The organism is Rossellomorea vietnamensis, from assembly GCF_008180415.1.
Lineage (GTDB): Bacteria > Bacillota > Bacilli > Bacillales > Bacillaceae_B > Rossellomorea > Rossellomorea vietnamensis_C.
The window spans coordinates 228396-459081 of sequence record NZ_VTEI01000003.1 but is presented as its reverse complement, the minus strand read 5'-3'; the positions used below and the strand labels follow the sequence as shown (position 1 = coordinate 459081).

The following is a 230686-nucleotide window of genomic DNA, read 5'->3' as shown; positions in this document are numbered from 1 at the left end:
ACTGCCCATTTAAAAACCTCCCTCAATCCATTTTTGGGGATAGGGGAGGTTTCGCGGATATCCAACTAAGCAATAAGATCCTGAGCAACTGCAGGAATTCCGATTACCTTTAAGAAATGGGAGATCTTTTTCAGAGCTATATATCTGTACTCTTCAATAATTTCAAATTCTTTTAACACTGCATGTTTATTTCTTCTAAACCCTTTAGGGCCAGCGGATGGGGTTTTAAAGTGGGAGTCAGTGAGTTTGTAAGTGTAAACTTTTGCTTCTCCAACCTTCATCTGTGATGTTTTGAACTCAAAGTGGAATACGATCGCCAATTCATCATCAATATAGGACGGAATCACTTTCATTTCAATTTCACTCATCTTTATTACCTCCCTGTTATTTATATTTTCATACTACCAAATTTCCTGGATGGAGGAATTCCTGAATGAGGTGCAAAATACCCGAAAAAGGAGGACAAATTAAAAGAATCAGTTGATTTCCCTGTTTTATATAACTTCAGGAATATTCGCGAAAGAATAATTTTATTTTGTCTGGAGAAGTATGTTATACCAATACTGCAAAAGAACACAGTACCCTTCACAAACCAAAGATCATTAGTATAATAGGAACTATGATTAAAACGGAAATGTGGTGCTTAACGGAATGAAGATTGATGATGTTGATCGCAAGATTCTGCAGATTCTTACGCAAAATGGAAGGACATCATATGTAGATATCGGAAAAGAACTGGGACTGTCGCGTGTCTCTGTTCGGGAGCGGGTAAATCAGCTGATAGAAGGCGGAGTGATTGAACGCTTCAGTGTGGTGATTAATTCGGAAAAAGTAGGAAAGACGGTTTCTGCTTTCTTTGAGGTGGATTGTGAGCCTGCCTATTTGGTCGAGGTTGCCGAAAAGCTGGTCGATCTTCCGACTGTAGCAAGTTGCTACCAGATGACGGGTCCGAGCACCTTGCATATGCATGTGCTGGTGGATGACTTTTCAGCTTTGGAGAATTTCGTCAACAATGAGTTATACGCACTGGAAGGCATCACCAGAGTGGAAAGCCATATCTTATTGCGCCGCTTCAAGAGCCGGAATGGTCTCAAATTATAACGTTTGCTTACATACCGGAACTGACTCCATAATGATTTAGAAGGCTGTCTCACAGCTGTTCTAAGTCTTTTTTTTATGGCCCTTTTCGTAAACATTGTTGCTACTTGATACTAATTTCAAAAAAATAACCCTATTACGAAGATGAAATCGGACAAAACGGAAAAGAACAGAGCTGATCTTCCGCGTTTAGAATTAAAACTCTTAGTATCCGGGGGAAATATCCGGCTCTTGGGCTTTTTTCGAAAGCAAAAATATATGAGAAAACAGCCTTTTTAATTTGAAAGCAGAATGGCAAAACACTTAACTCAATATAGCAACGAATTAATTCCCAGCAAGAGTATAAGTACCGCCAACCGCCAGCTTCTCTTCTAAAAGAACTACATTTCATTAACCGATTTATTTAAAATAAATTGTAAGTTAGATCTAGAATTCACATCCGTCCGAAGTACCCGCCACATCGGTCAAGTCCCATCGCATTTCATCACCTCCCGCCCGAAGTACCCTCCCCATCGGTCAAGTCCGGCTGTAATTCTTCAACTCCCATCCGAAGTCCCCCACACATCGGTCAAGTCCCGCCGCAATTCTTCAGCTCCCCACCGAAGTGCCCTCCCCATCGGTCAAGTCCCGGCACATATCTTGAGCTCCCCACCGAAGTGCCCTCCCCATCGGTCAAGTCCCGGCACATATCTTGAGCTCCCGTCCGAAGTACCCTCCCCATCGGTCAAGCCCCGGCACATATCTTAGCTCGCGCCCGAAGTGTTCTTCACTTCGGTAACGACAAGCAAATTTCCGCTCACTCTTGTCCGAAGTTACTCACAATTTCATCACAATTGATACCTTTTAAACGCCCGTTAATATAGGACTAATGAAACAATTTAATCTTTTTTGCAAAAACACTAGAAATATTCTGAATAATCATTTATAATCGTCCCTAACAACTTTTAACTTCCGTTTGTAAGTATAAATGAACTTTTAAGTTAACAAACGGAGGTTATCAATCGAAAGTGTTATCTAAAGTAATGAAGCGCTTTCATAAAGAAGGGGAGGGAGAACTACATGATAGCTCTGATTTCACGCAGATTTATTCAATTGATCTTATTATTATTCGGAATTTCCTTTCTTGTTTTTGGGAGTATGCACTTGGCACCAGGGGATCCAGCCACGATTATCGGCGGGCCGACTGCCAGTGATTCCGACATTGCGGCCATCCGGGACAGCCTTGGCTTGAATAATCCATTCCTGGTTCAGTACTGGGATTACTTAAAAAATATCGTCCAGGGAGACTTCGGTTATTCTTACCAGACGAAGCAATCGGTATCAGAAGCGATTGCCGTCCGCTTCCCGAACACAATTAACCTGGCGATTGCGAGCATGATTGTCGCAGTGGTTATCGGTGTCATTGCAGGAATCATTTCCGCACTGAAGCAAAATTCCTGGCTGGATGTCACCAGTACGGTGTTTGCCTTAGGTGGGATATCCATCCCGAACTTCTGGCTTGGGACCATCCTGATTCTCGTTTTCGCCGTAAACCTTCAAATTTTACCGGTCGGTGGCTTGAGTGCTCCGTTCTGGACAGTAGAAGGGATGAAGCAGCTGATCCTGCCGGCGATAACTCTAGGAACCGGGTCGGCAGCGATGATTGCAAGGATGAGCCGCTCTTCCATGCTTGAAGTCATCAGGGCGGACTACATACGCACAGCAAGGTCGAAAGGTGTGAAAGAAAAAACAGTTATCTGGATTCACGCACTTAAAAATTCCATGATTCCCGTCATCACCGTCATTGGCTTGAACTTCGGTTTCCTTTTAGGAGGAACCATTATTACGGAACAGGTTTTTGCCATCAACGGAGTCGGCAGATTGATGATCGATGCCATCGCGGCAAGAGATTTCCCGATGGTACAGGGTTCAGTGCTCCTGGTTGCGACATTATTCGTTCTAGTTAACCTGATCGTTGATATCGTCTACGTCTTTATTGACCCAAGAATCAGCTACGATTAAGCCGTTAAAGAAAGGAGGAACCATCTTGTCAGCTCAAGCAGTAGTTAATGAAGAAATCCAGCAAGGATCAAATCAGAAGAAGAAAGAAAAGTTTCTCGTCACGACCTTTAAGCGGTTGCTGAAAAATAAGCTGGCTGTCATTGGCCTGATCATCATCGCCCTGCAGCTTGTCCTTGCCATTGCGGCACCTGTGATAGCAACACAAGATCCTTTAAAACAGAACCTATCAGCCAGTGAGCTGCCTGCTTTTTCAGAGGGCCATTGGCTTGGAACCGATAACTATGGAAGAGACATCTGGAGCCGTATCGTATATGGAGCAAGGATCTCCTTGTCGGTCGGCCTTCTCGCTGTAAGTCTTGGGTTAATCGGCGGAGTCGCTCTGGGATTGGTCTCAGGCTACTATCGCCGTCTGGATGGCATCATCATGAGAATCGTCGATTTGCTGTTCGCGTTTCCCGGTATCCTGCTGGCGATGCTGATCATTGCCATTTTGGGAACCAGCCTGGTGAACGTCGCCATAGCGATTAGTATCTGGTCGATTCCATCCTGTGCCCGGATTGTCCGGGGGTCGGTGCTGACCGTCAAAAAGCAGGAATACATCCAGGCGATGCGCTCGCTGGGAGCAAGTGATCTAAGGATTCTCGTCAAGCACATCCTGCCGAACTGCATGGCGCCGATTATCGTTTTTGCGACCATGAGGATGGCAACCGCCATTCTGTCAACATCGGCTTTGAGCTTCCTCGGACTCGGGGCACAGCCGCCGACACCCGAATGGGGAGCGATGATTGCGCAGGGGCAGAACTTCATGTGGACATCACCTCATATGACGGTTGTTCCGGGAATCGCAATCATGCTTATCGTCTTTGCTTTTAACGTAGTAGGAGATGGGTTGAGGGATGCCTTGGATCCCAATATGGATATGAATCAATAGAAGTTTAAAGTCTTGTTGCTTTAAAAAAGGCTGTTTTCGCAAAGGTTGTGGCTTTTATAAAAGTAATGGATTTCCGCTCCAGGCGCACGACTCCGCGGGTCTTGGCTCTACAACTAGACGTCCCGCTAGTGCAGGAGATCCAACACCTTCCGCTTCAATAAAGTTTGAATATGAAAGCAGGTAAAAACAACTACACATCTTACTGAAAAATGGACTAAAAAATAGGGGGAAAGCTCAATGAAAAAGTGGTTAGCAGTTCTATTGACAGCAATGCTTGCTTTAGCAGCAGGTTGTTCCAGCAACGCAGGCGGCTCGAGCGGAGGAAGCGCAAGCGGAGGGGATGTACCTCAGGAATTAACGTATGCTTCCACCTCTGATATCGTCGGACTTTCGCCGATCGGTACGAATGATTCGGTTTCATCCCGTGTTATTGAACAGGTTTATGAAACTTTATTCGTCCGCAACCCTGAAACGATGGAAGTGGAACCGAAATTAGCAGAGTCCTATGAAACACCTGATGAAAACACTTGGGTGATCAAGCTGAAAGAGGATATCCAATTCACTGATGGAACTCCTTTAAATGCCGAAGCGGTAAAATACACGTTTGATAAATTCCGTGATCCTGAAACAGCAGCACCGCGCGCCTCCCTGTTGGAGCCGATCTCTGAGGTGAATGTCGTTGATGAATTCACGGTTGAAATCAAAACAGAAAAGCCATATGGCGCGATGCTGGCGGCACTTTCTCACACGAATGCTTCCATTGTCAGCCCTGAAGCAGATCAGTCACAGGATTTAATGAAGGAACCGGTCGGAACAGGTCCATTTAAGTTTGTCAGCTGGACGCAGGGTGACCAGGTGGTTTTAGAAAAGAATGCAGACTACTGGCAAGGAGAACCATCACTTGAGAAAGTCACATTTAAAGTCGTGCCAGAAGTAAACACGGCGATCTCTATGCTGCAGACAGGGGATGTTCAGTTTATCGATGGAATCCCATCCGACCAGCTTAAGCGCGTAGAATCGTTAGATAATGTCGAAGTCACGAAAAACGAAGGAACCCCGATGTATTACATGGGCTTTAATATGGAAAGAGAACCGATGAAAGATCTGGAATTCCGCCAGGCTGCAGCTTATGCTCTTGACCGTGAAGCCTATGTGAACAAGTTGAACGGACTTGGTGTAGAAGGAAACAGTGTCATCGGACCGAAAGTATTCGGTTTTGACGAGTCAGCAAATGAATCTGGGTACAGCTATGATTTTGAAAAAGCAAAGGAACTTGTAGAAGCGAATGGATATGGAGAAGAACAGCTTACAATTCTAACAGCTAACACTGAAGCCTACATGATGATGGCCGAAATTGCTCAGTCTCAGCTTACGGAGGCAGGCTTCAACGTAGAAATCGAATCAATGGAGTGGGGAACGTTCCTTGATACGACAAAAGAAGGGAATTTTGATATCACCTTCATGGGCTGGTCCAACTCGACAGCAGATGGAAGCGAGCTTCTATACCCGAACTTCCACAGTGATAATATCGATTCTTCGAACAAGGTTAACTACTCAAATCCAGAATTTGATGCATTGGTCGATGAGTCCAGGCAGAATGTCGATCAGGAAGTTCGCCAGCAAAAGCTTGATGAAGCCAACAAACTTCTTGTAGAAGATGCAACAGCAGTCATCATGCATCATGGTGTTGTCACAGCAGCTTATGATAAATCCGTTAAAGGACTGGAAGTAGACCCGACAGGACAATGGTCATTATACAACGTTTCTAGAGAGTAGGGATACAATGTCTAACGAATTATTATCTGTAACCAATCTGAATACTGCTTTCCGTACGGCTGATGGGGAACTGTCAGCGGTACGGGGCATCTCGTTTTCGGTCGATAAAGGAGAAACATTGTGCATCGTAGGGGAATCCGGTTGCGGAAAGAGTATAACGTCGCTTTCCATCATGGGCCTTCTCCCCAGCAATGGCTACATTAAAGACGGATCTATCGACTTTGCCGGCCGTGACTTAACGAAGCTGAAGCCGGAAGAACTTCGAAAAGTACGTGGAAAAGAGATTTCAATGATCTTTCAGGAGCCGATGACGGCCCTGAATCCAGTGTTAACTATAGGATATCAACTTCGCGAACCCCTGATGCTTCACAAAAAGATTTCCAAACGGGCCGCACATAAAGAAGGAATCGAACTATTGAAACAGGTGGGAATCCCTTATCCCGAAAAACGGATGAATCAATACTCCCATGAGTTGAGCGGCGGAATGAGGCAGCGTGTCATGATTGCGATCGCGCTGGCCTGCCGTCCTCAGCTGCTGATTGCCGATGAACCGACAACCGCTCTCGACGTTACCATTCAGGCGCAAATCCTGGATCTCATCCAGGATCTCAAGGATGACTTGAACATGGGGGTCGTCATGGTCACGCATGACATGGGCGTTGTGGCTGAAGTCGCCGACAAAGTGATGGTCATGTACGCTGGTGAAAAGGTGGAGGAAGGCGATGTTGAGAGCATTTTCACCAGCCCGAAGCATCCCTATACACAAGGGCTGCTTCGCTCAGTGCCTGATGTCGATGACCCGTCCTTTGAGCTGGAAGCAATTCCGGGGTCTCTCCCCAATTTGAATGAAAAAATTTCAGGGTGCCGTTTTCACCCGCGTTGTCCTTTCGCAATGGACTGCTGTAAAACCGAATCACCCCAGGAATATAATGTAAATGGAACTCATCGTGTAAAATGCTGGCTTCAGGAGGTGCAGGAGGATGGAAGTGCTAGAGAAAAAATCGCTACTTAAACTCGATCATGTTCAGAAGTACTTCCCTATTAAAGGAGGATTCCTGAAACGTGTGCAGGGAAATGTGAAAGCTGTTGAAGACGTGAGCCTGGATGTTTATGAAGGAGAAAGTATCGGCATCGTTGGCGAGTCGGGCTGCGGAAAGTCAACACTTGGCCGCACCATCCTTGGCCTTGAGGATATTACTAACGGCAAAGTCCTTTATAAAAATAATGAAATCCAAGGGTTGAGCGGCAGTAAACGCAAAGAGCTGACAAAAGAAATGCAGATGATCTTTCAAGATCCTTATGCGAGCCTGAATCCGAGGCAGCGGATCGGAAATGCTCTTGAAGAAGTATTCATTATGCATACAAATCTTTCAAGCAGTGAGCGAAGGCAGAAAGTATACGATCTCCTAAAAGAAGTGGGCTTGAAAGAAGAACACTACGACAGGTATCCTCATGAATTCAGCGGCGGCCAGCGCCAGCGGATCGGGATTGCGCGCGCCATTGCCTTGAATCCTTCTGTTATTATATGTGATGAGGCGGTTTCCGCTTTGGATGTGTCGGTACAGGCACAGGTGTTGAAGCTTTTGAAAAATCTTCAGGGAAAATACGGTCTGACTTATCTGTTCATTTCCCATGACCTCGGGGTGGTCCGCTACTTCTGCGACCGTGTCGTGGTCATGTACCTCGGGAACACAGTCGAACTGGCTTCATCCGAACGCCTGTATTCCAATCCGCTTCACCCTTATACAAAAGCACTGCTTTCCTCGATTCCGCGCCCGAAAGTTGGGGCAAGAAAAGACAGAATCCGTCTGACAGGAGAAATTCCCAACCCGGCGAATCCTCCATCAGGCTGTCCATTCCATACGCGCTGCCCGCTTGCAACAGAGATTTGCAAACAGGAGAAGCCGGAATGGAGGGAGATTGAGAAAGATCACTTTACGGCTTGTCATCATGTTGAACAGGAGGTTATGAATTAATGGAGAACATGGATTTTTTATACCATCCGTATGCTTCCCAGCGAAATACGGTATTTTCAAAAAAAGGAATGGTGGCGACATCCCAGCCACTGGCGGCACAAGCGGGACTTGAGATCCTGCAGTGCGGCGGAAATGCGATTGATGCCGCCATTGCGACGGCAGCCGCGTTGACGGTTGTCGAGCCTACATCCAATGGTATCGGCGGTGATGCCTTCGCGCTCGTGTGGGTGAAGGATAAGCTTCACGGCTTGAACGCCAGCGGGCCGGCACCGAAATCGATTTCCATTGAAAAAGTCAAAGAACGCGGTCATGAGAAAATGCCGGTTCATGGGGTCATTCCCGTCACAGTTCCTGGAGTTCCTTCCGCCTGGGCGGAGCTGTCTGAGAAGTTCGGAAAGCTGTCTTTAAAAGAAGCGCTGGAACCTGCCATCAGACTGGCGGAAGAAGGCTACCCGCTGACACCGATTCTCGGTAAGTATTGGTCACTTGCTTACAAAAAATTCAAAGAAATTTTAACCGATGAAGAATTCAAGCCGTGGTTCGAAACCTTCGCACCCGATGGAAAGGCACCGGGAATCGGGGAGGTCTGGTCATCGAAAGGCCATGCTTCAACTTTGAGATCCATTGCCGAGACAAACGGAGAAAGTTTTTACAGAGGAGAAATCGCAGAAAAAATCAGTGCCTTCATGGAGAAACACGACGGATTTTTATCAAGTGATGATCTGAAGGATTACCGAGCTGAGTGGGTGGATCCGATCAAGACCGATTATCGCGGATATGATGTCTGGGAAATCCCTCCCAATGGGCAGGGATTAGTCGCATTGATGGCTTTGAACATTGCGAACGGCTTCGAATTCCAGGAAAAAGATGCTGTCGATACATACCACAAACATATTGAATCAATGAAGCTGGCCTTTACCGATGGAAAAGCCTTTATCACAGAGGAAAGCCATATGCCGCTTTCAGTCGCAGAATTGTTATCTGAGCGTTACGCCTCAAAACGCAGAGGACTTATCGGTGACGAAGCCCTCACTCCCGAAGCTTACGATATTCCAAAAGGGGGTACTGTCTATTTAGCGGCCGCGGACGATGAAGGCAACATGATTTCATACATCCAAAGCAACTACATGGGCTTTGGATCTGGCATTGTGATTCCGGGAACGGGAATCGGCTTGCAAAACCGCGGCCACGATTTTTCACTGAACCCGGAACACCCGAACGCTTTGAAGCCCGGTAAAAAGACATACCATACGATTATCCCGGGATTCCTGACAAAGGATGATAAAGCTGTCGGTCCGTTCGGTGTCATGGGCGGATATATGCAGCCGCAGGGCCACTTCCAGGTGGTCAGCAATACAATCGATTTTCATTTAAACCCGCAGTCTGCTCTTGATGCGCCAAGGTGGCAGTGGATCGAAGGGAAAAAGGTGTTAGTCGAACCGAACTTCCCGACACATATAGCACAGGCGCTTGCACGAAAAGGACATGAAATTGTGACCGCAACAGATGAGGGAATGTTTGGCAGAGGCCAGATTATTTGGAGAGATGAAAAAACTGGTGTCCTCATGGGCGGCACAGAGTCGAGAACAGACGGAGCCATTGCGGCTTGGTAAAATCATGTTCGGACATCAGGAGAAGCGGAGCGGGGCATACTAATAATGCCTTCTTCATCGATTGATGTCATGCTTCTTAAAAAGAGCATTATCCAACAACAAGAGGGTGATAAAACCTTGAAGCAGCTTCAATTATTTTTAGCATTTTTCCGGGTGGGAATCCTAGGATATGGCGGAGGCCCGTCATCCATCCCGCTCGTCCATAAAGAAGTCGTGGAGAAATACAAATGGATGGACGATGATGATTTTTCAGATGTTCTCGCACTTGGTAACGCCATGCCTGGGCCGATTGCGACGAAAATGGCGGGGTATATCGGCTGGAGAGTCGGCGGTCTCTTAGGAATGATCAACGCCGTGCTGGCTACAATCATCCCAACAATCATTTTAATGATTCTGCTTCTCAATGTTCTGAATGCATACAAAGACAAGGCATGGGTACAGGGCATGGCAAATGCTGTGGTTCCCGTCGTCGGTGTTATGCTTGGTGTCCTGACCTGGGACTTTATCATAAAATCCAAAGGTGCACTTGGCTGGTCGGTGACGATCGGAATTCTAATCGGAAGCCTGGTTATCATTGAAATGCTGGGCATCCACCCGGCCATCGTCATAATTGGTCTCCTCCTTTACGCCCTGATTGGAAAAAGGAAAAAGGTACCTGAGAGAGAGGTGAAAGCCTCATGATCTATTGGGATATCTTTTTAGCCTTCTTCATTCCGGGAATACTGGGGTACGGAGGCGGACCTGCATCCATTCCTCTGGTTGAAAATGAAGTGGTCGACCGATATGAATGGATGACGGTAAACGAATTCAGTGAAATGATTGCCTTGGCCAATGGGTTGCCGGGACCGATCGCAACGAAAATGGCTGGCTATATCGGCTATGAGCAGGGAGGCATCATGGGGAGCATCATCGGTGTATTTGCCACTGTGGCTCCATCTCTTATTCTGATGATCGTCCTGCTGAGCCTTTTGATGAAATTCAAAAGCTCACCAAGAGTCAAGAAAATGACCAACCTTGTTAAACCGACTATCGCCGTTTTGTTAGGAGTCATGACCTGGGGATTCATCTCCAACTCCTACGAGGGCATAGGCTGGCTGCAAACCCTCCTCATCGCAGCGGCTGCCTTTGTGCTGCTGGAAAAGATGAAGGTACATCCGGTTTATGTGATTGGCGGGGCCTTGGTTTATGGGGCTGTGTTTTTGGCATAACGCCTCCTGCACCAGCTTTTTGTTGAATGTAAAAATCCAAGCCAACACACCGGCTTGGATTTTTTTATACTCGGATATATACATCATCCTTTTTTATAAATGCTCTTTTCGTAAACTTTGTTGCTATTTGATACTAACTCCGAAAAAATAATTATATTAAGAGGGGTAAAACCTGGCAACACCGAAAAGAACAGAGCTGCTCTCCCTCGATAAGAGATAAGACTCATAGTATCCGGGGGAAAATCCGATATTTGGGATTTTGCCGAAAGCAACAATATATGCGAAAACAGCCTATATAAAAGAGAGCATTCAGTCGCAGGGAAGGATTCTTCACTTCTTTACATGTAAATCTGAAACTAGAAGTAAGTTAGAAATATTCTTTAAAATCCGTTTTTAAATAAATTGTTAAATTTTCACATAATTTGTAGAAATTTGATTTTTATATAGTATAATTGACCTGTAATTTAATTCCATTCTCGAAAGGATGTTGTGTTTTCCTGTGAACAAGAAGGATGTAATCACCAAAAGTACGATGGCTCTGCTGCCTGCCTTTCATGAAATCTATCAGACTGAACTGGTTCTGGACTCCGGTGAAAGGATCATGAGTCCCAAATCAGTGAAGCAGCTGCTGGATGAAGCTTGTCTGGCCAGGGGATCTTCTTATGACGGAAGGATTAAGTCAGTCAGAAGCCAGCTAAACTACAATAAAAAAACACCCCTGATGATCTGCCAGCATGACCACATTTTTGCATTCCCAATCATGTCCCCCTCACGCTATACCTGCATCTGGTTATTCACACACCATATACATAAATTCACACATGAAAATGGAAAGACCGCTGTCATATTTAAGAATGGTCTTGAACTCGAAGTGCCTTGCTCTATGGCAATTCTGATAAGGCAGCGGGAAAAGACAATTACAGCGATGTATCATTTTATGCTTCCTAAGAGATAAGAAATTCTATTTCCTTACTGTCTTGAAAAGTCCTGAGGCTTTCCAGGACTTTTTTTGCCTATTTTTAAGGAGTTTAATGAATTTTACAAGAGGTGCCGTATAGAGGGAGCTCATTCAAATAGTCAGTTTTGCTGTATCGCGAAGGAATCTGTATGGAAAACTTCCAGCAAATAAGGTGCTGAAATACAAAGAGCTAAAAGGGGTCTTACGCTTTAATCGGGAAGGGGAAATCCCGCCCCCTTTATCTTTATTTATCTTTTTCCCTGGCTCTCTTCGCATTTAATGCAAATTTCGAAAAACTAACCCTAATTACGAAGATGAAATCTGGTAACACCGAAAAGAGCTGCTCTTTTCCGTTTAGAGTTAAAATCTTAGTATCCGGGGATATCCGAAAGCAACAATATATGCGAAAACAGCCATTAACAAAAACAGCGTTAAACCATCAGATAGAAAGGCTGCTTTTTGTATGGTGCAAGGATTGTAGATGCTTTAAGACGATAAAGTTAATTAACAAGGGCCAGTCCCGCTGACCCACCTAGCCTGCCCAGTCAAAAATCTCATCTGCCAATTGTGTGGATAGTGGCTTTTCTTCAGGTGAAAGGAGATCCACTTTCTCTATATTTATTGAATTTGCCTTGTCCGGCAGCTCATCCACAATTGTAACGCTTGCTCCCTTTGGAACAATATCAAAAAGAGCCAGGACATCTTCATTCAGCATCCTGATGCAGCCCAGGGATTTTTCTTTGCCGATGGAGTGTTCATCACTTGTTCCGTGGATGGCGTACTCTCCCATCCCGAGTCCGGCAGCGCCAAACATATCCGGTTTTTTACCTTGCGGGTCCAAAACTCGATTCTGTATGATAAAGGTTCCTTCAGGAGTTGAACTGTTTTTTCCTAATCCCACGGGCTTATTCATCATGGTGTAGGGGGAGCTTTTGACAAGTAAGTTGAAGGTGCTTTTATCAATGACAACTTCCACGGGGGCAAACGGAATATGGATAGCCCCCTCAGAGGAGCTATCCATAATATTGGGGTACAGCATTTGTTCAATAGTCTCAGCCTTTTTGTTATAGACCCAGCCGCCTCCACCCGTAAAGGAAGGGGAAATACTATTGGAGAAAAGGTGAAGCTCTTTTGGAATAAAACTCAGGTAATTATTCGGATAGCTGCCGGCAAGTTCTCTTAGGCCAGCCGGCGGCGCTCCATTCTCTTCGATGAAGGAATTCAGTGCTGTCCTGAGGAGGTTCGTGCTGATGTAGGTATAAGAATAGGGATTTTCCACTTGATTCTGCTTGTTTAAAAAGCGGATTTTAACAGGCTGGTCAAGGGCAGAGTTATATTCAGCAAGGACGAAAGCCTGGTCTTTTATCCCGTCACTCTTCAATGGCAGTGTCTCCAGGGAAAGACCTGAATCTGTGGTGCTGACACCGTATAGAAGCAGTGTTTTATTTGAGAGCTGGCTGCCCAAACTGATCGCTTTATTATATAACGACTCCTCAACTTCCTGTGTGGAAGTACCGGCAGGGATATAAAATACATAGGGAACATCTTCTGTTTCATAAACGACTTCCATCCCGGTTCCCCAGTCTTTCAGCTGTGAGGCGGCCATTCTGATAGAGTCTGCCTTCCAGAACAGCATGCCGAGTATGCAGAGATTCAATAAAACTAGTGACGCAATAATGGTTTTCATGTAAAAGGGGATTTTCGGTGAGGGAGATGATACCTCTTCCTCGGGAATAGATTCCATCAATTGCTCGATGGACTTACAGGCTGCTTTTGCCTGGTAATAGAAAGGAGAATCCGCTTGTGCTGCCTTTTGATAATGAAGATATGCCTTCATCAATACGCCTTCTTCTTCCCATTTTTTCGCAAGGTTATAGTGGGCCTCCGGAGACTGGGGGTCTTTATACCGAAGAATCTTTTCAAAGAATTCAGGATCACTTTTTGATAGATACAGATTTTTGTGCAGCTTGACTAGGTTCTTTTTTACATGGCTTTCAAATAAGCTCATGACGATCCTTCCTTTCGTTTAAAGTGTTTGAGCGGCACTGCATTATTATTTGGTAATATAGAAAAGAGGGCTGTGCTCAGCTGAATGTCCTTTATTGTAGTTTGCGTGTTCTTTATAAAGAACTATATATTAGATGATTCTACAATAATAACTTTTATTAGTAAAGGAAAAACCTCTGTAATTTTCTTAATTAAGAACAGTTTAAGAGTTTCGGAGTTCAGTTTCCTTCGCCTGATTTTAGTCAAGAAAATTTTCGGTGAAAGAGCAATATAGAGTAGACCGCTTCTGGAATATGGAATAAAATGAGAGTAGATCTTTTACAAGGAGGCCCAGATGATTATTAAAAACCGAGAACCATCCAAGGAATTAAAAAAGTTAAGAGCTTTGAAACCCCGGATTCGGTTTACAAGAGAAGCGGAAAGTTATCACGAATACCTAGAAAAAGGGTTTGATGGTGAATTGACCTTTGACAAGCGGTCAAAACCATTAACTGAAAAAATGCTTTTCCTGAATGATTTATCGCTGAAACAAAATAACAGTGAGTGCCAAATAGACTCTATTGCCCTTGCAGCAAATAAGCTTCATATGTTTGAAATCAAGAACTTTGAAGGCGATTACTCTGTAAAAGGCGACAAGTGGTACTCCCCAAGTAACAAGTTGGTAAAAAACCCACTCCAGCAACTTGAACGCTCAGATACCTTACTAAACCAGCTGCTCAACGAAAAAGGTTTTCCTCATACAGTAGAATCTCATCTGATTTTCATCCACCCTGAATTTCACCTCTTTAACATTCCTTCCCGCCTGCCTATCATTTATTTCTCTCAATTTAACAGATTCATAAAGAAGAAAAATGAACTTCCTTTAAAAATAACTCAAACGGATACCAGGCTGGCCGAAACTCTACTTTCTCTTCACGTTGATGAAGACCCTCAAGACAATCATAATCTCCCATTATATGACTACGACTCTTTGAAGAAAGGGATATTCTGCCCTAGGTGCCTGAACGTATATGGTCCTCCGGAATACACTTCGTTTTACTGTACAGCCTGTAAGATAAAAGAAGGAACCAAAGAAGCAGTTTTACGAAGTGTAGAAGAGTTTCGATTGTTGTTTCCTGAGCGTAAAATAACAACACACCAAATCTTTGAATGGTGTGGGGTATTTAAAGATCAAAGAAGAATCAGGAAAATACTCAAAGAAAATTTTAAGCGGGAGGGAGAGAATTCGGGGACGTATTTTAGGTAGCATTAGAGGGTTTGAATTGTAGTTTAAGAAGGTTTCTGTTGGTCGGTGTAGAGGTGTGTCTGAGGTGGGGGTGACATCTGTTGGGAGTTGGTGTATTGACAGGGAGATGTGTATGAAGTGGCGGTGACCTCGGTCGGGAGCGGGTGTTTTGGCGTGGAGATGTGTATGAAGTGGCGGTGGCTTCGGTCGGGAGCAGGTGCTTTGGCGTGGAGATGTGTATGAGGTTGTGTCCACGTCGGTCGGGAGCGGGTGYTTTGGYKTGGAGATGTGTATGAGGTKGTGTCCACGTCGGTCGGGARCGGGTGYTTTTGCGTTGAGATATGTATGATGTGGGTGTGACATCGGTTGGGAGCGGGTGCTTTGGCGTGGAGATGTGTATGAGGTGACGGTGACCTCGGTCGGGAGCGGGTGTTTTGGCTTGGAGATGTGTATGAGGTGGTGTCCACGTCGGTCGGGAGCGGGTATTTTGGCTTGGAGATGTGTATGAGGTAGGGGTGACATCGGTCGGGAGCGGGTGCTTTGGCAGGAAGATGTGTATGAAGTAGGAATTGCTAATGTTGAGAAAGCAAGATGTACAGACAGCAGAGGTGACGGTGATCCTGCTGCACAAAAAAAGAGTCAGGGCAGCCCTGACTCTTTTCACAACACCTTCCCAAGAAAAGCCTTGGTCCGGTCATGCTTAGGATTACCGAACAACTCGCTCGGAACATCTTCTTCTACTATATAACCGCCATCCATAAAGATGACGCGGTCCCCGACTTCACGGGCGAATCCCATTTCATGTGTAACCACGACCATGGTCATCCCTTCGCGAGCAAGGTCTTTCATAACTTCCAACACTTCGCCGATCATCTCGGGATCCAGTGCGGAAGTCGGTTCGTCGAACAGCATGACTTTTGGTTCCATCGCAAGGGCCCTGGCAATGGCGACACGCTGTTTCTGCCCTCCGGATAATTCCCCTGGATAGCTGTCCGCTTTTTCCTCAAGCCCTACTTTTCTGAGAAGGTTGAGGGCGGTTTTCTTAGCAGATTCTTTGTCCACACCCTTGGTTTTCATAGGTGCTAATGTAATATTTTGCAGAACTGTTTTATGCGGAAAGAGGTTGAAGTGCTGGAACACCATACCAACTTCCTGGCGTATTTTGTTGATATTGATCTTTGGATCGGTGATGTCATTTCCGTTGACGATGACATGGCCATCCGTGATTTCTTCCAGCTTGTTTAAACATCTGAGAAAGGTACTTTTTCCAGAACCGGATGGACCGACTACGCAAACCACTTCCTGTTCTTTTACGTCTGTGCTGATATCCTTCAAGACTTCGAGATCTCCAAAGGATTTTTTGAGGTTATTGACTTGTATCACGCTCATCGCAGTTCATATCTCCTCTCTATAAAGTCACCGAGTTTTGTAAGCAGGTAAATCAGGACGAAATACATCAGTGCTACGACTCCCCAAATTTTAAAGGCTTCAAAAGTTGCGGACACAGCAGTCTGCCCTCTTTGTGTTAATTCTGCTATACCAATAATGGAAAGGAGCGAGGTATCTTTTAAACTGATGATTGCCTGATTGACAAAGGCTGGAAGCATTCTTCGTAAGGCCTGGGGCAGCACAATGTAACGCATTGTCTGTCCGCTGGTGAGACCTAGTGTCCGGGCTGCTTCGGTTTGTCCTTTGTCGATGGATTGGATTCCGGCACGAACAATTTCAGCGATATAAGCACCTGCATTAATTGTAATTCCTATAATTCCGGCTGTTATTGGATCGAGTGATACGAATTCAAGAGAGTTCAACCCAAAGTAGATAAAAAATAATTGAACGAGGAAAGGAGTTCCCCGGACAAAGTTAATGAACCATATGGCGATCCATTTTAATGGCGGAATGGGTGACAAGCGGAACAGCGCTATAACCAATCCGAGAATAAATCCTAACAGTAAACCGACAGCGGTTATATATACTGTAAGCTGCAGTCCATCCCACAACATCGGAAGTATTTCTATTATGACATCCATGGCTTTTCTCCTTTCATGCTGAATTTAAAAAGCGCAAGCGCCTTGATCAGCCCCGACAGACAAATGTTCCAAAGAGAAAAAAAGGCGGTCTTTCCTTTTATTCTCTTTGGGTTATTTGACCCCGAGGGGCTAGGCGCTGGAGCTGGATTCAGAAACGCTGCCTAATTTTCAATCTGAAAATTTTATACTTTCTTATCTTTTTAAAAAAGACAGCGCGCAAGAGGAGCGCGCTGTGCAGTCTTACTCTTCCAGGTATGTGTTTATAATTTCATCATACTCACCGCTGTCTCTTAGTTTTTGAAGTCCGCTGTTGATTTTTTCAAGGAGTTCCTGATTCTCTCCTTTGAGTACAGCAATTCCATATTGGTCACCGTTCAGACGGTCACCGACGGTTTTTAACCCAAGATCTTTTGTTTTAATTTGATATGCGATTACCGGATAATCCTCAATCAGTACATCGGCATTTCCATTGGCAACCTCTTGGAACATCGACGGGCTGTCATTGAACTGGCGGATTTCTGCTATGCCGACTTCATCTTTCAGCTCTTCTGCTTTATCAGCGCCTGTTGTACCATTTTTAACGGCGACAGTTTTACCTTCTAAATCCTCTATACTAGTAATGTCGTTGTTATCTTCTGAAACAACAAGAGTCAGACCTGCGTCAAAATATGGATCAGAGAAATCCACTTTTTCTTTTCGATCATCCGTAATACTCATGCCTGCAATTGCCACATCAAGCTGATCTGCCTGCAGTGCCGGAATGATGCCGCCAAAATCCATAGGCTTCAATTCAATTTCAAAGCCTTCTTCTTCGGCAATAGCATTGATCAGGTCAATATCGATTCCTTTATACTCGCCGCCTTCTTCAAACTCGAACGGAGGATAAGTCGTATCCGTACCAACAGTGTATGTAGTGCCTCCGTCATCACCGGATCCACCTTCTTCACCGCCGTTATTTGCTGCATTGTTCGTTCCGCATGCAGCGAGAACCAGCATCATAGCCATTAAAAAGCTAACTATTTTTATTTTTTTCATCTAATCCCTCCAGTTAATTTTTAGATAATTCTGTACTATTACAATGTTAACAAAAGTTTACATCTCTGTTCAATGATTATGCTTCCTTTAGGTTCAACTCAAAAAAACACTTAATGTTAAAATGGGTAATAGATAATAAAGTGAATTCCCTAAAGAATGTTTACATGCTGATTCAATGCACTAAGAAGCTGTTGGATGAATTAAAAGTTACTACCCAGGAACAATCCAATGAAAATCCATTGTTCTCCTGGCATGCCAATATTATTAAGCTGGGACGCAAGAAGACGATTGTCATGGTGAACGATCAAACGAAATATGTAATAGTGCTTTACGGGGTGAAAGCGAAGGATTTGAAAAATCTCAGCGGACTGTTGCAGCAATCGATTCGCGAGATTTTTAAGGCAGAAGGGATTAAGGAGGAGATCATTGAGCAGTTCATACAGAAATCGGGTCAAGCAAGTATTACCAAGACCAAAGACAGAAAATCGGTTGCGAGAATGAACAGAGCTTGTGAAGATTTCTACTTTATGACTGACTTAATTGACGAAAAGTCTATTGTGCAAGTTGGTGTGAGCATGAAAATCAGCTCTTTGCTGGCTGGGGCTGGCAAGGGCACTTACATTAACCCTAACGAAGAATTATATAAAAGCCTGGAAGAAATGGCTGGACAACCTGTTTTTCATTCTGAGGCAGCTCAGCTGAAAGTGACCCTTTTGCTTGAGAACCATGCAGTCTGGCGCAGGATCACCGTCCCGACGAACTACAATTTCAAGCAATTGCACAAGAACTTGCAAATTGCTTTTAACTGGCAGAACAGTCACCTTTATGAGTTCAAGGTCACCTCGAAAAATCAGCACCTGGTGAAAATTGTTTCTTTTAAAGATGCTTATCATGAAGAAACTGAAATTCCGATGAAAATGGACTCGGAGGTTGAACTCTCGCATTGTCTGGAGAAATCTATTCTTTATACCTATGACTTCGGAGATAATTGGCAGCATGAAATTGAAGTGGAAAAGGTCTTTCAAGATTAAAAAGTGAATTATCCAGTCTGCACAGATGGAAAAGGAAGTGCACCGCCTGAAGATGTTGGCGGAGAGCCGGGTTTTGAAGAGTTTTTGCGTGTAATCAACGATAAAAGTCATCCTGAGAATGAGCATATGGCAGGATGGGGTGAAATGCAGGGGTAAGAGACTTTTAATCTGAATGAGGTTAATTGGCGTCTAAAGAAAGAATAAAGCCGAGGGTTATAAAAAGGAATTTGTATAGATGAGGGGCCGGCAATTGCAGAGCTGAGCCCCCCGGAAAGGAGAATAAACTTGTTAAATCTATTAAAGAAGCTGTCCATTCAATCAAAGTGTTCGATCTGTAAGCAGAAGCCTAAACAAGGTGCGACTTATTTTAATGATAGGGGAGAAAAGGTAAAGGTCTGCAGCAAGTGTGTTCCTTACGCGGAGAGGCGGGCTTTCAGGAAGTAGTGTGTTCTTTCCTTTCATCTAGAGGAATAGGGTTTACTTTGTGTAAGGTAAGGAGAGGGGGCTTAAACTTGAGATGAGTTGAGTTGAGTTGAGTGGCAGTGTGGTGATTCTATCCTTTAGATGTGCTGGATTGGTGGGATGGTATGTAAGCGATAGGCTTTACTTCGGTCAAGCGAGAGAGAATTTAGCAGAGAGATGTGTATGAAGTGATCCGCGCTTCGGTCAAGCGAGAGAGAATTTGACCGAGATATGTATGAAGTGGTCCCCGCTTCGGTCAAGGAAGAGAGATTTCGCCCGAGATGTGTATGAAGTGAGCTGCACTTCGGTCAAGAATGAGAGATTTCGCCCGAGATATGTATGAAGTGGTCCGAACATCGGTTAAGAGTGAGAGATTTCGGCGGAGATATGTATGAAGTAAGCCCCGCTTCGGTCAAGCGAGAGAGATTTCGCCCGAGATATGTATGAAGTGATCTGCACCTCGATCAAGCGAGAGAGATTTCGGCCGAGATGTGTATGAGGTGAGCCGCACCTCGGTCAAGAATGAGAGATTTGGCCCGAGATATGTATGAAGTGAGCCGCACTTCGGTCAAGCGAGAGAGAATTTAGCAGAGATATGTATGAAGTGGTCCGCACATCGGTTAAGAGTGAGAGATTTCGGCGGAGATGTGTATGAGGTGAGCCGCACTTCGGTCAAGAATGAGAGATTTGGCCCGAGATATGTATGAAGTGAGCCGCACATCGGTTAAGAGTGAGAGATTTCGGCGGAGATATGTATGAAGTAAGCCCCGCTTCGGTCAAGCGAGAGAGATTTCGCCCGAGATATGTATGAAGTGGTCAGCACATCGGTTAAGAGTGAGAGATTTCGGCGGAGATATGTATGAAGTAAGCCCCGCTTCGGTCAAGCGAGAGAGATTTCGCCCGAGATATGTATGAAGTAATCCGCACTTCGGTCAAGCGAGAGGGATTTCATCCGAGATATGTATGAAGTGAGCCGCACCTCGGTCAAGCGAGAGAGATTTCGCCCGAGATGTGTACAAATCAGCCCTTTTTAAAAAGCCGCCTGTATATCCAGGCAATCCTCCAACAGGGCAACAGCACCAAACCCCGACTTAAGTCCTTCCACAACCTGTCTAATAAAGACCCAAAGACCCATCTTTCTAAAAAAGATTGATTAGTGAAAATTTTCATAGTAACTTAATAAATATGTAGGATGATAGCGTTTGCATAAAGGAAGAAGTTTGTGTAGTTGCCATGGAATGAGGAGGTTTGCGCCAATTTGTGCAAACGATTTCACAACTGCATTTGTTTTTATGTTTTTGTGCAAGCGGTTTCATCAATAATAAAAGTATAGGAGGAAAAGGGATGCGGAGGAATAAGTTTCAAAGAATCACAGCAATCTTTTTATCATTCATTCTTGTGATCTCGATGTTCGCAGGATACATACCAGGGGCACATGCAGAGAAGGGAAACCGTTCTGTCAGCTTGTCTTATGAGCGTAGTGATGGTGAGTATGAGGGCTGGAACCTGTGGGTTTGGGGCACGGGTGTTCAGGATGACCAGATCGATTTCACAGAAGTGAAGGATGGCAAGGCGGTTTTCAATATCGCTGTCAGTCCGGATGTGGATGAAATTGGTTTTGTTTTAAGAAAGGGAACGGACTGGTCGGAAAAGGATGTCGACGGTGACCGTTTTATTACATTGAATAAAAAAGATTTGATTACAAAGGTGCATGTGAAGAGCGGGGAGATGGAGTTCCATAAGGTGCCGGATGGTTCCGGTCCAGTAGTGGAAGACGGCCAGGCGACTTTCTTCTTCCGTGACAAGGAGTTATATGCGGAAGGTGCTATGAATACGGTTGAAAAAGTGGAACTTGAGATCCTGGGGCAGCGCTATGAGATGGAAGCCCAGCCGGAAAACGAAAGGTGGACTTATACCCTGCAAGACCTTCCTCAGGGAGAGCATCTCTACACGTATTTCGTGACAGTGAACGGGGAAACAACTCAAGTAACGGATCCTTATAATACGGTTGACGGACAGTCTATCGTCACTTATCAAGTGGCTGACTTCCAAGTTTCAGCGTCGGTTCAGCCGGCAGCGGTGAGCTACAATGAAAATGCGGTGGTTTCTGTTGATCTTGGAGCAGAGACTGAGGCAAGTATCCGCGAAATGTATATGGATTTGACGGCCATTGGCGGTGAAGAAAAAGTCAGCATCGATCCACAGCTGAAGGAGCTGGCGGTTGCGGTTGACCAATTGGTGACAGCGGGCGAGAAAAACCTGCCGATCACAGTGGTGGACGAATTTGGAAACACTCACAAAGCAGAGGCTTCTCTGGAAGTGAAGGCACGCACCTTCACGGGTGAAGAAGCGGACTTTGATTGGGATGAGTCAGTCATTTACTTTATGCTGACGGACCGTTTTTTTGACGGAGACAGTTCTAACAATGATCCTTATGGAATCGGCTATGATACTTCCAAGAGCGGAACGTATCAAGGCGGTGATTTTAAAGGAGTTACGGAAAAATTAGATTATCTTGATGAATTGGGCATCAACACGATCTGGCTGAGCCCGATTGTCGATAATATTGACTATGATGTCAGAAGTGAGAATCCGGATACGCCATATTATGCCTACCATGGATACTGGGCGGATAATTTCAGAGAGTTGAATCCTCATTTTGGTTCTATGGCAGATTTCCATCAATTGATCGACGAAGCGCATAACCGCGGAATCAAAATCATGGTGGATGTGGTGCTGAACCACTCGGGTTATGGATTGAAGGAAAGTGATGCGGAAACGACGGGTATCCCTAACTTCCCGACAGACGAAGATCGTGCTCGCTTTGACGGCATGCTTCGTGACGGCGGCGATGACACGATCCGCGGCGAATTGTCGGATCTGCCTGACTTTTTGACAGAGAATGCAGAGGTACGTGACCAGATTGTTCAATGGCAGACAGACTGGATTGAAAAATCAACAACACCGAATGGCAATACGATTGATTATTTCCGTGTCGATACAGTCAAGCATGTGGAAGATACCACTTGGATGAAATTTAAAAATGAGTTAACGAAGGTAAAACCTGACCACAAGATGATCGGTGAGGTCTGGGGAGCGAACGTGAACGAAGATTCCGGTTACCTGAATTCCGGAATGATGGATTCACTGCTCGATTTTGATTTTAAAAATCTGGCGAGGGACTTTGCGAATGGCAGTCTGACTGCAGTTGAGTCTAAGCTGGAAAGCCGGAATGGAGAGCTTTCAAATGACGCAACACTTGGACAGTTCCTCGGCAGCCATGACGAAGATCGATTTCTCGAAGCTGTGGAAGGAGACCTTGGCAAATATCAATTGGGTGCGTCACTGCAGCTGACGGCCAAAGGGCAGCCGGTCATCTATTATGGTGAAGAACTCGGCCTTCCTGGCAAAAATAATTATCCAATTTATGATAACCGTCCGAATATGCCATGGGATGAAATAGACGGAAATAAGGTGCTGACGCATTATCAAAAAGTACTGGATTTCCGTAATGCGCATACGGATATTTTTGCAAAAGGCGAGCGGAGCCAAATCGCTGGTTCGGACAGTGAAAAATATCTCGTGTTCCAACGAAGCTATAATGAAGAAGAGGTGTTTGTCGGGTTAAATACGGCAACGGCAGCCAAAGAAGCAACAGTGGACTTCGGGTTGGGAGATGCGGTCGTAACCGATCATTATTCTAATAAAACGTATACCACTTCCTCTGATGGAAAAGCGACAGTGACACTGCCGGCTATGGAGGACGGCGGAACAGCATTGTTTACGGTTGAAGGCGGAATTCCTGCGGAAGAGCCGGGAGATGCCGGTGAGATTGCGGAAGATACCCTTCGCATCCACTATCAGAGAACAGACAACAGCTACGAAAATCTCGGTCTATGGTTATGGGGAGACGTTGAAACTCCTACAGAGAACTGGCCATCAGGCGGAAAAGCGTTTGACGGCGTGACAGAGTACGGTGCGTACGTTGATGTGAAGATCAACAGCGGCGCTCAGGAAGTCGGATTCCTCGTCTTAAACAGAACCAATGGCGAAAAAGATGGCGGAGATAAAATCGTTGAACTTTCTTCTTCTGAACTGAATGAAGTCTGGGTAAAGCAAGGTTCTGACGAAATCTTTTTATATGAACCGTCCCAACTTCCTGAAAACACGGTGAGGATTTACTATGACCGTGAAAAGGATGACTACGAAGGCTGGGGCCTGTGGAACTGGGGCGATGTTGCCGCACCGTCTGATGGCTGGCCGGATGGAGCAGGAGATGCAGCGGGAATTGGCAAGTTTGGTGCCTACTATGACATTGAACTGGCAGAGAATGCTTCACAAATCAATTTCCTTTTCGTGAACAAAAACACTGGTGCTCAAACGGGAGACATGTCGTTTGAGATGCTCGATCAGTACAGAACGTTGTTTGTAAAAGAGGGCGAAGACAAGGTGTACACGGATCCTTATGGAGCAGGCAAGGCTTCTCTTTTATCAGGAGAAGTGCTTTCCGAGGAGCTGATATCCCTTCGTTTCTCCAAGACAGAAGGATTGACGGCCGAAGAGTTGCAAGCGAACATTTCGGTTGCGGATAAAGACGGAAATGAAGTAACCATCTCTGAAGTGACAGCGGAAGGGGAAGAGAAAGTCCACCTTCACGGCACGTTTGATATCGAGAAGCTTCCTTTCACTGTTACTTACGGAGAACGCTCGGTAGAGGTGAAATCAGGGTGGAAGCTGCTCGATGAGATGTACGGGTATGATGGACAATTGGGAGCCGAGCTTCATAAGAAAGGTACAGCCACATTAAAGGTCTGGTCTCCAAAGGCCGATAACGTTTCTGTTGTTCTTTACGATAAAAAAGACCAGAATAAAGTGGTGAAAACCGTTGAGATGGAAAAAGGCGACCGCGGTGTCTGGTCCGTGACTCTTATGAAAAAGAACACGGGAGTTGCGAATCACAAGGGCTACTACTATCACTACAAAGTCACTCATGGTGAGGAAACAAAACTGGCGCTTGATCCTTATGCGCAGTCCATGGCAGCCTGGAGCAGCGACTCAGGAGATCCTGTTGGAAAAGCGGCAATCGTCGATGTTTCAAAAGTGGGTCCAAAGCTTGATTTTGCTGAGATCCCGGGCTATGAAAAACGTGAAGATACCATCATTTACGAAGCACATGTACGTGACTTCACGTCTGATCCAAATATCGCAGATGAGTTGAAATCCGAATTCGGTACATTCTCCGCTTTCGTGGAAAAATTGGATTACATTGAAGACCTGGGAGTGACCCATATCCAGCTGCTGCCGGTAATGAGCTACTACTTCAGCAATGAGTTTGAAAAAGAGGAAAGAATGCTGGAATACGAATCAACTGACACGAACTACAACTGGGGATATGACCCGCAAAGCTACTTCTCTTTAACCGGCATGTATTCGGAAAAACCGGAAGATCCGGAAAAGAGAATCAAAGAGTTCAAAAAGCTGATTAAAGAGATTCATAAGCGTGACATGGGAGTTGTCCTTGATGTGGTCTACAACCATACGGCGCAGGTGTCAATCTTTGAAGATCTTGTACCAAATTATTATCACTTCATGGACGGTGATGGCACGCCAAGAACAAACTTTGGAGGCGGACGCCTAGGCACGACGCATAAAATGTCCAGAAGAATTTTAGAAGACTCCATCATGCACTGGGTCAACGAGTACAAAGTCGATGGTTTCCGTTTTGATATGATGGGTGACCATGACGCGGAAAGTATCCAGAGAGCATTTGATCAAGCGAAAAAGGTGAACCCGAATCTTGTGATGATCGGAGAAGGCTGGAGAACGTTTGCAGGAGATGAAGGCGAGCCGGTTCAAGCTGCCGACCAGGATTGGATGCAGCACACAGAAGCGGTCGGAAGCTTCTCCGATGAGTTCCGCAATGAGTTGAAGTCCGGTTTCGGAAGCGAAGGCCAGCCAAGATTCCTGACGGGCGGCGCACGCAATATCAACCAGATTTTTGACAACATCAAAGCACAGCCGCATAACTTTACAGCCGATCAGCCGGGTGACGTGGTGCAATATATCGCCGCTCACGATAACTTGACGCTGTATGATGTAATCGCGCAATCAATCAAAAAAGATCCGGATGTGCCGGAGAATAACGTGGAAATTCATAAGCGTGTCCGAATCGGAAATGCGATGGTACTGACCTCGCAGGGTACGGCATTCATCCATGCCGGCCAGGAATTCGGCCGAACCAAACAATGGAGAGAGGAAGCGGAAACGGCTCCTTACAAGTCGACTTACATGACGGACGAAAATGGAACGCCATTCAAATATCCGTATTTCATCCATGATTCCTACGATTCTTCAGACATCATCAACCGAATCGACTGGGAGAAAGCAACAAACGAAGAGGTTTACCCGGTGAATAACGTGACAAGAGAGTACACATCCGGATTGATTAAGCTGCGCCGCTCAACGGATGCCTTCCGTCTCGGTTCAAAAGAGCTGATCGATTCGAATGTCACATTGCTGGACGCTCCTGAAATCGGGGATCAGGATCTGCTGATCGCCTATCAGGCAAAAGCGACTAATGGCGATGTGTATCACGTATTCATCAACGCAGATTCTAAAGCCAGAACACTGACGTTAGGAGAAGACTTGACCGATGCATCCGTATTTGTCGACGGTGACGAAGCAGGTACGGAGGAAGTTTCCGAGAGAACTGGCTTTGACCTGAAGGAGGACAGCATCTCGCTGGATCCTTTGACGACGGTTGTGGTGAAAGTTGGAGAGGCTGAGGAAGAGGAAGAAGAGAAGCCAGGCAAGGGTGAGGATGACAAGCACCGCTTTCCGTTTAAGAACTTTCTTATATATCTATGGAACAAATACTTCTCGAATTATTTTCCGTTTCAGCCTTAAATGTTAATTTGAAACGCCTATAAAAGACAAGATTAAGCTGAAAGAGCATCTCTTTATGAGGTGCTCTTTTTTGCAGGTGAAAAGAGATTGAGGGCGGCTGGTTTGGCCGATAAATAGTAGTTTTCGCCGAAAAAAGAAAGTTACCGCCGATAAACCAGCCGATTTCGCCGATAAACTCACGGTTTCCGCCGATAAACCAGTCCTTTCCGCTGATAAGCGCCATCCCGCGGGCCTGTAAAACTACTAGAAGGGTGGATGGGCGGCTGAGTCGACTTGGTCGTTTGGCCGATAAATAGCGGGTTACCGTCGATAAAAGAAAGTTACCGCCGATAAACCAGCCGATTTCGCTGATAAAATCCCGCTTTCCGCCGATAAAGTAGTCAAAAGCGCTGATAAAAGGAGGTAAAGTCCCGATAAAGTGCGCCGACCCGCTGATAAATTTTTGTGTTCACGCGAAGTTCCCTGCCCTAAAGTTAAAACTACACTCCCCTGTATACCTAGCTAATGTTGCTCCGAACCGCAAATTGTTTCTCCTCAGCTCGGGCAGCATTCACACCTGTTACTAAACATTATCCTCCACTTAACGCCCCCTTAATCTTCCTTTAGTATCCTAGGTAGGAAGTTTACAGAAATAGAAGGTGGCACATGATGGCAGAAGAGAGAACAATCAAGGCAATCATATTTGATTTGGACGGCACATTGTATGAGGATACTCACCATTTTGATTTTTACGCGGAACGGCTTAAGGTCCGGACTGCTGTGGAGTATCAAGGGAATTTTGAAGACGACTATCAAAAGATCATAAAGGGATCACACCCCCTCCGGATTGGCCGGGTCTATGATGTTTCCCGTGATTTGATTTTGATACATAAAAATGGAGAGGTGTCAGAGGCTTTAACCTGGGAGGGAGAACAGTTGGATGAGGAAGGAATAAGGGACTTATATCGTGAAAAGCTGACATTTGATATGGATACGATGTTCAATGTCGGTGATTTATGGTGGGTTCCAAATTCAATAGGACGGCACTATGGCCTGACAAGCGGGGAATCTGCTGAGGCATTCATGGAGACGCGGACCTTTATGGCGGCTCCGGATTACCAGTTGAACGCTATAGAGTCTCTTATCGAAGTGCTGGACAACCTGAAAGAACGGGTACTGCTTGTGCTGCTTACGAATAGTCCTGAAGAAGATAGTGAAATTATTTTGGAGAAACTGGGGATGAAGGATTCCTTCCATCTAAAAGTTTTTAATGGAAACAAGCCTCTTAGGACGAAGGAACAGTTCGAGGCAATCAAGGAGAAGACGTGTGTGGAGTTTCATGAAATGCTGAGTGTCGGCGATAATCTCATCAATGAAATCCTGCCGGCAAAAGAGCTGGGATGTGCAACTGTCCTGATTGACCCCCATGAAATCAGTGTGGCTGGCGATGCGGATGATATTGTAAGAAACATTGAAGAGGTTGTCCCTGTCCTAAGCGGATTACTCTTTAGAGAAAGGATGGTGAAATAAAAAGTGAGGCTTCCTTAAAGAGGGAGCCTCACTTTTGTTTGCTAATGAAATTATAATAGTATTCTCTGTGGAGAACTTATCTCTTCCGTAACCATCCCGTTGGATAGGATATACCTTTTACCGCAGACCGGGAGCAACTGGTGTCCACTTTTAGGGTGGAGTCTTTCCGGATGAAAACTGTGAAGGGGAATTAAGAATGCCGGATCCAATTCATCCACAATGTACTTCAGGTGCTGGGGAATGGCATGTCCTCCGGTACCGGTCTCGATGTATTCCAATCCAATGGCATCGAGGATTCGCTGCAGATTCTCGTAAGCTGGATCGAAGCTGCCAAGCGGAACACCGTTGGCGTGAAGATATACTCCTCCGTCTGTATTCAAGTCGAATAGTTCCAGTGATTGATCGTACGAATTCTGAATGAAAAAACTGCCTGGATTCTCATTGATGTCCTGGAAGGAGACGACAGGATATTCGAGCAATAACGACTTCTGCCAATCCGGTAAAGTGCCGGAAGCTTGAGCCTGCCTGATTTCTTCTGATTCATAAATGAAAAAGTCCTGATTGCCGGCAAGTCTTTTGGCAATTTCTGCAGTGGCAGCCTCAAGGACCACTTTCCGCCCTGTTTCTCTGCCGGTCTTCAGTATTCCATTGATTCGGTCAATGTTTCGGTGATAAATATTAAACAAGCCAATTCTGCTCGTTGCGTCTAGTATTTCAGCCATCTTGGCGGGCAGATCTGATTCTGTAAGAGAGTCATCCGGCATGCTGCGCTCTGGGACGAGGAGGCTGTCTGGAAGCTCTTCTTCATTTCTTAATGTTGTTCCCTCCATAATGACTGCGTCAAAGCCTAGTTTTTTTGCTTCCTCGATAAAAGAATCTACGTACTGAGGATTCTCCCCATGCATCCGGAGGTCGCCTGTGTAAAGAAGGGCTCCATCCGGTGTTTTGATATGGAAAGCGCAGGCACCGATAATATCATGATCAAGTCGAAGAGGAGTCACGCTGATTTTTCCAACCGAGAAGGGTTTGCCGTACTCACATCTGCGGTAAGATCGGCTGCCCTGCACGCCTTCTCCGATTGTTTCAAGTGCTTGATACAAATGGAGGGATTCCGCTGTCATGTAAACCGGCACGGAAGGATCGATGAAGCCCATGGCGCCCATATGATCCAAGTGCAGGTGGGATATAAGGACAGCGGTTTCTCCGGCATACTCCTGGGCAGGGAGGACGGAACTGTTTTCAGGAAGGTCTTCCCTTCTGTACAGGCCGTCCACCTCCGGAATCAAACCAAGCTTTAAGTAATCTCGTGCCATCGCTGACTTCCTTGCCTTCACCTGGCCGTCAAATATATTGGCGGCAGGATTATAGGTTAGGCCAAAATCAAAAATGACCCTTGTGTCCTCATGTTGCAGGGCGATGATCGTCCCTCCTATCGTGCGGAGTCCGCTATAAAATGTCAATGATGTCTTGCTCACAGATATCTCTCCTTTTCTTATTGGAAGGTTTTTTGTATAAAAGGCACATTGAATTACCGGAATATAGATGATTCAAATCCTTTTTTTTTGATAGATGGTGACATAGATTGCTGTAATAGAACAACGGAGCGCCCTCGATTTCCTGCGGGATTAGCGGGAAATCCAGTTCCAGAGTCCAGCCCCTCGGAGTCGTGCACCTGGAGCGGAAATCAACGACTCTTTGAAGACCCACAGCCTAAAAAACAACTATTTGGAAAAAAGAAGGAGCCCGTTTCAGCGGGGCCCCTTCCAAAGATATTAGTTTCCAAGCTCAGCGTTTGCAGCCTTTTCAGCAGCTTCCAAGCCTTCTTCTACAGTCATTTCGCCTAGAAGGACTTTATCGAGTTCTTTGGCAACTGCATTTTTCAACCCATATGCACCAACAATGCGGGGATCATAGAATCCAGCGTCAAATTGCTGTTCTCCTATACCGTAAACAGGGTTTTCTTCTTTATATTGAACCCACTCATCACTCTCAAGTGCAGAGTAGCGGACAGGAAGGTAACCTGTTTTAGAAGCCCATAGTGCAGTGTTTTCAGTATTAATAAGGAATTTAGTGAATTCCCATGCCGCCAATTTTTCTTCATCAGAAGCAGAGTTAAAGACGGAAACGTTTGTGCCGGCAAAAGGAGTAGCAGCTTCTTTACCTGCCGGAAGGACCGCGGCAGACCAGTTCAACCCATTTTCCGCAGCAGGACCCGCAACATAAGGGATACCAGCAGAAGAACCGATGTAGATTGCTACATCACCATTAGTGAAAGGACCAGACATATAACCGTCTTCACCAGCCGTACGTGCAACGCCATCTTGGATCATGCCGTTTACGAATTCAAGAGCTTCTTTACCTTCAGGAGAATTCATTTTGAATTCGCCGCTTTCTTCATCAATGAAGTCGCCGCCAGCTTGCTCAACCCATTGGTTAAATTCCAATGTTACGGAGTTTTCCAACCCAAGGCCGACAACTTTCTTGCCGTCTTTTTCCACTGTCAATTTTTCAGAAGCAGCGCGGAGCTCTTCCCAAGTTGTTGGAGCTTCCAGGCCAGCCTCTTCAAAATAATCTGTGTTGTAGAACATGATACGTGTACTCTTGTTGAAAGGCATTCCGTAATACTTGCCATCCCATGTGTTCGATTCGCGGAAGATTTCCACGATATCGTTCAGTTCTTCGCCGCTCATGCCATATTTCGCATCGTTTACATAAGGAGTCAGATCAGCAACAAGGTCGTTTTGCATATATTCCGTGATCCAGTCTTCATAAGCTTGAGACATTGCAGGAAGGTTCTTTGCTTTTGCAGCGGCCATGACCTTCTGAGAAAGATCATCATAGCTTCCCTGATTGACTAAGTTTACCGTGATGTTTTCTTGAGACTCATTAAAGTTATCCGTGATTTCAGTTAGTGCCGCTTCATGGTCGCCGCTCATCGCGTGCCAGAATTCGATTTCCACAGGTGAAGTAATTTCAGTTGTGATTCCTTCGGCTGTTTCGCCAGCTGTAGCATCTTCTACTTCCTTCGTTTCTGCTTCAGTAGAAGCATCCTCACTGTTATTGCCGCAAGCAGCCAAAGCGGCAGCGAAAATCAGTGTCAACATCAATAGTAGTAACTTCTTCATGTAAAACCCTCCTGAAAATAATTTATTTTAGAAATCATTAGAGCCAAAAGTCAGTTTTGTGACGCAGCTTATGAGTGGATCACCCCCTTAAAGGCAAGATATTTGTTTATCCTTTGATTCCTGATCTGGCAACACCTTCGATGATATATTTCTGTAAAATCAGGTACAGCACAATCATCGGCAGGATGATCATGGTGGAAGCAGCCATCAGAAGTTCATAGACGGTTCCTGCTTCTGTGCTGAATGAGGTCAATCCTACAGGAAGTGTCCTCATTTCTTTTGACTGAGTCACAATCAGCGGCCAAAGGAAGGCGTTCCAGCTCCCGATGGCCTTCAGCAGGGCGATCGTGATCAGGGCCGGTTTAGCCAGGGGCACCATGATCATCCACAGAAAGCGGAAGTTGCTGCAGCCGTCAATCTTTGCCGCATAGGAAAGTTCTTTCGGGATGCCGAGGAAGAACTGTCTCAGCAGGAAGATGGCGAAAATGCTGGCGAGCCAAGGGACGATGAGTGCTTCATACTGATCGATCCAGCCTAAGTTTGACAGTGTTACGAAATTGGGGATCAGCAGCACTTCACCGGGAACCATCATTGTTCCGAGAAGGACAGCGAACACAAGATCTCTTCCATAGAAGTTGATTCGCGAAAAGGCATAAGCTGCCAGGATGGTCGTGATGAGTTCACCGATTGTGGTGAGGATCGTGACGATTAAGCTGTTTACTGTATACCGTCCAAAGGGAGCCATTTCCCAGGCGGCAGCATAATTTTCCCATTTGAAATCGCCTGGAATCCATACGGGAGGCATTGTCATGACCTCTCCCGGAGATTTCAGCGACGTGCTGATCATCCAGATAAAAGGAAGCAGCATCAGCAGGCTCCCCATAATGAGCAGGATGTAGATGAATGTTTTTGACAGGGCATCTGTTTGCAATGATTACTCCTCCTTTCTAGTAGGTGACCTTGCGTTTTCCAATGTAGAGTTGAATCAAAGTGAAGATGAAGATCACAAGAAACAGGACATAGGCTGCAGCGGAGGCAATCCCGAATTCCCACTCTTTATAAAATTTTTCAAAAATATAGTACACCACGGTCTGGGCGCTGTAAGCGGGTCCGGGTTTGCCGTCGAATAAGGCAAAGACCTCATCGAACACTTTGAAAGAGTTGATAATGGACACAATCGAAATGAAAAAGGTTGTAGGCGACAGCAATGGAACGGTGATGGCTAGAAACCTGTTCCAAGGTGACGCCCCATCAATCCTGGCTGCCAAATAGTACTGTTGATTGATGTTTTGCAAGCCGGCAAGGAAAATGACAATGTTATAGCCAAGCCCTTTCCAGATACTGAGGATGATAAGGGCGGGCATCGCCCATTGCGGATCGGTCAGCCATTCTATAGGTGAAATGCCGAACCAGCTGAGAAAGAAATTCAGAATCCCATAGTTTGTATGGAAGATCCAGCGCCAAACGATCGATACCGCGACGACAGAAGTAACAAAGGGTATGAAATAGATTGTCCTGAACAGTCCTTTGAATTTAATCTTCGAATTTAATAGAATGGCGATTCCGAGCGAAATAATGATGGATAATGGTACAACCCCGATGACGAAAATGATGGTGTTTTTCATCGACAGCCAAAACTCCGGATCTGTGAAAATATAAATAAAATTATCGAGACCGTACGCATTGACAATATCGTTAAAGTAATCGTAATCCGTGTAAAAGCTCATCAAGAAAGATTTGATAATCGGGTAGATATTGAAAACCCCTAGAATAATGAGTGCAGGAAGCAGATATAGAAGGGCTTTCAGAGTAGCAAGCAAAGTTGGTCTTGGATTCACCGTGAGCCCTCCTCTATCGTTTTAGTTCCAGAATGTTTTTTTCAGTTTCCGAGTCAAATAAATGGAAGTGGTCATTGCGGATGCCAAGTTTGACGAGATCATTTACCTTGCCCTGGAAATCTGGCTGTACAAGTGCCCGGAGATGCTTGTCCCCTATGGCAGCACTCAGGAGGGTATCCCGGCCGATCCGTTCCACAAGGGCGACTCTTGCTGTGATGCCGTCCTGATTTTCAGTGGCGACGAAGAAGTCTTCTGGTCTTATGCCCAGCACCATATCACCGCAGTTTAGAGCAGCAGCTTTAAGGCGGGAAGGCATTCCCAATGTCTCCTTGGTTCCGGACAATGCAATTCTCTCTGTCTCCATATCTACCGATACGGGAATCATGTTAATCGGAGGACTTCCCATGAACTGTCCGACAAATATATTACCCGGATGATCGTACATATCTTGCGGCGGACTGAACTGCTGGTACTTCCCGTCTTTCATCAGCAGCACTTTGTCTGAGATGCTCATAGCTTCTTCCTGGTCATGTGTGACAAAAATGGTTGTGATGCCGACTTCCTGCTGAATGCGCCTGATTTCTTCGCGCATTTCAAGGCGGAGCCTGGCATCCAGGTTGGATAGCGGCTCATCAAGCAATAATAGTTTTGGCTTTTTTACAAGCGCCCTGGCAATCGCGACCCGCTGCTGCTGTCCTCCTGAAAGCTGTCCTGGCTTCCGGTCGATCAGGTGATCGATATGAACGAGTTCTGCCATCTTCTTCGCTMTCTCTTCCGCTTCTTTCTTCGGAATTTTCGCCATTTTAAGAGGAAACATGATATTCTTCAGCACGGTCATGTGGGGGTAGAGGGCATAGTTCTGGAAGACCATCCCGATTTCCCTATTTTCGGGCTCTATCTTATTTACAAGCTTGTCCCCAAAAAGCATTTCGCCTGATGTCGGCCTATAGAGTCCCGCCAGCATGAATAATGTCGTGCTCTTGCCGCAGCCGCTTGGGCCGAGAAGAGAAACCAGTTCACCTTCATTTATCGTGACGTTTAAATTATCTACTGCTGTTACATCATCAAACTTCATTGAGATATTTTTTAAATCTATTCTCAAGATGCTGCCCCCTAATCTCTGTCATATAAAGTCAACAGGACTCATTTTACGGGGAGTTTAATAAGCAGCAATGAAGGAGTTGTAAAACATTTGTAAATAATTCGAAAATTTTGTTTAGAATTAGGTTGATTGACTACGAGGGGGATGGTCAAGGAATGGGAACGTCTGCGAAGTGGAAAACTTTATAACTCTATGGAAAGGCAGGTTATCTGAAGGATGGATGAATGCCTTTCTTACTCCAGTAATCTCTACACCAAACAAAGAGAGGTTGTTAATAAATGGCCAAAAAAAATACGAGAGAACAAAATTCTTTATAAAGAACAAAATATATATTATAATGGAAATATCATAAAAGAAGAGGATGTTTTTACTTTATAAAAGGAGTGAAAGAAATTGAGGAAACGATTGGTTTTGATTCAACTATCTAGGGCACTGGTTCCTATTATGGTTATGCTGTTTCATGTTTCGGTGAATATGGAGGGGTATTGGGATTATAACTTGCTAGGTTTGTCTTCTCTTCCTATTTCCGGCGGGGTGAATTACTTCTTTGCTTTATCCGGTTTCATGCTTTTTTATATTTATCAGAAAAAATTAGGGCAGCCAAAACAATTAAAAGGCTTTATGCAAAGCAGGTTTGTCCGGATTTATCCCGTATATTTTGTTCTTACGATGATTGCGATTCCAGTCCTGATTTTCTTTCCGTACTTAGGTGTCGGGCATGAGATCAATTATAATACGATTGTGCATTCCCTGCTGCTTATCCCCGAGGTTGATGGAGTGAAGCCGGTCCTGGATGTGGCATGGTCATTGGTTTACACAGTCTATTTTTATATGATTTTTTCGATCTTGTTTCTTTCCAAGAAAGTCTTCTCGACGATTTTTTTGACAACATGGACCATTATTTCCATTGGGTTTGCGACTAATATTTTGTGGGCAGAGCAATTTATCCCCTACTTCTTTTTCTATCAATATAACCTGATTTTCCTGGCAGGAATGCTGTGTGCATATGCAGTGACAAGATTCCAGCCTTCGATGCTCGTTTCAGTTGGCCTGGTGATTATTGGACTTGCCGGTTTTCCTCTGACTTGGTTGAACTATCTCAACCCGGTATTGGATAACAGTTATTATGACTTGTATACAGGGCTCTCCTCCGTCTTGATCATTTACGGGCTTGCTTCGATTGATCTGAAGAAGAATATCCGAATCCCGAGGGCCTTGAATTATCTGGGAAGCGCCTCGCTGTCCATTTATCTGGCGCATAACCTTGTGCTGAATACCTTCTCTGAGATATTCAGCAGGACAGGAGTGTTTTATGCAGCAGGACCAGTTGTAACGAGCATCAGCCTGCTGGTTATCATCACATTCTTTGGCTGCCTGGTGCATTCGTTTATTGAGAAGCCGTTGACTGCTAAGCTTAAATCGCGTCTCGACGGGGATGCTGCTCCGATTGTACAAGATAATGCTGGAAAAATTCCGGCTGGTCAAACAGTTTAATTAGTGGAAAAGCCCCTTCGATTGAAGGGGCTTTGTTATTGTTTAGGAAACTTTTTCGCGTTGGAACATTTGCCTGTCGGGGCTGATTAAGGCGCTTGCGCTTTATTCTTATCCCCAAGTCACATGAATGATCGAGTTCTTTTGAGATATGGAATATCCCCTTGTTTCGCTGAAGGAAACCGACACCTCTGCGCCCGTTTCGTGTACAAGCTTGATATTTTCAATGAGTCCCTGGTATTCACTGTCTGCAAAGAAATCTAAGAGTATTCCTACATTCTCTTTAGGGACACTGGCAGTACCAGTTGACATAGAAAACAAAAGAGTGTCATCTTTCATTATTACGAATAAATCGGTGTTTTCCAGTGCGTACAGGATACCGCCGTGTTTTTTCGCAATGGCAGCGAGCTCCTGAAACTTTTCTAGATCCATTATATTTGTGTATTCACTGCCATGAAGGATGATTGATTCATTCTGTTTTGCTGAATCCGTGGGGGAAACATCATTTTCGCTCGTATTAGTTGGTGTATCAGTATTTTCTTCGTCTTCATTAGTGCTTCCAGAATCGCTCTGCTTATCTTTAGTTTCCTCTGTTCCTGTAGAAGGTTTTTTTTCATCTGTAGAATGATTGTCAGTATCTTTCTGTTGAGGGGTGTTGTCTTTCTTGTTTTCTTCGGTACTTTCTATCTCGGTTTCCGAGCTTTGCCCGGACTGATCTAGACTTGCGTTAGCTGTGCTTTGGGTACCCTGATAGTGAAATGCACCAGCGGCAATGAAGAATAGGAGCATAAAAACGATTGCGGAAAATTTCTTTTTCACTTTACACCTCCCGGGTATTTGATTAACTAGCTATGTATCTTTTAGACGATGTAAGTTCTCTTCTTGTTTCGATTTTATTGTAATTTTTGAAAATAATAGTATAGCCTCCTTAAAGGATGCCGACATCCCATCGTATGCTGAAGCAAAAAAGGTATTCATAAAGTTTTGCTTTTTTTTATAATGAGGTTATTTAACCAGAGAGTATATTTTAAGCTGGTTAACGTGTAAGATTATTTTTAAGTAAAAGTAAAGGGGGATACCCGTTATGAAACTTTTAAAAATACTGGCCATAGCTGTAGTAGTACTTGGAATAGCCGGCTTTGCTGTTTATCACTTCGGCACCAATATGGCCATGGATAAAATAGGGGACTTTGTTGATCAGGAATCAGCCAACCCGGGTCAAGTCGAGGAAGTAAAGAGGCAGATCGCAGCAAATCCTGAACTTCAACAGTTCCTGAATGACGGTGTAGAAAATGTCGATGAAAGTACGTTGGTTTATCAAACAAAAGAAGAAGCAATCAACGGTGTTATTAAGAAAGTGGGCATAAGCGAGTTGATGAATCTTCAGTCGAAAGTATCGGATGGAGTTACCCCGGAAGAACAATCTGAAATTATTGCTCTGCTGGAAGAAAAAATGAGTGAGGAAGAAATCCTTGCGCTCAAAGTTTTGGCTAATAAAGAGCTCGGGCTTTAATGAATTTCCAAGTAGAATAGTATTAATAATGAACTTCAGGTAGAGGATTTTGCATGCTGGAAAGGAAGAGTGGTCTTAAATATAGAGGGAGGAGACTATCAGTTTAAGATAGTCTTCTTTTGGTTTTACTATGGCCTTTTTTATCCTTTATTTTAACATTAATAGTCCAAAATATTTTTGTGCGATTAGAAACTATGGAATGACTTCAGAAGAGGCGATTCAGGCCAGTCAGGAGTTAGATGAACTTCTGATGAAAATCCAATCCGCGGTTCCTCTTCATCTCAATAAAAGAGAAACAAAATTGGCTTAGTAATGCCTATACCAGATTCCTGGAGGAACCATTAAAACAGCCTTCCATACATTTCTTTGCTGGCAGTGAAAAATGAATATAGGCGAAAGAATATAATTAGAAATGAGAACGGGCAATCGAATGAAGATTGCCCGTTCTCTTGGTTTGTATAGATGATACTTAATCCAATTTTATTATTCTGTAATCCCCACAGAATCAAATCCGCCGGCAGCAGCTGCAACTTCCGGACTGCCTTCACCATAAAGGTCGATGGCCGATTGAATGATCGACTCCCGGGCATGGCTGAAGTCCGAGTCAGGTGTCAGGTAGACGGTAAGTGCGCGATAGTAGATTTTACCGAGTTTCTCACGTCCGATGTCCTGGGCTGTCAGATAGGCAGCATGGTTGATGATGGAGGAGTTGATGTGCACTCCGCCGTTGTCCAAGTCACGTGGCAGGTCGTAATATTCATCCATATGGGATGGATACATGCCGTCGCCATTTCCGTATGGCACATAGGCAGCGCCGACCGGGAATCTGCTCGGATCGCTCAAGCTTCTAAGTGCGTCCCTGCCGTCTTCTCTTGCTGCAGGAGCCATGATGTCCTCTCCCATTTCCCAGTCTGAGTCATCAATTAATGCTCCGAAAATATCAGAAAACGCTTCGTTCAACGCACCCGACTGGAAGCGGTAAACAAGCCCGGCCGAGTTGGAGGTTACGCCGTGGGCCATCTCGTGGGCGGCTACATCAAGCCCCGCTGACAGCGGCACCATGAATTCACCATCACCATCTCCATAGACCATAAAGGTTCCGTTCCAGAACGCATTATTATAGTCTTCGCCGTAATGGACGACGGATTGAATCGGCATGCCGTTGTCATCAAGGGAATTGCGGTCATGTTCGTCCTTGTAGTACTCATACACTTGTTCAGAATTATAATGGGCATCCACTGCGGCTCTGTCAAAGTCATCCTTGAAAGATGCGTCTTTTCCATGGAACACTTCTAAATATCCCTTCGAGTAATCATATGTAATGATCCCCTCTAGTCCCTCATGGCTGTAGTCAGCAAGGTTGAATACAGTTCCTCCACGCTCAGGCTTGCTTCTGGAGATGTGTAACTGGCGGTGTTCTCCCCATATTCCGATGCCGGCTCCTTTTTGGGTTTTGATTTCATCGGCATGCATGATGGCATTGTATTGATCGATGACTTTCCCTGTTTTGGCGTCGACAAATACATACCAGTTGCCGGGTTCATCACCGAGGAAGCTGAGGTTCACTTTATGGGCAAGATGATTTTTTCCTTGGAACGGATAGATCACAAGGTCAGAAGATGGAAGCTGATCTAAGGTGGAAGGTGCGTCAACGGACGCTTTTGCAGTCTCTAGAGCCGTTTTGACTGAGACAGCTGGAGTGGTATCAAGATTGCTTTCCTCCAGTTGTTTATTTAGGGTACCGTTCACTGCGGTGATTTCATTCTTTTTGTTATAGTGGACGAGCACTTCTGCTCCTTCAACAGGAACTCCATTTTTTGTCTGGTTATAGCGGAAGTGGGTCATGCCGAGTTCGTCTTTTTCTTTCTTCTTCAGCTTTAAGTTTCCCTGGGGATTTTTCATGTTGAGTTTAGCTTTGTGTTCATTGAGGAAATTGATGGCGTCTGCAGATGTCACAGCCGAACGTTTCGCTGCGTGTTTTTCCTTCACAAAAAGCGGGACATTGGCATTTTCATTCCATTTTTTTGCGGCAGCATTCTCTGCCTGTGTTTCAGGCTGCACGGCCAGAACGTTGCTGTAGGGAAGGGAAGCGGAAATCAAAGCGGTCGTGATCAGAATGGGAGCGAAAACTTTTTTCTTCAATAAAATTCCTCCTAGATTCAAGATAGTACAAGTATAGAAGAGTTGATAGGTAGTTGCATGATTAGTTTGAATTATCTTACAATTATATTAATTAGTAACAATGGTACAGAATTCGGAGTCATTTCGAGTGTCAAAATAGATAGAAAGTCCTTTAGTCTATTAACGCGCTAAGAGATTGTTGCTTTTAGTGCAGTTATGACTTCAAGCATAAAAACAAAAGCAGCCTGGTGGTTTATTAAACCATCAGGCTGCTTTTGTTTTTTTTCTAAGAGATTGTTACTTTTGAATGATCCTCCTCCCCTTTGTGTAGAAGGGGAGGAGCGGAAATCCTTACAAATTAGAAAAGCCGCAATCTTTGCGAAAAGAGACTTCTTCAAAGAGGATCTACCTTTAAAAAGTATTAAACAACGGTTGTAGTTTCACTTGAACTTCGATCAGTCTTTGAAGCATCAATCATAAGGAAGATGGCCGAAACGATATGCATGATCATTCCCACAAAAGGGATCCAGGCAATACAGGAAGTGACAATTCCCAATATGCTTCCGGTGTATGCTCCATCATCTCTCTTGGTTAGTACTAGAGTAATAATATGTAATATCAACATAATAGCTAAAGGGGCCCACATAAAACTAATAACGATGGCAGCGCCTAAAATAGGAACCCCCAAAATGGCTTCAAAGGCACCTGTAATCCATTTCATAATGCGTGACACAGATATGGCTTCCACTCTCCTTCACTGACAATTTAATCCATTATACCATATAGGACAGCTGGTAAGAGTTCTTTATACAGGAACCTGCCGTCTGCTTCATAGGAAAGGTACAGCTTAGTAAGTGGAGAGAAATCATCTTTAGATTACAGAGGAAGCTTCACATCTTTATAGCATGGCATTTAAGTCCTCCTCTAAGATTCAGGAATACCAACAGGAAGGCCACATAAATATACAAAGGGAGGTTTTCTTATAAATAATTATAAAATATATTGTATAATTATTAAAATGTGTTAAGATACATTTTATTGAATAAATATTAATTTAATAATTTTAGGGGGATCAAGCAATATGAAAAAACTTATGACAGGTTTAATGGCGGTTATGATGGCTGGTTCGCTGGCAGCTTGTGGTACATCAGAGGAAACGAGCGGAGAAGGGAAAGAGAAAATCGTAATGGGGACATCGGCAGACTTCCCTCCATTTGAAACACATGATACTGACGGAGAAATTGTCGGTTTTGATATTGACCTTGCCAAGCATATTACAGAAGAGCTGGGCTATGAGCTGGAAATCAAGGATATGAACTTTGACGGATTGATCGGAGCGCTTCAGGCGGACACGGTTGATTTTGTGGCTTCCGGTATGTCCGCGACGGATAAACGAAAAGAGAATGTAGACTTCTCGGTTGAGTATCATCGCTCAGGGGAGATGTTCATTACTTTGCCAGAGACAGAGATTGAGAGCATGGAAGATTTAGATGGCACGAAAATCGGCGTCCAGCTTGGAACGATCCAGGATGAAGCGGCGAAAAAATTAGCAGATACCATTGAGATTGAGGTAAAGGCACTGGATAAGTTGCCAGCTTTGATCCAGGAGCTGAAATCGAAACGTATTGATGCGATTTACTTAGATAAAACGGTGGCTGAAGGATACATTAAAGAGCTGGACCTGAAAGGCTTTGATGATGAAAGTTCCCTGTCTCCTGGAATGGGCATTGCTTTTCCAAAAGGAAGCGAACTGGCAGAAGAATTTTCTGAAGTAATTGAAGAAATGAAAGAAAGCGGCGAGCTGGAGAAGCTCCAAGAGAAATGGCTGAAAGATGAATAAATATTAAGAAGAAATGAGGTGGGCAGGCATGGATTTGGATTTTCTCCAGATCGTGCCTTCTATTCCTTTTATACTGAACGGAGTCTGGGTGACGTTACTTTTCGTTTTGGTGTCAGGAATCGTAGGTTTTATCATCGGAACAATACTATCATTATTCAAGATTGGCAGAATCAGAGTGTTAAGGTGGATAGCGGATGCCTATACATCCATTTTCAGGGGTACTCCGCTGATTTTGCAGCTGATGCTGATTTATTTTGCCACTCCCCAGCTGACAGGTTATGACATTCCGCCGTTCCTGGCAGGGATGCTTGCATTCGGGCTGAATTCCGGAGCGTATATCTCGGAAATCATTCGTGCGGGGATACAGGCAGTGGACAAAGGGCAGAGGGAAGCGGCCGAAGCGCTGGCCATCCCATACCGGCCGATGATGAAGGATATCATCTTGCCGCAGGCACTGAAAAATATTCTTCCGGCCCTGATGAATGAATATATTACTTTGACCAAGGAATCCGCCATTGTTTCGACAATCGGGTTTTTAGATATTATGAGAAGATCGCAAATTGTCAGTGCCAATACATACACAGCTTTTGAACCGCTGATTTTTGCAGGGTTCATTTACTATGTGCTCGTAATGGGCTTGACGCTGCTGGGAAGAGGATTGGAAAGGAGGCTGCGCCAGAGTGAGTAAGGAGTATATTAAAATAAAGTCTCTTCATAAAACATACGGCAAGCTGGAGGTTTTAAAGGGAATTTCGACAACGATTGGCAAAGGAGAAGTGGTGGCAATCATCGGTCCCTCGGGTTCCGGAAAGTCAACGATGCTGCGCTGTTTGAATCTTTTGGAAACACCTTCGAGCGGTGAGGTCTGGATCGGATCAGAAGAGATTACGAATCCGAAAACCGATATAATGAAAGTAAGACAGAACGTTGGGATGGTATTTCAGCATTTCAACCTGTTTCCGCATAAAACGGTCCTTCAGAATGTCATGTATGGCCCGATGGTTGTAAAAGGTGAATCAGAGGCCGAAGCCGAGGAGAATGCAAGGCGGCTTTTGAAGTCAGTAGGGCTGTCGGAAAAAGCAGATGATTATCCGAACCGGCTGTCCGGGGGGCAAAAACAGCGTGTGGCCATAGCGCGGGCGCTCGCGATGTCACCGGACGTCATGCTGTTTGACGAGCCGACATCCGCCTTGGATCCCGAGATGATCAAGGAAGTGCTGGACGTTGTTAAATCTCTGGCTCACACAGGAATGACGATGGCTATTGTCACACATGAAATGGGCTTTGCCAAAGAAGTCGCAGACAGGATTTTGTTCCTGGACGGCGGGGTACTTATGGAAGACGTCCATCCAGAAGAATTCTTCCATAATCCAAAGAGCGAACGTGCTAAAGAATTCTTGGAAAAAGTGCTTTAAACCGCTAAGAGGTACTGCCCCTGGTGACACCCGAAGTAGGTCGGGCGATATTTATGTAAGGAGGTTGATAGATATGAACCCATTAAAACAGCGAGTTGCGGAAGAGATTGATGGTCTGAAGACGATTTTCGATGAAATCAGTATTTATATAGGAGAGAACCCGGAACTGGGCCATGAGGAATTCAAGGCGAGCAAGGTTCTTTCGGAAACACTGGAGAAGCATGGTTTCGAGGTCGAGATGGGGACATGCGGTTTGCCGACTGCTTTTCGAGCTGTTATTGACAGTGGAAAGGAAGGGCCGGCCATTGGATTCATGGCTGAATACGATGCGCTGCCGGAAGTCGGACATGCATGCGGCCATAACCTCATTGGCACAATGGGCATCGCTGCCGGAATCGGCCTTAGCAAGGTCCTCTCCGAAACAGGGGGAAAGGTGATTGTCTACGGAACCCCTGCAGAAGAAACCCGCGGCGGCAAAGTGACGATGGCTGAGGAAGGTGTTTTCGAGGAGCTGGATGCGGCATTGATGGTCCACCCGCTCAACAGCTATGTAAAGAGCGGTTCTTCCCTGGCGATGGACGCCATTCAGTTTGAGTTTTTCGGCAAACCGACTCATGCAGCCGCAAGCCCGCAGGATGGAATCAATGCTCTGGATGCCGTCATTGGAACCTTCAACAGCATCAATGCCCTGCGCCAGCATATCCTGCCGTCCGCCCGTATCCACGGGATCATCACAGAAGGAGGGAAGGCAGCGAATGTGACACCGGATTATGCAGTGGCGCAATTTTATGTGCGTGGCAAAACACGTGAGTATGTAAATGAATTGACGGAAAAAGTGAAGAAGTGCGCGGAGGGGGCAGCCCTGCAGACCGGGGCAGAAATGAAGCATTCCTTCTACGAATTCTCTTACGATGACATGATCACCAACGCTGGATTGTCCGATGCTTTCACGGCAGAATTGATTGCCCTGGGAGTCTCTCCTTCTGAAGTCCACGAACAGCGCGACGGCAGCGGTTCACTCGATATGGGTAATGTCAGCCAGGTCGTGCCGTCGATCCACCCTTATATCAAGATTACGGACGGACCCTTTGCCTGCCATACCCATGAATTCCGGGAAGCGGCCATGACGGATGAGGCCAGGGGAGCGATGATTCTTGGAGCGAAGGCGATGGCGTTGACTGGGGTGGAGGTGCTGGTGAATAAGGAGCTGCTAGCCAAGGTTAAGGCTGAATTTGCCTTACAGCATGGAGATATACTTGAACCAGCTAGAACCAAATAGTCCTTGATGAAAAATCTAAGCCATAAACAGGCTTGGATTTTTTTATTGTACAGAAAGGCTTTAAGAGAGGGACTATGTTGGTTCGACCAAAAATTGCTAATTTGTCGGATTTCGTTGTCGTTTATTTTGGTTTAATATTGCTAGATTATTCAGTCAATCGGGAATAAAATCAATATAGTAAGTAATTGTAAAACTTGTAAAAAAGGAGGAATATTCTTGCCGGGTTACTACATGAGAGAGGTTAAGACTCCGCTGAAGCTTTGCGGTATAAAATTCTTTAAATGCGAAGAAAACAGAATTTATATAAAATTCTTACAGAATCCTCGCAGGCGTCTTTTTAGATAATCTTCAATCATAATCCGTTCGAGAAAGGCAAATCCATTGAAAGGTGGAGACGCAAAACTATAGGGGCTGAAAGTCTTTAGACCATGCTCGCCAGTTGCCGAATATTTTTTTATAATTACACCTCTATTTCCCTCTCATAGATATCTCCTAAATTAATTACCTCCATAGACAACTGTTCAGTAGACTCCTTGGTTTTAACTAGTGAATGGTCAGACCCAATCAACTAACCATCCTATAAATCCTAATGAAAAGGCTTAGAGATAGAACAATCTCTAAGCCTTTTGCCGTTAATACCCGCAAGTTTTTAAATAAGGGAAGGAATCGCCCTTAGTCAGGAGGACAGCATTAAAAGAGACACTGTGTGAATTCTATAGTGAATTCAAAGTGCTATTTAATATGTGTTTTGATTGTTTGCATCTCTGAAGTGAACTCATTACATCAAAGCCTGTATCTTTTTCCTATAAACAACACTTCTTATATTTCTTCCCGCTTCCGCAAGGGCAAGGATCATTCCGTCCAACCTTCTCTTCTCTTACTATGGGAGCAACCGCCTCTTCAATTCTTTTTTCTTGTGCAATTAAGTTCGATTTTATTTCCTGAAGGTCAGGATGCTCGATTTCATTCATAACCAGATTCGCGTAAAAGGAGTGTTCCAAATCGGTCATGATCATGTCATAGCCCGCTGATAGCTGTTTTTCCACAAGCGGAATGGCTTCAACCGATAATTGCTGACAAAGAGAGTCCAGAATGACAGTTCGAATCGTCATATCTTTTGTTCTATTCAAAAGCCTTAGCAGGGCTTGTTCGGCTTGTGGTGACTTGATTTTGGCGAGTATATCTACGCTGTAGATGAACGTATCCTCATTAAGTGCAATCTTTTCCACTTCTTCAACAACCTCATTCGTGCCGATCTTGATGAGAGCAGAAGAGATTTCCTCCAGTGCTTCATCTCCGTCGTCCCTGACAAGTAAGCTTATCAAGTCTGGTATAGTGGAGTCAGTCCGCAGCTCTCCCGCCATATACACTTGAAACAAACCAATGGCAGGCATAAACGAATACTCCAGCAATTCCTTCATCGCATTCTCTGCTTCCCAGTCCACTATCACTTCTCTATCAATTAATTCATTAACGATACGTTTCCCTAATTGAAGGCGAGAGTGGTCATTATCGCCATTATCCAGGTCGGCCGCAATGCCGGCGAGCTTTAAGAAGAGTCCCTGTTCATCCAGTTCCGGCAGCAATTTCAGCTCTTTCAGAAATGCTGGATCCAGGTGTTTCTTTAATTCACTTTCATGCTGAAGAAGGACGGCTGTTTCCGCATTTTTCAGCAGGTTGACATACCACTGTTTATTGGATTTATCTTTTTCCAGTCGGGAGATCAGCTCCACAGCCCCTTCTTCATCCACCGGCAAGAAGTCTATATGAGGAAGGAGGGAGGAAGGGAAAATGGTAGGAACATTGCGGTCATAGGCTTCCAGCGCTTTGAAGAGTGTGCTTGGTTCAGCAAGGTGGCTGTCTTGTAAAATAGTTACCGCATAGTGCTGGATAAATGGGTCATCGCTTACTAAAGCAGATTCGATTTTATGTAAAAAAGAAGACATGAAAACAGTCCTTTCGATAGTGAATTTTATAAATGGAAGTCAATCCAACTTTAATCCTTCATTAGAATTGCCTTAGTAAACTCCTTGAAATCATATAAGTGATCCTCTACTATTTTCTGAAGGATTTCAAGGTTGAGTTCCTGATTAGCATGAACAGCGATATTTCGGAATCCTACTATAGCTTGCATTCTAGCTGAAATGGCAGTAGTGATGATTCCTTCTTTTTCCAGTAGAGTAAAGGCATCTCGGCTTGTCTGCGGAAGCCCAAGTTTTTTCTCGGCCACCACATGCATAGCTAAATCAATGCTCGCTTCACAGGCACACTGGATATTCAGGATGATGGAATCTTGTTTAGTAAAATTATGGAGAGGTTGCGGGTTATAGTCATATTCTTCTTTGACTCTCTTGATGCAGTGTTCGATGATACTGGTCTTATTAAGAATCACGTCACTTTTCATAAACGGTCCCGCTTTCCTTGATTTTTCTAAGTAACATTTTTTTAAAGGAGGCAATATGCATGGACTTAGAGAAGACAATTATAAGTTACTTGAAAGAAGCAGCCTCCCCCTATCTCATCATTATTTTTGGCTCACCCATTAAAGGAAATTCCACCTCTAAGAGTGATATTGATATCGCCTACTTAAGCGACAAGGCTCTTGATAAATATACAATTTTTATGACAGCTCAAGGACTAGCCTCAAAATTGAATAAGGATGTTGACCTGATTGATCTTAAGCCGAAGTCATTCACACTGGAAAAGTGATCTATTGTACGGATGTTAGAAGAAAAATGGAGTTTGAAATGAAGGCTTTGAAAAAGTATGCCCAACTTAATGAAGAGCGTGAACCCGTCTGTTTACTATTCTATTCTCATCCAGGGGCAATCGCAACTGCTGGTGAAGGGTGTGAAGTATGCCTCGAAAAATTAAAACTCCTCTTCTTCCACTATCTCATCACATTGCGGGCACGAAATAAAAGTATCATTAATATGGAATCCGACATATCCGTGGGTGAGTTCCTGAATCATAAAAATGTCTTCCCACTCGACTTCAAATTTAAGATCACAGCGATTGCAATGAAATTCCCGTGCACCAGAATCCTTTGCTTCTTCCTCTTTTTGTCTGCGTTTCTTTTTCCTGCCCACCTCTCTCTCCCTTCAAATTTTCTACTCTAGCAATACGTTTGGCGGTTCGACAAATTCCGGAAGGGGACTATCACCAAGAAATCCAATGAATACCGTCTCCAAATGGAAGCACATTTCTAGTACAATAGGAGTAATAGAGCTTGATAGAAGGAGGGGTGTCTGGGATGGATGTTACGTTGAAGAGAATCGTGGAGGCGAGTTATCTTACGGCAGATTCGGCTCCGCATTATCGGACGATTTTACGGTATTTTTATGGGCAGCATGAGCAGATGAGAGATTATATTGCGCCTGAAGAGATCTTGGAGTATATGAAGTCGGTTCCTTTTTTTCCGGATTACAGCGAGGAGCAGCTTCATCAGCAGCTTGCACAGCTGGTGAAGTGGAATAACTTGATTGCGCGGCAGGATATGACGAACGCCAAGACGGTTGAGGAGTATAAGAAGAAGCGTTTTCGTTATCAGTGTACCCCGTATACGGTGGAAATCGAGAGGATGCTGTCAGGCCTCGAGAAGATTGGTGATTCTTTTCAAGGTTCGCTTGAACGTTCGCAGTTTGACCGTCTGCTGCAATCGCTCTCTATCTTGGAGAAGGAAGTGGATCAAAGCCTGTCCAAAACACCAGAAGAATATATGCGGGTTTGGGAGGATGTTTTCCGCTATTTTCAAAGCATCCGTACGAGCACGGCTGATTACATAGCTTATATTAATAGTGAACAGACAGACCAGCGGATGCAGACCGAGGCTTTTCTTATTTATAAAAATCAGTTCACTACTTATTTAAGAGATTTCATAGTTTCTCTTCAAAAAACGTCCTTGCAAATCCAGGAGCGGTTGAACAGCTTGAGCGGGGACAAGCTGAAAGTTTTTTTTCAAAAGCTGATCGAGCACCGCCAATCGATTCCGCGTCTTGAGGACTTGTCTTCGTCATCAGAGGACTGGCTGTCAGAATATGAAGGTTATTGGGATTCACTGTGCCGCTGGTTCCTGGGATCAGGCTCTCAGCGAAGCGAATTGGAAGTATTGCAGTGGCAGACGAATGAAATGATCCGCCGGATGACGAGGTATGTTCAGAGAATCGGAGAGAGGCAGCAGCATTTCCGGAGCCGGAAGCGCGATTATCTCCATTTAGCGAACTGGTTTAAGGAAAGCAGCGGAATTGATGAATCTCACCGGCTTTCCTCTGTCGTGTTCGGCTCCATGACCATCCAGCATCTGTCCCTTCAGGAAGGCACAACCGATAACCTTCACTCAGATACGTGGGATGAAGAGCCTGTACTTCGGACGATCAAGCCAAGGACGATCCGTTACAGGGAAAAAACCAAGCCCGGCGGCTTCGATTCTAATGAAGAAAAGAAACAGAAACAGCGGCAGCACTATTTAGAAGAACGAAAACATGAAAAACAGCTGATTGAAAAGTACATGAATAAAGGTGTCATTGAACTGTCCTCGATTGGGACGGTTGAGCCATTCATCCGCAAAATTTTACTGAGCTGGATTGGAAAATCGATGGCTTCGAAAAACAGAAAAGTGAAAACGGATTACGGCCTGACGGTGGAAGTAAAGCTGGATAAGAACAAGATGATTACGTTACAAGCTGAGGACGGAAAGCTATCCATGCCGAACGCGATTTTTCACTTGAAAAAAGAAGGGGTGAAATAAGTGGAGCAGACACAGATTTTTGACGAAAAGGCCATCCAGGGCATGGATCTTCTTTTTCATCATTACTGGATCCTGAGGTCTGAGCAGCCTGAATGGTATCAGCTCATTAGGGAGCGGGAAAAAGTGCTGCGCCGGTATATCGGTGATAAATTCGGACTGCGGCTGATTGTGCACCAGCATTTTATCAAGCTGGAGAAAATACCTGCTGAACCGGAGAGGTGGATGGGCATCCAGGAATTTCAGGAGCCAATGGACTATGCGATCTTCTGCTGTGCGCTCTCCTTTTTAGAGGGAAAAGCAGTCGATGAGCAGTTTCTGCTGTCGGAGATCTGCCAGGAAATCCAAAGTGATTACCCGGGAGATTTTCCACTGGATTGGACGCTCTTTACCCACCGGAAGTCACTAATCAGGGCGGTGAAGGTGCTGATGAATTTTCAGCTGATCCGCACGATTGACGGAGATATCTCCCGCTTTGATCATAACGAAGAGCAGGAGGTTCTATATGAAGCAACCACCTACAGCCGGTACTTCATGAGGACCTATCCGGACGATTTTGCGGCCTATACGCATTGGGAAGAACTGCTGAAGGAAGATTGGAAGCTGAATCAGGAAGATGAGCGGCGTAAGAGAGTCTATCGAAAGCTCTTCTTTTCCCCTGGCATCCACCGCCAGGACCAGCAGGATCCCGACTTTCTGTACATCCGCAATTTCCGGAACCGGCTCAGTGAAGACATTGACAAACACAGCGATTACCAGCTGCATGTTTATAAAAATACAGCGTTCCTGTCCTCTGCCGAAAGCAGGCAGTACCATAATCTGTACCCTGATACGAAAGCGTCCTCTGACCTGCTTCTTCAGCTGTCAAAAGAGATCCACGGGCAGCGGGAGCGATACACGCCTGCTGAAAACGGGGAGATCATTTTTACAAAGAGTGAGTTTGAGCAGGCCATCGATGAGTTGAGGGAGGCCTATGGGCACGGATGGTCGAAATTTTTTAGAGAAAAAAACTCCAGCGGCATTGCGGCGGAGTTAATGATATCGATGAAGGACTGGATGATGGCCGAAGAAGACGAAGAAACAGGCTTGATCAAAATAAAGCCGCTGCTTGGTGTCATCGCTGGAGAATATCCTGCAGATTTTGACAGAGGGGGAGAGAGGGAATGACGGACACACAATGGATGATGAACAGAGCGGGGCTGCTGAACTTCTGGTATTACGATGAGGAGATCTTTCAATTCTCGGAAGGCAAGCTCCTTTTGAGAGGAACGAATGGATCTGGGAAATCGGTGACGATGCAGAGTTTTCTTCCGGTCCTGCTGGATGGAAAGAAATCGCCTGACAGACTGGATCCATTCGGTTCTAAAGCGAGAAAGATGGAAGACTACCTGCTCGGCGAAAAGGAAGTCGTGAACCGCGATGAGCGGACAGGGTATTTATTCATAGAATACAAGAAGCGTGGAACGGATCAGTATATAACAACAGGGATTGGCATGCAGGCGAAGCGGAATAAAGGCATTAAGTCGTGGTATTTCCTCCTGACGGATAACCGCCGTATCGGGAAGGACTTTCATCTTTCACAGATCCATCTTGGTGACAGGGTGCCTTTTTCAGCAAAAGAGTTGGAAAACCGCATAGGAGACGGGGGCTATGTTGTCCATACGCAGCGGGAATACATGGACTTGGTCAATAAGCATGTGTTCGGATTTCAATCAGTGGAAGCGTATGAGGATTTAATTAAGCTTCTGATTCAATTGCGGAGCCCGAAGCTCTCCAAGGATTTCAAGCCGACCGTCATTTACGAGATTCTCGAATCCGCTCTTCCGCCTTTGACAGATGATGAACTCCGCCACCTGTCCGACACGATCGAAAACATGGATCAGACACAGCAGCAGTTGGAACAGTTAGAGCGGGAGTTTGATTCGAGTCAAAAGCTGACCGCTCAATACCATCTGTACAATCAATATATCTTGGCAGAAAGAGCGAAGCAGTGGCAGGTGTCTCAAGAGCGCCATGCCAAGGGAGAGGAAAAGGCACAGGCGCTGGAAAAAGAAGAGGACAATCTCAGTGAGGAAATCTTTCGTTTGGAAGAGAACCAAAAGCAAGCACTGCAGAAGCGGGAACTCGCCGAGTCTGAAAAAGGCCGCCTGCAAAAGCATGAAGTATGGAAGCTCGAAGAAGATAAAGCGAGGATGAAGGACGAGGCAGGCAAGTGGAATAAGAATCTTCATGATCTGCAGGAGAAGTGGGACAGAAAGAAAGAGAAGCTCAATGCCGACTGGAAGCAGCGAGAAAGCGACGAAGCGGAATTAAGCAGGCAGGAGCAGATGGTCGGCGAATTGATGGGAGAACTGGAGGTCGACGGAGAAGAGGCCGCATTCAGCCAGCACGCTGTCAATGCCGCTGATTTCCAAAGACATTCCAGGGAAGAATTTGATTTCGCCGTCTGGTCGAAAGAGTCCGGGCAGCATGAAAGTCTCTTGTCATCCCTTGGAAAGCTTGCGGAAAAACTGGAGAGCTTGAGTGTCGACCACGACCGTCTGCAAAAGGAATCTTCCGAAAAAAAGCAGGAAATCGATGGATTGCAAAAAGAACAGGATCATCTTAGGCAGTGGTTCACTGAACAGAAAGCCAGCCTCCAGCATGCCGTGTTTTCATGGATTGGGCGCCATTCGGAAGTAAGCTATTCAGAAGAACAGCAGCAGGAAATCGCCCGTTCTTTGCAGGGGCTTTATGAAGCGAACCGCTATGAAGATATCCGGGAAATGCTCCTGTCAGGCATTAGTGATTATACAGCTGAAGTGAAAGCGGAAATGAGTCTGGCCCGCCAAAGGCAGACGGAGAAGAAGAGGGAAATAGAAGAGGCGGAGAACCAGCTTCACTATTGGAAAAACTTAAAAATGCCAAATCCTGACCGCCATCCTGATACAGAGAAAGCCCGCAATGAATTGAGGGAAAAGGGCGTACCATTCCTCCCGTTTTATGCAGCAGTTGAGTTTGAGGACCATGTTACTGAAGAACAAAAAGAACGGCTGGAGTCTGCCCTCATGCATGCTGGGCTGCTGGACAGCTTGATCACGGAAGAAAAATCAAATCCCGTTCACGACCGCTTCATCCGGGCGGAGCCGCTTGTTCTCGGCCACACGCTCGCCGATTATTTGTATCCAGATGTGGATGAAAGTGACGAGATATCTAAATCCCTTGTTGACGAGGTGTTAAGAAGCATTTCCCTTGATGAACAGGAAAACGGCTTCCGTATCGATCTCGATGGAGCCTATGCGATTGGCTTTCTCGAAGGCCATGCACCAGAGGAAGGGCCCTCCAAATATATCGGCAGAACTTCACAGAAGAGATACAAGCAGCAGAAGATTTCAGAGTGGGGAGAGCAGCTGGTCCTGCTGAAGGGAGAACTGCAGCAATGGGAACGAACGGTGATGGACTGTGAAGAAGCTCTACAAGAAGCAGAGGGTTGGAAAACCACCATTCCATCTGATAAGGAACTTAGTGAACTTCATCAAAGCATCGAAACCAATCAGCGAGCCATTCTTCAGGAAAAGCAGCACCTGCTGAAACTTGAGGGGCGCTGGAAAGAAGTTCTTCAAGATATGCAGAGAACCAAGCTGGAATTGCATGGCCAAGGCAGCTCCCTAAACCTGAAGCTGGATATGGAAACTCTTGCACGAGCATTGGAGGCGTCAAGAAGCTATCGGACCTATCTTTATAAATTGGAGAATGTTTCCCAAAAGTGCCTCTACATCTCCAAACAAATCAAGGCCCTTTCCCTGCGAATGGAAGAAGCGGAGGAAGAGCTGGATGAGATTCGCGGCGAGCAAAATAGTGCAGAATCCAAGCTTTCTACCTTAAAAGCCGAAATTCAGTCGATTGAAGAGCAGATGAAACTGAAGGGAATCGACGATATCCGAAAGCGCATCAGCGAAGTTCTTGAAGAGCTGAGAACGACAACGGACCAAATCAGTAACTTGTATGAAGTGCTTCCGCAGAAGAGAGCAGCACGAGATACACTCTTAAAGGAATTGGAGTCGGCCAGGATAAATACAGCTTTTTGGCTGAATATGTCCATGGAGTGGAGCTCCATCGTGAAAAAAGAACTGAGCCGGGGCTTCATCGCAGGAGAAGAAGCCGAACCACCCACGATTCTCTCTAGTCTGGGCGCTGTTTTAGAAAAGCATGACAGAGCCAAGTTAAATGAGCAGCTTACCAAAACCTTTTTAAATGAGCAGCAGAATCTGATGGAGTACAGAATGTTTGAGTATTCCGAAGAGGAGGAGCGTCCGGATTGGTTCAGCGAGGACTTCGGGGAGTACTATGAACCTTTTAAAAGTGAATGGGAGCAGCTCCGAAGCCGCCGTCTTGTGCAAATGGAATATCAGGGACAGCGGGTCAGCCCCTATTTTGTCCACTCTTCTTTGGAAAAAGAATTAGAATCCCAGCGCGGCTGGCTGGATGAGCAGGACCGCCAGCTTTACCAGGATATCATGGTCAACACAGTCGGTGTGATTCTCCGGAACCGGATTCAGCGGGCCCAGAAGTGGGTGAAAGAAATGAACGCCATCATGGAAAGCCGCGACAACTCATCAGGACTGATTTTCTCCGTGGCCTGGAAGCCTCTGACGGCAGAATCCGAGCATGAGCTGGACACGAGCGACCTGGTAAAACTACTTCAGCGCAACAGCAAATTTTTAAACGAAGAAGACCTGAACCGCATCACCAAGCATTTTCAATCCAGAATCGAAAAGGCGAAAGAGCTGATTCAGCTTCGCAATGAGGGATCGACGCTGCATCAGGTTTTGAAAGAGGTTCTCGATTACCGCAAATGGTTCACTTTCGTCCTGTCCTTCAGGCGTGTCAACGAGCCGAAGAGAGAATTGACGAACAACGCATTCTTCAAATTCAGCGGCGGGGAAAAAGCGATGGCGATGTATATCCCATTATTTACGGCTGCTTACTCACGCTACAAAGAGGCGGGTGAGATGGCACCCTATATCATCTCGCTGGATGAAGCGTTCGCCGGTGTTGATGAACAAAATATCCGCGACATGTTCGAAGTAGTCGAGCAGCTCGGATTCAACTACATTATGAACTCGCAAGCCTTATGGGGCGATTATGATACGATTTCCTCACTCTCGATCAGCGAGCTTGTCCGCCCGAAAAATGCTGACTTTGTAACCGTCATCCGTTATGAATGGGACGGAAACCAAAGGAATCTCATAATCGAGGAAGAGGCAGAAGAGGATGAGGAAGTGCTGATCAATTGACACCTTCATTAAAAATTTTTAAAGAGGAATCAGGCTTCCTGAAACTTTTCGCTCTGTTTAAACAAAAATATCGTTCCTTGGGAAGAGTATCCGGAGCGGTGAAGCTGGATGGATTTTCTGATGAGGAACTATTATCGGTAGCGGGATTTATGGGGGTTTCACCCGAGAGCTTGATAGATAAAGGGAAAGTGGCGCTTGCCGACTTTGAACGGGAGCTCGCCCTCACTCCATTCAGGGAGTACAGCTTCGTTGAACTTCTCCAGGAAGTACTCGGGGAGACCATTTTAACAAAGAGAGAGGAGGACGAGTTAACTCTAAAAGAGGAAAAGAAATTTCTTTCCTCGCTGGCCGCTGAAGCTCCCGCTGCTGTGTGGTGGTGGGAGCGGCTGGCGGAGAAGCCTGCTGATTCCAGATGGATTTGGGGTCTGCACAAGCAGGATCCGATCTGGTTGCAGGAGGTGTTATTAATAGTTTCTTCTGCACTGAAAAGCCTGCCTGAAAAAGGGGAGTTTATCCGGCTGCCTGTCTTCGCTCAAAAAATAACCGGGAATCCGCACTCTTTTGATACCAATGGGGTAACTGGAAAACTTCTTCTTCATGCTTTGTACGTGTTAAGTGTGAGCAGAGGTGAATGGGATGGAAGGACGCCTCAGAGTTCAGGAGAAATGAATGACCTATTAGGGTTTCACGGTCTTTTAAAGGATGACTTATGGAGTTTCGTAACGTGCCGGGGATTCCTGGCGGAGGATGAGAAAGGGATCCACCCTGCGTGGGAAGGTTCGGTTGCCCGCGGCTCTGTTATGAATGTCCCGGTCAGAGAGCTGCTTGGGCTGGAGAGGATCTGGCCAGCTTCTGGAAATGAAGTATGGATCGTAGAAAATTCCAGTGTCGCATCAGCCTTACTGGATGAAGTGAAGGATGCTTCTATAATTTGTACTCATGGGCAGCTCCGGACAGCCGGGTGGCTTCTTCTGGATTATCTCGTGGAAGAAGGCTGCAAGCTCAACTATTCAGGAGATCTCGATCCAGAAGGCCTGATGATTGCGGATAGAATAGGTTTGCGGTATAGAGACAGTGTCTCCTTTTGGCGAATGGATTCCGATTCTTATCGTAAAAGCCTTTCCCAGGAAGATATCACCTCGCGGATCGGGAAACTGGATTCGCTGAAGTGCCCGGAGCTGGCTTCGATTGCTTCTGCGCTGAAAGATGAGGGGAAGGCTGGATACCAGGAGGGCCTAATTGAGGATTTGATTCGGGATATGCGTGGGTAGACTTAGGAGGATTTTGAGCACCCCGGCTTGCAGGCTGACGGTTTTACTTTAGAGGTGCAAACACTCAAAACATCTATGAATACGCACTGTGAATTCATTTTGAATTCGCAGTGCGTTTTTTATATGTATCCAGAAGCGAGAGGTGGATACATGAGTTGGACATTTGTGTCGGAGATATGTATCCAGAAGCGGTAGGTGGATACATGAGTTGGGCATTTGTGTCGGAGATATGTATCCAGAAGCGGTAGGTGGATACATAAGTAGAGCATTTGTGCCGGAGATATGTATCCAGAAGCGGTAGGTGGATACATGAGTAGAGGGATTGTGTCGGAGATATGTATCCAGAAGCGGTAGGTGGATACATGAGTAGAGCATTTGTGTCGGAGATATGTATCCAGAAGCGGTAGGTGGATACATGAGTTGGGCATTTGTGTCGGAGATATGTATCCAGAAGCGGTAGGTGGATACATGAGTAGAGGGATTGGGAGGGAGATATGTATCCAGAGGTGGTAGGTGGATACATGAGTTGAGCATTTGTGTCGGAGATATGTATCCAGAAGCGGTAGGTGGATACATGAGTTGGGCATTTGTGTCGGAGATATGTATCCAGAAGCGAAAGTTGGATACATGAGTAGAGGGAATGGGAGGGAGATATGTATCCAGAAGCGGTAGGTGGATACATGAGTAGAGGGATTGTGCCGGAGATATGTATCCAGAGGTGGTGGGTGGATACATGAGTTGGGGGAATGGGAGGGAGATATGTATCCAGAAGCGAAAGTTGAATACATGAGTAGAGGGATTGTGCCGGAGATATGTATCCAGAAGTGGTAGGTGGATACATGAGTAGAGGGATTTGGCCGGAGATATGTATCCAGAGGTGGTGGGTGGATACATGAGTTGGGGGAATGGGAGGGAGATATGTACCCAGAAGCGGTAGGTGGATACATGAGTTGGGGGAATGGGAGGGAGATATGTATCCAGAAGCGAGATGTGGGAACATGAGTTGAGATTGTGCGGAAGGTATGTATCCAGGAGCAGGATGTGGTCAAAAAAGTCATGGTTTCACTTTTGATGTCCTTAAGGGTTGCGGCCGGGTTTAAAAGTTTTATAAAGTAACCAATAATTTGCTAAGAAACCACTTTGTCGAATTTTCGCTAATGGTTTCTCCTTTTAGCACCTGCTGGAAAAAGATTATAATAGAATGATAAGGAGGTGTGCCTATCGATAGGAATCTTTGCTGACTCACTTCGCTTACCACGCAAAAAGTGCCAACACAAAGTCTACTAAGGAAAGGAAGGAACAATTTGCCAAAAGCTTACCTCGTCAATACGAACAAATCCCAAAATCCCCACAATGAAGCAGAGATGCTGGAAGAACAGAAGGTCGCTGCTTATTACTCTCCATGGAAATACCTCATCAATCACATCGAAGCCAATGACATGGTGTTTCTCTACAGCAATGGAAATGGGATCATCGCCCGCGGAATCGGATCGGGAATCATTGAAAAAGCCGGGGAAGATGACTTGGAACACTACATGCCTCTTGTTCAATTTGAAAATCTGGAGGAGCCGCTGCCGCCTTCAGCGATTGTGCAGCTTGCCCAAGGGGTGACGGATGAAAATTACAAAATCAAATGGAACCAGACGATGATCCATATTCAAGGATATATTGGTGAAGAAATCTGGCGCCATATTACAAAGAATAATATGTAGCCGCCCGGGAAATTTGCATTTCTATTTCTCCTGACAGAAAATAAGGGGAGAAATGTAAAGGAGGACTGTCCATTGAAACTGAAAGATAAAAAAGTACTGCAGCTGGTCAGTGACGATTTCGAGGATTTGGAACTGTGGTATCCTGTCCTGCGTTTAAGAGAAGAAGGAGCGGAGGTTCATCTGGCGGGTGAAGAAAAAGGCCATTCCTATAAAGGGAAGTACGGTGTGCCTGCTGTTTCCGATGTTTCTTTTAAAGATGTGAATCCTGACGATTACGATGCGCTGCTTGTACCAGGCGGATGGTCGCCGGATAAGCTGAGAAGATATGAAGAAATCCTTTCGATTGTGAAAAAAATGAACGAGCAGAACAAGCCGATCGGCCAAATTTGCCATGCAGGATGGGTGCTGATTTCAGCCAAAATCCTTGAGGGTAAAAAAGTGACAAGCACGCCGGGTATCAAAGATGATATGGAAAATGCAGGTGCCACTTGGGTGGACGAGCCTTCGATCATTGATGGAAATCTTGTGTCCAGCAGAAGGCCGGCTGACTTGCCGGATTATTTAAGAGATTTTATCTCTGTAATGGAGAAATAAACAAAAAGAGACGAATCCCGTAACCAGCGGGATTCGTCTTTTTAAAAGGCTGTATTTGCATACATTGTTGCTTTCGGAAAAATCCCAAAAGCCGGATTTTTCCCCGTATACCAAGGGTTTTCTCTCAAATCTGAGAGAGCAGCTCTTTTCTTTTCCTGGTTACGAGGATATTTCGGTGAATTATGGTTATTTTTTCGGAATTAGTTTGAAATAGCAACAAAGTTTACGAAAAGACCCTTTTTAAAAAGATAAGAAAGTATATATTTTTTAGATCGAAATTAGGCAGCGTTTCTGAATCCAGCTCCAGCGCCCAGCCCCTCGGGATCAAATAACCCCCGGAGAATAAAAGGAAAGCCCGCCTTTTTTCTCCGGGGAACATTTGCCTGTCGGGGCTGAAAGGGGCGCTTGCGCTTTTTGTGCAATCCAGCTCCAGCGCCCAGCCCCTCGGGATCAAATAACCCCCGGAGAATAAAAGGAAAGCCCGCCTTTTTTCTCCGGGGAACATTTGCCTGTCGGGGCTAAAAGGGGCGCTTGCGCTTTTTTACGTTATTTTTCGAGCTTCTGGATATCCGTCTCTGCGTTGAATAACCTTCTATTCAACACCTCTGTCTTGGAATCTATTTGTGTATGAAAGTTTCTCAGCAAAGCGATGGCATCCTCGTTCTGACTGGTCTCAATACGTTTAGCGATCTCCTTGATCTCATCCTGGCCGGTTTCCAGATTGGACAATCGTTTGTAGATGGCCTCTGACTTATTTTCCTGTCTTGCGAATGCCTTGTCATGCTTATCAAGGCGGGCGCTGAATTTCTGGTCTTGCTGATCCAGGCGGGTATTGACCTTACCTTCTAGTTCATCAAGGGTACATCGAATTTCTGGTCTTGCTGATCCAGGCGGGTATTGACCTTACCTTCTAGTTCATCAAGGCGTACATCGAATTTTTGGTCTTGTTGATCCAGGCGGGCGTTGAATTTACCTTCTAGTTCATCAAGGCGGGCACCGGATTTCTGGTCTTGCTGATCCAGGCGGACGTTGAATTTCTTATCTTGTTCATCGAACCGGGCATTGATACTTTTCTCTTGCTCTTCAAATCTGGTATCTATTTTTTCGAGCTTACCTAATATCACTTTTAATGTTTCTTCCATCTCCTTCACCTCTTTTAAAGTTTTTCGATAAGTGATTGTCTTGGACAAAGGGCTGTTTCTGGTTGCCAAGGAACTCATTGAGCAGCAACTAAGGTAATGAAAAGAGCCCCTCAAAAAGAGTAATTTTTTCCGGCATTGGTTCCGAATTCGAATATTTTGTAGGCGGTAAGAGTGAAGCATTCCACTTCGGCTTCATTAAATAGTCTGCCGGCATCTTTTGTCATAGCATCGAGCCTGGTTTTGACTCCTTCTGATATATCTTCCCGCAGGTAATCATCGAGAAGATTGGCCTTGGAATAAAGGGAGAAGAGAAAGCCTTCGAAAAAGAGATTCACTCCGTGAAATTCAATAAATCGGTAGTGGAAAGGAGACTCGAAAAGGGGTTCCAGCGGGCGGATTTCTTTTTCAAAATAGGCAGTGTCGTAGAGTGCTTCCAGTATATCGGGAATAGATTCACTGTAAAAGAGCAGAACATCTTCTTTTAATTTTTCCCGATTTTTGGATAAATGATCAGACAGCGGTTGATTTTTAGTAGAAGATTTCAATGAAGACCTCCAGAGTATAGTTTTAGGGGAATACAGGGGTTGTAATCAGAGCGGCGGGTTTAATTGTTAAATGGTTCCATTTGTCACCTCCTTATCTTTATTTTAACATTAATTTAATCTTAATAGAGGGAAATTTTCCGAAAAGTCACTCTATAATTTGGTATGATTAGAAGTAAGAATGATTGGTAAGGGTGTGGCTCATGTGACAAGAACAGCTGAGGTACTTGCGTTATTTCTCGAAGAAAACTTTCAGGAATTCTTACAGACATGGCGGGAAAAAGTTGTGATTTCGGATAGTGATAAATTCAAGGAAGAAGTTGTCAACAATGGAGTGAGAATGTACGGGCTTGTGAAGCGTGCTATCAGCAGGCCATTGAGTGAAGAAGAGATTAAACTGCTTGCGCGTAAGGTTGCCAGCGAACGCGTGGAGTCCGGTGTGAACATCAGTGAATTTGTCTACAATGTCAATGTGGGCAGAAGTGAAATCATCAAGTGGGTAAGCACATCGGGAATAAAGATAGAGGAGCTTCACCCCTATTTTGAGGAAATCAACAGGGTCTTTGATCGTTTCTCTTATTTTGCTGTAAAGTTTTATTCAGAAATCAAGGACGGGCAGTTGAAGGAAAAAGAGTTGTATATCGATCAGACACATAAAGAAAGATTGACGATCCTCGGGCAGATGAGTTCGAGCTTCGTCCATGAATTCAGAAACCCTCTAACATCCATAATCGGATTTACAAAATTATTGAAAAGTGACTATCCGGAGCTTCCTTATTTGGACGTGATGAGTCATGAATTGGATCAATTGAACTACAGGATCTCTCAATTTCTTCATGTATCGCGTAAGGAAATTATCGAGAGCAAGAAAGAAAAATTCCTTGTGTTCACGATGTTGAGCGAGTTGATTGAATTTCTGTATCCGAGCCTGGTGGACGGCGATGTACAGGTGAAATCCCATCTTGATTCCCAGGTGTATATACAAGGGAATAAAGAGGAACTGAGGCAGGTGTTTCTGAACCTGTTCATGAACTCGATCGATGCCCTCCAGCAGGTAAAAGGTGACAGAAAAATCACCATCAGTTGTACGTTTGAGAATGATGAGATTCTGATTAAGATTTCCAATAATGGTCCAGAGATTAGTGAAGAAGCTCTGGATGCCATATTTGAACCATTCTATACAACAAAAGATCTGGGAACGGGGATCGGCCTGTATATCTGCCGAAAACTGGTGGAAAAACATGAGGGAAGTATCAGCTGCACTTCGAGTGCCGAAGAAACAGCCTTTACTGTCGTGATCCCGGCAGCAAAGGAAGAGCTGGGAGCGAGTTTGTTATATTAAACTTGAAGGCATGAAAAGGACAGTCCCTTTTCTGGTTTCTCTGAAATTGCGACTCCTCGGCCGGGAGATACTCAATTCCGTTTGAATTTGTCCGGATCTACGACACTTCGACCACGAATAATTCATTATCTACTAGATTTGTCCGAGAAAGGGTTAAAAGCATAGAGCCGCCGATGATTGGCAAAGATGATGACCAGGAGGGATTCATTTTGCGGTTATTGGTGGTTTTTTTATATTTGGGTTTGTTGACTCTTATGACATGTACGGCGAGTGTGACAGCCTTGATTCATAATTTGGAGATTAAATTCATCATGACGGAAGATCCGGACTTTCTGAGTTTCTTTGAGTATCGGTTTAATTACACAGAGAGGTATTACATTGTGCAGAAATTCGGCCACTTCGTGAGTTTTTTTCTCTTGGCTGCAATGTTGATGGTTTTCTTTACTAGTTTTAGGTGTACTATGGCTGTTTCTTTGACTGCTGCCTTTTTTACTGAATTTGCACAGTTGTTTTTTTCCCGAACAGGCTGCTTGGTGGATATGATTTATGACCTGATGGGCGCAGGGACCTTTTTAATACTCCACCTCATATGGAGCGTTCTTAACTCGCATTTTAACGGTCGGAAAATCAATACAATTAATCGGGAGGTTCGCTGAAAAGACATTTTTTTTCTTAATAAAGCATAAAGAAAAGAATATAGGGTAAATGAAACGAGACTATCTTACTATTATTTTATTAGGAGGAAGCTCATGAAAAATTACTCTATTATTTCTTTTTTGCTGATCAGTGCCATCATCCTTTTTTCATATCCATCCGAGACGATGGCGAAAGTGGATGAAAGACCGGTATACATAACGATTGACGACGGACCGACTGCCTACACAGATGATTTCCTGGATGTGTTCAAGCAATACGATATGAAGGCGACATTTTTTATGCTCGAGCCTGGCATGGACAGCTATAGCGGAGTAGTCCGCCGTATGAAGTCTGAAGGCCATGCATTGGGCTGTCACGGGGTAACCCATGAAAAAGGGGAATTCTATGATTCTCCCAGCAGTGCAGTGAATGAAATGAATGTGTGCAACTCGACCATGGAGGATATTACAGGCCAAAAGACAAGTGTCGTCAGAGTGCCTTATGGCAGCATCCCTGGTATGGAAAAGCCGTATCGAGACGCGATGGAAGCGGCAGGATATAAGATGTGGGACTGGAATGTGGATACCCTCGATTGGGATTGGAACGATGAGGACAAAATTATTTCTTATACTATTGAGAAGGTAGAAGAAGCTGAGAGAAATGGTGAAATTCCCATCATATTAATTCATGATCAGTATGAGACACAGAAAGCTCTTCCTGAAATTCTGGATTACTTAAAAAGTAAAGGATATTACAGTGAAACCATCACCTCGTATCAAGACAAATATAATTTTTTTCAAAAAATAAATTTAGAAGCCAAGGTGGCCAATCGTTTTGGCGGAAGCACGCGTTATGATACAGCGGTAGAGATATCCAAGGATGGCTGGGAACATGCTGATACAGTAGTGCTGACAAGGGGAGATGAATTTCCGGATGCCCTGGCTGGATCACCGCTTGCTTATAAAATGGATGCGCCCATTCTATTAACTCCTCAAAATGAATTACTTCCTGAGGTAAGAAAAGAAATGGATCGGTTGAATGCCAGCCGGGTAGTGATCTTAGGCGGCAAGAACGCTATCTCGGATAGTATTGAAAAAAAGATAAGGACACTTGGTTATAACGTAGAAAGAATCAGCGGCTCTGACCGCTTTGAAACGGCGGCGGAAATAGCAGAGCGGCTGGACAGTAATGCTGAAACAGCGGTGGTGGCTAATGGAAGAAACTTTCCCGATGCCATTTCGATAGCCCCGTATGCAGCCAGAAAAGGATTTCCGATTTTGCTGACAGAAGAAGAGGAACTGCCGGGGACGACCCAAGAAGCTTTGAAAGGTGTTTCTGAAACGTTAGTTATCGGCGGAAAAAGTGCGGTCGGGAATTCAGTTTATTCCCAGTTGGCTAATCCTGAGAGGTATTCAGGGGAAGACCGTTTTGGTACAGCCGGTGATATTGCTGAAAGATTGTATCCATCAAACTTTGCGTTTGTTTCAACCGGATATAATTTTGCAGACGCACTGACAGGATCAGTATTGGCAGCTAAGAATGGGGCAGCCATGCTGCTGGTGGAAAAAAGTTATGTCACCGCAGAGACAGCTAATGCCGTAGAGAGGGCAAGCATCAATAATTTCACCATTCTGGGTGGGGAAGGTGCCGTCGATTATAATGTAGAAAGATGGTTTGAAACTTATAATTTTGATTCAATTAGAGCGGCGGCAAATACTAGGACGCTGACAAAATAGAATGAGAAAGAGTGCTTCCCAAAACGGATGGGAAGCACTCTTTTATATGTGGTGTTTGCCGCTTTGTGTATTAATGTTACTGCTTACCAAAAAATCTTCCCGGGGTTCAACCGGTTATCAGGATCAAGCAGTTTTTTGATAGACTTCATAACGGATAGTGCAGCCCCATGTTCAAGTTCCTGGTATTTCATTTTCCCTAGCCCGACTCCATGCTCTCCGGTGCAGGTACCGCCGGCCTCGATCGCTTTCCGGGCAACAAGGTCGTTGATCCGTTCGGCCGCAGCGGTTTGCTGAAAATCGCTGGAGTCATAGACGACCAGAGTATGAAAGTTTCCGTCCCCGACATGGCCGAATACTCCGCCAAGCAGTCCACTTTCATCTATAAGTGCTCGGGCAAAGACCACCATTTCAGCCACCTGGGAGATGGGAACGCAGACATCTCCGCCTGATTGGGTCATCCCTGGAATGTGGCGGAAGGAGTAGGACAATTCATGGCGTGCCCTCCACAGCTCATTGCTTTCAGAAGCGGTATTTGCTCTTTCCCAATTCTCCGCTCCATGACCCAGGACGATCTCCTTCGTCAACGCGGTATCCTCTTCTGCAGAAGCTTTAGTCCCCGCAAATTCAAAAAAGAGAGAGTGTGCTTCCGGAAAAGAGTGCCCGCCTGCTAAGTTCACCTGCCTGATGCTTTCCTTATCCACAAGCTCCATCCGCAGAACTTGTATCCCGCTCATTAAAACAGACTGGGCAGCCTCGGCGCATTCTTTGGGAGTTCCGAAAGTACACCGGGCCGTTACGGTATGTTCTGGAATGCCATGCAGCTTCAAAGTGACTTCAGTAACAATTCCAAGCGTGCCTTCCGAGCCAACAAGAAGTCCATTGAGGTTATAGCCGCTCGATGATTTTTTCGCACGGCTTCCTGTGGTGATCACCGTTCCATCTGCCATAACGACTTCCAGGCTCAACACCTGATCACGCATAGCACCAAAACGGACCGCCGTCGTTCCGCTTGCATTCGTAGCGACCATGCCGCCAATGCTGGCATCAGCGCCCGGATCGACAGGAAACTGCAAACCATGGCGGTTGATGGCTTTATTCAATTGTTTTCGCGTGATTCCCGGCTGTACGGTGACAGTCAAATCTTCCGGGTTAAAAGAAACGATTCGATTCATTCTTTCAAAATTAACGGAAATTCCTTTATGGATGGGAATGGCATGTCCGTCCAAGCCGGAACCTGTTCCAAACGGAATCACAGGAAGGTTGTATCTTTTCGCAATATCCAATACAGAAATGATGTCTTCCTTATTTTCCGGAAACACAACAACATCAGGCTCGACAGGAAGGTGGGAGGATTCATCACGGCTGTGCCGGTACAGCTCCCCTTCGCTTGTACTGACATTTTCCTCGCCCAACAACACCTTCAACTTGTTGACCATATCCTGTTTCATCTTCATGGGATCACCTCCTTGTTTTCGAAAGATTCATATAACTATATTTAAAAATATACTACCATAAAATTTACTGAATTTGTTTGATAGTGCTTTAGCAGGATACCGCGTCAAACCATTGAAATAAGCGCGGTGATTCAAAAAAGCTACAAGAAGTGAGAATCTATTCATTGCTTTTAAAACCGCAGCAATTTTTGCGGAAAACTCTATTGATGGCATCCCCGCCATCATCTAACATAAAAAAGGCTATTACAATAATCCTCATACTATAAGTAGATTCAAAGTAGATAAGCTAACTGTTTCACCAAGCCTAGATTTGCCTTTTTCATACATACTTAATTAGAGGGAAAAATTCCCCTTATTTAATAAACACCCTCGACAATACCGTGAAATAGAGGGAGAAATTCCCCTTATTTAACTTAAAACCCTAGAAAAAAGGGTCTTTTCTTTATATAAGGGGAAAAATTCCCTCTATTCACCTGCAAAATGGGTTCAAATCTGAAACTAAGGGGAAAATATCCCCTTATTTTCCCCTCCAGTTACTCAATTTCAAGGAAGTATCATGAAGGAGTGCTCATTTTTCCGGTTAGAACCTCATTTAGATTCACCGAAGGGAACCGGCTTTAGTCAAATGACTCTCCTTAAGTTGGGAAGCTCGCTTGATTTCTTAAAGCTCTTATCTAAAAGTTTGCTGCTTTTGAATGCTTTATTATTTCCATTTTAAACGTAGAAGGATTGAAGCGGAAGAGGTGTGACTTCCTGCGGGACTAACGGGCAATCCAGTTCCAGCGCCAGCCCCCTGACGGATTTTGGTCTCCTGCCCTGCGATTAGTCAACATCAATTCACTACGTTCGTTGTGTTTCCTATATCTTATACGAGAGCCCTGAAAATCTGTAAGCCGCTGAACGTCCGCTAATTCACCGCCCGCCCGGGGAGTCGTCCGTCTGGAGCGGGAAATCACCTTGCGAAGACACCCTTCAATCTTCTGAATGAAATAAATAAAGTCATAGAAAAGAGCCATTAATTACAGTTATTGGTCGTATTATTCTATAAAAATGATAAAATAGTCATTATATTGAAACTTTTTGCATTTTAACTTTTGGGAGGTCTACAGAATGAATTCACAGCTTAATAGGCCAAAGGGATTTGGTGAGATCTTGGATCAGACGTTTCGTTTGAGCAAGAACAAATTTCTTGATTTTTTCTTGATTTTACTTATTTTATTAGGACCAATTTACCTCCTGCAGGCTCTATTTGAGCTATTGGCAGGAACAAGCTTTTTCAGGCAGGTTGGCGCAGGGGACAACTGGTTCAGCCAGATGACGGCGGCCTTTGAGGGAACCGAACCGGATTTTGCTGTACAGGATACAAATGTATTTCTGGAACTCGGCATTGGCTTTCTGGGTCTTATCAGTACAGCATTATCACTGGTGGCTTCAGCTGCCATTATCCATGTCGTCAACCATATTCGCAAGGGTGAAGAATATACACTGGGAGGCGTCATTAAAAAAGGGTTCTCACGCTTCTGGCCATTAGTGGGGAGCAGTATCGTCTTTGGACTCATTGTGTTCGGATTGATTGTGCTGCCTCTAATGATCATCGGATTCAGTGGAATCTTTATGTTTGGGTTCTCGGAATCATTCGCAGTAGATTCACTTGCAGGTTCGATTATGACGGTAATCTTCATGCTTCTGATCTTCTTGGCAGTGGCCGTCGGTATTGGTTATCTGTTGACTCGCTGGTACTTCTACCTGGGAATTGTCGCCACGGAGAGAGGCACGGCGCCGGGGATCGGCACGAGCTGGAACCTTACAAAGGGACAGGGATGGAAGCTTCTTGGGGTGTTCATTGTTCTGTTCTTGATTACAGGTGTTGTTTCGGCGGCACTCGAATTCACACTGGGTGCTTTTTTAGGAAACAGCGTCCTGTTCAACCTCCTGTATAATGTGATCACACTTATTACCACTATTTTCATTTCCGTCGGTTTTGCCGTTATGTTCTTTGACGTGAAAATTAGGAATGGTGCCGAAGACCTGCAGGATATGATCGAGGATTATAAACAAGAGTAGTAGCACTATTTTTCGAAATTAATAAAGTTAGCAGCAAAGTTCAAGAAAAGAGCTTCTATGAAAGTCAGGTGAGTCAGTTTGCTCAACGAAAAGAATGCCAGAGATGAGTTGCAGGACCTCCTTGATGACCGGGAGTATACCCAGTACCAAAGTGAAGAACAGGGGTTTCTTCAAAACTTATGGGAGTCGATCAAGGAAGCCTTCATGGACTGGCTCAATAATCTGTTTCCCGCCTATCAGGCTTCGCAAGGAGGGGGAACCATGATCACAGTGGTCCTGGTCATTGCGGCACTCGCCGCCCTTCTCATCGTGCTTTTCCTCGTTTCGCGGAGAGTGTACTACAACCGGAAGATGGCGGGGCAGAAGCCTTTGCAGAACCTTGTTCAAAAAGACTGGTCTTACAGTCAGCACCTGTCAGAATCGGAGCGTCAGGAAGAGGCGGAAAATTATTCACTTGCCGTCCGCCATCTATTCCTTGCCCTGCTGCTGTTCTTTCATGAAAAAGAGTGGCTTGTGGCTAGGAAGTGGAAGACGAATTGGGAGTATTACGAAGAGTTGAAAAAGGTGAATAAGGACTGGGCGGAGCAGTTTTATTCCCTGGCGCTGGGGTTCGATGAAGCCGCCTATGGCGAGAGGGAAATTACTCGCAGGGAATACATTCCGTACAAAGAAACTGCAAAGACATGGCTTCGGGACAACCAGCAGGAAAAGGAAGCGTAAGGAGGAGAAATCATGGCCAAAAATAAATCCAAACTCATCGTATTAGCCGTCATTCTCCTCCTGTTCGCTGTCCTGAGCTACTTCATCGGATCGAGGGCACCGAAAGAGTATCCCAATTATCTTTCAGAATCACCTGCACCGATGGGAACAAAAGCTGTTTTTACATACCTGCAGAACGAAATCGGCGAGGTTGAAAGATGGAATTCTTCTCCGAATCTATTGGAAAAAGAAGATGGTCAGCTGCTGATCATGGTGGAACCATTTTTCATGCCGGAGAGCGAAGAAACCGGGCAGTACCGGGAGTTTATGGAAGCAGGGAATACGATTCTTCTGTTTAAAACCAATCCACAGGGCATGTTTGGGTTAAAAACTGTTCAGGGTGGGATGGATGCTGAAGAAATAATCACCTTAAATGACAAGCAGGATGAGAAAAGGAATGCACTCCTCCCGGCACCGATCCGACTGGATGCTGCCGATGAAGATGAGGTGCTCATTTCAGATGAAGCTGGGCCAGTCGCATTGGAGCGAGGGGTCGGAGAAGGAAGCCTGATTGCAGCAACCGCTCCACAATGGATGACCAACGATTTTATTTTAGAAGAGGATCACCTGCCGCTGGTACTGTCGCTTATCAACGAAAGCAGTCCGAGAACGATTCTGTTTGATGAATACATACACGGGGGAGAAAATGACGCTTCCGTGGTCACGCTGTACCCTAAATGGTTCCTCTTGCTGATGGTCCAGGGCTTGTTCCTTGCCATCCTATGGCTATGGTATCAAGGGAAGAGGTTCGGTCCAGTGGTTCAGGTCCGCGAAGAACACGTCCGCTTCAGTGATGAACGGATCAAAGCCCTGGCCGCCTGGCATTTAAGAGGTAAGAGATTCACAGATTCATTGAACATCCAGGCTGATTACGTGAAACTGCTGCTTCAGGAAAAATGGGGCATCCCGTATTCCAAAGACTGGACGGACAGCACCGGAGGACTCCTGCGAAAATGGACGTCCGCCGATGAAAAGGATATTAATCGATTTGTGACAGAACTATCAGATGCTTTGGAAAAAGAAACATTGAGCAAGCAGGAATACTTATTATGGTCCAAGAAATTGGATCGACTCAGGAAAGAGGTGGAGGAAGGATGAAGCCAGAATTAGCATCCTTACTAGAAAAATATGAAAGCCGGATCTTAGGGCAGGGAACCAACCTGCGCCTGCTTCTATCAGCGATATTGGCAGGAGGACACGTCTTAATCGAAGGGGTGCCGGGGACCGGAAAAACACAGATGGTCCGTACGCTGGCAAGCCTTCTTGGCGGAAAGTTCAGCCGTATCCAGTTCACACCGGATCTTCTGCCGAGTGATATCACAGGAAGTACGATCTACAATATGAAAGACAGTTCATTTCAAACACTGAAGGGACCGATTTTCACTAACATCCTTTTAGCGGATGAAATCAACCGGACGCCGGCTAAAACACAGGCCGCTCTTTTGGAAGCTATGGAAGAAAAACAAGTGACAATCCAGGGCGAAACGTATGCCCTTCCCGAAGTTTTCTTCGTGGTTGCGACACAGAATCCGATTGAATTCGAAGGAACCTATCCTCTGCCTGAAGCCCAGCAGGACCGCTTTCTTTTTAAATTAAACATTGAATTCCCTGAGCTTGAAGAAGAAAAACGAGTACTGAGATCTGTGATTGAAGGAGTTTTCGGAGGAGGTTCAGTAGAGCCGGCATTAAGTACGGAAGACTTTGCAAGCATCCGAAGAGAAGTTCAAGAAGTCACGATCAGCGAAAGTGTTCTGGACTATATCATGAAAATTGTCCGAAAGACGAGGGACACGGAATCCATCCGTTTCGGTGCTTCCACAAGGGCAGCGATTTCCATTGGAAAAGCAGCGCAGGCCTGTGCGTACATGGCGGGCCGGGATTATGTCACTCCTGACGATATCAAAATCACCGCACGTCCGGCTTTAAGACACAGAATCCAAATCTCGCCGCACATGGAATTGGAGGGAGCAACGGTTGATACAATCATTGAAGAACTTGTGGGGGCGGTTCCTGTTCCGCGATAAAGGAATCCTTCCCACCGGAAGATTAATCGCTTCATGGGCCTTGTTTTCCGCCCTCTTGCTTCTGGGAGCCTTTTTCGGCATCACATGGACGCTGATTTTCACGTTAAATGTGCTGTTTCTGCTGCTAAGCTTGAGTGATCTGCTGTTTTCTCCCCGGAAAAATGAGATCTCGGTCACAAGGGAAACTCCTGGAGAAATGGAGCGAGGACTGGATTATGATGTCTCGGTTGGAATCACAAGCGGTTCGGAAAATCATTTTTCTTTCAAAATGACAGACGGCCTGCCGCAGTCATTCCGAACCAGCTTTCCTTTAAGAGGAACTGCCGGGGAAGGGACTTCTTCGTTTCTCTATAAAACAAGTGCGCCGGTCAGAGGAAAGTACAATATCGAGAAGCTCTACCTGCGATACCGAAGCAAGCTGGGTTTATGGGAAAAACAAAAAACCTTAACGATAGAAGAAAGCGTGAAAGTTATTCCGGATTTGACTGATACGAAACGATTTTTGGAAAATGCGCAGCAATTCCTCCTTTATGAGGGTTTGAAAATCCGCAAGATGAAAAGCGGAGCCGGGGAGTTTTCAAAGATCAGAAACTATGCGGTCGGAGATGATCCGCGGAAAATCAACTGGCGCCAAACGGCCAAGCTTCAGGAAGTCATGACGAATGAGTATGAGCCGGAGCATGGAAAATATATTACCGTATTGATCGACTGCGGCCGGATGATGGGTGCAGAGCTCACGAAAGGAAACCGCCTGGAGCGCGCATTGGAAGCGGCCATGACGGTGAGTGCAGCCGCTCTGCAAAAAGGCGATTACGTTTCGGTCCTGGCTTTTTCAAAGGATGTCAAAGTCTTCGTTCCGCCGGCAAAAGGAATGGCGCACCTGCAGACGATCCTTCAAAGCATTTATAACCTGGAAGTGGATTCAGCAGAATCAAATTATGCCGCTGTTCTCAGCTACCTGCAAACCGTCCAGAAAAAACGCAGTCTGCTGCTGCTGTTCAGTGATGTCGGATCCTTCCTTCACGAAGGAGGCGCCTTGACCTATCTGCAGCGCCTGCGACAGCGCCATCTATTTTTGATGCTGGGCATCGAAGACCGGACACTATTGGATCGAGCCGGAGAGGAACCTCAGTCTGTTAAAAATACAATGGTCAAAAGCATGGCACAGCAGCAGCTTCTGATTAAGAAGCGGGAAAAGGTGAAGTGGGAAAAAAGAGGCCTCCAAATGGCGGAGGCCCGGGAAGAGAAACTCGCGGCAAGCGCGGTGTCCCACTATATCGATATTATGAACCGGGGACTGCTGTAGGTTTTTTCTTCAGCAGCATCGCCCCGATCAGGACATAAAGGATCAACCCAATGACGGTCAAACCGGCAATCAGATACTTTGCCTCCAGGGACAAAGCAGAAGGTGTGATGAAGCCCTCGATGATCCCGGCTATCACAAACAGCGGAATGGTTCCCAGAAGCAGCAGGACAGATCGTTTTGCCTGCTGCTTTAATACATATCCGCGTGAATAAGCTCCTGGGACAAACAGCTTGTAGCCCATGAGAAGGCCGGCACCGCCGGCAATGAAAATCGCGGTCAGCTCGATCATGCCGTGGGGAACGATGTAAGCCCAGAATTCATAGCTTTTTCCGTAATGCCAGAATAGTGCGGCAATCGCACCAACGATAATTCCGTTATAAATCAGCACATAGACGGTCAACAGGCCGAATGTGATTCCGCCGGCAAACGCGAGGAAGGCCACTTGTATATTATTCGTCATAATGGTGGCCGACATCATCGGCGAATCGACCTCGCCTTCATTTTCGCCGAGCCTGTCAGGGTCAAAGCTTTGGGCCATATTTTCCGGAAGGACAGAATAAACATGCAGTGGGTCATCGGCTACTGCAAAAAAGCTGCCCAATCCACCGATGGTAAACAGGATCATGGCCGCGGCAATCATTTTCCATTGCTGAAGGAACAGCCCGATGAACGTGACACCGAAGAAATGCCGGATCTGCTTCAGACTGGAAACCTGGTCACGGTAAAGAAGATTATGAGATTTAGAGACGAGTTCGTTCAAGTAAGGTGTGACTTCTTCCTGAGGATAATAGGTCTGGCTGTATGAGAGATTCTGTGCGGCTTTCTGGTAAAGCCGGCTGAAGCGGTTGATGTCGGCTCCTTTGATCTTGCTCTTTCGCTTATGCATTGTGGTTATCAGATCCTCCAGCTCTTTCCAATCCTCGCGGTGATGCTGGATGAATTGCCTTGAGTTCATTAAAACACCTGCTTTTAGTAGATTTCTAGTATTAAGGGATTTAAAATAATCCATAGTTATCCAAACAATTCAACTAAGTTATCCACGGCCAGCCCCTCGGGGTCAAATAACCCTCATAGAATAAAAGGAAGGGCGCCTTTTTTCTATGAGGAACATTTGCCTGTCGGGGCTGACCAGGGCGCTTGCGCTTTTGTTTCAGGAATTAGACATTTATTGGATGGTTCCGTCATCCCTATTATAGTACAAAATTCAGGAAATGAGGAATCAGAAATGCAAGAAGAACAGGTTGATATAAAAACCCCCGAATATGTATCCCTTCAATTCCAGGCGGCAGGGCTCGGAAGCAGGGCGGCTGCCTTCCTGATCGATCAGCTGCTCCTTGCCATCATCAATTTTTCCGTGATCATCGGTCTTGTATTGTATATGGATTTGCAGAGCGGTTATCTCTATTTCTTCGAAGAATCGCCGATCAGCTCAGGAGCGATTGCCATCACAGTGATCGTGTTGTTCGTGATCAACTGGGGATACTTTTTTGCTTATGAATTTTTTTCAGGAGGTAAGACACTGGGGAAATCCATTATCGGGATTCGTGTAATCCAGGATAACGGCCAAAGCATCACCCTTTTATCGAGCTTCATCCGAAATCTTTTGCGAATCATTGATATGCTGCCGTTCTATTATATTGTCGGCATGCTGATGATTTTCTTTCATGGAAAGCACAAACGCCTGGGTGATTTGACCGCCGGGACCGTTGTGGTTCATGAAAGAAAAAAGAAATTGAAGAAGAAGGCGCCGATAGACAAAGTGGCGGCCTCCAGAGGATTGAATCAGGACAGCATCACTTTCGAGGAAGGAGCATTAAAGCCGCTGCAGGCAAAAGAGTGGAAGCTCCTCAAAACTTATACCCAGCGCTTTACCGGAGTCGAACAGAATCAAAGGCTCGTCCTGACGAAGCAAGTCGCAGAAATCATCCTGCCGAAAATCGGGATGGAAATTGAAAGACAAACAGAAGAAGAGCTTAAAAACATTCTCATCGTAATTTACCTTAACATGAAAGATGAGTGGGAATTTGAACTTTGATTCTTTTTACTCGCAAGCCTCAAGAGGGTTGATCCCTCTTGGGGCTTTGACGTTTTATCGTAGTAACAGGGACCGACGGGGAATCCGTCTTAGCTGACCAAAGCGGTGCCAACATCATACATATCTTGAAGAAAAGGGGACCCTCGTGACCGAAGTAACCTGCACTTCATACAGATCTTGCTGGAAATCCACCGCTCCCGACCGAAGCAGGCCCAACATCGTACACATCTCAGGAAAAATCCACCGCTCCCGACCGAAGCATCCTCAACATCGTACACATCTCAGSAAAAATCCACYGCTCCCGACCGAAGCATCCCCAACCTCGTACACATCTCAGCAAAAATCCAYCGCTCCCGACCGAAGCAGCCCCAACATTGTAYACATCTCAGCAAAAATCCACCGCTCCCGACCGACGTGAGCCCAACATCGTACACATCTCAACAAAAATCCACCGCTCCCGACCGAAGCAGCCTCAACATCGTACACATCTCAGCAAAAAWCCAYCGCYCCCGACCGAAGCATCCTCAACATCGTACACATCTCAACAAAAATCCCCCGCTCCCGACCGAAGCAGYCCCACCATCGTACACATCTCAGCAAAAATCCGCCGCTCCCGACCGAAGCAGCCCCAACMTCGTACACATCTCAGCAAAAATCCRCCGCTCCCGACCGACGTGAGCCCAACATCGTACACATCTCAACAAAAATCCACCGCTCCCGACCGACGTGACCCCAACGTCGTACACATCTCAGCAAAAATCCCCCGCTCSMGACCGAAGCAGCCCCAACSTCGTACACATCTCAGCAAAAATCCACCGATCCCTACCGACGTGACCCCAACGTCGTACACATCTCAGCAAAAATCCCCCGCTCCCGACCGACGTGACCCCAACGTCGTACACATCTCAGCAAAAATCCCCCGCTCCCGACCGAAGCAGCCTCAACATCGTACACATATCAGCAAAAATCCACTGCTCCCGACCGAAGCAACCCCAACCTCGTACACATCTCAGCAAAAWTCCATCGCTCCCGACCGAMGTGAGCCCCACATCGTACACATCTCAACAAAAATCCCCCGCTCCCGACCGAAGCAGCCTCAACATTGTATACATCACAGCAAAAATCCCCCGCTCCCGACCGAGGCAACAGTAACTAAAAGAGCAGAAAAGGAAAGACTTCCCTTTTCTGCTCTTTGAACCACCGCACTTAACCCAAACGCTCTGCTTTATGCTATTGCTCCACATAGTATTTAAACGTTTCTAAGTCGACATCATGATAAATCTGGTACCTGGGAATTTCGTATAGGTGGTGGTCTCTTGTCGCCGCTTCATCTACAACGGTGAAGGCCATTTTGAAACCGAGCTTTTTCAGGACGCTGATGGTGTCTGGGGAATATTCTCCATAGGGATAAGCGAAACCGAGGTTTTCTCCGTTCAGGTTATGGATACTGGTTTTAAGGTCGTTATGGATATCACCTTGAGACTTCGCCACCAGGTAGGAAGGGTGATTTCCCCACTCGTCCACCGGTTTGTTTCCATCCCTTTTATGGTAGTTGTAGGTGTGGCTTTGATAATCGAACACATCGCAGCTCTTCTCCATTTCTTTCTTGCTAAGGTATTGCGAGAGCTTAGGAGAGAAGGAGTATCTCTTATTCGTGATTGCTCCCGTTACGATGAAATTCGTGGCCTTGAACCCATACTTTTTCATAATCGGGTAGGCTTCCTCGTAGTTGTCTTTGAATCCATCGTCAAAAGTAAGAACGACACTTTTATCAGGAATGTCAATCTCTCCATTTAAAAAAGCGTAAAGCTCTTTAAGAGTGAGCGTTTCATAGCCATTCTCATCCAGGTACTTCATATGTTTCGCAAATTCCTCTGTATATACGATCATCGAGTTCACTTCTCCATTGATATAGTGGACTTTTTCCATATCCTCCTGGCTCAGGATGCGGTGATATGTAAGGATGGGGATGGAATCCGCTTTATCTCCATCGACCGTAAATTCCCGTACATCCATCTCGGAGCCTCTCACACAAGCTCGCATTTCCACCTTCTCTTCAGCAGGAAAGACACCGTCGTGTTCTTCCGCGAGCAGGGAATATTCTTCAATCGTAAGGCTGAAGCCGACTGCAATGATGCTCAATAGGGTGAAAAAACCGACGGCAAATGCTGTTTTTCCAAAGGTGTTTCTCATGCTCTTTCGACTCCTTTCCAAGCGACTTTTCCGGACCTTTCCAGCTTGTCCCAGGCGTGGGGGCTGTGAAAGTAGGATAAGGTTCCATAAACAACGAACGATAAGTTGATCAGCATCCGAAACACGATGATATCAACCGGCAGGAAGAGTAAAAACCTCAGCAGGTCCTTCTTTGAAAAACGCAGTCCATGCAGGTAGCTGACAAACATGGTCGTCAAGCTTTGATAGATGAACAGAAGGAAGGCGCCTGACATCAGCATCAGCAGCAACGTGAGCTGGCCGCCGTTCATATAAAGCATCAGGGGAGTGAGCAACACCGGAAACGCGCTGAGTGTACCAATCATAAACTGATCAACCAAGAAGAACACCGAAAATGTTTTAGGCAGCTTCCGGAAAAAATCCTTCCGGTAATAAATCAGGCAGTCAATGAAAGCTTTCTGCCAGCGGACTCTCTGTTTGAACATGTTTTTCAGTGTGCTCGGGCATTCCGTGTAGCAGAGAGCTGTCGGAACAAAGATGATGCTCTCCTTATTGCCGCGTTCTCTGATCCATTTATGAAGTTTAAGAGTAATATCCATGTCTTCTCCGACCGTCTTCCGGAAGCCTTTTATTCCAAAAAGTGTTTCCCGCCTGAACGCCCCGAAGGCTCCGGCAATGACGGTGATCGAATTCATCGCTGCCTGTGCTCTTTTATGTAAGTAAAAAGAAGACAAATACTGCAGGAACTGAAATTTAATGACATTGTTGACTTTAAGGGTAGGTTTCAGATTTTCCAGAGAGCCATTGAACGCTTGTGAAATCAAGACATTCCCTCCGCAGGCAGTGACACTCTTTCTTTGGAAAGCAGAGTTCATTTCGTTCAGGGAATTTTTTTCTAAAATGCTGTCGGCGTCAAGAGTAATGACAATTTCTTTTTCGCTGAAATTAATTCCCGCATTCAGGGAGTCCGCTTTTCCGCCATTTTTCTTGTTGATGACAAAGATGGAGGGGTACTTCTGTGATTGATAAAAGGCGGTGACTCTCTCATGCTTCAGCCGGGTGTCGACCATGCGGCTCGCGGGTTTCAGCAGGAGAGCCTCATTTAAAACTTCCAGCGTCCGGTCCTTCGAGCCATCATTGACGATCAGAAGTTCTGCGTCCTGATAGGCAACCCGGTTGAATCCCCCGATGCAGTTTTCAATGACTTTTTCCTCATTATAAGCAGGGACAATGACGGAAAAGCTGTGCATCTTCGTGATCTTGTTCTTATGTTTATTTTCATCTTTGAACAGGGGGATCAGGACATATAGAGTTTGAAATAGGACAAAAGATAAAAACACGGCAAACGTGATGTAAATCATGGTCATTGTTTTTCCTCCTTACTTACTGCTTCTGAAAAACCTGCTGCTGGTAAACGCGGACATGGTCTATGAGCATTTCTTTGGGGAACTCTTCATTCGGATTGGGATCTCCGGGCCAGTCCCCACCGATCGCTGTATTCATATAAAGATACATCGGGACGTCTGGAGAGTGCTCCTCAGATTGGAACACGACATTCCCATCCAGTGTCCAGGTTAATTTTCCAGGCTCCCAAATCAATCCGAAATCATGAAACTCTTCCGTGAAATCAAGCTGTTCACTGATATAGTGGGAATAATCTCTCTGCGGTTCGCCTTGCTCATCTTCCCAATGAACGACTTGGAAATATTCGTTCGGCTTCTGTCCTAAAAAGTCCATAATATTGATTTCCGGCAGCCAGTCCTCTTCACTTGGGACCATCCAGAAAGCGGGGAACAACCCCTGGCCTTCAGGAAGCTTGGCTCTGATTTCGACCATTCCATAACGGAACTGAAATTTATTTTCTGTTGTGACGGCGCCGGATGTGTAATCACGGCCTCTGTAGGTTTCTTTCTTGCTTTCGATTTTCAGATGCCCATCCATCACTTCCACATTGGAAGGGGAGTAGTATTGCAATTCTTCATTTTTTTCTGACGGCCAATCCTGGCTGTTCCAATTGGCAAGGGAGTCAGCGTCAGAAAACTCATCATGCCAGACAAGCGTCCAGCCATCGATCTTTGTCTCTTTTTCCTCCCATTCTTCCTTGAGGTTTTTAGGTTGTGGTTCCTTCACACCTTCCGCTTTAGCAGTAGGCTGTGAGTTTTGGGTAAGATCCTTGAAAAACTCCTTTTGCGTACTGCAGCCGGAGAGCAGAATGGCTATGACCAGTATCACACTTAGGCTTCGCATCTTCGTATTACCTCCCAGAACAGATTCTTTATTAAGAACGATGATTTCAAAAAAATATAGAATGATGCTAAATCCATGCGTTGGTTCTGTATTAAGAACGACAGAGCCGAAAAAATATCCCTTCCAGTTAAAAGAGGATGTTGTTCTTTAAAGAGAACACTATATGACGAGTTTAGCAGACAGTTTGGGCTCTGTCTACAAATATACTCATTAAGTTTCAAAAAATATCTATGTATTCTGAAGTATTTGTTTCATTATGTCGGAGGTCTGAATACGAGCTGGAATGAAAAGTGTTCGTTATAATGGAATTACCCGGCTGAATAGCTCCTAAACCTATAGACACAAAAAAGGCTTGAGAGCCGGGGCCCTCAAGCTTTATCTTATAAAGGATTATGCATTCACCGCATGATCTTCTTCTTCAATTCGTTTCAGTCTTTCTGCTACTTCTTCTTGTGAGAGGTTATGCTCCATCACGTAGCGGTTCTCTTCATGAGTACGGCATTCGTGAGAACAGCTTCTCATATATTTATGCTCGTTTTCTTCAGAGCAAAGAATTTTCTTGTTGCATGGTGGGTACGCACAGTTCACATAGCGCTCACAAGGCTCACCCGTATAGTAATCTTTCCCGACAACCACATGTTCTTTGCGGTTTACCGGCACAGCAATCCGCTCATCAAATACATACAACTGTCCGTCCCACAGGTCACCTTGAACCTCAGGGTCATAACCGTATGTCACGATTCCGCCGTGCAGCTGGGCAACATCCTCGAAGCCTTCACGCTTCAGCCAGCCTGAGAATTTCTCGCAGCGGATACCGCCTGTGCAGTAAGTGATGACTTTTTTGCCTTCCAGCATTTCTTTATTATCACGGACCCAGTCAGGAAGATCACGGAAGTTCTCGATATCCGGTCTGATCGCACCTCTGAAGTGTCCCAAGTCATATTCATAATCATTTCTTGCATCTAGCAAGATGGTATCTTCACGCTGAATCTGCTCATAGAAATCTTTCGGACTCAAGTACTCACCAGTGATTTCATGAGGGTTGACATCGTCTTCAAGACGAAGTGTCACCAACTCCTGGCGATATTTGACTTTTAATTTCTTAAAAGCATGTTCATCCACTTCATCAATTTTAAAAATGGTATCATGGAAGCGGTGATCATTCTTCATCATTTCCATATATTGATCTGTGGCTTCAACCGTACCGGAAACCGTTCCGTTGATTCCTTCAGAAGCAATTAATATACGGCCTTTAAGCCCCATTTCTTCACAACGTTTCTTGTGATACTTCGTGTAAGCCTCAGGATCCTCAATAGTTACATAGTTATAATACAGAAGGACTCTGTAAGGTTTTGTTTCGCTCATATTCAATTCCACCTATCGATTTATATTTGCAAGATATAAATGCAATATGCCATTTCTCTTACGATTGTCTATTATAGCAAAAAAACGCAAAAAATATTAGTGTAATTTTTAACATTGTATGTATAAGTGAAAAATTGGGTCATTTTGGGACACAGGTGGGACACAGGGACAGGTCCCTCGTCCCGCCAGATATTTACAATAGGTAAAAGTTTTAGCCTCGCATATTGGTTAAGAAGGAGCCAAGGAATTTAGGAGAGGAGGATGAAGAATTGATGTTCAGTGTAACCAGACACGAGAAAAAGCTCCCTAATTCAATTCAACGTGGAATGAAACAATGTGCCTATTTCTCCGTCCCTTTAAAAGAAACGGCAGTTCTAAAATGTACTAAAACGAAATCTGCAACTTGTATTCACTAAGCAGCAAGTGTAAAATATAGGTAATAAGAACTAGCAGAGATGAATATTGGGCAAATCAGTCGAAAGGCTGGGACGCAAAACTACAGGGGCTATAATCCGCCAAGGATATGCCAGCCAGTTGCATAAACATGTACAGCGCGCCCTTTTGAGTGCGTTTTTAATTTGCCTTAGATTAGACGAGTTAGGGAGAGAAGAGCCATGACAAACGCCATTCCGTTGTCACTTCAGAAATTGAAATATCGATTTTACGCCGTTTTGCTGCCGGTTTTTCTATCTGTAGCAAGCCTTGGGTGGTACGGTGAAAGCCAAGAGGTTAATCCTGATCCTGTCAACCTTGTTATTTTACCAACTCTTACCACACTCTATGCTGTCTCTATCTACGTTCTTTTCTTCAAGAAGCCCTGGGTAGAAACAGTTGAAAAGTTCATGATTATAGCCACATGCATAGTAAGTGCGATGAAGTTCACCTATATTGTGACTTACGAGCTGGAACAAACGATGTCCCTCGGCCCCTTTACTTTCTGGATGCCGATGTTTTATATGTTCCTGTTCTTTCTCCTGAACATCAGATGGGCCCTCATCGTGACAGCAGCCACCTATGTCTGGTTCCTGGGTGTAGGAATTTACAAACTTCCCGACCTTATGGGAACACCAGCCGTATCCCTACTCACTCACTATTTTTTCGCCAATCTTGTTTTCCTTGTCACCTTATTTTTCCTTCACACAGTAAAGCAAAGCTACATCAAAGCCGAGGTGCTAGAGGAAATGGCCAACACAGACTACTTAACCGGCCTTCCTAATAGAAGGAAAATCGATAAGGAATTGATGAAAGGGCTGGAAAGGGAACAGAAGCTTTCTATTATCTACTTGGATATCGATCACTTCAAACAAATTAATGATACTTACGGACATACCGCAGGGGATACAGTTTTGAAGGAGTTCACCAACAAGACTCTGGAAGTGCTGGAAAAGGAAGATCTGCTTGGCCGCTGGGGCGGAGAAGAATTCATGCTGCTGTTAAAAAATAGAGATATCAGGAAAGCCAGGCTTCTTGCTGAAAAAATCAGAAAGCATATCTCACAGCACGACTATAAAACAATCAAGGGTCTGACAGCCAGCTTCGGAGTGGCCGAGTTACAAAAAGGGGACACATTGGACAGCCTCTTAAACAGGGCAGACAAAGCCTTATATGAAGCAAAAAATAACGGCAGGAATCAAGTGGCCGTGAACGAACAATAATAAAACAGCAGTCCGGTCTTCTTAACGGACTGCTGTTCTTATAGATAAGAAAGTATAAAATTTTTAGATTGAAAATTAGGCAGCGTTTTTGATGCCAGCTCCAGCGCCTAGCCCCTCGGGGTCAAATAACCCAAAGAGAATAAAAGGAAAGGTCGCCTTTTTTTCTCTTTGGAACATTTGCCTGTCGGGGCTGACCAAGGCGCTTGCGCTTTTTAGGCAATCCAGCTCCAGCGCCTAGCCCCTCGGGGTCAAATAACCCAAAGAGAATAAAAGGAAAGGTCGCCTTTTTTTCTCTTTGGAACATTTGCCTGTCGGGGCTGACCAAGGCGCTTGCGCTTTTTTATTCCTGATGCTCTTTTACAGCAACATGCGTTACCTTATCCAGCACGATTCGATACAGCTCATTATTTTCCTTAAAATCAAAATAATTCGAGTTGTTGCCGAAAACCTTATGAAGCACCGTTGCTTCCGTTCTTTCTTCTATAAAAAAGGTAACCATGTTCTCGTTATCAAAGTGGAATTCCACGCGGAAATTTTTCAATGTTGTTTCTCCTTTCAAATCGGATAGTCAATCATTACATTCCCGCTGGTGTAATGAATAAACGTTGAGAAAGGAGATCACCGCTGGAATTACAAGGGAAATTGCTTAGAGTCTAGGCTCATCCTCAGCTCCTCATTTGTTTCCCCAAGGTCAAAGTGCCCGGGGTCCTGTCCTGCGAACAAGTCTCTGTAAAATTCAACTTTCTCACCGTGGGCAGCCGGGTCATCCAAAAGCTTTAAGGCATGATTATAGTTTTGCACACCACCAACTGCTTCAGGGGGATTGGCTCGCCGGCCTTTTAGACAGAGAGGCTCAGCAGCTTCCTTGTCCTCTTTTTTTTCTAAAAGAATTGTGTGTTCCCAATTGTTCGAGAAGTCATAGGTGTACTCCAGCTTTTGGCCCTCTTTCACTAGTACATTTCCTATTAAAGCTTCATTGGAATCGTGAATTTTTCTGAAATTTGACGAGCCCTGTTCAACTTCTTCCTCCATCTCCTCAAAGTAGATATCACCATATTGAAAATCATAAAGATGATAATTAGTCCAGCCCATAGCAGCTTGAATGACTTCATGCAGCTGGTGAAGGGTAAGGGTATCGGAAACAAGCAGTCTTCTCCAAATGGGAGGTCTCGCTCCCTTTAAGGACACTTTTAATTGAAGAGCTTGTCCATTTGTCTGTGCCGAATAATCGACGGCAGGAACATCTCCCCCTGACTTCAAACTGAGAAAATCTTGATTCACCACTTGTCCAAAACGCTGCTGCTCCTCTTTATCCAGCTGTTTAAATTCATCTGATTTCTTAATGCGTTCCGCCACTTCATTAAGAATGTGCTTAAGGTCCATTTGGGAAACCTCCTTTTTTACCTACTAAAACTTATTATAGGCAATTATAAAAGAAATATAGTAAAGTAAAAGAAAATTCAGAAAGAAGGGGTTTCAATGACTACTATTCAAAAAGAAAATTTCTTTTATTCTTTCAGCAAGGAAAATAAGATTAGCCAGAAAATATCATCCGGTACAACCCTTACAATCGAAACCTATGACTGCTTTAAAGATCAAATCACTTCGGAAGAAACAGAACTAAAGAAACTGGACTGGAATCAGGTGAATCCGGCAACGGGGGCTGTCTATGTAAAAGAAGCAAAGCCTGGTGATATTTTAAAAGTGACAATCGATAAAATTGAGCTCGCTGACAATGGGGTAATGATGGTCGAACCTGGACTTGGGGTCATGGGGCACAGAATAGAAGAGTCTGAAGTAAAGATGATTACTATTGAAGGGAAAGAGGCTGTTTTTAACGATGAAATAAGAATTCCTCTTAATCCGATGATCGGTGTAATAGGAGTGGCGCCTGAAGAAGGAGAGATTTCCAATGGTACACCGGGGGCGCATGGAGGAAACATGGATACGAAATTGATTGCAGAAGGAAGCACACTCTATCTGCCAGTTTTTCAAGAAGGGGCCTTGTTTGGTCTAGGCGATCTTCACGCCGCAATGGGTGATGGAGAAATCAGTGTATCCGGAATTGAAATTGCCGGGAAAGTGACCGTGTCACTAGAGGTTCTAAAAGGCAGTTCCATACCTTATCCATTTGTTCAAAATGATGAAGGACTAGCAGTGATTGTCTCCAAGGAAACAGTGGATGAAGCAGCCAAGAGTGGAGTCGAAATCATGATTGATACTCTTTTACCGCAAACAGACCTCACTCTTAGTGAATTGACAATGCTGTTCAGCGCAGCAGGACAATCGCAGATTTCACAAATTGTAGATCCGCTTATGACAGCGAGGTTTTTTGTGCCGAATTACTTATTAGAGAAGATTGGAAAGCCTGATTTTTTGGCAGGAAAATAAGTTGCAGGCAGTAGGAAAAGTATAACTAGGCCGGCCGTTGACCAGAGAAATAGAAGGTGTTCCCTCAGGCACTTTGTTTTAACATTGAGCGCTGGCTTATCGCTTTCAAAATGAACATTTTATCCTGTGCCGTAAGCATTCTCCAGCTTTTCACTTTAATCTTCATAAGAACCGCTCCTTTACTTTTAATAGTATTTATGGATTTCTTGATGAAGAACTGTATTCCATTTGGCCTAGTTTTTGGTTTATACGTTAAATACCCGTGATGAAACACTATATAAACAACAAAAAATCCTACAATTTCCGGGGAAATATGTCGAGGGGTGGGGTCCTCGGCGGGAATTAGAAGACTTGGTCGTATTATGAGTAACCGGGGCGGTATTTTAAGGGGATTAATGTAGTTTACTGTAGGGATTAAGGGAAATCCCTCTGGCTAATCTTATACTCAATTTTTCACGGGGCGACTCCATAGGGAGAAAAAAGCGGATTAGATTTAGAGTTTAAAACTTCGGTTAACTTTCCAGGGAAGACAGCAACTCTCGACTGAAGCGCGTGGAACCTCGGTCAAGCTTGACAACAAATTTGCGTATCCCGACCGAAGAGTGCACAACCTCGGTCAACTGCCCAGGCAAAACAGTACCTCCCGTCCGAAGTGCCTGCAACCTCGGTCAACCCGCAAGGAAAAATCCCAGCTCCCGACCGAAGAGTGCACAACCTCGGTCAACTCCCAAGGAAAAACGCCAGCTCCCGACCGAAGAGTGCACAACCTCGGTCAAGTGCCAAGCGAAAACAGCAGCTCCCGACCGAAGAGTGCGCAACCTCGGTCAACCCGCAAGGAAAAACGCCAGCTCCCGACCGAAGAGTGCGCAACCTCGGTCAACCCGCAAGGAAAAACGCCAGCTCCCGACCGAAGAGTGCGCAACCTCGGTCAACCCGCAAGGAAAAACGCCAGCTCCCGACCGAAGNCCGCAAGGAAAAACGCCAGCTCCCGACCGAAGAGTGCRCAACCTCGGTCAACCCGCAAGGAAAAACGCCAGCTCCCGACCGAAGTGCCTGCAACCTCGGTCAACCCGCAAGGAAAAACGCCAGCTCCCGACCGAAGAGTGCGCAACCTCGGTCAACTCCCAAGGAAAAACGCCAGCTCCCGACCGAAGAGTGCACAACCTCGGTCAACCCGCAAGGAAAAACGCCGGCTCCCGACCGAAGAGTGCACAACCTCGGTCAACTCCCAAGGAAAAACGCCAGCTCCCGACCGAAGTGTGCGCAACCTCGGTCAACCCGCAAGGAAAAACGCCAGCTCCCGACCGAAGAGTGCACAACCTCGGTCAACCCGCAAGGAAAAATGCCAGCTCCCGACCGAAGAGCATGCAACCTCGGTCAACTCCCAAGGAAAAACGCCAGCTCCCGACCGAAGAGTGCACAACCTCGGTCAACCCGCAAGGAGAAACGCCAGCTCCCGACCGAAGAGTGCACAACCTCGGTCAACCCACAAGGAAAAACGCCAGCTCCCGACCGAAGAGTGCGCAACCTCGGTCAACCCGCAAGGAAAAACGCCAGCTCCCGACCGAAGAGCATGCAACCTCGGTCAACTCCCAAGGAAAAACGCCAGCTCGCGACCGAAGAGTGCGCAACCTCGGTCAACTGCCCAGGCAAAACAGTACCTCCCGTCCGAAGAGCATGCAACCTCGGTCAACTGCCCAGGCAAAACAGAAGCTCCCGACCGAAGTGCCCGCAACCTCGGTCAACTCCCAAGGAAAAACGCCAGCTCCCGACCGAAGAGTGCACAACCTCGGTCAACCCGCAAGGCAAAACACCAACACCTGCCCCAAGCGCACTGCACTATGACACGGTAAAGAACAAGAAACCATACGAACATAAAAAAGGAAAGAAACTATAAGTAGTTTCACCCCCATACACCAAGCTCTTACCATACTTAATCACAAATATCCTCCACCCTATGAAAAAACCGATAAGTCATCACCAGCCCGCCAAGATACAGCCCTATTGCAAAATATGCAGGCAGCAAGTGGATGAAGCTCGTATAGCCAATCGCAAAATGAACATAAATTCCTGCAATGAACGCCGGCAGTCCGCCAAAAAGGAAGGTGCGCCATATCCATTTCTTGCCTTGTTGAAAGCCCCATAAAGCGAGCAGAAGAACGAGCAGCCCGACACTTAACAAGGCACTTCCAAACCCGGCCCGGTCATGAGCGATAACAGGGATCAGCTTGCTGTTGAAATCCTCCAGCTGATCAGGTGTCATACATAAATAGAGAAGGTCAGTCGGAACGAAAACGGATGTTACACCGAAAGATGAAATGACCATTCCGCCAAGAACAAATGAAAACCCCAGCACCACAAATAAAAACTGCCCTACGAGTGATGCCTTCCAAATAGAATGATTCCTCCGGTTGCTGGAAGAAGGCGTCCCGGATATTCCCTTGGTTTTAATATAGCCATACATATAAAAGGGCAGCAGCACCAGCCAAAAAATCAAATGAAGCCAATCGAAATAACCAAAACCGATAAACAGAAAGATTCCCAGAAAACCAAGGATAGCAGGAGCATCAATGGCTTGTTTTGCCCACTTTAACTGTTTTTTTACTCCATGCTTTGCCAGATTCATATAAACAATCCCGCCGGAAATCATCGTCCCTGCAAGCGTCATCCTGTCGTGGGCCATGAATAACATGATCCGCTCATTGTACGCCCAAATGTTTTCCCGGTTCATGCCAAGAAACAGCTCGTCATAAGGTAATAGAATTGAAGTGAGACTGAACAAAAGGGCAAGCACTCCGCCAAGGAAAATAAACAATCCGAAAATCCAGTAGGCAAACCAGCCTTGTGGCGGCGGAAGAGGCTGTTCTCTTGAAACAAGGGCTTCCTTAATCCGTTTTGTAAGCCCAGGACCTGAAAAAACATAACCCCCGCTTAACATCACCAAGTCAGCGCCGGAATCCAACAGCTCCAAAGCATCTTGAGGTTCCCGTACCGAACCTGAGGTGATAATGGTGTTAGAGTATCCTCTTTCCCGCAAATGTTTCACCATCAGACTGCTTTTCTTGCTGTATTTTTCATGGAGCTCCAAGACGATACCAGAATAGTGCTCCAAACTCTTAAAATCTACACTGCCGGGATCAGAGATAGAGAGATAAATTGGTTTTTCGGTGTTCAGCGCAAAATGGGGATCCTCCAAAATAAATCCATCAGCACTGTCCGCCAGCTGATCAATCATGGTTTGAACCTCGATAGAGCTTCCAGCCAGCCTGAAAAATAAGGGCTGTTTTCTCCTGGCGCTTTTCACTCTCTCTTTTACAAAATCCAGCCCAGCCGATCCTTCTTCAGGAAAGTGGATATACTGGTTATCATTGTCTACTACAGGTGAGCTGAGCGGCTCCGAACCCATTAGCGACACGGGGCCGGCCTCCAGAAAACCGAATCCTAAATTGGTAAAAGCTTTGGTTCCGGAAAGCTCCGGGTCCACCTTCCCGGAGAGTCCAACCGGGTTTGAAAAGGAGAGGCCGTCTATATTTCGGGACAGCGATGGAGCACTTTCCTCCCTGCCCAAAAAGTTAATGATATGAGAGCCAAACGGGAGAGAGGCAATGCGGTTCATCCCCCTATGTATAAATCCCCGTGAAGACACAGGTGAGACTTTATTTAATATAGGTTTGAAAATAACATGATAGGACCAATCGGGCATCGAAAATACCTCGCAATCTAAGAAGCTTCATCAATAGTTTACCATTTTTGGAGAAGGTTGATTGATGGGATTTAAAGAATTTAAAGCCACTTTGTTAAAGTTCTTTAAAGAGTGGAAGTTAATTCAATCTGTTTAAAAATGGAAAATGGGGGAAGTGAAAAGATAAGAATATTGTCTTACCAATCACTTTATTTATAGTTCGTATGGAAAGGAGGCAGTAATGGAATATATCATAACATTTATAATAGTTGGATTGGTTTTTGGAGTTTTGAGGCTTTTCGTTCGATTAAGAGTAAGAAACAGCGAGATTTCTGGAAAATGGCAGTTTTTAATCATCATAGTAGTAAGTGTCATTTTAACTTATATAAGAAGGCAGTTTTATTAAAATGAATAGAAAAGAGTTAGAAGTAACAGTAAATAAAACTTTTTAAAAAATGTTGTATTCGCCTACATTGTTGCTTTCGGGAAAATCCCAAGACCCGGATTTTCCCCCGTATACTAAGGGTTTTTCTCAAATCTGAGAGAGCAGCTCTTTTCTTTTCCTGTTTACGAGATTATTCCGGTAAATATCGTTATTTTTTCGGAATTGGTCTGAAATAGCAACAAAGTTTACGAAAAGAGCCTTTAAAAAAGAAGGCTCTCCTTTAAAAAAAGAGAACCTTCTTTGCATTATCCTATTCCAAATCCTCACCAATAATCCTTACTTCACGCTCTAGCTCCACATCGAACTTTTCTTTCACAGTCTTCTGGACATGCTCAATCAATGAGATATAATCCCTTGCGGTCGCATTATCTTTATTGACGATAAATCCGGCATGCTTAGTGGAAACCTCGGCACCTCCAATGTTCGTGCCCTGCAGCTGGCTGTCCTGAATCAGCTTTCCGGCAAAGTAGCCGGGAGGACGCTTGAACACAGAACCGCAGGAAGGGAACTCAAGCGGCTGTTTGGACTCGCGCTTATAAGTAAGATCATCCATCACGTCTTTGATTTCCTGGTACTCGGCAGGCTTTAGTTTAAAAGTAGCTTCCAACACAATATCACCGTTGTCCGGGATATTGCTTGTTCTGTAATCGAGGTCCAGCTCAGACGCCAGGCGTTTCACAAGGTTTCCCTCTTTGTCCACGACATAGGCATAATCAAGGACATCCTTGATTTCACCGCCATAGGCACCGGCGTTCATGTAAAGGGCGCCGCCGACCGTACCCGGAATTCCGCAGGCAAACTCCAGGCCGGATAAGCTTTCAGCCAAGGCCCTGCGCGAAGCATCAATTATACGCGCGCCGCTTTGCGCAACGAGTATCTCCCCGTCAGTTGAGATGTCATCAAGGTGCTTCAGGTTGATGACAATTCCGCGGATGCCGCCGTCCTTGATGATCAGGTTGGACCCATTTCCAAGAAGGGTGAAAGGAATATTTTCTTCATTAGAAAGCTTCACGACGTTTTGAATCTCTTCATACGTTGTCGGAGTAATGAAGAAATCCGCTTTTCCGCCAAGCTTGGTATAAAGGTGGTCTCTCAGCATTTCATCGACTTTAATGTTTTCAGTCTTCACAACTTTCAATAATTTATCATGTATTTTCTTGTTATCGATCATAGACATCATTCCCATTTCAAGTTTTATTTCCCCTGTAGGTATATGACTTGCTTCTCTCATTATATGCCTAATCCCGCCTAAAGTTAAACGTTTTGAGGCAGGGAAATTTCCACAGGTGCAGCTTGTTCCATCTTAATACATTCATTAAAGAATTCAAGTGGAATAAGTCCTTTATGTATGAGTACCGTTTTAAGGCACGAAGAGAGCGTCCTTCTTCGTGCCTTAAAGCGGTATAGGAAATTCTCGTTCAATCTCCAATGACTTTCAACCGGTGGTATTCAATCTTGCTTCTGATTTGGGTTCTCAGGTCCTTATCCAGACACCCTTCTAAAATAGTCTTATTGTATCCGACCATGAAGTTGTGCCAGTAACGTCGAAGTGAAGCCAAGGTTTTCATGGAAGCAGCCTCCCGGAATCTACTTTTAATTATATATATACATTCTATGATGAAGATAAACCGGTTCAACAGCATTAGACTATGGTCGTGGTATTTTTCCAAAAATAAGAATTGCTGGTTTACGCTGGATTTCGACGGGTAACGTTTCATTGTAAGCCGGCAACCAACCAAGAGACCATTACATACATAATCAGCATGACAAGACCGCCAATTGTAATGGACGATCGAAAGGAGGAAATGTTTGATTTTAAAAGACTGAATGTTTCGCGAATTAAATTTTAAAAAACTATAGAAAAGAGGTAGGAAGATTGAATAAAAAACAACCAAAAAGATTGGCTTTAATGTTAGTTCTATCCCTAATTCTTTTAAACATTGCGGGAGCATCATCCGCCGCGGCAGACGGAAATAATACGACCCCTGCTGAAAATGAAGAAAGCAGTACAGCAGCGAATGAAATGACACAGGAATCAATGAAATCCATGCTGGAAAACGATCTTGAAGCAGTAACTTTCATCCTTGAAGATGGCAGCAAAGCCAAGGGTGAACTCAAAGGTGGAGAATGGATGAGCCAAGAGGTCTCAGGGATTGGAGAAGTCAGTGGCATTGAGGTCATAGTAGATGGTGAAACCCGTACCTTCGATATCTCAGAAGCTGGTCCGGATGCAGGCCTTGCCATCATTAATTGGATGGAACAATCTGTCACATTTGATACAAAAGTATCTGAAATCGCAGTACAGGTTCCTGAGCGGGCAGGCGAACTGGGGAAAGCCGAAATCCTGCTGGAGGATGGTTCCACAATTGCACTGGATCTGGGCGGGATAACCGCTCTGGATGAGGCTTATGATCCGGAAAACTTCTCGGAATTAAGGCTCGTCATTGATGGAGAAGAATTCATCACTGACCTCTCAGATTCTTCTAACTTCCGAATACTATATGGCGGTCTGGTGATCCAGCCTGAATTAGGAGGAGAAGAAATAGCAGGAGTGAAAATCGAAGCCGCAGAGGGTAAAAAGGCGGAAGCTGCCAGACTAGTCCTGAGTGATCTCTCCCCGGTTCTTTTAGAAAAAACGGAAGAGGGGGTTTTCATGACAGGCGGCGAGGAAATCAGCTCTAACGAAGTGGTGATGCTGTTCTTGAAGATAGATGGAGAAGAATACACCATAAACCTTGAGGATAGTGACCTTGAATTGGACGAAGAAGGTTTCTTAATCATTTCGTCACTTGAAGAAAACTTTCCTGAAGGGGACGAGATTGGGGAAACAACAGAAGAAAGCGGAATGCTTCCTGACACAGGGGACCGCAGTGATGCAATATTCTACCTTGCTGGATTATTGATTATCTCTTTTGGTGCCTTAAACTTGAGAACCAGAAAGTTTCATAAAGACTAAGAAATAGATGGAGAGGGAGAAAATACTCCTTCTCCTATTCTATTAATGAGGTGCTATATGAAAAAAATAATCTCCATATTCATCATACTTAGTGGATTAGGTGTTATGGCTTATCCAAAAGCAGCAGATTATGTCGAGGCTTACCATCAGGATAAGCTTCTGAAGCAATGGGAATCTGAAATGGCTTCCACCAGCAATGAAGGACCTATTTCAAGTGGGTCTGCCGAAGAAACGGCACAGACAAGCTACATCAACCTGGATGATGTGTTCAACCCTTCAGCCAGAACGTCAGAAGTGGCTGCCAGTGAGAGGGAAAGAAGTGAAAATGCTTTGGGCAGTAACATGCTGGGAATCATTACAATTGATGTAATCAATGTCAATCTGCCCATTCTGCGCGGGGCTTCACAGTATAACCTTAAATACGGAGCTGGCCATTTGAACGGAACAGCCATCCCGGGGAAAACCGGAAACAGCGCCATTGCCGCCCACCGAAGCAGGGAACAGGGAAAAATGTTCAATCGGCTGGGAGAGCTACAAATGGGAGATGCCATTACAGTGAAAACAAGATCCGGAACCTTTCAGTATAAGGTGACGGATACAAAAGTCGTAGAACCCACTGATCTTTCCGTCCTTCAGGAAAGTGACGAAGAGATCTTAACTCTGATCACTTGTGATCCTATTGAAAATCCGGTAAACAGATTGATTGTCAGAGCGGAAATGCAGTAGGAAAGGGAATTTCTCACCGTAGATATGCGCTTCTCTTCTCCGGAAACACCGTCTCTGTCCTTTAATGAACACATCGGCTGCATCTCACTGCCCAAGTGGCACATAGAAAGCTTCTAATGAACACATCGGCTGCATCTCACTGCCCAAGTGGCACATAGGAAGCTTCTAATGAACACATCGGCTGTATCTCACTGCCCAAGTGGCAGTGAATCTCTTCTTCGTAAAGATTTTAGCTCATAGCCGCCAAGAGGTTGTCATACCTATAGAGTATGGCGCTGTTAATAAGGCTGTTTTCGCATAAAAGGGTGCTTTCGGAAAAATCCCAGAAGCCGGATTTTTCCCCTGGATACTGAGGTTTACATTCTGAACGAGGAGAGAAGCTCTTTTCTTTCCTGCTTACCAGGATATATCCAGCGCTTCATTATTGCGCTCCCTTCAAAAAATTAATAGTACAGCCACAAAGTTTTCGAAAAGAGCCTTTAATAAAGGAGAGTACCATGCGGAGAAGAAACTCACCAACCCCCCTGGTTGTGTTCGTACTTATTCTACTATTTATAGTTATCCTGTTAATTCGTTCATGTACTGGAGGAAGCTCGCCGCCAGATACACCGGAAACCGTCATAGAACAGTTTTATGAAGCAGAACAAGAGGCGGATTTCGGTCAGGCGTGGGACCTGTTTCACTCAGAGATGAAAAAACGGTTTAAGAAGTCTGCTTATATCCAGACGAAAAACCACGTTTTCCTCGGTCATATGGAAGTGGAAACGTTCGAAGTGGAAATCGGTAAAATGGAAAAGCTGAAGGAATGGAAAATGAACAAAGACGGACCCGTATTTAAAGACGTCACCTCAGCTGAAATCACTATGACGTATGACAGCCAATTCGGTGTCTTGGAAATTAAACAGATGTGCTATGCCGTCTTGGAAAAAGGGGAATGGAAGGTGCTCTGGGATTACGATTATTAATCATAATAAAAAAATCTCAGAATAAGGTTTTAAAACTGAGTATCCGGGTAACTAGAAACTAACTTTTTTATAGGAGGGTGAGAAACTGTGACAATGTTATTTATGAAAGCGCGCGAAATGTTTGAACAAGACGCCAAGCGAGTGGAAAAGACTGGTGATGATTTATCAGCCAATCGTGTATATCGCAGCAAACCTTCACCCATGGGCTTTAAAAAGAACTAACCTATAACCTTACTAAGAATAACCAGCCCAAAACAGGACTGGTTCTTTTTTTTGTTTATTTTTAAATGTGACTGAGTTTCTAAAAAAATCTTGCCTTTGTCTGCTAATTAATCCTTCTTTCCTTTTGAAAAGAAGGATTAAGCGGAAAGCCATAAAATTAAAACAGCCATAAATAGAGCCGATCCAGTTGACCTATTTAATGTAATACGGTCGTATTATAGAAAAAAACTTTGTGGTAAATTTAACTTTTTTTGAAAATTCATGTTTTGAAGGTGGAAGAGCAGGGTAATGAAATAATTAAGACCCGGCAAGGGATGAGAGGATTGCTTTTTATGAAGAGTTCCATACATAGGAAGATATACATAGAAAAGGTCTAAAATCTTGTCGGAAAAAATGTAAAAGGGGGATATGGACAATCTTACCGACTGAATGCTCAGTCATTTTTACTTCTTAGAATCATAAAGCTGCCATAGTATAAACAATTAATTTTATTAATACCCACCTTAAATAATCATAAACAAAAGGGGATGTCAAAATGAAAAAGCCATTATCATTGCTGTTGATGTTGATTCTGCTGGTATCCAGCTTTCTTGCGGGATGCTCCTCTTCTGAAAGCGGATCGGCAGACGGTTCAAAGGAAATCAGTTTTATTCACTGGCGCGGGGAAGATTCTGAAGCCTTTAAGGAATTGATCAGCCGCTTTGAAGAAGAAAATACGGATATCAGCGTCGAAATGACCGTGTATCCTTCTGAAAAATATCAATCTACTGCCCAGACACTGCTTCGTGACGGATCGACTGGTGACGTGTTCACAGCCTTTCCCGGATCTCAATTTGAAATTATTCAAAAGGCAGGTCTATTTGAAGACTTGACGGGAGAAGAGCTGGTAGGCAACTTTAATGAAAGCTTGATTGATGCAGGACAATCGGATGGAAAGCAATTGGCGCTTCCGCTTCAGCTTGTCTACAACCAGCCAGTCTATAACAAGACACTTTTTGATGAGCTTGGCCTTGAGCCGGCGGATGACTGGGAAGGCTTCCTCGAGCTTTGCCAGACTCTGAAAGATGAAGGCTATACGCCTATCGCATTCCCGGGAGCGGATATCGGACCTGGGCAAATGATGAATTCGATGATGATGAACAATGCGCCTGAGGGTGTCTTTGGTGACATGATGAATGGTGAAACAGAACTGACGGATGACTGGTGGGTCGATACACTGGCTCAATTCCAGGAACTCATGGATAAAGGATATATCGGCGAGGATGCGCTTGGCATGAAGCATGAAGGAGCCATTGCGCAGGTTGCACAGGAAGAAGCGGCAATGCTCGCAACAGGTTCTTATGCCATGGCGAACATCAAGGACTTGAACCCTGACCTTGAGCTGGGCTTACTGGCACCTATCACGGTTCCTGCCGGTGAGGCGGAATTTGAAGGAGTCCATACAACAACCTTCATGCTTGCTGTCAACAGCCAGTCAGAAAATAAAGAGGAAGCTAAAATGTTCATCGACTTCCTGTCACAGCCGGAAAATGCCGAGTATTATGCCAATGAGACAGGACAGGCCCTAACGATTCCTGATGTGAATTATGAATCTGAATCACTGAAGGCGACGGAAGAATGGATGGACAAAAACACCCGCTTCCAGCCTCGTTACCTGATCCCTGATGCAGACGTAGAGAAAGCGGTCATCGCTTCCATACAAAATGTATTGAGCGGCGCAGATCCGGAAACTGCAGCACAGGAAGCTCAAGAAATCGTAAACCAAAAGATACAATAATATCTGATTTGGGAGAGAGGGCGACTCTCTCTCTTCCTGTTACTTAGGAAATGATTTGGAACAACTGCCTGTCGGGCTGATCGAGGCGCTTACGCTTTTGGTTCGTCCAGCTTCAGCGCCTAGCCCCTCGGGGTCAAATAACCCTCAGAGAAATAAAAGGAAAGAGCACCTTTTATTCTCTGAGGAACATTTGCCTGTCGGGGCTGATCGAGGCGCTTACGCTTTTGTTTCATCCAGCTTCAGCGCCTAGCCCCTCGGGGTCAAATAACCCTCAGAGAAATAAAAGGAAAGAGCACCTTTTATTCTCTGAGGAACATTTGCCTGTCGGGGCTGATCGAGGCGCTTACGCTTTTGTTTCATCCAGCTTCAGCGCCTAGCCCCTCGGGGTCAAATAACCCAAAGAGAATAAAAGGAAAGACCGCCTTTTTTTCTCTTTGGAACATTTGCCTGTCGGGGCTGATCGAGGCGCTTACGCTTTTGTTTCGTCCAGCTTCAGCGCCTAGCCCCTCGGGGTCAAATAACCCTCAGAGAAATAAAAGGAAAGAGCACCTTTTATTCTCTGAGGAACATTTGCCTGTCGGGGCTGATCGAGGCGCTTACGCTTTTGTTTCGTCCAGTTTCAGCGCCTAGCCCCTCGGGGTCAAATAACCCAAAGAGAATAAAAGGAAAGACCGCCTTTTTTTCTCTTTGGAACATTTGCCTGTCGGGGCTGATCGAGGCGCTTACGCTTTTGTTTCGTCCAGTTTCAGCGCCTAGCCCCTCGGGGTCAAATAACCCAAAGAGAATAAAAGGAAAGACCGCCTTTTTTTCTCTTTGGAACATTTGCCTGTCGGGGCTGATCGAGGCGCTTACGCTTTTGTTTCGTCCAGCTTCAGCGCCTAGCCCCTCGGGGTCAAATAACCCAAAGAGAATAAAAGGAAAGACCGCCTTTTTTTCTCTTTGGAACATTTGCCTGTCGGGGCTGATCGAGGCGCTTACGCTTTTGTTTCGTCCAGCTTCAGCGCCTAGCCCCTCGGGGTCAAATAACCCAAAGAGAATAAAAGGAAAGACCGCCTTTTTTTCTCTTTGGAACATTTGCCTGTCGGGGCTGATCAAGGCGCTTACGCTTTTGTTTCGTCCAGCTTCAGCGCCTAGCCCCTCGGGGTCAAATAACCCAAAGAGAATAAAAGGAAAGACCGCCTTTTTTTCTCTTTGGAACATTTGCCTGTCGGGGCTGATCAAGGCGCTTACGCTTTTGGTACATAATGTTTTGAGTTTGAAGGAGTGGGTTCAATGGATCTTAAGAAAAATAAAGCCCTGTTGCTGTTTGTGCTGCCGGGCCTCATATTATATTCAATCTTTTTTATTTACCCGACATTTTCAGCGCTGTTCTATTCGTTTACCGATTGGGACGGGTTGACGCCTGATTATAACTTTGTCGGAGTCGAGAACTACATAAAGATCTTTACCAATGATTCGATTTTTGCAAAAGCACTTGGCAACAACGTAAAATTTATGCTGTTTGTTGTTGTTTTTCAAACCTTATTCTCACTAGTCTTCGCCTTATATCTCGTGAAAAACACAAAGACGAATGTCTTCCTGAGAGCCCTATATTTCTTCCCGACCATTCTGTCATCCGTGTCGGTAGCATTTATCTGGTCATTCGTGTACGACCCGAACTTAGGAATCTTAAATACCTTGTTGGAAAGAGTCAACTTGGATTTTCTGACCCATAACTGGCTGGGAGACCAGGACATTGCGATTTTCTCAATTGCAGTTGTACAAGTCTGGATGCATACCGGACAGATGTTAATCATCTTTGTCGCTGGACTTCAGAATATTCCGAATGATCTCTATGAAGTGGCTAAGATTGAGGGAGCTTCCAAGTGGCAGCGATTCCGTTTCGTCACCTGGCCGCTGGTCGCACCAGCTGCAACCATCGTCGTTGCCTATACAACGATTCAATCCTTCAAGGCGTTCGACCTGATTTTTGCCATGACTCGCGGAGGTCCAAACTACTCTACCGAAATCCTGGCAACCTTGATTTATTCCACAGCATTCCGAAGCTTTAAATTTGGTTATGCATCAGCGGAATCCGTCATTTTCATGATTGTGATCGCCGTCATTACCATTATTCAATTCAAAGTGCTCCGTTCCGACAGAGCAGTAAGCTAATATAAGATTTTTTTAAAAAAGGAGGGGAAATCCATGAAAGTAACAAAAGGTTTCCTTAACGTAATTTATGCCTTGCTGATTATCATTCCGGTCATCGCCATCTTCTTTGCGACCTTCAAATCAAACGCGGAGATGTATCAGGATGTACTGGGACTTCCGGAAAGCTTCAATTTCGGGAATTATCTAACAATGTTTTCTGAAGAATCAATGGGTGTTTACTTCTGGAACAGCGTCATCGTGACCTTGTTTGGAGTAAGCCTGACCCTATTCTTCTCAAGTTTGATCGCCTTTGCCATCACCCGACTGTCCGGCTGGCCGGGAAGGATTTTGTTCGGCTTATTCACATTAGGCATGATGGTTCCTGCGCAAGTGAACATGATTCCGCTCTATCAACTCGTATTTGATCTAGGGCTGACGAACAGCCTGACAGGGTTGATCCTGGTCAACATCTCAGTCACCTTGCCTGTAGCAGTCTTCATCCTGACAGGTTTCATGAAATCACTGCCAAGCTCGCTGTTTGAAGCCAGCCGGATCGACGGTGCCTCCAACTGGCAGATGTACGCAAAGGTGGCCATTCCGTTGTCGCTTCCATCACTCTCAGCTACAGCTATCTTCCTGTTCGTGATGGTATGGAATGACCTTCTTTATCCGTTGCTGTTCATTACAGACACGGATTATAAAACATTGCCGCTTGCTCTGCTGGAATTTCAGGGAGAGTATATGACCAACTATCCAATGCTCTTCACAGGAGTTATCATAGCGTCAGCTCCAATGGTTATCGCCTATATCTTCCTGCAGCGTTATTTTGTTGCCGGTATGATGGCAGGTTCATTGAAAGGATAAAAGTCTGAGGTTTCCTCGGGCTTTTTTCTTTTTTGTAGGGAGAGCCCTTCGTAATTTCCCAAAGGGCAGTACCTGAATAGTTTCGTCGATAGAGGGCAGCAAAGAATCCAAGCGAGATACTGCTAAATGGCGAGGCAAGAGCGGTTTGGTTGATAGAAGGGGAAAAGTGGTTGATAGATTGATCAAACCGGTTGATAGAAATCTCACACTTCTTCCTAAAAAGGTATAACCTTCACTAGAATAACTCCACAGACTATCTCAGCCCCAAGATTAGAACAGAAGCAGCATTGCCCAAAGAATAAGCCCAAGAAAAAAACGATCACTCTTTAGAGTAATCGCCTTTATAAAACCTACTTCTTCTTTAAACTGTAGCCGATTAGGCCCAACCCTATTAAGCAGGAAATAATGGATATGGTTACAGGAATGGCGCCCACCTCTATTAGAGCGGTTCCGAAAATGCCATACACTCTACTCCATCCAGGACCGCCATCTCCTGATAAAACAAGCGAGTAGACAGAGGCTGCTATAATGGCAGAGCCGTACAGGATTGCGCTCAGTATAAGTAACATTATTCCAATCTGGATATTTTTAATAGTGACTCCTCCATACAACTGTTAAACTAGTTAAAATGAATCAACTCATGCGTTTCTGCCAAAAGAAATAAGAAATCGAAAAAGTGCTGACGGCCAGGCTTAAAAGAGCAATTCCGACTATTAAGGGAATGTAGGTCCACGCACGGGTTAATTCGTCCGAAACCATCCACACATCCTCATGACCCTGCCTGGAAAGACTGGATGCGATTCGGCCGCCAAAACCGGATAGAATAATGAACAGACAACCTATTGCAAAACTCCAGACCGGAACGCCAAAAGTGGTAAGAGCAAGTTTTTTCAAGGTAACTTCTCCTTTTAGTAAGATGAAATAAGTATACCCTTTTTAACATTGGAAGGGAATTGGTTATTTAAAAATTTAAAATATTTGAAGCGTGGGCTTTCAGACTCTTTTTACCTATAATAGACAGAAAAGGAGGGACCAACTTATGCCCTTAATTGAGCATGAACAATTCATAAAAGCACCGATCGAACTGTGTTTTGATCTCGCAAGAAACGTAGATATACACACTCAGACGACGTCTCAAACTAAAGAAAAAGCAGTCGGCGGAGTGACGGAAGGTCTTCTGGAGGAAGGAGATATCGTCATATGGGAAGCCGTGCACCTCGGAATAAAGCAAAGGCTGACAGCTAAAATTACACAGATGGAAAAGCCCACTCAATTCGTCGACATAATGGTCAAAGGAGCCTTTCATTCTTTCGAACATACCCATCAATTTATCGAAAAAGACGGCGGAACCCTCATGATTGACCGTTTTCAGTACAAGTCACCCTTTGGCCCTCTCGGAATCCTGGCAGACAAGCTGTTTTTAGAAAGCTATATGAGAAGATTTATTGTGTCCCGTGCAGAGGCATTAAAGGAGATGGCAGAATCTCCGAGCCATTTATGAGAGAGTGAGCCTGGTTTTTACCGAGTGGTTGATAGAAAGGGCAAAGTGGCTGATAGAATGCACAAAATGGTTGATAGTGGACTTCTGTCAATAAAATAGATACGAATTGACCAGTTAGTGGCGTGTTTTTACTTCCGCACACCGTCTTGAGACGATGTTTGGAGGCCTCTGCGTAAAGAAACAATTAAAAACCAATCGTTCCTTTACGCAGAGGTAGTGAAATCTTTAGTTGTGTCTTTCTTTTGCGCCTTCATGTATGCCACTTCTACCTCAATTGGAGTGGCGTAGTCCAATGAGGAGTGCATACGTTTCCGATTGTAAAATTCAATATAGAATTGAACAGCTTGAATGGCTTCAGCCTTTGTCTTAAACACCCACTTATATAAGTATTCCTTTTTCAAGGAGGCAAAAAAGGACTCTACACAAGCGTTATCGTAAGGATTAGCTTTACGACTCATACTGATAGTAGCGTCGGCCTGTCTTAAGGCATCTAAATAATTGCGGGAACAGTATTGAGATCCTCGATCTGAATGATGGACCCAGCCGTGTTTAGGCTGTCGTTTGGATAAGGCTTCATTTAACGCTCGGAGTGGCAGAGAGTGATTCATATGGTCATCGATGGCATAACTAATAACCCTGCGAGAATAAAGGTCCAATATGGGATTAAGGTATAGAAATCCTTCTCCTGTGTGGATATAAGTGATATCCGTTGCCCAAACCTTATTTGGCGCTTCAGGCTGAAAGTTCCGATTGAGCACATTTTTGAAGACAGCTTGATCATGATCTGAATCTGTAGTATGAATAAATTTCGGACTAGGGACTGCATATAGGCCCAACTCACTCATGCGATTGGTTACCTTTTTTAGAGAGACTTGGATGCCGTCTTCCTGAGTAATCTTTTTATAGATGCGCGGACTGCCATAAGTTCCAAGGTTATCATGGAAATGAAATTGAATGCGTTCATCCAGCTGCCGATTCCACCGTTCTCTTTCCGTTTCTTCACGTTCTAAGCGCCTTAAATAAAGGTAATACCCAGAGGTAGACACACCTAAGACATCGCACATCTTCACAATGGTGTGTTCATGTCGATGGTTATGAATGAACTCGAATTTTACTGTTTTTCTTGCGTGAAGATGTGCATCGCCTTTTTTAAAATTTCGTTTTCCTCTTGGAGATCGATTAATTTTTGTCTTTCTTCCTCATATAATTTTCGATATTCAGAGGCAGATAGTAATTGATCCTAGGTAGCCTTTTCAGCGTCTCTTAGTCTTTTTCGATAGCCCCCTACCCATTTTTGAAGGGTATTGTAGGGAATATCTAGTTCATTGCTTACATCCACCAACTTACGGCCATCCTGAACGATAAGCTTGGCGACATATTCTCTAAACTCAGGAGCATAGGTCCGTTGATTTTTAGCCATTTAAAACACGTCCTTTTTAAAGTTAGTAATGATTTAAACATACGCCACTACCTATGTCCACTTTTTATACTACATTCAGATAGAGCGGCAAAAGTGGTTGATAGAACACTCGAACTGGTTGATAGAACACGGAAACCGGTTGATAGAAAGCACGAGCTGTTTAGTATACAGAAAAAAACTCAGGCACTAGGTCGTCGTTTCGTCGATAGAGCAGCAAGTTTCGTCTATAGAGTACAAAATTTCGTTGTAGAACACACATAACCGTCGTTAAAACTTCTTGACAGAACGCCCAAACTGGCTGACAGAAAGAGTCTCACCAACTCTATAGTCACGGAAAATCTGCACTCATTTCTGCAATTCGTTCATAGAAGAGGAGAATTCGTTGATAGACCCAGCCGTTTCGTCGATAGAGCAGCAAACTTCGTCGATACAGAGAACTCCCTCCTAAAAACGCAAACCCGTTAATAAAATTTCAACAAAACAGGTTTGAGCAAAGAATCCCCGGGGAAAAAGAAAAGAGCACTGAACCGCATAACCAGTTCAATGCTCCAACATTAATCTAACCTAACGCCTTGCGTACAACAAAGGCTTTTTCATATTTAGTATACATATACCCGCCAAGCACAATCGCCGGGATGACAACGACCGCCATTCCCAGGAAGGCATAGCCTGGTGCGTAGTCATACAGAAAGCCGCCGATGAAGGTCAGGACAGCGGTGCTCAAGCCTGTACCCAGTGCTGTGTAAACACCCTGTGCGGCCGGAACATCCTTGCTTTCCAGCTCTTCATAGATGAGTCTCATAAAGGCATAGTGTGTAAGCCCGAAAGTGAAGGCGTGAAGCAGCTGTGTCGCAATGAACACAGACACGCTCGGGAATAGAAACAGCATCGTCCATCTCAGGACAGCTGCCGAGCCGGCAACCATGAACATAATGGAAATGGATCGGCCTTTTAAGAACTTATCAGATAGGGCAAAGAAAAGAATTTCAGAGATAATCGCCACATTGAGCAGGACCCCGATATAAAGGTTGCTGACGCCCAGTTCTTTCAGGTACAACACGCCATAATTGTAGTATGCGGCGTGAGTTCCCATTAAGAAAACGACGATTCCCATAGCCAGGACGAACTTTTTGGACTTGATTAAATTGCGGTACGACATCCGTTCCTGTCCACGAGGCGCACTCATGGATTCCGGAAGTTTCTGTAAGGAAGAGATCAGGATAATGATAATCCCCGCGAACAGCATATAGATGACGGCACCTTCACTGAAAATCGAGGTAACCACACCTGCCAGAAGAAGTGCAGCAGTGTAGCCGATCGAGCCCCACGATCTGCTTTTTCCATAATCGATTTTATCTTTTTTCATCATGACCGCCGCCATGCTTTCAACAAGCGGCATTACCATAGGATAGACCAGGCTGAAAATCACCATGCAGGCCAGCATCCCGATATATGAACTTAATGGAAAGAATAATAATAGTGACAGGCCTGACCCGATCACAATGATGCGGGCGAGTTTTCCAAGCGGAAATCTCTGGCTCAAAGTTGGGAATAAATAAAAGCTGGAAAACGAACGGGCAATCATGCCGGCAGCGATCAGTGAAGAGGCTGTGGCAATGGAAAAGCCTTTGCTTTCGACAAGCCATGCAGTCCAGTATGGTACGAAAATGCCCCAGGTGAAAAAGATTGCAAAGAATTGAATGGACAGCCAGTTTTGTTTCTTCATAAAAAGAAGAAATCCCCCTTATGTATTGGTTGGTTGAATGGTTACTTGTATAATCAAGAATTCATTATACGCCTGGCTAAAAGCGGATACAAGGGGGGTTCTGGGAACAAAAGTGGGTGGTTGCGCTTACATTCCCAGCGCATCAACCGGGAAAAAATTAATACAAATTTTGCAGGTCTTTTCTGATCTTTTCTTTAGCTCCGGACCGCCATTTTTTCACGGCAGAAGGAGACACGTTTTCCACCTGTGCAATCTCTTTTATGCTAAGCCCATCCAGGCAAGTATAAACCACCCATTTGGTTTGATTATCGTTCAACTCATGACAGTACGACAGCAGCAGCTCAGCTTCCAGAGGCACATCCTCATTGGGATCCTCGATATATTCCCAATACACTTCCTTAGGTGAGCTGTGACGTTCTTCATTTAGAATGCTTCTCTTCATTTCATCGAGAAATCGTCCCCTAATGTAAGAGTAGGCATAGCTTGAAAAGTGACCTTTTTCTTCGTTGAATCGCGTTGCTGCCTCCCAAAGGGCAATCAATCCAATTTGGTAAAATTCATCCTCGTTTTTATAAACGTGAAGAGTGTTCATCACTTTGTAAATCATCGGCTCATATTGGACCGCAATCTCCTCAAAATTCATGGTTTTTTCCCTTTCAGGAAAGCGCGCTTTCTCTCTAGTATTCCCGGGTATCCACATCATACGATTTTGGAAATTGACTGACGAATCGCTAAAAAGCCGTTTTCAACCTAAGAAAATGGCTTTTTAGTGTTTTAAAAATAACGTTCGAGTAGAGAAAACTCCTATATCCTTAAAAATCAAATCGCCATGAATTTACTTCAATTTTTCTTTACGAGATAATAAAAGAGGAAAGAGGAAAGAGGAAAGAGGGTGGAGATGAATGATAACGGTTATTGGAAGTATCAATATGGATTTGGTGACCATTACGGGGAAGGATTCCGCATGGGGGGAGACGGTCATCGGTGACCGGTTTCATACCAGCTTTGGCGGGAAGGGAGCCAACCAGGCAGTGGCTGCTGCACGATTAGGAGCAAAAGTTCAAATGATCGGAGCAGTCGGTGACGATGTTTATGGAAAAGAGTATATAAAGCATCTGGAAAAAGAGGGTATCCGTACAGAACTCATCAAAGTGATAAACGGAGAACAAACCGGAATCGCCGCCATCACCGTTCACGATAGCGAAAATAAAATCATTGTAGTACCGGGAGCCAATTCCCATATCACTCCACAGGTAGTGGAAGAACATAAGGAAACAATCTGTAAAAGTGAGTGGCTGCTCCTTCAACTGGAACTTCCCTTGGAAAGTGTAAAAAAGGCCATAGACATAGCTCATTCCAATGGAGTGAAAATAATCCTTAACCCTGCGCCCTACAGCAGCATTCCCTGGCAATGGATCAAAAAGGTCCATTACCTAACACCTAATGAAATAGAAGCAGACCAGTTAGTACAAGAAAACGCTGCCCACTCCGACCAGCTATATCAAAAACTCATTATTACCAAAGGCAGGGATGGGGTTGTGCTTTACCTCGGCGAAAAGAAAGTAGAGATACCTGCTAAAAAAGTGAGCGCCGTTGACACAACTGGTGCCGGAGACACCTTTAATGGCGCACTGGCTGCCGAGCTGGATGAAGGATCCAGTCTTAAGGAAGCTTGCATCGTCGCATGTGAAGCGGCCACGAAATCTGTAATGGTAGTGGGAGCCCAAGAAGGAATGCCGACTAGGGAAGAGCTTTTGAAACAATGATGGACTGGAAAGCCTAAATACACCTAAATATTTATAACAGGTAAAACCCAGAGCTAATGACTCTGGGTTTTAATGTTATATTTCTTCTTGATCCGTTAATCCACCCATTCTAGAAAACTCCTAGACACCACTTCAACTGAATTTCCCTGAGGTACTGGTCTCTAAAAAGCTCTTAGACACCTCTTCAAATGAATTTCCCCGCGGTACAGGTCTCTAGAAAGCTCCTAGACACCACATCAACTGGTATTCCCTGTGGTACTGGTCTCAAAAAATGCTCTTAGACACCACTTCAACTGAATTCCCCTGCGGTACTGGTCTCTAAAAAGCTCCTAGACACCACTTCAACGAGTATTCCCTGCAGTACTGGTCTCTAGAAAGCTCCTAGACACCACATCAACTGGTATTCCCTGTGGTACTGGTCTCTAAAAAGCTCCTAGACACCACTTCAATTGAATTTTCCTGCAGTACTGGTCTCTAGAATGCTTTTAGACACCACCTCAAATGAAATTCCCTGTGGTACTGGTTTCTAAAAAAACTCTTAGACACCACTTCAACTGAATTTCCCTGCAGTACTGGTCTCTAGAAAGCCTTTAGACACCACTTCAACGAGTATTCCCTGCAGTACTGGTCTCTAAAAAGCTCCTAGACACCACTTCAACTGAATTTCCCTGCGGTACTGGTTTCTAAAAAAGCTTTTGGACACCACCTCAAATGAAATTCCCTGTGGTACTGGTTTCTAAAAAGCTCCTAGAAACCACTTCAATTAACTTTCCCTGGGGTACCGGTCTCTAGAATGACAAATAAAGCAGGTCTAATTCATTTCCGAATTAGCCTGCTATTTGTACTATTCTCTCCCAATAGGACCCCCTTACTACTCCGACTTCTTATAATAAAAACGGGAAAGGGCAATCCCCACACCACCCAGAGCGATGAATAATACAGCACGAACCAGTATGGAAATATAGGCGATGTCGATAAAAATAACTTTTACAAGAGTCAGGAAGATCAGGACAATCCCCAGCAAGCGGATTTTTTTATCTTCTCTTTGCACCCCGATAATCACCCCAATAATGGAGTAGAGTACCCAGAGACCGGAAATGATCAAGCTTTGAATATCAGAAGAATACCCTTCAGTGGCTGCGAGCCCTAATTGTGTAATAAAGGCCAATATAAGAACCGCCACTGCTCCGAATAGTATCCGCATTGACGACTTAAAATCCAGGAAGCTTTCATAAAAAGCCTGGTTTCTTTGCAGGGTAAATTTCAACCCCCAGCCGGAAAGAATCAAAATGAGCCATGCGGCTGTTTGATAAGAAAAAACATGATATATGTGGTCGGTGATAGTAGCGGTCAGTCCGATAAAATAAAGAAGTAAAGCCAGCAGGGACTGTATTCTTCCTTTTGTCGCTAATCCCGCGTACAAGGCGATGACCCCTTGAATCACCAATAGAGCTCCCACTTCTTCGTAGTTCAACAAGTCAGCCAGAAGCAAAGCAAGGGAGTAGGTGGCGACTGGAAGAAGAGTACGCAGTTTATCCGCTCCTCTTTGCCAATATGATAATGCAAGATAAACAGCAGTTGACACTACAAGGAATAGGGTATAGTCGGAATCATCCAGCCACATGACTACCCATCCTTGAGTTAATACAAAGCTCGTAAACAAGGTGGCTCTTTGATAAACAGGAAAGATTTCTTTCGTGACAAACATCCCTAACAGAAAAACATGCTGAACGATAATCCCAAGGGCTATTATCTCAACGTCGCCCCCTTGGGTAACGGCGTAGACAAACAACGCCGGGTGAAGCAGGATGAAACTGGATAGATACAGCCATTGATATTTTTTATACATAGCGTAGAAGAGCAGGGCGATAAAAAACAGCACTTCATAGCCTGTAAACAGCAGTATGTTTGTTGAGGTTCCCTCTATTAAAAAAGGAACAAGGAATCCGGTAATCGACGAAAGAACTGCAATCGGCTGGGAATTGTGCCTGTCAGATAAGTAAATGCCCAGTATCACCCAGATTACGTTCACTATAAAAGCAAGAGATCCAGGGATGATTCCATAAAGGACGTTGCCTGCAAATGTTGACAAGATCAAGATGGGGATCGCCCCCCCTATGAGGATCTGTCCTAGGGCGTTCCTGCCTTTCTTGACTTGCCTTTCACCCAGCCAAACGAAAAAGCCGGCTAATGCATACCCGAGCAGGATCCTGATCGGCTCAGTGATCAAGCCGATATCCACCATTGCTTTATAGCCCCATAAAACCCCAAGTATGAGCACCAGAATGAACACCCTTGGCAGCCAGACCTGGCCAATCAGTTTTTCATAATCCACGGCAGTATCTTCATTTTTGAGGCCAACAGGGTCTGCGGCCTTTTTTTCAGTCTGTATCAAAGGTTTCTGATCTTGTTTCTCGATTTTCGGTTTAGAGTCTATGCGGTTAAAGGGCTTACTGGCTGCTGAATGGGAAGAAGTCTTTAGCTTCAAAACGTCAATTTGCCGCTCTAATTCTATAACTCTTGTTTCCAATTCTTCTACCTTTTTTTCTAAAGTCATATTGCACCCGCTTTCCATATAACATAATCCAATTATATCCTAAAATACGGAAAAAATGGGACGGAGGGACAGCTTCCTTGTCCCAGTTCTCCTCAAACGGGACATCCGGCACGTTTCAATAATCCCAGTTTCCTGGAAATTACGCTGGGTAAAGGGTAAAGAATATCCTGGGTTAAGTGGAACGTCAAGCACCTCCCGGGTACAAAAGGAGGCAAAGGATGCATCAATACATGTCTATTATGTTGTCGGTATCTTTAGTACATAGCCCTTTAACGGAAGAACCGAAAGTACTCAGTGAACATAGTGATCGGCAGCTGGCCGTGTCAGATAAAAACACCCAAGAACTCTATAAAGAAGAAAAAGAGGAGCACAACTACAAAGTGCAGTTCAAAGAAGATGGATTTTATCAGGTAGCGCATGTCTTTTCTGAAAATCAATTCGGCAGTATGAAGGAAACCCGGGTCTATTATGTTGATGGAAGTGATTACTACCTGGTATCCCGAAATGAATTCTCAAAGCAGAACATTTTGCCGGAGAGCATAGAAACTGGCAGCTTAACGAAAATGGATGAGGTGCCGTTTGAAACGGAAGAGGACGGTACTTATTGAACTTCCTATGTAAATTGCAAAGTAAAAATGGCTCCTCAAAAGGAGCCATTTTACATCCAGCTTCCACCTAATCCCCCTTGCCCCTCTCATACTTATTCCACATATAATACGTATAATAAATTTGAATAGAATTCCCCACTACACTGATAAGGGTGATAATCAAAGAAAAATAAAAGCCGTAGTCAAGTACATATCTTAATAGAATGAAAATTACAGGATTCCACAAGGTCACCCAAATGGTACGAATCATCTTCCTTCTGTAACTGAGCTTGAAATAATTGAACGCGAATCCTTTATCCACTTTCTCAGTATGGCTGGGGACAGTGGTAAACATCGACAAACCTCCTCATCTGCTGGATTGTGTGTTCTGTTGGTATATGATTTCTGTGAAGTAAGGTAACGAATTTTATGTGAAGTGAAGGCGTAAAAGGGGCAGTGCTTACGGTGGGACGCTTGAAAATTAACCTGACAGCTTAATGGCATATAATCTATCTAATGAGACACTGAACTTTCGACGGCCTCCTGGTGTTTTGGGTTAGGTCCCCATTGGTTAGTGCCTTTCTCGCTGTCGTTTGTCATGAAAAATAGCAGCATGATTTGCCCGATGAAAGGTATGATGAGGATCAGAGCCATCCACCCGCTTCTCCCGATATCATGGAAGCGTCGCACAATCACTGCTACAGCAGGCAGGGTGATGAGTAAGTAATACAATTCTGCGAGCCAATCGTCCACTATACTGAACATCAACTCTACCGCGATAAGCAAACAGTTAATGTTGAACTACCCACCACTTATCGCCCTTACAGGTCGCTTGAAGTGGGGGATTCCTAAGAACACAAACCTATCGGTTCGTTTTTAATTAGGCTAACTCCGCAGTCCCTGCGGTTAATCGCAATGCTTCATTGCGAAGATTTATACTTGCGTTCAGATCCCTTTGATGGGTGCTTTTACAGTTTGGACACGTCCATTCACGCAACGCAAGATCTTTAACGGCTTTATACTTATGATTACATACAGAACATAGCTGGCTGGAAGGGAAATTTTTCGCTGCGGCTACCACCTGTTTACCGTACCATAATGATTTGTATTTCAACATAGACCTGAATTGGGCCCAGCTTACTTCGCTGATTCCTTTTGAAAGGTCTTTGTTTTTTAACATGTTTTTGACAGACAAATCTTCAATGCCGATAATATCGTGGTTTTTGACTATTTCGGTAGAGATTTTATCCAACATATCTTTTCTTGCATTAGCGATTTTTTCGTGCAGCCGGGCAACTTTCTTTTTTTGTTTATTCCAATTCGAAGAACCTAATTGCCTCCTAGAAAGAATGCGTTGGGCATTACTTATTTTCTTTTCTAGTGTACGGAAAAAGCGGGGGTTTTTATAAATTGTGCCATCTGAAAGAGTTGCGAAATCCTTCAAACCTACGTCGATTCCGACAGAGGTGCCAGTTTTCTTATAGGGTTGAACTTCTGATTCAGCCAAAATCGAAACGAAGAACTTACCTGAAGGGTTTCGTCTAATGGTGGCGTTCATTATTCGGCCTTCCACCTCACGACTCTTGGCAAACCGAACCAGGCCGAGTTTTGGCAATTTGATGTGTTTATCTTTCACTTGTATATTCCCGTTCACAAACTTTGTGGTATAGGATTGAACGGGGTTCTTCTTCGATTTGAAGCGAGGTAAACGATTTTGTTTCTTGTAATACCGTGTGTAGGAATCATGAACGATTTCAACTGATTTCTGAAGGGCAATACTATCGACTTCTTTCAAGAATGAATAGGTCTTCTTGAGCTCTCGAACAGCTTTAATGGATTGGTTCTTGTTGAAAAATACGCTTTTCCAATTGTTCTGTGAAAGCTGCCCATTCTGTACCATTTCATTTACGATAGACCAATAAGCGTCTTTGTTCTTTTGTTTCCCGACAAAATAGTTGTAGATGAACCGGGAACAACCGAACGTTTTATTGATTAATTCAATCTGTTCGTGATTTGGATAGATCCTGAATTTAAAGGTTTTTTTAACATTCAAATGGTTTCACCTCCTTGTAGTAATTATACCAAGAAAGATGGCACCATGGGAACATATGTTTCTTTCGAAGTTTTTTTAGTAGAGACCAAAAGGCAGGCGATTCATCTCCCCCTTACCGTTGGGCTATGCCCTTCACACGCTTGAAGAGGGAGTTTTCTCGCCATTTTTTAGATAAAATTAATCAGAAGAAATAACCAGAATTCTTTCCGCCTGGATCTCCCGCTAAAATTCATAAAGCTCTTCAAGACTTTAAAATACCAGCGCATAATCGGTTCCTCACTTTAGATAGGCTATTAGTCCTTATTTTAATACCCTAAATAAAAACATAAAAACCAGAAAATTCAAAAAAGCAGGACATGGTAACTGTCCTGCTTCCATTTATTCCATTACGACTTGAGACACAGCCGTATCAATCAACCATTACGCCCCAGCCATCCGTATAGCCGCCGAAAGGCTCACTCAACTCATCCAGCCGCCTTTGCACATTCACAATTTCTTCGTGAATCAAAAGCATTTCCACATAACAATAAAGAGTCCACTCTTTCGTTTCCTCATCCTGTTCTAATTCGCAGGAGAACCCATCATTACGAAGTGCTGTTGAAAGGGCATTACCGCTTTCGCTGTCTGGAATCCCGATGAAAAAATCCACAATCTGCGGCTTGTTAAAATCAACACCTTGTTTATAAAGCATTTTTAACACTTGTCCATCTTCATCGTTAGGAAACTTTTTAGGAAATAATCTCATAGTTCATTTTCTCCTTCTCTCTATGGAGAGGGTGGGACAAGGGACCTGTCCCACCGCGCCGCCTACTCCACTACCCACTTTAAAGTATCTTTAGCGGGAACTTCCTCTTGAAAGGAATGATCACGGTATTCAAGGAGAACGGGTGTTTTTTGTTTATCTGCAAAAAAGGCGGCAGTTTTTTGCAGGCTTTCCCCAGGCTGGATCGTTTTATAATTATCATATTGGTATTCTGGTAATGTGTCTGAATAGTAAAGCCTAAATGGCGATTCTTCAATGGCATTTTCGGTGTTATTTGTCTGAGTAAAGGTGACTCGGAATTCCTCATACCAGTCCATTGGAACCACCTCAATTTTCTCGACGGTAACGGTCATCCCATTGCTTGGAGAAACAGCCGGTTCTCCGATCTTGCTGAATATAAGATTGTTTTTGTCCGAAACATCAGGAAACGGGTTGTGGTAAGTGCTGATGGTTTTCACGACACTGTCACTGATTGCTGCTTTCCCGCCTAGTATCGTAAAGTCATTGAAATTCTCAAGCAAAGGAGCAACCTGTGAAGGGACCTTCTCCTGCTCAACAAGAATGATGGGTGCGTTATTTTTAGCAGCATAGACAGAGCCAGATAGAGCATCAGCAAAATTTCTTCCTGTCGCAACGACTGCTTTGCCGCTCCACCCTTCAAAAGTCTGCAAGCTTCTTACACTCATGTAATTGGTGTCAAAGCGGTCCTGTCCTCCAAATCGGGTTGCGTAGGGAAGCTTTCCGAGCGCCTTATCAGAGATGACGCCTTTTCCGCCGATAGCGAGCGCCGCGCCGAAATTATCCATGGCATCCAGAGTAGCAGCAGGAACGCTGTCTTTTTCGGTCAATAGGATAGGAGTCTGGCTGATCGCAGCATAGGAAGAAACCGAAAGCGCATCCGGGAAGTTCCGGCCGTTCACGACCATAACCTGGCTGGAAGGCAGTTCTGCCGAGATTCGAGCAGCCGTGGCAAAGCGGTCAGACCCGCTGATTCTTTTAAAAGAAACCCCTAAAGCCTTCAATTCCTTCTCGATAGTGAGAGAAACCGCACTCTTTCCTCCTAGAATAATGACCTTCTTTGCTTTTAATCTAACAATCTCATCTTTTGTTACATTGGAAAGTGCAGCAGGATCCGTCAAAAGAATCGGTGCATCGTATTTATAAGCCAGCGGTCCGCCTGCCAACGAGTCCGGAAAATCTCTTCCTGTCGCAAGTACAACCGTCTCTGCTTTGTCCCAGCCAAGCTGAGAAATCTCCACAGCTGTTTCATATCGATTCTTACCGCTTGTCCGTTCAAGGGCCAAAGCCCCATTGGCAAACAAAACGGAAAGAATGAGTCCAAATACTAAGATAATAGAAGCTTTCATTCTAAAATGCATCACACATTTTCCTCCTTGCAGTATGTAAGTATGATACTATTTTAGCATATTTTACTATAGGGGTTTCTGTTAAATAATAGAAAATAAGGGTTTCTGAATTCAAATTGAACCCATTAACCCTTCTGCTTTTTACTGAACAGCTTCTGAAGAAATTTCAATCTTCCCAATTTCATTGAAGGTGGATTCCTTGCTGCTTAAATCGCAGTGAAGAATAAAGGAAGTTTCAAAAGTGGAGACATTGAAACTCGAAAAGACAACCGTTTTTTCAGGATATAAAGTATCTTTATCTAAGTAGATTGTGAGTTTGTATTCATTAACAGACACATCCATATCCCCGCCCTCCTGATAGTTGGGCAGCGCCATTTAAAAGATTGGTCAGGGATCTCTAGAAGGGAGGGGCACATTGTCCCGAGAGGAAATTCAAAGGAGTGTGACGACTGCGATATCCTGACATGTGAATATTCTATGGATGAGTATTAAATACCTTTAAGTGAGAGGATGTGAAATGGAGAGCTGAAATATAAACTATCAACAACTGATTTTTCACAGTATCTATTTGTGAAATTTAAACATCAGCAAGCAAGGTCCAGCAACACTTCTACTAAATATTCATGAAAGAATATGCGTCACATTGATAAGTGCTTTATAATAGAAAAAAGAGCACTTTCATTAAGAAAGCGCTCTGCGGGTAAGTAATTTTGTTAATTAATATACTGTTGGTAGTTCTGCTGTACGAGGAGTTTCTTCTGCTGAAGCACTTCCCATAACACCGGCACCGAACAGTAGGAATGAAGCAGCAAGCACGACCATGATTTTTTTCTTCATAGGTAAATCCTCCTTGTGATTTAATTAGATAATTCTGTAAGAATATCTGTTACTCATATTAAACCATAACTAAGAAAGTTCTGCATTTGCCGTGATAGGTCTTTTAGACGCTTTTTCGCTATAATTTTGAACTATATAGACGTTTTTCTTTAAAAATATAACTTTAGGAATATTTAGGGGAGATAACAATGGATTTTTCAGCCGTAGGTAAAAAAATAAGAGAGCTAAGAAGAAATATAGGGTTATCTCAAGAGGAGCTCTCAGAGGGAATATGTACCCAAGCGCAAATCAGTAAAATCGAAAAAGGGGACGTCTATCCCTATGCCTCTACCCTATATCTTATTTCACAAAAGCTGGGGGTTGATGTCAATCACTTCTTTGATATTGGTATGACGCCAAGGCTTGATTATGTGCAGGAGGTAAAAAGGCAGCTGGTTCTTTCTCGTAGAAATTTAAATTATGGAGAAATGAAACAGGTCGTCGAAACGGAAGTCCATAATCCACTTTTTACTCAAAATAAAAAAAATCTGCAATTATTGTTATGGCATAAAGGCATTTATCAATATGAGCTGGATAAGGATACAAATACAGCCCTCGAGACGCTCTCAGCCGCTGTTCAATTAACCCATATTTCGAATAAGTATTGGTCGGAAAGAGAAATAGAAATCATGCTTACTATGGGGGCAATTCACTTTGAGGAAGATCACCTTGATGAAGCACTCCAAGTTTATAAGAACATACAACAATATATAAACACTATTCCCTACTTAACCGATTACACAATCAAGACCCGATTGTTCTATAACCTTGCCCGCACTTTAACAAGATTTAAAGAATACGAAGAGTCCAGCAAGTATTGTAGAGCGGGTATCAACTGGTGTATCGAAAAAGATAATCTTTATTTCCTTGGAGAACTTCACTACCACCTGGGATACAACTACGAATTGTTGGGGGATATAACGACAGGAATTCAATACATGAAGAAAGCATTGATTGTCTTTGAACTGCAGCAGGATGAAAAATATAGTACTTTCATTAAAGAGAAAATTAAACGCCTGGAAAAGTAGAATTGATCGGTAAGCAAGGGGACTGTTGTCTTGCTGTACTTGCAGCACGACAACCGTCCCCTTGCCGCTCTCAATCGAGTCAAACCCTCACCCGCATCTCCCTGCGAGCTCCAAATAAGACCCCCATCACAAGCACAAAACTCAAAGAAGTGACCATAGCTTGTCCAGCTATTTCAGATATGATAAAAGAGGCTATAACATAAACAGCTGAAAATACAATACAAGCGAAAAAGGTACCTGCCCGTGAAAGGACAGCATCTAAGATTAGGTGAATATGAAAATAAATCAATCCAGGAAGGCCACTGATGATCAACAAATATGTAAATTCTGTTGAGCCTGATCCTTGGCCCGTATCCAGAAGGAGTGAAAGTACTGTTACGATCAATAATCCTCCAAATCCGTAAATAATCACGCTCAAGAAGTAATAAAGAAATGAAGTTAGACTTGGCATCTTCTTCAATAGGTAGTCCGCCAAAAGGGAAAATAGTGTTCCTCCTAGAAGAAAGACAGGCAGTGAGACCATGATGACGGATGAAAAGTAAACTGAATCTGGCTCAATGATCCATGCCAGCATGATGGAACTGAGTATGGCAGTAAGAATCCTTTCGATAATAGACATCTTCGTATCCCCTCTTTTCATCATAGATTTTACCAAAATCAAAGCCTTCGGCACTACTTGTTTCAAAAAAATCCTGGCGGAGCTCTGATTCCTTACACACGTACCAGATGAATCAACAGCTCGTACACCCTCTGATTCCATGTCTTATGAAGATAAAGTGGAACCGAGTAAAACCACACTTAACCGAGTTTCTTCCTATTATAGTATAAATATATAAAGCGCTTACAAAAAACCATCTGTAAATGAGTAAATAAATAGACTAAAAAACCAATTTTTGTTAAAATAAAGATTGTGTAAAAATAACCCTTTAAAGTTATAAAAAGGGAATCAAAGGGAGTGCAAGATGAAAAAACTGTCGGCGTTACTATTTATCACTTTTCTAAGCATTATGTGTATCGGAGAAGCAAGTGCAGATGAAACGGTTTCCAGGTTATCTGGAAACAGCAGGTATGAAACGGCAGCAATGATTTCGAAGGAAGGCTGGAAGGAAGCCGATATTGTCGTGTTGGCCCGAGGTGATTCCTATCCGGATGCTCTATCGGGTGTACCGCTGGCAAAAGATCAAGATGCGCCCCTTCTATTGACTTCACCTGACGAATTACACTACTTTGCTAAAAAAGAGATTAAGAGACTGGAACCGTCAATGGTCATTCTACTCGGAGGAGAGCAGGCAATTGGCACGAGCATTAAAAAAGAAATCGAAAAGATGGGGATAGCAACTCAAAGAATATCCGGGAGCGACCGCTATTCAACCTCAGTCAAGATAGCTGAATTTCTGGGGAGCTCAAAAGAGAAGGCAGTCATTGTGACAGGCAGGGATTTTCCAGATGCTTTGTCAGCAGCTCCGTTTGCAGCAGAAAAAGGATATCCTATACTTCTGACAGACCCCAAAGCTCTTCCAGCCGAAGTGGAGGAACATGTGTCTGAGTATAAGTCGACCCTGTTAGTGGGTGGAACGGATGCAATCAGTAAAGAGGTAGAAGATACCCTTCCCAACCCGGAAAGAATTTCAGGGAAGGACCGCTATCAAACCTCGGCAAATCTCATTCAAAGTAAATATGAAGAAAATAGTCACCTTTATATCAGTACAGGAGAAGACTTTGCCGATGCATTAACAGGATCCGTACTGGCAGCGAAGAATAAAACAGCAATCATGCTGGTACAACCGGAAAGTGTCCCAGATCACGCAGACAGCCTCTTGGAATCTCAAAAGGTGGAGAAACTGACGATCTTTGGCGGAACAGGGGCAGTCGGTGATTCAGTAGCCAGGAAGTTGAAATATTTGATTGATAATGAGCAATCAACCTTTACTTCCTACTTCCCGAGTCAGGAGAGAGTCTCCATCTTCGAGAGGGAAGAATCATCTCTCAAGTATGATATGATCGACTACAAATCTGTTGAAGATGGGTCCTACTATCTATGGTTCCTCTGGAGTGGGCGCGACGAACCGGGTTCTATTAGTTATTTTGAAGATGAGACCGGGCTTTATGTTGAGTCCAATGTAACCGGAAAAAAACACCTGATGGTCGAATATCCTGCTGTGGAAGGGGCTAAGAGAAACATCGATTTCCTATATGCCACTTTAGCTGAGGATCGTAGGAGCCAAACGATAGAGGTGATGGATGTTACATCCGATACATTCACTTACAAAGTAACTGAACGCGGCTACTCGCAAACTTATACTGTAAAACACGGAAAAGGAATAGTCGATTCAGATTACGTGGAGCTGACATTCCCTCTTACCGTAGAGGAAGCTTTGAAGATCATTGAAATTATGGTAGATGGCGAAAAAGCACCTGTTCATTATCCGGAAAAGGACACCGAAGATTACTATTACATCGGAGCCGATTATGGGCGCGACGGTTGGGTCTACTTGAAAGTAAACAAACATACAGGGCAGTATCAGTACGGCGGAGAATAAAAACAAGGGAAAACAAGGGGACGGTTCTCGTGCTGCACTTCGCAGCACAAGAACCGTCCCCTTGCTGTTGCTCTTTCCTTTAAATCTCCAAATGATCCTTCAACGTCTGCTGAACAGCTGTCTGTTCTTCTTGTGGAACCATGAAATAGTAAATTCCATCAATGGTTGTACCGCTTCCGGCAATCTGGCTTTGTTCGATATCACCAGTAGCGTTTTTATAGTTCTTTTGGATATCGACCATTTCGTCAAAAGTCAAATTCGTTTTAACGTTTTTCCCAATGGCATTAAAGATATCTCCATAATTCCAAAGAGAAGAAATACTCGCACCTTCTTTGATAACCGCCTGAATGATTTGGCGCTGACGGTCTTGGCGGCCGAAATCTCCGCGAGGGTCTTCATATCTCATACGAGAATATTTAAGAGCTTCCTCACCGTTCAAAGTCAATTCACCCTTTGTAAAGTGGTGACCTTCATAATTGAAATCAAGATCATTATTAACAGTGACACCGCCAACAGCATTCACTATATCCTTAAACCCTTCCATATTGATCTTCGCATAATAATCAATCGGAATATCAAGGAAGTTCTCAACAGTATCCATAGCCATCTCGACTCCGCCAAAAGCGTATGCATGGTTAATCTTATCCACGGTTCCCCTGCCAATGATGTCAACTCTTGTATCACGTGGAATACTTACCATCTTCGTGGAATTTTCATTCGGATTAACGGACAACACGATCATCGTATCAGAGCGGCCTCTGTCTCCCGCACGCTCATCCACTCCCAACAGTAATACGGAAAAAGGTTCTTTATGTTCTACGGATACCTTTTTCTCCCGCCTATCAGATTTCTCACGATCAATCTTTTCGTGCATCTCGGAAGCTGTATCGTTAATAGAATCATAGAGTGAATAGGCATATGCCCCGCCTGCAATCACAAGAAGCAACGCAATTAATCCAAATATCTTAAGGCCTTTGCGACTTTTTTTCTTTTCATGCTTGTCTGCTCTCAATTAATTTTCCCACCTAATGTTATTTATAGTTTTGTAGACATAAGTAAAATATACTAAATTCCTGTCGAAAAAGAAACACTTCTTCAAAAAAATGTTAATGGCTGAAAGGAATCCCTCTTAAATGCTAGAATGGAAGAAATAAAGAAAAAGGGGAGAAATACTAGTGTTACAGAAGAAACTTATTGTATCAGTCATCTCACTACTCATGTTGATCAGCCTCATGCCTCGTGCGGCAGAGGCGAGTGGAGAAGAACGCTTTGGCGGCGCAGGCCGTTATGAAACGGCCAACATTATATCTAAAGCAGGGTGGAAGACAGGGGCAAAAGAAGTCGTCCTGGCAAGAGGCGATGATTTCGCGGATGCTCTTTCAAGTACCCCGTTCGCTGCCAAGATTAATGGTCCCATCTTATTGACAACCGGTGATTCGTTAAAGGGTTCAACAGCACAGGAACTCAAACGCCTCAATGCGTCCAAAGTCTGGATCGTCGGAGGCACGAATGCGATTTCCGATAAAGTGGCAAGCCAGCTTCGAAATATGAACCTGAAGGTCGAACGTTTGGCAGGAAAAGACAGGATCCGGACGTCGGTCGCAATCGCCAATAAACTGGGCTCATCCCATGGAACAGCCATTGTCGTCAATCGCGACCAATTCCCGGATGCAATTGCCATTGCGCCTTATGCTGCCCAAAAGAAGATTCCCATCATTCTCTCGGATCGAAACGAACTAAACAGCTATAACAGCAATTTCTTGAAAAAAGTCAATAAAACCTATCTTATCGGAGGGGATGCCGTTCTCTCCAACAGCCTGCTGAAAAAGGTCCGTAACGGAGAACGAGTTGCAGGAGGAAACAGACATGTCACATCAGTGAGGATTGCTGAAAAATTCTTCTCGGGCTCAAGCAGGCCCTTCATAGCCACCGGTGAAAAATTTGCTGACGGTCTGACAGGCTCAGTACTTGCTGCTAAGCGCAATCAGCCGATCCTTCTTGTAAAGCAAAACAGTGTCGACAACACAGTAAAAAGATTCATTAAAAATAACAACGTGAAAAATTATACCGTCCTCGGCGGAAATCAAGCCGTCGATTCATCTATCGGACTGAAACTGCACGCACCTCAATTCGACCGAAACAGTGAATGGCTCATGCTGGTGAACAAAAAGAAGCACTTATCCAGCAGCTATGTTCCAAAGAACCTGACCATTCCCAATGTCCGGTTTCCATTCTCGGGTTATGATCAAAAGAAAAACCTAAGATCCGTGCCAGCAAAGGCTCTGGAAAACATGTTTGCAGCTGCGAAAAGAGATGGCAGCACACTGTATGCACAATCAGGATACCGTTCCTACCAGCGCCAGAAAACACTTTTTGATTACTATAAGAGACAGTACGGAGAAGCGGCAGCCAACCGGTTCAGCGCAAGACCGGGACAAAGTGAACACCAAACCGGACTAGCGATGGATGTGACCAGTGCAAGCGTGGGGTATGACTTAGTTGAAAGCTTCGGAGAGACGAAGGAAGGCAAATGGGTGAAAAATAATGCCTGGAAATACGGCTTCATCGTCCGCTATCCTAAGGGAGCCGAAAGTATAACAGGCTATCAATATGAACCATGGCATCTTCGTTATATCGGAGTGGAGCACGCAAAGTACATCACCGAGAACCATCTCACATTAGAAGAATATCTCGAGTAAAGAAAAGGGCAATCTTTTCTCAATAAAAGATTGCCCTTTCTTACGGTTTAATTATAGAAAAAAGTGGCAATTTATAACCATTCTACAAATGATAGAATAAAAGAAACACAATACGGAAAGGGGTAATACAGTGAGAAACAAGGTCGCGATATCCATCATCGCAGCTATGTTACTAATTTGGTTGATACCTAGTGCCGCAGGAGCCAGTCCGGAAGAAAGATTTGGAGGAGACAACCGCTATGAAACAGCGGTCATTCTTTCAGAAATTAGCTGGGAGAATGAAGCCGAAGATGTCGTGCTGGCAAGAGGAGATGAATTTGCCGACGCATTGGCAAGTACACCGTTTGCAGCCAAAGTCGATGGTCCAATCCTATTAACAGAACAGGACAATCTGACGAGGGCTTCTTATGATGAAATCAGAAGGCTTGGAGCTCAGAAAGTATGGGTAATGGGCGGAAGCAATGCCATATCTGATAAAGTCATCAATCAGCTTGAAAACATGCCGGGTGTAGAAGTGGAAAGAATAGCCGGGAAAGACAGAGTGGAAACATCGGTCAAGATCGCAAAACGAGTGGATTCCACTCCTGGTGAAGCCATTGTCGTCAATAGAGACAGTTTCGCGGATGCCATTGCAATAGGACCTTATGCCGCCAAGAAGCAGGTGCCGATAATTCTGTCGGATAAAAATGCCTTGAACACCACCAACAGAAGCTATTTGGAAAAAGCGGGCAAAACATATGTCATCGGAGGGAAAGCAGTCCTTTCAGATAACGTATATAAAGCAGTCAACAAAGCCGATAGAATTTCCGGTGAAAACCGATATGTCACGTCAGTACGTATTGCAGATAGATTCTTCCCGGGTGGAGATATGCCTATTATTGCAACAGGTGAAAAGTTTGCCGATGGGTTAACAGGATCACTGCTTGCAGCCAAACGGAATCAGCCGATTCTTCTAGTTCAACACAATCATGCAGATGATGAAGTGAAGAGGTACTTCTATTTCAACGATGTCGCCAACTACACAGTACTGGGCGGGTATAATGCTGTGCACCAATACATTTATGCTCAGCTGGTAGCAGGCAGATAAACAAAAGGGTGTCCCGGAGAATTTACGGGACACCCTTTTTGGTTGGGACAGAGGGGAAGGTCCATTCATCCCCTCAGAAAGGATTACATAATTAAGGAAAGATATATCTCCTCTTGAATAATAGTATAATATAGTCACTGTAATTTATATGAATTTAAGGTAAGATTTAACAATTCGGTTAAAGGGGAGAGGTTAGTGATGCGGAGAGGGATTTATGGAATAAATATTTTGCTTGCTTTTTTATTTCCACTTTGCGGATTTCTAGGGTACATGGAAATTGACAAAGGTATTTACGTTGCCGTTTTTATTCTTACTATTTTGTTTTTAGCATCCTTGGCAGATAATGAGCCGAACATGGTTAAGAGCTTTATTGCATATACATTGTTTGCAGCTATTTTCTTTGCCGGGATAGATGAGTCTGGAATTGTTTATGAGACCTACACCCAATATTCTACTTTGTCTCAATACTTAGCTTTTTCGCTTATTCTTGGCATGCTTGCTTCTATGCTTGTTTTAAGGGGAATTGGCATTGCAGGAGCGATTCTGGCCTATTTTGGTACCCTGCTGTTTGGAGCCATTACAAATCAAGGGATGGATTTAGCAAGTTATTTAGAGGATATTGCCTACAACTATGCACAAATTGGTATGTTTGGTTGGGACTATACATTTCCTGTCCTAATTTCTATGCTGTTGTTTGCTCTGTGGGGCTATACAGGTATTCCAGGGAAGAAGCCGAATATGGCTGTTTTTGCATGTGCCATCATTCTTCTGTTAATACTGAGATCCCTCTTGAATGGTGGAATGGTGTTGAATATGGAAGCGGTGTCTTCCGTGGTCTTTGTGGCGGTTCTCTTAGGGTTTCTTATCTGGTCGTATAAGTATATGAAGGCCAATGAGAACGCTTCTCTTGAAATGGATGCGGATGAATATAGAGAGTGGAAGGAAAGGGAAAAATACGAGAACCGTGTTTGGGAGGCGGAGAGGGGTTTGCAGGACGTCCGCGAGTATAAGTTCAGCAGTGAATCTGAAATTTATGATGCAGAACAAGAAGTACAACAGAAAGAATGGGATTTGCAAGACTTTAAGAATTCAAAAGAAGAACGTGTAAGGAAGAGGAAACAACAAGAGTGGGATGAATGGTTATAATCAAAAAACCTGCAATGTTTCTTTGTTCTCATGTACATTACTGAATTTCTCGTAAAATAAGAGGGCAAAATCATGATTGATTTTGGCCCTCTTATTTTAGGAGGTGTTCTTATATCTGACATTATAAAGCTTGGGCAAGGAATCTGTCATTTCGTCCCACTATACTATAATTGTAGTGAGCACCGCGTCCCGCATCTAATAGTTCTCCAGCTCTGCTTCCAAATCATTAAGCAGTACCTCAATCTCAACAACCGCTGTATCTTCTTCGACAGGAAAGATGGAAGGTCTTATTCCTTTTTCTTTCATTCCTGCAAGCCATTTGTCCACAAAGTCATCCAACTCAACCGACTTAGCATGGTATCCCGTCCATTTATCCTTCGCGCAGCTCTCTGCAAATTCTCTTCTAGGGAAGAAGGGGATCAGTACTTTGCCTTCCTCATCGTGAGCAGTTGCCCAGCCCTCATTATACAAGCCCCAGACTTCTTCATGATCGGCTACCTTCTTGATAAAGTACTCGTAACGGACCGCTGCCGGCAGCCTGCTGACAGAATCGAATTCCTTCTTATCCATTGTAATCAATCCTTCCTGGGGTAATGTGAGATGTCCCGCGTCCGCGCCTATAAAGTGGGACAAGGAACCTGTCCCTCCGTCCCGCAGAAAAGGGTCTCCCGGGAAAATTCCCAGGACACCCTTTATAATTTAATAGAATCGCTTAAACCCATCAAACTTCGATTTCCAGTAAGAGTTGCTAAGACTGGTAATCTGCACGCCGTTATCACCGGCGTGGATAAATTGGTTATCTCCTATGTAGATGCCTAAATGAGAGATTCCTTTTTTGTATGTATTTTCGAAAAATACGAGATCACCTGGTTGTGGTGAATTTACATAGTACGAAATGTTGTAGTAGCCGCCGCTTGAAATTCGGCTGAGGTTCATTCCTGCTTTATTGTACACATAGTAGATGAAGCCGCTGCAATCAAATCCGCTTGTTTTGCTGCCTCCCCATACATATGGAGTGCCGATATGGGACTTTGCTTCTTTAATCAGCTTGTCGACATTATAGCCAGCATCTCCTGCTTGGTCCTCTTTAGGAGGCTGGGAAGAAGTCGATTTAATAGTTAACTTCTGTCCGATGTAGATCATATCCGAACGAAGCCCGTTCCATTCCTTCAGCTGTGAGACGGATACTCCGAATTGCCCGCCGATACGAGAGAGTGTGTCACCGGCTTGTACCTTATAGGACGTTTCTGAAGATGGAGCCGGCTGAGAAGGTTTAACGGGTTCCGGCTTTGGTTGTACAGGTGCAGGAGCTTGTATTTCTACCGTACCTCTTGCAACAATCAACGCTTGTCCAGGATAAATTAAGTGAGTCGTTAAATTGTTCCAGGACTTCAGTTCTGCAAGACTGATAGAATGCTTGTTGGCAATGCCAATCAAGGTATCACCGGGAACAATCGTATACTTGGTCTCAACCACCGGTTTGTCCACCGCAGTCTCTTTAGAAGGAGGTGCCGGGACTGCTGCTTGAGAGCCTTCCACTTTCAAAACCTGGTTCGGATAAATCACATCAGACTTCAAGCTGTTCAGCTTCTTGAGCGCCGAAACGGATGTGTCATACTTCTTGGCAATCGACCAAAGTGAATCTCCACTGGACACTTTATGGGAACTAGCCTCTGCGGCAGCTCCATAAGCAGTGGAAATAACAGCAGTAGCAGCGACAGTAAATAACACTTTTTTCACGATATTTCCCCTTTTGTCATAATATAGTAGTTTATGAGTATTTTACCACGATAAAGCAGAAAAAGGGAAGGTTATTCGTCACTCAGAAATTAAGTAGGAAATAATCGCGTCTGCCCAGGCTTTTTGGCCCTGTTCATTTGGGCTGCTGCCTTCACCATTTAAATAGTTCTTGATTTCGTCCGATTCGACATCTGGCCAGTTTTCCCAATGGTCGATATAGGTATAGCCCTCATTGTCAGCAAATTTCTCAAGTTCGCTGATTTGCGTCGCATACCAATTCGGTGAGTGAACCGGCTGTGGAGGGGTCAATACTAACTCCATACCGACATTGCTTGCAGAGATATCTTCATAGATAGTTTGGATATGAACCAGTGAATCTTCAATTCGCACCAAAGAATTATCGTTCAATGTTAAAGGTTCAAAGATCACTAGATTAGGATCTAAATCTGCAATCTCCTCGGCTTGTGCTTCTGCAACAAAGTCAAAGGAATTAGAATCATAAGGAAAGCTGTGAACCGTAATGGTGTCGCCGTACTTAGCCTTAACGGCATCCGCAACAAGATCATTCCACCCAGGCTCTACAGCATCCATCGCTTGGGAACCAGCAATCACCAGGTTGAACGCTTCTCCTTCTTCAAGTTTGTTCTCATAGATACTTCTCAGTTCAGGCGACCAGTTGCCGGTATAAGAAAGAGTCCCACTAGGGCTGCTTTCCTTTGAAGCTTCGTCCTTCTTCTCGCTATCTCCCTGTTGATCAGTACTTTCAGCCTCAGTGGCTGCAGGAGCAGAGTTGAGATTCTTCCAATGAAGATTACCGAGAAGAATCACTCCAACACTGACTATCATTAATAATAAAATAAATAATTTCTTCATAATTTCTCCTCCGATTCCAGCTAAATGTATGGAAAATGAATCCAAAATAGAAAAAGGTCTTCCAAATAAATGGGTCATGTTGTTTAATTAATACTAGGAATTCACATTTTACAAATCTATTAAAATTATGACAATTTTTTCAGGAAAAGACAAGATTTTTCCGATAAATCCCAAAGCAATATGATATAATACTACAGGATTTTATATAAAAGGAGTTTAGGAGGCTATCATGGAAGAGACGATAAGCTTGAAAGAGTTAATGGCAACACTGAGGAAACGAATGAGTATGATTTTGATCATCACACTGATTGCAGTGATCGTAAGTGCTGCAGTCAGTTATTTTGTTTTAACACCGATATATCAATCATCCACACAGCTGCTGGTGAATAAATCGAGCCAGGAGCAGAATGCGTACGACGTCAATCAGGTAAGAACAAATCTTGAACTAATCAATACGTACAATGTCATTATGAAAAGCCCGGCCATCTTAGATAAAGTAGTAGATGAACTGGATCTTGATATGACAGCAGGAACACTTAATGGGAAAATCACAGTAGGGAGTGAACAGAACTCTCAGGTAGTAAATGTGACGGTCCAGGATGAAGATCCGGAGCAGGCAGCCGCCATAGCCAATAAAGTAGCAGAAGTCTTTCAACGTGAAATCGTTACGATTATGAATGTTGACAATGTCAGCATCCTTTCACAGGCAAACCTAGGTGAAAATCCATCGCCTATTAAACCGCAGCCACTATTGAATATTGCTATCGCAATGGTAGTAGGCCTTATGGCAGGTGTCGGATTGGCGTTCTTATTGGAATACCTGGATAACACAGTGAAAACCGAAATGGATATTGAAAAGAATCTCGAGCTTCCTGTATTGGGCGTCATTCCAACAATGGATGATAAAGAATTTACAAATACAGTGAACCGCCAGGACAGGTCAGCAAGAAGAAGAGGTGAAAGTGCCAGTGTTTAAACGTACTAATAAAACGTTCAATAATCAGAGAAAATTAATTACAAAAGTTAACCCTAAATCTCCAGTTTCGGAACAATATAAAAATATCCGTACGAATATACAATTTTCAACCGTCGACCAGGAGTACCGTACCATCATGGTCACTTCCTCCGGTCCGGGAGAAGGAAAATCCACTACGGCCGCTAATCTTGCCGTCGTATATGCACAGCAAGGCAAACGTGTGCTTCTTATTGATGCTGATTTAAGAAAGCCGACCGTACACTATACATTTAACTTCACGAATACATTTGGTTTGACAACGGTTCTGACGAAGCAAACAGCACTGGCAGAAACCGTAAAAGACAGCGGAGTGGAAAAACTTCATATCTTATCAAGCGGACCGATCCCGCCAAATCCAGCTGAGCTGCTTGGTTCTAAGGCAATGAACTGGTTTTTGAATGAAGCGAAAGAGCTGTACGATATCCTTATTTTCGACACGCCTCCAGTCCTGGCAGTGACAGATGCACAGGTCATGGCCAACCAATGTGACGGCACCATCCTGGTTGTATCCAGCGGCACCACTGAAACAGATGCATCCAAAAAGGCGAAAGAAAGCCTAGTAGCAGCAAAAGCAAAGATCTTGGGCGTTGTGTTAAACAATAAAAAGCAATCAGAAACAAACTACTATTATTATTACGGTACTAATTAACCGAATTCGACAATATCCGACAAAATAACCCCGTTTCGTAAACAGTATCGACATGTTAAGATGAATTTTGTGCCATTTAGGACTTAAGACGTAGAGGAGGAGTACAAATGATTGATATTCACTGTCACATCCTGCCGGGAATTGATGATGGAGCCAAAACGATGGAAGATAGTATCGACATGGCGAAGGCTGCATTGAAAGAGGGTATCCACACGATCATTGCTACTCCTCATCATAAAAATGGAAAATATAACAATATAAAGTCAGACATCCTGCCTTTAGTAGATCAAGTGAATAAGAGATTGAAAGAAGAAGTGGTAGACGTAACCATCCTGCCCGGACAAGAGGTTCGGATTTTCGGTGAAGTGGTAGACGATTATCAAAAGGGAGAAATTCTTCCTTTAAACGGTGATTCACAATATGTATTTATTGAATTTCCGTCTAACCACGTACCGAGATATACCGAAAGACTTCTATACGATATCCAGTTAGCTGGCCTGACTCCTGTCATAGTTCATCCAGAAAGGAACTCGGAATTAATTGAGAGACCTGAAAAACTGTATGAACTTGTGAAAAACGGAGCATGCACTCAAGTGACAGCATCCAGCCTGACAGGATACTTCGGGAAGAAGATTCAAAAGTTTTCACAGCAAATTATAGAGGCAAACTTAACACATTTTATTGCTTCAGATGCGCATAACACTCATAACCGAAACTTTAAAATGAATGAAGCAATGGATTTTATTGAAAAACAGTATGGAATGGATCAACTCTATTTCTTTACAGAGAATACAGAGTTGTTAATAGATAACCAGAATATCTACAGAGAAATACCGGAGCCGATCAAGAAGAAAAAGTTTTTGGGGATTTTTTAATGAAAATAAAATTAACTAAAAGAGTTAGCCTATATCTTTCTATCTTATAGGTATATTTTCATCGGAAATGTCTCCTGTTCCGTTATCATGGGAGGCACTCGATTATGTTGTGGGTAGAGACTCTCTACCTTAGACGCTTGTCGTCGATAGCGTGGTGTGAGGCGGGGTTAAATGCCCTTATAATATTATCCAATAAATATAGGATTAAACTTCCTGTTAGATATTTAATGAAAAAACATTAAGCATTTGAGTGTTTTTTCATTAAATATTTTTCATTCTAATACCTGAAAGGGAGAGAAAAAAATGAAGATAGCTGTAGTAGGAACCGGATACGTAGGACTAGTAACCGGCGTATGCCTTTCAGAAATTGGCCATTCAGTAACATGTGTAGATATCGATGAAGAGAAAGTAAACAGAATGAGCAAGGGAATTTCCCCTATTTATGAGCCAGGCCTTGATGAATTAATGACCAAGAATATTGAGCAAGGAAAATTAAAGTTTACTACAAACCATTCCGAAGCCTTTCAATCAGCAAATGCTATTTACATAGCAGTGGGAACACCAGAAAAAGAAGATGGCTCTGCCAACCTATCATTTGTTAAACAAGTGGCGCTTGATATCGCAAACCATATTGCTGGTAATGTTGTGGTAGTAACAAAAAGTACAGTGCCAGTAGGAACAAATGATTGGATTAAAGAAGTTATCGAGAGCAGCAAGGTTAATGACATAAGGGTAGATGTTGTTTCAAACCCGGAATTTCTTCGCGAAGGAGCTGCTATATATGATTCCTTCCATGGCGACCGAATTGTGGTAGGAGCAGATAGCCCTGAAGCAGCAAACTTAATAGAAGAGATTAACAAACCATTTGGGATTCCTGTTTTTAAAACAGATATTAGAAGCGCAGAAATGATTAAGTATGCAGCTAACGCTTTCTTAGCCACTAAAATCAGCTTCATCAATGAAATTTCAAACCTTTGTGAGAAAGTAAAAGCAAATGTGGAAGATGTAGCACAAGGAATGGGAATGGATAACCGAATCGGATCTCAATTCTTGAATGCAGGTATTGGATACGGAGGCTCTTGTTTCCCTAAAGATACTAAAGCACTTGTGCAAATTGCCGGGGAAGCAGAGTATGACTTTCAACTGCTGAAAGGTGTAATTGAGGTCAATAAAAAGCAGCAAAAAATGATACTCGACAAGCTCAATGCTAGATTCGGAAGTTTAAAAGGGAAAAGAATCGCTGTATTAGGGTTGGCCTTTAAACCAAACACAGATGATATGAGAGAAGCTGCGTCAATACCAGTTACAAACTATTTAATTGAAAAAGGTGCAGAAGTCATTGCTTATGACCCAGTTGCAATGGAAAATGCCAAGAAATTATTAAATTCAAAAGTTCAATTTGCTACAAACACTGATGAAGCCTTAAGTGGAGCAGATGTTGCCTTGATACTAACAGAATGGTCAGATTTTAAAGATCTAACTGTTGAAGAAATTAAAACAAATATTAAAAATCCAATCATATTCGATGGACGTAATTGTTTCAATATTGAAGTGATGAAAGAGTCGGATATTGAGTATCACTCTATGGGAAGACCAACAGTGAACGAACAAATACAATACGCTTAATAAAACAAGGGGGCTAATAATAATGAAGAAAGTTACAAAAGCGATCATTCCGGCAGCTGGATTAGGAACCCGTTTCCTGCCAGCCACAAAAGCAATGCCAAAGGAAATCCTTCCTATAGTTGATAAGCCAACCATTCAATATATCGTAGAAGAAGCCATTGCTTCAGGTATTGAAGACATTATCATCGTTACTGGTAAAGGAAAAAGAGCAATCGAAGATCACTTCGACGCTGCACCGGAACTAGAAAGAAGTCTTGCTGAAAAAGGCAAAACAGACCTACTTGAGAAAGTACAATATTCCAGCAATCTAGCAAACATTCACTATATCCGTCAAAAAGAACCTAAAGGATTGGGACATGCGGTATGGTGTGCAAGAAACTTCATTGGTGATGAGCCATTTGCTGTGCTACTTGGAGACGACATCGTAGTGAGTGACACTCCATGTGTAAAGCAATTGATTGATCAATATGAAGAAACAGGCTCGTCGGTAATTGGAGTCCAAACGGTAGAAGACAATCAAACACACCGCTATGGTATTATTGCCCCCGTTACAAAAGAGGGACGAAGATACCAAGTTAGTGAATTTGTTGAAAAACCTGCACCAGGCACAGCTCCTTCTAATCTAGCTATAATGGGACGCTACTTGCTAACTCCTGAAATCTTTGAGTTGCTAGAAAACCAAGAGACAGGTGCAGGGGGAGAAATCCAGTTAACGGATGCCATTCAAAGATTAAATGAAAAGCAAAAAGTATACGCATACGATTTTGAAGGCAAAAGATATGATGTTGGTGAAAAGGTTGGGTTTGTCAAAACTACTCTTGATTTTGCCCTTGAACATGATGAAATCAAAAGTTCTATATTGGAATACATGGAAGAGTTAGTGAATCAACACAAAAGTAAAGTTTCTTATTAAGGAGTGATAGAGTATGCCTAACCTCGCTAATGAGGAACTAGTCAACTTGCAATCTAGTTCGAAAGTTAAAGTAAATAACTCGAAGATTTACGTGCTGACAAAGAGAGTCGTTGATATCCTGGGCTCTCTTTCTGGGATTATACTATTAAGTATTTTATTTTTAGTGACTGCAATAGCAATTAAAGTGGAGGATCCAAAGGGTCCTGTATTTTTCACTCAGAAACGTGTAGGTAAAAACGGTAAAGAATTCAATATGTATAAATTTCGTTCCATGGTCTCAGATGCAGAAGAGAAGCTTCAAGAATTGTTGAAACTGAATGAGACAACTGGGGCAATGTTTAAAATGAAGGATGATCCAAGGGTTACTAAAATAGGGAGGATCATTCGTAAAACAAGCATAGATGAACTGCCACAGCTATTAAATGTATTAAAAGGAGAAATGAGCCTGGTTGGACCTAGACCACCTTTGCCAAGAGAAGTAAAGGATTACACAACTTATGACCTTCAACGTCTCTTAGTGGTTCCAGGGTGTACGGGACTTTGGCAGGTAAGCGGTCGAAGTAATATCGGATTTGAAGAAATGGTTGAGTTAGATTTAAAGTATATTGAAAAGCGTTCTCTTTATTTTGATATGAAAATAATATTTAAAACATCGCTCATATTATTGGGTTCAAAAGGAGCCTTTTGAAGAAGTTTAAATAATAGAATGATGAGTGAAAAGGAAAATGACTAGTTAGGTGGAGAAAATGTCTTTTTATAAAAATACAATTTGGTCATTACTTAGTATAGTAGGAGTCCAATTTATAAATATAGTTACCAATATTGTATTAGCTAGGTTGTTATCTCCAGAATATTTTGGAGTTTTAGGAATGGCTATGGTTTTCGCTGGTATAGCTTTTGTGATACAAGAGGCGGGACTTAACTCTTACTTAATATATACAACAAAGTTATCGAAGAAAATAATTAATGCGACATTGCTGTTAAATCTAATTCTTTCTATACTAATTGCAATCTTGATATGGGTATTGTCCCCCTTGATTTCAAATATCTTCGAAAGTAATCAAGTTGAATTAGTTCTAAAATATGTATGTCTAGGAATTATTATTAGCTCTTTTGGAAGTACTTCTCGAGCATTACTTATGAGAGAAAGGCAATTTAAGATAATAACGCTAGTTGATATAACTGCTGAAATTATTTCGAGCATATTTGCTATCTTATTTGCAATTTACATAGATGGAATATTAGCGATTTCAACCAAATATATTTTTCGACCTAGTATACAATCTATCTTATCTTTCATTATTAAACCTATTTCGTTCAAAGACCTTATCTATATAGATAAAGATGCCACAAGAGATATATTAACTTATAGTACAAGCGTATTAGGATCTCAAATGTTTATGTATGCAAATAATAACATTGATTATTTTTTAGTTGGAAAACTTTTAGGTAAAACACAACTCGGCTTATATACAATAGCCTTTCAATGGGGTTCTATCGCTAGGTATTACTTAGCCAGCGCTGTTATGAGAGTTTTGTTCCCAGAAACCTCAAGGTGGCAAGATGATATTTCTAAGGTGAAAGATATATATCTAGATTCTATTTCTAAGTTATCATTAATAACTCTTCCCATATGTATTGGATTAGCACTGGTCTCTTATGAGTTTATTTTTATACTATATGGAGAAAGTTGGATAGAAGTATACCCAGTCTTGCAAATTTTATTAATTGCAGGAGGATTGGCCTCCATCACAGTTATAGGAGGTCCAGTATTAAGAGGCATAGGAAAGCCAAATATAGAAATGATTTTAAGTGTTATATCTTTTGTAACATATGGGATTCTACTGTTGATTTTTATAAAATATGGCTTAACTGCTGTTGCATTTGCGGAATTAGTAAGAGTATTAATTGTAGAGTCGGCACGTTTACTCTTCTTAAAGAAATATTTGAAAATTAAAGCAAGAGAAATATATACAAAACTGGCACCAAGTTTAAAGTCAGTTATGATAATGACATTTGGAGTAAGTGCGTTTGGATATATAGTTGACTTAGAGAATATATATATCAATTTTTTAATTAAAATCTTATTAGGAATAATAATATATGCTGGATCTGTTTTTTACTTAGATAGGCATGAATTAAAGACTATACTATTTAAAATTAAAAAAAGGTGAAAAAAATGAAAAAAATCCTTATAGTTAACAGTTATTATTCACCAGATATTCTAGGGGGTGCCGAGGTATCTACCCAATTACTAGCTGAGAGCTTAGCGAAACACCATAAGGTATGTGTGTTAACTACGGGATCTCATAAATTAGGTGTGAAAATAGATAGAGTTAATGGGGTAGAAGTCTTTCGTCTACCCTGTTTTAATTTATATTGGCAGGGCCGCAAAAAAGATAGAAATCCTTTCTTAAAGTTAGGTTGGCATTTAATTAACACATTTAGTCCTCTCCAATATAAGCTTATAGATCAAGTAATTAAAGCCATTAATCCTGATATTATTCATACCCAAAATTTAAGTGGTATCGGTACTTATTTTTGGAAGATTGCTAAGAAAAACAGAATTCCGATAGTTCACACTACTAGAGACTATGCATTATTTGAACCAGTAAAAAGTCACCTTGTCAACAGAATCTTAAGTTATTTTAATAGAGAGAGAAGTAAATATGTGGACATGGTAGTAGGGATATCTCAATATATATTAGATAAACATACGTCGGAAAGATTTTTTTTAAACTCTAAAAAAAGTGTTGTTTTTAATGTTGTTAATTCAAAACGGTATAGTAGAAAAGAGTATAGAAAAGGAGAGCCGTTAATAGTTGGATACTTTGGACAACTAGATAGAAAGAAAGGGATAGATCAACTAGTTAAAGCAATTCAATTAATAGAAGATAAAATCGTAGATAAATTGGTTATCTGTGGAACTGGAGATTTAGAACCAGAATTATTAAAACAAGCCCAAGTAGATGAAAGAATAAAATTAAGAGGGAAGATTCCTTTAGCTGCAGTAAACGAGCAAATGGCTAAAGTGGATTTAACAGTTGTGCCATCAGTTTGGGAAGAGCCCTTTGGGCGTGTAATCATTGAGTCCTATAATCAAGGCACGCCGGTAATGGCAACAAATGTGGGTGGAATTCCAGAGTTAATGATTCATAAGGAGTTCTTAATTCATAATAAAATTCAGGATAATATAAAAGATTTAATTGAGCGCTTTTCTAAAATAGATAATCAACAGATGAAACAAATTATAGAGGATAACTATACAGAATCTTTGAAATATAATGACAATCTATCTTTATATATAAATATTTATGATGAAATATTAGCTTTAAAGCACGATAGCTATTGATGAGTTTTCATCTGTCAACTAATCTATAGCTACTTTTCTTGTGAATTCTCTTATAATTTTAAACTTCTTGGTTAAATTACGATTATTAATTCAAGAAATGTTTTAAAAAGTAAATTTTGCAAAGGTGATATGAATGAAAAAACTATATATTAATGGTCGATTCTTAACTCAGAAGGTCACAGGTGTGCAGAGGGTTGCTGAGGAAATTATAAAGGATATTGATAGGTATTTAATAAGTGGTGCAGTTGAAAATCAGTTTGAATTTACAATTCTAGTACCCAAAAACTCACTAAAAGATTTAAAATTAAAAAAAGTTAAAGTGAAAGAGATAGGGGTATTACAGGGACATTTGTGGGAACAATTACTTTTACCTTTATACACCATTGGGCGTCCTCTTATTAATTTTTGTAATACAGGCCCAATTTTCAAGAGAAAGCAAACAGTATTTATCCATGATGCAGCTGTATTTATGAAACCAGAAGGGTTCTCGAAAATATTTGTAATCTGGTATAAACTTTTATTTAGACTCTTGTCATTGTGTTCAAACCAGATTATTACAGTTTCAAATTTTTCAAAGGAAGAGTTACAAAAAAACATACTCAGTATTAGGAATGAAATTGAAGTAATAAAATTAGGTGTCGATCATATAGAGAATATACAAAGTGATAATGGAATATTGGAAAGGTTCAATTTAAAAAAAGATGGCTTTTTATTAGCAGTAGGAAGCCTTCATCCTAATAAGAACTTTGAAGTACTATTATCGTCATTTGATCAAATGAAAGAATTTGAAGGTGATGTGGTAATAGCTGGAGGGATAGACAAAAAAGTCATTTCAAAAGAAATCAGTGAATTTGGTGGTAAAATAAAACATGTAGGTTATGTCTCGGATGAGGAATTGTGTAGTCTTTATTCTAATGCAAAAGTATTCATCTTTCCTTCTATTTATGAAGGGTTTGGATTACCACCGGTAGAAGCGATGAAGTTAGGATGTCCAGTAATAGCTTCAAATGCTGCTTCTATACCAGAAATATGCCAAGATGGTGCTATATACTTTGATCCTAAAAATTCAGCTGAATTAATAGAAAAGATACACCTGGTTTATGATAATAAGTTCGATATACTTGATTTAACATTTAAGGGTGCTGAAATTGCCGAGGAATATAAATGGAGAAAAACAGTTGAGGAACTCTTTGGAGTATTAAAGAAAAATAACTAATTTGAGGTGTCTTTAGTGAAGATAGCTATAATATCCACACTCATGTTTGATACTTCGATTGGTGGAGTTGAGAACCACCTTCGATTTATGTCAAAAGAGTTGAAGAAGATAGGTCATGAAATTAAAATTTTTAAACCGGTTTGGAAACAAGAATACGAAGTAAGCAATAAAGTGATAGATGAAATAGAAGTTGAATATATAAATATGGGGAAAAAACCATTTGATTTAAAAAGATTTAGTGGGGGAACGGTATTAAAGTACCTTCCAGGTTTTTTAAATAAGTCAATTTATATGTTGTCCTATAAAGATGTAGTAAAGTCAGTTTCATTATTTAATCCTGATTTAGTATGGCAGCATGATTTTTCTGCTAACATACTTACTACTAAAGTGCTCAGTAGGAAATACCCTACTATCTTAACAAATCATACTGGGGAGTATCTAATGATTAAAAATAATCCAGTTCTATCAAGAGCATTGCCAGGATTGTTAAAACATTATTCAGCAATCATTGGGCCTAGCATAGAACTCACCCCTGACTTTCATAATAGGTCAGTAACGATTCATAATGGAGTTGATACAAGTAAATTCTATCCATTATCAGACGAAAAGAAATACTCACTTAAAACAAAGATCTTTAATGTAGATAGTGGTAAGTTCGTAATACTTTGTCCTAGACGATGGGCCCCGACTAAAGGAATATACTATTTAGCAGAAGCTATAAAACAGATTGATAAACAAGATGAAATAGCAAAAGAAATAGTTATCGCCTTTGCTGGAAGTGATTATGATGGGTACCCATTATATGCCAATGAAGTGAATGAAGTGTTAAAGGGTGTAAAGAATGTAAAAGTGGTAAAATTAGGGAATTTAACTGTTGAAGAGATGATCAGATATTACCAGGTCAGTGACTTAGTTGTAATTCCTTCTTTAATGGAAGCAGTAAGTCTATCAGCAGTTGAATCAATGGCTTGTGGAACCCCTGTTTTGAGTACAAATGTAGGTGGAATGCCAGAATTAATAAATAATAATAAGGATGGCTTTTTAGTCAATTCTAAATCATCGAGTGAGATTGCCTTAAAAATCACAGAATTATTTACTGATAGCGACAAACTAAATGATGTATCAGAGAATGCTTTTCTTAAAGTAAAAGAAAGGTATGATTGGAGTGCTATTGCAGAAGAAACTGATATGCTTCTTAAGCAGATGTTATAAGTATTCGTCTCAAATTGTTTTAATAACCCTTAGTGCATTTCACTGAAATCAAAAAATGTAAAGAGAGGAGAAGGTTATGAAGCTAATTTTATTATCAGGAGGGTCAGGAAAGAGGTTGTGGCCACTATCCAACGATGCTCGTTCTAAACAATTTTTAAAAGTATTAGATAATGGGCAGGGCGCTTTCGAGTCAATGGTGCAACGGGTATGGGCACAGTTAAATAATGTAGGATTAGAAAAAGAGACTGTTATTGCTACGAGTAAATCTCAAGTCGATATGATTAAAAATCAATTAAATAACCAATCAGATCTTATTGTAGAACCTAGTAGACGTGATACCTTTCCGGCTATTGCCTTAGCTGCTGCTTACTTTTACACTGTCAAAAAAGCAAGCATAGAAGAAGTTGTTTCAGTCCTTCCTGTAGACCCATATGTCCATGATAACTTTTTTGAAAAAGTGAAAGAAATGGAATCAGTAATTTACAATAGTGATTCAGATATTGCACTTCTTGGTGTACAGCCAACGTGTCCATCAACTAAATACGGATACATTGTTCCTGAAAAAGAGAGAAATAATTCTTTAGATTTCCTCCCTGTAAATCGATTTACTGAAAAACCATCAGAAGAGGTTGCAAGGGAACTCATTAATGATAATGCTCTATGGAATTGTGGGGTTTTTGCTTTTAAACTGGGCTATATAATAGATATATTGAAAGAGAAAGGACTCCCTTTTGATTATGAAGAACTACTAACCCACTATGATCAACTTCCTAAAATAAGTTTTGATTATGAAGTTGTAGAGAAAGCAAGTAATATTGTAGTCTTACCTTATAATGGTTACTGGAAAGACTTAGGTACTTGGAATTCATTAACAGAAGAAATGAGTACTAATCATATGGGCAAAGGGATTTTAGGTAATGAATGTAAGGATACACACTTAATTAATGAATTAGATATTCCTGTTACAGTTTTAGGAGTTTCAAACTTAGTAGTTGTAGCTAGTCCTGATGGTATATTAATATCTGAAAAACAAGCAAGCACACAGATTAAAGAAATAGTAAATAATATAAATAATAGACCGATGTATGAAGAACGTCGTTGGGGCTGGTATAAGGTTTTAGACCATACTAAGAATGATAATAGCTACGAAGTCTTAACTAAACGTATTGGAATATTAAAAGGGAAGAATCTTAGTTATCAAACTCACAATCTGAGAAATGAGCTTTGGACAATTATTAAGGGTGAAGGTATATTAGCGCTAAATGGGGTATTGCGTGGTGTAAAACAAGGAGACGTAGTACAAATAAAACAAGGTGATTACCATGCAATAAAAGCTATATCAGATATAGAAATAATAGAAGTTCAAAGTGGTAGTGAACTGATAGAAGAAGATATTGTAAGGCTCTATACAGAATGGCAGGACATTGAAAACGAGTGTTTTTCTTTTTCCAAATAAGACCTCTAATTAGTTTGCTTGAAGTATTCTAGTTGTACGAAAAGTAATTTCCATAAGGAAAAGGCATAAATCTAAATGTCATTTGTTTATTCACTCCACTTGTAAATCCTGAATGACTTTTCATGAGAGATATAACTTAAATAGAAGTCAAATTGGTGATTATTACTTAAGTTTCAATTTGCAAAAATGCAAGCAAAGATTTATTTTGGAAAGGTAAATATATTCAGGAAACTAATAATAATCTTATTAGGGAGGCGAATAGTTAGTAAATTAAATTAGGCAATAAATAGGGAAGAGGTTAAGAATGGGCTATACAAAAAATCTTAAGAAAAGAATGCTAACTTTTATTATAGGTATTTTCTTTTTCTATATTTCTATTTATGGGACACTTTCTATATTTCAAGATACTATACTTATTAGATCAATAAAAGACATTGCACTAATTGTTCTTATTCTTCTAAGTTTTATTCATATAGTTCTTTTTAAAAAGTACAAGAGTAATATTTTTATAATTTTTATTATAAGCATTTTAGGGGGGATATATTTAATTAGCTTTTTAAGCTTATTAAATGGTAATTCCTTAGTGAATTTAGGATATGGGATTAAAATCTCACTGTTGCCCATGGGTGGGGTCTTGTTAGGGATATACTTAAAAAATAAGAATATAAAAATCCAATCAATGTTAATAGTAGTATTTATTAGTCTAATTTCCACGTGGACGTTACAGTGGTTTTCAGGTGTAGATAAGTTAATGCAACTAGGGTTTGAATATGCTGTTAATGTTAAACATATTAATGGTATTCCTAGATTGCCATCAAGCGTCGGTACTCCTGATGGTTATGCGTTCTTGCTAGCTATAATAGGAGTCTTGTTGCAGGTGTCATTACTAGGAAAAAATTATAAAAAATTTGCATTTATTGTGATGTTATTAACTCTTTCATTCCTCGTTTTATCAACTATTCGATCAGCGCTATTGTTGTTTGTATTTTGTCAATTAATAGTTTATCTTAAAAAAGTAAGTACATCGAAACAAACTATAAAATATTTGTACTTTACTTTATTAAGTTTTCTAATGGTATTTTCTATACTTATTTTACCGATCGCCTTTTCCTCTGGACTTAGCTTATTTAGTAGATCCTCTCTTGTTGATAGATTTAGCCACTGGTTTAGTTATTTGCCTAGTTTAACAACGTCTGAGGGCTTTATTGGATATGGGTTGGGGGTAGTTGGGTCTGCGAGTAGAAGGACTGCAGATCTAGGCCTGAATTCTACAGATTACGCTGTTGATAATCAGTATATAGCTATATTTCAACAATTAGGTTTACTTGGATTAATAGCATATTTTCTTTTTTTTATCATTGTAATTTGGAAATTATTAAATCTTCATAAACAAGCAATTGTAAAGAATAGGACCGTGGAGGTAGAAAGGCTAGACTTTGCTGTAGGACTAGTTTTAGCAGTGCTAGTGTCAGGTATTTTCACAAATATATTGGAAGTTTATCCTTTTAATTTATTTTTCTATGTTTTCATTGGAATGCAGTTATGCCCATTAACTGAAACACGAGATGTAATCAACTTAGAAAAGGTTAATTTAGCTTGATTAATTTATTTCATACACTTATCTTCCTTAAGGAAACACAAATTAAGATATAGATAACTTTAATTAATCTTTAAAGAGATTTACCTTGATTGTTAAAATCCCTTAAAACGTTGGTAGGTTCTAAAGTATATAATTCTTAGTGGTCAAACAGGTTCATAAGTCTAATAGTCAAAGGGAGTGTTGCTCAAGTTATTAGTTTTATTATTTTTATTAATAAATTTCATTTAGGAAGAATAACTTCGCATATGAATTTGATTTAATTAGTAAATTTTATAATTTAAATTAATTAGTAAAGTTGGTAGATATTGTATGAAAAAAAAGGTAATGATAGTTTTTGGAACAAGACCTGAAGCTATTAAAATGTGCCCCTTAGTTAAAGAGCTAAGATCGAGAGAAAATCTAGATACCGTGGTTTGTGTAACAGGCCAGCATCGGGAAATGCTATCCCAAGTTCTAGATGCATTTAGTGTAGTTCCAGATTATAACTTATCAATAATGAAAGAAAAACAAACACTATTTGATGTAACAATCAACATATTAGAAAAAATGAAAGTTATTCTTGAAGAAGTTAAGCCAGATGTGGTTTTAGTACATGGAGATACTTCTACAACTTTTGTAACGTCTTTAGCTTGTTTCTACTTGCAAATACCTGTTGGACATGTTGAAGCTGGACTAAGAACTTATAAAATCTACTCACCTTACCCAGAAGAATTCAATCGTCAAGCTGTTGGGATTGTGGCAAAGTACCATTTTGCACCTACAGAAAAGTCGAAAGAACATCTCTTAAAAGAAGGTAAAGATCCGTCATCAATCTACGTGACAGGTAATACTGCTATTGATGCCCTTAACACTACTGTTAGAGAAAGTTATTCTCATGAACAAATTGAATGGGCTTCAGATTGTAGACTGATTATGATAACTGCTCATAGAAGAGAAAATCTTGGTGAGCCAATGAGAAACATGTTTAAAGCAATCAAAAGAATTGTGGATGAATATTCAAATATTAAAGTTTTATATCCAATTCACATGAACCCTGTTGTAAGAGAATTAGCCAATGAAATATTAGGGGATAATTTAAGAGTAAGAATTATTGAACCACTAGAGGTATTAGATTTCCACAATCTCCTTTCTCGATCTTATTTAATTCTAACTGATAGTGGTGGAATACAAGAAGAAGCGCCTAGCTTAGGGAAGCCAGTTCTTGTTATGCGCGATACTACTGAAAGGCCTGAAGGTATAGAGGCAGGAACATTGAAGTTAGTTGGAACTGATGAAGATAACATTTATAAAAACTTCAAACTACTTCTTGAAGATAAGAAAGAGTATGAAAGAATGAGTAAAGCAAGTAACCCCTACGGTGATGGTTTCGCTAGTAAAAGAATTGCTGATATCTTGGAGAAATAGGTAATTCATGTATACAAACTGAAGTCTTATATCCACAGAGAAGAGATAGATGACAGGTTGGTTGATAGAATATGAAAACAGTAAATAGTCCGATATATAAAAAGCCTCATAGTGAAACACCCAAGTATGAAGATAAAAGATAATTGAGAAGAAACTTAGACATTAGTATAATCTCTGAGTTTCTTTTTTTTGTAATACATTAAGTAACTTTTGACTTCTTTAATAGAAAGGGAACATCTGAACATGTTAAACAGGGGGATATAAACATGCTTAAACTGAGGTGCTGAGTTGCCAACCTGCCCTGCTTGTAATAATTTTTGTAGAGGAATGATTCATAAGTATTACGCAAAAAAACTTATATAAGCTATAAACTTTTAAAAGGTTAAGTTAATCTACAAAAAATCACCTAAATTCTTTAGTTCTTTAAGTATTAAGACCCCTCGACTTAGAAATAGTTATAGTAGTAAAAAGACTATACAAGTTTAATTAATGGTTCTACTATCCTATAAATTTAAAAGTTTCTAATCCTAAATTACTTCAGTCGAATATGGTCGTAAGTAATGATTATAGGAATAAAAGATACATATTAAGGAATTAATAACAAATTGCCTAGCATGCTTCCCCATGTTACAGGCGATTTTTTAGGGGGATACGAAATGACTTGGAAAATGAATTCAGAAAAGTGGATTTCCTGTATAAATTTAGATAAAGAGTTAAAAGATAGCCTACTGCAGATAAAGGAAGATTTTTTGATGCTAGAAGAACATTTCTATAAAGATCTAGAATTCGGAACAGGCGGCATGCGCGGAGAGTTAGGTCCGGGTACAAACCGTCTTAACATCTACATGATACGAAAAGCAACAGAAGGTTTGGCACAATACATCGAAGAACAAGGAGAAGAAGCAAAGCAGCGTGGTGTAGCTGTTGCTTACGATTCTCGCCATAAATCTCCTGAGTTTGCTTTAGAAGTAGCAAAGACCCTCGGTGCCCATGGTATTAAGTCGTTTGTATTTGAAAGACTGCGCCCGACACCAGTTCTATCGTTTGCAGTCCGTCATTTGAATGCTTTTGCAGGTATTGTCATCACAGCAAGCCATAATCCGCCAGAATATAATGGTTACAAGGTATATGGCCCGGACGGCGGACAGATTCCACCAGCGATGGCTGATCGGTTGATTCAGTATGTTAATGGCGTGGAGAATGAACTGACAATCGAAGTAGCGGAAGAGAAGGAAATCCTTGATAGCGGTTTACTTACATACATCGGTGAAGAAGTGGATACTGCTTATCAGGAAGAATTGCTGACCATCCGTGAAAATCAAAAGGTGATTCAAGAGGTTGCAGATTCTTTGAAGATTGTGTTTACACCTTTACATGGAACGGCGAACATCCCGGTAAGAGAAGGATTGAAGAACTTCGGTTTTAAGAATGTAACCGTTGTAAAAGAGCAGGAACTTCCTGACCCGGATTTTTCTACCGTGAAGTCTCCAAACCCTGAGGAACATGCAGCCTTTGAACTTGCGATTCAATATGGAGAGAGAGAAGATGCTGATATCTTGATGGGAACAGACCCTGATACGGACCGTCTGGGTGTTGCGGTGAAAAATGCTGAAGGGAATTATGAAGTGCTGACCGGCAACCAAATGGGTGCGCTTATGCTTCATTACCTTTTAACTCAGAAGAAAGAGCAGGGGACTCTCCCTGAGAATGGTATTGTCATTAAGACGATTGTTACTTCTGAAATTGGAAGAGTCATTGCTGATAGCTTTGGCATCCCGACTCTTGATACTCTTACTGGATTTAAATTCATTGGTGAGAAAATCAATGAGTATAACGAATCTGGAGAGTACTCCTTCCTATTCGGATATGAGGAAAGCTACGGATATCTTATCGGTGATTTTGTTAGAGACAAGGATGCTGTGCAGGCGGCCATATTTGCAGCAGAGACGGCAGCTTACTACAAGTCTCAAGGCAAGTCCTTGTATGATGGACTTTTAGAAGTCTTTGAACAGTACGGTTACTTTAAAGAATCTCTTGAATCCCTGACGTTAAAAGGGAAAGCAGGTTCCGAGAAGATTGCCGAAATTCTTAAGTCATTCCGCGAAAACCCGCCAACAGAGGTAGCCGGCCAAAAGGTTGTCAGAGTCGAAGATTACCACACGTCAGAGAAGCATAGCCTGTTAAATGATACAGTGGAAACGATTGAACTTCCTAAATCTAACGTCATTAAATACTTCTTGGAGGATAACTCCTGGTTCTGTGTGCGCCCATCTGGGACAGAGCCAAAAGCCAAGTTTTATTTCAGTGTGAAGGGTGAATCCCTCGAAGACAGCAGCCAGAAGCTCGAGGCTCTTCAATCTTCTGTTATGAATATTGTTCAAGAAATGCTTTAATTTTTGTAGCCCTCCCGTATAGCTGGGAGGGTTTTTTGATATGATTAAGTGTGCATACATACAGTGAGAAGTGGAAAATCAGGAAACATCGTTTCATACATCTAACATCTGGTAACCGGGAACTGTATGGTTTCCGGCTTTATTTGTAGAGGAGGAGTTACTTTGTATTCAGTGGACAAGTATAGAGATAGAGAATTGGAGATTTATGAACTCAGAAATGCAGAAAGTGACTCATGGATAAAGGTTTGCCCGGAGCGAGGCGGCATAGTTATCGGTTATGGAGTGAACGGAAAGGAACTTCTTTATCTGAACAAAGAGACTTTCTTTGACCCCAGTCAAAATATTCGCGGCGGCATCCCCGTTTTATTTCCCATCTCTGGGCAACTTGAGAATGGTGAATACGAATGGGAAGGTAAAACGTATAGAATGCCGAATCATGGTCTGGCACGGGTGAATCCCTGGAAAGTAGAAGAGGTGGAAAGCTCTTCAGACCAAGCTTCTATCGTCCTAAGTTTCAACAGCAGCCCTTCTACTCTTCAGTCCTATCCTTTCGAGTTTGAAGTGGTGTTCACCTATATCTTAAAAGGCACAAGCTTCGTGATCCAGCAGGAATATCGAAATAATGGCACTGCTCCGATGCCAATGTATGCGGGGTTTCATCCTTACTTTAAGTCTCAATCGAAAAAGCTTAACCTAGAAACAAATGCGGAAATTTATTACGATTACAATGATAATAGTTATAAGGAACTTTCAGGTGAAATGAATATGAACGGGAAAGCGGAAGCCGTTGTACTCGTCAATACCAAGGATGAGCTAAGGGCTGATCTGTCTGATTCGAAGATCGTGATGGAAATGGAGGACGATTTCCGCTATATCATGCTGTGGGTTCAGGAAGGAAAGAACTTTGTTTGTATTGAGCCTTGGATGGCTAGAACAGGGGAGTTTCAGCGGGGAGATGAATTGAGAATGATTCAGCCTAGGGAAAGCTTACGAACGTCTGTAACTATTTCGGGGCAGTGACAGATAGCTAGTTAATATAATTCGCTTTCTAGCTCATAATATAAATCAATAGCTGCCTTTTGGAAGCAGTCATATAACTACAGATTTCTTTTCTTTCAACCACTTAGCGGGCATAGGATTTACCTATGTCCGCCTCTTCACTTAGATGTTAATGCTGATTAAAATCGTCCACTTGTTGACGGTATTGTTTGTCCGGGGATTGACGGATGTAATGTCCTTAAACACCCTGCAGAAAGGAGAAGACGTCTTCCATGATGCCGGCCATTACCAGTGGCGCTCAGGAAGAATTCCTTAACAAAATATCGGTGCCAGACCCCGGCGCGTTAAAGCTCCCTCTGCCCCGTAAGCGACTCCGCGCACAACAAACTAAGTAGTTTGAGAAAAGACAAAATGATAGAATACTAATATACAAGTCAGAAAAGAAAAGCCATCCAACTTTTAAGGAGCCAACATGAAACTAATGAAATTAAGTCCTGCATTTAAGCCTTGCCAACCTGTCGAAGGTGAAGAGGTTTTTGCAAACGGAGTAATCAGGTGGAATATCAGCAAGATGCAGGAGTACATTGATGCCCACCCAGAAGAAATAGAATTTAAACAAATGGAAATGAAACTACTTACAAATGAATATACAAACATCGACCTGGATCATGTCCCAACTGTAGATCTATCAACGCCTATCATCCTTGTAGAATTCAATCCTAAAATCCAAGACCATTTAATTGACGGCCGTCATCGTGTCACAAGAGCAAGAGAGCTCGGTGTCACCACTCTGCCAGCTTATAAGCTAACACGTGATCAACATATACTTTTTCTTGCAAGTCAAACTGGATATGAAGCTTATGTGAGATATTGGAATGAAAAAGCCAGGAATTGGTACGAAGACGAGAGAAAACGATAGTTGATGTGCTTTGAAAGGCGCAAAGGGGACAGGGGCCTCGTCCGCCAATACTTTTTTTTACCGGAAATCATTTACCCTACGAACCATACTGATGACGAGAGAAATACCTATTCATCCATCCAATGGTATCACCTTTTCCTCATACAAAAAGGCTCTTTTCGTAAAGTTTGTTGCTATTTAATACTAATCCCAGAAAAAATAACCTGAATTCTCCGGAATAACCTAGTTTGAAAAGAAAAGAGCTGCTAGCCCAGATTTAAGTGGAAAACCTCAGTATCCGGGGACATCCGAACGCAACAATATATGCGAAAACAGCCTGCAAAAAAGAGATGTCCAACAAGGGACCTATCCCTTGTCCCATATTCTTTCGTCTCCACTCTGATTATTAGTACTTATACTACAACTGGTTTTGTTTCATTGTCATCGTCGGGTGCGTGTGGTTCATGCTATTAAGGACAGTGATTTCTTTACAGACAATAGACATGTCTATTGTCTGTGCCTATAGCTAAAGGAGAATGGAACAAGGGCCTGGTCATATTTTGTTCGCTGTATTCAATATTCCAGAACTTGTTTATTTATTATCTACTATCCTCTTTTTGGCCTCTTTAAGAACAACCTGCCTCTCAGTTCCTCTAAAGACATATGTAGTGTGGCTGCTGTCACTCACGTAAACTTCACCATAGCTGTTCTTCTTGTCATGAAATCCAATAATCGTGAGGTGATAGGTTTCATTGTCCCTAATTATAGAGAACTCCTTTTTCATAAGGCACCGCTCCCTTTCTGGAGATGACTAAGCACCCAGCTTAGTCATCTCCTTCTTGCTCTAATTCCGCTTTTACATCATCGAGTAACTGATCAATGCTTAGATTATGGGTGTGGCGGAGCTTGTATAGGGTGCGGATAGATGGTCCTTTCACGCCACGTTCGATTTTGCCGAAGTTTTTGTCATCCAGGCCGGCGTCCCAGGCGAATTTTTCTTGAGATAAGTTGAGTTCTTCTCTTTTATATCTGAGATGTTTCCCTAATGTTTTACGGAAGTTTGCCTGATTGTCCAATGATGAGAGCTCCCTTTTTAGAGCCATTATCGATTGGAGGGCGTGGTTGCGCCACGTCCAGTTGGACCCCTTTGGCGGGATGAAGCGACATAGGAACGATATTTTAAGAGCGAAATCATGATGACGCTCAGTTGACGTTTGGAAGTGTCATTTCAGTTTTTGGCTGGTTTTATTTTCTGAACTGCTCATCTTTATGTCCATCTTTGAAGCGGAGGACTTGAGTAAGTGACATCACTCTTACCACGGAGGAACAGCAATTGCACCAGTAACTGACAGCTTGCTTACCGCTTGCCTTTTATGGTGTCTTTTAAGATAGCTCCAGCTGTGGTTATGATCTTGCAATGAAGCTGGAGCATTGTGTCCGGACTCTTTACTTATATTTATAGTAGGTTGGGTTTTGTATAATGTAGGTAGGCTGTCAATTTTAAAGAGAGAAGTGAGAGTAATGGCTGGTTGTGATCAATGCAAGAAGGGAAATGCCAAGATTCATTTGAAGATGGATGAGGGAGTGCCGAATCTGGTACTTTGCTCAGATTGTTATAATGAGGTAATGGCTGAAGAACTAGGGGTTTCCTATGAGGAGCTTTTGATTAAGTCATTCGAGATGGAGGATTCTTTGGGCGAGGTTCATCAGTTTGATGTTGATCAAAGGGTATTTCCGAATGGAACCTTCTTAGAAGCGAGGGAGCGGAAGGAACATGGATATTTCTTTGCCATTTATGACGAAATCGGAGTTTCTGCTGCTGAGTTGCTCCAAAAGCTGATGGAAAAAGTAAAAAGCGGATTAAGCCAGAAGTATATAGAGGAAAATGATCTTGGCGGGGTCTCGCAGCCTGTCCTGGCAGGGGATGAGGTATGGGGAAGAATAGAGTATGATGAAAAAGGAAATGGCGTGCCGCTTGTGGTGGTTGATGGAAAGCCTTATAAGTGGAGTGAGTTTGGGAAGCTGATTTCGGCAAATGAGGGATTTCAGTTCGTGTTGAAGATTCATGAGTTTACGGACTAGGGAAGATTACTTTCACAAAGGGGAAAGAGGGACAGTTTCCGTCTATAACCAATTATTCCAAATCAATATTCCCTTTAAACTTAATGGTTGGGATATAGAAGAAAACTCTGTCCTTGAAACTAGAGTAGCTGTTATTTCTTTACTAGCAAAAAAAGAGATAAGTCATTGTGACTTATCTCTTTTTTGTAGGTTGAGCCTAGTGAGAAAATGGACGAGGGACTGTCGCTCATTCAATCAAGTATGAGATACAATAAACTCCGCATTCCCGGAAAGCTCATAGTCTTCCACGCCCTGCGGCAGGATGAAATGACTTCCTTTTCCAATGGTGAATGTGTTTTCCCCGACTTTAATTTCAGCTTGTCCATCTATTACACTGACTTGCAGGAAATCAGTGGAAAGGTTTTGTTCAGCTTTTCCGTTCAGTGTCCAATGATAAACAGTGAAGTATTTCTCTTCTACTAATTGTTTTGAGGTCAAGTCACCTGACACAGTTGTCTGCTGATTGGTGTTTGCTGGCTGATGTGGAACGGTGGTCACTTCTTTGGAACGTTCCAAGTGCAATTCACGTGTGTTTCCGTTGGCATCTGTGCGGTCATAATCATAAACACGATAGGTAATATCAGAGCTCTGCTGCGTTTCCAGGATGACAATGCCTTTTCCAATCGCATGGATGGTGCCGCTTGGAACGTAGACGAAATCACCTGCTTGGACTTTTTCTTTCTTAAGCAGATCATCCCATTGTCCGTTGTCGATCAGCTTTTCAAATTCTTCTCGTGTTTGGGCATGGTGGCCCAGGATAAGTTCTGCCTCTGGTTCAGCGCTCAGGACATACCAGCATTCAGTTTTCCCGTATGGCTGTCCCTCGACTTCTCTGGCAAATTGATCATTTGGATGCACCTGAACAGATAAATCGTTATTAGCATCCAGGATTTTAACAAGTAATGGATACTCTTCTTTATTTTCCGCTTGTTTGTTGAAGAGAGTGCCGTGTTCAGTCCAAGCTTCTGCGAGAGATTTCCCTTCCAGCGGCCCATTTTTTATAATACTCGGTCCATTCGGATGAGCTGAAATGACCCACGCTTCACCTGTTTGGTCATAAGGAATCTCATAATTGAATTCTGTTTTTAGTTTTTGTCCTCCCCAGATTCTCTCCTGGAAAATGGGTTGCAAAAATATTGGCTCATTGTACATTCTTTTTCCTCCAGTTCGTTCTGTTAATACACTAAATAATACCACATTTGTCTTAAAGAGGGGAAAGCAAGGGGACGGTTCTTGTGCTGCATAGTGAAGCACAAGAACCGTCCCCTTAAATCACTGAATAGTATCCAATAGTCGATAAGCTTCTTCTTTCGTCTTAACGGAAAGTAGTTGGTTCCTAAAATCTTCATCCATCAACTTGCGTGAAAGCATTTGAAGGATTTTCAGGTGTGCATCTCCAGCACTTTCTTCCGGAACGGCAATCATGAAGATCAGCTTAGCATCCGAACCGTCAAGGCTCTTCCAATCCACTCCGTCACGTTTAATGCCGAAAGCTACCGCCGGGCGTTTGACTGCTTTTGATTTTCCATGAGGAATGGCAATATTCATTCCGAGACCTGTAGAACTTTGGCCTTCACGGTTTAAAATGGCTTGTTTAAAGTCTGTCTTGGATTGCAGGATTTGATTTTTGTCAAACTTCTCTATTAACTCATCTATCACGTCATCACGAGTGTTTCCACCTAGTTCGGTTTCAATCAAATGGATGTTGGTGATATCCGTCAGTTTCGTCACATTGGTAACAGCATCTTCAGAAGACTGCGGGGCTTGCTCTGGCTTTTTATTAAGATTATGTGCGTTATTCGACGCTGTCTCCTGAGGTGCTTCTTGGGTAATATCTTTCTTCAAGAAGTTGACCATGAGCGCTGTCACCAAGGCACCAATGATAGCTGCTACAAAGAACATGACAACATTATCGACTGCACCAAGGAAGGCTACGATTGGACCTCCGTGGGCTACTTTGTTACCGACGGACGAGATCATGGCGATGACTGAGCCAGCTACTGATCCTGTGACAATACTTGGGATAACACGCAGTGGATCTTGTGCAGCGAAGGGAATCGCTCCTTCTGTGATTCCGAACAGTCCCATTGTGAAGGATGCTTTTCCGGCTTCCCGTTCTGCAGGCTGATACTTTCTTTTGTTAATGAATGTTGCCAATCCCATTCCAATAGGAGGAATACAGATGGCAACGGCAATTGGGCCCATAATTTCATAATTGCCTTCTGCAATCATGGCGGCTCCGAATAAGAACGCTACTTTGTTAAAAGGGCCACCCATATCTATCGCAATCATTGCACCAAGAATGACAGCTAACAAAATGGAGCTGGCGCCTTGCATGCCTTCCAGCCACGAAGTGAGTCCTTCGAAGATTCCAGCAACTGGAGCACCTATAACCAGGATGAATAATAACCCAACAATTAATGTAGAAATGATTGGAATGAAAATAATAGGCATAACTGGCTGGATGGCTTTTGGTACTTTTAATTTTTTGATGGCTAAGGTCACATAACCTGCCAGGAATCCGGCAATGATTCCGCCAATGAATCCAGCACCAGCTTCACTTCCATAGAAGCTTCCATTCGCAGCTATATATCCGCCGATGATTCCGGGTGCTAATCCTGGACGATCAGCAATACTGACCGAAATGAATCCAGCTAGAATTGGTACCATGAACAGGAAGGCAGCGCCGCCTAATGCTTCAATTTGCTTCCAAATGGAATCCTCAGGTATCACAATTCCTCCAGGAGTTTGTTCTCCTCCCAATGTCAATGCGATGGCAATCAAAAGACCGCCGATGACGATGAACGGAATCATATAGGAAACACCGCTCATTAAGTGTTTATATATTGGATTCTCTTTTTCTTTTTTCTTATTCTTTCTATCGTCACTAGCGAGCATTTCAGCCTTATATACTGGGACCTCTCCACTTTGAACCCGCTGCAGTAATTCTTTCGGTTTTCTGACTCCCTCCTGAACTCCTGTGACGAGAAGCCTCTTGCCAATGAAACGCTCCTTGGAAACTTCTTTATCACTGGCAATGATGATGGCGTCAGCTTCTTCTATATCTCGTTCCGTCAGTGCATTTTCTACACCAATTGAACCTTGTGTTTCCACTTTGATGTCGATGCCCATTTCTTCGCCTGCTTTTTGAAGATTCTCAGCAGCCATGTATGTATGGGCGATACCAACCGGACAAGCGGTGACAGCTAGTACTTTCATGATTTTTCCTCCTTCAAGAAATCGCTTTCTTTTATTGTATATCCTGCTTGCTCGGAGGAAAGTTTTTATTTTTACCATAGCTTCCGGTAAAAAAGGATTATTATAGAAGACTCAGAAATTCTTCTTCTGTTTTTGCTTCCGTCAATAGTTGAATGAAAGAAGGATTGTCTGTTAAAGAAACAATATATTGGATAACCTGTCTGGAATATTTCTTCTCCTCATCTCCAATACCGAGCATGAAGACTAAAGAAACCAGCTCATTTCCCCATTCAATAGGAGTAGAGAGGACGGCGACTGCGATGGCAGACCTCTTAATCAATGAGGGATTCCCATGTGGGATGGCAATTCCTGCACCAATTGAGGTAGCAGAGCTTTTTTCTCGTACTAGGGCACTGTGAGTAAAGGACTGCTCAACATAGCCCTTTTGGTAAAGCGCATTGCCCAGCAGTTCCACGACCTCAAAACGATGTTCCTTCTCGACATTTAAATAGATGAGATTGATATCCATGAATCTAGAAAAAATGTCTTCCTGCTGTTTTCCGGTTTTCTTGTATTCCAACTGATGAAAAAATTGGTTGAGGCGGTCTTTATCCTCGTCTTCTAAAAGAGGGGATACCACGATAGAAGGAATCTTCACCTTTTCCAGTGGAACGGTTGAAATAATGAAATCGACTGAGTGTTTATTCAAGTAGTTTGAAACGTCAGCTTTTCCAATGCAGTCGATAACATAGATATCTTTGTAATGCTGTTCCATCTTGGCTTGAAGGAGGTGGGACATGCCGATCCCCATGTGGCAGACTATAAGAGCTCTTTTCATAATTTCCCTTTTTCCTTCAAGTCTTTCGATGGCCGCTTGGAAATGCAGGACCAAATAGGCAGCCTCATCTTCTGGAATGGAAACCCTAAATTGCTCTTTGATTTCCTCTAAGGAAAGCATGACCATGTTAAATATAAAGGGATACATCTTTTTAATGTCGTATAGAAGAGGATTTGTAATCGGAAATCCATAATGGAGCCGATGGATGACCGAATTCATATGAACAGCCAGGCCGTTAAGAAGAATAGGATCGGCATGGAAGTTTATCATGGTCATTTCCCTCAATTTCATCGTGAGTCCTTGAATGACTTTAAGAGCAAGATTATTGAAATCTGAGCCTAAGGAGGGATCATGTCTTTTCTTGCTGCTGAGCAGGTGCCAGGTGAAATATACTTTTTCTTCATAAGGAAAAACGATTTGAAAGGAAGACGCCAGTTGATCCAGGAACCATTCCGTGTATTGATACTCTTTCTGAGGGTAACCAGAAGCCAATTCTTCTTGTGGAATCTCAATGGGTGACTTCTGTTTGATCCGTTTGATCATAATGAGCGCATGAACGAGTAAACTTTCCAGGGCACCATCTGTAAGAGGAAGTGAATACCTATCCTGCACATCAATTAGCTTCTTTCTAACAACATCGATTTCATAGGGCATAAACAAGTTCAGCATGTAGTTTGTAGTATGACTCATCACAGGAAGAAGGTTGGATAAGTGTGCCAATGCATTCCGCTTATTCAATTCGGTTCCAGTAATGGTACTGCCAAGTCCTTGTTTAGACAGAAGCTGGAGATCAAATCGTTTCAGCCACTCCGTGATATTCTCAATATCTTGTTTGATATTCTTCTTCGTCACATAATAGTGTTTGGCCAATTCATCCAGCGTGTGAGGTGTATCACTAATCAACAATTTATAAGCGATTTCCATTCTTCTCTCTTCATTTGATTTAAGTGTTTCTTGAGAAAAAAGTAATTGAAATAGCCTTGAGCGTTCGGCTGCATCTGCTTCAAGGTATATACCAATCCCCGGCTTACGCACCAGTATAGCCGCTGAGTTTTCCCGGATTAACTCCTCTATTCGCTTTAAATCATTCCGGATGGTTTTCTCAGAACAATGAAGCTGGTTAGATAAATTATGTATGAGAAAGGCTTCATCGTCTTGTGTCAACAAAATCCGCAATAATTCATTTTGTCGTTGATTCATACTTGCACCTACTTTATTTCTTTAAAATGAACATTTTCTTACAAATTCTATACTATTGAGCGGGATGTATCAATTTTTGAACAGGAGCTTTTGTCTGTGTTTTTTTAAATGATATAGGTGTAATTAAGGAAAATAATAGAAGAGTGGATCCTGTAAATTGAATTTGAACCAAAGACTAGGAACAGAAATGATGGTCACAGTGACGCCCCGAGATTTGTCGAAGGTTTTGGGGTGTTTTTTGCTTTTTGTTGGAGGGTTATTGTTTTTTTTCTTCTGTTTTTTTCCCTATCCCTTTTATATTCTCCTGAGGATGCATCGTGTTTTCTTCTTTTTGTCCTTTTGTAACGTCAAGTAGAAATCAACAGTTTTCATCAATTAAGATTCAACACTTTGTGTTAATGCTGTTTAAAACGTCCATATGTTGACGGTATTGTTTGTCCGGGGATTGACGGATTAATGTCCTTAATCACCTGAAGAAAGGAAAAGACGCCATCCATGATGCCGGCCATTACCAGTGGCGCGACGGAAGACGTCCCTCAAACACTTTGATTGTTATAAATGATTATAACATAGTGGAGACCGCCGATAAATAAGTAGTGCGGACAGGTTGAGCGATAAGTGCGGAGATTTGAGCCGCTGTTTGCGGTTAACTGAGCCAATAAATGTGAAGGGACCAGGGGACAATGGTTCTTTTCTGTACCCTTTCCTTAGTTAGATGAGAATGGAACAAGGTCCTGGATTATAGTTAATGCTGTATTTTAAGTCTCTTGAAATTGCTTGTCTATTTATCTTCTATACGCTTCTTTGCCGCTTTAAGAACAGCCTGCCGTTCAAATCCCCTGAATACATATGTAGTATGGCTGCTGTCAGTCATGTAGATTTCACCATAGCTGTTTTTCTTATCGGGAAATCCAATAATCGTGAAGCGATAGGTTTCATTGTCCCTGATTATAGAGAACTCCTTTTTCATAAAACACCGCTCCCTTTTTCCAAAGAAGACTCCCTAGCTTAATCATCTCCTTCTTCTCTTTCTAAGTCAGCTTTTACATCATCGAGTAACTCATCAATGCTTAGGTTATGGGTGTGGCGGAACTTGAATAGGGTTTGAATGGATGGTCCTTTGACGCCGCGTTCAATCTTGCCTAGGTTTTTGTCATACTGGCCGGCATCCCAGGCAAATTTTTCTTGTGATAAGTTGAGTTCTTCTCTTTTAATCTTGAGGTGTTTACCCAATGTTTTACGGAAGTTTTCCTGATTGTCCAATGATTAGAGCTCCCTTTTTAGAGCCATTATCGATTGGCAGGCGTGGATGCGCCACCTCCTGTTGGACCCCTTAGGCGGGATTGAGCGACATAGGAATTGATATTTTAAAAGCAAGATTAAGATGACACTCAGTTACTGGCGTTTGAAGGTGTCAATTCAGTAATTTGCTGGGGTTTATTTTCTGAACTGCTCATCTTTATTTCCATTTAAAGCGGGAGACATGAGCAAGTGACATTACTCTTACCATAGAGTGACAGCCATTGTACCAGTAACGGACAGACTGTTTACCACTTGGATTTTTATGGTGTCTTTTAAGTAGCTCTTGCAATGAAGCTGGAGCTTAAGTGTCCGGACTCTTTACTTAGATTTATGTATGGATGTTAGATTTTGTATACTACCTCTAACAAATCTGTGTGCATTTATAAAGGGTTTCATTTTCACTTGAGTAATGAGGGACTTTAGCACAAAACTATCTCATCCCAATGAACGCCATTAAAAGAAAAAGAACCCGAACAACAAGTTGTCCAGGTTTACTCTATAGTGTTGTAAGTACTTATCTAGTTTTTATTCACTGGTTTTGTCTCTAATAATTCATTGCCTGGGAGTGCAGGTGGAACGTATTTGATCTTATATGTTCTTTCGATTTTTTTTACAGATATTCGAAATCAATAGCATAGTAGTGATTATTCGTTTTTCTCCGTTCCTCTATGTAAGGTTTTAACAGATGAAAGAGTCTTACGACGGAGGGTCCGGAGGCACTTTTGAAAATCCATAAAGGAAGGTAGCCTTTGTTGACCATCATTCCCCAAAAGTGAAAAAAGGCACAAATTTCGGAAGCCGCTTTGGTATCTAATGCTTTAGTTCCGTCCTCTATTGCATATCTTTATCAGGTGGTAGATGAAGGCCTTCATGGTCAAGGGCGAGATACAGAGCGTGTTGACCAATTGACTGAAAAACTATGTGCCATGTATGAGAAGCTTGTGGCTTTTCGAGACCGGAAGGAAAAAGCGGAAGAGGAACGGAAAGCACTCAAGCGTTTTATAAAACCTTGAAAGCATATATAAAAAGTGAATCAAAAGCCTTTCCAAGTGAAAACTACACGGACGTTTTGAAACATGCCTCTGTATATTAAGATGGCAGCATTGTGTACCACTTACGCTTTGGGTTGGGGTGGGCGACTGACGAGGTGTATTCTACTTTTCAGGAACAATGTGAAAAAGAGCGGTGGGGGAAGGTAAAAGCAAAACATGAAGCCTTTCTTAGAGGCCCAGAAGTGGCAGCTCTTCTCTAGTACTGTCATGAACCGAGGACCGTGAAAGAGATGTTAGCATTCATGCTGGAAAGGAAACAAATGGGGAAAACATCTTGAGAAAAAGGGAGAATTTTAGAGAATATATGTATTATGTAAAAGAAGCGCAGGAATAAGTGTAATCTAGTAATCTACCACCTACCATAATAAAAAAATTGATAATTAAAATGTCTACACAAAAAATTTTGGTAGAATAAAATAGAGTATCTAACAAGTTAACAAATACTAATATGGTTAATTTAAACAACTTATATGGTTGTGGATTTTTAGTTTTCTGTAGATCTATATCAAAGTTATGGTAGGAGAGATTATTGCATGAAAGATTGGATTAAAAAACAATTTAATGAGGGGCTATTAGAATTTATTTACCGCCCTATTAGGAAGACTTTTAAGTTTAAAGAAATAAAGCAAAAGAATAAAAATTTTTATTGGTTCTACTTTTTCATATTGTTTGTTTCATTAAACATGCTTGGTATGGGATTAACGAAAATAGTAATGGCCTTTAAAATGCCGAGTATAGGCCTTGACGTAATTGTGTCTGATTCTAAACTCTTTGCTGTGGCGTTATTTGTGTCGGTAGTATTCATAGTTGGATTTTTTCAATGGAAGGCTCCAAAGTGTATTAAGAGGTATGGTTTATGGGCCGTTATATCCTTTGAATTATTAGCTGCCATATTGATATTAGTGGTCACTGGTTTACTAGGTTATTTTCTTTGGGTCACTTCAAATTTTCAGCCAATATTTCTTTTGAAACACCTAGCTTTTTGGATTCCTTTTTCAATCGCTTTTTATCCAATTTTATCTAGAATGATTCGTCTTAAAGTAGGAGTCTATATCTGGGTAGTTATTATTATTATCATCATTCTCCCCATTGCTGCCCTATTCGGTGATATCTTCGGTTGGTTTATAAACATTACTTCTTATAATTCGTATTTATCAAATAGTGGTGACGGGGTTGCTCTAACATCTTTTGGATTGCTCTTATTAGAATTTTCTCTAAGAAAGGCAAATGAATTACTTAACACATAAAGACAGCCAGGAATTACAAAATTATATATAGATGAAAAACGACCAATCAGGCACATCTCCATTCAGGGGGTGGGCCATTTTATGGGGGCTTGGGGATATTGAAGTCAGGCCAAACGAGGAATTATCGGGTGGAAGCAAGCTACGTATGGGTATTTGGTTGACGATGAATATCGGTGGCATATCCAACCAGAGCAAGCCAACATCATCAAACGTATTTACCTGATGTGTTAAAAGGGAAGACAGTAAATAAAATCTGTGAAGAATTAGCACAGGACGGAATTAAAACAGTGACAGGAAAAGATTATTGGAACCCTAAATCAGTGATGGGGATGCTAACGGATGAAGTCTATAAAGGTGATTGTCTATTTCAAAAGCATGTCACTGTAGATACATTACAATCCAAGGTCATTCGTAATCAAGGAGAGGAACCACAGTATTATGTTGAAAATCATCATGAGGCAATTATTAAGCCGAAGGACTGGGACCGGGTTCAAGATATTTTAGAAGAACGTAAACGAAATAAAGGATTTGTTAAGGATGGACACCGGAAGTATGAAAGAGATGCAATGAAAAATCAAGCTTTTATTGAAAAGCTGTATTGTGGTGAATGTGGGTATTTGATGGGGCATAGACGGCATGTAGAGAGACGATGGGAAAAACCAAATGAAACGCACTTCTGGGTGTGCTGTCGCCATGCTCAGAGATATAGAACTGAACGATGCGATACAAGGCGTATTCGCCAGGATTATTTGGAATGGCACTTCATTCGCTTTTTAAACCAAATTCATACTGATCCTAATTTTACGAATGACGTCTTGCATTGGATAAAGAGATTAGAGCTAAGAGATGAGAGGAAAAAGAAAGAGCAGCATTGCAGGAAAGAGTAAAAAAACAAAACCAAACTTTGTACAGTGCCGTTGAAGATGGGATTCAGGATAACGGCCAAAACACTCAGCTGGTAGATCAATTGACTGAAGAGTTGGTGGAACTGCATGAACGACTGAAGCAATTTAGTGAACGCGAAAGACGTGTGGAACAAGAAAGAAAGCTGTTTAAGGAAATCATGAAAAAAGTGAGAAAGTATGTGGAAGGCGGAAGTGAGGACTTTCCTGAAGATTTGTTTCAAGAATTTATAAGTCGTGCAGAGGTGTGTAAAGATGGAACGCTCACCTACCACCTAATATTTGAACTGGAGCAAGAAATGCCAGAAACCTATGATGACTATGTGGAAATACAAAGGCAGCATAAGAAGCAGAAAACGAAGGAAAAGCATGAGGCGTTACTAAATAGGCCTGAGGTGGAGGAGCTGTTAGTATTTTGCGAGGAACCAAAATCAGTTAAAGAGATTGTTGATTTTATGAATGAGAGGATGGATTCTGATACACACACCTTCTAGGTTATTTTGAGACCATTAATGAAGCAGGGAATACTAGAAAGATTTAAAGCTCGGGAAAAGAGAGGAACTAGGGAAGTGTTTCATTATCAGGTTTGTAAGGTTAATAGTATGCAGAGTAAAAATTTAATAGAGGTAAAACAACCAATCAGGCTCATCTCCAATTATGGAGGTGGGCCATTTTTTGTTTTATTAGGGTTACTCTCTTTTAATATATAATAGAATTTATACATATTTCTAACAGTTTAATAGACTATATGTTCTTATACTGGTTTTAAAATGGTAAAATATAACTGGTAATAAGTATTGCGAAAAACGAGAGTAAGGAGTTCCAAAATGGCAAGAAAATATACCCCCCTTTCACAAAAGAATCCGAAGCTAGCTTCAGAGTGGCATCCCTCAAAGAATGGGGTTATCAGACCAGATGATGTTGCAGCTGGTACCAATAATTTTGCTTGGTGGATTTGTGAGCAAGGGCATGAGTGGGAAGCTAGAATAAATTCCAGAAATCGAGGAACTGGCTGTCCTATTTGTTTTGGTAGATTCCAAGAACCATTAACCAAGACGCACCCTATACTGGCTTTGGAATGGCACTCTAACAAAAATGGAAATTTAACCTCAGATGATGTAACAGCAGGATCTACTAGAAAGGTATATTGGAAGTGCTCTATATGTGGTTATCCATGGCTATCAACAATCACTAATAGAAAACATGGAAATGGTTGTCCGAAGTGTGCAGGTAAAGTTGTAACAGAAGAAAATGCATTAGCAACTATTAATCCTGATGTGCTAGAAGAGTGGCATCCAACAAAAAATGGCACATTAACGCCCGATCAAATACATGCGTATTCAGATAAAAAAGTTTGGTGGAAATGTAAAGAGTGTAATCATGAATGGCCAACGACACCTAACCACCGAACTAGCCAAAAAACAGCATGCCCCAAATGTAAAGAAAAGTATAATGTGTCTTTTGAAGAATTAGCGTTTGTCTATTTTTATAGCAAGGTATTTCAAGAGGTCAAATTTAATCATAAGATAGATGCTGGGGACAAAAGTTACAAGGTGGACATATATGTACCAAAGTACAAACTAATATTGGAATACGATAGTGAATTTCATCACCGGGACAGACTTTCAATTGACACCGAAAAAAGCAGTCAACTTATTAAGCACCGTAATGTTCTTATTAGAATGCGGGAACAAGGGTTATCTGAAGTTCCGTTACAAGGTGTTATTAATATTACATTTTCAAATAAAAATAGAACTCAGCTTAAAAAAGAAATCATGGCTTCTTTATATTACATAACCCAAGTAGTAAACATCTCGGAAGAAGAAAAACATAGAATAGAGTCTTTAAAAGAAATCCACATAGAAGAACAAAGATTTAAAATCCTTAGTCAAGTACCCCCAATAGAACAGAGAAACAATATAAAACAAAATAGTAGTTTGTTAACAAAGGAATTCGATTTAGAAAAGAACTTTCCGTTTGGGCCAGAGCACTTTTCTTATGGTTCTAGCTTCAAATTATGGTGGACTTGTGAAGATGGGCATAGTTGGGAATCAGCACCTTCTACTAGAAAAAAGGGCCATGGTTGTCCAGTGTGTGATGGGCAAATTGCTACAATGGAAACATCACTAGGTACAGTAAAGAAAGAACTTGCATATGAGTGGGATTACGATAAAAACAAGGATCTTACTCCTTTTGACATTCTCCCGAATTCTAATCGGAAATTCTGGTGGAAGTGTTCTAAGGGGCATTCTTACAAGGCGGCTCCGAATCATCGGAATAGGGGTGAAGGGTGTCCATACTGTGTGGGAAAAAAGGTTGGAAAAGATAACTGCTTAGCTGTGGTTAATCCAAAGCTTGCTTCTCAATGGCATCCAACAAAAAATGAAAATCTTACACCTTATGATATTACGGCTGGTTCAAGTAAAAAAGTGTGGTGGAATTGCGATAAAGGGCACGAATGGCAAGCCTCTGTTTACAGTAGAAAGGGTAGTAAAACTAACAAACCAAGAGGTTGTAGAGAATGCTACGAACTAGGACGTCGAAAGTCAAAGTCGAAATGACATAAAGGGTTACTTTTGCAGTTATCCCTTTAGCTGGGGATTGGATAAATTATCATCCTCAAAAAAGTAATTTGAAAATTGAGTAATAGGAGTAGAGTGGTATGGGACTGGATTTTTTTGATGGATTTAAAATGGGATTAGACTTACTTTGGACTATGTTAACGGCTGAACCTTTATTAACTTTAGGGATAATAGTATTTTTTGGTGGTTTCCTAATTTTTGCATTGATAGTTAATGTGCTGAGGGAACAAAAACTCAGAAAGTCAGGTATTTTAGAAGTTGATATAATGTCGGGCAGGAAGTTTGAAGAATATCTTCAAGCCTTATTAAAAGCAAAAGGCTATTATGTACAATTAACACCAGCAAGTGGCGACTATGGGGCGGACCTAATTTTATCAGCAAAAGGCAGGAAAATAATTATTCAAGCTAAGCGATACAAGAAAAATGTTGGAGTAAAAGCTATACAGGAAGTAGCTTCAGCTAAAAGTCATTATAAAGCTGATGAGTGCTGGGTAATTACGAATAGCTTTTTTACAGAACAAGCAAAAAAATTAGCAAGTTCAAACCAGGTTAGGTTGGTAGATCGTAAGCAGCTAATAAATTGGATGCTACAAGAAAACAAAGGTGCATAAATATATTTTTGCAATGCATAAGTTAGAGATTTGTTATAATTTAGAAAAAGGATTTTAATTTTTTTTACATAGGGATTACTATTCTTCTAGCAATAAGTAGATAAAACTTGTCTTGGAAAGGGAGTATTTTTTAGTGGAAACAAATGAATATAAAGAATCAGGAATTAGAAGGTCACTTTCTACGCCATATAAATCTAAATTAGATGAATTAAATCAAAAGGTAAAACCAGTTCTAGGAAGAACTACAAATACTTTAATTAATTTTACTGACCATTCACTAGATCATTCATTAGGAGTGGAGAACGTTTATGATATTTTGCTAGATAAGGAATATGATCTGCTAACAGAAGATGAAAAGTTTCTTCTTATTGCTGCAACGTTATTACATGATATTGGCATGGTTGGCCAGCAAGCAGACTTAGGGAGACAAGACTATGAAGCATATAGAAGGAATGCTCATAATTATTTTTCAAAGGAAAGAATTGTTACTGAAGCAGATGTTTTAGGGCTAGATTTTACAGAAGCAAAATTAATTGCAGATATAGCTGAGGCACACAGAAAGGTTCCTTTAGATTCTCTGCAGCAAGAAGTTTCTTATGGACTAGGGACTGTAGTGAGATTAAGATTACTAGGAGCTATGTTACGTTTCGCTGATGAGTTGCATGTAACTAAAGGTAGAACATCTAAACTCCTAATGAATGTTTTGGAACCTGATGAATTTAGCATGAAGCATCACAAAAGGCATGAAAATGTGCATGGTGTTAGCAGAATGAATAGTAATAGAAACTTAATAGTAATCTCTGCTAATGCTGATGATTGGGAAATGGAAGAGTTAATGGAAGAAATGGTAACGGAGATAAAGGCCAAGTTGACTCAGGTTAATGAATTATTTTTAGAAAACAAAATCATTATAAGTGATGTATTATTAAATCTACATTGTGAAGATTTAGTTACTAAGGAGATATTTTTAGCGCTGGCTGAAAAGCCTCATACAGAACAGGAAATAAATGAAGTGTTAAATAAAAGAGAAAAAAGTATTATAAAGAAAATCTTAGGAACCTTTAGAACAACAGGTATTCTAGAGTTTGACACATCAAACGGACAATACAAGTTAACAGCAAGTGAAGATACTTGCAGAAAGGTTTTCAATTCCCTGAAAAATACAGACTATATATTTAAATTTATTAGCTTACCTTATCTTAGAGGTAGTATCGGGGAAATCTTTGATGATATTGCATACAGAATATATTCACATAGAATATTCCACGGTGATAGAGAAGATAGATTGCTATTGATAAGGAACTCTCCTACTGTATTAGATAATCTATTAAATGAAAAGCAAATGGACCCTAATTTTGCGCAATTAAATCGTTCTGTGGTATTAGATTTACTTATCCTTAATGGCTATATGCAAGATGTATCGAAAAAACCTTCTTTATCTAAAGAAGATGAGATTATATTCGCTATGGAAAATATCCAAAATTCCCTTCATAAGGAATTAGGATCATTCCTTTCATTAGTCCAACACCTAGATCCAGAGAAATTGGAAGTAAGTAAGGATGTTTTAGATCAACAAGTAAAAAAAAAGAAGTGAATGACAGTGATTCTAAAACATTTACTATAAGTACTAAGGTTAAAAAGACGGATTATAGCCATTCTAGCTTCATGTCGTTATATTTAGCTTCAGCAAGTTCTGGCCAAGCTTTTAGGGTGTATAAAGATATAGACATAAAAGATTTGAATATTGAAGGCTATGAGAGTAAAGAAGGCAGAATGGTAATGATGGAGTTTAGACCCAATCATTCTGAGTTGCCCTTTTTAGAAACTGAATTTTGGGCCGATTTAGTTGAAGACCCTCTTAATAGGACATTATCTATACAATTATCTAATGACAGAAATGCTGATAATGCACCTTATATGGTGAAATTGAAGTTCAGGTCAAAAGGGAATGTTAACTTTAATATTGAGCCATCACCGTTTGCTTCAGCAAAGGAATGGAATAAATGGTATTCTATTTTAAGTAAAATACGCGGGCTTGATTATAGACGCACTTATATATTAGGGAAAGATAAAAGCCGATTAGTAACTTCAGCATGTCCGAATTTAGATAATACACTTTCTACCTTTGAAGGCGAGTTTTTGAAAAAGTTATCTATCCTTGAGGATAAAATTGGAAACCCTATAATTCCTCCTACTGAAATAAGCCAGGAACTCTTGGATAGCGTAATTGAAATAAATGAAAAATGGGAGCATATCGATGATGCTGAAAGAGAAAAAGAAATTCAGCAACTTGAAAAGGATCTTAATATTCCAATGACAACACTTATTTCTGTACAGTTGAAAAATCAAGAAACTGATCTAAATCGGATGATGATAATTCAACACCTAGGGTGGATTAAATATTCGAGTTTTGGTTTGAAATTCGATGATTTTGAAAAGAGAAAAGAATGGGATAAAATCATAAAAAATCAAAGTGCAATTAGTTATGTTGTAAATGCTCGGACATTTACTCCTGAAGATTTCTTTAATCAACTTTCTTCATTGAGGCAAGAAGGTGAATATAACATTTTATCTATGGTTAACAAACTTTTGAAAATTAACTCAGAGGAATTACCGCCAATAAAGACGAACATAGAAGTAAAGCTTCAGGAGCCAATAGGATCTGTACAAGAAATTCAAGTCACAATCCAACAAGCTGATGATGACTATAATAAAATGGAAAAGCTCTTATTTGAAGAAAAATATGTTCAAGCAATTCCCTTCCTAGAAAAGATTGGAGCCAATAAAGAAACCTTAGCTTATGCTTATGCAATAAATCATCAATATGATGAGGCTATAGAATTAGCAGATAAAATAATAGCACAGGATGTATCAACAGTTGCACATATGACTAAAGGGCTTGCTTATGTAGGTAAAGGAGAATATCATTCAGCTTTTGACGCATATCAGTTAGGTATTCATATATGTCGCTATAAATGGTATCCGATTGCAAAAGAGAATTTAGAATCTTTTGTTTTGTCTAATAATACCCAAATGACAAAGGAACTACAAAATATCATTGAGCTACTAGATAAAGAAAGAGAACCAATGAATCCTAAAGAAAAATGTTATTGTGGAAGTAAGAGAAGGTTTAAAAAGTGTCATGGTAAAGTAAGGTAAAATCCACTGTAGCTCATCATCTTAACCGGTGATGAGCTTAAAATTTTTGGTTTAAACGGTAAATTTTTGTAATAGTACAATTTACTCATTGAATACCCATTAATAAAAGTGAAATGGGTGGTTCAACATGAGCAAGCAGCCAAGGAAAATTAAACTTTCCCAGATAAGGTTGGAAACAAGTTATCGAAAAAGTGAGAAGGATTTAAGTTTAGAATTAAGCATTAATAGACAAGGACTAAAAGTACCGTTAGTTGTTGAGGAAGAAGGTAAGAATCAATATGTGTTAGTGGATGGGTACCGTCGCTTTTATGCCCTTGAGTTTTTAGAAATAGAAGATGCCGAATGTAATGTAGAAAAGCTATCATCAGAAGAGGAAAGAATAGTTAAAAGGTTAGGGATAGAGTTACACACCAAGAAGAGAACTGCATACCAGCTGGAAAGAATGATTAACCGTCTATTAGAAAATAAAAATTACGATGCCAGGTTAATTGCAAGCCTTTGTGATGTCAATGAAGAGACTGTAAATAAATATATACGTGGCTCCGAAGTTAATCCAGAATGGCTAAGAAGAGGAGAGAAAGCTGGTGCTGGTAGGCATGCATTCACTGATATTCATAAATTGAATTTAAGTGAAGAAACGAAAAATTACATTGCAGATAAATATATAGATAGACAAATCAATAAGTCCACTGTTGATATCATAAAAAAAGCTACCAATGAAAATGCATTTAAGGATATACCGGAGGAAGACACAAAAGAATGTATTGACCAGATAATCGAACAACACACTAAAAACTATGAAACTGTGAAAGAATTTGTCTGTGAAAGTAGTTTAAGAGCTGGTTATTCTAAAAGTAGTCATACATTCATGCATAATCTAACTTTAAATTTGTTGTCAAGGATTGAGAAGATCTTTAATAATGGTTACTATGTAAATTATTTATCCACTCAGCAAAAAGCTAAAATGACGAAATTACTTCAGAATTTACTTCAAACTTTAAATCCACCAATAAAATGGTCCGACTTCCCAAAGAATGAACAGGCTCATGAAAGTATAGAAAACGAGGACGGTGAAAGCTTGGAGCATTAATAAAATTTTAAAACTGCATACGTTTAATAAAGCTTTATATATAGAAGAAAAACGACCAATCAGGCTCATCTCCATTTAAGGAGGTGGGCTATTTTCTTGTTTTGAGGGGGTAAGATCGCATTGAAAATGAACCGGGAAATTTGAAGGGAGAAAGGGGAAGATTAACCGTCTTTATAATAGTAGAAACTCGGTTTACCCTTGCCCATAGAGGGGTTCTGTTTCTGGATGAAATCGCCGAGTTCTCATAAGAAGACCCTCGATATGCTGAGGCAGCCGCTCGAAAGCGGCTCGGTAACCATCAGCCGAGCCCATTCCACCGTCAACTATCCAGCATCCTTCATCTTGATAGGTGCGATGAATCCATGTCCCTGCGGTTATCTCCACTCCTTCACGAATTACTGCACATGTACCCCAAAGCAAATCACCGCTTACCACAATCGGCTTTCTGGTCCTATCCGTGACCGCTTTGATATCCACCTTTCCTTAAAACCCGTAGATTTACAGAGAGAGCAGCAAACAGAAAAGGAAGATTCAGAAGTAGTCCGCAAACGTATTTCCGAAGCTAGGGAAAGACAGCATGACCGATACGGGGAACAAATCTGTAACGGCAGGGTCACATATGACCGATTGTTGAAAAACAGCTCTCTATCACATAGCCAGCACCAACTGATCAGGCAGCTGTCCTCTAAGAATCATCTAAGCAACCGTGCGCTGATCAAGATTCTCAGACTCGACCGGACAATTGCGGATCTTGGGCTTTCTGAAGAAATTTTGGATGAGCATATTTGGGAGGGGGTTAAGCTGCAGAGGAGGGGGCAGGGTAGTGACCAAAGCTTATTTTTAATGATGGTCACAGTGACGCCCCGAGATTTGTCGAAGGTTTTGGGGTGTTTTTTGCTTTTTGTTGGAGGGTTATTGTTTTTTTCTTCTGTTTTTTTCCCTATCCCTTTTATATTCTCCTGAGGATGCATCGTGTTTTCTTCTTTTTGTCCTTTTGTAACGTCAAGTAGAAATCAACAGTTTTCAAAAAATAAATTTAAACAGTTTTCATCAATTAAGATTCAACACTTTGTGTTAATGCTATTGTTAATGCTGGAGGAATCTATAAAGGCAGCAGGGTCAATGCGAATAATTAGTCCAATCTGCGGAGGAAAGCGACGTGTGTTCTTAGTGACTATGTAGTTACATTCTGTCTCAACGGCGGTGGACCACACATGAAAATCATGGATGTCAAACTTTTCTAAAGGGAGCTTCATTTCATGCTGCTTTGCTATTGCTTTTGAACAGGCAGCAACTTCTAGGAGTGCCTCTCCAATCGATATAGATGATTTCTTGGTAAGCATTTTGATAACGTGGTAACTATTTCGGGATACAACACTATTGGTGACGTCCTGGCCTTGTAATGCAGGGAAGACGAAAAGATCCAGGAAAGAATCAATCGTCTTCCAATCGAAGATCTTCTTTTTATTCTTACTGCCAAAGCCATTAGAAGCATTTTTTACAAATTCCAATAAGCACACATTTGAAATAATCGGCTGATAAACTCCCAATCGGGCGATTTTGAGTAATTAGCGGTTTACTCCATCAGTAAGTAAAGCACCACATAAGACAGTCGTATCAATCATCGCTTTAGGAGTAGTCAAGATCGAGGTCGAACTCATCCACATCGCCTCCTAACTGATCACGGGTTTCTTCATCTGCTTTCTTCATGAACGCATCAGCTTCTCTAGCCTGTTCAATGGACATTTTGAAGTATTTTTGGGGAATTCTCCAGTGTCCGCCATCCGTTTTAAAAGCTTCTGGAAATTTTCCTTTTTCACACCAACGGCGAATCGTTTGATCAGAAACTCCTCCAATTACTGCGGCTTCACTTGGAGTCACATAACCTGCCTTTTCAAACTCAACAGAAACAGTTTTAGGTAAAGTGGATTTATCAAAAGTTTTGACAGTTTTAACAAGCTTAAAATGTTTCTCTTGAGATGTTAATTTGAATTCAATTAGTCCTTTCAGTAGTTCCCTATGCAAATAATCCGAATCTCTCTTAGTTTCAGAAAGTAAATGAACAAAACGATCTAAATACTCTGTAGTTAGTTCTGCTACTTTATCCTTTTTTCTTTCTTCTGCTAATTGAGCTATTTCTTTCGAAAGTGCCTGCATATATAGTACTTCTTCTTCTTCTAGTTTCTTTGTTGGAGTAGGAAATGATTGAAAGGAGATTGTTCCTCCAATAGATTGAACAGTCTGAGCAGCAATGGCTTTTATCACTTCAGCGGCGTCAGTATAATGTCGACTTCTAACCAAAGTTAATGCACTTTGCCATAAGCCTTGGTCGGTCTGCCATTTTGTAATAAACATATTCACTCCTCCTTCTTTTTCTTAAATTAATTATACCACAAATTCAACACGATAACTCAACAATCTCAACACTTTTACGTCACAGTGACGCCCCGAGATTTGTCGAAGGTTTTGGGGTGTTTTTTTGGTTTTTGTTGGAGGTTTTTTGGTTGTTTTGTTGAAGTTTAGGTTATTGGTTTTTTTCTTCTGTTTTCTCCCCTTTACATTCTACTGAGGTACAACTTCTTAACATCGTGTTTTCTTCTTTTTGTTCATTTCTCTTTTTTGTTATTTATGAAAAATTTTATAATGGAGGCTGGTTTATGACGAGTAAGGTGACAAGTGTTGGTTTGAAAGGGTTGGAGGGTTACCGGGTTGGGGGGGAGGTTCGGATTTCCCAGGATACGGAGTCTATGGTGATTGTGGGTTTGCCGGATGCTTCGGTTAAGGAGTCGAGGGAGCGGGTGTTGGCTTCGCTTGCTCATTTTGATTTGGATGTGACGGATAGGAAGGTGGTGGTTAATTTGTCTCCTTCTGATCAGAAGAAGAATGGTGCATTGTTTGATTTGGCGATTGCTGTGGCTGCTTTGAAGGAGTTGGGGGAAGTGAAGTGTGAGATTCCGGCAGACACGGCGTTTGTTGGCGGGCTGTCACTTGATGGGTCGGTTGTGAGTGGGGAAGGGATACTGCCAGCTATTATTGCTGCGAAGGGCCTGGGAATTAGATTGATTTATCTGCCGGATGATCCGGCACTCCCTTTTCATATGCTGCAGGAGGTAGAGTGTGTGGTGGTTCGTCATATCGAAGAAGTGGTTGGGCATTTGGAAGGCCAGGAGAGTTTATTGCTGTCTCCTCGTTCTATTTCAGAGAGAGCATTTATTGCAAATCCGGGTTCATTTCAAAAGGATTTTTGTCATGTGATTGGACATGATGGGGCTAAGCGGGCATTAGAGATTGCTGCGGCGGGTGGGCATAATGTGCTTATGAATGGACCACCGGGCTGTGGGAAAAGCTTGCTGGCGGAAACGTTTCCTTCCATTTTGCCCCCGCTTTCGAACAAAGCCCTTCTTGAAGTAATGAGTTTATATCAGATTGCAGGTGAGAAACGTCTTCGTGATCTTTCTGCCCCTTTCAGGCATCCTCATCATTCTGCTTCAGCTGTTGCGATTATTGGTGGTGGATCGAATCCAAGGCCTGGTGAAATTTCGTTGGCCCATCAGGGAGTGCTTTTTCTGGATGAGATCGCAGAGTTCAGTAAGAAGACGCTTGACATGCTCCGCCAGCCTCTTGAAACAGGTGAGGTAACGATTAGCAGGGCACATTCCATGACGTATCCTTCTTCTTTTATCCTAGTGGGAGCCATGAATCCTTGTCCTTGTGGATACCTCGGATCTCCTCATCATTACTGCACCTGTTCCCAAAAGCAAATCCAGGCCTACAGAAATCGGTTGTCAGGTCCTATTTATGACCGAATGGATATTCTCTTATCTTTACAATTGGTGAATGTCAATAAGCCATCCCATGTGAAGGAATCTTCGGCTGATATAAGGAAGAGAGTAGAGGCAGCTCACTTGGAGCAGTTTGATCGGTACGGAGAAGAAGTGTCCAATAGCAATGTCCCTTTTGAAAAAATGATGGCAGCCAGTCCACTTTCAAATGAACAGAGACAACTGCTAACTCGTGTTTCCTCCAAGCAAAATTGGAGCAATCGCGTGCAAATCAAGATTATCCGGCTAGCGAGAACCATTTCAGATTTAGCAGGAGAGGAACAACTATCGGATGGAGCCATTTGGGAAGCCATGAAGCTGAGAAGATGGGACATGAATAAACCACATTTGATTGCGAGGGAAAATAAGTATGCCTTTCAAAAAGAGAGTTCATATACCTGAACGCTTCTATCACATCGTGACCCGGGGAAACCGCAGGGATCCGCTTTTCCGGGATGAAGACGATTTTCAAGCTTTTCTCCACATCCTCTATCAAATCCACGAAAAATACCCCTTTGAGATTGCCTCCTTTTGCCTCATGAATAACCATTACCATTTGCAGCTGCGTTCAAAGAAAATATCTCTTTCCAAGATCATGGGCCTTATCAATAAGCGATATGCCAATTACTATAATACGAAATACCGGCTCACAGGTCATGTCTATGAAAAGCGATTCTATGACAAGTTTATTGCCAGTAAGGAAGGGATGCTGGAAGTCAGCCGTTATATCCATCTCAATCCGGTAGAGGCGAGGATGGTCAAACTGCCGGAACACTATCCTTGGAGCAGTTATAAGTATTATAAGAACGAACATTTAACGGCCCCTGGTTTTATTAATCTCTCTAGTTTGCTGGACTATTATGAAGGTGCATCATGGGAGAAGCGGGAGAGATATTGCAGTAGCCTTACTTTGGATAGAGAAGGGAGAGCTTCATCTGAATTTAATTAGGCCCATTGTTTGTTTGCTATGAACATGGACAGGTTCATCATATCAACCAATTGTTCCATAGCCCAGAGTCCTTTTTAGAGGTTAAGATAGGGAAAAGCAGCCTGTTCCTGTCATAGGCTTTATTGGGAAGAAGTAATGTTTGCAACATGTCTCTTTTTCTGTGCTCATTGTTAGAGTGGGTATTAGTGTATTTTTATTATGCATTAATTTCTCCTGAGCTTGCTTGTCTATTTATCTGCTATCCTCTTTTTCGCCTCTTTAAGAACAGCTTGCCGGTCAAATCCCCTGAGTACATATGTAGTGTGGCTGCTGTCAGTCACGTAGATTTCACCATAGCTGTTTTTCTTATCGGGAAATCCTATAAAAGTAAAACGATAGGTTACATTGTCCTTAGTCATAGAAAATTCTTGTTTCAAAGCATGGCTCCTTTTCTGGATTTTCGTAAGGAGACGCCCTCACTTAGTCATCTCCTTCTTCTAAGTCAGCTTTCACATCATCTAGTAACTGATCAATGCTTATTTTATGTGTTTGGCGGAGCTTGTAAAGGGTGCGGATGGATGGCCCTTTTACACCGCGTTCGATTTTGCACAAGTTTTTGTGATCCAGGCCGGCATCCCAGGCGGATTTTTCTTGTGATTAGTCGAGTTCTTCTCTTTTAATCTTTAGGTGTTTACCCAATGTTTTACGGAAGTTATCCTGATTGACCAATGATGAGAGCTCCCTTTTTAGAGCCATTATCGATTGGCGGGCATGGTTTCGCCACTTCCTGTTGGACCCCCTTGAGCGGGCAGGAGCGACATAGGAACAATATTTACTTTTGGTGTGGGTGGCGTATTAGAAATATCTGATTTTGATTTGTTGTGCTTCTGTAAAATCTTTGTAAGGATCTGATTTTCCAAATAGAAACTAGAACATTTTTTGAATGAGGATGTGGCGACTCGGAATATATATTGTAAAATCTTGTTTTGCAAAATACTGTTGAATGGTGTCTTTTAGGTGCGGTGCAATTGGGGGTAGTTCGAGACAGAGGGACAGGGTCCTCGTCCTACCGTATATCCCCATTTTAGATGGAGGTTCATTATATTTAGAATATTCTTTAGCTGGAAAATTCCTACTTGGGGAGGGGGAAGGCTTTTCATCCATCCGTTGGTACCGGCTATTTCTTTAGCACAGAGACATGTTATCATGACATGTCTTTTTTTTCTGTATATGTGCACAGTAAGAGAGGGACGAGGGGCCAGCCCACTCATCCCTTCCTTCAATCGCTGAAAAACCCAAATAATAACATTGCATTTTAAGTGAAAAACCTTGCAGGAAGTTATACAATAACAAAGGTATTTATCAAACAATTAATCTCCATAATGAGAAAGGCGATAGAATATTGAATTTATCAAAGACTAAAAGAGTACAGCTGGTATTTCTGCTGGGGTCACTTGCCATTTTAGGTCCATTTACGATTGACACGTATTTACCTTCATTTCCTACGATTGTTAATGATTTTCATACAAATGCTTCGTTGGTCCAAATCAGTTTAACCACTTGTTTATTAGGACTCGGATTGGGTCAATTAATTATAGGACCTATGAGTGATGTACATGGTCGCCGTAAACCATTGGTCATCTTCCTCACTTTGTATTTTTTGTCCTCTGTAACTTGTGCCATTGCACCAAATATTTATACATTGATCGTTTCTCGTTTTATTCAAGGCTTTGCAGCTGCAGGCGGACTGGTTATTTCAAGAGCCATTGCACGGGATCTGTTTAATGGGAGGGAACTGACGAAGTTTTTTGCTTCTTTAATGTTGGTTGGAAATCTTGGTCCCATTATTGCGCCCATTATAGGCGGTGCGATTCTGACGTTTACGAGTTGGAAAGGAGTCTTTATTGTCCTTGCATGTATCGGCGTGATCTTCACATTCACCGTTACCTTGAAACTTGAAGAAACGTTGCCAACTGAAAAACGGGTACCAGGGAATTTCAAGCAAGTCATTAAGAACTTTGGAATGTTATTAAAGGACCGTGAATTTGCGGGATATGCCTTTACTCAAGGCTTTATAACAGCAGGAATCTTCGCTTATGTGTCGGGTATTTCTTTTGTCTACCAAAACATTTACGGCGTTTCACCTCAAACTTTCAGCTTCTTATTTGGAGTAAATGGAGTGGGCTTAATCATAGGGACTCAACTGGTTGGCCGGCTGTCAGATTATATACCGGAAAAAACATTCTTGAAAATTGGATTAGGGATTTCCAATACAGCTGCTGTATTGTTGCTAGCAGCCATTATTCTAAAGGCACCGCTTCTATTTGTAGCGATTCCTATTTTCTTTTTAGTCATGTGCATCAGTATTATCGGAACAGCGTCATTTTCACTGGCGATTGAAACGAAAGGGCATGTGGCGGGAAGTGCATCTGCTTTATTAGGGGTGCTGCCGTTCCTGCTTGGTTCCTTAACAGCTCCGCTTGTTGGAGTAGCGGGTGAGTACTCCGCGCTTCCAATGGGGATCATTATCTTGGCTGCAAGCTTTTTGGCCTTCTTGTCTTACTTTTTATTAGTCCGGAAAGGGTCTTTGCCTCTTAAAGGATCAGACGCGTCTGTACATAATAATTTGTAATAATAAAATTTAAAAAACACCTTTCTCTCGATAATCAATCGAGGGAATGGTGTTTTTATTTTGGATATTTGGTGTAGTGGGACAGATTCCTGCCCCCAGCGGAGGGAATCCATGCAAAAAGACATGTCATCATAACCTATCTTTTTGCACTTTCACTATTGATAGAGTCAATGACAGCTTCAAGCTTTGTTGCCTTGTTTCAATTCTATGAAGCAGATATATTGTCACGTATCGGAAAGCCTGAGGGTGAACGCCCCAGTTCTACTCTCCAATAAATAGTACCCATGGTAATACTCCTATTAATGAACTATAAATGGAAGATTGATAAAAATAAAAACGATAACACTAACAAAAACTACCAAATGTGAGCTATACTTGTTATTAGATTGAAATTCCTATTTATTACATTAAAAGGGGAATGGTTGATGAAGAATTGGAAGGTATTAAGAATGATAGTTGTTTCGGCAGTCACGGTGAGTTCTTTAGTATTGAGCGGTGGAAGTGCGCTCGGAATTGAGACCGCAGAATCGCATACTTCTATTAAGAAGGACCTGCAGGATATTCCTTTTGACGCACCGTCAAATAAAAGGATGGAAAAGCTGAATGAGGCGGTTTCTGGAGTCAAAGAGAAGTTTGAGAAAGGGACTTCAGATGATAAGGTGAAATTACTCGGGGAAGTATATGAGGCAGAACCGAATGATACCTTTGATCTTGCAGATCCTGTTAATCTCGGAGATTATGTCATCGGATCATTCGGATGGTCCGAGGACATCGATATTTTTGAAATTGAAATAGATTCCACACAGGATTTGGGATTGGTAGGAACTCAGGAGTCCTATTACAATGATTTAGGATTCATTTTGGTGGATGCTTATTATAATGCTATGGAGCCTGATGAAGCCGCCCTAGAAGACGGAGCTAAGGCACTAGTCTATAATGATGTAAATCCTGGAACATACTACATCTTTGCTACAGACCTTTTAGAGAATGGTGGAGGTGGACTGTATGCACTGGCTGCCTTCTCTTTGGAAGAAGAGGTTCCTTATTATGACAATATTCTAAGGGTTTCGGGCAATAACAGGTATGAAACCGCAGTAGAAATATCGAATATGGGATGGCCGGCAGGGGCTGATACAGTCATTTTGGCAAGGGACAGTACATTTCCAGATGCGTTGGCTGGAGCCCCGCTTGCCTATCAAAAGGATGCCCCCATTTTGTTGAACCCAAAGAATACTTTGCATAAGGCTGTAAAAGCACAAATTAAGAATTTAGGTGCTTCTAATGTCATCATCCTGGGCGGGACCAGCGCCATATTATCAGGTGTAGAAAAAGAATTAAGGGAAGAGATGGGGTTGAACGTAAGACGTATAGGAGGCAAGAGCCGTTATGATACCGCTGCAAAGATTGCAGCAGAACTTGGTGGTTATAATAAAGCCGTTATCGCCTTTGGTGGAAATTTCCCTGATGCCCTATCGGTGGCTCCTTATGCAGCTGAAAATGGACTTCCTATTTTACTGAGCGAAAAGGATTCTCTGCCGCGTGAAACACAGTCTGCATTGAAGAATGTTAACGAAACGGTTGTTGTAGGTGGAACAGGTGTCATTACAGCAAACGTATTCAGCCAGTTGAAATCCAAAAATCCACAGAGAATAGCTGGAAAAGATCGTTATGACACATCGGTTCGGATTGCAAAATCTCTGCCTATGTCAAGTGATATGGTAACGATTGCAACCGGTGAGAACTTTGCGGATGCTCTGACAGGATCTGTTTTGGCAGCCAAATATTCTGAACCCATTATTCTTGTTGAAAAAAACCGTGTTCCTGGAACAGTTGAGAGTTATTTGAAACAGCAAGTGCCGCCTTTTTATACCATTTTGGGAGGAGAAGCAGCTGTATCGAATAATGTCCTTGATAAGCTGGCGAACTACTAATTAAAGGGCAGTTTTTCTTGTGCCAATAAATATTTACACATTTAGACAAGGGGACGGTTCTTAGGCTGCAAGGGACAGAGGGACAGGTTCCTTGTCCCACCAAATTCTTACAATTGAGCAGGTTGTTCTCGAGGCACCGATTGTAATTAGGGTTGAGAGATACCAGAGTATATAAGGATCGAGTCTGGGGAGTTGCCTGCTTCTTTGTAGAGTTGCTTTAGGGACACAGGGACAGGTTCCTCGTCCCACCATAAGTACTGTCACAGTGACGCCCCGAGATTTGTCGAAGGTTTGGTGTGTTTTTTTCTTTTTGTGGTAGGGACATAGGGACAGGTTCCTTATCCTACTAAATTATTCTAAATAAAGAAAAGAAGGTTATTTTCTTCTTAAATCGAGGAGCAGAGTAACCTTTATTGAAAATACACATTTCATCGCTACATGTCTCTTTTTCTTGGCCATTTAGCTTAATGGGAATGAGCACTGGATGTGGGCGTATTGGTCATTCAACACCTTTATCATTTCTTAACCCGCGTCTAAGCAGGATGAATAAGGAAGCGTGACCACACATATTGCTGAAACCTCCATGTCTGTGGCATATTCATCGAAGTGCAAAAGTTTCTATGTACGGCAAGGAAAAGAGACATGGCTGCACGCCATGTCTCCTTTCCTTGCCTAATAGGTAATATCAAGTCCTAACTCTTAGCACTTAATTATATGATTGCATTATTAGTCAAAAACCTAACTATTTAAACTTGCATTATGTATGTAGGTAACCCTAAGTGATTTGCAATTGAAATACCTTCTTGTTCTCCTGGTAATGTCACAACGAATAGTCTTCTGTTATTCTTCTGTTCAGCATCTATGGCAGCATAATAAAAAGATGCCATGACAGTTGCTGGGAATGTATGCTCTAAACCTAATTCTTTAACCTCATCAGCGTAGGCTATTACAGTGGAGATATTGAATCCTTGTTGTGAAGCTATCTCTAGTCTTTGCAATGTTGCTTGTGCCAGTTCTGAATTTTCCGTGTTTTCTTTTACTGCATTTTCAAAGAAATTAATAGCATTTTGACTGACTATGAAACGAACATATTTATTTTCCTCAGTGAAAAAATTACTATTAACAAGAAGGTTTGTATCTAAGGCTAGAAAGCAATCACCATCTCGAACATCACTCAAGAACTTATGAACACCGCCATTAAGTTCTACAGGGATTTAAACAAATGGACATGAGACTACTTACAGTTGAATATACAAACATTAACCTGAATCATGTCCAACTGTAAATCTATCAACGCCTATCATCCTTGTAGAATTCAATCCTAGAAACCAAGACCATCTAATTGATGGCCGCCATCGTGTAACAAGAGCAAGAGAGCTCGGTATATCCACTCTGCCAGCTTATAAGCTAACACTTGAGCAACATATTCCTTTTCTTATAACTCAAACCGGATATGAAGCATATGTGAGATATTGGAATGAAAAAGTAAGAAATCGGTATGAAGACGAAAGAAAGTTAAAATAGTTGAAGTGCTTAGCGGGTGAGAAAAAAGCTGCTTTTTCAGTGTCTTAGTCAGGTTCCTCGCCCCTCCAGGTATTTACAATTCGGGAGAAATAGTTGATATGATAGAGATTATGGAATAGGTAGAGTATAAATTTCTAAGTGAAGTTCGAAGGATAGGATGCGTTTCAGAGAGAAAAACTAGAAAAAACCACCGTATGCCTTGGCATGCAAAAAAGGTGGTTTACAATAGAATGATTTAACAGCCCCCATGACGTTAAAGGCTGCAAAGAGAAGTGGTTGCCCACCTCTCGTTTTCATTAGATGGACAACAAATGTTACTCTAGGTTCATGAAAGTTAGCTCAATTGAGTTGTATGGCTACTGTTTGATGGATAACCATGTTCATCTGCTGATGAAGGGAACGAAGGAGAGTATTTCGGATTTTGGGAAGACGGTCAGCTCCAGTTATGTGTATTGGTATATTTGGGTAGAAGTGTTTGGGACAACAAGTGGACCAGCATTCATGAGTATGTGAGGAAAGTGAAGCTTGTGGAGATTGATAGAGGGTTGGAGCTGTTTTCTCCAGACCGAAAGATTGCCACAAGCCGGTTTATCGATTATATGCAGAAACAATGATCAATGCCTGGTAATGGGTTATACATTAGATATCGGTTATGATTGTGAGTATTTTAGGGTGGCGGGTAAATAGAGAGGGGCGGTTCCTGTGGTGCGAAAGGCAGCATTGGAACCGTCCCATTTAAGTATTCACAAAGGCAGATTAACTTTCTTTTCTGTAAGGCGTGACTTCGATATCCTGTACCTCCCAATTAAGACCTTGTTTGGTTAATGAAAAGTCAGCGTGACCTTCATAAACGGCTTCTACGCCGCTTTGTTTATTGTTTTGGATGATTTCAAACGTAACGGTGATGATATCTGATCTATTAGGGTAATCACGAATAATGAATTGGGGACTCTCTAAGTTTTTCTCTCTGGAAAATTGGAAAAAGTATTGCAGTTTTTCTTGATTTTCGTTAGAGAGTTCCTCAACTTCCTTCTTTTCTTCGATATTCTCCATTATTTTCACTACCGTTTCTTTAGGTGATTGAGTTACTAAATTATAGACAGAAACAAGAATTGCTGCTCCTAGAAGAATTACTACGAGTAAAAGAAGTGACTTTTTGTTGAGAGGCAATAGAAACGATCCTTTCATATCTAATTTAGTTATTGTCTTACCCGGTGGTTTAAAAGGAAAACCCATTTGTAGGGGTTTTAGTAATCGTATCCTGGGGGTGACTGCCGAACAAGAATTACCCGTTCCACCCCAACTTTTAGATAAATATAAACACTACGACACACAAATGCGTTTTGTTTTAATAGATGAAGATGAACGCAGTTTTGAAGTGGAAAGGTTTTGTTATTTAGGAGGGATTGGTGACTGGATTAATATCGATAATTCCACGGATTTAGAATCTTTAGTTCGAGAATACGTTCAACATCTGGGGCAGGAATCTTTTTATGATCTTGGGGTGTAAGGGGGACAGACTTCTCGTTCTGTGAAAGCAAAGGGACAAGTCTCATGCTTCATTATTCAGCATAAGACCTGTCCCCTTGTTTTTTTAGTTCTTGCTATTACTCCCCAACCAATTTAACCAGTTTGTCGGCAGAGGATTGATCGACTTTTCCTCCGATGACTTTTACGTGGTCAATGACCGTGGTTTTGCCGTACGGCATTCCTTTTAAGAATCGAGTATAGCAGAGAAAAAGCATCAGCCCCTTGTGGGAGGGCACTGAAAATATACTGAATTTAATATCAAATTCTCTTAACAAAGAAAGAGTCAACTATACTTCCTTAAATCGGAAGAAGGGTTGACTTTTTTCTTTGAATCCATTGAATGGGTTGCTCTTTTTATCTCATTAGCTTTAGGTCTTTTACTGATTTTTGGAACATTCGCCAGCCGGGCCTTGATAGATGCCGATTCAAGGATCTGGAATAGTGATCAGCGGTAATGAACAGCCAGTTTCAGCACCTTGGCTATTAATATAGAGGGAAAAGTTCCCCTTATTTACTAAAAAGCATGTAAAAAGAGCATAAATAGCGGTAGAAACTCCCCTTATTTAACTTCAAACACTAGAAAATAGGTGCAATTTCTCGAATAAGGGGAAAAATTCCCTCTATTTATTCCAATATGAGCTTAGAAATTACAATTAACGGGAAAAACTCCCCTTATTTTTACCGCTGAATACTTAATTAAGAAGATTTAAGAAGATGAGAAGCCGCTTTCGCTATAAAGCCCAGTGAAGACGTTCATCTTAAACGGAAACCAACAATACCCACGAGAAAAAGACAGAATCGTTCTTAGAAATGAACGATTCTGTCTTTTAGATTTTTATCGGACTTTTTCAGAGCCTACCCTTGTGCTGATGCTTTTTTCATATCGGACGCCTGCCCCCGGTCCGTTAAAGCTCTAAAATGAAACTTGGTTATGCACTTTGGTATTCTATGTTATTGGTGGTTGTTCAGGGACAAAGGGACAGGTTGAGACCACCCTGCTAGTACGGTGATAGACCTTTCCCAGATTAATTAAAACTGCTATAATATTTGTAAAAGAAGGAGGTGTTGAAAATGGAAGAAAGAATTGAAAGAATAGAAAACCTGCTCTCACAATTAATCTCTATGGTTGGGAATATGAAGGTTGAAAATGAACAGCGTCATAATGAGCTCCTTACTAAATTGGAGAACGTAGAATTAGATCAGGAATATATCTGGAAAAAGCAGTACGGAACGAAAGGGAGATTGACCCGGATAGTGAAACAAAGAAATTAAGAACTTCTTCGCGATGTCAGCTTCTGCTACTACAATTACTACTAACTATGTCTACTTGTTCTTAACATGTCCTCAAAACAAACACCTTCCAGCAGGGACACAGCAGCAAGCTCTCCGTCCCACTATTTTCTTCCATTTAAGACTTCTCCAAGATGCTCTACTATAGATAGATCATTAAAGAGAGACATGCCATATCGACATGCCTCTCTTTTGTATTATGAGATAAATGTGGGACGAGGGACCTGTCCCTCTGTCCCTTTTGTTGTTTAATAAACCCCTACATTATCCCAAGCCGTTTTGACCGCATTGTAAGTAGTGGTTCCGCTGCCGTAAAGGTCCGCTGCTGATTGCAGAAGGGCCGCACGTGTGTAGCTGAAATTGCTTGTTGGTGTCAGGTAGACGGTTAGAGCTCTGTAATAGATTTTTTCGGCTTTGGCTTTGCCGATGCTTGCGATGGTGTTATAGGCTGCTTTGTTCGGAATACCGGAGTTAGTATGAACGCCGCCGTTATCTGCGGAGGTGTTGACGTAATCTCTCATGTGTTCCGGCTGTCCGTATTTGGCTGGGTTGGACAGGCTTCGTAATGCGTCTCCGGATATATTCGGCGTATAGACGTCTTCGCCCATTAGATAATCATTTGGGTCCAAAAAGTAACCGAATACATCTGAGAAGGACTCATTTAGTGCTCCTGATTGGTATTGATATTGTAATCCTGCTGTTCTTTCAGTGACAGCATGGGTAATTTCGTGGGCCACCACGTCTTTGGCTCCTGACAACGATCGGAATGTGGTTCCATCGCCATCCCCATAGACCATCTGGGATCCGTTCCAGAAAGCATTATTGTATTTGGATCCGTAGTGGACCGTGGAACGGATAGTGGCGCCATTATTGTCAAAGCTGTTTCGGTTATGGGTATTCAGGTAATAGTCATACACTGCGCTCGCATAGGCATGGGCATCCACATCGGCTCGTTGCGAAGTAGCGGTCCAGGCATTATTGCTGTCAACAGAGTAGGACCCTGGAAGGCTTGTCCCATTGTTGGCCGTGCGTGTTTCGATGACACCATTCATTGGTTTTGTCACATCATATAGATAGTAAGTGCCGTTGGAGGAATACGTATTAAGCTGCTTGGAATCCCCCAGCACCCCGGTTCCTGATCCTGTCGTTGCGGCATCCGTCACGGCGTTATAGGCTTCAAGGATCTCTCCGCTGGCCGCGTCTACAAATACCTGCCAGTTCGCACCGTAGGGCTCGATGAATTGAAGCTGTACCTTATAGGCGAGAGTGAATTCTCCATTTTGTTCATGAACGACCAAGTCTTTTTTGACTGTGGTATTCTTAACATCACTCTTTTTATGGAAGTCAAGGGCTGCCTCTTCTTTAGGGATGGTATCAGACTCGCTGATGCCGATATGGCTCCAGGCAAGGTTTACAGCTTTGTCTTTGCTGATCTCCGCTTTCTGCTTCTTCAGGTTTTTAGACGCAGCTGGATAGATTTGGCCGGATGCGTTAGTGACCACTTTGTTTTTGTCAGTGTGCACAGTGAAGATAGCACCGTCCACAGGAATTCCTTTTACAGATTGAGAGAACTTATAATGAGTCATGCCCAGGTCATCCGTCGTGGTCTCAAGCAGCGTTAATTCTGCAGAAGGATCAATCCCCAGGACAGCCTGATTCGCTTTTAATAGTTTCTTAACTTCTTTTTTCGTTTTTACAGCAGACTTTGAAAGCTTCGCAGAGTAAAATTTAGGCTTATCATTTTGTTTCTCCATAATGGTCTTTGCTGCTTCACTCTTTGCCGCAGAATGATCAGAGATGGATCCTGCAAAAGCAGATGGAAGGGCAGCACCAAATACCAGTGAAGTACCAAGAGCAATCGATAATAATTTTTTTGACATAGAGTGTCAAGCTCCTTTTATGGTTGAATTTTCAAAACTAGTAATTCAGTAACCCGCGCGATTAAGAGTAGTTTAGTTGATTTTGTTCGGAAAAGATATAGTAGATGTTAGATAATTCTGACTACTCAAAGGGAGGGAAAGTGCCGGATTTATAATAATTAGGGTTATTATCTAAGTGAATCTCACTCAATCTCATTTTTTAGTTTTTCAGGAATGGGGGAAGGGACAAGAAGGGACAAGAGGGACAGGTTCCGTGTCCCACCTAGCTCAGCGAGTCATATTCATAAAAGAGAGCCATGTCACAGTGACATGGCTCTCTTTTATGATATGAAGTAAATGTGAGCGGGACGAGGGACCTGTCCCTTCGTCCCTACAGTAATTGGATTTCCGTCTTTTCTACAAGCTCCGTCTTGCCTTTTTCTGACCGGATCTCCAGGTATCCGCTGGGGTAAATCCAAAATATATAGTAAACGTTGTCTTTATATAGTACTTTATCGTCGGTGTTCATATTAGACCTCGATGTTCAGACTTATGTGTCAGGTAAATAATACTATATGAAGATATTATATGATGAGCGGACCTGGCGGCGGATTAGTGCAATAATAGAGGTTTTTAGTGCTTTTTCTTCAGGTTTCGATAAAAAATATTCTTTTAGGCATATTTTAATATTTTTTCAGGATAAAAAGAGGGACGGTTCTTCTGCTAGAAAAGCTGCATGAGAACCGTCCCTATAAATCATTTGTCTTCCTGTAACGCCGGGATTTTAGATAAGAAGAAATCTACAAAGTAAAATAACAAACAACAGATAAAGCCAAAGAAACCAAATATAGTAACACCTAAAAAAGAAAAGCACGCCACTGCACCTAGAAGATGAATCACAAATGAAACCTTCCAAAACACTGAGGGCCTGAATCGTTTAGCGATTAACTCGGCAACAAGTGAAACGGGCAAGGCATATATGAAGTTCCCTGCTAAAGCAATAAGAAGCACAATCGCTGAAAGGCCAATGTCATCACCTAATTCATAATCGCTTAATAGAGCTTGGACAATGCTTATTAAGAGTAAACCAACTCCTAAAGCAAAAGTCGTGCCCCATACGGCTAAAAATTTTCTGATTGCGTATATAAGTCATCATCCTTTTTTCAAGCTGAATGAGTAAGTACTTTTCAAATATCACTCTCTATTAAAGACCATTATAATACAGAAATTCATTCTTGGGAGGCACCAACTAGTGGTTATATGGAGAGCAGTAATTAATCAAACGGTTGATTAGATCAAGAACCTTCTCATATTGCTAAAAAAACAGGGTTGGAGTATTTTTACAAATAGAATAAAAGTGTTATAATGATATGTGAAATTATTCACATAGAGTTTAAAGGGGATGTCAGAATGCTTGAAAAATTAAAGCCAGCCTTATACTCCACTCTGATTATTTTTAGCTTCTTCTTTATTCCGAGTCTCTTTGAAGAGGGAGCCGTATGGTTCTCATTTATTGTTTTATTTTATGCAGCCGCAGGGAACTTTTTATTTGGTATCCCGGTATCGCTTATTTCGGATCTGCTTACGAGAAAGCTGGATAAGGGAAGATTTTTGGCAGCTGCCGGAATACATATTTTCTTTGGAGCTGTCACGATCATATTCATTGATGGATTAGCGTTCTTCGCGGTGGTATGCGCCGCTTTATTCTTTTTGCTGGATGAGTGGGAGAAGGGCAGACGCCGGGGAAATAAGCAAATACGGGGACTGGCGTTAAAGGGGGGAGTGGTCCTTGCTTTTGTTGCCGTGGTCATAATAGGAATGATGGGGCATGAGGAACTGACGGAAGTAGAGACCAATACCATTTACCTTATTCCAGAGGGTTTTGAGGGTCCGTTTGTGGTTTATTACAATGTACCGGACCAACCGCCTCTAAAACAAGAAGGTGAGTTTTCAGTTGTGCCTATCAATATAGAAAAACTGCCTCCTTTAGAGGGAACCGGCATGGAGAAGTATGGACTTTACCAAACTTCAACCGAAGCAAGTTATGGAACGGTCACGGACCGCTTCTATTACGTCAATGATTCTGGAAATAGAACAGAAGTTGATCAATATTGTATCCATCCAGGATTCGGGGGTGCCTATTCTAATGATGGAAGTGAAGAAATCCAGTACAGTACCTTTCAAGTCACTAGCAGCCAATGCGGCGAGGATTTCTACTTGGGTGGAAAGGATCGTTATGATACCCAAATCCGTGAAATAGATAAGTACTGGTCGGGGTGGTAGGAGGGACACAGGGACAGGTTCCGTGTCCCACCATTTTTTCACAAATGGTAGAAGGAGGATCTTATTGGACTGCACCACTCAGACGATTGGTGATTCTGCAGAGAATTTTTTTATCTAGAAGGATTTCGCGATAAAGTTGTGGAATAGTAGGAGTGGTAGTTTCCCCTTTCTACCTTATTCCCCGACTGAAAGCATCTTTTTCTTGCCTCCTTCAATCTCATTTCAAATACCCCATTAACTTTTTCTAACAACTTATCAAGTGAATAAAGAGGTGATGCTCATTTGCCAAGGAAATCCCGAGAGAAAAGCAGCACAGGTGTTTATCATATTGTCTTCAGAGGCATTAACCGCCAGACAATATTTGAAGATGAGGAAGATAAGATGGTGTTACTTCAGAAACTTGCCAGGTTCATGAAAGTCAGCTCCGTTGAGTTGTATGCCTTCTGTTTGATGGATAACCATGTCCATCTGCTGGTGAAGGAAACAAAGGAGAGTATTTCAGACTTTATGAAGAGGCTTAGCTCCAGTTATGTGTATTGGTACAACGTGAAGTATCAAAGGTGCGGGCATTTATTCCAGGAGAGGTTTAATAGTGAGAATGTCGAGAGTGACGCCTACTTCATTACGGTTCTGAGATATATTCACCAAAATCCGCTTAAGGCAGGATTGGTAAGGAGTGTTTGGGACAGCAAGTGGACCAGCATTCGTGAGTATGTGAGGAAAGTGAAGCTTGTGGAGATTGATAGAGGATTGAATCTGTTTTCTTCAGACCGGCAGTTGGCCAGGAAACGGTTTATCGATTATATGCAGAAACATAACAACGATCAATGCCTGGATATAAACGAGAAAGTAAGGCTTTCCGACGAGCAGGTCAGGGAATATCTTCGTACGGTTGGAGTCCTAAGCAGCAGTATGCTCCAGCAGATGAACAGGGACGACCGGAATGCTGTATTGGGTAAGGTAAAAAATTAAAGGGGGTATCCCTTCGGCAAATCTCCAGAGTCACCGGGATTTCGAAAAGTGTAATTGATCGAATCTAGTGATCGTAATGAGTGTTTGGCTGAAAACTGCGTCTTCATAGTCTAAAACCAACTCTATAAAAAGCATCGCTACCTGCTACAAACATAAAAACTCATTATATGAAACCCAATAGAATAGTAGGAATCCGTTTGTCTGAGAGACGAGGGACAAAGGGACAGGTTCCGTGTCCCACCATTTTGGGGTTAAGGGGAGTGGGACGAGGGACCTGTCCCTCTTCCCCACGTTGAAAATGGACCAAGTGGTTGCCAAAAGATTATATTATATGTCGAAGAGGATAAAATTACGCTAAACAGTCAAACGAGTAATAATCTGTTATATTATGAATTGACAGTGTTCTAACAGTTAGTTCAATAAAAGGATTAGGGGAAGTGTTATACCTTCATTACACCCACTGGTAATGAAGGTATATGAAGTGTTGCGAAAATCGGGTGGTATTGTTTTTAAAGCGGATATGGATAACCTTAGGGACTGTCCCCCCACTGCATTTAAAAACAAAATATAGAGACAATCCACACAAAAAGGAGATTGACTATGTCGAGATATATTGGATATTTTGGAACGTATACAAAAGAGGAAAGTGAAGGAGTCTATCAGTTTACTCTTGATACAGAGAAGAAAGAGATTACCGAAGTAAAACTGGCTGCTGCGTTAGACAACCCTACATACTTAACAATAAGCGAGGATCACAAGAACTTATATGCAGTTTCCAAAGAAGGCGAGTACGGGGGGATTACTGCATTTGCCATCCAACCTGAAACTGGAGAATTAGCAAAACTAAATAACCAAGCTTCGCAGGGATCTGCTCCATGTCATGTGAGCGTTGACTCAACAAACAGCCAGGTCGTCACGGCAAACTACCATACCACCAAAATTGAGTCCTATTTAACAAATGAAGATGGGTCATTAAAGCCCGTAGTTTCGGTTATCGAGCATGAAGGCTCCGGTCCACATGCACGTCAGGAAAAACCTCACATGCATTTTGCCGGATTTACTCCTGATAACCAATATATCATTGCGGTTGACCTGGGGAGTGATCGTATCATTACCTATGCAACAGATAATGGAAATTTAAAAGAAGTCCACGTTCATAAGGTTACACCTGGAAGTGGACCTAGGCATATAACGTTTCATCCAAATGGGAAGTTTGCCTATGTTATGACGGAGCTAAGCTCAGAAGTCATTACGCTCCATTACGATGAGAAAGACGGCAGTTTTACCGAACAGCAGTATATTTCAACCCTCCCAGAAGACTTTGCTGAAACGAATGATGCAAGTGCCATTCATATTTCCACGGATGGAAAGTATCTGTATTCCGGCAATCGCGGTCATAATAGTATCGCCGTATTTCAAGTCGACCAGGAATCAGGATTTTTAACCTTTATCGAATGGACTTCAACAGAAGGAAATTGGCCAAGGGACTTTGTACTAGATCCTTCTGAAAAATTTCTCCTCGTCACCAATCAAAAATCCAATACCTGTACTTTGTTTAGCAGGGATGAAGCAACAGGAAGGTTAAGCTTGCTCCAGGCAGGGGTTAAGGTGCCGGAACCGGTCTGTGTGAAGTTTTTAGGAGTCTGACGGGACATAGCGAGGGACATAGGGACAGGTTCCGTGTCCCACCATTTTTATACAATATACAGAGCTGAGAGTCACATAGAAAATAGAGAGGCATGTCATAGCGACATGCCTCTCTATTTTCTATGTGTTAAATGGGAGTGGGACGAGGGACCTGTCCCTCCGTCCAAGGGGAGGAGTATTTTTATAAAGAAATCAAAAGTGTTATAATTATATGTGAAATAATTCACATATCTAATTCAAGGGGATATCAGTATGTTTGAAAAATTAAAGCCGGCCACATATTCCAGTTTGATTATATTTAGTTTCTTCTTTATTCCGGGTCTCTTGGAAGAGGGGGGCATTTGGTTCTCATTTATTGTTTTACTATATGCAATGGCAGGGAATTTTTTGTATGGCATTCCCGTATCGCTTATCTCGGATTTTCTTACGAAAAGGCTTGATAAGGGAAGGTTTTTTGTGGCAGCAGGAGTACATATTTTACTAGGGTTTGCCACGGTTTTTGTCATTGAGGGCTTTGCTTTATTTGCAGTGATATGCGCTGCTTTGTTTTTTGGTCTGGATGAGTGGCAGAAGAACAGAGGTCAGGCAGGTAAGCAAAGGCGGGGACTGCTAATAAAGGGAGGGGCAGTCCTTGGCTTTGTTGTCCTGGCCCTTATAGGAATGAATGTGCATGGGGAGCTGACGGAAGAAGAAACCAATACCATTTATCTTATTCCGGAAGGCTTCGAGGGCTCGATTGCGGTCTATTATAATGTGCCGGGTAAACCGCCTCTTAAAACAGAAGGTGAGTTTGCAGTTGTGCCGATTAATATAGAAATCCTGCCTTCTTTAGAGGGAACGAACATGGAGAAGTATGGAGTCTATCAAACTTCCACCGAAGCCAGTTCTGGAACGGTCACCGATCGCTTTTATTACGAAGATGAATTTGGAAATAGAACAGAAGTTGACCGCTACTGTATCCATAACAGTGGTGGGGGTGCCAGTTATGAGAGTGGAAGTGAACCGCTGCAGTATAACACCTTTCAAGTGACAAACAGCCAATGCGGCGAGGAGTTCTACCTTGATGGAAGGGACCTTTATGATATCCAGACCAGCGAAATAGATAAATATTGGTCGGGGTGGTAGGCAGGACAGGGGGAAGGTTCTCTTGGTGCATGAAGAAATGGCAGCAAGACCCGCCCCCCCTGGCGGCCAAGGGCTGTCCTTTTGCACCAAGAAGGAAAGCGGTTTCTTTTTTTTATAAAAAACTATTGCTATTTGGAATAAATAAGGATATAATCCAGTTAGAAAGCGTTTCCAAATGTCTTTCGGATATATTTTTTTATCTGTTTAGGAAACCGGTTTCCTAAATTGGTTTACAATTTTGAGGAACGAATAAAAGGGGGAGTTTCACATGAGAAACATGAAAAAACTAATGGGGATTGGTATGTCATCAATGCTTGCACTTTCACTTGCTGCGTGCAACGGGAATGACGAGGCAGGTAGTGATGGCGGGGAGAAAGTTACGCTCGATTTCTGGGCCTTCGGAGCAACAAACTATGAAGAACTAGTAGAAGAATATGAAGCGGAAAATCCAAATGTAGATATTAAATTCAGGACAACTGAAACTGAGGAACACCACAATGGGTTATTCACAGCTCTAGCTGCAGGTAACGGAGCTCCTGATATTGCAGCTCTTGAAGTTGATCAATTAGATAAGTTTAAAGAAGCACAGGATCGTTTCGAAAACCTTTATGATCTTGGAGCTAAAGATGTTCAGGATCAGTACCTGGAATGGAAATGGAATACAGGGGAAGACCAATCAGGTGATTTCTTGTATGGACTGCCAACAGATATCGGACCGAAAGCATTGTACTACCGTGTAGATCTGTTCGAGGAAGCTGGACTGCCTACAGACCCAGAAGAAGTATCAGCACTAATAAATTCTCCTGAAGCCTTTAAGGAAGCAGGAATTAAATTAAAAGAGGCTACTGGAAAACCTTTTGTGGATAGTATGGAAATGGCGTATCGTGCTTACATTGATGCTTCACCTGAAACTTACTTGAATCCTGAAGGAGAACTACTTATAGAAGAAAGCGGAAATGCTGCAAAGAAAGCATATGACTATGCTGTCGAATTATATGAGGCAGGAATTGTGGGCAAGTTGGATATGTGGACACCTGAATGGGCAAATGGTGTGAATACTGGCGAGTTTGCTGCTGAATTGGGTGCAGGTTGGTTAAAAGGCTGGATGGAAGGCAATGCACCTGACGCTGTAGGGAAATGGAGAGTAGCGACTTTGCCGACTGAATTTGCAGCGAACTGGGGAGGTTCCTACATTTCAATCCCAAGTGAGACAGATCACCCTCAGGAAGCATATGACTTTGTAGAATGGCTGGTATCTCCTGAGAATCAGTTGAAGTCTTTCCAAAGTAAAGGATTATTCCCGTCTGCTACATCTGTATATGACATGGAAGAATTTAAAACCAATGAGGACGAATTCTTTGGCGGGCAAGTAACATCTACTGTTTTTGCTCAAGCAGCTCAGGATATTGAGGGCTCTGTATTTAAAGGAGTTAAGTATTTCCCAGTACAACAGGAGATTATGAATGCGCTTGATAACGTCCGGAATGGCGGCGATCCTGAAGAGGAATGGCAAGCAGCAGTGAAGCGTGCTAAAGATTTAATGAGCAGATAATGGAGTGAATGTGGGTATGGCGGCCTATTTGGCATCCATACCCTACTACATAAGCGGGAGTGGGGGAATATGGACACTTTAAACGGCAAGGCACAAAACATCAAGGATAAGAAATACTTATCTGAAGCGAAGAAAGATATGATCTCTGGCTATCTATATATAGCTCCTTTCTTTATTATATTTGGCATTATAGGGCTGTACCCTGCGGTTTTCAGTATTTATTTGGCCTTCCAAAAATGGAATGGATTAAGTCCAATGACTTTTGCCGGTTTGGATAATTTTAAAATTGTCTTGACCGATCCTCTTTTCTGGAAGTCAGTCTATAACACGATTGTTATTGGATTGATGGGGACAGCACCTCAAATAATAGTAGGAATTATTTTGGCGTTTTTATTAAATTTGACGTTTCTTCGATTCAAAGCTTTTTTCAGAATAACGATTTTTATGCCATATATAACCTCTATGGTCGCAGTAGCCCTGATTTTTAGTGTGCTATTCAGTAACCATGAATCCTCGCTGGCTAACTATGTATTGGGGGTATTTGGTTTTGACCCTGTTAACTGGTCATCATCCGAGTGGGGTACAAAAATCGCAATTTCCATAATGGTCTTTTGGAGATGGATAGGCTATAACACAATTATTTATTTGGCAGGAATCCAAAGCATTTCCAACGACTTATATGAAGCCGCTACCATAGATGGAGCGAATAAGATGCAGCAGCTGATTTATATAACGATGCCGCTCTTGAAGCCATTTATCATTCTGACCGTGTTTTTCTCGACTGTAGGTGCACTGCAGCTCTTCTCTGAACCGACGGTCTTTCTCGGAGCGGGGGCATTTGCAAGAGATGAAGCATTGACTATCGTGATGTATTTATATCGTGATGCCTTTACGCTGCAATCATTTGGTACAGCTTCAGCAACTGCCGTTATTCTGTTGTTTATCATCATTATTTTTGCTGCCATAAACACCATGCTTACTTCGGGATATGGCAGGAAGAAGAAGGGAGTCAGAGGATGAAAAAAGATGTGAGAAAGAAAAAGTTTACCTTTAGCAATATAGTAATCTATACATTTTTGTCACTGGCTTCTCTCTTTTCCTTGTTTCCGTTTTACTGGATGTTTGTTATGGCTACATCACCAAGTTCAGCTTACAATTCGATTCCGCCGACCATCACACCAGGCAGCATGCTGGTCAGCAATTTTCAAAAGGTACTCGCTCAGATCGATTTCTTCCATGCCATTTGGAATTCGTTCGTTATTTGTACTGTCGTTACGCTGGTTGTACTGATTATTAGTTCGCTCGCGGGATTTGCGTTCGCTAAGTTTAAATTTCCGGGTAAAAATATTCTATTTTATGCCATCCTGCTGACGATGATCATACCTCCGCAGCTGGGTTTGATCCCGCAGTACTTTCTAATCTCGAAAGCGGGTTTGTTAGATACATTGGCTGGTGTCATGGTGGTGTTCTTCTTAAATCCGCTGGGGATCTTCCTGATGAGGCAATATGTCAGTGAATCTGTACCGGACGAATTGATAGAAGCGGCCAAGCTTGATGGATGCTCAAACTTTAGAATTTACCGAAGCATCGTGCTGCCGATTATTCTTCCGGCATTTGCCACGCTCGGGATCATTGTTTTTACTGCTATATGGGGAGAGTTTTTATGGCAGTTTACCGTTTTAAGAGATCCAGAGAATTACACGATTCAAGTTGCGTTGGCTAACTTGAGCAATACATTCAATATAGACTTTGGAATGATCTTATCCGGAGTGTTCTGGGCAACTGTACCATTGCTGGTGGTTTTCTTGTTCTTCAACAGACTTTTCATATCGAGTATCACAGAAGGTTCAGTTAAATGATTAGATTTCCCTGAATTGTGATGACGCAATTGATTCATCTACCTTTTATTAGTAACCTAAAGGGAGTGAATCCTACCAAATGGCGATTGAGGGATGAAAATGAATTTAACCATAAAAGATATAGCGCTGCTGGCAGGAGTCTCTCCAGGCACCGTATCAAAAATTATAAATAATACCGGCAGCATAAGTGAAGCAACCAAGAAGAAGGTATTGAAAATAATTGCCGAAACGGGTTATCAGCCTAACTTTTCTGCAAAGTCACTAGCTACCAAAAAGTCAAATCTTATTGGTGTTATCTATGCTGGACGAATTAATGTCGAATTCACCCACCCTTTTTTCATGGAGGTCGTAACATCATTCAAAAAAACGATTGGTTTATTAGGGTATGACATATTAATGTTCTCCAATGAACATTTTCACCAAGACAATGGAAGCTACTTAGCAAGATGCCGCCACTTCCATGTAGATGGATGTTTGATCATCACGGGAGAAGAGATAGAGGATGCCATCTATGAGTTGGTGGAAAGCGATATCCCTTGTATAGGCATTGACCTTGAGATAAAGGGTCCGCGGTCCAGCTATGTGATGACCGATAACATCAATCTCTCCAGAAAAGTGGTGGAGCACCTGTACTTAAATTCCATCAGGGAAATTGGGTTTATAGGCGGTAATCAAGATTCAGCGATAAACAAGCTGAGAGAGCAGGGATTCCTGACCGCTATGAATCAATTTGGACTTGATGTGAAAGAAAAATGGATACAATATGGAGATTTTCATGAAGAGAGCGGGTTTTCTGCAATGAAGAAAATATTGCAGGAAACTCACCTTCCGCAGGCTGTTTATGCAGCTTCAGACATGATGGCATTCGGAGCGATGAGGGCTATGAAGGAAGCTGGACTCAGAATGCCGGAAGATATCCGTTTAATTGGGTGTGATGATATCGATGCCTGCCGCTATAGTGATCCAAAGCTTTCGACGGTCAGGCAGGATAAAGAAAAGCTTGGCAAGCTGGCTGCGCATATGCTGAATGATTTAATCAATAGTGAATGTGAATTGAAGCCGGTTTTTATTGATTCCGAATTAATTGTCAGGGAATCTTGCGGAGGGAAATCCATTTGAAAATAATAGAATTTCTTTTAGAAAAATAGAGGTTTTTTGCACTAGTGTAATTTTGCAGCCTTGATTGGGACAAAAGGAGCAAATCCCTTTGGGACTGCAGGCCAGGTGAACGTTGGAGTAATAACACCTGCAGCTGCTCTTTAAATAGAATATAAGTACACAAATTCGTGTTGGCATAACAACAAGATAGGGAGGCACTTAAATGGCTATTATTGAATTTCCAAAAGATATGAAATGGGGAGCTGCAACGGCGGCTTATCAAATTGAGGGAGCTGCGTTTGAAGGCGGAAGAGGTCTTTCGATTTGGGATACATTTTCCCATACGCCTGGGAACGTCGTAAATGGAGATAACGGTGATGTCGCTTGTGACAGCTATCACCGCTATGAGGAAGACATAGAATTAATGAAAGAACTGGGTATAGACACATACCGCTTTTCAGTATCCTGGCCGCGGATATTTCCTGAGGGAACAGGCGAAGTTAATCAAGAAGGTGTTCAATATTATCATAATTTCATAGATTCACTGCTGTCAAACGGAATTGAACCGATGTGTACACTGTATCACTGGGATCTGCCGCAGGCTCTTCAAGATAAGGGCGGCTGGGAAAACAGAGAAACGGTGGAGGCGTTTGCTGATTATGCAGCATTCATGTTCAAGGAATTCAGCGGAAAAATCAAAAATTGGCTGACCATCAATGAACCTTGGTGTGTATCATTCCTATCCAATTTCATTGGAGTGCATGCCCCTGGATATCAGGACCTTCAGTTGGCAACCACCATTTCTCATCACTTAATGCTGGCACATGGGAAAGCGGTTTCCCGATTCAGAGAATCTGGAGTAGAGGGCGGAATCGGTTATGCTCCTAATACTGAATGGAATGAACCTTTCAGTGACAAACAGGAAGACATCGATGCCTCTAACAGAGCTACCGGATGGTTTATCGAATGGTTCTTCGATCCAATTTTCAAGGGAAGCTACCCTGAGTTTATGCTGGAATGGTTCAAGCAAAAAGGCGTTACCCTTAAGATCGAAGAGGGAGATATGGAAACAATCAATCAGAAAATCGACTTCCTTGGCATCAACTACTATACCGGAAGTGTCGCAAGGTATAAGAAGGATCACGAACTATTTGATGTAGAAAAAGTAGATATCGGTTATGAAAAAACGGATATAGGCTGGAACATCTATCCTGAAGGATTCTACAAAGTTCTATGCAAGATAAAAGATCAGTATGGCGATGTTCCGATTTATATCACAGAAAATGGAGCTTGCTATAATGATGGAGTTGAAGACGGCCGCGTCAAGGATACTAGAAGAATCCAGTATCTGAAACAACACCTGACATCCCTGCAGCGCAGCATTGAGTCGGGAGTGAATATCAAAGGGTACTTAACATGGTCTCTTCTTGACAACTTTGAGTGGGCAGAAGGCTATGATAAACGCTTTGGATTAATCCACATTGACTTTCATACATTAAAGAGAACGAAAAAAGACAGCTATTACTGGTATAAGCAGACTGTGAATAATGGCTGGTTTGATATGAAGTAGGAACAGTGACACCCCACGCCTTTTCGAAGGTTTTGGGGTGTTTTTTGTTTTTAGGGACCAGGGACAAGTTTTTTCTCCCATTTACTCAGTGAAAGCCTGTTCACCAAAGATTGTAATTAACTTCCTCTTATTCTGCTGATGTACCAATTTATTCAAGACTGAGGAGGCAGTTTTGTTTCGTTAGTGTAAATTCATTCTTTTTGGTGAATAAACGCAAAGTTATAGAGAAAATAAGTAGACTCTGACAAGGAATATGGGTAAAATTGGCTTAAAAGGAGTGATGTATTTGTTAATCAAAGATCGAGAACCATCTCAAGAATTATTGATGCTAAGAGGGTTGAAACCAAGGCTGCACTTTACGAATGAGGAGAAGAATTACCTCGATTACAAGGAAAAAGGATTCGAAGGAGAACTCGCCTTTGATAAGCTGACCGAACCTCTCAGAGAAAAAATGGCATTCTTAAATGATGTAACATTGAAGCAAAATAATAACGAGTATCAAATTGACTCCATGGCCATCGCCTCGAATAAGCTTCATATTTTTGAAGTCAAAAACTTTGAGGGCGATTACATTATAAAAGAAAACAAGTGGTTCTCCCCCAACAATATCATAGTGAAAAATCCACTCCTGCAAGTTCAACGAACAGATGCGCTGCTGACTCAATTACTCCGCGAAAAAGGCTTCCGCCATACCGTAGAATCCCACCTCATTTTCATCAATCCAGAATTTCACCTATACGACATCCCGTCAGGCCTTCCCATTGTATATCCCGCCCAGCTTAACCGCTTTATAGAAAAGCTGAATAACGAACCTGTAAAAATTACCCCTTCCGACATGAAGCTGGCACAGACCCTTCTTTCGCTCCATATCAATGAATCGACTTATTCCAACCTCCCGCACTACGACTATCAAACCCTTCAAAAGGGCATTGCCTGTCCCGGATGCCTCAAGTTTTACAGCCCGCCAATATACACTTCCTTTTATTGTGAATCCTGCCAGCTGCAAGAAAGTACGGAGCAAGCTGTTTTGAGAAGTATGGAAGAGTTTCGATTGCTGTTTCCTTCTGAAAAATTAACAACTAATAGACTGTTTGATTGGTGTGGGATTTTTAAAGACAAGCGAACGATTCGAAAGGTTTTAAAGGGTAATTGCCAGCAGCAGGGGCATGGGGTGAGTTCTTATTTTTTTAGGTAGTTTGGAGGAGAGGTTCGTTGAAAATGGTGTTACTGAAAGATGAAGGGGATTCGCTCCGGGTTGGTGGGTGCATGAGTTGTGGTTTTTTGGTGGAGACGTGTATCCAAGAGAGCGTCGGGTGGGTACATGAGTTGGTGGATTTGAGAGGAGATATGTATCCAAGAGGGTGAGGTGGGTACATGAGTTGTGGTTTTTGTGCTGAGATGTGTATCTAGGAGCGTCGGGTGGGTACATGAGTTGATAGATTTGAGAGGAAACGTGTATCCAAGAGCGTCGGGTGGATACTGAGTTGATAGATTTGGGAGGAGATGTGTATCCAAGAGGGTGAGGTGGGTACATGAGTTGATAGATTTGAGAGGAGATATGTATCCAGGGGCGTCGGGTGGATACATGAGTTGATAGATTTGAGGGGAGATGTGTATACAGAAGCGTCGGGTGGATACATGAGTTGATAGATTTGAGGGGAGATGTGTATCCAGGAGCGCGGTGTGGGTACATGAGTTGAGGTTTTTTGGTAGAGATGTGTATCCGGGAGCGTGGTGTGGGTACATGAGTTGATAGATTTGAGGGGAGATGTGTATCCAGGAACGTTGGGTGGATACATGAGTTGGTGGATTTGGGCGGAGACGTGTATCCAAGAGCGTCGGGTGGATACATGAGTTGTTAGATTTGAGGGGAGGTATGTATCCAGAAGCGCGGTGTGGGTACATGAGTTGTGGTTTTTTGGTGGAGATATGTATCCAGAAGCGCCGGGTGGATACATGAGTAGGTGGATTTAGGCTAAGATATGTATCCAGAAGCGTCGGGTGGGTACATGAGTAGGTGGATTTAGGCTAAGATGTGTATCCAAGAGCGTTGGGTGGATACATGAGTTGTGGTTTTGCTGTAGAGACGTGTATCCAGGATCGTTGGGTGGATACATGAGTAGGTGGATTTGAGAGGAGACGTGTACCCAGGAGCGTGGTGTGGGTACATGAGTAGGTGGATTTAGGCGAAGATGTGTATCCAAGAGCGTCGGGTGGGTACATGAGTTGATAGATTTGAGGGGAGATATGTATCCAGGGGCGTCGTGTGGATACATGAGTTGATAGATTTGAGGGGAGATGTGTATCCGGGAGCGTGGGGTGGGTACATGAGTTGGTGGATTTAGGCTAAGATGTGTATCTAAGAGCGTCGGGTGGGTACATGAGTTGATAGATTTGAGAGGAAACGTGTATCCAAGAGCGTCGGGTGGATACATGAGTTGATAGATTTGGGAGGAGATATGTATCCAGGGGCGTCGGGTGGATACATGAGTTGATAGATTTGAGGGGAGATGTGTATCCAGGAGCGCGGTGTGGGTACATGAGTTGAGGTTTTTTGGTAGAGATGTGTATCCGGGAGCGTGGTGTGGGTACATGAGTTGATAGATTTTGGTGGAGGCGTGTACCCAGGAGCGCGGTGTGGGTACATAAGTTGTTGTTTTTTAGTGAAGATATGTATCCAAAAGCGTCTGGTGGGTACATGAGTTGGTGGATTTAGGCTAAGATGTGTATCCAAGAGCGTCGGGTGGATACATGAGTTGATAGATTTGAAGGGAGATATGTATCCAAGAGCGTCGGGTGGATACATGAGTTGTTAGATTTGAGGGGAGGTATGTATCCAGAAGCGCGGTGTGGGTACATGAGTTGTGGTTTTTTGGTGGAGATATGTATCCAGAAGCGCCGGGTGGATACATGAGTTGGTAGATTTGGGAGGAGACGTGTATCCAGAAGCGACGGCTGGGTACATGAGTTGCAAGTTTTGAGGGGAGACGTGTATCCAGGAGAGGTGACTAGACGAGACACGGTGATAATAAACTGCACCCTCTCTCCCAATCCTCCGTTCGCCCGTCCCGCTATTGACAATTTCTGCAACTTTCACTATGCTAGAGATAACTGAATACGGAAAGAATAGGTTTGATTTGCTGTAGATTATGAATCTATGGAAGTGAATCATTAAAAGGGAAGTCCGGTGAAATTCCGGCGCGGTCCCGCCACTGTATATGGGAGTTTTCTATTAAAATACCACTGTCTAAAGATGGGAAGGTGATAGAAAGCGATGATCATGAGCCAGGAGACCTGCCTATTTTTGACGCCATTCGACCTACGCGGATAGGGAGGTGTACAACGGTTCTGGCATTATGCTGTCTTGTGCATAATGAGTTGGAACCTGCTGTGTACACACACTCTTGGAGAAGGGGTGTATTTTTTTTGCGTAAATATGATATAAGGGGAGAATTTTCGATGAACAAGGGAATTATGCAGCGTTGGACGGTTCTGTTTGCTGTTCTGATGCTGATCATGGGCAATTTGGCGTTTGTTCAGCCTGCTGCTAATGCGGCTGCACTTGATAACGCCGTGACGATTAAAGCAATTGATGAAAATGGTGAGGTTGTTTTACCATTGACAGCCGTAGAGATAGAAGAAGGGGAAACGGCTTATGATGTCTTGCAGGAAGCCGGTGAAAAGAATGATGCAGAAATTGAAGCAACCATGGGTGAGTATGGGGCTTTTATTACAGGCATTGGAGGGGCTTCTCCAACGGGAGATGCTTACTGGTCTTTCAATATTAATGGAATAGGTGCAGAGGTCGGTGCTTCTACCCATAAGGCTGCCAACGGGGACCATTACCTGTTTGCTATTACAGAATGGCCAAGTCCTTCTGTAACGGCCAAAGTTTCAGTCATCGGAAAAGATGGAGCTGAAATGATTTCTGAAGAATCAGTGGAACTGATGGAAGGAGCCAGTGCATACGGTGCCTTAATTCAGGCGGCTTCCAAGCATGATCTATCTGTACAAGCTACAGTGGATAACACCTTTTTTACGTATATCAATAATATCGAAAATACAGAGTTGGGCGCCAATGATTATTGGAGTGTAGGTGTAAATGGCAGTGATTTAAACAGCAGTATCGTAGATTATACAATCCAGCCGGATGATCACGTGCAATTGACACTTCACACCTATGAACCGCCGTCTGAGCCAGATCCTGAGGAGCCGGGTGAACCGGAAGAGCCTGCAGATCCGGAACCAACTGAACCAGTGGAAGAAGCGGATCCGATAACAGATCAAGTCATCAACGAAAATATCGCAAATATTTTATCATATATTAAAACGACTAATGTTTCTGTCACTTACGGAAACGAATGGTGGGTTTGGGGACTGGCGAATGCTAATGAAGAAATCCCATCTTCATATGTAACAAGTGTGAAAGAAAGAGTGAAATCGGTAGAAGGAAACTTCCGAAATATTTATGATTTGGAAAAAGTAATCATGGGACTATCGGCGGCAGGCCAGGATGCATCCTCTGTCGAAGGATATGATTTGGTAGAGGCATTAGTCAGCCATGCCAGCTTAGATAATCCAATAATCAACATGAATATCTATGCACTGCTGGCAGTTGACAGCGGGCAATACGAAACACCAGAAGGCTTCAGGGAGGAACAAGTGGAAGGAATCCTGGATCTTGAACTGGATGGCGGCGGCTGGAGCTTCGTCGGTTCGGCTCCGAGCCCTGATATTACGGGAATGGCATTGGCTGCATTAGCTCCTTACAAGGAACAGGCTGAAGTAAAGGCAGCAATGGATCGTGCGGTTACGTATCTTTCTGAAGCTCAGGGAGAGACTGGCGGATATAACATCGAGTCAAATGGAGGAGATGCCAGCGAATCCATCTCACAGGCAATAATAGGTCTTGCTTCTGCAGGAGTGGATCCTAGCGGGGAAGCCTTCACTAAAGAGGGTGGAAATCTTCTTCAGCACTTAATGAAGTTCAAGCAGGCTGATGGCGGCTTCAGTCATTTGCAAGATGATGAGGCTTCCAGTTCCATGTCGACTCAGCAAGCGTTATTGGCTTTGGCAGCGTACCAAAACTTCGTGAACGGAAGCGGACTGGTTTACCAGTTTGATCTGGAAAGCGGTGAAACTCCTGAAGATCCAGAGCAGCCTGAAACGGAGCAGCCGGGTGAAGCTGAGCCAGAACAGCCTGAAACAGGACAGCCAAATGAATCTGATCCAGAGCAGACTGAACAGCCAAGTGATCAGGATGATAACGATGAAGTTCAAAAGCCAAATGATGATGAATCTGCAGCAAAAACAACACCAGTTAAGAAAACAGAAGGAAAGAAACTGCCTGAAACAGGAACAAACACGATGGCGATTATGATCGCTGGTCTTGGGTTGCTGTTGATCGGCTTCATTCTTTTCTATCTTAACCGTAAAAGAAAAACGGCATAATTGATAATTGGGTAATTTATCCTTATGGATGAATTACCCTCATTCATTGTAAGGAGAGGAGGATGAAGAGTGAAACGATTAATTATTGCAGCGCTGATGCTGCTCCTTTTGGTACTGGCCGGATGTGCGAAAGACGAGGTCGGGGCACCAGGTGAGAATGCCAGCGGTCAACAGTCTGAAGAAACAGCAGAAAAAGAAGCTTTCGATGACCCAATAGCTGAAAAGGAAGAAACCGACACAGAGAAAGAAGCCTCAATTGACGATGGTGAGAATGACAGTAAGGCAACAGAGGAAGCTTCCGAGAAGGAAAGCAGCAACGAATCCGTTCAAGAGAATTCAACCACCACCAATACACCTGCCAAACCGGAACCTTCCGAACAATCGGCTGAAAAAAAGCAGGCTGAACCAGCACGATCAGAAAGCAGCGAGGCAAAGAATCCTAAGGAAGAAACGTCCTCTTCCAGCTCTCAAAAGAAAGAAGAGGAAAAGCCTGTTAAGCAGGAAGAAAAAACTTCTCCGCCAAAGCAGGAGGAAAAAACACCCCCGCCAAAACAGGAACCTCCAAAACAACCTGAGAAACCAAAACAAACCGTCACGATCACCATTGCTGCTCCGGATGTAAAAGGGACGATCCTTCCTGTGACAGCAGTTGAGATATCCGAAGGTGATACGGTTCTGTCTGTCACACAGAAGATTACCAAAGCAAAAGGCATTCAACTGAGTGTCAGCGGATCAAATGCGACTGCTTATGTTGAAGGAATTGATAACTTATTTGAAATGGACCAGGGGCCGCTGAGCGGATGGGAAGTGTCCGTCGATGGAAAAAAATTAGACAGAAGTACCGGCATATACGGAGTGACGCCGGGACAGGCTATCAAGTGGCATTATACGAAAAATTATACAGAATAGCTAAATCAGAGGATTGAGTTGAGTCAAAATGATACGGGGATTTCGATCGTTTCATCCTGTTATCCTGCTTCTATACTATATCCTGGCAATAGCGGGAATCATGCTAAATCAGCATCCGGTATTCCTGGCAGCATCCGCCTTGATGATCATCCTCATCAATTGGATGCTTGACGGGGGCAGGGAATTGAAAAAATGGGTGATTCCAATTGTTTTTATGGGTGTGCTTACTTTGCTGCTGACACCCTTTTTTAATCGGCGCGGCAATCATATTTTATTTTATTTTTTTGAAAATCAAGTATTTCTGGAGGCTGTATGGCAGGGCGTGATCATTGCCTTGACCCTTGTCGGGATCCTCACCCTGTTCATTACCTTTAATTTAGTCATCACACCCGATAAATTCGTGTTTCTATTCTCGAGGATCCTGCCGCAGTGGGCGCTCCTGATCATGTTGTCCATGAGGTTCGTTCCGCTGCTGAGGAAAAGGCTCAATGAAATCAGTGATGTACAAGGAGTAAAGGGGATGTCCGTTAAGAGCGGATCATGGAAAAGCAGGGCCCGGGCAGGAATGCTGCTTCTGCAAATTCTTCTGACATGGTCGCTGGAAGAGTCGATACAAACGGCGGATTCCATGACAGCGAGGGGCTATGGGATTGGAAAGCGCAGTAAATACCAGCCGTTTTATATGAAAAAAAGGGACTGGATGGCCCTTGCCTTTCTTCTGGTAAGCGGTTCGCTCGTCCTGTTTGGCTGGTGGCTGGGTGATGGGGTAATGACATTGCTGCCGGTCCTTGAACCAGTGCGGTTATACGGCAGAGAATGGTTTTATTTAGCGATTTGGTCGCTGTTAATTGGGTTTCCAGTCTGGACGGAAGGAAAGGAGATGGTCAAATGGAAATACTTTCGGCACATCGTGTAAGTTTCACGTATCCCGAAGCTGAGGAAAAAGCATTAAACAACATCAGCATAAGTGTGCAGCAAGGGGAATTTGTCGTCCTTTGCGGTCCTTCCGGAAGCGGTAAATCGACCTTGCTTCGCCTGTTTAAACCGGAAATTGCCCCGCATGGGAAACTAGAGGGCTCCCTCTCCTTTCAAAAAAGACCGATGGAAGATCTCGATTTGCGGATGAAAGCCAAGGATCTGGGAATGGTATTTCAGGATCCGGAGAACCAAATTGCCATGGACAATGTGTTGGAAGAACTAATTTTTGGTATGGAGAATTTGGGATTCACAACAGAGCAAATGCGGAAAAAAGTTGCTGAGATGGTGAATTTCTTCGGGTTGAATCATCTTTTGCACAAACGGACGGATGAGCTTTCAGGTGGTCAAAAACAATTGGTCAACTTAGCTGCAGTTCTGCTGCTCGAGCCCAAGGTTTTGCTGTTGGATGAACCGACTGCCCAGCTTGACCCCATTGCCGCAAAAGAGTTCATTCATATGCTGCAGCGCTTGAATGAAGAGTTCGGCATCACGATTGTCATCGTGGAGCATCGTCTGGATGAGCTGTTTACCGTCGCAAACAGAGTCATCATGCTTGAAAATGGAGAATTGCTGCATGACATGGCACCCGCAGGAATTGTGCAGGCTCTTCGAAACCATGAAATTATGAAGAGTTTCTTGCCAAGCACCGCGCTATTATATCTTGATTTTCATACGGGCGGACTTACAGAAAATGTTCCTCTTAATGTAAAAGAAACGAGACAGTGGCTGCAAGGCCAGACTATTCAGTGCCGCGAACCCGCTGGGGAAACGTCTGTGTTTGGCTCTCCCATCCTTGAACTGAATGAAATTGATTTCCAGTATGATAAACATACTGCGCCCGTGCTTCATAACTTGAATCTTACTATTTATGAAGGAGAATGGCTCGCCATCGTCGGAGCGAACGGCACCGGGAAATCCACCCTGCTGAAGGTGATCGGCGGCATTCTGAAAGCACAGCACGGCCGGATGAAGTTCAACGGAAAAAAGGTGAAAAAACGCTTCCCGGAAAGAGTGAGCTATCTTCCGCAAAATCCAAAGGTGTTTTTTATTCAGGATACAATTAAAAAGGAATTTAACCACATAGCGGAGGAGCATGGCCTGGCCCATGCTGAAGAGCGGATTCAGGAACTCCTGGAAAAGTTAAATATCCGGCATCTGCAGGACCGCCATCCGTATGACCTGAGCGGAGGGGAATTACAGAAGGCAGCTTTAATTGGCAGCCTGCTGGCGGAGCCGAAAATCTTGCTGATCGATGAGCCGACCAAAGGACTTGACCCTCAATCCAAAAAAGCATTCGGAGAAATCATCTCCGTTCTGGTAAAAGAAGGACTTACTGTCGTGATGGTCACTCATGACATCGAATTTGCCGCAAACCATGCAACCAGATGCAGCATGCTCTTCCAAGGAGAGATTACCGTAACGGAGAGAACGAGAGATTTTTTCCACGAAAATACCTATTATACGACCGTCGTGAATAGGGTGACACGAAACAGCCATGTGAGCCCAGTAGTGACTTTAGAGGAGGCGAAGAGCCTATGGCACGTTCAAAGCCGATCTTGATTGGCATTGCCATTCTGATTTTCGTCCTTCTCGCTGGTTTTCCGTTGCTTAACCAGCAGCATTACCTGGCATTAAGTCTATTGATCATGGCGGCTTCCTTTCTCCCGCTTATGATCCGTTTCTCTGCGAGGCAGGTGATGAGCAGAGAACTGGTCGTGATAGCCATACTCGCCGCAATCGCCGCTGTCAGCCGCGTCCCTTTTGCATCCATTCCTAGTGTGCAGCCTACAACCTTTGTCATCATCATGGCAGCCATGGTACTCGGGCCCCAAAGCGGATTCGTCGTCGGCACGCTGGCGGCCATCGTTTCCAATCTGTTTCTTGGACATGGACCGTGGACGCCTTGGCAGATGTATGCTTGGGGCATGATTGGCCTCACTGCAGGACTTCTCGGAAACACCAGATTCATGCAGAATAAAATAGGGCGCTGTATCTTTGGGTTCGTTGCTGGAATTGGATTCGGGTGGATCATGAATCTGTGGTTCGTTGTCGGTGTCATCCAGGAATTCAACTGGCCGGCAATACTCTTATACTACAGCACCAGCTTTTATTTTGACCTTGCCCATGCTGTCTGCAATGTCTTCTTCATCTGGGTGTTCAGTGCCAGCTGGATGAAGATCATCGGCCGGTTTAAGGTGAAGTATGGGTTGTTTCAGGGGACGTAGGGACAGGTTTCTTGGCATGGCAATGGTGCCCGAAAAGAGACTGGAAAAGGCTGCGCCCAAGAAAGTGACACGTTTTACAGGGATAACGGTAATGACCAAAGAGAATGAAAAAGCACTTAAGTTGATAAGATCCTTTAAGGGGATGTTTGGCTGAGAGCCTTATTTTACGATATTTACATCGATAAATGTTTGTGTTAATACTTCTAGAAAATAAAGCAGGACTTCATGAGGAAAATCATGTTGGAAGAGTTGTGGGGTAATTAAGTCATTTCAAAAGAGCGCTTATTTGATTAAGACCAATCCAATAAGCGCTCTTTTTCATTATTGATTCTTCATCTCTTGCGGCAGTGTTCTGATCGAATCAATGACCGCTTCAAGCTTTGTTTCAATTCTATGAAGCAGATACATGGTCACGACAATCGGAAAGCCTACCTCTGAAATGAAGGAAATCGCTTGTTCCAACGTAATCACCCCCTTTTTTCAAAAAATAAGGTGCCCATTAGCATTAGCCGCCGGGCACCTTTTCATCATTACACTTCGTATTCCGTGACATTGCGCTCGATGACACGAGCTCCCTCGGCAGTAACAAGAGGGCCGCTGCTACTCTGAATGACATTTGTGGCGATAAGAGTGTCCATTACCTGTTTCACCTGATCAGTATCCACTGGCTCAATAGGTGCATCGATGGATACACGAGCCGTTTTGCCAAGCTGGGTAATGAATTGCAATTCCAATGCTTTAGCCATTTTTATTTCACCTCCTTTCTATTAAGTCTCAATGCTGCTTACGCGTTGATGTCGTAGCTGTCATTCTTCTCTACCAGCCATAGCGGCCTGGAGCTGAGCCCCGCCAATGCTTGGGCCGCCTGAAGAATTTCGTCTGGTGTGGAAGCGTAGTTGATGTTGCCGTACGTTCTGCTTGAGAGTTTCGGCTTGCCTTTCTCGTCCACTCCATTGTCAAAGATCATTTTCAGTTTGATTGTTCTCAAATCTGCAGTTGCCATTTTGTCTCACCTCCTTTCACCTTCTATGTAGAGGGGAGGGAGGGAAAAGGACACCTGAAATTCGGTTTTTATTTTTGAAGCAGGAAAACCGGGTTGGGTGGCAAGGGTGTTTTTTGATAGGGTTTGGGCTGGGTGCATGAGTGGAGATTTATAGACGTAGATTGTGCCTAGGAGTGGATGTGGGTACATGAGTTGATAGATTTGAGGAGAGATGTGTATCCAAGGGCGTGGTGTGGATACATGAGTTGGTTGGTGGATTTGGGAGGAGACGTGTATCCAAGAGCGAGGTGTGGATACATGAGTTGATAGATTTGAGGGGAGATGTGTACCCAGGAACGTGGTGTGGATACATGAGTTGGTGGATTTAGGAGGAGATGTGTATCCAGGAGCGAGGTGTGGATACATGAGTGGGTAGATTTGAGGAGAGATGTGTATCCAGAAGCGAGGTGTGGATACATGAGTTGATAGATTTGAGGGGAGATGTGTACCCAGGGACGTAGTGTGGGTACATGAGTGGAGGTTTTTAGGTAGAGATGTGTATCCAGAAGCGAGGTGTGGATACATGAGTTGGTAGATTTGAGGGGGGATGTGTATCCAGAAGCGTCATGTGGATACATGAGTTGGTGGATTTAGGAGGAGATGTGTATCCAGAAGCGAGGTGTGGATACATGAGTAGAGGTTTTTAGGAGGAGATATGTACCCAAGGGCGTGGTGTGGATACATGAGTTGGTGGATTTAGGAGGAGATGTGTATCCAGAAGCGAGGTGTGGATACATGAGTGGAGGTTTTTAGGTAGAGATATGTATCCAGGGGCGTAATATGGATACATGAGTTGATAGATTTGAGGGGAGATGTGTATCCAGAAGCGAGGTGTGGATACATGAGTGGAGGTTTTTAGGTAGAGATGTGTATCCAGAGGCGTAATGTGGATACATGAGTTGATAGATTTGAGGGGAGATGTGTACCCAGGGACGTAGTGTGGATACATGAGTAGAGGTTTTTAGGAGGAGATATGTACCCAAGGGCGTGGTGTGGATACATGAGTTGGTGGATTTAGGAGGAGATGTGTATCCAGAAGCGAGGTGTGGATACATGAGTTGATAGATTTGAGGGGAGATGTGTACCCAGGGACGTAGTGTGGGTACATGAGTGGAGGTTTTTAGGTAGAGATGTGTATCCAGAAGCGAGGTGTGGATACATGAGTAAAGGTTTTTAGGAGGAGATATGTACCCAAGGGCGTGGTGTGAGTACATGAGTTGAGGTTTTAGGTAGAGATATGTATTCAGAAGATGCGGCTGGATACATAAGTTGCTAAATATGGCCTGAAGGTGTACCCGGAAGCGCGGTGGAGCGCTCAAGCACAGATTCATTCCATCACCTTTTTATGGAGGGGGCAAAGGACACCTGTTCCTTCATCCCGTGTTATACTCAACCTGTAGAGGAAATTACCGGGCAGCCTGGTGAATATAAAGCAACTAAAATACTAAAGGAGCGGATGGAGCGATGAACGAGAAAATGATTAAATGGGGAATTATGGGAACAGGAGGCATTGCAGGTGTGTTTGCGAAAGACCTAGCATTTGCTGAAAATACAGAACGGACGGCTGTCGGTTCGCGGTCATTAGAGAGTGCGAAGAAGTTTGCTGAAGAATACGGGGTTTCCCGTGCCTACGGCAGTTACGAGGAACTATTGCAGGATTCGGAAGTAGATGCGGTTTATATTGCTACGCCGCACCCTTTTCATAAAGAGAATGCCCTGGCATGTCTTCGTGCGGGGAAGGCTGTGTTGTGCGAGAAGCCGTTTACCGTAAACAGTGGAGAACTGGAGGAGATCATTGAGTTTGCGCGAGATCAAAAGCTTTTCTTAATGGAGGCAATGTGGACTCGTTTTCTTCCTTCGATTGTGAAGGTGAGAGAATGGATAGCGAATGGGGAGATCGGCGAGGTCCTGTTAATGAAAGCGGATTTAGGATTCCGTGCCCCTTGGGATCCCCAGTGGAGGCTGCTTAATCCGGATCTTGGAGGAGGAGCGCTGCTGGATGTAGGCATTTATCCTGTATCGTTTGCCTCCATGATTATGGGGACAAACCCTGAGAAAATCCTGAGTACGGCTCATATTGGTGAAACAGGTGTGGACGAACAGTTTTCGATTATTCTGTCCTATGCTTCTGGAAAAACCGCGGCATTGAATGGGGCGTTAAGAGTGGAGTTAGGCAAGGATGCTTCGATTCATGGAACGAAAGGGTCTATTAGCATTCCTTCTTTCCTAAGTGCAAAATCAGCCATCTTATATAAGGACGGCAAGGAAGCAGAGACCTTCACGGATGACCGGGAGTCGAAGGGCTATGCGTTTGAAATAGAAGAGGTAGGAAGATGCCTGAGACAAGGGCTGACAGAAAGTCCGGTAATGCCGCTGGATGAATCGTTGGAAATCATGAAACTGATGGATGATATTCGCGGGCAGTGGGGGTTGAAATATCCGTTTGAATAGGGGACAGGACAGAGGGAATAAATAACTTATGCCGGCATTTTATTGATTAAGGGCTGGTCTTCATACGAAAAAAACATGTCACTAGGACATGTTTTTTTCAGTGTTTAAAGGATAGGGATGAAGGAGCCTTTCCCACCGTTCCTCATTCAATACTCCCCATAGGCTTTACTTTCCCAAACAATTTCCGAACCTTCCAATCTCCCATATAAAAACTCTGTTTCGGGAAGCTCGACCCTAATTGTAAAATCATACTGTCCCTCGGCCCAAACGGTTGTATTTTTCTGTTGGAATGGTTCAGAAGCGTTTGCAGCCGCAGTAATTTCCTCAATGAATTTCTCTCCTGCTTCCTGGCCTTCTATGGATGAAACGCCTTCCTGCATTCTCATCACAAAGGAAAGGTGGCCGTCTTCACCAGAAAAAAACATATCTTGAATCTTGTTATTGTTCGTCAGTACTTTCTCTTCTGATTGAGCAAAAAGGGTTTCGGTGAACTTTGCCCGTTCATGGTGAGCTTCGACTTCCTTTCTATCTGTATAGTGCTCTGGGATGGATTTATCAATAGTCAAGTCAGGCAGCTCGTCATTATTCCTTAATTCTTTCAGCTTGAATGTGGAGACAAAGTTTTCTCCATCGAACTTCTTCTTCTCCAGTATCACTCCCGAATCATATTGAACTTTAATACGTCCTCTTTCGAATAAGAATACTTGAGGATCTGTTTTATTTAGTTCGATTAAAACCCAGTTTTCTTTAAGATTCTGTTCAATTACTGTCCAGGAATATCCGTTAAATTCCATATCGTGCAAGTGGTACAGGGGTCTTCCTGTGTACAATGGGCGATCTCTTTTCCATTCTTCAGCTGTCTCTGAGGATGATGATTGGTGTTCAAAGGTTTTGTTTTGGTGATCAAGGAAAATATATTCATTATTAGTGGAGATATATGAATGGTCCACTACCACCCTCCCATTCTCAATATGGGTTTGATTGCTCTTTACAATAAAACTTTTCTCATCGAATTTTGCTGTAATTTCTACTTCAGATGTATCACGGGAATTTGAGCTTTCATATTTCAAATGCAGTTTTTGAATTTCCTCTCGCTGTTCATTATATAATCCTTTAAAATACGCTTTCCATTCTTCTTCCGTTTTTTCTACATGGTCAGTCTCTGTCTGGCCAGTCTCTGTCTTGTCATTTTCTGATAATGAAACATCAGGCTTGTGAGGAGTCAAGGGGAAATCCGGATCAGCTATATACTCATGGCGGGTATCCTCTATTTGGTCATTATCTGTTTCTTCTTCCTGATCAGGAGGAGAAGCAGGAGCCTTATCCGTACCAGAAGCTAAGATATAGGACAATGCGACAATAGAGAATAGAATTGCTGCAACTCCAGATAAGCCATAATAGTGATATTTTTCTTTCTTCGGTGCTTTCGAGACTTCAGTGGCTCTTTTGATTATTTCCTCTTGCTGTGATTTGAATTGATATTTGGAAAATACATCTTGGTTTAACGAACTTCTAATTTCTTGTTGCTCATCCCTGTTCTTCATGATAACCGGCCTCCTTCTCTCAGGTCTTTAAGGTTTGTACGTCCACGGGCAAGCCTTGTCCTGACCGTGGATGAATTCACGCCTAATAACTGGCTTATTTCTTCTGTGGATAAGTCTTCATAGTAATACAGAACCAGGACTTCACGGTATTTGACAGGAAGGGTCAGCAAGGCCTCACCTATAGAATGACTTTCTTCATTTTGAAGGAGAATGGTTTCAGGTGTATCCCGGTCCTGCTTTGGACTGCTCTGTACGAGATGTTCCCACCATTTTGTTCTTCTATTGGTTTTCCTGAGATAATCTTTACATTCATTGGCCGTGATGCTGAACAGCCAAGTTTTCAATTTCGAACGATGGTCAAAAGACAACATATTTTTGTAAACTTTAATAAATACTTCTTGAGATATATCCTCAGCGACGGACCAATCCTTCACATACGTGTAGGCAAATTGGACAACAGCTTTTTCATTGGATTGGATTATTTGCTCGAAATACTCTATCCCAACTTCTCCGTGCTCACTTTCGATAAACTCTTTATTCAGTTTTACCTCCATCTCATAACCCCTTATTTTCTATTTTTGATTCTTAGACGTTAGAAGAATGACTTTTGTCTCAATTGGGTTTCTTTTTTTACAGAAAGAATTTCAAAAGCTCTTAGGTACCTTCCTTTTCAAAGAGAAAGCCCAATCCTTGTAAAATATAACCACTCATAAATCACCTTAGCAGAAGTTCTAAATATTAATAGGTTTTTTGTGAAAAAAATGGAGTGATATATTTGGAGGCCGCTGAAAAATCCAACAATTAGTTTAAAGGCAGAATCGCTCACTTCCAAGAGCGATTCTGCCTTTTTCATAAAATTTTATGAAAGAGTGCTGTTTTTTTGTTAAGGAGGCCCGCTCCGCTTGGTTGGGTGAATAATGTAATGGGCTTTAGAGAGAAAAAATCGTCCAGTCATTCCCTTAATTAGTTACTCAGCCGTAAATAAGGGAACTTTTTTCCCTTATCTGCAATTTCAAGCTTATTACGGGGAGAATAGAGGAACTTTTTTCCGTTATATGATAAAAAGTACAATTTTTCTAGCGTATTAAGCTAATTAAGGGAAATTTATTCCCCTATTTTAGCTTTTCTTAGAGTTTTCTAAGAAATAAGGGAATCTCTTTCCTCTATTTACTATCCAAAACACTGAACTACATAGTTAAGCACCACCGGTCAGTGGCTTTAATTAGCACCCTTCTATCTTTCCAGCGGTGGCAGGCAAATAAAAAATAGCAAAGGATTCTAATGCTGATGCAGGATAGAGAGCAAGAAAAAACCTTTCTTCCTCTTTAAGGAAGGATAGTTGACTTTATCTTAGGTTAAAGCAAGTAACCTATAAAATTCGGTAGATTTTCAGTGCTCTCTATATTTGCACCCAACTTTTTTAAAAATTTGGTGTCCATTTCAGCTCATTGCTTCTACATAGTAGGTGAGTACAAAACATAGGAGGTAAGTGGATATGACGAATGGAAGTGTTTTTGTGGAGCAGAAGGTTGTGGAAAGAATTTGGTGTGAGCCATTGACGCTGCGGCTCTATCTGCTGATTGCGGCAAGAGCTGTAGAAAAAGGCCCTGTTTGGAAAAATGAAGTGAAAGTGGAGAGCGGGCAGTATCTGCGATCGTATTCATTGCTCACGGAGGACTTATTTTATGTCGCCAACGGCAATATAAAGGTGCCATCTTCGGGTACAATCAAGCGCAGTATTGACCGCCTTGTAAATTTAAAGTTTATTAAAACAGAGGAAACGAAGTATGGCACCTTGTTCACGATTTTACAGGACGAACGTGATGAATTTTTTTTCCGAGAAAACGACAGAACGGCCTCCAATCAGCTGGAGGAATATGGGGAAACCACTGCGGCAGAACAAGAAGAACTTAAGAAAGATAGAAAAGAAAAAAAAGAAAAAGAGATCAAAGATCAAGAGTCGATGGAAGACTCCCTGGAACTAAACAGTCCATTGCAGGACAAAATCCAGGAAGTCACGAATGCGTTTTTAAAGCTGCGGCAATCCGGTTCATCGATTTCCCAGAAACAAATCAGAGGCATTAAAAGAGTTTGCCATCTTGATGTGGAGAGTTCTGAGCTCATCGTCTGGATGAAGGAGATTCTGGATCAGTACCACCAAAAGAACCCCGGTAAGAAAATCCATTCGTTTTTATATTTTGAAAAAGCGATCCTGACCAGGTCCAGGGGAAAAGTTGGTGTACCGGAGGAGACGCGATCCAGCGCTAACAGGGACCAGCTTGATAAGTCGGACGAATTTTTGAAAAAGCTTGAGAAATGGAAGCAGGAAGGGGAGAAGCATCTTGCCAGCAAGAAGAGTATGGCGAGACCTTTGTTTCTTGGCATTGCTGGACCAGTGTCGCCACAAGGCTGAATGGTGCTGCTGAGGGACGGTTCTTGTGATGTTTCTTGAAGGTCTTGAACGAGGGTGATTTCCTGCGGGTTTACAGCCTGAGTCTAAAAGCTGCTGTTTGCTCATCTTCTATTTGCTTACAATAAATCCCCCGGCATAAACCATACGCCGGGGAATTCAAGAGGGTACCCGATTTTGTTAAGGGCGTTCCAGCACTTTGGCGAGCATCCGGTGGACGACTTCATGGTCACGAAGGTCATGAAGCTTGTAGTCTTCGCCAGGCAATGTGTACCATTCATCAGCATCAACATACGTTATGGCGAGTGTGAGCATGCCGTTGTCATCACAGGTGGTTCTCAGTTCGAGTTCTCCGCTGATCACGCCAACTTCAGAGGTCATGACTCCGTGGGTTGCGGTAAAGATGGTCGACTTCTTATCCAAAGAATTGCCTCCTCCTGTCTTAAAAATGATTAGGTGTGAATGGTGCCAGCAAAATCCTGCAGCCATAATAGTTTAGTAGTGACATGTGTTGAGCATAGTTTGCAGCGCAGACTTTTCAGACGATTGCAGGCTCAGGTTCCATTCGTACTTCGTATTGATCCACCACTTGGCGTATCCGCAATGGGCACTGTAGCGGGTTGGCTTCCACGTTGAAGGATCTTGGTCACCTTTGGATCGGTTGGAGCTGGCAGTTACGGCAATCAGACGCGGGCCGCTGAGGTCGTTGGCGAAATCCTCGCGCTTGTCTGTTGTCCAGCTGCTGGCACCTGAACGCCATGCTTCAGCTAGAGGGACCATATGATCGATGTCCAGCTCGGATGGAGAGTAGACAGTCACCCCGTCATAGTAGCTGTACCATTTGCCGGATGTGACAGGACAATTGCCGCTGTAGTAATCAGCATCACGCTGAAGCACTAGCTGGCGGGTATCACAGCCGCCGCCTTGGCTGCTCCAGTGCGGGAATTTTTCGCGGGAGTAACCGGACATGGAGCTTTCAGACTTCACCGTTAGTGAGTTCAACTGAGATTGAGCCGCAGACTTGGATGGTGTTCCAGACAGAAACGCCGAAGCGGTCTGCAGGTCAAATTGTAAAGCGGCAAACGAGATAAGCAGGGCAAAAACAAACATTATCAATTTCTTCAACATAGAAATGCCTCCTGTATGTAATTTTATATACCAACACCTGTTTTCATTTGAAAATGAAAAGATGTTAATATCTGGATAGGGTTAGTGTGCTAGTAAAGTAAAGCATACTGTTGGACCATCTTATTCCGAATGCCGCCTGCCGCTTTGGCAAGGGAGATATTTCTCTGTAAAAAAAGAGTTTCATAGTGCTGCTCTAATGGAAAGGATAGTACAGAGTAGTATATTTTAACAAGTTAATAATTTGTAAATACCTTCACTATATTGAGGGAAAGCAAGCCCATGGGCACATAGAAAATATATAAGTTCCAGAAAAAATGAGGCAATAGGCTCTTTAATAGAGAAGGGTATAAATAGAATGGCAGGCAGCATATCTCGTTTTGATGTTCTGGGTATGAAATATTACCCGGTACTATAGACGAGATGAAATTTTAGCAAAACTTTACAAACCTTTCTATGGAAAGAAGGGAAAAGGTAGTTGAAATGATAGAAGGCGATTGAGAAAGGTTACCTTTCTTTCGAAACAATTGTGCTAATGAAAGATTAAAAAAAGGCTGACTCGGAGAAGTCAGCCTTTTAAAAAGTAATAATGGATTGTACTGTTATTTACTTTGTAATGCTCTCAAGCTTGCTTTCGTCAACAGAGCCGCCCACGATGATCGCTTCTGTGACGTTGTTTTCTTTTTTGTAAGTCTCGATGAATTGATTAACACTTGAATCCATGTCTTGTCCTACAAGGATTAATGGTGCTTTGGTATTTACAGACAGGGCAGAAGCGGTAAGAGCATCCGGGAAGTCAAGGCCTGTAGTAACTACTAAAGTATGGGATTCCATAGCAGATGCGAATTCAGTGTTCAGGCTAGCAAGGGTTTCATAACGGTCATCGCCAGAGATTCGTTTGATTGATTTGCTTTCTGTTTTGATTTTATTATAAACGGAGTTGCTGACTGCAGCTGTTCCGCCGGTTACCACAACATCTTTTCCTTTTAGGTAAGCAAAAGTGCTGGTATCCATTGCGTCTTTATCCGTTAAAACGATTGCCCAGTTGTTGGCAGAAGCAATTGGTGCAGCTGCTAAAGCATCCGCAAAGTTATGGCCTGAAGTAACAAATACTCCCTCAACGCTGCCTAATTCTTTGTTGATCTTTTCATTTGTTTCAAAACGTGTGTCGCCAGAGATGCGTGTCACAGTGTAATCGTCTTTAAGAGCTGTATGGATATCAGCAGAGATGGCCGCGGTACCGCCAAGGATTACGACTTTTTCAGCACCCAGTCTTTCAAGTTCGGCTGTCACAGCAGGATCTAAATTCTTTCCTCTGTTTAACAAGATTGGAGCATTTCCGTGTTTTGCAGCCAGCGGTCCTGCAGAAAGAGCGTCAGCAAAGTTTTCGCCAGTAGCAAGCACGACTGTTTTGTCTGCTTTATCCTTGGCAAAGCCCACAGGGTAAAGTTCATTTGATACTTTTACAGCTGTCTCTACACGATCAGAACCGATTAACTTTGTAACATTAACATCCTGGTTGTCTGCAAGGATATCAAAAATTACTTCAGCATGTTTGGTGTTATCGATCATTCCAAACACTTCCTCTGAACGGGGGCCGTAAGCCAATACAGGGACTTCTTCACCTGTGTGTCCGCCAGTCGTCCAGCCTGCCATAGAACGGTTGTCAGCGATTTTCTCAACAGCTGCATCTATTGCAGATCCGCCTTTTGCATCTTTTACAGATTGAATTTCTTCTGGAGACAAGTCCAGGTCAATGTGTTTTTTTAGTGTTGCCTCAACATCCGCTCCGCCGGCAATTTCAGCAGCGATGAAGTCAGGAGATTTTTTGAACGCTTTGATTGGATCAACATGGAAGTTGTATCCAGGACCAGCACCCATGGAAAGGCCGCCTGTGCTGTGGTCAGCAGTAGCGATGACAAGCGTTTCGCCGTCTTCCTCTGCCCAGTCCATGATATATTCGAATGTTTTTGCATATTCATCCATTTCACTCATTGCGGCAACGATATCATTATCATGTCCGGCCCAATCGATCTGGCTGGCTTCAACCATTAAGAAGAATCCATCTTCATCCTTGCTTAAACGATCGATGGCTGCTTTTGACATGTCTTCAAGTGAAGGAATGGAATCAGTACGATCGATTGCTTTAGGAAGTCCGCCACTCGCGAATAATCCCAATATCTGCTCGTTGTCATCCTTTAGAAGATCGGCTTTATTATCAACAAAGCTGTATCCGTCTTTTTGGAATTTATCAACCAGGTTGCCTTCATTCTTGCGTCCTGCTGCAGGATCGAAGTTTTTCAGTCCGCCTCCAAGCAGTACGTCTACCTTATGTTCTCCGTTGATCATTTCATTATAGTAATCATCAGCAATGTTATCCATGTCACGGCGGCTTAGTTCGTGTGCCGCGTAGGCTGCAGGTGTTGCGTGCGTGATTTCAGAAGTGGCCACAAGCCCTGTAGCCATGCCGTCTTCCTTAGCCTGCTCTAAAACGGTTTTAACAGATTTTCCATTTTCATCTACACCGATACCGGCATTATATGTTTTGTATCCAGTTGCCATAGCAGTTGCAGCAGATGCAGAATCAGTTACATTTTCATCAGGATCATGTGCATAAGTTGTTTGCAGTCCGACGAAGTATGGGTCGAATACTGTAGGCTCCATATCTTTTGTTTCAGGGTTGTCATTCATGTAGCGGTTAGCTGAGTAGTAAGGGATTCCTGCTCCATCAGCGATAACCATAATGACGTTCTTGACACCGGATTTAGGCGTGGAAGCCGTTTCTGCTGATACCTCGTTCTCCATATGCAGTCCCGCTAACCCAGTTGCTGCAATAGTAGTCGCAGCCGCCACTTTCATAGCTCTCTTAAGAATCTTCTTGCTTATTCTTCCCATTGTATTCCCTCCTAATTTTGTTCTACCAGTTTATAGTAAACTTTCAATGTTAAGGAAGAATTAATAGATTTAAAGACTATGTAAATAATTGGTTAAGTTTGACGATATGTGACAAATTACAAATTTCTTCGCGCGTTCCCCCCCATGTATGAAAATCGTGACTTCATACACGTTTTGTCGGATTACTCGCTGTTTATGTATGAAGAACCCTTGACTTTAGACACAACTCTCCGGATTTCCCCAGTTCAGTATGAAGGGGTGCTGACTTCACACACATCTCATCACAAATACCGGTACACAAATATGAAGAGGTCCCGATCTATAAGACTCGAGTCACAATAGGAGTCCGCTGAAAAATCTTCTTGATTAACAAAGACAAGGCTGACCTTTATTCTGAAAAAGGAAGCATTAAGTTGGTTTTAATAGTATATAGCATTCTTTTATCTCAACGCTGATGCACGATCTCCTGAAGGACTAGCGGGCGTCTAGTTCCAGCGCCCAGTCCCTCGGGATCAAATAACCCGCCTCGAGCAAAAGGAAAAAACACCTTTTTTTCGAGGCGGAACATTTGCCTGTCGGCGCTGACCAGAGTGCTTCCACTTTTTATACAAGCACAGCCGGGGAGGTCGTGAACTTGGAACGGAAATCAACAGTTTTTCATATAATCAAAGTAAAAAAGACAGAATCGCTCATTGTGGTGAACGATTCTGCCTTCATAAGTTTTTATATGGACCTTTTCGGTGGCTTCCTAGGTAAGCCAAAGTCTTTCTAATTGGTCAGTCTGCACTTCTGAACTCAGCATCATACAGGCGAAACATCGTGTTATATCCTGTTTCATCTTCCTTGATCCCGACATCCAGAATTCCTTCTGCCTCGACACCGCCGGGAATATTTCTCAAATAGTTTTTGTTCTTTGCAAAAATGACCATGACCTTATTCCAATAGGATTCATCGGCCGAACAGAAGGGACAGTCACCGCCGTCTGTTTCGATCATAAGGAACCAGCCGCCTTTAAAGTCCAAAGCATCGCCCATGAAACCGGTGATTTTGACCTTTTGGCCGTTAAGGGCCTTTAGCTTTTCGGACGGTTCGGACTGGCTGCTGTCATCGAAGAAGTCCTGCCAAGTAATAACTGGAATGGAACCGCTGGTATCAGGTTTGATAGGATCTTCTTTTACAGTGTCACTTGGGGCTGTTTCGGTTTGAGTAGTATCATTCTCTACTTCAACACTTTCCTCTTTTACTTCCGATTGCACAGTCTGCTCGGTGGATTGATCGATCTCGGTTTCAGCTGAAGCAGCAGTGGCTTCCTCAGAGACCATTTCTTTCAGGGACTGGCCTTCCTGTGCGCTGTCTCCTGAATTGCAGGCTGTCAGCAAGCTTGCCGTTAAAAGTATGGATAAAAATTTCTTCATTTTGCACACCTCATTAAGTTTGGAATAATTGGACCGGGTCTACACGGTAGGAACGGATGGCAGGGACAAGGGTAACCGCTGTGCAAAGAAGTATGCCGCCAAGTAATAGATATACTTCTGCAAGGATTGGTGTAAAAGGTGCCAGATTGATTCCTGCGTAGGAAAAAATCAGATCCTGCAGGAAGTAAGTTCCGGCATGGCCCAGCAAAATACCCAGCAAAATCCCGCTGATCGTTAAAAGATTAGCTTCGGCCATCATGCCTGCCATAATGTAGCTTTTCGGTTTTCCAATCAAACGCAGAAGGCCGATGTCTTTTTTTCGTTCTGCTGCCATCGCAGATAGTGATAAGAGGATGGAAATGGCGGCAACAAGGACGGTTGCAAAAGCAATTACTTTCACCAGTCCGGCTCCCGTATCCACAATGGAAAGGATATTCGCTGTCTCTTTTCCGCTGTAGGCAACTTGGACACCGTCCAGTTCATCGTAGTTAGCTTTGATGACCGCCACGTCCATAATCCCTTTCGGCTTGATAAGAATCGCGGTTATTTCACCTTCATGATGTTCAGCTTCGGCTCCGGATTGTGCTTCTTCCTCCGCGTGGTCTTCATGGACAAGCCAGGCTGTATCCAAGGTAGTGAATAAAGCTTTATCATCAGGTGTGCCGAGCTTTGGCAGGATGCCTGCTATTTTAAACGTAAACTCCTCATGAGCACCTGCAGTTTCCGTGACTCCATGTTCACCATGAAATTCATCTCCGACTTTCAACCCAAGCTGTTCGGCTGCATAACTGCCGGCGACAACTTCTCCAGCACTTTTATAAATCGTGCCATCCTGCAGAACTGCTTCAGGGTAGCGGATGCTTAAGTAATCAGAAGGCACTCCAACAATAGGGGAACCTTTGTAACTGTCGCCGCGGGTCATGGGAATGGCCATGTCGACAAAACGGTTCTCTGCTAATTCTTCATATAATTCATAATCAATATTTCCTGTTGGTGCCCCGACATGGTAAAAGGTGTTCAAGATCAGCTGTGAGGCGCTTCCTTCTGCCCCCACGACTCCTTGAAAAGGCCCGTATCCTTTTCCGACATTTTTGGAAAGGCCATCATTTACTAAAAAAATGAAAACGATAAGCGCAGTGGCGACTGAGACGGCGAGTACCGTAAGGATTGTCAGTGTTTTTCGATGAAGGAGATTTTTCCAGGAAAGTGTAAAGAGATTCATGCGGTCTTTCCTCCTCTTTGCAAGGATTGATTCAGTTCAGGCATGGTCAGGTTCTTAGGGAACCAGGAAGCTAATTCTCTGTCATGTGTGACGCAAAGCAGGGTTTGACTGAGTTCCTGGCACAATTTTAATAGAAGGTTCATGATTTGATGGGCAGTATCGTAATCAAGGCTTCCTGTCGGTTCGTCCGCAAGTACAATCAACGGCTCATTGATCAATGCCCTGATGATGGCTACTCGCTGCAGCTGGCCTCTTGACAGCTGTGAAGGGTAGCGGTGTTCCTTGCCTTTTAGACCGACTCTCTCAAACCATGAGGAGATCAACTGCTTCTGCTTGGCTTTCGGCATATTGTCCAACACCAGCCTGATGTTTTCTTCTGCTGTCAGGCTTGCGATCAGGTGAAAATCCTGGAATACATACCCGACGTAGTTCTTTCGGAAGAAATCCTGTTTTGCCTGTGGCAGTTCACTTATAGTGGTCCCATTGACGATCACTTTTCCGCTTGTAGCCTGAATGACCCCGCCGATAATATGCAGAAGTGTACTTTTGCCCGAGCCGCTGGGACCTGTGACAGCCGCCTGTTCACCTTGTTCTATATCTAAATAGGGAATGTCCAAAATGTTGACATCGCTTTTTTCGACTGAATAAGCTTTAATCAAATGCCGTATCTGTATCATCTACTTCTCCTCCAGATTATGAGATATCTTGGATATTCTACTATATGGAAATCTAGTAAAATGTAAATTTACAAAAAAAGCAAAAAGAATTTACATTGGCGGGTTTATTGGGGGTTCTTCAAAATCAGTACCTAAAGTTCCGGACTCTACTGCCGCTTTCTCCCTAGATTTGGTAGAATAGTAGGGTGTGATAAAAGAAGAAAAGGGGAAGAGAGATGATTAAAAAATTTTTACCTGCACTTTTAGCAATTATTGTATTTTTTTCTGGCACTGATGTGCTCCAGGCTGCAGAGCCGGCTGAAGGGGAACTAGCCATTAACCAGATGCTGACAGAGAAGGCGATGCTGGCGAATATTCCACCGGAGATCTTGAAAGCGATTGCTTACCAGGAGAAGTGGATACAGGATCACCAGCCTGACGATGAAGGCATCGGTCTATTCGGAATCCATGATAAAGAAAGATTTGATGAGGAAAGATTAGAAACAGATGATGCCTATAATACGGATGCTGCTATTGAGCTTCTTAATGAGAGATGGGAGAGAGGGTTGAATGGTGAGCTTCCGCGATTCAAGGGGGCCAATCGACAGATTTTAGAGCATTGGTACTTTGTGATTCTAGCTTATGATGGGGTGAGCGCGGGGAATTATCCAATTGAAATGATTGAGGGGAATGCGTATCCAAATGGTAAATCGTATCAGAGTGATATTTACAAGCTTATGGCCCTCCATAATGATGGCCTTCTAACTCCGGAAAAACCAACTCTGTATTCACTTCCATTCAAAGAAGAGGACTTTTCCGTTAACGGAGGCAGCCTTATTTTTAACACTATGGAGTTTTCACTTAAAGATTATTCTTTTACCTACTCCAAATACCTGTTTGAAAAGGGAGATATCGCAAGAGTAAAAAACGATGGATGGGACCTGGATTTACTAATAGATTCACCTTTTAAAAGTGAGGCAGAGAAGATTGAACGTGTGTCCTTCGATAGTGAAGTGGAAATACTGGAAGACACTCACTATCTGGATTATGTTTTGAGAGAGTTTGCGCCTTTTAACCAGCCTGATCAGTCTTATATCATTCCAAACCATGGAACACGTTACAAAGTGAAGGTCCTGGATGGAACGAACCGCACGGGCTATTTGTCTTCGGCTGCATTGGTGCCGGTGGTGACGAGAATCAATGGCTTGGATCGTTATGAGACTGCGAATGAAATTGCGCTGGAAGGCTGGCAAGATGGGGCAGACACAGTGGTCATCGCACAAGGAAATGATTTCCCGGATGCGCTGGCAGGCGCCCCGCTGGCAGCTTATCATGAAGCACCGGTTCTTCTTGTTGAAAAGGGAAAGGCTATCCGGGAAGATGTCCTTCAAACGATTAAGGCATTGGATGCCCAAAAGGCCATTATCTTGGGCGGGACCGCAGCTGTATCAAATCAGGTGGCAGACACCTTGAAGGAAAAGGGCCTGGAGACCAGCCGTATTGCAGGCGGCAGCCGTTTTGAAACGGCGAAACTGATAGCGGATGAGCTGCCGGAAACGAATAAAGCAGTTGTAGCGTACGGTTATAATTTCCCGGATGCCCTTTCCATTGCTCCGTATGCGGCAAATGAATTAATGCCCATCCTCTTAACGGATACAGTAAAAAAGGGGCAGCTCCCAGAGGCAACATTGGAAGAGCTTCAAAATAAAGAGCTTGTTTATATAGTCGGGGGAACCTCTGTAATTCCAGAAAAATTAGTGAGTGGGATTCATACTTCAAAAACCCGCCTTTCAGGTGGAGATCGTTATAAAACAAGCGAAGCCATCATCAACCATTTTGCACCGGCAGCCATCAAGGAAGCAAACGTGGCAACCGGCAGAACCTTTGCTGACGCCTTAACAGGAGCATTGCTTGCATCGAAACGCCATCAGCCGCTCATTCTTGCCGACACCAACAATGTAGATGAAGCGAAAAGAATCATCTCCACCAAAGGAATTCAACATCTGTTCTATCTGGGAGGAAAGACTGCCAACAATACACAGCACCTGCTGAGGACTGAATTGGCTGAATAAAGGGATGCTTTACTTGATCCGGGAGTGTTTATTTAATAGGCTCTTTTCTTAACTTTGTTGCAATTTGATCCTAATTCAAAAAAATGACAATATAACAAAAGTGAAATCTGATAATATTGAAAAGGAAAAGAGCTGTACTTCCTGGATTAGAGAATAAACTCTTAGTATCCGGGTATCCGGCTCTTGGGATTTTTCCGAAAGCAACAATATAGGCGGAAACAGCCACTTAATAGAAGGACAGCGAAATAACAGGACTCCAGGGGATTCTGTTCCTTTCTAAGAAAAGCATGGCAAAGGGCTTAATCTGTGCCAGGAGATAGGAGTGAAATTGATGAAAAAAGTGGTGTTAGCAGGAGGAACCGGTTTTATTGGAGAGTATCTTAAAGCGCGGTTCACCGAATTGGACTATGAAGTACAAATTATTTCAAGGCAAAAACAGCATATTTCTTGGGAAGACCAAGCAGCAATGGTAGAAGCTTTAGAAGGTTCAGATCTGTTGATCAACCTCGCGGGCAAATCTGTGAACTGCCGGTATAACGAGACTAACAAGAGAGAAATTATGAATTCCCGGATAAGGACGACAACATTGTTAGGAAAGGCTGTCCAAGCTTGCAGCACCCCTCCGAAGACCTGGATGAATTCCAGTACAGCAACTATTTACAGGCATGCAGAGGACAAGCCTATGACTGAGGAGGCAGGAGAAATCGGCTCAGGATTCTCCGTCGATGTAGCAGTGAAATGGGAGGAAGCCTTCTTTTCATTTAACTTGCCCGATACGAGACAAATAGCCTTGCGAATAGCCATCGTATTAGGAAAGGGTGGAGGAGTGATGACACCCTATCAAAATTTAGTGAGATTCGGACTCGGAGGCAGCCAGGGAAAGGGCAGCCAAAAATTCAGTTGGATTCATATCGAAGACCTCTATCGTATCATTCTCTTTTTGAACGATAACAAAGAGCTCAAAGGGATATTTAATTGTTCAGCGCCATACCCTGTGAGTAATAAAGAGTTAATGGGAGAGTTAAGAAAATCAATGAATGTCCCATTAGGCCTTCCTTCCCCTAAATGGATATTGGAGATCGGCTCCAGGGTGATAAGAACCGAAACAGAACTTGTCCTTAAAAGCCGGTGGGTTATACCAGAACGGCTTGAACGGAAAGGGTTTGTATTTAAATTTCAGACCCTTGATCAAACATTACAAAGCATTCTTAAATAACACCGGTGATAGAAGGGAGGAGGCATCCAACCTTTACTAGCGAGTTAATCTTTTATAGATTGACTCTTTTTTTAGGCTCTTTGTATGAAAAAAGGCAAAATTAAGCTTGGCAAAACTACTAGCTTATCCACTTTGAATCTTACTTATACTATGAGGATGGTTATAGTAGCCTTTTTTATGATAGATGGTGGCGGTGGTGCCGTCATGGGAGTTTTTCGTAAACATTGTTGCTACTTGATACTTAGTTCAAAAAATCCCCCTATTACGAGGATGAAATATGGCAAACCTAAAAAGAAAAGAGCTGCTCTTCCCCGTTTAGCGTTAAAACTCTTAGTATCCGGGGAAAAATCCGGCTCTTGGGATTTTTCCGAAAGCAACTATATATGCGAAAACAGCCTTTTTATAGGCAAGACAGAATAATTGAACGGCGGTAATGGGCCTGTTGTTTTGGGCGGGAGATTGCCCCTTCGGTCGGGAGAGCAGGGATTCTTATGAGATATGTCCGAAGTGAGGGTATCTTCGGTTGGGAGCGGCGGAATTTGAGTGAGATATGTCCGAAGTGAGGGTATCTTCGGTTGGGAGGCGCGGAATTTGAGTGAGATATGTCTGAAGTGAGGGTATCTTCGGTCGGGAGCGGCAGATTTTGAGTGAGATATGTCTGAAGTGAGGGTATCTTCGGTCGGGAGAGCTGGAATTTGAGTGAGATATGTCCGAAGTGAGAGTATCTTCGGTCGGGAGCGGCAGATTTTGAGTGAGATATGTCCGAAGTGAGGGTATCTTCGGTCGGGAACGGCGGAATTTGAGCGGGATATGTCCGAAGTGAGGCCATCTTCGGTGGGGAGCGGCAGATTTTGAGTGAGATATGTCTGAAGTGAGTGCATCTTCGGTCGGGAGGGCTGGAATTTGAGTAAGATATGTCCGAAGTGAGGCCATCTTCGGTCGCGAGAGGTGGAATTCGAGTGAGATATGTCCAAAGTGAGGGTACCTTCGGTCGGGAACGGCGGAATTTGAGCGGGATATGTCCGAAGTGAGGGTATCTTCGGTCGGGAGCGGCAGATTTTGAGTGAGATATGTCCGAAGTGAGGGTATCTTCGGTCGGGAGAGCTGGAATTTGAGTGAGAATATGTCTGAAGTGAGGCCATCTTCGGTCGGGAGCGGTGGAATTCTTGTGAGATATGTCCGAAGTGAGGGTATCTTCGGTCGGGAGGCACGGATTTTGAGTGAGATATGTCCGAAGTAAGGGTATCTTCGGTCGGGAGAGCTGGAATTTGAGTRAGATATGTCCGAAGTGAGGCCATCTTCGGTCGGGAGAGCTGGAATTCTTGTGAGATATGTCCGAAGTGAGGTCATCTTCGGTCGGGAGCGGCGGAATTTGAGTGAGATATGTCCGAAGTGAGGCCATCATCGGTCGAGAGGGCCGGAATTCGAGTGAGATATGTCCGAAGTGAGGRYATCTTCGGTCGGGAGCGGCAGATTTTGAGTGAGATATGTCTGAAGTGAGGGCCACTTCGGTCGGGAGGCGCGGAATTTGAGTGAGAATATGTCTGAAGTGAGGCCATCTTCGGTCGGGAGCGGTGGAATTCTTGTGAGATATGTCCGAAGTGAGGGTATCTTCGGTCGGGAGGCACGGATTTTGAGTGAGATATGTCCGAAGTAAGGGTATCTTCGGTCGGGAGAGCTGGAATTTGAGTAAGATATGTCCGAAGTGAGGCCATCTTCGGTCGGGAGAGCTGGAATTCTTGTGAGATATGTCCGAAGTGAGGNGAAGTGAGGGTATCTTCGGTCGGGAGCGGCAGATTTTGAGTGAGATATGTCTGAAGTGAGGGCCACTTCGGTCGGGAGGCGCGGAATTTGAGTGAGAATATGTCTGAAGTGAGGCCATCTTCGGTCGGGAGCGGTGGAATTCTTGTGAGATATGTCCGAAGTGAGGGTATCTTCGGTCGGGAGAGCTGGAATTTGAGTAAGATATGTCCGAAGTGAGGCCATCTTCGGTCGGGGGAGCTGGAATTTGAGTAAGATATGTCCGAAGTGAGGCCATCTTCGGTCGGGAGCGGTGGAATTCTTGTGAGATATGTCCGAAGTGAGGCCATCTTCGGTCGGGAGAGCTGGAATTCTTGTGAGATATGTCCGAAGTGAGGTCATCTTCGGTCGGGAGCGGCGGAATTTGAGTGAGATATGTCCGAAGTGAGGGTATCTTCGGTCGGGAGCGGCGGGATTTTGAGCGGGATATGTCCGAAGTGAGGGCCACTTCGGTCAGGAGGGGTGAAATGTGAGCGGGATATGTCCGAAGGGAGGTCATCTTCGGTCGGGAGAGCTGGAATTCTTGTGAGATATGTCCGAAGTGAGGTCATCTTCGGTCGGGAGCGGCGGAATTTGAGTGAGATATGTCCGAAGTGAGGCCATCTTCGGTCGGGAGAGCAGGGATTCTTATGAGATATGTCCAAAGTGAGGGCGTCTTCGGTCGGGAGCGGCGGAATTTGAGCGAGATATGTCCGAAGTGAGGGCCGCTTCGGTCGGGAGGGCTCGGAATTTGAGCGAGATATGTCCGAAGTGAGAGTATCTTCGGTCGGGAGCGGCAGAATTTGAGTGAGATATGTCCGAAGTGAGGGTATCTTCGGTGGGGAGCGGCAGATTTTGAGTGAGATATGTCCGAAGTGAGGGCCGCTTCGGTCGGGAGAGCCGGAATTTGAGCGGGATATGTCTGAAGGGAGACCCGTTTCAGTCGGGAGCGGTGGAATTTGCGTTCTTCGCTTTAGGCTGTTCATCCATACAAAAACAGACATGTCATCACGACATGTCTGTTTTTTGTATCTTAACGAGCCAGGATTATCTTACTGCTTTTAACAATTCTTCCTTAACGTCCGTTCCTACTGCACTATTTCCACCAAGAACTGTGACTGCAGATACATAGGTTGTATTTGCATATTTAGTCAGGAAGTTCTTAACTTCTTCAGGCAGGGAGTCTGGATTTACTAGCAGCAATAGCCCATCATTTTGGTTTACAAATGGTGTTGCTGATAGAGCATCTGGATAGTTTTTGCCGCTTGCAACGAAAATTTTGTCCGTTGTCACATTGAATTCTTTGAGCAATTCTACCAATGTGGCATAGCGGTCAGAACCAGAGAGTCTTTTCACTGATTTGGAAACAGCTTTTGCTTCTTTAATCACTGAATCCGTGATGGCAGCTGTTCCGCCTGCAGCATAAACATCTTCACCTTTCAGAATAGCTTCCGCTTCTTTAGAAAGGTCCGTTCCATTTGTTAAAACAATCGGCATGCCTTCAGCACCAGCGATAGATCCAGCACTTAGTGCATCGGCATAGTTTGCTCCTGTTGCCAGGAAGACGCCGTTGCCTTCAAAGCCAAGTTCTTTCAGTTCTGTAACAATCGCCAGGTTCGTTTCATAGCGATCTTTACCGGAAAGACGGTCAATATTATCTTTGTCGATTCCGATTCCTGAAAGTTGAGTGTAAACTCCCTCATTGACGGCCGCTTTTCCACCAACCAGGTAGACATTTTCTGCTCCAAGGCGCTTCAATTCAGCTAGCGCGGCAGAAGATAATTCACCATCAGCGGTAACCGGAATGATCGGTGCGTCTAATGCAGAAGCTAACGGACCTGCAGATAGAGCATCCGGGAAGTTGTATCCAGTAGTAATCAGTACTGTTTCAGCTCCGCCTTCTGGATACATTTCTTTAGAAACTTCGATGGCTGTTCCAACACGGTCAGTGCCGGATACTACATCCAAAGTGGCTTCAGAAGCTTGTTTCACGTTTACTGTACGAGTTACAGAAGTCTTGTTTCCAGCTTTGTCACTTACACTATAAGTAACATGATACGTGCCGGATTTTAATCGAAGAGTGGATGTGACCGTTACATGATCTGTTAGGTTTCCATCCATTGTATCTTCTGCAGCAAAACCAGGTTCTACGAAATATTGGCCAAAGTCAAGTTCTACCGGGTTATTACCGGAAAGGGTGATGACTGGAGCGGTAGTATCCACTACTGTTACTGTACGTTTTACTGCCGCTGTATTTTCTGCAGCATCGGTTACAGTGTAAGTAAGGATATATTCGCCTGCCGTATTAACATCTACTTTTCCAGAGACTGTTACTTCATCCGTCAGGTCACCATCAACTGCATCAGTTGCTGTGAATCCTGGATCTGTGAAGGTTGTTGCACCTTCTACTACCAGCTCAGCGCCATCTGTCAATTCAATGGCAGGTGCTGTAGTGTCAACGACTGTGACAGTACGAGTCACGGAATATTCATTATCACTGCTGTCAGCTACTGTATAAGTCAATGTATATTCTCCAGGAACAGCAGTATTAACTGTGCCTGTTACGACAACTTTATCAGTTAGATCTCCATCAACATTGTCAGTTGCGGTAAATCCAGGTTCTTTATATTCAGAACCAGCTTCCAATTCGATTGTGCTTTCACCAGTTAATTCAATGTAAGGATTAACTTGGTCAACTACATGAACACGACGCTGTACAGATGATTCATTCCCAAGTGAATCCGTTGCAGAATACGTTAAGATATATTCTCCTGGAACCTCAGTGTTCACTTCGCCTGAAACGTCTACTTTATTTGTTACATCACCGTCAGTGAAGTCTTCGGCTGTATATCCTGGGTCAACAAACTCAGTATCTACATCCATGACGAAAGGATTCTCACCTTTTAATGTGATGGCTGGGCCTACTCCATCAACAGTGAATGGATTGGACGTGAATTTAATGTTGTTTCCTACTATATCTTTACCACGAACATGCAGATACCATTTTCCTTCAACTCCAGACAGAGTTAAAGCATCTCCATTCGTGAATGGAAGCCATTTTTCTGTCTCGCTTGCAGAGCGCTGCAATCCTTCGAGTTTGGAAGAATCACTAGCCGCATCTTCGGAGTTAGACCACTTATATTCAAGTGTTCCTTCAGCAGCATCCTTCACATTTACCGTAACAGAAGGTTGAGCAGTCACTTCTGTAGAACCGTTATTATCCAATTCAGGAGTAGGTGCTTCATTGTCTACTGTGAACGTTTCAGTGATAGAAGAATCTAAGGTTCCGTCACTAACGTCTACGAGTAAGGTATAGCTGCCGGACTCTAATCCTTCAGGCAGTGTGACTTCAACCGGGATGTCTTGAGACTCACGTGTTGAAACAAATGCGTCTTCCACAGACGCTACAACTTCCTCATCGCTATTAAGCACTTTGGAAGAAATCGTAACTTCTTGATCCAAGTTTCCATCGTTTGCTGTTACGGTAACGTTGATTTTGTTATGACCTTCATTACTTGAATACACTTCTTCAAGGCCAGTTAATGTTCCTGTTGGAGTACGATCATCAAATTCAATTTGGACTTTTGCAGTAGTCATATCAGCTGCTTGTTCCAGTACAGAAATATCGAGACCGTAACCAGGTACATTACGCCCTGAATAAATTTGGCCAGGGTTTGAATAATCTTCGTCATCATTAAACACCGGCTTGGCTGGTTGTGAAGCCAATTCCATGAAAGTACCATTGATATCTTTATAATCAAGATACATTTTATCAGTAGCATTTAAAGAGAATGCCGCATCCTGTATTTGGTATCTGGTAGCACCCACAACGCCATCGGACCATGCGGCAGTGGCTTGATGGGCATCAACTACCCCGTTGAAACCATCACCAGGGTGATCACCAACCCAGTTGTTATCGTATTTGTTATCTACATACCAAACAACCATACCTGGATCCAAAGTCATGATTGAATTACCGCGAGGGATATGCGCTAATGCCGTGTCGGCAGCAGCGTAGTTTCTCCACTCAACCAAGTAGTAGTGTTCAGAAGTTTTGATTCCGTCGGTTTTTGTAAAGCCTTTGGCTGTGAAAGCAGAAGTTTCTGATTCTGCATCATCTGTTACAAGGTCAGCGCCATCTGCAATAACCTTGATATCATCCACATAAAGACCCGGCATTGCAACATAACCGTCTGTCCAGTAGTTGATTTTCAGCTCGATTTCTTGTCCCGCAAACTCGGAAAGATCAAAGCTTGCTTCTTTCCATCCGTTTGAAGTTCCTGTAATTCCATGTCCCGGGCTTTGATCATATGGATTGGCATCTGTTGTGATATTACCGGCAACAGTAGCCCATTGACCAGAGCCATCTTTTACTTGTACGCTTGCATAATCCCAATGCTCTTCAATATCGTAGAACGCATTAAAGGTTAACTCAGCATTAGAAACATCTGTTAAATCCACTTTAGTGGAAAGGTTGTTATCCAGATCGTTTCCACTGCCACTGTGGTATTCAAACTCACCGCTAGTCGGTGTGTTAATAACCGTTTTCTTATCCGGCAAAGTGATTTTTACTGAATCAGCATTCGTTCCTTTAACGCTTGCTTGATCCAGGTCCAGCACCTTTTTGCCGCTTTGAATGTCCTCTAAGCTGTATTCAACATCTTTGAACCAGTTAGATTCAGGCATTCTATTCTGAAGATATTCTTTATCATATGGACTGAATCCGGTCGGCTCTGTTCCACCTATAAGCCCGGCCCAGCTTCCTGACGCCATGATTGTCCAGTAATCAGTTGGAGCCCCGACACCGCCAGCTGTATAGTTCGTGTCATAATGATCAGGAAGTCCTAAATCATGTCCGAATTCGTGAGCAAATACGCCTGCAGCTCCGTCTTCCGGCTGCACTGTATAATCTAGTGCAGCCAGTCCGCCGCCCCAATAGTCAACTTCTGCTTGTCCATCAGTCTCAGGAATGACCGATACGTCCTCTAAGTTCCAGCTGTGGGACCAGATCGCATCTGCTCCGAGAGCACCGCCGCCAGCTTCCTCACCTGTACCTGCATGGACGATCATCAAGTGGTCAATGATGCCATCCGGCTCACGGTAATTTCCGTCGCCATCTAAATCGTATAAATCTTCTTGGTCAAATTGTGCTAAATCAATGTTAGGATCCTTAGCTGCGTGAGCCAATGCCTCTTTAATCAGCTCACGAGGCCTGATATCACTGTCTTCTGCTGTTGGATAGTTTCCTCCATAATAAGCAGCAGGATGTTCAGCTGTATACCATTCTGAAACAGCTCCGTCAATTGTATAGCTTCCGCCGGATTGCTGTTCATAGAATTCCTTCATGGAAATGAAGTCTTCACCATTTCCGCCTTTATAGGTCTCGTCACCAAAAACCATATTTTCATAGTGTTCTTTTGTATAGTTATCATATAACAGTACTGGGTTATCAGCCTCTGTGATGCTGCTGTTCGAGTAGTCCGGGAAATCTATTAGAAGCACCAGCACTTGGTCGGTTTGCACATCTCCGTCCCAATCCTCTTCTTCAATTCCGCTGACTTTATTGGACTGTGCTTTTACCTTATTTTCTTCTCCGGCTTTTGGAGAAACAGGAGCTGTTTTCTTTAAGTTTGCTTTCCTTTGTAATTCAGTACGGACCTTTTTTTGATCCTCTTGATCTGCTGCTAATTTCTCAGCCTTTGCAGAACGTTTCTTCAAGTAGGTCTGCATCTGTTTTCTTTGTTCCTCTGGTGATGCATCCTCATCCACAATGCCTTGCTTGATTAATGATGGCAGAAGCTTCTCTTCATTTACCAATCCTAAGTCAAATGGTCCGCTGACATGCTGGCTTAAGAATGGCAGGTTCTCTTCGCTGCTGTGTGTATGGTCATGTGATTCAGCCTTAGCTGTGCTAACATTCCCAATCAGTGGAGCAAAGGAGCTGAAGATAATGCTTGATGAAAGGACAGATGTCCCTAATACCTTCTTCCAATCTAACATTCAATTTCCTCCCTGTATCTTGTGTTTGGAACTAAGTCCATATACTTGCCGTTACTAAAAAACTAATAAAATAGATTGGTTGCCTATGTAAAAATATCAATTATCTAAATATAAATAATAGTTCAATAGTTTGGGCGTATTAAAATTTTACCATATTTTATATAAATAACCACCAAAATGCCTGAAATATTTCATTTTTCGAAATAAAAGGACAAAGGGAGAGGTTCCTTGTCCTTCCAAATTATTACAATCCAGTGTTGCAAATGTTAAGTTGTGCTTGTATGTACCGATATGTTTACTAACAGCGGTCTTGTTACAGACTGATTTATTCGATAAAACAATTCTATTTTAAGGGGGAAATAGTAGTCCTAAGGGTCGTCTCTTAGATTTTTTTATGTATCTGTGCCGGTGGTGTGATCGGAACAGGTCACTACAACCACAAGCGGTTCTTTTACTTGCAGTGGTATGTACTTTTACTTGCAGTGGTATGTACTATGAAAAAAGCTATGCGATATAGAGTAAATTGAAGTGTGTGTGATTTATTTGAGAGCCTTGCTGGAGATCCTTATGAAGTGATCTCAAGGTATAGGATTTTAATAGAAGAGAACCCGAGGCTAAGAGAAGCATTTATGTTTTTAATAGGCTCTTCTCGTAAACTTTGTTGCTATTTGATATTAACCATAAAAAAATAAACCAATCACAAAGATTAAATCTGGCAAAACCGAAAAGAACAGAGCTGCTCTTCCCCGTTTAGTGTTAAAAGTCTTAGTATGAAAATCCGGCTCTTTGGATTTTTCCGAAAGCAAAAATATATGCGGAAACAGCCTTTTAATAAGACATGTTCATCCGGACATGTTATTTCCTTTTAGTTGAACAGGATAGGCAAGAGCACAATTGAATCAACATTAATTGCACACTTTGTTCTGACTATTTTAATTGTTTGCAATAGGTGAACTTTAACTTTCGACAAAAATCGACTTACTTTTACAATTCGAGCTATTACAATGGAATTCTACTAGGTAAATAGACTCATTTTTGGGAGGGGTGACATAAATGGTTTCAGAAGTTTTTAAAGCAAGAGTGGATTTTACAATGGATGTAACTAAATTGACGGAGGAACTCAGTATTATCAGCCATATTCTGCATCGTCATCCTTCTAAAGACATTAGCTCCTACATAGACCATCTAGAGAGAATCCAATACTTGACTACTAGAATCAATCACTTAATAGGGCGCACCTATTAAGCTTACTTCCAAGGGGGAACATTATATTGAAGAAAAGTAAAATGTCAGGTTTGTTGAACTTAAAAAGCCTGAGGCTAAAAATGATTATCGTTTTCTCAGTTATCTTTGCGATTATGCTCACGGGTTTATCCGGATTCCTATACATGAAGCAGAGTGCTGAAATTAAAGAGGATGTAAGAAATGATTCAAAGCTTGTGACTGAAGACTTGAAATATAATGTTAATATCTTTTTAGAAAAATATGAATCCAACATAAAGATGTTTGGAAATGAAGCGTTAATAAGAGAATACTTAAAAGGGAAGAGCAGTACATCTGATAATGGAAAAGATTCCTCTTCATTTCAATCGCAGATCGACGAAGAGAACATTTCTAAAGAATTCAGATCTTATATCAAAGAAAATAAAGATGTTACGAATGTATATGTTACCTCTATAAATCAGTCATTCCTTATTGAGCCGTTTGTTGAGCTTCCGTCCGATTTTAACCCGCAGAAAGCACCGTGGTTCAAAGGAGCAGAGTCTGATTCAGAAAAAGTATTTTGGAGCGACCCGTATAAAGACCAGACTTCCGGAAATTTTATTGTGACTGTTTCCAAAGCCGTTACAGAAGCAAATTCCAATAAACTTCTAGGTGTTATTGCAATGGATATCAAAGTTGAGCCTTTAAATGAGCTGGTTGGAAATATTAACGTGAATTATAACGGATATGCTTTTCTTTTCGACCAGCAAGCAATGGCTATGGTCCATCCGACTGAACAAGGAAATAACCTGATGGAGTTAAGCTTTATTAAAGATATGTATGACTCTGAACACAGCGCTGGCCGCATGGATTATGTATTTAATGATCAGGACAGGGTTTTGTATTATGAAACTCTTGAGAACACTAATTGGAAAGTCGGAACCGTTTATTTGTATGAGGACATGCTAAAGGAAGCAGCCGACCTACGTAACTTACTTCTCTTGTTGACTGTTGTTATGGTAGTTGTAATGGCTGTGGTGACTACTTTGGTTGCTCAGTCTATTGCCAAGCCTCTGGTCGTTCTGAATGAGCAGGTTGGGAAAGTCGCAGATGGGGACTTAACTGTGGAGGCGGAGTCGCGTTCCAAAGATGAAATTGGACAGCTGACGCAAAACTTCAGTATTATGGTGAAAAGTATGAGGGAGATCCTTCATTCTGTTCAAGATTCTGCATCCAATGTGAAAGTATCCTCTGAAAGTCTGAGCGCCATTTCTGAAGAAACGACTGCTTCGAGTGAAGAGGTTGCCCGTGCTATGAATGAAATAGCGAAAGGATCTTCCAGTGCTGCAGCTGATGCAGAGACAGGCAGTCACATCACTCTTGCTTTATCAGAGCAAATTGAAGATGTCAGTAAAGGTGCCTCCCAGCTCCTCACGCTTTCTGCCAGTGCTACAGAAGCAAGCAGTCAGGGGGTTGCTCAGATGAATACCTTAAAGGAGAAGGCAGATCAATCCAATAAGGTCATCCATTCGGTGGAATCTGTAGTACGTAATTTAACAGAGAAGATTAAAGAAATTGAAACGGTGATTCACTCTATTACTGCGATTTCGGATCAAACCAACCTTCTTTCTCTCAATGCCAGTATCGAAGCAGCGAGAGCAGGAGAACATGGAAAAGGTTTTGCCGTGGTAGCTGAAGAAGTCAGAAAACTGGCTGAGCAGTCCGCGCAGGCAACAGAGCAGGTCAAGAATACCATCGCAGGTATCCAAAAAGAATCTGAGCAGGCAGTACACGAAATGTCAGAAACAAAAATGATAGCAGGCGAGCAATCTGTAGTCGTTGAAGCGACTGAACAAGCTTTCCATACCATATTGGCAGGAATCGATGAAATGGTTTCAGCCGTTCATGGTATTAGTGAGAAAGTGACAGTGATGAGTTCCCATAAAGATGAGGTGGTTGGCGCAATCCAGAATATCTCTGCGGGTGCCCAGCAATCCGCTGCATCTTGTGAGGAAGTCAGTGCCTCTACGGAACAACAACTGCAAGCATTTTCCGCGCTTTCGGAGTCTGCTGAGACCTTAAGCGAATCAAGCAGAAGTATGCTGGAGATGAGTAAAAGATTTAAAGTGTGATATTCTAGGGGATGGTTCTCCTGCTGCTGCAGCAGGAGAACCATCCCCTTGTTTCCGTCAAGCTCTTTCTAAGAGATTGTTGCTCTTTATTGCTATTTTATCTCATCCCCTTTTTTACGTAAAGGGAGTCGCGGCCTGGCGGAAATCCGTTTCTAACCGTATCCGAAATTTCCCTCACTGCGGCATATAATAGAAGGATCTTTCTAAAATTCCTCAAAAAGAACTTTTATGGTGGATTGTGCAGGTTTCTTCATAGGAGATCACAAACCACTCATCATTCAATCTTTTGTATGCTATATATACTGCAAGACCCTAAATTATCAGGCGAGAAATTTGTCGATATTTATAATGTGTAGGGGTATAGATTTTTCTGATAATTAGTTATATTATAAATTTGCTAGTAACTAATTAAATAAGAAATGATTCTATTTATATAAGGTAGGAGGATACGTATGGCGGGCCATTATATGAAAGAAATATTTACCCCGTTAAAGATTTTTGGAATCAAGTTTTTTAGGAATGAAGAAAACCGAATTTATATTAAAGTGTTCAATCGACCTAGAAAACTGTTCTTCTAACGCTTCAGAATTAAAAAATCTAACTGATAAGGCAAAGCCATTGAAAAGTGGTGACGCAAAGCTATAGGGGCTGAAGTCTGAAGACAATGCCAGCCAGCTGCCGGTTTCTCCTTGTGATCTTTACAACTCTACTCTCATTACTCCTCTATTTTCACCTTCAAACTAACCATCCTGCTTTTAACCTGGACCGAAGTTGAAGTCATTGTTAGGGCGCATAATCTGGCCTTGCTATCAAATCTCGATGGGGAATCTCAACTCTCCTTTCTCCTGTCGGGGTGAGCCTCAATTCAGACAAAGCTCACTCGCTCTTTGACCGAAGAAGGCCTGACTTCAGACAAATCTCAGTCGAAAATTACCTCTCCTGACCGAAAACGGACCCACTTCGGACAAAACTCACTCAGAATTTCACCGGAAGAGGGGACCTGTCCCTCCGTCCCCTCCCTCCAATTTTCTCTGTCACTATTTGTCGACAAGTTACAATATCCTTCAAGACAACTAGAAGCTATACTAATCTAGTAAAATGTTAATATTTTCAATTATAAGATTTTTATTTGGAGGAGAAGAGAAGCTGTGAAAAGAACGAAAAAAGGAATTATTTCTGCTGGTTTGGCTTTGCTTGTCACACTGTCGCCCGTTAGTGAGTTTTCCGTATCTGCAGAGCAATCGGTGAACAAGATTTCCGCTCATGATTTAAAAGAGAAAATCGGTAAACAGCTTTTACGTGAAGGGAAATCTGAAGGTACGGCGCAGCTTCAAATGGTACCCTCCGATGAGAAATTACAAGAGAATACATTAGTTGTTCAATATAAAAACAAATTGCCTGCATCGCTTCATAAGAGTGCAGGAACCTCTGTCAAAAAGAGGGTGTCAGGGCTTGGGTTCGAAATTGTAAGCTATTCAAATAAAGCAAACCTTTCTAAAATCATCAAAACTTATCAAGGTAACCCTGATGTGATTTCTGTTCATAAATCGGCCGCCTTTGAGAAGCTTGGGAAGGCTGATCCGAAAGTAAGAAAACAGCCTTTCTTGAAAGAGTTGAAAGCGGCTGAAGCGCAAAGACTGGCTGGAGCTCATCCTGTTACAGTAGCCGTCATAGATGGCGGAGTGGACAATAAACATCCAGAGTTAAAAAGCAATCTGCTTCCGTCGATCAACATGGTTGATCCGTTGAGGGGGGCAGAGCCTGATCTGCATGGCACACATGTTGCAGGGATCATTGCCGGCCAAAAGAACAATGGAATCGGCGGGATGGGAATCAATCCATCAGCCAAGATTCTGCCTGTGGATGTATTCAATGGAAGCGAAACAGCGTTTGATTATGTCATTGCTGAGGGAATCCTGCGTGCAATAGAAGAGGAAGCCGATGTCATTAATATGAGCCTGGGAAGCAATTTCCCTTCTCCTATTATTGAAAAAGCAGTAGAAAGAGCCATCAATGCCGGAATTACGGTTGTTGCGGCTGCTGGGAACAGCGGAAGTGATGAACGGGAGTATCCTGCCGGGTTTGAAGGGGTTATCAGTGTAGGAGCGGTCAATGACGAAAATATCCTGACTTCCTTCTCGAATTATGGCTCATCCGTTGATGTAGTGGCACCTGGAGAGACCATTTACAGCACAGGATATGATCACGGTCAGAAATCAACTTTCAAGAAATTGAGCGGTACGTCCATGGCCGCTCCAATGGTCGCAGGAGCTGCTTCCCTAATTTTATCAAAATACCCTGACTTAACTCCTGCACAGGTTGAACACCTTTTAGAAAGTACAAGCCGGGATCTGGGTGCAAAAGGATTCGATCTTCAATATGGATACGGACTTATCAATCCTGCTGATGCATTAAAAGCAGACGTGAAGAATCTTCCGGACTCCATTTCTCTGTTCGAGGATGAGTTTCTCGCCAACGCCAAATCACTCAGCTTTTCCAGTGATAAGGCTCAAGCAACTGGAACCATTAAGCTTCCTGGAGAAAGACATTATTACAAACTGGATGTAGAAGAAGGAGAATACATCCAGTCGGCCCTGAGCAGCAGTGACCATTACGATTATGGCCTGGATATTTATTTATACAAATCCAATAAAGCCTACCCTCTGGAAGCCATCAATGTGAATGATGCGAAGGATGGTATTGCTGAAGGCTACTTGTACAAAGCACCAGAAGAAGGCACGGTTGTCATTGGAATCCGCGATGTTAATGGGAACTATAATGCAGATGGAAAGTCTTCCTACCGATTGAATGTTGAAAAAAGGACGGAACTGCCGGAAGACGAGTCCTCCTTGGAACAGCCTGTCTCCTTATCTTTGGAGAAGTCCTTGGACACCCCGCTGTTTCTGACAGGTGAAGAAGGCGATAGTGACTTTTTCACTTTCCAAGTGGATAAACCACAAGTGGTGAAATTTGATGTAACGGGGGTTCCTGGAATCGATTTAAGAGCAAATGTCTTTATGACCGATCCTTCCAACCCTGAAGAAGAGCTTGAAGGGGAAGACTATCTTGTCACATCTGTAGACAACAATGGAGTCGGAGGCAAAGAAACTCTTACGATAGAAGTGTTCCCGGAAATGACGTATACAGTCGAAGTGACCAATGGACCTGACTATTACTTTGACGAATGGTTGGGAGAGGATCTCTTCTCGTTTACATTCAGCGGGTTTGAATCTCTGCACCCTTACAGCGTTTCTCTTCAAGGAAAAGAACTTCCTGAGGATAAAGATGGGTTTCCGGATTCTCTAGGGGAAGAAGAGGAATCTTCATTAGATGATGAAACTACACCAGAGCAAGTGAGAGAATACTATGCAAAACAGTACTCTGAAAGAAAAGAAAACGAAGACACCATTGCCGATGATGAGGATGAGTTCATGGATCCTTTGGAGCAAAGTGCCCTGCCTTTGATGGAGGGAGAAGCGGGGAAGGATTACATCCAAACGATTGATGATATAGATCTTTATCATTTCTCACCAGAGACTACTGGGATTTATCAGTGGGATCTCAGCCAAAGTGAAACATTCCTGCCGTTAATGGAGTTGTTAGCTAAAGATGAGGAAATAGGAGAATGGTATCCTGTAGCCACTAATTACATGGGAATGTACCCTGAAGAGTTCCTGCATTCTGGTCTTGTGGAAGGCAGGCAGTATATCCTAGCTGTCATGAATGGATATTATCAGCCAAGCTTTGAGGAGTATAATGTTAAAGTCAATCTGTTTTATGAAGGAAAGGCAGACGAGAATGAGCCGAATAATTCTCCATGGGAAGCCACTGGAATCGAGGAGAAGGCAATCGGGGATTACAGTACGGTCAGCGATATGGACTACTTCTATCTGCCTCCGGGAGATAAAGGAATCTACGGCGTCAATGTTGCGCCAGTCCCTGAGAAGACGGAAGCAGGGGTCCCTGCTGTTCTG

At 42.9% G+C, this 230686-nt stretch carries 187 protein-coding genes, 2 pseudogenes and 4 riboswitches (1 of these 193 running past the window's edge); of the genes and pseudogenes, 111 read left to right on the top strand and 78 right to left on the bottom strand.

Annotated features, from left to right (window positions below):
• Nucleotides 1–65: 65 nt before the first annotated feature.
• On the bottom strand, nt 66–368 hold the full coding sequence (locus FZC78_RS08310) for a hypothetical protein (RefSeq protein ID WP_148939237.1): 303 nt from the start codon (nt 366–368) through the stop codon (nt 66–68).
• Between the two features lie 283 nt (nt 369–651).
• Between FZC78_RS08310 and FZC78_RS08305 the strand changes: the two genes are divergently transcribed.
• The 10 genes from FZC78_RS08305 to FZC78_RS08260 all read left to right on the top strand — a co-directional run bounded on the left by FZC78_RS08305 (nt 652) and on the right by FZC78_RS08260 (nt 11558).
• Nucleotides 652–1101: an Lrp/AsnC family transcriptional regulator gene (locus FZC78_RS08305; protein ID WP_113930634.1), complete on the top strand. Its 450-nt coding sequence runs from the start codon at nt 652–654 to the stop codon at nt 1099–1101.
• A gap of 1056 nt (nt 1102–2157) precedes the next feature.
• On the top strand, nt 2158–3099 hold the full coding sequence (nikB, locus tag FZC78_RS08300; RefSeq protein WP_148939236.1) for a nickel ABC transporter permease: 942 nt from the start codon (nt 2158–2160) through the stop codon (nt 3097–3099).
• Nucleotides 3100–3124: 25 nt separating this feature from the next.
• Nucleotides 3125–4030, top strand: coding sequence for an ABC transporter permease (locus tag FZC78_RS08295; protein WP_252183548.1), 906 nt, complete (start codon nt 3125–3127; stop codon nt 4028–4030).
• 237 nt (nt 4031–4267) lie between these two features.
• A complete protein-coding gene (locus tag FZC78_RS08290; RefSeq protein ID WP_148939235.1) occupies nt 4268–5806 on the top strand; it encodes a glutathione ABC transporter substrate-binding protein in 1539 nt (512 codons plus the stop codon).
• A 7-nt stretch (nt 5807–5813) separates the two neighbouring features.
• Nucleotides 5814–6818: an ABC transporter ATP-binding protein gene (locus FZC78_RS08285; protein WP_148939234.1), complete on the top strand. Its 1005-nt coding sequence runs from the start codon at nt 5814–5816 to the stop codon at nt 6816–6818.
• Nucleotides 6787–7782 (top strand): ABC transporter ATP-binding protein, encoded by a 996-nt coding sequence (locus tag FZC78_RS08280; protein ID WP_148939233.1) that lies wholly within the window; start codon nt 6787–6789, stop codon nt 7780–7782. The genes FZC78_RS08285 and FZC78_RS08280 overlap by 32 nt, the downstream gene beginning before the upstream one ends.
• A gap of 8 nt (nt 7783–7790) precedes the next feature.
• On the top strand, nt 7791–9395 hold the full coding sequence (locus tag FZC78_RS08275; RefSeq protein ID WP_148939514.1) for a gamma-glutamyltransferase family protein: 1605 nt from the start codon (nt 7791–7793) through the stop codon (nt 9393–9395).
• Nucleotides 9396–9512: 117 nt separating this feature from the next.
• The gene (locus FZC78_RS08270) at nt 9513–10076 is read left to right on the top strand and encodes a chromate transporter (RefSeq protein ID WP_148939513.1); all 564 of its coding nucleotides are present in this window, start codon (nt 9513–9515) and stop codon (nt 10074–10076) included.
• On the top strand, nt 10073–10603 hold the full coding sequence (locus FZC78_RS08265; protein WP_148939232.1) for a chromate transporter: 531 nt from the start codon (nt 10073–10075) through the stop codon (nt 10601–10603). The genes FZC78_RS08270 and FZC78_RS08265 overlap by 4 nt, the downstream gene beginning before the upstream one ends.
• A gap of 499 nt (nt 10604–11102) precedes the next feature.
• Nucleotides 11103–11558, top strand: coding sequence for a competence protein ComK (locus tag FZC78_RS08260; RefSeq protein WP_187444852.1), 456 nt, complete (start codon nt 11103–11105; stop codon nt 11556–11558).
• 535 nt (nt 11559–12093) lie between these two features.
• Here the strand turns inward: FZC78_RS08260 and FZC78_RS24550 are convergent.
• Nucleotides 12094–13569, bottom strand: a complete 1476-nt coding sequence (locus FZC78_RS24550) for a L,D-transpeptidase (RefSeq protein ID WP_148939230.1) — start codon at nt 13567–13569, stop codon at nt 12094–12096.
• A 333-nt stretch (nt 13570–13902) separates the two neighbouring features.
• On the opposite strand from FZC78_RS24550, the gene FZC78_RS08250 reads away from it, so the two are divergent.
• Nucleotides 13903–14814, top strand: a complete 912-nt coding sequence (locus FZC78_RS08250; protein WP_148939229.1) for a nuclease-related domain-containing protein — start codon at nt 13903–13905, stop codon at nt 14812–14814.
• A 639-nt stretch (nt 14815–15453) separates the two neighbouring features.
• Here FZC78_RS08250 and FZC78_RS08245 read toward each other — a convergent pair.
• Complete coding sequence (locus FZC78_RS08245; RefSeq protein ID WP_148939228.1) at nt 15454–16182, bottom strand: amino acid ABC transporter ATP-binding protein; 729 nt, start codon at nt 16180–16182, stop codon at nt 15454–15456.
• On the bottom strand, nt 16179–16823 hold the full coding sequence (locus tag FZC78_RS08240) for an amino acid ABC transporter permease (RefSeq protein WP_148939227.1): 645 nt from the start codon (nt 16821–16823) through the stop codon (nt 16179–16181). Before FZC78_RS08240 ends, FZC78_RS08245 begins: the two co-directional genes overlap by 4 nt.
• Nucleotides 16824–16838: 15 nt before the next feature.
• Here FZC78_RS08240 and FZC78_RS23570 point away from each other — a divergent pair, with 15 nt between their 5' ends.
• Nucleotides 16839–16988, top strand: a complete 150-nt coding sequence (locus tag FZC78_RS23570) for a hypothetical protein (protein ID WP_187444851.1) — start codon at nt 16839–16841, stop codon at nt 16986–16988.
• A 75-nt stretch (nt 16989–17063) separates the two neighbouring features.
• On the opposite strand, the gene FZC78_RS08235 is transcribed toward FZC78_RS23570, so the two are convergent.
• The gene (locus FZC78_RS08235) at nt 17064–17858 is read right to left on the bottom strand and encodes a transporter substrate-binding domain-containing protein (protein WP_148939226.1); all 795 of its coding nucleotides are present in this window, start codon (nt 17856–17858) and stop codon (nt 17064–17066) included.
• A 113-nt stretch (nt 17859–17971) separates the two neighbouring features.
• On the opposite strand from FZC78_RS08235, the pseudogene FZC78_RS24735 reads away from it, so the two are divergent.
• From FZC78_RS24735 to FZC78_RS08215, 3 genes and pseudogenes are all read left to right on the top strand, one after another.
• Nucleotides 17972–19045, top strand: a pseudogene (locus FZC78_RS24735) (plasmid pRiA4b ORF-3 family protein).
• Nucleotides 19046–20695: 1650 nt separating this feature from the next.
• A complete protein-coding gene (locus FZC78_RS08220; protein WP_148939223.1) occupies nt 20696–26257 on the top strand; it encodes a pullulanase in 5562 nt (1853 codons plus the stop codon).
• Between the two features lie 645 nt (nt 26258–26902).
• Entirely contained in the window at nt 26903–27766 is an 864-nt protein-coding gene (locus FZC78_RS08215; protein ID WP_252183547.1) for an HAD family hydrolase, read from the top strand.
• A 50-nt stretch (nt 27767–27816) separates the two neighbouring features.
• Here FZC78_RS08215 and FZC78_RS08210 read toward each other — a convergent pair whose 3' ends face one another.
• The 5 genes from FZC78_RS08210 to FZC78_RS08190 form a co-directional block, all read right to left on the bottom strand.
• Entirely contained in the window at nt 27817–29241 is a 1425-nt protein-coding gene (locus tag FZC78_RS08210) for an MBL fold metallo-hydrolase (protein WP_148939222.1), read from the bottom strand.
• A 297-nt stretch (nt 29242–29538) separates the two neighbouring features.
• Nucleotides 29539–30891, bottom strand: coding sequence for an ABC transporter substrate-binding protein (locus FZC78_RS08205; RefSeq protein ID WP_148939221.1), 1353 nt, complete (start codon nt 30889–30891; stop codon nt 29539–29541).
• Between the two features lie 106 nt (nt 30892–30997).
• The gene (locus FZC78_RS08200) at nt 30998–31822 is read right to left on the bottom strand and encodes a carbohydrate ABC transporter permease (RefSeq protein ID WP_148939220.1); all 825 of its coding nucleotides are present in this window, start codon (nt 31820–31822) and stop codon (nt 30998–31000) included.
• A gap of 16 nt (nt 31823–31838) precedes the next feature.
• Nucleotides 31839–32729, bottom strand: coding sequence for a carbohydrate ABC transporter permease (locus tag FZC78_RS08195; protein WP_148939218.1), 891 nt, complete (start codon nt 32727–32729; stop codon nt 31839–31841).
• 13 nt (nt 32730–32742) lie between these two features.
• Nucleotides 32743–33831 (bottom strand): ABC transporter ATP-binding protein, encoded by a 1089-nt coding sequence (locus tag FZC78_RS08190; RefSeq protein ID WP_148939216.1) that lies wholly within the window; start codon nt 33829–33831, stop codon nt 32743–32745.
• 393 nt (nt 33832–34224) lie between these two features.
• On the opposite strand from FZC78_RS08190, the gene FZC78_RS08185 reads away from it, so the two are divergent.
• Entirely contained in the window at nt 34225–35325 is a 1101-nt protein-coding gene (locus FZC78_RS08185) for an acyltransferase family protein (RefSeq protein WP_148939214.1), read from the top strand.
• A gap of 108 nt (nt 35326–35433) precedes the next feature.
• Here the strand turns inward: FZC78_RS08185 and FZC78_RS08180 are convergent, their stop codons facing one another.
• Nucleotides 35434–36141 carry a hypothetical protein gene (locus FZC78_RS08180; protein ID WP_148939213.1) on the bottom strand — a complete coding sequence of 236 codons (708 nt, stop codon included), beginning with the start codon at nt 36139–36141 and terminating at the stop codon, nt 35434–35436.
• Nucleotides 36142–36406: 265 nt separating this feature from the next.
• Between FZC78_RS08180 and FZC78_RS08175 the strand changes: the two genes are divergently transcribed.
• Both FZC78_RS08175 and FZC78_RS24545 read left to right on the top strand, forming a co-directional pair.
• Nucleotides 36407–36835, top strand: coding sequence for a hypothetical protein (locus tag FZC78_RS08175; RefSeq protein WP_148939211.1), 429 nt, complete (start codon nt 36407–36409; stop codon nt 36833–36835).
• A gap of 130 nt (nt 36836–36965) precedes the next feature.
• On the top strand, nt 36966–37145 hold the full coding sequence (locus FZC78_RS24545) for an aspartyl-phosphate phosphatase Spo0E family protein (RefSeq protein ID WP_148939209.1): 180 nt from the start codon (nt 36966–36968) through the stop codon (nt 37143–37145).
• 173 nt (nt 37146–37318) lie between these two features.
• Here the strand turns inward: FZC78_RS24545 and FZC78_RS08165 are convergent, their stop codons facing one another.
• A complete protein-coding gene (locus tag FZC78_RS08165; RefSeq protein ID WP_148939207.1) occupies nt 37319–38977 on the bottom strand; it encodes a M4 family metallopeptidase in 1659 nt (552 codons plus the stop codon).
• A 400-nt stretch (nt 38978–39377) separates the two neighbouring features.
• Nucleotides 39378–39695: a hypothetical protein gene (locus FZC78_RS08160; RefSeq protein ID WP_148939511.1), complete on the bottom strand. Its 318-nt coding sequence runs from the start codon at nt 39693–39695 to the stop codon at nt 39378–39380.
• A gap of 342 nt (nt 39696–40037) precedes the next feature.
• Between FZC78_RS08160 and FZC78_RS08155 the strand changes: the two genes are divergently transcribed.
• The 4 genes from FZC78_RS08155 to FZC78_RS08140 all read left to right on the top strand — a co-directional run bounded on the left by FZC78_RS08155 (nt 40038) and on the right by FZC78_RS08140 (nt 43490).
• A complete protein-coding gene (locus FZC78_RS08155; RefSeq protein ID WP_148939205.1) occupies nt 40038–40796 on the top strand; it encodes a transporter substrate-binding domain-containing protein in 759 nt (252 codons plus the stop codon).
• Nucleotides 40797–40824: 28 nt separating this feature from the next.
• Entirely contained in the window at nt 40825–41484 is a 660-nt protein-coding gene (locus tag FZC78_RS08150; protein WP_148939203.1) for an amino acid ABC transporter permease, read from the top strand.
• Nucleotides 41477–42211: an amino acid ABC transporter ATP-binding protein gene (locus FZC78_RS08145; protein ID WP_286365481.1), complete on the top strand. Its 735-nt coding sequence runs from the start codon at nt 41477–41479 to the stop codon at nt 42209–42211. The genes FZC78_RS08150 and FZC78_RS08145 overlap by 8 nt, the downstream gene beginning before the upstream one ends.
• 73 nt (nt 42212–42284) lie before the next feature.
• On the top strand, nt 42285–43490 hold the full coding sequence (locus tag FZC78_RS08140) for a M20 family metallopeptidase (RefSeq protein ID WP_148939201.1): 1206 nt from the start codon (nt 42285–42287) through the stop codon (nt 43488–43490).
• Nucleotides 43491–43851: 361 nt separating this feature from the next.
• Nucleotides 43852–43937: riboswitch (cyclic di-GMP riboswitch) on the top strand.
• 356 nt (nt 43938–44293) lie between these two features.
• Here FZC78_RS08140 and FZC78_RS24540 read toward each other — a convergent pair.
• On the bottom strand, nt 44294–45436 hold the full coding sequence (locus FZC78_RS24540) for an SEC-C metal-binding domain-containing protein (RefSeq protein WP_286365480.1): 1143 nt from the start codon (nt 45434–45436) through the stop codon (nt 44294–44296).
• A gap of 50 nt (nt 45437–45486) precedes the next feature.
• Entirely contained in the window at nt 45487–45894 is a 408-nt protein-coding gene (gene hepT / locus FZC78_RS08130; RefSeq protein ID WP_148939199.1) for a type VII toxin-antitoxin system HepT family RNase toxin, read from the bottom strand.
• A gap of 59 nt (nt 45895–45953) precedes the next feature.
• Between hepT and mntA the strand changes: the two are divergent.
• Nucleotides 45954–46288: pseudogene (gene mntA, locus FZC78_RS08125) on the top strand (type VII toxin-antitoxin system MntA family adenylyltransferase antitoxin); the annotation flags it as partial.
• Between the two features lie 72 nt (nt 46289–46360).
• Here mntA and FZC78_RS08120 read toward each other — a convergent pair.
• On the bottom strand, nt 46361–46579 hold the full coding sequence (locus FZC78_RS08120; protein ID WP_148939197.1) for a hypothetical protein: 219 nt from the start codon (nt 46577–46579) through the stop codon (nt 46361–46363).
• A 164-nt stretch (nt 46580–46743) separates the two neighbouring features.
• Between FZC78_RS08120 and FZC78_RS08115 the strand changes: the two genes are divergently transcribed.
• The 6 genes from FZC78_RS08115 to FZC78_RS08090 all read left to right on the top strand — a co-directional run bounded on the left by FZC78_RS08115 (nt 46744) and on the right by FZC78_RS08090 (nt 57087).
• Complete coding sequence (locus tag FZC78_RS08115; protein WP_148939195.1) at nt 46744–48237, top strand: TIGR02677 family protein; 1494 nt, start codon at nt 46744–46746, stop codon at nt 48235–48237.
• Nucleotides 48238–49401 (top strand): TIGR02678 family protein, encoded by a 1164-nt coding sequence (locus FZC78_RS08110; protein ID WP_148939193.1) that lies wholly within the window; start codon nt 48238–48240, stop codon nt 49399–49401. It begins immediately after the preceding gene.
• Nucleotides 49398–53510 (top strand): TIGR02680 family protein, encoded by a 4113-nt coding sequence (locus FZC78_RS08105; RefSeq protein ID WP_148939191.1) that lies wholly within the window; start codon nt 49398–49400, stop codon nt 53508–53510. The genes FZC78_RS08110 and FZC78_RS08105 overlap by 4 nt, the downstream gene beginning before the upstream one ends.
• Complete coding sequence (locus FZC78_RS08100; protein WP_148939189.1) at nt 53507–54781, top strand: TIGR02679 family protein; 1275 nt, start codon at nt 53507–53509, stop codon at nt 54779–54781. The genes FZC78_RS08105 and FZC78_RS08100 overlap by 4 nt, the downstream gene beginning before the upstream one ends.
• A 1304-nt stretch (nt 54782–56085) precedes the next feature.
• Nucleotides 56086–56493, top strand: a complete 408-nt coding sequence (locus FZC78_RS08095; protein WP_148939187.1) for a hypothetical protein — start codon at nt 56086–56088, stop codon at nt 56491–56493.
• A gap of 72 nt (nt 56494–56565) precedes the next feature.
• Nucleotides 56566–57087 carry a type 1 glutamine amidotransferase domain-containing protein gene (locus FZC78_RS08090; RefSeq protein WP_148939185.1) on the top strand — a complete coding sequence of 174 codons (522 nt, stop codon included), beginning with the start codon at nt 56566–56568 and terminating at the stop codon, nt 57085–57087.
• A 546-nt stretch (nt 57088–57633) separates the two neighbouring features.
• Here the strand turns inward: FZC78_RS08090 and FZC78_RS08080 are convergent.
• The 3 genes from FZC78_RS08080 to FZC78_RS08070 all read right to left on the bottom strand — a co-directional run bounded on the left by FZC78_RS08080 (nt 57634) and on the right by FZC78_RS08070 (nt 58774).
• The gene (locus FZC78_RS08080) at nt 57634–57816 is read right to left on the bottom strand and encodes a hypothetical protein (protein ID WP_148939183.1); all 183 of its coding nucleotides are present in this window, start codon (nt 57814–57816) and stop codon (nt 57634–57636) included.
• A gap of 116 nt (nt 57817–57932) precedes the next feature.
• Nucleotides 57933–58229 (bottom strand): hypothetical protein, encoded by a 297-nt coding sequence (locus tag FZC78_RS08075; protein ID WP_148939181.1) that lies wholly within the window; start codon nt 58227–58229, stop codon nt 57933–57935.
• 110 nt (nt 58230–58339) lie between these two features.
• On the bottom strand, nt 58340–58774 hold the full coding sequence (locus FZC78_RS08070; protein WP_148939179.1) for a hypothetical protein: 435 nt from the start codon (nt 58772–58774) through the stop codon (nt 58340–58342).
• A gap of 202 nt (nt 58775–58976) precedes the next feature.
• Here FZC78_RS08070 and FZC78_RS08065 point away from each other — a divergent pair, with 202 nt between their 5' ends.
• The 3 genes from FZC78_RS08065 (at nt 58977) to FZC78_RS08055 (ending at nt 62485) form a co-directional block, all read left to right on the top strand.
• Entirely contained in the window at nt 58977–60113 is a 1137-nt protein-coding gene (locus tag FZC78_RS08065) for a sensor histidine kinase (RefSeq protein ID WP_252183545.1), read from the top strand.
• Nucleotides 60114–60322: 209 nt separating this feature from the next.
• Complete coding sequence (locus FZC78_RS08060) at nt 60323–60769, top strand: VanZ family protein (protein ID WP_148939175.1); 447 nt, start codon at nt 60323–60325, stop codon at nt 60767–60769.
• A gap of 93 nt (nt 60770–60862) precedes the next feature.
• Nucleotides 60863–62485 carry a cell wall-binding repeat-containing protein gene (locus tag FZC78_RS08055; RefSeq protein ID WP_148939173.1) on the top strand — a complete coding sequence of 541 codons (1623 nt, stop codon included), beginning with the start codon at nt 60863–60865 and terminating at the stop codon, nt 62483–62485.
• Nucleotides 62486–62568: 83 nt separating this feature from the next.
• On the opposite strand, the gene FZC78_RS08050 is transcribed toward FZC78_RS08055, so the two are convergent.
• On the bottom strand, nt 62569–63933 hold the full coding sequence (locus FZC78_RS08050) for an FAD-binding oxidoreductase (RefSeq protein WP_148939508.1): 1365 nt from the start codon (nt 63931–63933) through the stop codon (nt 62569–62571).
• A gap of 1116 nt (nt 63934–65049) precedes the next feature.
• Here FZC78_RS08050 and FZC78_RS08045 point away from each other — a divergent pair.
• From FZC78_RS08045 to FZC78_RS08025, 5 genes are all read left to right on the top strand, one after another.
• On the top strand, nt 65050–66003 hold the full coding sequence (locus tag FZC78_RS08045; protein WP_148939171.1) for a glycerophosphoryl diester phosphodiesterase membrane domain-containing protein: 954 nt from the start codon (nt 65050–65052) through the stop codon (nt 66001–66003).
• Nucleotides 66004–66081: 78 nt separating this feature from the next.
• Entirely contained in the window at nt 66082–66723 is a 642-nt protein-coding gene (locus tag FZC78_RS08040) for a DUF4129 domain-containing protein (protein ID WP_148939169.1), read from the top strand.
• Between the two features lie 12 nt (nt 66724–66735).
• Nucleotides 66736–67860: a DUF4350 domain-containing protein gene (locus FZC78_RS08035; RefSeq protein WP_148939167.1), complete on the top strand. Its 1125-nt coding sequence runs from the start codon at nt 66736–66738 to the stop codon at nt 67858–67860.
• A complete protein-coding gene (locus FZC78_RS08030; RefSeq protein WP_148939165.1) occupies nt 67857–68786 on the top strand; it encodes an AAA family ATPase in 930 nt (309 codons plus the stop codon). Before FZC78_RS08035 ends, FZC78_RS08030 begins: the two co-directional genes overlap by 4 nt.
• Nucleotides 68737–70092 (top strand): DUF58 domain-containing protein, encoded by a 1356-nt coding sequence (locus FZC78_RS08025; protein WP_148939162.1) that lies wholly within the window; start codon nt 68737–68739, stop codon nt 70090–70092. Before FZC78_RS08030 ends, FZC78_RS08025 begins: the two co-directional genes overlap by 50 nt.
• On the opposite strand, the gene FZC78_RS08020 is transcribed toward FZC78_RS08025, so the two are convergent.
• The gene (locus FZC78_RS08020; protein ID WP_148939161.1) at nt 70070–71047 is read right to left on the bottom strand and encodes a stage II sporulation protein M; all 978 of its coding nucleotides are present in this window, start codon (nt 71045–71047) and stop codon (nt 70070–70072) included. The genes FZC78_RS08025 and FZC78_RS08020 overlap by 23 nt on opposite strands.
• 270 nt (nt 71048–71317) lie before the next feature.
• Between FZC78_RS08020 and FZC78_RS08015 the strand changes: the two genes are divergently transcribed.
• On the top strand, nt 71318–72127 hold the full coding sequence (locus FZC78_RS08015) for an RDD family protein (protein WP_148939159.1): 810 nt from the start codon (nt 71318–71320) through the stop codon (nt 72125–72127).
• Nucleotides 72128–73357: 1230 nt separating this feature from the next.
• On the opposite strand, the gene FZC78_RS08010 is transcribed toward FZC78_RS08015, so the two are convergent.
• From FZC78_RS08010 to FZC78_RS07995, 4 genes are all read right to left on the bottom strand, one after another.
• A complete protein-coding gene (locus FZC78_RS08010; protein WP_148939157.1) occupies nt 73358–74320 on the bottom strand; it encodes a polysaccharide deacetylase family protein in 963 nt (320 codons plus the stop codon).
• Nucleotides 74317–75666, bottom strand: coding sequence for a glycosyltransferase family 2 protein (locus FZC78_RS08005; protein ID WP_148939155.1), 1350 nt, complete (start codon nt 75664–75666; stop codon nt 74317–74319). Before FZC78_RS08005 ends, FZC78_RS08010 begins: the two co-directional genes overlap by 4 nt.
• A 16-nt stretch (nt 75667–75682) precedes the next feature.
• Entirely contained in the window at nt 75683–76546 is an 864-nt protein-coding gene (locus FZC78_RS08000) for a family 16 glycosylhydrolase (protein WP_252183544.1), read from the bottom strand.
• 390 nt (nt 76547–76936) lie between these two features.
• The gene (locus FZC78_RS07995) at nt 76937–77911 is read right to left on the bottom strand and encodes a rhodanese-related sulfurtransferase (protein ID WP_148939153.1); all 975 of its coding nucleotides are present in this window, start codon (nt 77909–77911) and stop codon (nt 76937–76939) included.
• Nucleotides 77912–78366: 455 nt separating this feature from the next.
• Nucleotides 78367–78453: riboswitch (cyclic di-GMP riboswitch) on the top strand.
• A 72-nt stretch (nt 78454–78525) separates the two neighbouring features.
• Here FZC78_RS07995 and FZC78_RS07990 point away from each other — a divergent pair.
• Nucleotides 78526–79566 carry a GGDEF domain-containing protein gene (locus tag FZC78_RS07990; RefSeq protein ID WP_148939151.1) on the top strand — a complete coding sequence of 347 codons (1041 nt, stop codon included), beginning with the start codon at nt 78526–78528 and terminating at the stop codon, nt 79564–79566.
• A 340-nt stretch (nt 79567–79906) separates the two neighbouring features.
• Here the strand turns inward: FZC78_RS07990 and FZC78_RS07985 are convergent, their stop codons facing one another.
• Together FZC78_RS07985 and FZC78_RS07980 are read right to left on the bottom strand one after the other, a co-directional pair.
• On the bottom strand, nt 79907–80107 hold the full coding sequence (locus FZC78_RS07985; RefSeq protein WP_148939149.1) for a hypothetical protein: 201 nt from the start codon (nt 80105–80107) through the stop codon (nt 79907–79909).
• An 89-nt stretch (nt 80108–80196) separates the two neighbouring features.
• A complete protein-coding gene (locus tag FZC78_RS07980; protein WP_148939147.1) occupies nt 80197–80949 on the bottom strand; it encodes a plasmid pRiA4b ORF-3 family protein in 753 nt (250 codons plus the stop codon).
• A gap of 96 nt (nt 80950–81045) precedes the next feature.
• Here FZC78_RS07980 and FZC78_RS07975 point away from each other — a divergent pair, with 96 nt between their 5' ends.
• Complete coding sequence (locus FZC78_RS07975; protein WP_148939145.1) at nt 81046–81957, top strand: acetamidase/formamidase family protein; 912 nt, start codon at nt 81046–81048, stop codon at nt 81955–81957.
• Nucleotides 81958–83890: 1933 nt separating this feature from the next.
• Here the strand turns inward: FZC78_RS07975 and FZC78_RS07970 are convergent.
• The 3 genes from FZC78_RS07970 to FZC78_RS23565 all read right to left on the bottom strand — a co-directional run bounded on the left by FZC78_RS07970 (nt 83891) and on the right by FZC78_RS23565 (nt 87652).
• A complete protein-coding gene (locus tag FZC78_RS07970) occupies nt 83891–85573 on the bottom strand; it encodes a dihydroorotate dehydrogenase (RefSeq protein ID WP_435874047.1) in 1683 nt (560 codons plus the stop codon).
• Between the two features lie 761 nt (nt 85574–86334).
• Entirely contained in the window at nt 86335–87255 is a 921-nt protein-coding gene (gene murB, locus FZC78_RS07965) for a UDP-N-acetylmuramate dehydrogenase (RefSeq protein WP_148939506.1), read from the bottom strand.
• A 247-nt stretch (nt 87256–87502) separates the two neighbouring features.
• On the bottom strand, nt 87503–87652 hold the full coding sequence (locus tag FZC78_RS23565; protein ID WP_187444850.1) for a hypothetical protein: 150 nt from the start codon (nt 87650–87652) through the stop codon (nt 87503–87505).
• A 308-nt stretch (nt 87653–87960) separates the two neighbouring features.
• Between FZC78_RS23565 and FZC78_RS07960 the strand changes: the two genes are divergently transcribed.
• The 5 genes from FZC78_RS07960 (at nt 87961) to FZC78_RS07945 (ending at nt 92730) form a co-directional block, all read left to right on the top strand.
• On the top strand, nt 87961–89040 hold the full coding sequence (locus FZC78_RS07960; protein WP_148939141.1) for an LPXTG cell wall anchor domain-containing protein: 1080 nt from the start codon (nt 87961–87963) through the stop codon (nt 89038–89040).
• Between the two features lie 57 nt (nt 89041–89097).
• Entirely contained in the window at nt 89098–89766 is a 669-nt protein-coding gene (locus tag FZC78_RS07955) for a class D sortase (protein WP_187444849.1), read from the top strand.
• A gap of 497 nt (nt 89767–90263) precedes the next feature.
• A complete protein-coding gene (locus FZC78_RS07950; RefSeq protein WP_148939137.1) occupies nt 90264–90731 on the top strand; it encodes a hypothetical protein in 468 nt (155 codons plus the stop codon).
• An 87-nt stretch (nt 90732–90818) separates the two neighbouring features.
• Nucleotides 90819–90953, top strand: a complete 135-nt coding sequence (locus FZC78_RS24535; RefSeq protein ID WP_286365479.1) for a hypothetical protein — start codon at nt 90819–90821, stop codon at nt 90951–90953.
• A 535-nt stretch (nt 90954–91488) separates the two neighbouring features.
• On the top strand, nt 91489–92730 hold the full coding sequence (locus FZC78_RS07945) for an ABC transporter substrate-binding protein (RefSeq protein WP_187444848.1): 1242 nt from the start codon (nt 91489–91491) through the stop codon (nt 92728–92730).
• Between the two features lie 552 nt (nt 92731–93282).
• Here FZC78_RS07945 and FZC78_RS24215 read toward each other — a convergent pair.
• Nucleotides 93283–93951 carry a hypothetical protein gene (locus tag FZC78_RS24215; protein WP_252183543.1) on the bottom strand — a complete coding sequence of 223 codons (669 nt, stop codon included), beginning with the start codon at nt 93949–93951 and terminating at the stop codon, nt 93283–93285.
• 51 nt (nt 93952–94002) lie between these two features.
• Here FZC78_RS24215 and FZC78_RS07925 point away from each other — a divergent pair, with 51 nt between their 5' ends.
• Together FZC78_RS07925 and FZC78_RS07920 are read left to right on the top strand one after the other, a co-directional pair.
• A complete protein-coding gene (locus tag FZC78_RS07925) occupies nt 94003–94884 on the top strand; it encodes a carbohydrate ABC transporter permease (protein WP_148939135.1) in 882 nt (293 codons plus the stop codon).
• Between the two features lie 33 nt (nt 94885–94917).
• A complete protein-coding gene (locus FZC78_RS07920; protein WP_148939133.1) occupies nt 94918–95727 on the top strand; it encodes a carbohydrate ABC transporter permease in 810 nt (269 codons plus the stop codon).
• Between the two features lie 350 nt (nt 95728–96077).
• On the opposite strand, the gene FZC78_RS07915 is transcribed toward FZC78_RS07920, so the two are convergent.
• A complete protein-coding gene (locus FZC78_RS07915) occupies nt 96078–96296 on the bottom strand; it encodes a hypothetical protein (protein WP_148939131.1) in 219 nt (72 codons plus the stop codon).
• A 64-nt stretch (nt 96297–96360) separates the two neighbouring features.
• Nucleotides 96361–96621, bottom strand: a complete 261-nt coding sequence (locus FZC78_RS07910) for a hypothetical protein (protein ID WP_148939130.1) — start codon at nt 96619–96621, stop codon at nt 96361–96363.
• 145 nt (nt 96622–96766) lie between these two features.
• On the opposite strand from FZC78_RS07910, the gene FZC78_RS07905 reads away from it, so the two are divergent.
• Nucleotides 96767–97228, top strand: coding sequence for an SRPBCC family protein (locus FZC78_RS07905; RefSeq protein ID WP_148939128.1), 462 nt, complete (start codon nt 96767–96769; stop codon nt 97226–97228).
• Between the two features lie 203 nt (nt 97229–97431).
• Here FZC78_RS07905 and FZC78_RS07900 read toward each other — a convergent pair whose 3' ends face one another.
• From FZC78_RS07900 to FZC78_RS07885, 4 genes are all read right to left on the bottom strand, one after another.
• A complete protein-coding gene (locus tag FZC78_RS07900; RefSeq protein ID WP_148939126.1) occupies nt 97432–98412 on the bottom strand; it encodes an IS3 family transposase in 981 nt (326 codons plus the stop codon).
• A gap of 56 nt (nt 98413–98468) precedes the next feature.
• Nucleotides 98469–98648 carry a transposase gene (locus tag FZC78_RS07895; protein ID WP_148939124.1) on the bottom strand — a complete coding sequence of 60 codons (180 nt, stop codon included), beginning with the start codon at nt 98646–98648 and terminating at the stop codon, nt 98469–98471.
• 559 nt (nt 98649–99207) lie between these two features.
• A complete protein-coding gene (locus FZC78_RS07890) occupies nt 99208–100374 on the bottom strand; it encodes an MFS transporter (protein WP_148939122.1) in 1167 nt (388 codons plus the stop codon).
• A gap of 157 nt (nt 100375–100531) precedes the next feature.
• Complete coding sequence (locus FZC78_RS07885) at nt 100532–101017, bottom strand: sigma-70 family RNA polymerase sigma factor (protein ID WP_148939120.1); 486 nt, start codon at nt 101015–101017, stop codon at nt 100532–100534.
• Between the two features lie 259 nt (nt 101018–101276).
• Between FZC78_RS07885 and rbsK the strand changes: the two genes are divergently transcribed.
• A complete protein-coding gene (gene rbsK / locus FZC78_RS07880; protein WP_148939119.1) occupies nt 101277–102140 on the top strand; it encodes a ribokinase in 864 nt (287 codons plus the stop codon).
• A gap of 871 nt (nt 102141–103011) precedes the next feature.
• Here rbsK and FZC78_RS07875 read toward each other — a convergent pair.
• Entirely contained in the window at nt 103012–104697 is a 1686-nt protein-coding gene (locus FZC78_RS07875) for a DUF2339 domain-containing protein (protein ID WP_187444847.1), read from the bottom strand.
• Nucleotides 104698–104915: 218 nt separating this feature from the next.
• Between FZC78_RS07875 and FZC78_RS07870 the strand changes: the two genes are divergently transcribed.
• Nucleotides 104916–105305, top strand: a complete 390-nt coding sequence (locus tag FZC78_RS07870; protein ID WP_148939115.1) for a hypothetical protein — start codon at nt 104916–104918, stop codon at nt 105303–105305.
• A gap of 67 nt (nt 105306–105372) precedes the next feature.
• Here the strand turns inward: FZC78_RS07870 and FZC78_RS07865 are convergent, their stop codons facing one another.
• The 6 genes from FZC78_RS07865 to FZC78_RS07840 form a co-directional block, all read right to left on the bottom strand.
• On the bottom strand, nt 105373–105639 hold the full coding sequence (locus tag FZC78_RS07865) for a hypothetical protein (RefSeq protein WP_148939113.1): 267 nt from the start codon (nt 105637–105639) through the stop codon (nt 105373–105375).
• A gap of 158 nt (nt 105640–105797) precedes the next feature.
• Nucleotides 105798–106049: a DUF805 domain-containing protein gene (locus FZC78_RS07860; protein WP_148939111.1), complete on the bottom strand. Its 252-nt coding sequence runs from the start codon at nt 106047–106049 to the stop codon at nt 105798–105800.
• Nucleotides 106050–106164: 115 nt separating this feature from the next.
• A complete protein-coding gene (gene tnpB / locus FZC78_RS07855) occupies nt 106165–107337 on the bottom strand; it encodes an IS200/IS605 family element RNA-guided endonuclease TnpB (protein WP_148939110.1) in 1173 nt (390 codons plus the stop codon).
• A 409-nt stretch (nt 107338–107746) separates the two neighbouring features.
• On the bottom strand, nt 107747–108082 hold the full coding sequence (locus tag FZC78_RS07850) for a ribonuclease E inhibitor RraB (protein WP_148939109.1): 336 nt from the start codon (nt 108080–108082) through the stop codon (nt 107747–107749).
• Between the two features lie 62 nt (nt 108083–108144).
• A complete protein-coding gene (locus FZC78_RS07845; protein ID WP_252183571.1) occupies nt 108145–109479 on the bottom strand; it encodes a cell wall-binding repeat-containing protein in 1335 nt (444 codons plus the stop codon).
• A 129-nt stretch (nt 109480–109608) separates the two neighbouring features.
• Nucleotides 109609–109809 (bottom strand): DUF6612 family protein, encoded by a 201-nt coding sequence (locus FZC78_RS07840; RefSeq protein WP_148939106.1) that lies wholly within the window; start codon nt 109807–109809, stop codon nt 109609–109611.
• Nucleotides 109810–110492: 683 nt separating this feature from the next.
• Between FZC78_RS07840 and FZC78_RS07835 the strand changes: the two genes are divergently transcribed.
• Entirely contained in the window at nt 110493–111371 is an 879-nt protein-coding gene (locus FZC78_RS07835; RefSeq protein WP_148939104.1) for a helix-turn-helix domain-containing protein, read from the top strand.
• A 79-nt stretch (nt 111372–111450) separates the two neighbouring features.
• Here the strand turns inward: FZC78_RS07835 and FZC78_RS07830 are convergent, their stop codons facing one another.
• Nucleotides 111451–111990 (bottom strand): hypothetical protein, encoded by a 540-nt coding sequence (locus tag FZC78_RS07830; protein ID WP_148939102.1) that lies wholly within the window; start codon nt 111988–111990, stop codon nt 111451–111453.
• Nucleotides 111991–112333: 343 nt separating this feature from the next.
• Here FZC78_RS07830 and FZC78_RS07825 point away from each other — a divergent pair, with 343 nt between their 5' ends.
• Nucleotides 112334–113911, top strand: coding sequence for a cell wall-binding repeat-containing protein (locus tag FZC78_RS07825; protein ID WP_148939100.1), 1578 nt, complete (start codon nt 112334–112336; stop codon nt 113909–113911).
• 79 nt (nt 113912–113990) lie between these two features.
• On the opposite strand, the gene tagU is transcribed toward FZC78_RS07825, so the two are convergent.
• A complete protein-coding gene (tagU, locus tag FZC78_RS07820) occupies nt 113991–114923 on the bottom strand; it encodes a polyisoprenyl-teichoic acid--peptidoglycan teichoic acid transferase TagU (protein ID WP_148939098.1) in 933 nt (310 codons plus the stop codon).
• A 163-nt stretch (nt 114924–115086) separates the two neighbouring features.
• Between tagU and FZC78_RS07815 the strand changes: the two genes are divergently transcribed.
• From FZC78_RS07815 to FZC78_RS07805, 3 genes are all read left to right on the top strand, one after another.
• Nucleotides 115087–116610: a cell wall-binding repeat-containing protein gene (locus FZC78_RS07815; RefSeq protein ID WP_148939097.1), complete on the top strand. Its 1524-nt coding sequence runs from the start codon at nt 115087–115089 to the stop codon at nt 116608–116610.
• A gap of 130 nt (nt 116611–116740) precedes the next feature.
• Nucleotides 116741–117697 carry a cell wall-binding repeat-containing protein gene (locus FZC78_RS07810; protein ID WP_148939095.1) on the top strand — a complete coding sequence of 319 codons (957 nt, stop codon included), beginning with the start codon at nt 116741–116743 and terminating at the stop codon, nt 117695–117697.
• Nucleotides 117698–117892: 195 nt separating this feature from the next.
• Nucleotides 117893–118843, top strand: a complete 951-nt coding sequence (locus FZC78_RS07805; protein WP_148939093.1) for a hypothetical protein — start codon at nt 117893–117895, stop codon at nt 118841–118843.
• A gap of 195 nt (nt 118844–119038) precedes the next feature.
• Here the strand turns inward: FZC78_RS07805 and FZC78_RS07800 are convergent, their stop codons facing one another.
• The 3 genes from FZC78_RS07800 to FZC78_RS07790 form a co-directional block, all read right to left on the bottom strand.
• Nucleotides 119039–119413: a DUF2750 domain-containing protein gene (locus FZC78_RS07800; protein ID WP_148939091.1), complete on the bottom strand. Its 375-nt coding sequence runs from the start codon at nt 119411–119413 to the stop codon at nt 119039–119041.
• Between the two features lie 129 nt (nt 119414–119542).
• Nucleotides 119543–120583 carry a LysM peptidoglycan-binding domain-containing protein gene (locus FZC78_RS07795; RefSeq protein ID WP_148939088.1) on the bottom strand — a complete coding sequence of 347 codons (1041 nt, stop codon included), beginning with the start codon at nt 120581–120583 and terminating at the stop codon, nt 119543–119545.
• A gap of 78 nt (nt 120584–120661) precedes the next feature.
• Nucleotides 120662–121456 (bottom strand): SGNH/GDSL hydrolase family protein, encoded by a 795-nt coding sequence (locus FZC78_RS07790; RefSeq protein WP_148939086.1) that lies wholly within the window; start codon nt 121454–121456, stop codon nt 120662–120664.
• 229 nt (nt 121457–121685) lie between these two features.
• Between FZC78_RS07790 and FZC78_RS07785 the strand changes: the two genes are divergently transcribed.
• The 17 genes from FZC78_RS07785 (at nt 121686) to FZC78_RS07710 (ending at nt 141085) form a co-directional block, all read left to right on the top strand.
• Nucleotides 121686–122432 (top strand): YveK family protein, encoded by a 747-nt coding sequence (locus tag FZC78_RS07785; RefSeq protein WP_148939085.1) that lies wholly within the window; start codon nt 121686–121688, stop codon nt 122430–122432.
• Nucleotides 122425–123120: a CpsD/CapB family tyrosine-protein kinase gene (locus FZC78_RS07780; RefSeq protein WP_148939083.1), complete on the top strand. Its 696-nt coding sequence runs from the start codon at nt 122425–122427 to the stop codon at nt 123118–123120. The genes FZC78_RS07785 and FZC78_RS07780 overlap by 8 nt, the downstream gene beginning before the upstream one ends.
• Before the next feature lie 107 nt (nt 123121–123227).
• On the top strand, nt 123228–123995 hold the full coding sequence (locus FZC78_RS07775; RefSeq protein WP_148939082.1) for a tyrosine-protein phosphatase: 768 nt from the start codon (nt 123228–123230) through the stop codon (nt 123993–123995).
• Nucleotides 123996–124298: 303 nt separating this feature from the next.
• The gene (locus FZC78_RS07770) at nt 124299–125621 is read left to right on the top strand and encodes a UDP-glucose dehydrogenase family protein (RefSeq protein WP_148939081.1); all 1323 of its coding nucleotides are present in this window, start codon (nt 124299–124301) and stop codon (nt 125619–125621) included.
• 22 nt (nt 125622–125643) lie between these two features.
• Nucleotides 125644–126534, top strand: coding sequence for a UTP--glucose-1-phosphate uridylyltransferase GalU (galU, locus tag FZC78_RS07765; protein ID WP_148939080.1), 891 nt, complete (start codon nt 125644–125646; stop codon nt 126532–126534).
• 13 nt (nt 126535–126547) lie between these two features.
• A complete protein-coding gene (locus FZC78_RS07760; protein ID WP_148939079.1) occupies nt 126548–127222 on the top strand; it encodes a sugar transferase in 675 nt (224 codons plus the stop codon).
• 58 nt (nt 127223–127280) lie between these two features.
• Nucleotides 127281–128708: a lipopolysaccharide biosynthesis protein gene (locus FZC78_RS07755; RefSeq protein WP_252183542.1), complete on the top strand. Its 1428-nt coding sequence runs from the start codon at nt 127281–127283 to the stop codon at nt 128706–128708.
• A 5-nt stretch (nt 128709–128713) separates the two neighbouring features.
• Nucleotides 128714–129886: a glycosyltransferase family 4 protein gene (locus tag FZC78_RS07750; protein ID WP_148939078.1), complete on the top strand. Its 1173-nt coding sequence runs from the start codon at nt 128714–128716 to the stop codon at nt 129884–129886.
• Between the two features lie 133 nt (nt 129887–130019).
• Nucleotides 130020–131102 carry a glycosyltransferase family 4 protein gene (locus tag FZC78_RS07745; protein ID WP_148939077.1) on the top strand — a complete coding sequence of 361 codons (1083 nt, stop codon included), beginning with the start codon at nt 130020–130022 and terminating at the stop codon, nt 131100–131102.
• Between the two features lie 15 nt (nt 131103–131117).
• Nucleotides 131118–132314: a glycosyltransferase family 4 protein gene (locus FZC78_RS07740; protein WP_148939076.1), complete on the top strand. Its 1197-nt coding sequence runs from the start codon at nt 131118–131120 to the stop codon at nt 132312–132314.
• A gap of 76 nt (nt 132315–132390) precedes the next feature.
• Nucleotides 132391–133770 carry a sugar phosphate nucleotidyltransferase gene (locus tag FZC78_RS07735; protein ID WP_148939075.1) on the top strand — a complete coding sequence of 460 codons (1380 nt, stop codon included), beginning with the start codon at nt 132391–132393 and terminating at the stop codon, nt 133768–133770.
• 304 nt (nt 133771–134074) lie between these two features.
• Nucleotides 134075–135370 (top strand): O-antigen ligase family protein, encoded by a 1296-nt coding sequence (locus tag FZC78_RS07730; RefSeq protein WP_148939074.1) that lies wholly within the window; start codon nt 134075–134077, stop codon nt 135368–135370.
• A gap of 309 nt (nt 135371–135679) precedes the next feature.
• Nucleotides 135680–136774 (top strand): non-hydrolyzing UDP-N-acetylglucosamine 2-epimerase, encoded by a 1095-nt coding sequence (gene wecB, locus FZC78_RS07725; RefSeq protein ID WP_148939073.1) that lies wholly within the window; start codon nt 135680–135682, stop codon nt 136772–136774.
• Nucleotides 136775–137430: 656 nt separating this feature from the next.
• Nucleotides 137431–139167 carry a phospho-sugar mutase gene (locus FZC78_RS07720; RefSeq protein WP_148939072.1) on the top strand — a complete coding sequence of 579 codons (1737 nt, stop codon included), beginning with the start codon at nt 137431–137433 and terminating at the stop codon, nt 139165–139167.
• Nucleotides 139168–139338: 171 nt separating this feature from the next.
• Nucleotides 139339–140187: an aldose epimerase gene (locus tag FZC78_RS07715; protein ID WP_252183570.1), complete on the top strand. Its 849-nt coding sequence runs from the start codon at nt 139339–139341 to the stop codon at nt 140185–140187.
• Between the two features lie 151 nt (nt 140188–140338).
• The gene (locus FZC78_RS23560) at nt 140339–140482 is read left to right on the top strand and encodes a hypothetical protein (RefSeq protein WP_187444846.1); all 144 of its coding nucleotides are present in this window, start codon (nt 140339–140341) and stop codon (nt 140480–140482) included.
• Between the two features lie 156 nt (nt 140483–140638).
• Entirely contained in the window at nt 140639–141085 is a 447-nt protein-coding gene (locus FZC78_RS07710) for a hypothetical protein (protein ID WP_148939070.1), read from the top strand.
• 571 nt (nt 141086–141656) lie between these two features.
• On the opposite strand, the gene FZC78_RS07705 is transcribed toward FZC78_RS07710, so the two are convergent.
• Both FZC78_RS07705 and FZC78_RS07700 read right to left on the bottom strand, forming a co-directional pair.
• Nucleotides 141657–141848: a hypothetical protein gene (locus tag FZC78_RS07705; protein ID WP_148939069.1), complete on the bottom strand. Its 192-nt coding sequence runs from the start codon at nt 141846–141848 to the stop codon at nt 141657–141659.
• A 40-nt stretch (nt 141849–141888) separates the two neighbouring features.
• A complete protein-coding gene (locus FZC78_RS07700; RefSeq protein WP_187444845.1) occupies nt 141889–142140 on the bottom strand; it encodes a helix-turn-helix domain-containing protein in 252 nt (83 codons plus the stop codon).
• Nucleotides 142141–142585: 445 nt separating this feature from the next.
• Here FZC78_RS07700 and FZC78_RS07695 point away from each other — a divergent pair, with 445 nt between their 5' ends.
• Nucleotides 142586–143146 (top strand): DUF7713 domain-containing protein, encoded by a 561-nt coding sequence (locus tag FZC78_RS07695; protein WP_148939067.1) that lies wholly within the window; start codon nt 142586–142588, stop codon nt 143144–143146.
• Between the two features lie 234 nt (nt 143147–143380).
• On the opposite strand, the gene manA is transcribed toward FZC78_RS07695, so the two are convergent.
• The 6 genes from manA to FZC78_RS24860 all read right to left on the bottom strand — a co-directional run bounded on the left by manA (nt 143381) and on the right by FZC78_RS24860 (nt 150558).
• On the bottom strand, nt 143381–144337 hold the full coding sequence (gene manA / locus FZC78_RS07690; protein ID WP_148939066.1) for a mannose-6-phosphate isomerase, class I: 957 nt from the start codon (nt 144335–144337) through the stop codon (nt 143381–143383).
• Between the two features lie 120 nt (nt 144338–144457).
• Entirely contained in the window at nt 144458–146404 is a 1947-nt protein-coding gene (locus FZC78_RS07685) for a fructose-specific PTS transporter subunit EIIC (RefSeq protein WP_148939065.1), read from the bottom strand.
• Nucleotides 146405–146504: 100 nt separating this feature from the next.
• Entirely contained in the window at nt 146505–148421 is a 1917-nt protein-coding gene (locus FZC78_RS07680; protein WP_148939064.1) for a BglG family transcription antiterminator, read from the bottom strand.
• Between the two features lie 781 nt (nt 148422–149202).
• Entirely contained in the window at nt 149203–149391 is a 189-nt protein-coding gene (locus FZC78_RS07675) for a hypothetical protein (protein WP_148939063.1), read from the bottom strand.
• 38 nt (nt 149392–149429) lie between these two features.
• On the bottom strand, nt 149430–149684 hold the full coding sequence (locus tag FZC78_RS07670; protein ID WP_148939062.1) for a helix-turn-helix domain-containing protein: 255 nt from the start codon (nt 149682–149684) through the stop codon (nt 149430–149432).
• A gap of 649 nt (nt 149685–150333) precedes the next feature.
• Nucleotides 150334–150558 carry a DUF4760 domain-containing protein gene (locus FZC78_RS24860; protein WP_435874070.1) on the bottom strand — a complete coding sequence of 75 codons (225 nt, stop codon included), beginning with the start codon at nt 150556–150558 and terminating at the stop codon, nt 150334–150336.
• 750 nt (nt 150559–151308) lie between these two features.
• On the opposite strand from FZC78_RS24860, the gene FZC78_RS07665 reads away from it, so the two are divergent.
• From FZC78_RS07665 to FZC78_RS07625, 9 genes are all read left to right on the top strand, one after another.
• Nucleotides 151309–152022 (top strand): hypothetical protein, encoded by a 714-nt coding sequence (locus tag FZC78_RS07665; RefSeq protein WP_148939061.1) that lies wholly within the window; start codon nt 151309–151311, stop codon nt 152020–152022.
• A gap of 173 nt (nt 152023–152195) precedes the next feature.
• Entirely contained in the window at nt 152196–152909 is a 714-nt protein-coding gene (locus FZC78_RS07660; protein ID WP_148939060.1) for a recombinase family protein, read from the top strand.
• Nucleotides 152894–153418, top strand: coding sequence for a hypothetical protein (locus tag FZC78_RS07655; protein WP_148939059.1), 525 nt, complete (start codon nt 152894–152896; stop codon nt 153416–153418). Before FZC78_RS07660 ends, FZC78_RS07655 begins: the two co-directional genes overlap by 16 nt.
• Before the next feature lie 333 nt (nt 153419–153751).
• On the top strand, nt 153752–155485 hold the full coding sequence (locus tag FZC78_RS07650) for a zinc-ribbon domain-containing protein (RefSeq protein WP_148939058.1): 1734 nt from the start codon (nt 153752–153754) through the stop codon (nt 155483–155485).
• 101 nt (nt 155486–155586) lie between these two features.
• Nucleotides 155587–156117 (top strand): restriction endonuclease, encoded by a 531-nt coding sequence (locus FZC78_RS07645; protein WP_252183541.1) that lies wholly within the window; start codon nt 155587–155589, stop codon nt 156115–156117.
• 133 nt (nt 156118–156250) lie between these two features.
• The gene (locus tag FZC78_RS07640; RefSeq protein ID WP_187444844.1) at nt 156251–157711 is read left to right on the top strand and encodes an HD domain-containing protein; all 1461 of its coding nucleotides are present in this window, start codon (nt 156251–156253) and stop codon (nt 157709–157711) included.
• Nucleotides 157708–159276, top strand: coding sequence for an SEC-C domain-containing protein (locus FZC78_RS07635; protein ID WP_148939056.1), 1569 nt, complete (start codon nt 157708–157710; stop codon nt 159274–159276). Before FZC78_RS07640 ends, FZC78_RS07635 begins: the two co-directional genes overlap by 4 nt.
• Nucleotides 159277–159403: 127 nt before the next feature.
• Nucleotides 159404–160366, top strand: a complete 963-nt coding sequence (locus FZC78_RS07630; RefSeq protein ID WP_148939055.1) for a ParB/RepB/Spo0J family partition protein — start codon at nt 159404–159406, stop codon at nt 160364–160366.
• Nucleotides 160367–160591: 225 nt separating this feature from the next.
• Nucleotides 160592–161329, top strand: a complete 738-nt coding sequence (locus tag FZC78_RS07625; protein WP_187444843.1) for an ATP-binding protein — start codon at nt 160592–160594, stop codon at nt 161327–161329.
• Nucleotides 161330–161427: 98 nt separating this feature from the next.
• Here FZC78_RS07625 and FZC78_RS07620 read toward each other — a convergent pair whose 3' ends face one another.
• Nucleotides 161428–161886 carry a PIN domain-containing protein gene (locus tag FZC78_RS07620; RefSeq protein ID WP_187444842.1) on the bottom strand — a complete coding sequence of 153 codons (459 nt, stop codon included), beginning with the start codon at nt 161884–161886 and terminating at the stop codon, nt 161428–161430.
• A gap of 109 nt (nt 161887–161995) precedes the next feature.
• Nucleotides 161996–162721: a helix-turn-helix domain-containing protein gene (locus tag FZC78_RS07615; protein ID WP_148939053.1), complete on the bottom strand. Its 726-nt coding sequence runs from the start codon at nt 162719–162721 to the stop codon at nt 161996–161998.
• Nucleotides 162722–163023: 302 nt separating this feature from the next.
• Here FZC78_RS07615 and FZC78_RS07610 point away from each other — a divergent pair, with 302 nt between their 5' ends.
• Complete coding sequence (locus FZC78_RS07610; protein ID WP_148939052.1) at nt 163024–164589, top strand: YifB family Mg chelatase-like AAA ATPase; 1566 nt, start codon at nt 163024–163026, stop codon at nt 164587–164589.
• On the top strand, nt 164558–165136 hold the full coding sequence (locus tag FZC78_RS07605; protein ID WP_148939051.1) for an REP-associated tyrosine transposase: 579 nt from the start codon (nt 164558–164560) through the stop codon (nt 165134–165136). The genes FZC78_RS07610 and FZC78_RS07605 overlap by 32 nt, the downstream gene beginning before the upstream one ends.
• A gap of 227 nt (nt 165137–165363) precedes the next feature.
• Here FZC78_RS07605 and FZC78_RS07600 read toward each other — a convergent pair whose 3' ends face one another.
• Together FZC78_RS07600 and FZC78_RS24530 are read right to left on the bottom strand one after the other, a co-directional pair.
• The gene (locus tag FZC78_RS07600; protein ID WP_148939050.1) at nt 165364–165552 is read right to left on the bottom strand and encodes a hypothetical protein; all 189 of its coding nucleotides are present in this window, start codon (nt 165550–165552) and stop codon (nt 165364–165366) included.
• Nucleotides 165553–165595: 43 nt separating this feature from the next.
• On the bottom strand, nt 165596–165727 hold the full coding sequence (locus tag FZC78_RS24530; protein WP_148939049.1) for a helix-turn-helix transcriptional regulator: 132 nt from the start codon (nt 165725–165727) through the stop codon (nt 165596–165598).
• Nucleotides 165728–166514: 787 nt separating this feature from the next.
• Here FZC78_RS24530 and FZC78_RS07590 point away from each other — a divergent pair.
• Nucleotides 166515–167747, top strand: a complete 1233-nt coding sequence (locus tag FZC78_RS07590) for a Bcr/CflA family multidrug efflux MFS transporter (RefSeq protein WP_187444872.1) — start codon at nt 166515–166517, stop codon at nt 167745–167747.
• Nucleotides 167748–168172: 425 nt separating this feature from the next.
• Nucleotides 168173–169678, top strand: coding sequence for a cell wall-binding repeat-containing protein (locus FZC78_RS07585; protein ID WP_148939047.1), 1506 nt, complete (start codon nt 168173–168175; stop codon nt 169676–169678).
• A gap of 746 nt (nt 169679–170424) precedes the next feature.
• Here the strand turns inward: FZC78_RS07585 and FZC78_RS07580 are convergent.
• Nucleotides 170425–170856 (bottom strand): hypothetical protein, encoded by a 432-nt coding sequence (locus FZC78_RS07580; RefSeq protein WP_148939046.1) that lies wholly within the window; start codon nt 170854–170856, stop codon nt 170425–170427.
• A gap of 1102 nt (nt 170857–171958) precedes the next feature.
• The gene (locus FZC78_RS07575) at nt 171959–172372 is read right to left on the bottom strand and encodes a hypothetical protein (RefSeq protein ID WP_148939045.1); all 414 of its coding nucleotides are present in this window, start codon (nt 172370–172372) and stop codon (nt 171959–171961) included.
• Here FZC78_RS07575 and FZC78_RS07570 point away from each other — a divergent pair.
• Nucleotides 172362–172712 carry a hypothetical protein gene (locus tag FZC78_RS07570; RefSeq protein WP_148939044.1) on the top strand — a complete coding sequence of 117 codons (351 nt, stop codon included), beginning with the start codon at nt 172362–172364 and terminating at the stop codon, nt 172710–172712. The genes FZC78_RS07575 and FZC78_RS07570 overlap by 11 nt on opposite strands.
• A 97-nt stretch (nt 172713–172809) precedes the next feature.
• Here FZC78_RS07570 and FZC78_RS07565 read toward each other — a convergent pair whose 3' ends face one another.
• Nucleotides 172810–173019, bottom strand: a complete 210-nt coding sequence (locus FZC78_RS07565; RefSeq protein ID WP_148939043.1) for a hypothetical protein — start codon at nt 173017–173019, stop codon at nt 172810–172812.
• Nucleotides 173020–173803: 784 nt separating this feature from the next.
• Here FZC78_RS07565 and FZC78_RS07560 point away from each other — a divergent pair.
• The gene (locus FZC78_RS07560) at nt 173804–174004 is read left to right on the top strand and encodes a hypothetical protein (protein ID WP_148939042.1); all 201 of its coding nucleotides are present in this window, start codon (nt 173804–173806) and stop codon (nt 174002–174004) included.
• 266 nt (nt 174005–174270) lie between these two features.
• Here the strand turns inward: FZC78_RS07560 and FZC78_RS07555 are convergent, their stop codons facing one another.
• A complete protein-coding gene (locus FZC78_RS07555) occupies nt 174271–175902 on the bottom strand; it encodes a M4 family metallopeptidase (protein ID WP_148939041.1) in 1632 nt (543 codons plus the stop codon).
• 370 nt (nt 175903–176272) lie between these two features.
• Nucleotides 176273–176410: a hypothetical protein gene (locus FZC78_RS23555; protein ID WP_187444841.1), complete on the bottom strand. Its 138-nt coding sequence runs from the start codon at nt 176408–176410 to the stop codon at nt 176273–176275.
• 881 nt (nt 176411–177291) lie between these two features.
• Here FZC78_RS23555 and FZC78_RS07550 point away from each other — a divergent pair.
• The 15 genes from FZC78_RS07550 (at nt 177292) to FZC78_RS07480 (ending at nt 197550) form a co-directional block, all read left to right on the top strand.
• Nucleotides 177292–178164, top strand: coding sequence for a DUF6843 domain-containing protein (locus FZC78_RS07550; protein ID WP_148939040.1), 873 nt, complete (start codon nt 177292–177294; stop codon nt 178162–178164).
• 282 nt (nt 178165–178446) lie between these two features.
• Entirely contained in the window at nt 178447–179136 is a 690-nt protein-coding gene (locus FZC78_RS07545; RefSeq protein WP_252183540.1) for a transposase, read from the top strand.
• A gap of 600 nt (nt 179137–179736) precedes the next feature.
• Entirely contained in the window at nt 179737–180783 is a 1047-nt protein-coding gene (locus FZC78_RS07540; protein WP_148939039.1) for a lactonase family protein, read from the top strand.
• Nucleotides 180784–181035: 252 nt separating this feature from the next.
• A complete protein-coding gene (locus tag FZC78_RS07535) occupies nt 181036–181908 on the top strand; it encodes a DUF6843 domain-containing protein (protein WP_148939038.1) in 873 nt (290 codons plus the stop codon).
• Nucleotides 181909–182176: 268 nt separating this feature from the next.
• Entirely contained in the window at nt 182177–183460 is a 1284-nt protein-coding gene (locus tag FZC78_RS07530) for an ABC transporter substrate-binding protein (protein WP_148939037.1), read from the top strand.
• Between the two features lie 69 nt (nt 183461–183529).
• A complete protein-coding gene (locus FZC78_RS07525; RefSeq protein WP_148939036.1) occupies nt 183530–184480 on the top strand; it encodes a carbohydrate ABC transporter permease in 951 nt (316 codons plus the stop codon).
• On the top strand, nt 184477–185319 hold the full coding sequence (locus FZC78_RS07520) for a carbohydrate ABC transporter permease (RefSeq protein WP_148939035.1): 843 nt from the start codon (nt 184477–184479) through the stop codon (nt 185317–185319). Before FZC78_RS07525 ends, FZC78_RS07520 begins: the two co-directional genes overlap by 4 nt.
• Before the next feature lie 99 nt (nt 185320–185418).
• Complete coding sequence (locus tag FZC78_RS07515) at nt 185419–186438, top strand: LacI family DNA-binding transcriptional regulator (protein WP_148939034.1); 1020 nt, start codon at nt 185419–185421, stop codon at nt 186436–186438.
• Nucleotides 186439–186640: 202 nt separating this feature from the next.
• Nucleotides 186641–187987 carry a GH1 family beta-glucosidase gene (locus FZC78_RS07510; RefSeq protein ID WP_148939033.1) on the top strand — a complete coding sequence of 449 codons (1347 nt, stop codon included), beginning with the start codon at nt 186641–186643 and terminating at the stop codon, nt 187985–187987.
• 286 nt (nt 187988–188273) lie between these two features.
• A complete protein-coding gene (locus FZC78_RS07505) occupies nt 188274–189182 on the top strand; it encodes a nuclease-related domain-containing protein (protein WP_148939032.1) in 909 nt (302 codons plus the stop codon).
• A gap of 1916 nt (nt 189183–191098) precedes the next feature.
• Nucleotides 191099–191303, top strand: a riboswitch (cobalamin riboswitch).
• 143 nt (nt 191304–191446) lie between these two features.
• The gene (locus tag FZC78_RS07500; protein WP_148939031.1) at nt 191447–193438 is read left to right on the top strand and encodes a DUF4430 domain-containing protein; all 1992 of its coding nucleotides are present in this window, start codon (nt 191447–191449) and stop codon (nt 193436–193438) included.
• A 69-nt stretch (nt 193439–193507) separates the two neighbouring features.
• Nucleotides 193508–194347 carry a DUF4430 domain-containing protein gene (locus FZC78_RS07495; protein WP_148939030.1) on the top strand — a complete coding sequence of 280 codons (840 nt, stop codon included), beginning with the start codon at nt 193508–193510 and terminating at the stop codon, nt 194345–194347.
• Nucleotides 194348–194375: 28 nt separating this feature from the next.
• Complete coding sequence (locus tag FZC78_RS07490) at nt 194376–195263, top strand: energy-coupling factor transporter transmembrane component T (RefSeq protein ID WP_148939029.1); 888 nt, start codon at nt 194376–194378, stop codon at nt 195261–195263.
• Nucleotides 195236–196885, top strand: a complete 1650-nt coding sequence (locus FZC78_RS07485; RefSeq protein ID WP_148939028.1) for an ABC transporter ATP-binding protein — start codon at nt 195236–195238, stop codon at nt 196883–196885. The genes FZC78_RS07490 and FZC78_RS07485 overlap by 28 nt, the downstream gene beginning before the upstream one ends.
• Nucleotides 196861–197550 (top strand): ECF transporter S component, encoded by a 690-nt coding sequence (locus tag FZC78_RS07480; RefSeq protein ID WP_148939027.1) that lies wholly within the window; start codon nt 196861–196863, stop codon nt 197548–197550. Before FZC78_RS07485 ends, FZC78_RS07480 begins: the two co-directional genes overlap by 25 nt.
• A gap of 321 nt (nt 197551–197871) precedes the next feature.
• Here FZC78_RS07480 and FZC78_RS07475 read toward each other — a convergent pair whose 3' ends face one another.
• From FZC78_RS07475 to FZC78_RS07465, 3 genes are all read right to left on the bottom strand, one after another.
• On the bottom strand, nt 197872–198012 hold the full coding sequence (locus FZC78_RS07475) for a YvrJ family protein (protein ID WP_148939026.1): 141 nt from the start codon (nt 198010–198012) through the stop codon (nt 197872–197874).
• A gap of 68 nt (nt 198013–198080) precedes the next feature.
• The gene (locus FZC78_RS07470; RefSeq protein WP_148939025.1) at nt 198081–198296 is read right to left on the bottom strand and encodes a DUF2922 domain-containing protein; all 216 of its coding nucleotides are present in this window, start codon (nt 198294–198296) and stop codon (nt 198081–198083) included.
• 38 nt (nt 198297–198334) lie between these two features.
• Nucleotides 198335–198553 (bottom strand): DUF1659 domain-containing protein, encoded by a 219-nt coding sequence (locus FZC78_RS07465; RefSeq protein ID WP_148939024.1) that lies wholly within the window; start codon nt 198551–198553, stop codon nt 198335–198337.
• Between the two features lie 1503 nt (nt 198554–200056).
• Between FZC78_RS07465 and FZC78_RS07460 the strand changes: the two genes are divergently transcribed.
• A complete protein-coding gene (locus FZC78_RS07460) occupies nt 200057–201043 on the top strand; it encodes a Gfo/Idh/MocA family protein (protein WP_148939023.1) in 987 nt (328 codons plus the stop codon).
• 146 nt (nt 201044–201189) lie between these two features.
• Here FZC78_RS07460 and FZC78_RS07455 read toward each other — a convergent pair whose 3' ends face one another.
• Both FZC78_RS07455 and FZC78_RS07450 read right to left on the bottom strand, forming a co-directional pair.
• Entirely contained in the window at nt 201190–202587 is a 1398-nt protein-coding gene (locus FZC78_RS07455) for a hypothetical protein (protein ID WP_148939022.1), read from the bottom strand.
• Nucleotides 202584–203141, bottom strand: coding sequence for an RNA polymerase sigma factor (locus FZC78_RS07450; RefSeq protein ID WP_148939021.1), 558 nt, complete (start codon nt 203139–203141; stop codon nt 202584–202586). The genes FZC78_RS07455 and FZC78_RS07450 overlap by 4 nt, the downstream gene beginning before the upstream one ends.
• Nucleotides 203142–204082: 941 nt before the next feature.
• Between FZC78_RS07450 and FZC78_RS07445 the strand changes: the two genes are divergently transcribed.
• On the top strand, nt 204083–205000 hold the full coding sequence (locus FZC78_RS07445) for a DNA helicase (RefSeq protein WP_148939020.1): 918 nt from the start codon (nt 204083–204085) through the stop codon (nt 204998–205000).
• 177 nt (nt 205001–205177) lie between these two features.
• Here FZC78_RS07445 and FZC78_RS07440 read toward each other — a convergent pair whose 3' ends face one another.
• The 6 genes from FZC78_RS07440 to FZC78_RS07415 form a co-directional block, all read right to left on the bottom strand.
• Entirely contained in the window at nt 205178–205420 is a 243-nt protein-coding gene (locus FZC78_RS07440; protein ID WP_148939019.1) for a hypothetical protein, read from the bottom strand.
• Nucleotides 205421–205492: 72 nt separating this feature from the next.
• On the bottom strand, nt 205493–206125 hold the full coding sequence (locus FZC78_RS07435; RefSeq protein WP_148939018.1) for an HNH endonuclease family protein: 633 nt from the start codon (nt 206123–206125) through the stop codon (nt 205493–205495).
• Between the two features lie 603 nt (nt 206126–206728).
• Nucleotides 206729–209017: an alkaline phosphatase gene (locus FZC78_RS24730; protein ID WP_148939017.1), complete on the bottom strand. Its 2289-nt coding sequence runs from the start codon at nt 209015–209017 to the stop codon at nt 206729–206731.
• A 776-nt stretch (nt 209018–209793) separates the two neighbouring features.
• On the bottom strand, nt 209794–210432 hold the full coding sequence (locus tag FZC78_RS07425; RefSeq protein ID WP_148939016.1) for a hypothetical protein: 639 nt from the start codon (nt 210430–210432) through the stop codon (nt 209794–209796).
• Between the two features lie 13 nt (nt 210433–210445).
• Nucleotides 210446–211654: an ABC transporter permease gene (locus tag FZC78_RS07420; RefSeq protein WP_148939015.1), complete on the bottom strand. Its 1209-nt coding sequence runs from the start codon at nt 211652–211654 to the stop codon at nt 210446–210448.
• Entirely contained in the window at nt 211651–212331 is a 681-nt protein-coding gene (locus FZC78_RS07415) for an ABC transporter ATP-binding protein (protein WP_148939014.1), read from the bottom strand. Before FZC78_RS07415 ends, FZC78_RS07420 begins: the two co-directional genes overlap by 4 nt.
• Nucleotides 212332–212546: 215 nt before the next feature.
• Here FZC78_RS07415 and FZC78_RS07410 point away from each other — a divergent pair, with 215 nt between their 5' ends.
• The 3 genes from FZC78_RS07410 (at nt 212547) to FZC78_RS07400 (ending at nt 216018) form a co-directional block, all read left to right on the top strand.
• On the top strand, nt 212547–214382 hold the full coding sequence (locus tag FZC78_RS07410) for a cell wall-binding repeat-containing protein (protein WP_148939013.1): 1836 nt from the start codon (nt 212547–212549) through the stop codon (nt 214380–214382).
• 331 nt (nt 214383–214713) lie between these two features.
• Entirely contained in the window at nt 214714–215598 is an 885-nt protein-coding gene (locus tag FZC78_RS07405) for a TIGR01777 family oxidoreductase (protein WP_148939012.1), read from the top strand.
• Between the two features lie 84 nt (nt 215599–215682).
• A complete protein-coding gene (locus FZC78_RS07400) occupies nt 215683–216018 on the top strand; it encodes a hypothetical protein (RefSeq protein WP_148939011.1) in 336 nt (111 codons plus the stop codon).
• Nucleotides 216019–218424: 2406 nt separating this feature from the next.
• On the opposite strand, the gene FZC78_RS07395 is transcribed toward FZC78_RS07400, so the two are convergent.
• Nucleotides 218425–223377, bottom strand: a complete 4953-nt coding sequence (locus FZC78_RS07395; RefSeq protein WP_148939010.1) for an immune inhibitor A domain-containing protein — start codon at nt 223375–223377, stop codon at nt 218425–218427.
• A gap of 1053 nt (nt 223378–224430) precedes the next feature.
• Between FZC78_RS07395 and FZC78_RS07390 the strand changes: the two genes are divergently transcribed.
• From FZC78_RS07390 to FZC78_RS07380, 3 genes are all read left to right on the top strand, one after another.
• Nucleotides 224431–224622, top strand: a complete 192-nt coding sequence (locus tag FZC78_RS07390) for a hypothetical protein (RefSeq protein WP_148939009.1) — start codon at nt 224431–224433, stop codon at nt 224620–224622.
• A 26-nt stretch (nt 224623–224648) separates the two neighbouring features.
• Entirely contained in the window at nt 224649–226712 is a 2064-nt protein-coding gene (locus FZC78_RS07385; RefSeq protein WP_148939008.1) for a methyl-accepting chemotaxis protein, read from the top strand.
• A gap of 598 nt (nt 226713–227310) precedes the next feature.
• A riboswitch (cyclic di-GMP riboswitch) is annotated at nt 227311–227395 on the top strand.
• A gap of 465 nt (nt 227396–227860) precedes the next feature.
• On the top strand, nt 227861–230686 hold the 5' portion of the coding sequence (locus FZC78_RS07380; RefSeq protein ID WP_148939007.1) for a S8 family serine peptidase. It continues 1521 nt past the right edge of the window; the window shows 2826 of its 4347 coding nt (coding positions 1–2826); the start codon lies at nt 227861–227863; the stop codon falls past the right edge of the window.

Bases quoted from the DNA above. Each gene is read 5' to 3' on its own strand.
- FZC78_RS08075 (WP_148939181.1), bottom strand. From the start codon at position 58,229: ATGGAAGAAACATTAAAAGTGATATTAGGTAAGCTCGAAAAAATAGAT.
- FZC78_RS08000 (WP_252183544.1), bottom strand. From the start codon at position 76,546: ATGCGAAGCCTAAGTGTGATACTGGTCATAGCCATTCTGCTCTCCGGC.
- hepT (WP_148939199.1), bottom strand. From the start codon at position 45,894: ATGAAAAGTGACGTGATTCTTAATAAGACCAGTATCATCGAACACTGC.
- FZC78_RS08015 (WP_148939159.1), top strand. From the start codon at position 71,318: ATGCAAGAAGAACAGGTTGATATAAAAACCCCCGAATATGTATCCCTT.
- FZC78_RS07445 (WP_148939020.1), top strand. From the start codon at position 204,083: ATGACGAATGGAAGTGTTTTTGTGGAGCAGAAGGTTGTGGAAAGAATT.
- FZC78_RS07450 (WP_148939021.1), bottom strand. From the start codon at position 203,141: ATGGAGGTAAAACTGAATAAAGAGTTTATCGAAAGTGAGCACGGAGAA.
- FZC78_RS07420 (WP_148939015.1), bottom strand. From the start codon at position 211,654: ATGAATCTCTTTACACTTTCCTGGAAAAATCTCCTTCATCGAAAAACA.
- FZC78_RS24540 (WP_286365480.1), bottom strand. From the start codon at position 45,436: ATGTCTTCTTTTTTACATAAAATCGAATCTGCTTTAGTAAGCGATGAC.
- FZC78_RS07460 (WP_148939023.1), top strand. From the start codon at position 200,057: ATGAACGAGAAAATGATTAAATGGGGAATTATGGGAACAGGAGGCATT.
- FZC78_RS07470 (WP_148939025.1), bottom strand. From the start codon at position 198,296: ATGGCTAAAGCATTGGAATTGCAATTCATTACCCAGCTTGGCAAAACG.
- FZC78_RS07395 (WP_148939010.1), bottom strand. From the start codon at position 223,377: ATGTTAGATTGGAAGAAGGTATTAGGGACATCTGTCCTTTCATCAAGC.
- FZC78_RS07490 (WP_148939029.1), top strand. From the start codon at position 194,376: ATGATACGGGGATTTCGATCGTTTCATCCTGTTATCCTGCTTCTATAC.
- FZC78_RS07775 (WP_148939082.1), top strand. From the start codon at position 123,228: ATGATTGATATTCACTGTCACATCCTGCCGGGAATTGATGATGGAGCC.
- nikB (WP_148939236.1), top strand. From the start codon at position 2,158: ATGATAGCTCTGATTTCACGCAGATTTATTCAATTGATCTTATTATTA.
- FZC78_RS08285 (WP_148939234.1), top strand. From the start codon at position 5,814: ATGTCTAACGAATTATTATCTGTAACCAATCTGAATACTGCTTTCCGT.
- FZC78_RS08235 (WP_148939226.1), bottom strand. From the start codon at position 17,858: ATGAAAAAAATAAAAATAGTTAGCTTTTTAATGGCTATGATGCTGGTT.
- FZC78_RS07630 (WP_148939055.1), top strand. From the start codon at position 159,404: ATGAGCAAGCAGCCAAGGAAAATTAAACTTTCCCAGATAAGGTTGGAA.
- FZC78_RS07925 (WP_148939135.1), top strand. From the start codon at position 94,003: ATGGATCTTAAGAAAAATAAAGCCCTGTTGCTGTTTGTGCTGCCGGGC.
- FZC78_RS07585 (WP_148939047.1), top strand. From the start codon at position 168,173: ATGAAGAATTGGAAGGTATTAAGAATGATAGTTGTTTCGGCAGTCACG.
- FZC78_RS07750 (WP_148939078.1), top strand. From the start codon at position 128,714: ATGAAAAAAATCCTTATAGTTAACAGTTATTATTCACCAGATATTCTA.
- FZC78_RS07870 (WP_148939115.1), top strand. From the start codon at position 104,916: ATGCATCAATACATGTCTATTATGTTGTCGGTATCTTTAGTACATAGC.
- FZC78_RS08115 (WP_148939195.1), top strand. From the start codon at position 46,744: ATGGATGTTACGTTGAAGAGAATCGTGGAGGCGAGTTATCTTACGGCA.
- FZC78_RS07455 (WP_148939022.1), bottom strand. From the start codon at position 202,587: ATGAAGAACAGGGATGAGCAACAAGAAATTAGAAGTTCGTTAAACCAA.
- FZC78_RS23555 (WP_187444841.1), bottom strand. From the start codon at position 176,410: ATGAACACCGACGATAAAGTACTATATAAAGACAACGTTTACTATATA.
- FZC78_RS07610 (WP_148939052.1), top strand. From the start codon at position 163,024: ATGACGAGTAAGGTGACAAGTGTTGGTTTGAAAGGGTTGGAGGGTTAC.
- FZC78_RS07980 (WP_148939147.1), bottom strand. From the start codon at position 80,949: ATGGACCTTAAGCACATTCTTAATGAAGTGGCGGAACGCATTAAGAAA.
- FZC78_RS08050 (WP_148939508.1), bottom strand. From the start codon at position 63,933: ATGAAACAGGATATGGTCAACAAGTTGAAGGTGTTGTTGGGCGAGGAA.
- FZC78_RS07465 (WP_148939024.1), bottom strand. From the start codon at position 198,553: ATGGCAACTGCAGATTTGAGAACAATCAAACTGAAAATGATCTTTGAC.
- FZC78_RS07415 (WP_148939014.1), bottom strand. From the start codon at position 212,331: ATGATACAGATACGGCATTTGATTAAAGCTTATTCAGTCGAAAAAAGC.
- FZC78_RS07605 (WP_148939051.1), top strand. From the start codon at position 164,558: ATGCCTTTCAAAAAGAGAGTTCATATACCTGAACGCTTCTATCACATC.
- FZC78_RS07995 (WP_148939153.1), bottom strand. From the start codon at position 77,911: ATGAGCGAAACAAAACCTTACAGAGTCCTTCTGTATTATAACTATGTA.
- FZC78_RS08275 (WP_148939514.1), top strand. From the start codon at position 7,791: ATGGATTTTTTATACCATCCGTATGCTTCCCAGCGAAATACGGTATTT.
- FZC78_RS08150 (WP_148939203.1), top strand. From the start codon at position 40,825: ATGGATTTGGATTTTCTCCAGATCGTGCCTTCTATTCCTTTTATACTG.
- FZC78_RS08045 (WP_148939171.1), top strand. From the start codon at position 65,050: ATGAATTCACAGCTTAATAGGCCAAAGGGATTTGGTGAGATCTTGGAT.
- FZC78_RS08220 (WP_148939223.1), top strand. From the start codon at position 20,696: ATGCGGAGGAATAAGTTTCAAAGAATCACAGCAATCTTTTTATCATTC.
- FZC78_RS07425 (WP_148939016.1), bottom strand. From the start codon at position 210,432: ATGAAGAAATTTTTATCCATACTTTTAACGGCAAGCTTGCTGACAGCC.
- FZC78_RS07920 (WP_148939133.1), top strand. From the start codon at position 94,918: ATGAAAGTAACAAAAGGTTTCCTTAACGTAATTTATGCCTTGCTGATT.
- FZC78_RS08030 (WP_148939165.1), top strand. From the start codon at position 67,857: ATGAAGCCAGAATTAGCATCCTTACTAGAAAAATATGAAAGCCGGATC.
- FZC78_RS07510 (WP_148939033.1), top strand. From the start codon at position 186,641: ATGGCTATTATTGAATTTCCAAAAGATATGAAATGGGGAGCTGCAACG.
- FZC78_RS23565 (WP_187444850.1), bottom strand. From the start codon at position 87,652: ATGAAAACCTTGGCTTCACTTCGACGTTACTGGCACAACTTCATGGTC.
- FZC78_RS07695 (WP_148939067.1), top strand. From the start codon at position 142,586: ATGGCTGGTTGTGATCAATGCAAGAAGGGAAATGCCAAGATTCATTTG.
- FZC78_RS07945 (WP_187444848.1), top strand. From the start codon at position 91,489: ATGAAAAAGCCATTATCATTGCTGTTGATGTTGATTCTGCTGGTATCC.
- FZC78_RS07955 (WP_187444849.1), top strand. From the start codon at position 89,098: ATGAAAAAAATAATCTCCATATTCATCATACTTAGTGGATTAGGTGTT.
- FZC78_RS07975 (WP_148939145.1), top strand. From the start codon at position 81,046: ATGACTACTATTCAAAAAGAAAATTTCTTTTATTCTTTCAGCAAGGAA.
- FZC78_RS08310 (WP_148939237.1), bottom strand. From the start codon at position 368: ATGAGTGAAATTGAAATGAAAGTGATTCCGTCCTATATTGATGATGAA.
- FZC78_RS07705 (WP_148939069.1), bottom strand. From the start codon at position 141,848: ATGAAAAAGGAGTTCTCTATAATTAGGGACAATGAAACCTATCACCTC.
- FZC78_RS08010 (WP_148939157.1), bottom strand. From the start codon at position 74,320: ATGAGAAACACCTTTGGAAAAACAGCATTTGCCGTCGGTTTTTTCACC.
- FZC78_RS08305 (WP_113930634.1), top strand. From the start codon at position 652: ATGAAGATTGATGATGTTGATCGCAAGATTCTGCAGATTCTTACGCAA.
- FZC78_RS07865 (WP_148939113.1), bottom strand. From the start codon at position 105,639: ATGTTTACCACTGTCCCCAGCCATACTGAGAAAGTGGATAAAGGATTC.
- FZC78_RS07755 (WP_252183542.1), top strand. From the start codon at position 127,281: ATGTCTTTTTATAAAAATACAATTTGGTCATTACTTAGTATAGTAGGA.
- FZC78_RS07550 (WP_148939040.1), top strand. From the start codon at position 177,292: ATGCTTGAAAAATTAAAGCCAGCCTTATACTCCACTCTGATTATTTTT.
- FZC78_RS07770 (WP_148939081.1), top strand. From the start codon at position 124,299: ATGAAGATAGCTGTAGTAGGAACCGGATACGTAGGACTAGTAACCGGC.
- FZC78_RS08155 (WP_148939205.1), top strand. From the start codon at position 40,038: ATGAAAAAACTTATGACAGGTTTAATGGCGGTTATGATGGCTGGTTCG.
- FZC78_RS23560 (WP_187444846.1), top strand. From the start codon at position 140,339: ATGCTGATTAAAATCGTCCACTTGTTGACGGTATTGTTTGTCCGGGGA.
- FZC78_RS07790 (WP_148939086.1), bottom strand. From the start codon at position 121,456: ATGAAGAAATTATTTATTTTATTATTAATGATAGTCAGTGTTGGAGTG.
- FZC78_RS07485 (WP_148939028.1), top strand. From the start codon at position 195,236: ATGGAAATACTTTCGGCACATCGTGTAAGTTTCACGTATCCCGAAGCT.
- FZC78_RS07785 (WP_148939085.1), top strand. From the start codon at position 121,686: ATGGAAGAGACGATAAGCTTGAAAGAGTTAATGGCAACACTGAGGAAA.
- FZC78_RS07720 (WP_148939072.1), top strand. From the start codon at position 137,431: ATGACTTGGAAAATGAATTCAGAAAAGTGGATTTCCTGTATAAATTTA.
- FZC78_RS07905 (WP_148939128.1), top strand. From the start codon at position 96,767: ATGCCCTTAATTGAGCATGAACAATTCATAAAAGCACCGATCGAACTG.
- FZC78_RS08215 (WP_252183547.1), top strand. From the start codon at position 26,903: ATGATGGCAGAAGAGAGAACAATCAAGGCAATCATATTTGATTTGGAC.
- FZC78_RS07735 (WP_148939075.1), top strand. From the start codon at position 132,391: ATGAAGCTAATTTTATTATCAGGAGGGTCAGGAAAGAGGTTGTGGCCA.
- FZC78_RS07915 (WP_148939131.1), bottom strand. From the start codon at position 96,296: ATGTTACTTATACTGAGCGCAATCCTGTACGGCTCTGCCATTATAGCA.
- FZC78_RS07480 (WP_148939027.1), top strand. From the start codon at position 196,861: ATGGCACGTTCAAAGCCGATCTTGATTGGCATTGCCATTCTGATTTTC.
- galU (WP_148939080.1), top strand. From the start codon at position 125,644: ATGAAGAAAGTTACAAAAGCGATCATTCCGGCAGCTGGATTAGGAACC.
- FZC78_RS07390 (WP_148939009.1), top strand. From the start codon at position 224,431: ATGGTTTCAGAAGTTTTTAAAGCAAGAGTGGATTTTACAATGGATGTA.
- FZC78_RS07850 (WP_148939109.1), bottom strand. From the start codon at position 108,082: ATGAGATTATTTCCTAAAAAGTTTCCTAACGATGAAGATGGACAAGTG.
- FZC78_RS08245 (WP_148939228.1), bottom strand. From the start codon at position 16,182: ATGAGCGTGATACAAGTCAATAACCTCAAAAAATCCTTTGGAGATCTC.
- FZC78_RS07680 (WP_148939064.1), bottom strand. From the start codon at position 148,421: ATGAATCAACGACAAAATGAATTATTGCGGATTTTGTTGACACAAGAC.
- FZC78_RS07500 (WP_148939031.1), top strand. From the start codon at position 191,447: ATGAACAAGGGAATTATGCAGCGTTGGACGGTTCTGTTTGCTGTTCTG.
- FZC78_RS07515 (WP_148939034.1), top strand. From the start codon at position 185,419: ATGAATTTAACCATAAAAGATATAGCGCTGCTGGCAGGAGTCTCTCCA.
- FZC78_RS07890 (WP_148939122.1), bottom strand. From the start codon at position 100,374: ATGAAGAAACAAAACTGGCTGTCCATTCAATTCTTTGCAATCTTTTTC.
- wecB (WP_148939073.1), top strand. From the start codon at position 135,680: ATGAAAAAAAAGGTAATGATAGTTTTTGGAACAAGACCTGAAGCTATT.
- FZC78_RS24545 (WP_148939209.1), top strand. From the start codon at position 36,966: ATGGCCTTTTTTATCCTTTATTTTAACATTAATAGTCCAAAATATTTT.
- FZC78_RS07800 (WP_148939091.1), bottom strand. From the start codon at position 119,413: ATGGATAAGAAGGAATTCGATTCTGTCAGCAGGCTGCCGGCAGCGGTC.
- FZC78_RS07840 (WP_148939106.1), bottom strand. From the start codon at position 109,809: ATGGATGTGTCTGTTAATGAATACAAACTCACAATCTACTTAGATAAA.
- FZC78_RS07675 (WP_148939063.1), bottom strand. From the start codon at position 149,391: ATGAAAAAGGAGTTCTCTATAATCAGGGACAATGAAACCTATCGCTTC.
- FZC78_RS07760 (WP_148939079.1), top strand. From the start codon at position 126,548: ATGCCTAACCTCGCTAATGAGGAACTAGTCAACTTGCAATCTAGTTCG.
- FZC78_RS07645 (WP_252183541.1), top strand. From the start codon at position 155,587: ATGGGACTGGATTTTTTTGATGGATTTAAAATGGGATTAGACTTACTT.
- FZC78_RS07990 (WP_148939151.1), top strand. From the start codon at position 78,526: ATGACAAACGCCATTCCGTTGTCACTTCAGAAATTGAAATATCGATTT.
- FZC78_RS07520 (WP_148939035.1), top strand. From the start codon at position 184,477: ATGAAAAAAGATGTGAGAAAGAAAAAGTTTACCTTTAGCAATATAGTA.
- FZC78_RS07405 (WP_148939012.1), top strand. From the start codon at position 214,714: ATGAAAAAAGTGGTGTTAGCAGGAGGAACCGGTTTTATTGGAGAGTAT.
- FZC78_RS07950 (WP_148939137.1), top strand. From the start codon at position 90,264: ATGCGGAGAAGAAACTCACCAACCCCCCTGGTTGTGTTCGTACTTATT.
- FZC78_RS23570 (WP_187444851.1), top strand. From the start codon at position 16,839: ATGCTGAATTTAAAAAGCGCAAGCGCCTTGATCAGCCCCGACAGACAA.
- FZC78_RS08240 (WP_148939227.1), bottom strand. From the start codon at position 16,823: ATGGATGTCATAATAGAAATACTTCCGATGTTGTGGGATGGACTGCAG.
- FZC78_RS08105 (WP_148939191.1), top strand. From the start codon at position 49,398: ATGACGGACACACAATGGATGATGAACAGAGCGGGGCTGCTGAACTTC.
- FZC78_RS08035 (WP_148939167.1), top strand. From the start codon at position 66,736: ATGGCCAAAAATAAATCCAAACTCATCGTATTAGCCGTCATTCTCCTC.
- FZC78_RS08265 (WP_148939232.1), top strand. From the start codon at position 10,073: ATGATCTATTGGGATATCTTTTTAGCCTTCTTCATTCCGGGAATACTG.
- FZC78_RS08055 (WP_148939173.1), top strand. From the start codon at position 60,863: ATGAAAAATTACTCTATTATTTCTTTTTTGCTGATCAGTGCCATCATC.
- FZC78_RS07885 (WP_148939120.1), bottom strand. From the start codon at position 101,017: ATGAATTTTGAGGAGATTGCGGTCCAATATGAGCCGATGATTTACAAA.
- FZC78_RS07410 (WP_148939013.1), top strand. From the start codon at position 212,547: ATGATTAAAAAATTTTTACCTGCACTTTTAGCAATTATTGTATTTTTT.
- FZC78_RS08290 (WP_148939235.1), top strand. From the start codon at position 4,268: ATGAAAAAGTGGTTAGCAGTTCTATTGACAGCAATGCTTGCTTTAGCA.
- FZC78_RS07530 (WP_148939037.1), top strand. From the start codon at position 182,177: ATGAGAAACATGAAAAAACTAATGGGGATTGGTATGTCATCAATGCTT.
- FZC78_RS24730 (WP_148939017.1), bottom strand. From the start codon at position 209,017: ATGGGAAGAATAAGCAAGAAGATTCTTAAGAGAGCTATGAAAGTGGCG.
- FZC78_RS07895 (WP_148939124.1), bottom strand. From the start codon at position 98,648: ATGGCTAAAAATCAACGGACCTATGCTCCTGAGTTTAGAGAATATGTC.
- FZC78_RS07560 (WP_148939042.1), top strand. From the start codon at position 173,804: ATGGAAGAAAGAATTGAAAGAATAGAAAACCTGCTCTCACAATTAATC.
- FZC78_RS08005 (WP_148939155.1), bottom strand. From the start codon at position 75,666: ATGACCATGATTTACATCACGTTTGCCGTGTTTTTATCTTTTGTCCTA.
- FZC78_RS07710 (WP_148939070.1), top strand. From the start codon at position 140,639: ATGAAACTAATGAAATTAAGTCCTGCATTTAAGCCTTGCCAACCTGTC.
- FZC78_RS07625 (WP_187444843.1), top strand. From the start codon at position 160,592: ATGAAATCGCCGAGTTCTCATAAGAAGACCCTCGATATGCTGAGGCAG.
- FZC78_RS07615 (WP_148939053.1), bottom strand. From the start codon at position 162,721: ATGTTTATTACAAAATGGCAGACCGACCAAGGCTTATGGCAAAGTGCA.
- FZC78_RS08175 (WP_148939211.1), top strand. From the start codon at position 36,407: ATGAAACTTTTAAAAATACTGGCCATAGCTGTAGTAGTACTTGGAATA.
- FZC78_RS07875 (WP_187444847.1), bottom strand. From the start codon at position 104,697: ATGACTTTAGAAAAAAAGGTAGAAGAATTGGAAACAAGAGTTATAGAA.
- FZC78_RS07525 (WP_148939036.1), top strand. From the start codon at position 183,530: ATGGACACTTTAAACGGCAAGGCACAAAACATCAAGGATAAGAAATAC.
- FZC78_RS08140 (WP_148939201.1), top strand. From the start codon at position 42,285: ATGAACCCATTAAAACAGCGAGTTGCGGAAGAGATTGATGGTCTGAAG.
- FZC78_RS07970 (WP_435874047.1), bottom strand. From the start codon at position 85,573: ATGAACCGCATTGCCTCTCTCCCGTTTGGCTCTCATATCATTAACTTT.
- FZC78_RS07845 (WP_252183571.1), bottom strand. From the start codon at position 109,479: ATGCATTTTAGAATGAAAGCTTCTATTATCTTAGTATTTGGACTCATT.
- FZC78_RS08205 (WP_148939221.1), bottom strand. From the start codon at position 30,891: ATGAAGAAGTTACTACTATTGATGTTGACACTGATTTTCGCTGCCGCT.
- FZC78_RS07540 (WP_148939039.1), top strand. From the start codon at position 179,737: ATGTCGAGATATATTGGATATTTTGGAACGTATACAAAAGAGGAAAGT.
- FZC78_RS07745 (WP_148939077.1), top strand. From the start codon at position 130,020: ATGAAAAAACTATATATTAATGGTCGATTCTTAACTCAGAAGGTCACA.
- murB (WP_148939506.1), bottom strand. From the start codon at position 87,255: ATGATCGATAACAAGAAAATACATGATAAATTATTGAAAGTTGTGAAG.
- FZC78_RS07555 (WP_148939041.1), bottom strand. From the start codon at position 175,902: ATGTCAAAAAAATTATTATCGATTGCTCTTGGTACTTCACTGGTATTT.
- FZC78_RS07435 (WP_148939018.1), bottom strand. From the start codon at position 206,125: ATGTTGAAGAAATTGATAATGTTTGTTTTTGCCCTGCTTATCTCGTTT.
- FZC78_RS07665 (WP_148939061.1), top strand. From the start codon at position 151,309: ATGAAAGATTGGATTAAAAAACAATTTAATGAGGGGCTATTAGAATTT.
- FZC78_RS07835 (WP_148939104.1), top strand. From the start codon at position 110,493: ATGGATTTTTCAGCCGTAGGTAAAAAAATAAGAGAGCTAAGAAGAAAT.
- FZC78_RS24550 (WP_148939230.1), bottom strand. From the start codon at position 13,569: ATGAGCTTATTTGAAAGCCATGTAAAAAAGAACCTAGTCAAGCTGCAC.
- FZC78_RS07730 (WP_148939074.1), top strand. From the start codon at position 134,075: ATGGGCTATACAAAAAATCTTAAGAAAAGAATGCTAACTTTTATTATA.
- FZC78_RS07535 (WP_148939038.1), top strand. From the start codon at position 181,036: ATGTTTGAAAAATTAAAGCCGGCCACATATTCCAGTTTGATTATATTT.
- FZC78_RS07685 (WP_148939065.1), bottom strand. From the start codon at position 146,404: ATGAAAGTACTAGCTGTCACCGCTTGTCCGGTTGGTATCGCCCATACA.
- FZC78_RS07830 (WP_148939102.1), bottom strand. From the start codon at position 111,990: ATGTCTATTATCGAAAGGATTCTTACTGCCATACTCAGTTCCATCATG.
- FZC78_RS07400 (WP_148939011.1), top strand. From the start codon at position 215,683: ATGAAAAAAGGCAAAATTAAGCTTGGCAAAACTACTAGCTTATCCACT.
- FZC78_RS08250 (WP_148939229.1), top strand. From the start codon at position 13,903: ATGATTATTAAAAACCGAGAACCATCCAAGGAATTAAAAAAGTTAAGA.
- FZC78_RS08020 (WP_148939161.1), bottom strand. From the start codon at position 71,047: ATGAACTCAAGGCAATTCATCCAGCATCACCGCGAGGATTGGAAAGAG.
- FZC78_RS07825 (WP_148939100.1), top strand. From the start codon at position 112,334: ATGAAAAAACTGTCGGCGTTACTATTTATCACTTTTCTAAGCATTATG.
- FZC78_RS08280 (WP_148939233.1), top strand. From the start codon at position 6,787: ATGGAAGTGCTAGAGAAAAAATCGCTACTTAAACTCGATCATGTTCAG.
- FZC78_RS07860 (WP_148939111.1), bottom strand. From the start codon at position 106,049: ATGTTCAGTATAGTGGACGATTGGCTCGCAGAATTGTATTACTTACTC.
- manA (WP_148939066.1), bottom strand. From the start codon at position 144,337: ATGTACAATGAGCCAATATTTTTGCAACCCATTTTCCAGGAGAGAATC.
- FZC78_RS07650 (WP_148939058.1), top strand. From the start codon at position 153,752: ATGGCAAGAAAATATACCCCCCTTTCACAAAAGAATCCGAAGCTAGCT.
- rbsK (WP_148939119.1), top strand. From the start codon at position 101,277: ATGATAACGGTTATTGGAAGTATCAATATGGATTTGGTGACCATTACG.